Here is a 219,770-nt window from a genome sequence, read left to right on the forward strand (position 1 = left end):
CCCCTGAAATTCCTCGTGGGAAAACCGGGGCTTGATGGCCATTCCAACGGGGCGGAACAGATCGCCGCCCGCGCCCGCGACTGCGGGATGGACATTCATTACGAAGGTATTCGCCTGACCCCCGCCGCGATTGTGGCGGCCGCCGTCGAACAGCGGGCGCATGTGGTGGGCCTGTCGATCCTTTCAGGCTCGCATATCCCCCTGATCACCGAGGTGCTGGCGCTGATGCGGGCCGAGGGGCTGGGCCATGTGCCGCTGGTGGTGGGCGGCATCATCCCCGAGGATGATGCGGCAGACCTGCGCGCGATGGGGGTGGCGGCGGTCTATACGCCGAAGGATTTCGCGCTGAACCGGATCATGATGGATATCGTGGGGCTGGTCGACGCACAGCCGGTGGCAGCAGAGTAACGCATTCGCACCGCAGGCCAATGGCGACGTGTTTTCACCCTGGCCAAAAGGGCCCCACGGGAGCAGCCTGAGCCCCGGTCCAAAGGACAGGGGCGAGGCAAGAACAGCAATGCCCCGGCCTTCTGGCCGGGGCATTTCCGCTTGATTACTGCCGTGTCAGGCGTGGATCGCGCCGTCACCGCAGGCGAGGGCGGCTTCACGCACAGCCTCGCTATAGGTAGGGTGCGCGTGGCAAGTCAGCGCCAGATCTTGCGCCGATGCGCCAAACTCCATTGCCACGCAAACCTCGTGGATCAGATCGCCCGCGCCCGGCCCGATTATATGCGCGCCAAGGATGCGGTCGGTCGCCTTGTCGGCCAGAATTTTCACGAAGCCATCGGCCTGAAACACCGCCTTGGCACGGGCATTGCCCATGAAGGGGAATTTGCCAACCTTGTAGGCGCGGCCCGCCTCTTTCAACTGCTCCTCCGTCTGGCCAACCGAGGCCACTTCCGGCGTCGTATATACCACGCCGGGGATTACCCCATAGTTAACATGCCCCGCCTTGCCTGCCAGAATCTCGGCCAGCGCCATGCCCTCATCCTCGGCCTTGTGCGCCAGCATCGGGCCGACGATCGCATCGCCGATGGCGTAGAGGCCCTTGATATTGGTGGCGAAATGGTCGGTTTTCACCTGCCCGCGCGGCAGCATCTCGACGCCTAGAGCCTCCAGCCCCAGACCGGCGGTATGGGGTTTGCGGCCGGTGGCGACCAGAACGGTTTCCGCCTCCAGCACCGATTCGCTGTCATCCTTGCGCAGTTTGTAGGTCACGGTCGCCTTGCCATCCGCCACCGAAACACCCTGCACAGCGGCCCCAAGAATGAACTTAAATCCCTGTTTCGTCAGGATTTTCTGGAATGCCTTGGCAACTTCGGCATCCATGCCCGGCGTGATGGCATCCAGATATTCCACCACCGTCACCTGCGTACCAAGACGTGCATAGACCGAGCCCATTTCCAGCCCGATCACCCCGGCGCCGATCACCACCATGCTGGCGGGGATCTTGCCCAGTGTCAAAGCGCCGGTGGAGGTGACGATTGTGGTTTCATCAACGGTAACGCCGGGCAGGCTGGCAGGCTCGGAACCCGTTGCAATCACGATGTTTTTCGCGCTGTGAACCTCATCACCCACCTGCACCTGACCGGCGGCGGGGATGGTGGCCCAGCCCTTCAGCCAGGTGATCTTGTTCTTCTTGAACAGGAATTCGATACCCTTGGTGTTGCCGTTCACCACATCCTGCTTGTAGGCCTGCATCTTGGCCCAATCGACGGTGGGTGCCGCCCCCATCAGGCCCATTTTCTCAAAGTTCTCATGCACTTCGTGCAGGTGGTGCGTGGCGTTCAGCAGCGCCTTTGACGGAATGCAACCCACGTTCAGACAGGTGCCGCCCAGCGTTTCGCGCCCCTCGACCACGGCCACTTTCAGGCCCAGCTGCGCGCAGCGGATGGCGCAGACATAGCCGCCGGGGCCCGCGCCGATCACGATCACATCATAGGTTGCCATGGGTCAGTTCCTTTGGTTTTGGGGCTGCACGGGGGATGCACAGGCGATGCACATCGGATGCAGATGGATTTGCAGGTGTTTCAGGTTGACCGTCACAGCAGGGCTGCCAGGATCATCAGCATGGTCGCGCTGAAACCCACCATCCAGATCACCGACCGCCACGGGCGCAGGCCCAGCGCATAGGCGGGCACATAGGCGACGCGGGCGGCCAGATAGACCCAGGCGCAGGTCTGGGTGAGGGCGGTGGATTGCTGGCCCAGCGTCACCACGACGACGGCGAGGGTGAAGAGGATCAAGCTTTCGAAATGGTTGCTCAGCGCACGTTGCAGGCGGGCGGTGACGGGCGACATCTGCCGCGACGGCGGCCGGTCGCGGGCGCTGGTGGTATAGCCGGAACCAAGCTCCAGATTCGCCCGGACGGAGAAGGGGACGAAGGTGGCGGCTTGGAGGAGGCCGGCGAGGGCGAGGGCGGTGAGTTCGGGGGTCATGGGGTTACTCTGTGCGCCCAGAATCCCGCGCTTGTTGCGGGATTCTAGCTGCGTGGCGAGGCCATGAGATTTCGCTCATCTCAAGATCTCCCGGGAGAACGGCCTTCTTTTGCTATAGTCTCCGCGTTTGTCTCAACATCGTGTAGATTAATTTTGTCAGAAAGTCTGATTGCTGGGGCAACGAGTCCAAAAACGGTGACGCCATTTTCCACGAAGAAATGTTCAGCATCTTCAGTATTGAAGTTTGAATTTGAACTAAATTTCTTCAAAAGAGCAAAAGCGTCTTTCGCAGATATCACATTGTAAACCGCAAACGGCTCTTTCTTGGAATAAGTTGGCATCAGTTACCTCTTAGCAGTGAGAGTGATTATGAAGTACGAGTGGCCTAGACCGTTCGCGAAGGCGGCGTATCCGTAGAATGGGCAATATTGCCCATTCTACGGAGCCTATCACAAATCCATCAGCAACCGACGCGGATCCTCCAGCGCCTCTTTCACGCGCACGAGGAAGGTCACCGCCCCTTTGCCGTCCACGATGCGGTGATCGTAGGACAAAGCCAGATACATCATCGGGCGAATCACGATCTGGCCCGCCACCACCACGGGCCGGTCCTGGATCTTGTGCATGCCCAGGATGCCGGATTGCGGGGGGTTCAGGATGGGCGAGGACATCAGCGACCCATAGACGCCGCCGTTGGAGATGGTGAAGCTGCCGCCCTGCATTTCGGCCATGGAAAGCTTGCCATCGCGGGCGCGCAGGCCCAGTTCGGCGATCTTTTTCTCGATGGCGGCAAAGCCCATCTGGTCGGCGTCGCGCACCACCGGCACCACGAGGCCGGAAGGCGTGCCCACGGCCACGCCCATGTGGACATAGTTCTTGTAGACCACATCCGTGCCGTCGATTTCGGCGTTCACCTCGGGCACTTCTTTCAGCGCATGGGTGCAGGCCTTCACGAAGAACGACATGAAGCCCAGCTTCACGCCGTGCTTTTTCTCGAACATGTCCTTGTATTCGTTGCGCAGGCCCATGATGCCCGACATGTCCACCTCGTTATAGGTGGTCAGCATGGCGGCGGTGTTCTGCGCCTCTTTCAACCGGCGAGCGATGGTCTGGCGCAGGCGGGTCATCTTGACCCGTTCCTCGCGGGCGGCGTCGGAGGCGGGCACGGGCGCGCGGGGCGCGGCGGCGACCGGGGCGGGAACGGCAGCGGCGGGGGCCGCAACGGCCTTGGCCACGTCTTCCTTCATCACGCGGCCATCGCGGCCGGTGCCGGTGACGGCGTCGCGGCTGATGCCAGCCTCGGCCATCGCCTTTTTGGCGGCGGGGGCATCCTCGACATCTTTGGCGGGCGCGGCCACTTTCACCTCTGTCGGGCCGGCGGAGGGCACCTGTTCACCGCTGGTCTGCGACTGCGCGGGAACCGGAGTGCCAGCCCCTTCGCCTTCGGAAATCGTGGCAAGGCGGGCCGAGGCCGCAACCGTGGTGCCTTCGGGCGCGATGATCGCCGTCAGCACGCCCGCAGCCGGGGCCGGAACCTCGACCGAGACCTTGTCGGTTTCCAGCTCGCACAGCATTTCATCCTGCGCGACCGTATCGCCGACCTTCCTGAACCAGGTCGAGACCGTCGCCTCGGATACGCTTTCGCCCAAGGCGGGCACCATCACATCAATCATCTTGCCCTCTTTCGCGCTGGCTTTGGCCGCTGCGCCTTCGTTCAACTTTGCCGGAGCGGCGCCCGCCGCCCCAATCTGCGCCAGAAGAGCCGCGACGCCAACCGTCGTGCCTTCGGGTGCCACAATCTCATCAAGCCTGCCTGCAACAGGGGCGTGAACCTCGACCGTCACCTTGTCGGTTTCCAGTTCACACAGCATGTCATCGACGGCGACCGCATCACCCAGTTTCTTGAACCAGGTGGCCACGGTCGCCTCGGTGACGCTTTCGCCCAGGCTGGGCACGCGGACTTCGGTTGCCATCCGCCTTAGCCCCCGACCTTGAGGGCGTCGTTCACCAGCGCCTCTTGTTCGGCCTTGTGGCGCGAGGCGAGGCCGGTGGCCGGCGAGGCCGAAGCGGCCCGACCGGCATAGGTGGCGCGGCTGTGTTTCGCGCCGATGCGGGTCAGCACCCATTCGAGGTTGGGTTCGACAAAGCTCCAGCCGCCCTGATTTTTCGGCTCTTCCTGGCACCAGATGATTTCGGCGCCCTTGAAGCGTTCCAGTTCCTTCACCAGCGACAGCGCCGGGAAAGGGTAGAACTGTTCCAGTCGCAGCAGATACACGTCATCCAGCCCGCGCTTGTCGCGTTCGGCCAGAAGGTCGTAATAGACCTTGCCCGAGCAGATGACGACGCGCCTGATTTCGGCATCCGGGCGCAGTTGCAGGTCGGAATGGCCCTTTTGCGCATCATCCCACAGCACGCGGTGGAAGCTGGAGCCGGTGGTGAATTCAGCCGCATCGCTGACGCACATCGGGTGGCGCAGCAGCGATTTCGGCGTCATCAGCACCAGCGGCTTGCGGAAGCTGCGGTGGATCTGGCGGCGCAGGATGTGGAAATAGTTGGCCGGGGTGGAACAGTTGGCCACGATCCAGTTGTCATTTGCCGACATTTGCAGGAAGCGTTCCAGCCGGGCCGAGGAATGTTCCGGCCCCTGCCCCTCATAGCCATGCGGCAGCAGCATCACCAGGCCCGACATCCGCAACCATTTGGATTCGCCCGAGTTGATGAACTGGTCGAACATGATCTGCGCGCCGTTGGCGAAATCGCCGAACTGCGCCTCCCACATCACCAGCGCGTTGGGTTCGGACAGCGAATAGCCATATTCGAACCCCAGCACGGCATATTCCGACAGCATGGAATCGATCACCTCATACCGCGCTTGCCCGGCGCGGATGTGGTTCATGGGGTAGTGCCGTTCTTCGGTGGACTGGTTCACAAAGGCCGAATGGCGCTGGCTGAACGTGCCGCGTGTGCAATCCTGCCCCGACAGGCGCACGGGCGTGCCTTCGGTGACAAGGCTGCCAAAGGCCAGCGCCTCGGCCGTGGCCCAGTCAAAGCCCGTGCCGGTGGCGAACATCTGCTTTTTCGCCTCCAGCTGGCGACCCACGGTCTTGTGCAGGTCGAAGCCGTCGGGCACGCGGGTCAGCGCGGCACCCACCTCGGCCATGGTTTCGGGCGCAATGGCGGTCTGGCCGGGCTGATATTCCTCGCCCTCGCGGCTGAAGTTTTTCCAGCGGCCATCCAGCCAATCGGCCTTGTTGGGTTTGTAATCCTTGCCGGCCTCGAATTCCTCATTCAGGCGGGCCTGGAACGCGGCCTTCATATCCTCGATCTCGCCCTCGGGGATCAGCCCGTCGCGCACCAGACGTTCGGTGTAAAGTTGCAGCGTGGTCTTCTGCTTCTTGATCTTGGTATACATCGCCGGGTTGGTGAACATCGGCTCGTCGCCTTCGTTGTGACCAAAGCGGCGGTAGCAGAAGATGTCCAGCACCACATCCTTGTGGAATTTCTGGCGGAATTCGGTGGCCACCTTTGCGGCATGCACCACGGCCTCGGGGTCGTCACCGTTCACGTGAAAGATCGGCGCCTCGACCATCAGGGCGATGTCGGTGGGATAGGGGCTGGAGCGCGAGAACGACGGCGCGGTGGTGAAACCGATCTGGTTGTTCACGACGATATGGATGGTGCCGCCGGTGCGGTGGCCCACAAGGCCCGACAGGCCGAAACATTCGGCAACCACGCCCTGCCCGGCAAAGGCGGCGTCACCATGCAGCAGGATCGGCAGCACCTGATGGCGGGTCTTGTCGCCCAGCTGTTCCTGCTTGGCGCGCACCTTGCCCAGAACGACGGGGTTCACCGCCTCCAGATGGCTGGGGTTCGCGGTCAGGCTGAGGTGCACGACATTGCCATCAAACGTGCGGTCGGATGACGCGCCAAGGTGGTATTTCACATCGCCCGAACCGTCAACATCCTCGGGCTTGTAGGAACCGCCCTGGAATTCGTTGAAGATCGCGCGGTAGGGTTTCTGCATCACATTGGCCAGAACCGACAGGCGGCCCCGGTGCGGCATGCCGATGACGATATCCTTGACCCCCAGCGCGCCACCGCGCTTGATGATCTGCTCCATCGCCGGGATCAGGCTTTCACCGCCGTCCAGACCGAAACGCTTGGTCCCCATGTATTTGACATGCAGGAATTTTTCATAGCCTTCGGCCTCGACCATCTTGTTGAGGATGGCCTTGCGCCCCTCGCGGGTAAAGGCGATTTCCTTGCCGTAGCCCTCGATGCGTTCCTTCAGCCAGGCTGCCTGCTCGGGGTCGGAAATATGCATGTATTGCAGCGCGAATGTGCCGCAATAGGTGCGCTTCACGATCTCGACGATCTGCCGCATGCTGGCAACCTGAAGACCCAGCACGTTGTCGATGAAAATCGGCCGGTCCATGTCGGCATCGGAAAAGCCGTAGGATTTGGGGTCAAGTTCCGGGTGGTTGCCCTGGTCGCGCATGCCCAGCGGGTCAAGATCGGCGGCCAGATGGCCCCGGATGCGGTAGGCGCGGATGATCATCAGGGCGCGGATGCTGTCAAGCACGGCGCGTTGGATCTGCGTATCGGTCAGCGCCACGCCTGCCTCGGCGGCTTTGGCGGCGATTTTCGCACCGGCGGCCTTTGCCTCGCGCGCGGGGGCTGCGGGCCATTCGCCGGTCAGCGCCGATGTCAGGTCATCGGCCGGCTGCGGCGGCCAGTCGGCGCGCGCCCAGCTGGGCCCCTGCGCCTGTTTCTTGGCGTCCAGCTCGCTGTCGCCCAGCGCGCGGAAAAACTCGGCCCAGCCCGCATCGACCGATGCCGGATCAGCGGCATAGCGCGCCTGCAACTGGTCGATGTAATCGGCATTGCCGCCATCCATGAAACCGGAGGCGGTGAACGCGGCAGTGGGGGATTGTTCGGTCATGGCTGCACCTGACTGGAAGGGTGCCGCGCCAACCCTGTGCTGGCGCGGCCGTTTCTTGGTTACTTGCCGATGGCTTTCAGCACGGCCTCGCCCAGTCCTGCCGGGCTGTCAGCCACGATGATGCCGGCCATTTTCATCGCCTCGATCTTGGATTCCGCGTCGCCCTTGCCGCCTGCCACGATGGCACCGGCATGGCCCATGCGGCGGCCGGGGGGGGCGGTGCGGCCTGCGATGAAACCGGCAGTCGGTTTCCAGCGGCCTTTCTTGCGCTCATCCGCCAGGAATTGCGCGGCCTCTTCCTCGGCGGAGCCGCCGATTTCGCCGATCATGATGATGGATTGTGTTTCGGGGTCGGCCAGGAACATTTCCAGCACCTCAAGATGCTCGGTGCCCTTGATCGGGTCGCCGCCGATGCCCACTGCGGTGGACTGGCCAAGGCCGGAGTCAGATGTCTGTTTCACAGCCTCATAGGTAAGCGTGCCCGAGCGTGACACAACCCCGACAGAGCCGCGTTTGTGGATATGGCCCGGCATGATGCCGATCTTGCAGGCGCCGGGGGTGATGACGCCGGGGCAGTTCGGCCCGATCAGGCGGGATTTCGACCCCTCCAGCGCGCGCTTCACGCGCATCATGTCCAAGACCGGGATGCCTTCGGTGATGCAGATGATCAGCTCCATCTCGGCGTCGATGGCTTCCAAGATCGAGTCGGCCGCGAAGGGCGGCGGCACATAGATGACGCTGGCATTGGCCCCGGTCACGTGGCGGGCCTCATGCACCGAGTTGAACACGGGCAGGTCCAGATGCGTGGTGCCGCCCTTGCCGGGGGTCACGCCGCCGACCATCTTGGTGCCATAGGCGATGGCCTGTTCCGAATGGAAGGTGCCCTGGCTGCCGGTGATGCCTTGGCAGATGACTTTGGTGTTTTCGTTGACGAGTACGGCCATGACGGCTTCCTTTGTTGCGTAGCGCGGGCGATCTGCCCACCATGCCTAGGGGGATGATGGGCGAAACCGCCCACCCTACGATCAGCCCTTCACAGCCTTCACGATCTTCATCGCGCCGTCTTTCAGGTCGTCCGCCGCGATTACGTCGAGGCCGGAGTTGCGGATGATGTCCTTGCCCAGTTCCACGTTGGTGCCCTCAAGGCGCACCACCAGCGGCACTTTCAGGCCCACTTCTTTCACCGCGGCCAGCACGCCCTCGGCGATCACGTCGCAGCGCATGATGCCGCCAAAGATGTTCACCAGGATGCCTTTGACGTTGGGGTCGGAGGTGATGATCTTGAACGCCTCGGTCACTTTTTCCTTGGTGGCACCGCCGCCCACATCAAGGAAGTTGGCGGGTTCAGCACCATAAAGCTTGATGATGTCCATCGTGGCCATCGCCAACCCTGCGCCGTTCACCATGCAGCCGATTTCGCCATCCAGCGCGATGTAGTTCAGGTCGAACTTCGACGCGGCCAGCTCCTTGGGGTCTTCCTCGGTCTCGTCGCGCAGGGACGCGATGTCGCCGTGGCGATACATGGCGTTGCCGTCGAAAGACACCTTGGCATCCAGCACCTTGAGGTCGCCCTTGGGAGTGACGATCAGGGGGTTGATCTCCAGCATCTCCATGTCTTTTTCGACGAAGGCCTTGTAGAGGATCTTCACCAGCGACACGCATTGCTTGACCTGCCCGCCTTCCAGCCCAAGGGCGAAGGCGACGCGGCGGCCGTGGAAATCGGACAGGCCCGAGGCGGGATCGACCGAGAAGCTGATGATCTTGTCGGGCGTGTGGGCCGCGACTTCCTCGATGTCCATGCCGCCTTCGGTCGAGACGACAAAGGAAATGCGGCTGGACTGGCGGTCCACCAGCAGCGCGAGGTAAAGTTCGCGCGCAATATCGCTGCCGTCTTCGATATAGATGCGGTTGACCTGCTTGCCCGCAGGCCCGGTCTGGTGCGTGACCAGCGTGCGGCCCAGCATCTGACGCGCCAGTTCAGCGGCCTCGCCCACCGATTTCGCCAGACGCACGCCGCCCTTTTCGCCGGCCTCGGCCTCTTTGAAGCGGCCCTTGCCACGGCCACCGGCATGGATCTGGGCTTTGACAACCCAGAGCGGGCCGTCCAACTCGCCCGCGGCGGTCTTGGCTTCTTCGGCTTTCAGCACGACGCGGCCGTCGGAAACCGGGGCACCGTAGCTGCGCAGCAGCGCCTTGGCCTGATATTCGTGGATGTTCATCGCAATGGTCCCATCGTGAGGCGGTTTGGCCGGGCTATGCCACGGAACACAACCGCTGCAAAACCCAAACTGCGTTGAAATGCGTATGTTAGCGATAAATCGACCGTCTGTGATCACAATGAAAAATCATGTGATCACAAAATTTGACTGCCGTGGCGCGGCGGTTGGGCGCAGCAGGCTATGCCATCGTATAGCACCGGAAAGGTCAAAGTTGCGTCATATTCGGTGCAAGTTTTACAGGCATCACCACAATCATCGACAGCATCCCGGGTGAAGCGAAACATGAAACCCCTTGGCACCAGCCCCGTCGCCCAACAGAAGCCGAGCAGCGTTGCGGCGGCAGTTCTTTCGCTTGTGCCGGTCTATGGCACACCGGGGGCAGATGAGATCACGGGCACAGATGGCAATGACCGCTGCCATGGCGGCGCGGGCAATGACAGCCTGTATGGCGGGTTGGGGGCCGACAGCCTGTTCGGCGGCGCGGATGATGACCACCTTCATGGCGGCGCGGGCGATGACCAGCTTGACGGTGGGTCAGGCAATGACAGCCTGTTTGGCGATGATGGCCATGACCTTGTGCGCGGCCAGTCGGGGCGTGACCGGCTGTTTGGCGGCGCAGGCAATGACACACTCTATGGCGGCAGCGACAATGACACGCTGGATGGCGGCGCAGGGGATGACCGGCTGTTCGGCGATGACGGCAACGACCTGCTGTCAGGCGGCGCGGGGGCTGACAGGTTGCTGGGCGGCACTGGCCATGACACGGCCTATGGCGGGTCGGGCAATGACGCGCTTTATGGCGATGCGGGGCATGACCATCTGTTCGGCGACACCGGCGATGACCGGATCTGGGGCGGTGCCGGGAATGACCGGATCTATGGCGGCACCGGCAACGACACCGTCTATGGCGGATCAGACACCGACCGCATCTATGGCGATGCCGGGGATGACGCGCTGTTTGGCGATGATGGCAACGACCTGCTGAGTGGCGGCGCCGGGGTTGACCGGCTGTTTGGCGGCAACGGCGCGGACAGTCTTTTTGGCGGGTCGGATGATGACCGGCTTTATGGCGGGTCGGGCGACGACCGGCTGTTTGGCGAGGCGGGCGCTGACCGGCTGTATGGTGGTGTGGGCAAGGATGTGGTCTACGGCGGCACCGGGGCCGACTGGCTGGAGGGCAACGCCGACAGTGACCGGCTTTATGGTGGCGCGGGGCGTGACAGCCTGTTTGGCGGCACGGCGGCGGATTGGCTTTATGGCGGGGATGACGACGATACGCTGATGGGCGGGTCGGATGGCGACTGGCTGTATGGCGGATCGGGGCGCGATCTGCTGCGCGGCGAAGGCGGGTCGGACTACATCTTTGGCGGTGACGGATCGGATACGATCGAGGGTGGCAGCGGCAAGGACAGGCTGTTTGGCGGTGACGGCGCGGACACGTTCATTTTCCGCAGCGGTGCGCAGGATGACATCATCAAGGACTTCAACCGTTTTGCCGGCGACCGCATCGCGCTGGACAGCCGGCTGTGGGACGGCGATCTGACGGCAGCCGAGGTCGTTGCGCAGTTCGGCCAGATGTCGGGGCGCAACCTGCAACTGACGTTCGGCAACGGCGATCTGTTGCAGATCGACGATTTCCGCCACCCCGAACTCTTGGCGCAGTTCATCGACCTGTTCTGAAGGCCCTGCGCAAGGCCGGAAAGCGCCGCCGCAGCGGCGTTTTCATGCATGGGCAGACCCTGCGGCGCGGCCGGGCATCATTCCGCCATTTTCCTTTGAAAACAACACATTTGTGTCCAGCATTCAGACACAGTTAACGCAAAGTCAAAGGGCATCAAGGCGGGCAGAGACTCCCTTTCACATCCAGTCGAGGTGCCATGACGAAACCGATCTTCCTGACGCCTGCCCTGGCGCTGCCGCTAAGCAGCCTTGCGGCGGGCCTTCTTTACGGCGGCGCGCATGCCGACCGGATGCTGGGCTCTTCCGGCAATGACACGATGTTTGGCGGGGCCGGGGCCGACCTGATGCTGGGCAGCGGCGGCCATGACCAGCTCAGCGGCGGCGACGATGCCGACACCCTGTCTGGCGGAACCGGCAACGACCAGCTTTTTGGCGGCGATGGCGACGATTCGCTGCTGGGCGACGACGGCAATGACCTGCTGGATGGCGGGCTGGGGATCGACCGGCTGTATGGCGGCGTCGGCAATGACACCGGTTACGGCGGCGATGGCGATGACAAGCTGTATGGCGGTCTGGGCGATGACCTGCTGTTCGGCGATGCGGGCCGTGACATGCTGGAGGGCGGCGCGGGGCGTGACCGGCTTTACGGCGGCAATGATGCCGACACCCTGTTCGGCGGCACCGAGGATGACCGGCTTTTTGGCGGGTCGGGCGAAGACAAGCTGTTTGGCGATGACGGCAACGACCTGCTGGAAGGCGGGCTTGGCAATGACGAGCTGTTTGGCGGGACCGGGGCAGATACGCTTTATGGCGGATCAGGCCATGACAAGCTCTATGGCAGCCTGGGCGACGACCAGATTCTCGCGGAAAGCGGCAATGATCTGGTTTATGGCAGCGAGGGCAGAGACAAGATTTATGGCGGGCATGATGCCGATACCCTGTATGGCGGGTCAGAGGATGACCAGCTTTACGGCGGCGATGGGGCAGACCGGCTGTTTGGCGGCAACGGGATCGACTGGCTGTATGGCGGCGATGCCAATGATGCGCTTTACGGCGATGGCGACGCGGACTTTGTCTATGGCGGCGACGGCAACGATGCCATCTATGGCGGCGCGGGCGATGACAGCGTGTCGGGCGGGGCGGGCAATGACTGGCTGAACGGCAGCAAGGGCAAGGACGTGCTGAGCGGCGGGGACGGTGCCGACAAGTTCGTTTTCCTGGCCGGGTCATCCAAAGACCGGATCAAGGATTTCGACGTGAACGAGGGCGACCGGATCGTGCTGGATCGCAATCTGTGGAGCGGCAGTCTGACCGCGGCGCAAGTGGTGCAGCGTTTCGGCGAGGTGGACGGCCGCGACCTGATCCTGGACTTTGGCGGCGGGAACGAGCTGAAGATCGACGGTTTCAGCGAACTGCCCTGGCTGTTCGCCTTTGTGGACATTGTCTGACGCAGGGCTGACCGGGGGCTGACACAGGGGCTGACCGGGCGCAGGTCCGGTCGGTGCATAGCAGTCGGCACGCATGAAAAGGCCGCGGGGCATGACATCCCCGCGGCCCGTATTCTGTCCGCCGTTCAGACCAGAGAGGGGTCGATGCCCTTGCAGGCGGCGACAAGGCCCTTCACCGCATCCACCGATTTGGTGAACATGGCCTGTTCGGCCTCGTTCATCTGGATATCGACTATGCGTTCCACGCCGCCCGCGCCGATGATGGTGGGCACGCCCACATACATCCCGTCCAGCCCCAGCGCGCCATCAACGAAAGCCGCGCAGGGAAGCAGGCGTTTCTGGTCTTTCAAAAAGGCCTCGGCCATTTCGATGGCCGATGTGGCGGGTGCATAAAAGGCCGACCCGGTTTTCAGCAGGCCGACAATTTCGGCCCCGCCGTCACGGGTGCGCTGCACGATGCCGTCCAGCTTTTCCTGCGTGGTCCAGCCCATTGCCACCAGATCGGGCAGCGGGATGCCGCCCACGGTGGAATAGCGCACCAGCGGCACCATCGTGTCGCCATGGCCGCCCAGCACGAAAGCCGTCACGTCGCGCATCGAGACGTTGAACTCGAGGCTCAGGAAATGCCGGAAGCGCGCCGAATCGAGCACGCCCGCCATGCCCACCACCATGTGATGCGGCAGGCCCGAAAACTCGCGCAGCGCCCAGACCATCGCATCCAGCGGGTTGGTGATGCAGATGACAAAGGCGTTCGGCGCATGGGCGGCAATGCCCTCGCCCACCGATTTCATGACCTTGAGGTTGATGCCCAGCAGGTCGTCGCGGCTCATCCCCGGTTTGCGCGGCACGCCGGCGGTGACGATGCACACATCGGCCCCGGCAATGTCGGCATAGGAATTTGCGCCCTTGAGGCTGGCGTCAAAGCCTTCGGCCGGGCCCGACTGGGCGATGTCCAGCGCCTTGCCCTGCGGCGTGCCTTCGGCGATGTCGAACAGGATGATATCGCCGAGTTCCTTGATCGCGGCCAGATGGGCGAGCGTGCCGCCGATCTGTCCCGCGCCGATCAGTGCAATCTTGGGTCTGGCCATGAGCTCTGTCTCCCGTGCCGGTGTTCATGTGACGCGGCGATGGGTAGCCCTTCACCGGCCACCGCGCAAGCCTGCTGCGGCGCGGCGGGGGTTGCGGCTGCCTGCGCAGGGAATGTTTGCGCTAAAGCCGGGCGGCAGGGGGGCGGGGATGCGGGTTGCCGTATCCCAATGTATACCGGGCCAGGCAGAAGTGATTCGGGGCGGGGGTGCATGGAGGGCGGGGTATTCTGGGCATTGGCCGTGCTGGCCGCGCTGCTGATCGGGCTCAGCAAGGGCGGCCTGCCGGTGGTGGGGATGCTGGGCGTGCCGGTGCTGTCGCTGGTCATCTCACCCGTCACCGCTGCGGGCATGCTGCTGCCGATCTTCGTGGCGTCCGACATCTTCGGGCTGTGGGCTTACCGGCGGAACTTCGATCTGCGGGTGCTGAAGATCCTGATCCCGGCCACCACGCTGGGCGTGGCCTTTGGCTGGGCCACGGCCAGCATCGTGCCGGAACGGCTGGTGACGGGGCTGGTGGGGCTGATCGGCGCCAGTTTTGCGGCACATCTTCTGTTGCGCCGGGGCGAGCGGCCCGCGCGTGAGGCAAGGGTGGGGCCGGGGCTGTTCTGGGGGGCCGCGGCAGGCTTCACCAGTTTTGTCAGCCATGCGGGTGCCCCGCCCTATCAGGTCTACGTCCTGCCGCTGCGGCTGGAAAAGGCGGTGTTCGCGGGCACCTCGACCATTCTGTTCGCCTATGTGAATGCGATCAAACTGGTGCCCTATGCCGCGCTGGGGCAACTTACGCCCGCCAATCTGGCGGTGTCGGCCTGGCTGATGCTGCCCGCCGTGGCGGCGGTGTTCCTGGGGGTGCGGCTGGTGCGCTGGCTGCCGGAAAAGCTGTTCTTCCGGCTGGTGGTCTGGGCCTTGCTGCTGGTGTCGCTGCGGCTAATGTGGCAGGCGGCGCAATTCGGCATCTGATGGCCTTGTGGCGCAATCTGCGGGAAAAACCGGTCGGGGGCAGGGCGTGACACTTTATCTGCATATTGGTGTCAGCAAGACCGGCACATCCTCGATACAGGAATTTCTGCACATCAACCGCGCGGCCTTGCCCCGGCATGGCTTTCTGGTGCCGGCGACGCTTGTCTCGCGCAATCACCGCAACCTTGCCATCTATGCGCTGGATGACGATGTGATCGACAATCCAAAGATTGCGGCGCAACTGACGACGCCCGCGGCAATTGCCGCCTTCCGCATGGCCTTCGGGGATGCGTTGATAGCGGAATCAAGAACCTGGCCGCCGGGCGCACATGTGGTCATCAGCGCGGAACAGATGACACATCTGACGCGACCCACGGAATTTGCGCGGCTGAAGGGGCTGCTGGATGAACTTGGGCACGCTGTGCGGATCGTGGTCTATGTGCGGCGGCAGGATCTGCATTTCACCAGCGCCTATTCGCAGGGCATCAAGGGCGGGCTGGACATTGACCTGATCCCTCCGGCAGCGGATGTGGCAGAGGATGGCCCCGACCACGGGCGGTTTCACAGCCGCGATTATGCGCGGTTTCTGGCCCCCTGGGCGGCGACATTCGGCACGCCGTACGTCATCCTGCGGGTGTTCGAGCGCGGTCAGATGCAGGGCGGCGATGTCATCACGGATTTCGCGCAGGCCATCGGGCTGCCGATGGGGGGTGATCTGCTGCGCCCGCAATATCAGAACCTCAGCCTTGATTTGCGCACCATCGCCTATCTGCGCGGAATGACTGCCCATTTCCCGCGCTTCATCGACGGCAAGCGCAACAAGCGCCGGGTGCGCCTGATCGCCCTGTTGGAGCAGGTATCAGACGGGCCGCCTCCGCGGTTGGAGCCGGAAGTGGCGCGCGCTTTTCTGGCGGGTTTCACCGAGGGCAATCAGACCGTGGCCCGCGAATTTCTTGGGCGCGCGGACGGGCGGCTGTTCCACGACCCGGTGGCCGACAGTCCCGGCATCGCACCGGGTTTGGACGCAGAGCAGGCCGTGCAGATCACGCTCCGGCTGTGCGGTGCGCTGCCCTTTGCCGGGCGTGACCACGCCGCCACATTCCGCCAAGCACTCGCCGCCTGCGATGATCCGGCGGATCTGTCGGCCATTCTTGGCGTGGCGGCCCGGGTGCTGCGCCCGTTGCTTTAGGCGGGCGCACCGCTTGCGGGCAATTCCTCGACCACCGTCTCGAACCCCTCGCCCGAGGCGACGAGACAGGTCATGCCATTGGGCAGGGTGACGGTGATCGTCCACGTGCCCGAAGCATCGGATGCGTAAAGCTCCATCACGGTGCTGTTGGCGGCGATCCCCATGCCGCGCCGGGTTTCACCATATTTTCCAGCGAGTTGCCCGGTGACAGTATCGCGTGCGGCGCATTGCGGTGCGGCGTGGCCGGTCTGCACCGCCAGGATCAGGGCCACGAAACCGAAGGACAGGGCAAACAGGTTGCGGGTCATCAAACGGCCTTTCCGGGGCGGCGGGCGGGCCATCCGGGGCCCGTTGCGGCAGCCCTCATCAGTTGCGGCGCCTTGGTGGCGTCATGGGAAAAGCATGCGCGGGCTTTGCGCAAAATCCGTTAACGCCGCGCCCGGCGGGGGGCGGATTTCTGCGTCGCGGCAAATCTGTTCTTGCCGAATATGCTGAAAATGTGATCCACAACGAAATATTCTTGCTTGGAGAGAATCATGGCCATCGCCCGCCCCTACCGCTCGGTGCTGTATATTCCCGGATCGAAAGACCGCGCTCTGGAGAAGGCACGCGATCTGCCCGCCGATGCGATCATCTTTGATCTGGAGGATGCGGTGGCGGCCGATGAAAAGGGGAATGCCCGGGCCTTGCTGGCAGAAACGCTGGCCAGTGCCGATTACGGCAGCCGCGCGAAAATCGTGCGGGTGAACGGGCTGGATACACCCTGGGGTCGCGATGATCTGGCGGCCTTTGCCGGGATGGCGGTTGACGCGCTGCTGATCCCCAAGGTGTCGTCGCCCGCCGATCTGGATGCGGTGGCCGCGCTGGTGCCGGACCTGCCGCTGTGGGCGATGATGGAAACCGCGCTGGGGATGCTGAACGCGGCCGCGATTGCCGCCCACCCGCGCCTTTCAGGCATGGTCATGGGCACCAATGATCTGGCCAAGGAACTAGGCAGCCGGTTCCGCCCTGACCGCCTGCCCTTGCAGGCCGGGTTGGGGCTGTGCCTGCTTGCGGCCAAGGCGCGGGGGCTGGTGATCATTGACGGGGTTTACAACGCCTTCAAGGATGACGATGGCCTGCGCGCCGAATGCGAACAGGGCCGCGACATGGGCTTTGACGGCAAGACGCTGATCCACCCCGCGCAACTGGCGGTGGCCAACACCGCCTTTGCCCCGTCGGAGGCCGAGGTGACGCTGGCCCGCCGCCAGATCGACGCTTTTGCAGCAGCGGAACAACTTGGGCAGGGTGTGGCGGTTGTGGATGGCAAGATCGTCGAGAACCTGCATATCGTGACGGCGCGGCAGACTCTGGCAAAGGCCGAGGCGATTGCCGCGATGGACGCGACCTGAGGTGGCAGCATGATCCTGTTGATAGTCGGCATCGCCCTGTGGGCCGGTGCGCATTTCTTCAAACGGTTGGCCCCGGAACGGCGGGCCGCGATGGGCGACAAGGGCAAGGGGCTGGTGGCCGTGCTGCTGGCACTGGCGCTGGTGCTGATGATCATCGGCTATCGCAATGCCGATTTTGTGCCGGTCTGGACGCCGCCCGCGTTCCTGACCCACCTGAACAACCTGCTGATGATACTGGCGTTTTACCTTTACGCCGCATCCGGTGCGAAAACCTGGATCGCGCGGAAAATCCGCCACCCGCAGCTGACGGCGGTAAAGACCTGGGCCGTGGCGCATCTGCTGGTGAATGGCGATCTGGCGTCGATCTTGCTGTTCGGTGGCATGCTGGCCTGGGCCGTGGCCGAGGTGATCCTGATCAACAAGGCCGAGCCGCGCTGGGTGCCGCCCGCCAAGGGCCCGGTCCGCAAGGAATATACCGCCGTCATCGCCACGCTGGTTGTCGTGGGTCTGGTGATGGCGATCCACAACTGGCTGGGCGTGCAGCCCTGGGGATGATGCGATGAAGCTTTACCGTTTCCTGTCGGAAGATGACACGTCGGCCTTTTGCCACAAGGTCACGGCGGCGCTGAACAAGGGCTGGGCGCTGCATGGTGCCCCGACCTATGCCTTTGACGCGGCGCGCGGCGTGATGCGCTGCGGGCAGGCGGTGGTGAAGGATGCCCATGGCGAATACACCCCCGCAACAAAGCTGGGCGATCAGTGATGAAGACCAATCCGGGGCGGTTTTTCGAGGATTACCGGCTGGGCGAGATCATCGCCCATGCCGTGCCGCGCACGGTCAAGATGGGCGAGCGCACCTTGTATCATGCGCTGTATCCGGCGCGGCACGCGTTGCATTCGTCAGATGAATTTGCCAAGACCTGCGGCCTGCCGTTCAGCCCGCTGGATGATCTGATCGCGTTTCATGTGGTGTTCGGCAAGACGGTGCCCGACATCTCGCTGAATGCGGTGGCCAATCTGGGCTATGCCGAGGGGCGCTGGCTGGGTCAGGTCTGGCCGGGCGATACGCTGCGGTCCGAAAGCACGGTGATCGGGCTGAAGGAAAACTCCAGCGGCACATCGGGCGTGGTCTATGTGCGCACGCGGGGGCTGAACCAGCATGACGAAGTGGTGCTGGATTATGTGCGCTGGGTGATGGTGCGCAAGCGGGGGCATGGCCCTGCCCCCGAGGCGGTGGTTCCTGCCCTGGCATCGGTGGTGGCGCCCGATGCCCTGCCCATCCCCCGGGGCCTTGATTTCACGCGGTATGATTTCGCGCTGGCCGGAGAGCCGCACCGCTGGGGCGACTATGCCGTGGGTGAGAAGATCGACCATGTGGATGGCGTTACGCTGGAAGAGGCCGAGCATATGCTGGCCACGCGCCTGTGGCAGAACACCGCCAAGGTGCATTTCGATGCGACGCAGCGGGCCGATGGCCGACGGCTGATCTATGGCGGGCATATCATCAGCCTGGCGCGGGCGCTGTCATTCAACGGGCTGGCCAATGCGCAGTTGATGGTGGCACTGAACGGCGGCGCGCATGCCAACCCGGCCTTTGCCGGTGATACGGTGCGCGCCTGGTCCGAAGTGCTGGACCGCGCCGAAACCCCCGCCCCCGGCGTGGGCGCGCTGCGCCTGCGGCTGGTGGCGACAAAGGGTGCGCCCTTTGCCTTGCGGGGTGAGGATGGCAAATACCTGCCAGATGTTCTGCTTGATCTGGATTACTGGGCTTTGGTGCCACTGTGATGCGCAATTGCGCAGCGTGGGGTTCATATTGACTGCACAGTCAGAATCCAATTGACGCAGCCCCGCCGCTATGGCCCACTTTGATCAACGCCACGTGATGAGGTTGACCGATGCGCCTGCGCCCCGCCTTTTCGGCCCCGTTTCTGACGCTTTCGCTGGCTGCCCTGCCCGGCCTTGTGGCCGCGCAGGAAATTTCCGTCTACGCGGGCTTTGCCCTGACCAGCGAATATGTGTCAAGCGGGTTGAAACAATCTGACGGGCCCGCCCTGCAACCCTATGTCGAGGCAGAGATAAACGGGTTCTACGCGGGCATCTGGGCATCGAACACCGACAGCACGTTGGTGGGGGCAAAATCCGAGGTCGATCTTTACTTCGGCTACCGCAACACGGTGGGCGCGCTCAGCTATGATCTGGGCTATGCGCGCTATTTCTACTTCAGCCCCGATGACGATTGCTGCGGCGAATTCACGCTGGCGCTGGATTACGCGCTGGGGGATGTGGCCTCGGTCGGCCTGTACGTGTCGCATGACCCCGAGGCGAATTCGCTGAGCCCGGTCGCGCGGTTCGACTATTACGCCAGTGACGCGATCAGCCTGGCCACCACCTATGGCCGGTCGGACGGCAGCCATAACTACTGGACGGCGGGCGGCAGCTATGCGCTGTCAGACACCACCGCGCTGGACCTGACATGGCATGACAGCAACATTGACGAAGGCATCGCCGTGCTGTCGCTGTCGATGGATTTTTCGCTGCGCTGAGATCCGGCAGGTGGCCACAGCCACGCCTTCCGCCCGCATCAACATGGCCGGAAAGGGCGTGATTTTTGTGATCACGCCCTAAAAATTTGTGATCACAAAGATGTTTTTCTACAAATGATAGCGGGAACAGTGCCGCAATGCGGCATCTGGATGCGTGACTTGCCGGATTTTTCGGTTATCTACAGGGCAAGAAAACAGCCAGCCCGCCCACCTTGGCAGGCCAGCGCGTCGAAAAGGGAACCGATATGGCCGAAGTGAAACGGGTGCAGCGCCCCCTTTCCCCCCATTTGCAGATTTACCGCCCGCAACTGACCTCGCTTACCTCGATCCTGACCCGCATCACCGGCAATGCGATGTTTGTCACAGTGATCCTGATCGTGTGGTGGCTGCTGGCGGCGGCCTCGGGCGAGGGGTACTTCCGGGTGGCCAACGGGGTGCTGACCTCGTGGTTCGGCGATCTGGTGCTGACACTTTCGGCGCTGGGGATGTGGTATCACCTGCTGGCCGGGCTACGTCACCTTTACTTTGACAGCGGCCGGGGCCTTGACATCCCCACCGCCGAAAAGCTGGGGATCGGCTGCCTTGTGGGGTCGCTGGTGCTGACCATCCTGACCGTCATCCTGCTGTAAGGGGCCATCATGCGTTATCTGACAGACCGCAAGCGGGCCGCGGGCCTTGGTTCCTCCAAATCCGGCACCGAGCATTTCTGGCACATGCAGATCTCCAGCGTGGCGCTGCTGTTTCTGGTCCCCGCCTTCATCTTTACCTTCGGGTCGGCGCTGGGCCGCCGCTATGAGGATGTGCTGGACTATTACTCCCACCCCTTCCCCGCCGTGGTGGCCGCGCTGACGCTGATCGTCGGGCTGATCCACTTCAAGAACGGCGCGCAGGTGATGATCGAGGATTACGCCCATGGCATCACCCGCAAGGCGCTGATCATCGCTGCCACCTGCTTCAGCTATTGCAGCATCGCCATCGGGCTGTTCGCGCTGGTCAAACTGGCGCTGTGAGGACAAACGAATGACCGCTTATCCCTATGAGACCCACGAATATGATGTCGTGGTGGTTGGTGCCGGTGGTGCCGGTCTGCGCGCGACGCTGGGCATGGCCGAACAGGGCCTGCGCACCGCCTGCGTGACCAAGGTTTTCCCGACCCGTTCGCATACCGTGGCGGCACAGGGCGGCATCGCCGCCAGCCTTGCCAACATGGGGCCGGATTCGTGGCAATGGCACATGTATGACACCGTGAAGGGGTCTGACTGGCTGGGCGACACCGACGCGATGGAATATCTGGCGCGCGAGGCCCCCAAGGCGGTGTATGAGCTGGAACATTACGGCGTGCCGTTTTCACGCACTGAAGAGGGCAAGATCTATCAGCGCCCCTTTGGCGGCCATACGACGGAATACGGCGAGGGCCCCCCGGTGCAGCGCACCTGTGCCGCCGCCGACCGCACCGGCCATGCCATCCTGCACACGCTTTACGGCCAAAGCCTGAAGCAGAAGGCGGAATTCTTCATCGAGTATTTCGCGCTTGATCTGATCATGACCGACGGGCGCTGCACCGGCGTCGTGGCCTGGAAGCTGGACGATGGCACGATGCATGTGTTCAACGCCAAGCTGGTGGTGCTGGCGACCGGCGGTTACGGCCGGGCCTATTTCAGCGCGACCTCGGCCCATACCTGCACCGGCGACGGCGGCGGCATGGTGGCGCGGGCGGGCCTGCCTTTGCAGGACATGGAATTCGTGCAGTTCCACCCGACCGGCATCTATGGCTCGGGCTGTCTGATCACCGAAGGGGCGCGCGGCGAAGGCGGGTATCTGACCAACTCCGAAGGCGAGCGGTTCATGGAACGCTATGCCCCGCATTACAAGGATCTGGCGCCGCGCGACTATGTCAGCCGCTGCATGACGCTGGAAATCCGCGAAGGCCGGGGCGTGGGCGCGGGCAAGGATCATATCCACCTGCACCTGAACCACCTGCCCAAGGAAACGCTGGACCTGCGGCTGCCCGGCATTTCCGAATCCGCGCGCATCTTTGCCGGGGTGGACCTGACCAAGGAACCGATCCCTGTGCTGCCGACCGTGCATTACAACATGGGCGGCATCCCCACTAACTATTGGGGCGAGGTTCTGAACCCCACCGCTGACAACCCCGATGCGGTGTTCCCCGGCCTAATGGCCGTGGGCGAGGCTGGCTGCGCATCGGTGCATGGTGCGAACCGTCTGGGCTCGAATTCACTGATCGACCTTGTGGTGTTCGGCCGCGCCGCCGCGATCCGCGCAGGCCAGATCGTTGACCCCGCCACCCGCAGCGCCCCGGTGAACGTGGCCGAGGTGGACAAGGCCTTGGCCCGTTTCGACGGTCTGCGCCATGCCAATGGGGCCATCCCGACCGCCGACCTGCGGCTGGAGATGCAGAAAACCATGCAATCCGACGCCGCCGTGTTCCGCACCGAGGCCACACTGGCGGACGGCGAACGCAAGATGACGGCGATCGCAGGCAAGGTCGGCGACCTGAAAGTCACCGACCGCAGCCTTGTCTGGAACAGCGACCTGATGGAAACGCTGGAACTGACCAACCTGATGCCCAATGCGCTGGCCACGATCTATGGCGCGCATGCCCGCACCGAAAGCCGCGGCGCCCATGCGCATGAGGATCACCCCACCCGCAACGACGCCGAATGGCGCAAGCACACGCTGGCCTGGGTGGATGGCGCGAATGTTCGGCTGGACTTCCGCCCGGTGCACACCGACCCGCTGACGGCCGAGGCGGACGGCGGCATCAGCCTGAAGAAAATCGCCCCGGCAGAGCGGAAGTTCTGATGAGCCTTGGCCGCAACCTTCTTGCTGGCATCCTGTCCGTGGTGGCTGCAAAGCCTGCCACGGCGCAGGACGTCCCTTCCGCTGGCGGAGATGGAGAGCGGCTTTACAAACTGGTCGAAGCGCGGCTGACCGCTCACTTCGGCACCGCCCCGCATGTGATGCACGAGATCGTGTCGGACAAGGTTCATCTTGACCTGCTCCCCTTCGCCCCCAGACCGGGACAGGATTTCTGGGTGATCTCGACCATCGGCATGAGCTTTGTCGAAATGTCCGTGCCGCCGCATGTTGAAAACGGCTGGTTCTGGAAACGCGCGGAACTGATGATCGCGCTGCCCGCCGATTGGCCGGTGCCGCTGTCGTCAGAAGATCTTGCAGCCGCCGAGGACAGTTTTCATCCCCTTGCCACGCTCAAACGCACGGCGCGCTATCCGCATCTGGCCGAGACGGCCATTGCCCCGATGCAGACCGTCGACTTTGGCGAACCGCTGGGCCCTGATACGCGCATGACCGCCGTGCTGATCTGGTGGCCCGATTTCCTGCCTGCTGATGCGGCAACCATCAAGATTGGCCCGGATCAGGTGGTGAACCTCTATCAGGTCATCCCGATCCACCCCGATGAGCGGGAGTTCGCTATTTCTGCCGGATCGCCCGCTCTCTACGACTTGTTGAAGAGTGCCGGGGCAGTCCATCTGTATGATCTGCACCGGAAATCAGTGGTGAGTGGATCATGATGAAAACAGTTTTCCTGCCTGCGTTGCTGCTTCTGGCCGCCTGCAACCCGCAGGACATGGCCGATTCCGTCGCCCGCCGCGCCGCGAAATCGGTGGTGGTGCCGGTCGTCCAGCAATACATGCCCGCGCCGCAGGCCGAGGGCGTGGCCAATTGCGTGATCGACAATGCCTCGGCGGGCGAAATCTCGTCGCTGGCGCGGGATGTGGGCACGCGGGCGGGCACATCGACGGTGCAGACGGTGCTGGCCATCGCGCGCCGCCCGGCCACCACGCAATGCCTGCTGGCGCAGCAATTGCCGGTGTTGCCCGCATGACCCGCGCCGCGATCCTGTTGCTGGCCCTGCTGGCCGCCTGCGGCCCCGTGTCGCGCGAAACCGCCGAGGCGCAATGCTTTGAACGTGCCCGCCTAGCGCAGCAGCCGCGCGGAATGATCGGCATCGGCGGCGGCACCTATGGCCTTGGGGCCAAGGGCGAAATCACCATCACCTCCGACTATCTGATGGGCCGTGATCCGGCGGCCCTGTATGATTCCTGCGTTTTCCAACGCTCTGGCGAGCCGCCTTCGCAGCCGCTCTACACCCGCCCTGACTGGAAGAGATAAGCCATGGTTCAGTTCACGCTTCCGAAAAACTCGAAAATCCGCACCGGCAAGACCTGGCCAAAGCCGGATGGCAAGAATGTGCGCAAGTTCCAGATCTACCGCTGGAACCCCGATGACGGCAAGAACCCGGCGGTGGACACCTATTTTGTCGACATGGACAAATGCGGCCCGATGGTGCTGGACGCGCTGATCAAGATCAAGAACGAGATCGACCCCACGCTGACCTTCCGCCGGTCCTGCCGCGAGGGCATCTGCGGTTCCTGCGCGATGAACATCGGCGGCATCAACACTTTGGCCTGCATCTATGGGCTGGAAGAGGTGAAGGGCGACGTGAAAATCTATCCGCTGCCGCATATGCCGGTGGTGAAGGATCTGATCCCCGACCTGACCCATTTCTATGCGCAGCATGCCAGCATCATGCCCTGGCTGGAGACGAAATCGAACACCCCGCAAAAGGAATGGCGCCAGTCGATCGACGACCGTGAAAAGCTGGACGGCCTTTACGAATGCGTGATGTGCGCCTGCTGCTCCACCTCCTGCCCCAGCTACTGGTGGAATTCCGACCGCTACCTTGGCCCCGCCGCCCTGCTGCACGCCTACCGCTGGATCATCGATTCACGCGACGAGGCGACGGGCGAACGGCTGGACGATCTGGAAGACCCGTTCAAGCTGTATCGCTGCCACACGATCATGAACTGCGCCAAGACCTGCCCCAAGGGCCTGAACCCGGCCAAGGCGATTGCCGAGATCAAGAAGCAGATGGTCGAACGGGTGGTGTGATTTCCACCAATGGCCCCGGCGTTGTCATCGTGCTGGGCGCGGCGGTCTGGCCGGGGGGGCAGGCCAGCCCCACCCTGCGGCGGCGGGCCGAACACGGCGCGCGCGTGTTTCTGCAATCAGGGGCCGCGCTGCTGATCACCACCGGGGGCACGGGGCGGCATCCGCCTGCCGAGGCGCTGGTGGCCGCCGCAATCTGCCGGAGGCAAGGGGTGCCTGCGGCGGCGATCCTGTGCGAAGACCAATCTACCACCACGCTGGACAATCTGCGCTTTGCCACGCCGTTGGTGCCGCCCGGTGCGCGCATCACCATCGTGACGGATTACTACCACATCCCCCGCGCGCTGCTGACGGCCCGCATGCTGGGCCTGCGCGCCAGAGGTGCCGCCCTCGGATTTGCCCGCGCCGACATCAACCCGCGCCAGCATGCCCGCATGATATTGCGTGAGGCCTTTGCCCTGCCCGCCTATGCGCTGCGGCTGCTGTGGCGGCGCTGGCGCGGCTGAACGATTGGCGTGCAGGTCCGCCGGGCCAAAAGTTCACGTCGCACGGCCCGGCGGTGGCGCGCGCTGGCTAGCGCGTCACCTCCACCTCGACATAGCGGCCAACGCCGCCGTTGCCCCAGATGTTCACATAGACTGTCGCCCCACCCTGCAACAGCAGGCGGCGGGCCGCGGATGACACGCCGCCGTCAATCACCATCTGCTCCATCGCGGCGCGGTTGTTTGCATCGCCAAAGAAGGGATCCCATTCGTCGCCGTTCTGGCTGATGCCAAAGCGGTGGAAATTCGCCCGGTCCTGCCGCAGCACCTGCCACGGCTCAGACAGCCGTGCGCCGCTGGAATTGTAAAGGTCATCCTCGCCGATATAGGCGACATAGCCGCCGATCAGGTCTTGCGCCGCGACGGCGGCAGGCAGGGCAAGGCCCATCCCCAGGGCCGCCAGCCCGATTGAAAACATCCGCATCCGTCTCTCTCCCATTGCATCACGGGGCACCCTAAGCTGTGGAGAGATAAAAACAAAATGAAATAGATTGTCACCAAGCGGGGGTTGTGCCGCAGGCAGAAATCAGGTGCCCGGCGACGGCGTGCGGGCCGGCGCAATGGCCGTTCCCTTGCTGTTCCTGAACTGCGGACGGGGCGATGCTGCCCCGCCCGCAGGCCGGTCAGGCAAAGGCCGCCGTCAGCGCGATTTCCACCATGTCGCCAAAGCTGCGTTCGCGCTGATCCGACGGCAAAGCCTCACCCGTCAGCAGATGGTCAGAGATTGTCAGCACCGACAGCGCGCGGCGGCCATGGCGGGCGGCGAGGGTGTAAAGCTCGGCCGTCTCCATCTCCACGCACAGCACGCCATGGCGCTGCATGGCAGCCTGAAGATCATCGCGTTCGTCATAGAACACATCCGACGAATAGATCTGCCCGGCATGCGTCGGCACGCCCAGCGCCTCTGCCGCCTGCCATGCGGCCTTCAGCAGGCCGAAATCGGCGGTGGGGGCAAAGTTCAGCTCACGGAATATCCCGCGCGAGGGGGTGGACAGCGAACAGGCGCTCATCGCCAGCACCACGTCGCGGACCTTCACCCGATCCTGCATGCCGCCCGCCGACCCGATGCGGATCAGCGTCTGCGCGCCATAGTCGCGGATCAGTTCGTTCACATAGATCGACAGTGACGGCATCCCCATGCCGCTGCCGTGGATCGTCACCGGATGGCCGCGCCATGTGCCGGTATAGCCCAGCATGCCGCGCACCTCGTTCACCAGCCGCGCATCGGTCAGAAAGGTTTCCGCCGCCCAGCGCGCGCGGTAGGGATCACCGGGCAGCAGCACGGTTTCGGCAATCTCACCGGGCTTTGCCCCGATATGAACGGTCATTCTGGCCTCGTTGTCTGGCGTTGCTTCCCCTGCCCCTTACCCCGGGCGCGGTCAGCCCGCCAGATGCCGCAGACCTTGCGTCACATCGGTGCGCACGGCCAGCCGCAGCCCGGGCTCATCGCCCGCCCGCAGGGCAGCCAGAATGACGCGGTGGTGGTGTGGCGGCTCGTTGCGCCGGAGCCGGCCATACAGCGCCCGCATCGTCGGCCCCAGTTGCAGCCAGACCGTTTCGGTCAGCGCCAGCATGGCCGGGGCCTGCGCGCGCAGGTAAAGCGTGCGGTGAAATTCCAAATTGGTACGGATATAGGCCACGGCGTCACCCTTGGCCACCGCCTCGGCACTGGCGCTGTTGATCGCGGCCAGCCGGTCGATCAGCGCGAAATGCGCGCGCGGCAGGGCGCGGGCGGCCAGTTCAGGCTCCAGCAGCGCGCGGATCGCGGCCAGCTCCTCGATCCGTTCCGGCGTCAGTTCGGGCGTGGTCAGCCGCCCCGAGGATGACAGGGTAAAGGCACCTTCGGCCACCAGCCGCCGCACAGCCTCGCGCGCAGGGGTCATCGACACGTCGAAGGTCTTGGCCAGCCCGCGCAGGGTCAGCGCCTGACCGGGGGCCATTTCGCCATGCATCACCTGCGCGCGCAGGCTGCGATACAGCCTGTCATGCAGCGCGGCGGTGGAATCCGAGGGGCGGGGCGTCAGCATGCGTCACCCAAGCACCAGCGCGCACGGGCGGTCAATCCCCTTGGCCTTCAGCCCCCGCATCGAAGCGGAATGCATGCAGCGCCTGCCCGTGCCGCTTCAGCCAGGCACGGCGCGGGGTGTAGCCGGGGCACAGCCGCGCCACCACCGCCCAGAAGGCGGGTGAATGGTTCATCTCGGCCAGATGCGCCACCTCATGCGCAGCCACATAATCCAGCACCTCGGGCGGGGCCAGGATCAGCCGCCACGAAAACATCAGCGCGCCGTCACTGGTGCATGACCCCCAGCGTGACCGGGTGTCGCGCAATGTCAGGCGGCTGTAGGGCCGCCCCAGCGCCGCCGCATGCCGGTCGCAGGCCGCCGCCAGCCGGTCGCGTGCCCGCACCTGCAGGAACGCGGCCACCCGGGTGCCCACCCGCGCGGGATCGCCCGGCACCAGCAGCGAATCGCCCTCCACCCGCACCAGCCGCCCGGTGCCGGGCCGCAGCACCAGCCGCGCACCCTCGACCGGCAACAATGTGCCGATGCCCACAACCGCCGACGGGGCGACCGAGGCCAGCGCCTGCCGTATCCAGCCCTCCTGATCGCGCAGAAAGGCCATCGCCTCGGCCTCGCGCGCGCGCAGCGGCAGTGACAGCGTGACCCGCCCGTCAAGCCGCGACACGCGCAGCGAAAACCGCCGCGCCCGGGCGGACCGGCGCAGGGTGATCTCGACAGCGGGCAATCCGGGCAGAACGGGCATGGCATCTCTTGACTGGGCACCCGCAGAATAGCCGCGTGGCAGGCCAATGAAACCCCCGAAACCCCGATCTTCGCGGCCATCTTCACAGCAGCGCGCGCCCTGCCGAAAGGCTTTGACACTCCCCCCCACCTGTGGCAAGCGACTGCAATTCTGGACCAGCCAGCCTTGCAAGGGAACCACCATGCCCAAAGAAGAATGGGGCACGAAACGCATTTGCCCGACCACCGGCAAACGTTTCTACGACCTGAACAAAACCCCGATCGTCAGCCCCTACACCGGCGAGGTCGTGGATATCGAAAGCGCGCGCCGCAAGGCCGTGGCCGCCGTGATCGCCCGTGTCGCGCCTGAAAAGGACGATGACGTGTTGGTGGACGATCTGGAAACCGATGATGATCTGCTGGTTGCCGAACCCGCCGATGACGCGGAACTGGACGATGACCTGCTGGAAGACGACGCCGACGACAACGTGTCGCTGGATGATCTGGCCGATGTGGCCGGCGACGAAGAAGACGTGTAAGACAATCCGCAGCGGGGGCGCTTTTTTCCCCTTGCACCCCCCTGCGGCCTTCACTAGATAGCCCAACAGCAACGCGGCGGCACCCAAGATGCCGCGCTGCACCTCCGGTGGGGTCATAGCTCAGTTGGGAGAGCGCTTGAATGGCATTCAAGAGGTCGGCGGTTCGATCCCGCCTGGCTCCACCAATACAAACCCTCGCACATCACCCATTCGTCGCGCATCACGCCATGTTGCATCACGCCCAGGCAAAGCGCCGGGCTGACCGCTCCGGCGCTTTGCCTTTTGGCGCGGCCGATATCAGCCCTGACGTGCTTCCAGCGCGGCGATGCGGGCCGCCAGCGCGTCATTTTCCTCGCGCGCTTTCTGGGCCATGGCGCGCACTGCGTCGAATTCTTCACGGGTCACGAAATCGCGGTCGGCCATCCAGCGGTCGATGAAGCCTTTCATCGCCGTCTCGGCCTCGGTCTTGGCACCCTGCGCCACGCCCATCGCGTTGGTCATCAGCTGCGACATGTCGTCAAAAAACTTGTTGCGGGTCTGCATGGCGGTTTCCTTCGCAATTTTCCCTTATATGGTCCGCAGCGGCCCATGGCGCAAGGTTGACATCGCCGCAGCCCCGCCCGAGAAACGCCGCCAAAAGGAAAGCGCATGGCCTATCTTCCCTTCCCCGATGTGGCGCCCGAGATTTTCTCGGTTGATCTGTTCGGTGTCACGCTGGCGCTGCGCTGGTATGCGCTGGCCTATATCGCCGGGCTGCTGATCGGCTGGCGGCTGATCCTGCGGCTGTTGCGCGATGCGCGGCTGTGGCCGGGTGGCCCGCCGATGACCGCCGATCAGGTGGAACGGCTGCTGACCTGGGTGATCCTGGGCGTGGTTCTGGGTGGGCGGCTGGGCTATGTGCTGTTCTACCAGCCCGGCTATTATCTGGCCAACCCGCGTGAGATCTTGTGGGTGTGGGAGGGCGGCATGGCCTTTCACGGCGGCTTTCTGGGCGTCGTGGTGGCAGCCTATGTCTTTTGCCGACGCGAAGGCATTCCCATGCTGTCAGCCGCCGATCTGATGGCAGTGGCGACGCCCCCCGGCCTGCTGCTGGGCCGTCTGGCGAATTTCATCAATGCCGAGCTGTGGGGCCGCCCCACCAGCATGCCCTGGGGCGTGGCCTTTCCGGGTGAGGCGGCGCAGACCTGTCCCGGCGTCGTGGGCATCTGCGCCCGTCACCCCTCGCAGCTTTATGAGGCGGGGCTGGAGGGGCTGCTGCTGGGCGCGGTGCTGCTGTGGCTGATCTACAGCCGGGGCTGGCTGCGCTGGCCGGGGGCCATCGCGGGCCTGTTCTTTGCCGGCTATGGCGCGGCGCGGTTCCTGGTGGAGTTTTTCCGCCAGCCCGATGCGCAATTCGTGACCGAAGGCAACCCGCTGGGCCTTGCATGGCAGATCGGCGGCTGGGGGCTGACGCAGGGGCAGGCGCTGTCGCTGCCGATGATCGCCGTCGGGGTCTGGTTCATCCTGCGGGCGCGACGGGTGGCATGACGCCGCTGGCGGCCCTTCTGGCGCGGCGGATCAAGGCCACCGGGCCGATGACGCTGGCCGATTACATGGCCGAATGCCTGCTGCACCCCGACCACGGCTATTACACCACGCGCGCCCCCTTTGGCGCTGCGGGCGATTTCACCACCGCGCCGGAAATCAGCCAGATGTTCGGCGAATTGCTGGGGCTATGTCTGGCGCAAGCCTGGCAGGATCAGGGCGCACCGGCCCGGTTCACGCTGGCCGAGATCGGCCCGGGGCGCGGCACGCTGATGGCCGATGCCCTGCGCGCCACCCGCGCCGTTCCCGGGTTTCACGCGGGCGCAAAGGTGGTGCTGGTCGAGGCGTCAGCCACCCTGCGCGCCCGGCAAAAGGCCACATTGGCCGGGCACCCCGCGCACTGGCTGAACAGTGCCGCGGAACTGCCCGACGCCCCTCTGTTCCTGATCGCCAACGAGTTTTTCGATGCCCTGCCGATCCGCCAGTTCCAACGCAGCGGTGCGGGCTGGTGCGAGCGGATGGTGGGCCTGTCGGGCGAGATGCTGACCTTCGGTCTGTCGGCCACCGCGCCTCTGGCGCTGCTGGCGCACCGGCTGGCCGATACAAGCGACGGCGACGTGGTGGAACATTGCCCCGCCGCTGCCCCGGTCATGGCCGCGATTGCCGCCCGCATCGCCGCGCATGGCGGGGCCGCACTGATCATCGACTATGGCGGCTGGCATTCGCTGGGCGACACGTTGCAGGCGGTGCAGGCGCATGCCTTTGCCGACCCGCTGGCCGCACCGGGCAAGGCTGACCTGACCGCACATGTCGATTTCGCCGCCCTTGCCGCCGCCGCCGCCCCATGCCGCACGGCCCCGCTGATCGGGCAGGGCCTGCTGCTGGAACGCCTTGGCATCGCGCAGCGGGCCGACCGGCTGGCGCGCAATCTGGCCGGTGCGGCGCTTGAAAGCCATCTGGCCGCATATCGGCGCTTGACCCACCCGCAGGAAATGGGAACGCTGTTCAAGGCGCTGGCGGTGCATCCTGCCGCCAGTCCGCCGCCACCGGGGTTCGACTGATGCTTGAAATTGTCACCGCAGACGCCCTGGCCCCGCTGCGCCACGGGTTCTTCACCCGCAAGGGCGGGGCATCTTCGGGCATTTTCAAGGGCTTGAACTGCGGCACCGGCAGCTCTGACCTGGCCGAGGCTGTGGCGATCAACCGCGCCCGGGTGGCCGCCGCGATGGATGTGTCGCCCGATCATCTGGCCGGGGTGCATCAGGTGCATTCCGCCGATGTGCTGCATGTCACCACGCCCGGCGCCGCCCGCCCGCGCGCCGATGCCATGGTCACGGCCACGCCGGGGCTTGCCCTGTCGGTGCTGACCGCCGATTGCCAGCCCGTGCTGTTCGCCGATGCGGGCGCGGGCGTGATCGGCGCGGCCCATGCCGGCTGGCGCGGCACCCGCGACGGCGTGCTGGAGGCGACGGTCGAGGCGATGATTGCCCTTGGCGCGCGGCGCGCGGCCATCAGCGCGGTGATCGGCCCCTGCATCAGCCAGCCCGCCTATGAGGTGGGCCCGGAATTTGTCGAAACCTTTCTGGATGAAGACCCCGCCTCGGCCCGTTTCTTTGCGGGCGGGAACGGCGACCGCGCGCTGTTCGATCTGCCGGGCTATGGCCTGCACCGGCTGCGCGCGGCGGGAATCGGTCAGGCCGAATGGACGCGCCATTGCACCTACCGCGATGCCGAACGGTTCTTTTCCTTCCGCCGCGCCACCCATGCCGGTGAGGCCGATTATGGCAGGCTGATCTCGGTTATCCGCCTCTAGGACACGCCAGCGCCGCATTTCAAAACAACCTGTGGTTATGTTCCTTTCCGAAATAATGGTTTACGCTGCGTTAACCTGAAGTGGCTCCCGGCGCGAAATTTTTTGGAAACCATGTTTACGCGCAGGTAATGGCCAATCGCCGCCGCAATGCACCGGCATTCTGTGTTCAAGGCCAATGAGCCAACAGATACGGAACGAGGGACAGACCATGAAAAAAGATCACCGCTGGATGAAATCCGCCGTCGCCGCAGCCGAAAACATGCAGGTTGCCCTGCCGTTCCAGCGTGGCAGCAAGACGCGCCCCGCCGCGCTGAAAGCCGCCCCGGCCCCGGTAAAGCAGCGCGCCATCGCCGCCCGCTGAACCACGCCACTATCATGCAGAAGGGTCGGAGAGTGCCCTCTCCGACCCTTCTGCATTCCGGCAACCGGTGTCAGGCGTTGCGGTTCAGCCGCGCTTCCAGCACATCGAACGGCACGCCGGGCATATCCTTGGCGCATCGGATCACGAGGCTGGTCTTGACCGAGGCCACATTCGCCGCCGCCGTCAGCTGTTCCGTCAGGAAGTTCTGAAAGGTTGACAGATCCGGCGCCACGCATTTCAAAATGAAATCAATCTCGCCGTTCAGCATGTGGCATTCGCGCACCAGCGACCACTCGCGGCAGCGTTTCTCGAACGCCGACAGATCGGCCTCGGCCTGGCTTTGCAGCCGCACCATGGCAAACACCTGCACCTCGAACCCCAGCTCGCGCGGGTCAATGTCGGCGTGATAGCCGCGGATATACCCCGCTTCTTCCAGGGTGCGCACACGGCGCAGGCAGGGCGGCGCCGATATGCCCACCCTTTTGGCAAGCTCCACATTGGTCATGCGGCCATCGGCCTGCAATTCGGCCAGAATGTGCCTGTCGATAGGATCAAGTTTCGATCCGGCCATGCCGCTCTCCCTGTTCGCGCAGACGTTACGATTTTCACCTGATCTGCGCAATATTATTTCGCGTTTGCGCAAGATTTTGTCGCTTCTGTTACGGCAATCGGTGCATGGCCGCAACCCGCCTTTGGGGCTTTCCGCCCTGTGATGCAGCGCCTATATGAAGACGCTGCGCATCGCGAGGGGGCATCATGGCCGAGACACGTCACACCAAAGTTCTGATCATCGGCTCCGGCCCGGCGGGCTATACCGCCGCCGTCTATGCCGCGCGCGCGATGCTGAACCCGATTCTGGTGCAGGGCCTGCAACCCGGCGGCCAACTGACCATCACGACCGAGGTGGAAAACTGGCCGGGTGACAGCCACGTTCAGGGCCCCGACCTGATGCTGCGGATGGAGGATCACGCAAAGGCCATGGGGGCCGAGGTGATATCCGACTATATCTCCAGCCTCGATCTGTCTCAGCGCCCCTTCACCGCCCATGCCGACAGTGGCACCACCTTCACAGCCGATGCCGTGATCCTCGCCACCGGGGCGCAGGCCAAATGGCTGGGCCTGCCATCGGAAGAGAAATTCAAGGGGTTCGGCGTGTCGGCCTGCGCCACCTGCGACGGGTTCTTCTACCGGGGCCGCGAGGTGGTGGTGATCGGCGGCGGCAACACGGCGGTCGAAGAGGCGCTGTTCCTGACCAATTTCGCCACCAAGGTCACGCTGATCCACCGCCGCGACACGTTGCGCGCCGAAAAGATCATGCAGGACCGGCTGTTCAAACACCCAAAGATCGAGGTGATCTGGAATTCCGAAGTCACCGAGGTTCTGGGCACCGACGCCCCCGCCAGCGTCACCGCCGTGCGCAGCCGCAACCTGATCACCGGCGAGGTCAAAGACGTGCCTTGCCACGGATTCTTTGTTGCCATCGGCCACGCCCCCGCCAGCGAGTTGGTGAAAGACCAGCTGGAGCTGCACAACGGCGGTTATGTGAAAGTGCAGCCCGGCACCACGCTTACCTCGATTCCCGGCGTGTTCGCAGCGGGCGACCTGACGGATCATGTCTACCGGCAGGCCGTCACCTCGGCCGGCATGGGCTGCATGGCCGCACTTGATGCCGAACGGTTTCTGGCGGGCCACAGCTAGCCGCAAGGATTGACGCGTGCGGAAAACGCAGGATAAATTTTCCGTCAGCAGCGATGGGATTTTAACCGATGTCCGAAATTGTCCGCCTGTCTCCCGGCGATCCTGCGCCATACTTTACCCAGCGATCGTCCGTGAATCCGCGCTATGCGCTCGACACAGCTGCCGGCCGGTATCTGGTGCTGTGCTTTTACCACTCTGCGGCGCATCCGGCGGCGCAGCGGGCACTGGCGGCAGCTCATGCGCGACCCGACATTTTCAACGACGATTTCGCATGCTTTTTCGGCATATCCACCGATCCCGAGGATGAATCCGCCGCCCGCGTTGCCAACAGGTTTCCGGGCTACCGCCACATCTATGATTTTGATCTGAAGGCCAGTCGGCTTTACGGGGCGGTGCCGGTCGATCCCGCGGCATCGGCGCGCCTTGCGCTCTGGGTCATCACCGACCCCACGCTGCGCGTGATCGACATCGTCCACTTCACCGCCGACGGCAGCGACTTTGCGCGTCTGATGGCCCGTCTCGACGCGCTTCCGCCGCCACACCGTTTTGCCGGCATGCCACTTCAGGCCCCGATCCTGTATCTGCCCCGCGTGTTCGAGCCTGAGTTCTGCAAAACGCTTATGGATATCTATGATGCCCAAGGCGGCGAAATGTCGGGCTTCATGCGGCAGATCGACGGCAAGACAGTCGGCTTGCATGACAAGAACCACAAGGTCCGCCGCGATGTGAACCTCAGCGATGCCGATCTCATCGCCCAGACCCAGCGCCGGATCCTGCGGCGGGTCGTGCCCGAGATCGCCAAGGTGCATCAGTTCCAGGTCACGCGGATGGAACGCTACCTCGTGGCCTGCTATGATGCCGCAGAAGGTGGTCATTTCGCGCCACACCGCGACAATACGACACTGGGCACCGCGCACCGCCGCTTCGCCGTATCGATCAACCTCAACGACGATTTCGAGGGCGGCGAAGTGTCCTTCCCCGAATATGGGCCGCAGGGTTTCAAGGCCCCGCCGGGTGGTGCAGTGGTGTTTTCCTGCTCGCTGCTGCACAAGGTCAGCCGGGTAACGGCGGGGCGCCGCTACGCATTTTTGCCATTCCTCTACGATGATGCCGCCGCTGAATTGCGCAAGGCCAACCTGGACGCGGTTCAACTCGCACCCGCCACGGACGCCACGCGCGGTTGATGCAGGGCCAACAGGGCTTTTTTCGCCTGTCCTGCGCTGTCATGCATGCCGCACATGGCGGCATTTTCAGCATTCACAGCAGAAAAATACCTTGCGACGCTTGAATTGCGTAGCCATGGCAGGATAAGCCCGCGCACAGCCGGGGGTGACCCCACGACCATTTCCCACAGAGGCGTATCTGTCGATGTCCCTTCCCAACCATGCACCCATTCCCGAACTGTTCGTTTCCGCCGAGTCCGCGCAAAAGCTGAAGCTCGAGGCGGGCAACCTGCCCTCCTGGGATCTGACCGCGCGGCAGGTCTGTGACCTTGAACTCTTGATGAATGGCGGCTTCTTTCCGCTGAAGGGCTTCCTGTCCGAGGCCGATTACAACGGCGTCGTTGACAACATGCGCACCGCCGACGGCACGCTGTGGCCGATGCCGGTCACGCTGGACGTGTCGGAAAAATTCGCCGAAGGCATCGCGCCGGGCCAGGACATCGCGCTGCGCGATGCCGAGGGCGTCATTCTGGCGATCATGTCGGTGTCGGACAAATGGGTGCCCAACAAGGCGCATGAGGCCGAACAGGTCTTTGGTGCCGACGATCTGGCGCATCCTGCGGTGAACTATCTGCACAACACGGCGGGCAAAGTCTATCTGGGCGGCCCGGTCACTGGCATCCAGCAGCCCGTGCATTACGATTTCAAGGCCCGCCGCGACACGCCCAACGAACTGCGCGCCTTCTTCCGCAAGATGGGCTGGCGCCGTGTGGTGGCCTTCCAGACCCGCAACCCGCTGCACCGCGCGCATCAGGAACTGACATTCCGCGCCGCGCGCGAAGCGCAGGCCAACCTGCTGATCCATCCGGTCGTCGGCATGACCAAACCCGGCGACGTGGACCATTTCACCCGCGTGCGCTGCTATGAGGCGGTGCTGGACCAGTATCCGGCGTCCACCACCCACCTGTCGCTCCTGAACCTCGCGATGCGCATGGGTGGCCCGCGCGAGGCCTTGTGGCATGCGATCATCCGCAAGAACCACGGCTTGACCCATTTCATCGTGGGCCGCGACCATGCCGGCCCCGGCAAGAACAGCCAGGGCAAGGATTTTTACGACCCCTACGCCGCACAGGAACTGGTTGCACAGCATCAGGCCGAGATCGGCATCGAGATGGTCGATTTCAAACAGATGGTCTATGTGTCTGAAAAGGCACAATACTTCCCGGTAGACGAGATCCCCGAGGGCACATCGGTGCTGGATATCTCCGGCACCGAACTGCGCCGCCGCCTGCGCGAAGGGCTGGAGATCCCCGAATGGTTCTCTTTCCCTGCCGTGGTCAAGGAATTGCGCCGCACATCGCCCGCACGGTCGAAACAGGGCTTCACCGTGTTCTTCACTGGCCTTTCCGGTTCCGGCAAATCCACCATCGCCAATGCGCTGATGGTGAAGCTGATGGAAATGGGCGGCCGTCCGGTCACGCTCTTGGATGGTGACGTGGTGCGCAAGCACCTGTCATCCGAACTTGGCTTTTCCAAGGAACACCGCGACATCAACATCAAGCGCATCGGCTATGTCGCGTCGGAAATCACCAAGAACGGCGGCATCGCCATCTGCGCCCCGATCGCGCCCTACACCGCCACCCGCCGCGCCGTGCGCGAGATGATCGAGGCTTACGGCGCCTTCATCGAGGTGCATGTGGCAACCTCGGTCGAGGAATGCGAACGCCGTGACCGCAAGGGCCTGTATAAACTGGCCCGCGAAGGCAAGATCAAGGAATTCACCGGCATTTCCGACCCCTACGAGGCCCCGACCAAGGCCGAACTGGTGGTCGATACCGAGAATGTCAGCGTGGACCATTGCGCGCATCAGGTGATCCTGAAGCTGGAATCCATGGGCCTGATCGCCGGCTGATCAGCATCACATGACAAAAGCCGCCACCCGCAGGGGTGGCGGCTTTTTGCTGCGTGGTGGCCAGCGGCTGCGGCCCGGTCAGCCTCTCAATGCACGTTCACCGGGGCCAGATCATTCTGCCGCGCCAGCGCAAAGGCCATCGCGCGGTCTTTCACCAGCGCCAGCCGGGCCCCGTCGGACCGGTGCAGCGAGTAAAGCACTTCGATCCCCTCGACCTGATCCTGCACATCCTGCGGCAGATCGGCCACCGCCACGCTGCGCACATAAACGATGCCGGCGGGCACTTCGGGCATGTTGGTGTATTTCGTGTTCATCGCCATCTCCTATCCTTTGCTGCCACGTCCGATGGGGATGCGTTGCACCACCACATCAGGCACGGCGCGGTGCAGATCAATGTGCAACAGCCCGTGTTCCATCATCGCCCCGGCCACATCGACACCCTCGGCCAGCACGAAACTGCGCTGAAACGCCCGGCCCGCGATGCCCCGGTGCAGAAACACCCGGTTTCCGTCATCCTCGGGTTGCCTGCCGCGGATCACCAGCTGGCGGTCCTCGACCGTGATCGCCACGTCATCCTCGCGGAACCCGGCCACCGCCAGGGTGATGCGATAGGCGTTTTCCGCCACCGCCTCGATGTTGAACGGCGGATAACCCTCGCCCGCCGTCTTTGCCGTGCGTTCGACCAGCCGTTCCAGCTGCTCGAACCCCAGAAGGTAGGGGTGGCCCCCGAAATTCAGTTTCGTCATTCCGACTTGCCCTTGATGAAAGCGACATATCGCAGCCGGGCCCCATGACGGGCACCCGCAACACAGCATATGGGGAATGCGCCTGCGCTGCACAAGGGTTGCATGCCAAGGCCACCAATGCAGGCAAGACCACGGGGCGAAACTGCGGCACAAATGCAGAAATCTTCCCGCATCAGCAGAAAATCGCTATATTTCCATGCACTGCCAGATCCGACTCATACACCGAGCCCCGCCATGAACGCGCCAACCGAACTCAACTTCGAAGAGATGCTGCGCATCCGGCTGGGTGTGCTGCGGCGAGAGCACCGCGATCTTGACGATGCGATTCACGCGCTGGAAACGGCGGCGCGGGGCGACCAGCTGACGCTGCGGCGGTTGAAAAAGCAGAAACTGGCGCTGAAAGACCAGATCGTGAAGATCGAGGATCAGCTTATCCCCGACATCATCGCCTGAACCTTGCCCCTGCCCGCCCCGCCGCTATAGTGCCGCCCTCTGGGCATAGGGGGCAGCGCATGGCGCCAGTTGTGGGAATCATCATGGGAAGCCAGTCCGACTGGCCAACGATGAAAGAGGCATCGGTTCTCCTCGACAGCCTCGGCGTGGCATGGGAGGCAAAGATCGTCTCGGCCCACCGCACGCCCGACCGGCTCTGGGCCTACGGCAAGACGGCGGTGGAGCGTGGCTTGCAGGTCATCATCGCAGGTGCCGGCGGGGCCGCGCATCTGCCCGGCATGATGGCCTCCAAAACCCGGCTGCCGGTCATCGGCGTGCCGGTGCAGACCAAGGCGCTGTCGGGCGTCGACAGCCTTTATTCCATCCTGCAGATGCCGCGCGGCTTTCCCGTGGCCACCATGGCCATCGGTGCGGCAGGTGCTGTCAATGCCGGGCTGATGGCGGCGGGCATCCTTGCGCTGAACGACGCAGCCTTGGCCGCCCGGCTGGACGCGTGGCGCGCGGCCCTCAGCGCCTCGATCCCCGAGGAACCGCAGGATGACTGAGCCCCTCCCCCCCGGTTCGACCATCGGAATTCTGGGTGGCGGCCAGTTGGGCCGCATGCTGGCCGTCGCCGCCAGCCGTCTGGGCCTTCGCAGCCATATCTATGAACCCATGGCATCCCCCCCCGCCGCCGATGTGGCGCACCGCGTCACAACCGCCAGCTATGATGACGCCGCCGCCCTTGCCGCCTTTGCTGCCAGCGTCGATGTCATCACCTATGAATTCGAGAACATCCCGACGGCTGCGCTTGACGCGTTGGAGGCCCTGCGCCCCATCCGCCCCAACCGCCGCGCGCTGGCCATCAGCCAGGACCGCATCGCGGAAAAGGATTTCCTGACCGGGCTGGGCCTGACAACCGCCCCCTATCACGCCGTGAACTCCGCCGCCGATCTTGAAGCCGCAATCGCCGCCATCGACACCCCCGCCATCCTGAAAACCACCCGTCTGGGCTATGATGGCAAGGGCCAGGCCCGGTTGCGCGAGCCCGCCGATGCGCCTGCCGCCCTTGCCGCGATGAACGGTGCGGCTGCGGTGCTGGAAGGCTTCATCAGCTTCAGCCATGAGGTCTCGGTGATCGCCGCGCGCGGCCTTGACGGCTCGGTCGCCGCCTATGATCCGGGCGAGAATGTGCACCGTGACGGTATCCTGCATACAACAACCGTCCCCGCCCGCCTGTCGCCCGGCCAGCGCAGCGATGCGGTGCTGCTGGCCGCCCGCATCCTGAACGCGCTGGATTATGTGGGCGTCATGGGGGTGGAACTGTTCGTGACGCCACAGGGCCTTCTGGTCAACGAAATCGCCCCCCGGGTGCACAATTCCGGCCACTGGACGCAGAACGGCTGTGCGGTGGACCAGTTCGAACAGCATATACGCGCTGTTGCGGGTTGGCCCCTGGGCGACGGCGGGCGGCATGCCGATGTGGTGATGGAAAACCTGATCGGTGACGATATCCTGCGGGTTCCGGCACTCGCGGCCGAACGTGGCACCGCGCTGCATCTATACGGCAAGGGCGAGGCGCGCCCAGGCCGCAAGATGGGCCATGTGAACCGCATCCGCCCCGGCAAAATCTGATGCCTGCCGCATGAAACACCGCAGCCCCCGTCTGGCCGTGCGCGCCCTGATCCTGCACCGCGACCTTCTGTTGCTGGTCAATGCCTATCCAGGTGGCCAGTCCGACCTCTGGTGCGCGCCCGGCGGGGGCGTGGTGCCCGGCACATCCTTGCCCGACAACCTGATCCGCGAGGTGCATGAGGAAACCGGCCTGACCGTGGCCGTGGGCGACCCTGCGCTGGTCAACGAGTTTCACGATCCGGCCAGCGGGTTTCACCAGGTCGATGTCTATTTCCGTTGCACCATCACCGCAGGCCAGATCACAACCACATGGCGCGACCCCGAAGGCATTGTCACGCAACGCAAATTCTTTGCCCGGACGGAACTGGAAATCGGCCGCATCCGATTCAAGCCCGACAGCCTGCCCGGCGCCGCCTGGGGCGGTGGGTTGCTGTATGACCCGCTGGAACTGATCGTGCGCCGAGAAGCGGCCCGCCTGCCAGCCGTCCGCCCGACCCCACGCCGTGCATGCACCGACCAGCACTTGGCCGCCCAAAGTCACGGCCATTCAAGACACGCGCCTAGGACCGCAGGCCGGTTTCCACCAGCATGCCCTTGCGCTTGGCCTCATAGTAATAGCCTTTGGCATACCACATCACCGCGCGCTCCTGATTGCCGTTCGACACCAGCCAAGCCCCCCGCAGGTATTTCCCGGCATATTGCAGGTTGGTTTCCGCATCCAGCAGCCCCTGCGGCGTGCCGCGATAGCCCATGGTGCGGGCGGTCTGCGGCAGAATCTGCATCAGCCCGTAATAGGGCCCGTTGCGTGCGCCTGCGTTGTAGCCGCTCTCGCGCTGGATCACGCGGTGCAAAAGGGAGGGCGGAATGTCATGCACATCGGCATAGCGGTTTATCAGCCGCCGCATCTCCGGCGTCTCTCCGGGGTAAAGGTCACCGCGTGAAACGGGTTCGTCAGCTTCGTCCGCGCGGCGGCCGCAGGCCGCGAGTGCGGCAAAGCCAAGGACAAGGGCGGTGCGGCGGGTGATGGCGTGCATGCATTTCTCCTGTTGCACTGCCTTTTAGTCAAACCATAGGCCTCACGCAACAAAGCCGCAGCGCACGAGCACCAACTGCGGCGGCAAGCCGCGCTATGGCAGCCATGACACCGGCCCGAAGATTTCATCGCCAGCCGGGCAGCCGTGCCGAATCCGGCCCGCCGCCCCCCGCCACCGATTGATCCATCCGGGAAAACACCCTTTGGGCGGCAAGCCGCCCGCTATTCCGCTGCCATGGGCACGATCCCACCCGCGCGCACCACTCGGTTGCGCCCGCCGCGCTTTGCCTGATAGGTGGCGGCATCGGCCTCGGCCAGCAGATCGGCCACCGGGCGGGGTTGCCGGCCATGCGCCACGCCGATCGAGGCCGTCACCGGCTGGCCCCCTGCCCGCACCTGCGCCTCGATCACCGCCCGGATACGCTGCGCTGCCGCCAGCGCCTCCGGCCCCGTGGCGGCGGGCAGGAAGACAACGAATTCCTCGCCGCCAAAGCGCGCCAGCACATCTGACCGCCGCAGCACCGACTGGATCGCCGCCGCCACGTCGACCAGCACGCGGTCGCCCGCCTCATGGCCCAGCGAATCGTTCACCCGCTTGAAATGATCCAGATCCAGCAGCAACATGCCCCCCGCCGCCCGGTCAATCACCCGCCGTTCAAACCCGCGGCGGTTCAGCACACCGGTCAGCGGGTCGGTTTCCGCCTCGCGCGTGGTTTCGTCAATCTTCTGGTTCACATGCAGCACCAGCCTGTTGGTGCGCTCCATCAATTGCCCCACCTCGTCACGGTAGCCGAAGGGCAACGTTTCCGCCTGGCCCGCAACCTCGAAATCCCGCATGGCACGCTCCACCATATACAGCGGCCGCAGGATCGCCCGCAGCGCCACCAGACAGATGCCTGTGCCCGCCAGCGTTGCCACCAGCGCCACCGCCAGCGTGCCCAGTTGTTCCGAGAGGGGGGCATTCTGCGCCATCGCCCGCGCGGCCAGCGCCAGCAGCGGCACATGGGTGCCAATGAAGGCGATGAAGAACACCTTCGCGGTGAAGCTTGTCGGGAACATCCGTGACATCAGACTGTAAAGATACATGGCAGGCTCCGCATTCCGCTTGCATCAACATTGCGGCCAATCCTTTTACAAACGGTTAACCGAAAAACGAGACAAGGAAAGTCTGAAGTGAAAGGCAGGGCGTTGCAGCCCCGCTTTTGCGTTGTGCCACAGATATCCCGCCATTCATGCGCCCGCCCGTATCGGAATCTCCTCCAACGAGCGATAGACCGGCAAGCCACGCTCCTGGGCGATCCGCACATCATTGTCTGCCCCCGTCGAGGCCCCTTCCAGCCGCAGCACGGCGTCGCAATGCTGCAACAGGCGTTCCGCCGTCGGGTGCATCACCCGATCATAAAGCGCATCGCCCACTGCCCCGCCGCCCGCCCCGCGCAGCACCGGCAGCGCCACCCATTCGCCGATCATCGGCACATGGCCCTTCTGAAACACCGGCCAGGCCGCCGCCTCCAGCCGGGCCAGATTCGCCGCCATCACGGCCGGATCGTCGCCGCTGCCCGACCGATAGGGCCCGGCAATCAGAATCAGCATCACTTTGTCCATCGTCATCTCCATGGTGCGAGATCAAGCCTTGGCACAGCGCGCTGATTCGTGCAATATCACGCATAAGCAAGGATTATCATGCATGCTGACTGCACAACGAAAGGCGCTTTTGCTTGACAGGCTGCATGCCGAGGGTCGCCTTGTGGCGCGCGGCCTGGCAGAGGAACTGGGCACGTCGGAGGACACAATCCGGCGCGACCTGCGCGAACTTGCTGCTGAAGGCTTGCTGACGCGGGTGCATGGCGGGGCGCTGCCCGCCTCGCCCACCCACCGGCCAATGCGTGAGCGAAGCAACATGGAAGTATCGGCAAAACAGCGGCTTGGCGTGGCCGGCGCGGCGCTGATCCGGCCGGGCCAGACGGTTATCCTCGATGGCGGCACCACGCATCTGGCGCTTGTTCAGGCCCTGCCCGCCACGCTGGCCGCAACCATCATCACCCACAGCCCCACGATCGCGGCGGCGCTGGAGCCGTTTGCCCGGCTGGAGGTGATCGTGATCGGCGGGCGGCTGATGCGGCACTCCATGGTGGCGCTGGGGGCCGCGACACAGGCGGGCTTTGCCGCGATCCGTGCAGATATGTGCATATTGGGCGTCACCGGCCTGCACCCCGAAGCGGGACTGACCACGGGCGACCATGAAGAGGCCCTGATCAAGCGCCGCATGGTGCAAAGCGCGGGCGAGACGATCGTGCTGGCAACCCCTGACAAGATCGGCGCCGCCTCGGCCTTTCAGATTGCTGGGCTGGAGGAGGCGCGGATCATCACAACCGGCGAACCGCCGGACTGGCTGCCAAGGGCACAGCATCTGCGCGCCTGAATCTTTGCCCGCAACACTTGGCCCGACAACACTTGGCCCGACAACACTTGGCCCAACAACAGAAAAAGGGCGCCCGAAGGCGCCCTTTCCCGCAATCGACCCTCTGGGTCAGATCACATCATGCCGTCCATGCCGCCCATGCCGCCCATGCCGCCGGCGCCTGCGTTGCCTTTCGGCTCCGGACGGTCAGCGATCATGGCTTCGGTGGTGATCAGCAGCGACGCGACCGATGCTGCATCTTCCAGCGCGGTGCGGGTCACTTTGGCCGGGTCGATGACGCCGAACTTGAACATGTCGCCATATTCTTCGGTCTGCGCGTTGAAGCCGAACGTCAGGTCGTTCGATTCGCGAACCTTGCCCGCAACCACGGCACCATCAACACCGGCGTTTTCGGCGATCTGGCGCAGCGGCGCTTCCAGCGCGCGGCGCACGATGGCAATACCCGCGTTCTGGTCGGAGTTCAGCCCGGTCAGACCATCCAGCGCCTTGCCAGCCTGAACCAGCGCCACGCCGCCGCCCACAACGATGCCTTCCTGCACGGCCGCACGGGTCGCGTTCAGGGCGTCATCCACGCGGTCCTTGCGCTCTTTCACTTCGATCTCGGTCATGCCGCCGACACGGATCACCGCAACACCGCCAGCCAGTTTGGCCACGCGCTCTTGCAGTTTTTCCTTGTCGTAATCCGACGTGGTTTCTTCGATCTGGGTGCGGATCTGGGCCACGCGGGCCTGAATCTCGGCCTTGTCGCCAGCGCCGTCGATGACGGTGGTCGTGTCTTTCGTGATCGTCACTTTCTTGGCGCGGCCAAGCATGTCGATGGTCACGTTTTCCAGCTTCATGCCCAGATCATCGGAAATCACCTGACCACCGGTCAGAATGGCGATGTCTTGCAGCATGGCCTTGCGGCGGTCGCCGAAGCCCGGAGCCTTGACAGCAGCTATTTTCAGACCGCCGCGCAGCTTGTTCACGACCAGCGTGGCCAGAGCCTCGCCTTCCACGTCTTCGGAAATGATGATCAGCGGCTTTTGCGACTGGATCACGGCTTCCAGCAGCGGAACCATCGGCTGCAGCGACGAGAGTTTTTTCTCGTGCAGCAGAATCAGCGCGTCTTCCAGCTCTGCAACCATCTTGTCGGGGTTGGTCACGAAATAGGGCGACAGGTAGCCGCGGTCGAACTGCATGCCTTCGACGACTTCGGTTTCCGTTTCCAGACCCTTGTTCTCTTCGACGGTAATCACGCCCTCGTTGCCGACTTTCTGCATCGCATCCGCAATCTGGCGGCCGATTTCAGCTTCGCCGTTGGCCGAGATGGTGCCAACCTGGGCCACTTCGTCGCTGTCCTTGACGGGACGCGAGGCAGCCTTGATCGCGGCCACAACCTTGGCCACGGCGATGTCGATGCCGCGCTTCAGGTCCATCGGGTTCATCCCGGCGGCCACGGCCTTCAGGCCGTCCTTGATGATGGCTTGCGCCAGCACGGTGGCGGTGGTGGTGCCGTCGCCAGCCTCGTCATTGGTGCGGGAAGCGACTTCCTTCACCATCTGCGCGCCCATGTTCTCGAACTTGTCGGCCAGTTCGATTTCCTTGGCAACGGTCACGCCGTCCTTGGTGATGCGCGGCGAGCCGAAGCTCTTGTCGATCACCACGTTGCGGCCTTTCGGGCCCAGCGTCACCTTCACGGCATCGGCGAGAATGTTCACGCCACGCAGCATGCGGTCGCGGGCATCGGTGTCGAACTTGACGTCCTTAGCAGCCATTTTGTCAGCTCCAGTTTGTCGATGTGTCTGTTGTCAGCGAAATCCGGCGGGGGCGCTCAGCCATCACGGCGAACGCCCCGTTTCCCTCAGGAGAGGATGCCCAGAATGTCGCTTTCCTTCATGATCAGCAGGTCTTTGCCGTCGATCTGCACCTCGGTGCCCGACCATTTGCCGAACAGAACGCGGTCGCCTTCCTTGACGGCCATGGCGATCAGCTCGCCATCTTCGTCACGCGCACCGGCGCCGACGGCAACCACTTCGCCCTCGGCGGGCTTTTCTTTTGCGGTATCGGGGATGATCAGGCCGCCCTTGGTCTTTTCTTCGCCTTCGATGCGGCGGACCAACACACGGTCATGCAGCGGTTTGAATGCCATCTGAGAACACTCCCTAGGTTCCAGGTTGAATACCGTTGTCACTCACCCAAGGCGAGTGCCAACGCCGCACAGATAGGCAGTCGATGCGCACCTGTCAACGCATGCCGTCGCGAAAATTGCGCCGGGGGCTTGGCCGCAGGGCCCGCCCGTGCCACGGTGCGCCCAGATGTCGCGCAACGTTTCACAGCCAGTCCAAGGCCCCATCCAAAGCCCAGCCCAAAGCCCAGCCCAAGGCCCAACCAAAGGATAGTCATGCACCGTTTCGTCTCTGCTCTTTCTGCCCTTGCGGCGCTGCTGTTCCTGGCCCTGCCTGCCCATGCCGAGTGCAAGGGGGCCAACCTCATCGCCGCCCTGCCCCCGGCCGAACGCGCAGAACTGGATGCCGCAGTGGCCGCACAGCCCCATGCCAGCGGAAATTTCTGGCAAGCCACCCGCCGGACCGCCGCGGGCGAAGAGCGTATCTGGCTGATCGGCACCTATCACATGGATGATCCGCGCCATGCCGCCACAATGGCGGCGGTCGGCCCCATGCTGGCCCGCGCCAGGACCCTGCTGGTCGAGGCAGGCCCCGAGGAGCAGGCGGCGCTGAAGGCCGCACTGGCCAAAGACCCCGCGCTGATGTTCGTCTATGATGGCCCCACCCTGCCCGAACGCATGGCCGCCGCCGAATGGCAGGCCGTGACCGACGCCATGCGCACGCGCGGCGTGCCGCCGTTTCTGGCCGCAAAATTCCAGCCCTGGTATCTTTCCATGCTGCTGGGCATGCCCGCCTGCGCCATGGACAAGATGAAGGCCGCCAACGGGCTGGATGCGCAGTTGATCGCACAGGCCGCCGTGCAGGGACTGCCCGTCCGCGCCCTTGAACCCTACGACACGGTGTTCAGCCTGTTCGGCAGCCTGACGGCGGACCAGCAGCTTGGCATGATCCGCTCGGCCCTCGCGATGGAAAGCCAGGGGGCCGACTATGCGGTGACGCTGGCCGATGCCTATTTCGCCGGCGAATCACGGCAGATTTGGGAATTTCTGCGCCTTGCCAGCCACAAGCTGCCCGGCGCGACACCCGCCAAGGCCGAGGCGGAATTCGCCATGATGGAAGAGGCGATGATGATGGCGCGCAACCGCGCGTGGATTCCGGTGATCGAAGCTGCCGCAAAGGACGGCCCGGTTCTGGCGGCTTTTGGCGCGCTGCATCTGCCCGGCAAAGAGGGCGTGCTGGCGCTTCTGGAACGGCAGGGCTATGTGGTCGAAGCCCTGCCCCTGCCCTCACACTGACAAGGCGATCAGTAGCGCGGGTTGAAGCTTGCGGCGTCGATGCCCAGACGGCGCAGGTCGTCGGCGTCGGGCTGGCGGCGGTCTTCGATTGCGGCGGCGGTACGGTTGGCGGCGCCAAAGGTGTCGAAAATCGTGTAAAGCACCAATCCAATGCCTTGAAGCACGGCAATCAGCGGCGCGGCGGGTCTGGTGGCAGTGATCTGCATGATCGTCCTCGGGTTTTCTTTCTGGGATACCGCGTGATCCTGTCTGCGGTACTCCTTTAGAATGTGGACAAAACCGTCTCGCCGCAATGCAGAATACGGGATTTCTGCCATGCAGCAGACGCATGGCTCCGGCCCTCGCCAGCCTGCCGCCAAGCGTGACATTCGCCGCCCGCACCCCTATAAGGCGCGCAAAGACCCCTCCCGCGCCGCAGGGCGCACAAACAGCAAGACGGACAGACACATGATCAAGGTATTCGGCCACAAATCCCCCGACACCGACAGCACCGGCTCGCCTATCATCTGGGCCTGGTATCTGACCGAGGTGCAGGGCACCCCCGCCACCCCGGTGCTGCTGGGCGAGCCCAACACCGAAGCCGCATTTGTGCTGACGCATTGGGATCTGCCGAAACCCGAAATCATCAGCGACGTGACCGCCGAGGATACCGTGGTGATCGTCGATACCAACAACCCCGCCGAACTGCCCCCCTCGGTGAATGATGCCAAGATCATCGGCATCATCGACCATCACATGCTGGTCGGCGGCCTGAAGACCAAGTCCCCCATCGACATCACCATCCGCCCGCTGGCCTGCACCGCCACCATCATGCATGACCTGATGGGCGACGCGCTGGCCCGGGCCCCCCGCGCGATCAAGGGCGCGATGCTGTCGTGCATCCTGTCCGACACGCTGGAATTCCGCAGCCCCACCACCACGCCGCATGACCGTGCCGTGGCCGAGAAACTGGCCGCCGACCTGCGCGTGAACATCGCCGAACTGGCCGAGGCGCTGTTTGCCGCCAAATCCGATGTTTCCGCCTTCTCTGACGCGGCCCTGCTGCGGATGGACAGCAAGGAATACAACGTGGCGGGCAAGGAACTGCGCGTGTCGGTGCTGGAAACCACCTCGCCCAAGACCGTGCTCGACCGCAAGGACAGCCTGATGGCGTCGATGGTGGATGTGGCCAAGGAAGACGGCGCCGATCAGGTGCTGCTGTTCGTGGTCGACATCCTGCGCGAAGAGGCCACGCTGCTGGTGCCCAACGATCTGGTGAAACAGATGGCCGAGGCGTCCTTCGGCTGCACCGTCACCGGCGACACCGTGGTTCTGCCCGGCATCATGAGCCGGAAAAAGCAGATCATCCCGGCGCTGAAGCTCTGATCGCAAAGGGCCGGGTGGCAACGCCCGGCCTCATCTCGCGCTCTGCATCGCCTGTGCATGCACTGTGCATCGCAATCACACCTGCGCAAAGGCCGCCCCATGACCCGCATCATCCCCGCACTGGCCGAGGTGGCCCCGCAATACCGCGCCCTGTTCTGCGATCTCTGGGGGTGCCTGCACAATGGCCAAACCCCCTTCCCCGCCGCCGTCGCCGCTTTGCAGGCCTTCCGCGCACAGGGCGGCGTGGTGGTGCTTGTCACCAATGCCCCCCGCCCGAAACCCAGCGTTGTCAACCAGTTGGACCGCATGGGCGTGCCACGCGACTGCTATGACGAACTGGTAAGCTCTGGCGATGCCGCGCAATATGCGCTGCTGACAGGTGCCGTGGGGCGGCGCATCTATTTTCTGGGGCCGGAAAAAGACAACGCCTTCTTCACCGATTTCGCGGATGATCTGGCCGAAACCGTCGCGGCTGAGGAACCCATCGTGAAAGTCCCGCTGGCCGAGGCTGAGGGCATCGTTTGCACCGGCCTGTTCGACGACCTGACGGAAACACCCGATGACTACCGCGCCACCCTGCTTCTGGCCAAAACGAAAGGGCTGAAACTGCTCTGCGCCAACCCCGATATCGTGGTCGACATGGGCGACAAGCGCATATTCTGCGCCGGGGCCATCGCGCAGGCCTATGACCAGATGGGCGGGGAAAGCCTGTATTTCGGCAAGCCGCATCCGCCGGTCTACGATCTGGCCCGCCGCCGTCTGGCCGCCATCAACCCCGCCATCGGGGCCGATGAAGTTCTCTGCGTGGGCGACGGCATCCTGACCGACGTTCTGGGCGGTGTGAACGAAGGGCTGGATACGCTGTTTGTCACCGGCGGGCTGGCCGCTGACCAGTTCGGCGCGGATTCTGACAACCCCGACAAGGGTTTGCTGGAAAACTGGCTGAAGCGCCAGCAGTTGGAAACCACGTTTGCCATCGGTCATCTGCGCTAAGGGGCAGATCGCCACAGCAACAAAATTACACCACCGGCCACACTTTCGGCTGATTGTTACTCAACAAACTTGCGCCGCACTGCGGCATCGCCTATGCTTTCCCTGCAAAGCACAGGAACAGCCAGATGCTCGACAACATGCCCCGCGGCACGATCTGCATTGAAGACATCGAAATCGGCATGGTCCGTTTCCTGCGCAAACAGGTGACGGACCGTGACATCGCCCTGTTCGCCGAGGTGTCCACCGACCACAACCCGGTGCATCTGGATGATGATTATGCCCGCGACACGATCTTTCAGGGCCGCATCGCCCATGGCATGCTGACCGCAGGGCTGATTTCGGCGGTGATCGGCGAACAACTGCCCGGCCATGGCACTGTTTATCTTGGACAATCGCTGAAATTCATGGCCCCCGTGCGCCCAGGGGATACCGTCTATGCCGAGGTCAAGGTGACAGCCATCGACCATGCAAAACGCCGCGTGACCCTTGAAACCCATTGCGCCGTGGGACATACCATCGTGCTGAAAGGCGAGGCGCTGGTTCTGGCGCCAAGCCGCAAGTTCGACTGACGGCGGGGCACCCCGCCACGGGGGCCGATGCGGATTGTTCAAGACTGGCAAGGGCTTGCCCCTGCGGATCGCGGTGCATCCGTGGCCATGGGCAATTTTGACGGCGTGCATCTGGGCCACCGCGCGGTGATAGACTTGGCGCGCGGCCAGGGCCCCCTGGGCGTGGTCACGTTCGAGCCGCACCCGCGCGAGTATTTTGCCCCCGCCGCCCCGCCCTTTCGCCTGATGAACCCCGAGGCGCGGGCCAACCGGCTGGCCAAGCTGGGGGTGGAGCGTCTTTATCAGCTGCCGTTCAACGCCGCGCTTGCCGCACTGACGCCCGAAGGGTTTGCGCGCGACGTGCTGGCGGGTGGCCTTGGCGTGCGGCATGTGGTGGTGGGGGCCGATTTCTGCTTTGGCAAGGGTCGCAGCGGCACGGTGGCCGACCTGCAACGCCTTGGCAACGCTTGTGGTTTTGCCGTCACGGTGGCCGACATGGTGCAGGCCGAAGGCACCGGCATATCATCGACCGCGATCCGCACCGCGCTGACCGAGGGCCGCCCGCGCGACGCCGCCGCCATGCTGGGTCACTGGCACCGGATCGAGGGCGAGGTGATTCACGGCGAAAAGCGTGGCCGTGAACTGGGCTATCCCACCGCCAACATGGCGCTGACCGGGCTTCACCTGCCGCGTCTGGGTGTCTATGCGGTAAAGGTCGATGTGCTGACCGGCCCGCAGGCGGGCAGCTATGGCGGGGCGGCCAGCCTGGGCGTGCGCCCGATGTTTGGTGAAAATACCCCCAATCTTGAAACCTTTCTCTTTGATTTCACAGGTGATCTTTACGGCCAGCATCTGTCGGTGGCCCTGATCGACTATCTGCGCCCCGAGTTGAAGTTTGATGGCCTGCCCGGCCTGATCACCCAGATGGATGCCGATTGCGGCCAGGCCCGCACCATTCTTGCCGCGCTGTGACCAACGTGGCCCTGCAAGATCACGGCTTTCCTTTCCGCGCACCAGACCGCACTCTGCAAGCATGAAAGCCCCCAAGCTCCGCCCGAAATTCTGGGAACGTGTCGCCCTGAAAGACATGACCTCGCCGGAATGGGAGGCGCTGTGCGACGGCTGCGGCAAATGCTGTCTGAACAAGATCGAATATGAGGATACCGGCGAGGTGGCCTTTACCCGCGTGGCCTGCCGCCTGCTGGATGGCGAGTCATGCCGGTGTTCGCATTACGAAACCCGCCGCCAGTTCGTGCCCGATTGCGTGCAATTGTCGCCCAAGACATTGACCAAGATAGCATATTGGCTGCCCCAGACCTGCGCCTACCGCCGGATTTACGAGGGCAAGCCCCTGTATGCTTGGCACCCCCTGATTTCCGGCAACCCCGAATCCGTGCATGACGCCGGGGCATCCGTGCGCGGTTGGTCGGTGCCGGAGTTCGAGGTCGCCGAGGAAGACTGGGAAGATTACATCATCGAGGAAACACCCTGATGTTCTTTGCCTCTGACAATGCATCCCCCGTGCCGCCGCAGGTGATGGCCGCTTTGGCCGAGGCCAATCAAGGCTATGCCATGCCCTATGGCAACGACCCGATCATGGCCAGGGTGCGCGCCCGCATCCGCGCGATTTTCGAGGCGCCCGAGGCTGCGGTCTATCTGGTCGCCACTGGGACGGCGGCAAACTCCCTTTCTCTGGCAATAGCTTGCCCACCCTGGGGCGCGGTGTTCTGCCACCGGCAGGCGCATATCGAGGCCGACGAATGCGGCGCGCCGGAATTCTACACCGGCGGTGCCAAGCTGGTGCTGGTTGACGGGGCAGAGGGCCGCATGACACCCGGCGCGCTGGCCGCCGCCATTGCCCGCACTGGCGGGTCGGTGCATGGGGTGCAGCGCGGGGCCGTCAGCATCACCAATGCGACCGAGGCGGGCACCGTCTATGCCCCCGCTGCCGTGGCGGCCCTGACCGCCGCAGCGGGTGGCCTGCCCTGCCACATGGATGGCGCGCGGTTTGCCAATGCGCTGGTGGCTAGCGGGGCTACGCCTGCGGAGATGACCTGGCGGGCGGGCATCGACATCCTGTCATTCGGCGGCACCAAGAACGGCCTGCTGGGGGTCGAGGCCGTGGTGATCTTTGACCCCGCAAAGGCCTGGGAATTCGAGTTGCGGCGCAAGCGAGCGGGGCATCTGTTTTCCAAACACCGCTATCTTTCGGCGCAAATGCTGGCCTATCTGTCCGATGACCTGTGGCTGACACTGGCCCGCGATGCCAATGCCATGGCGCAGCGGATGGCGGCGGGGCTGGCTGCGGCAGGCGTCACTTGCGACCACCCGGTCGAGGCCAACATCCTGTTCCCCCGCCTGCCCCGCGCCGCGCATGACCGCCTGCACGCAGCGGGCGCGGCCTATTACCCCATGGAAGCCTTGACCGATGATCGCCCAGCCCTCGCCCGGCTGGTCTGTTCCTGGTCCACCACCGAGGCCGAAGTGGATGCGTTTCTGGCGCTGGTCAGTGGCTGAAGCACGGATCTGACGACGCCCCCGCGCAAAGTTATGCCGCGTCACGCGCACGCCAGATGCCCTGCAATCGCCTCTGCCACCTCAGCCGCATGGGTCACGGGCAGCATGTGCCCGGCCCCTGGCACCACGGCCCGCGTGACCATCGGCAAGCGCCGCGCCAACTCGTCCATGATGGCCGCGATCACCGGGGGCGAGGCCCCGCCCTCCAGCAGCAGCACCGGCAGGCCCAAGCCCTCTAGCCGCCAGGGGGCCAGCAGGCCCGCCGCATCGTCGTTCAGCACCGGGTTCTGCGCGGCCACCAGCCCGATGCGCCGCAGGATATAGTCGCGCTGCAGCGGGGTCATCGCCAGCCACGGCTGGCCATTGCCCCAGATGGTATGAAAGGCCATTGCCGCAGCCTCGCGGTCGCCCGCCCGCATCGCCGCCTCGAACGGCGCATGGCTGGCCTGATGGGCGGCATAGGCCGGGCCACCCGCCGCCCGAGCGGCACAGAACAGCACCGGCTCTATCAGGGTCAGGCTGCGCACCGCCTCGGGCCGTTCCAGCGCCAGCCGCAGCGCCACGGTGGCACCAAAGGAATGGCCGATCACATCCACCGGCCCTGCCCCCGCCAGTTCCAGCGCGATGCGCGTCGTCAGGTCATGCAGGTCTTGCTGCCCGACCCAGGCACCGCTGCGGCCATGGCCCGGCAAGTCGGGCGCGATCAGCGACAGCCCCGGCAGACCCGCCGCCACCCCGGCCCATTCGCCCGAATGCGCAAGGCTGCAATGCAGCGCCAGCCCCTGCCGCGCGCCGCTGCCATAGACCCGCCAATGGGTCGGATGGCCGAAAACCTCTGCCTGCGGCATCAGAGGGTGGCCAGATGCCGGTCCAGATCCTCCAGCCGGTCCTGCCCCCAGAACATCTCATCCCCCACGATGTAGAAGGGCACGCCGAAGACACCCCTCGCCACCGCCTCTTCCAGGTTCGCGGCATAGGTCTCGGCTGCCGCCAGCATGTGCCGGTCGGCAATCGCGGGGTCAAAGCCATGGGCGGCCAGCACATCCTTGACCACCTCATCCTCGGCGATGTTGCGGTCCTCGGCCCACAGCGCGCGGCCAAAGCCATGCACCAGCCCGGCCACATCACCCCCCACCCGCGCCGCCGCGATCACGGCATAGCAGGACGGTGCCGGGTTCACCGGGAAATGCGCGGGCTTCAGGTTCAGCGGCAACCCGGCATTCGCGGCCTGCCGGCGCAGTTCCTGCAAGCGGTAAGCCTTGCGGCTGTCATGCCGTTCGGCCAGCACCTGCCCGCCGGTACGCGGAAACAGCGCGGGCGCATCCAGCGGCTTCCATGCCACCGTGGCCCCCTGCCCCGCCACAATCGCCGCAAAACGCGGCCCGCCCAGATAGACAAAGGGCGAGATCGTGGTGAAAAAATATTCGATATGAGCCATTTGGCCAAAGCCCCCCTGCCTGCGGTTTGCAAGACCCTAGCCGGGTGATATGCGGTGTCAACGTCACGATTCCGTCACTCGTGCCCCCGTTGCAAGGCCCACTGCAAGGAACATCCCCATGCCCGCCATGACCGAGCCGAAGCTGATTTCCGGCAACTCCAACCTCACCCTGGCCAAGGCCATTGCGCGGCGCATGTCAGTGCATCGCGGCATGGCGGTTAGCCTGGTGGATGCCCGGGTTGAACGCTTCAACGATCAGGAGATTTTCGTCGAGGTGTATGAGAATGTGCGGGGGGAAGACATGTATATCATCCAGCCCACTTCGAACCCGGCCAATGACAACCTGATGGAGCTGTTGATCATCGCCGATGCGCTGCGCCGGTCATCGGCCGACCGCATCACCGCCGTGATCCCCTATTTCGGTTACGCCCGCCAGGATCGCCGCGCCAAGGCCCGCACACCGATTTCGGCGAAACTGGTGGCCAACCTGATTGTCGAGGCGGGCATCGACCGGGTTCTGACGCTGGATCTGCATGCCGCGCAGATTCAGGGGTTTTTCGACATTCCGGTGGACAACCTCTATTCCGCGCCGGTGTTTGCGCTGGATATCGAGCATCACTTCAAGAACCAGCTGGAAGATGTGATGGTGGTATCGCCAGATGTGGGCGGCGTTGCCCGCGCGCGCGAGATTGCCAAACGCATCAACGTGCCGCTGTCGATCGTGGACAAACGCCGCGAAAAGGCGGGTGAAGTGGCGGAAATGACGGTGATCGGCAATGTGGCGGGCAAGAAATGCATCATCGTCGATGACATCTGCGATACCGCCGGGACACTCTGCAAGGCCGCCGAAGTGCTGATGCAGAACGGCGCGACCGAAGTGCACAGCTATATCACCCATGGCGTGCTGTCAGGGCCAGCGGTAGAGCGTGTGACGAATTCAGTGATGAAATCGCTGGTGATCACCGATTCCATCGAACCGACCGCCGCCGTGCGCGCCGCGCCCAACATCCGCATCGTGCCGACCGCGCCGATGTTCGCCCAGGCGATCCTGAACACGTGGAACGGCACATCGGTATCGTCGCTGTTCGAGACGGATACATTGGTGCCGATCTATGAGGGGATGTATCAGCGGGGGTAAGGCCCCCGGTCAACCCACATCCCATTCATCCTCATCCACCAGCGCGCCCAGCGCCGTCCAGTCGGCGCGGATGCGGGCGACGCGCGTGTCGCCCCAGGTGCGGAACACCAGATCGAACCCCGCCGCCGTCACATTCTCGGCGGCGATGTCGGCGCGGCTGTTGGTTTTCTTGTCCAGATCCCACATCGAGATGCCGACCATCACCACCGGCAGTTCGCGGAATGCCGTATCAAAGCGGATGCCATGGCGGCTTTCGCGCGGGCCGTTCCCGGCCCACATCACGCCGTCATCGGCAAAATCGGAAAACATCACGCGCGACCCCTGCGCGATTCCAATGCTGTTTCGGGAAATACGTTTCATGCTGTGCCTGCTGCTTTCGCATCAACCTACGGCAGAACCGGGCAAAAGTTGGCCCATGAAATGGCAAAAGGCCCCCGGCGTTGCACGGGGGCCTCAACTGTGACGCGAAAGGCGCAGGGTCAGTGCCCGGCGGCCACGCGCATCGCCAGCATGTCATTCACCAGCTTTTCAGCCTGATCGCGGTCATCGGCGGGGGCTGCGGCGGCCAGGGCACGCGCCTCGGCCACCAGATCGTCAAACACCGCGCCGGTGGCTTCTTCCACCGGGATGGCGCGTTCGGCCAGAACCGACACGCCGGTTGCGGTGATCTCGGCAAAGCCGCCGGTCACGGCAAATGCCTTGGTTCCCGCCGCACTCACCGCCCGCAGGATGCCGGGGCGCAGGGTGGTGATGGTGGGCGAATGCCCCTCCATCGCCGTCATGTCGCCATCGGCCCCCGGGATCTGCACCTCGGTCGCGGCGAGCGAGGCCAGCCTGCGCTCGGGCGACACGAGGTCGAATTGAAGGGTGCCTGCCATGATGCCCCCTTAGGCCGCAGCCGCTGCAAGGCGCTGTGCCTTGGCGATCACGTCATCAATGCCGCCGACCATGTAGAAGGCCGCCTCGGGCAGGTGGTCGTATTCACCGGCCACCACCGCCTTGAACGACGAGATCGTCACATCCAGCGGCACCTGCACACCGTCCGAGCCGGTGAACACTTTCGCCACGTCAAACGGCTGCGACAGGAAACGCTGGATCTTCCGGGCGCGGGCCACGGTCAGCTTGTCCTCTTCGCTCAGTTCGTCCATCCCCAGAATGGCGATGATGTCCTGCAACGATTTGTAGCGTTGCAGAATGCCCTGCACCGAACGGGCCACCAGATAATGCTCTTCGCCCAGAACCAGCGGGTCCATCAGGCGCGAGGTGGAGTCGAGCGGGTCAACGGCCGGGTAGATGCCCAGTTCCGAAATCGCACGGCTGAGGTTGGTCGTAGCGTCGAGGTGTGCGAAGGACGTGGCCGGCGCGGGGTCGGTCAAGTCATCGGCGGGCACATAGATCGCCTGCACGGACGTGATCGAGCCAGCCTTGGTCGAGGTGATGCGTTCCTGCAAGGCACCCATGTCGGTCGCCAGCGTCGGCTGATAGCCCACGGCCGAGGGGATACGGCCCAGCAGAGCCGACACTTCCGAACCGGCCTGGGTAAAGCGGAAGATGTTGTCCACGAAGAACAGAACGTCCGTGCCCGACTGGTCGCGGAACTGTTCGGCCAGCGTAAGGCCGGTCAGCGCCACGCGCATGCGCGCGCCCGGCGGTTCGTTCATCTGGCCATAGACAAGGGCCACTTTGGACTCCGACAGGTTATCCACCTTGATAACGCCCGATTCCATCATCTCGTGGTAAAGGTCGTTGCCCTCACGGGTCCGTTCACCCACACCGGCGAACACGGAGTAGCCCGAGTGCACCTTGGCGATGTTGTTGATCAGTTCCATGATCAGAACGGTCTTGCCCACACCGGCGCCGCCGAACAGGCCGATCTTGCCACCCTTGGAGTAAGGCGCCAGCAGGTCGATCACCTTGATCCCGGTCACGAGGATTTCCGAAGAGGTGGCCTGATCGGCAAAGGAGGGCGCAGGCTGGTGGATCGCGCGGTGTTCGGTCGCCTCGACCGGGCCCTTTTCGTCAATCGGCTCGCCGATCACGTTGAGGATGCGCCCCAGCGTGGCATCGCCCACCGGCACGGAAATGGGTGCGCCGGTATCCGACACGGGCTCGCCCCGCACCAGGCCCTCGGTTGCGTCCATGGCGATGGTCCGCACGGTATTCTCGCCAAGATGCTGGGCCACTTCCATGACCAGTCTCTTGCCGTTGTTGTGGGTGATCAATGCGTTGAGAATGGCCGGAAGCTCACCCTCGAACTGCACGTCCACCACGGCGCCAATCACCTGAGTGATTTTGCCCATTGCTGTCGCGTCTGCCATGTCAATTCTCCGTGCGGGTCAGAGCGCCTCGGCGCCCGAGATGATTTCGATGAGTTCCTTGGTGATCGCGGCCTGACGCGAGCGGTTGTACTGGATGGTCAGGCGGTTGATCATGTCGCCCGCGTTGCGCGTGGCGTTGTCCATCGCACTCATCCGCGCGCCCTGTTCGGATGCGCCATTTTCCAGCAAGGCCGTGAACACCTGCGTCGCCACGTTGCGCGGCAGAAGGTCGGCCAGAATGGCCTCTTCCGACGGCTCGTAATCATACAGCGCCGATACAGCCGGAGCGGCATCGAACTGCGCGGGAATGATCTGCTGCGCGGTGGGAATCTGGCTGATCACCGATTGGAACCGGTTGAAGAACAGCGTCGCCACGTCAAATTCGCCCGCATCGAACCGCGCCAGAATGTCGCGCGCAATGCCCTGCGCAGAGGCATAGCCCATGCGCTTGACAGCCGACAGATCGACATGGCCCACGAAATGCGCCGAAAGATCGCGCTTCAGCTGCTCGCGGCCCTTCTTGCCGACGGTGAGTATCTTCACCGTCTTGCCTTCGGCCAGCAGACGCTGGGCCTGCGCCCGCGCCAGACGCACGATGCTGGAGTTGAAGCCACCGCACAGGCCGCGTTCCGACGTCATCACAACCAGCAGATGCACGCGGTCAGCCCCCGTGCCTGCCAGAAGGCGCGGCGCGCCTTCCGACCCGGCCACGGCCCCCGCCAGCCCGGCCATCACGGCATTCATCCGTTCGGCATAGGGGCGGGCGGCTTCGGCAGCTTCTTGTGCGCGGCGCAGCTTGGCCGCAGCGACCATCTGCATCGCCTTGGTGATCTTCCGCGTGTTCTTGACGCTGGCGATCCGGTTTTTCAGATCCTTAAGGCTGGGCATCTGTTATCTCCCTGCCCCGCCCTCAGGCGAAGTCTTTGGCAAAAGCGTCCAGCGCAGCGCGGATCTTGGTTTCCAGCTCGCCCTTGACCTTGCGGTCGTTCAGCGTGATGTCGGCCAGCAGATCCTTGGCATTGGTGCGCAGGTGTTTCAGCAGACCGGCTTCATACCGGCTGACATCTTTCACCGGAACCTTGTCGAGATAGCCCTTGGTGCCCGCGAAGATCACGCAGACGATCTCTGCGTTGGTCAGCGGGGCATATTGCGGCTGTTTCATCAACTCGGTCAGGCGCGCGCCACGGTTCAAGAGCTGCTGCGTCGAGGCATCAAGATCGGACCCGAACTGCGCAAAGGCCGCCATCTCGCGGTATTGCGCCAGTTCCAGCTTCACCGGGCCAGCCACCGATTTCATCGCATCGGTCTGCGCAGACGAACCCACGCGCGACACGGACAGACCGGTGTTCACAGCCGGGCGGATACCCTGGTAGAACAGTTCGGTTTCCAGGAAGATCTGGCCGTCGGTGATCGAGATCACGTTGGTCGGAACGAAGGCCGAAAGGTCGCCGCCCTGGGTTTCGATGATCGGCAAAGCGGTCAGCGAGCCCGAGCCATGGTCAGCGTTCAGCTTCGCCGAACGTTCCAGCAGGCGTGAGTGGAGGTAGAACACGTCGCCCGGATAGGCTTCGCGCCCCGGCGGACGGCGCAGCAGCAGCGACATCTGGCGGTAGGCGACGGCCTGTTTCGACAGGTCATCATAGATGATCAGCGCGTGGCGGCCGTTGTCGCGGAAGAACTCTGCCATCGCGGTGGCCGAATAGGGGGCCAGGAACTGCATCGGCGCCGGGTCGGATGCGGTGGCGGCCACCACGATGGTGTAGGCAATCGCACCGGTCTCTTCCAGCTTCTTCACCAGCTGGGCCACGGTCGAGCGTTTCTGCCCGATGGCCACATAGATGCAATACAGCTTCTTGCCTTCGTCGTCGCCAGCGGCCTCGTTATAGACCTTCTGGTTCAGGATCGTGTCCAGCGCGATGGCGGTCTTGCCGGTCTGGCGGTCGCCGATGATCAGTTCGCGCTGGCCACGGCCAACCGGGATCATGGCGTCAACCGATTTCAGGCCAGTGGCCATCGGCTCATGCACCGACTGGCGCGGGATGATGCCGGGCGCCTTCACGTCGGCCACGCGGCGCTCCGAGAACATGATCGGGCCCTTGCCGTCGATCGGGTTGCCCAGACCGTCCACGACGCGGCCCAACAGGCCGTTGCCGCAAGGCACGTCCACGATGGATTTGGTGCGCTTGACGGTATCGCCTTCCTTGATCGAACGGTCGTCGCCGAAGATCACGACGCCCACGTTGTCAACTTCAAGGTTCAGCGCCATCCCACGGATGCCGCCGGGGAATTCCACCATCTCGCCGGCCTGCACATTGTCCAGCCCGTGGACGCGCGCAATGCCGTCCCCGACCGACAGCACATGACCCACTTCGGCAACTTCGGCATCCTGGCCGAAGTTCTTGATCTGCTCCTTGAGGATCGCAGAGATCTCAGCAGCCTGGATTCCCATCACCCAACCTCTTTCATTGCATTCTGGAGTGCCGCGAGCTTTGCCTTGACCGAGGTGTCGATCATGGTGGAGCCCAGCTTTACGACAAGACCACCGATGAGGGATTCATCGACGGCGGTTTTCAGTTTCACATCCTTGCCCACGCGCGCCTTCAGGGTCGCGGCCAGCTTGCCTGCCTGATCCGGGCTCAGCGGGGTGGCCGAAGTCACTTCGGCCGTCATCTCGCCCTTTGCGGCGGCGATGCGGGCGCGGATATTGGCGATCATCTGCGGCACCACGAACAGGCGGCGCTTTTGCGCCATCAGCGTCAGGGTGTTGGCGGTCAGGGCCGACAGGCCCATCTGTGCTGCAATCGCCGAAATCGCCCGGGCCTGATCGTCGCGGCTGTAGATCGGCGAGGCCAGAAGGCCCTTCAGATCGGCGCTGCCGGTGATCGCCGCATCGAGCGCGTCGATGTCGGATTCCAATGCGGCGAGCGAGTTGGCGTCATTCGCCAGTTCGAAGACGGCGGTGGCATAACGCGCGGCAATGCCAGAGGAAATCGAGGCTGGTTCGGACACGTCAACCCTTTCGATGTCAGGCCCCGGTCCATCAGCGCAGGACAGAGGCATTTCGTGGCGCATACGAGGCATATGCGTCTCAAATTCGTGGCGGGTGTAGCAGAGGTGTTCCTACCTCGCAACCGGGAAGGTCACAGGGAATTGAGGCCCCGACGCAATAAACAACCCCACAGGCCAGAGCCGGTGCGGCACAAGGCCGCGCCCTGCCCCGCAGCCACGAAACCAAGTGCCACGTGCGGGAATCAGCAGCTGCCGGTTGGCTGTTTCAGTGGCAACAGCAGCCCCGGCCCAAGCCACACCTGACGGGCCAGCGAGGTGAAAGCCGTTGGGCAGGGGCTGTTCTTTCGGTTGGGGCTTCTTGGCACCGGCCGGGCCTTGCCGTTCGTCTGGCGCAGCTGCCGGGTCTTGCGGTGCCCCGGGGCAGATTTGCGGTCACATCCTGCCAGACCATCCGCCATGACGCAATCAAAGGTAACAACCACTGCGCCCCGCCTTGGCGGATGGGCAGAGTTTGGCCGCAGCCATCCCGGCCAGCGCCCGTCGACAGACCGCATCAGCCCGGTTCGGCCACCGGTTGACGCACGCCTTCCAGCACGCGCAACGGGCGGCGGACCACGGCACCCAGCCCCCCGCGCGTGGGGGCATAGACCTGTTTCGTCGCCTCGACCATCAGCACACCGCCCGCCCGCCACGGCATGAAGCGCCGCCCCGAGGTTTCCCAGAAATCCGCGGTCTTCAGCCAGAACCGCTGATGCGCGGGCGGCACATACAGCGCGGCGGCGGAACGTTCAGGGGTAAAGGAATGGCGTTTCAGTTGCGATTCAAGCTGCGCCAGCGAATAGGGGCGGCCAAAGCCAAAAGGCGTGCCGTCGCGCCGCGCCCACAAACCGGAACGGTTGGGCACGATGAACAGCGCCTTGCCCCCCGGCCCCAGCACACGGAACGCCTCGTCGATCACCGCGCCCGCGTGGTCCGACGTTTCCAGCCCGTGCATCAGCACCAGCTTGTCCACCATGCCGGTGGACAAGGGCCAATGGGTTTCCTCGCACAGCACCGACACGTTTTCCATGCCCGCAGGCCAGGGCATCACCCCCTGCTGACCGGGCATCAGCCCCACCACGCGCCGCGCCCCGGCCAGATAGGGCCGCAGCAAGGGCACGGCGAAACCAAAGCCCACGACCGTCTGCCCCTTGGCCTCGGGCCACCAAGCCAGCATCTGATTGCGCACGGCGCGCTGCGCCACCCGGCCCAGCGGCGTGCGGTAATAGAAATTGCGCAGGTCGAGAACGTCCAGATGCATGCAGGTCTCGGGCAGGTCTCGGCTGGGCCGCCTTGCGGCGGCGGTGAACAGGGGCTGTGCGGGCGCTGTGCGGTGCGGGGCCTTGTGCCGACCCCGGATAGGCGCAACACTTGCACCGAACATAGCCGTCGGACAGGGGAAAAACCATGCCGCTTGAACTGATCACCCTGCCCTGCCTGACCGACAACTACGCCTACCTGCTGCATGACGCGGCCAGCGGGGACACGGCGCTGGTCGATGCCCCCGAGGCGGCACCCGTATTGGCGGCGTTGCAGGCGCGCGGCTGGCACCTGACCGACATCCTGCTGACGCATCACCACGGCGATCACATCGACGGCGTGGCGGCACTGGTGGCCGCCACCGGCGCGCGGGTGACGGGGGCTGCCGCCGATGCCCACCGCCTGCCCCCGCTGGACCGTGCCGTGGCCGAAGGCGACAGCTTCACCCTTGGCGGTGAGGCGGTGCATGTGCTGGACGTGTCGGGCCACACCATCGGGCACATCGCCTTTCACCTGCCTGGCGCGGGCCTGGTCTTTACCGCTGACAGTCTGATGGCCATGGGCTGTGGCCGCCTGTTCGAGGGCGCACCCGCGCTGATGTGGCAAAGCCTGTCAAAGCTGGCCGCGCTGCCGCCGGAAACGCTGGTCTGTTCTGGCCATGAATATACGGCCAGCAACCTGCGCTTTGCTTTGTCCCTTGAACCCGCGCACCCCGCGCTTATCTTGCGCGGTGACAAGATCAGCGCCGCACGGGCCAAAGGCCAGCCGACCGTGCCGTCGCGCCTGTCGGATGAGCTGGCCACCAACCCCTTTTTGCGCGCGCGCGATCCCGCCCTCAAGGCGGCCATCGGCATGGCGGGCGCGCCCGACGCGGCGGTCTTTGCCGAACTCCGCGCCCGGAAGGACAAATTCTGACCCGCTGCCCGCCGAACGATCACAATTTGCATCGTTGATCACGGAAACAGCAAATCGACGGAAATAACACTTGAAGCGCGGCAAATAAAACCGAACTTTAACCTCATGAGGCAAAGGTCAAGATGGGCCCAATGGCCCCTCCGGCCCGCAGGACAGGAGCACCACGAACGTGCCATCTTTTTCCACAACACTCGAGCAAGCCATCCATGGCGCCCTTGCGCTTGCGAATGCCCGCCGCCACGAACTCGCCACGCTGGAACATCTGCTTCTGGCGCTGCTGGATGAACCCGACGCCGCCCGCGTGATGAAGGCCTGCTCGGTCGATCTGGACGAGCTGCGCAAGACGCTGGTGGATTTCATCGACGACGACCTGTCCACGCTTGTGACCACGGTCGAGGGGTCCGAGGCTGTGCCGACCGCCGCCTTCCAGCGCGTTATCCAGCGTGCGGCGATCCATGTGCAAAGTTCGGGGCGCACCGAGGTGACGGGCGCCAATGTGCTGGTCGCCATCTTCGCCGAACGCGAATCGAACGCCGCCTATTTCCTGCAGGAACAGGACATGACCCGCTATGACGCGGTGAATTTCATCGCGCATGGCGTGGCGAAAGACCCCAGCTATGGCGAGCCCCGGCCCGTGACCGGCGCAGAAGAACCGCATGAAACGCCAAAGGCCGAGGCGGGCGACCAAAAGGAATCCGCCCTGTCGAAATACTGCGTCGATCTGAACGTCAAGGCGCGCAAGGGCGACGTTGACCCGCTGATCGGCCGCGAGGCCGAGGTGGAACGCTGCATCCAGGTGCTGTGCCGCCGCCGCAAGAACAACCCGCTGCTGGTGGGCGACCCCGGCGTGGGCAAGACGGCAATTGCCGAAGGTCTGGCGTGGAAGATCATCAATTCGGAAACGCCCGAGATTCTGGCCCATGCCACCATCTTCAGCCTTGATATGGGCGCGTTGCTGGCTGGCACGCGGTATCGTGGTGATTTCGAGGAACGGCTGAAAGCCGTGGTGAAAGAGATGGAGGATCACCCCGACGCGATCCTGTTCATCGACGAAATCCATACCGTCATCGGTGCCGGTGCCACCTCGGGCGGGGCGATGGATGCATCGAACCTGCTCAAGCCCGCGCTTCAGGGCGGCAAGCTGCGCTGCATGGGTTCGACCACCTACAAGGAGTTCCGCCAGCATTTCGAAAAGGACCGCGCCCTTTCCCGCCGGTTCCAGAAAATCGACGTGAATGAACCCTCGGTGCCCGATGCCATCAAGATCCTGATGGGCCTGAAGCCGCATTTCGAGGAACACCACGACCTGCGCTATACCGCCGACGCCATCAAATCGGCGGTGGAACTGGCGGCGCGCTACATCAATGACCGCAAACTGCCCGACTCGGCGATTGATGTGATCGACGAGGCCGGGGCAGCGCAGCATCTGGTCACGGAATCCAAACGCCGCAAGACCATCGGCATCAAAGAGATCGAGGCCGTGGTGGCCAAGATTGCCCGCATCCCCCCGAAATCGGTGTCAAAGGATGATGCCGAGGTGCTGCGCGATCTGGAAAAGACGCTGAAACGCGTGGTTTTCGGGCAGGACAATGCCATTGTCGCCCTGTCATCGGCCATCAAACTGGCCCGCGCGGGCCTGCGCGAACCGGAAAAACCCATCGGCAACTATCTGTTCGCCGGACCGACAGGTGTGGGGAAAACCGAGGTGGCCAAGCAACTGGCCTCGATCCTTGGCGTGGAACTGCTGCGTTTCGACATGTCGGAATACATGGAGAAACACGCCGTTTCCCGCCTGATCGGTGCCCCGCCCGGCTATGTCGGCTTTGACCAGGGCGGCATGCTGACCGATGGCGTGGACCAGCATCCGCATTGCGTGCTGCTGCTGGACGAGATGGAAAAGGCGCACCCGGATGTCTACAACATCCTGTTGCAGGTGATGGACCACGGCAAGCTGACCGACCACAACGGCCGGTCAGTGGATTTCCGCAACGTGATCCTGATCATGACGTCGAACGCCGGCGCGTCGGAAATGTCGAAATCGGCCATCGGCTTCGGCCGTGACCGCCGCACGGGCGAAGATACGGCGGCGATCGAGCGGACGTTCACGCCTGAATTCCGCAACCGTCTGGATGCCGTGATCTCCTTTGCCCCGCTGGGCAAGGAAATCATCCTGCAAGTTGTTGAAAAGTTTGTGCTTCAGCTTGAAGCGCAGCTGATGGACCGCAACGTTCACATCGAGTTGTCGGATGAGGCTGCGATCTGGCTGGGCGACAAGGGCTATGACGACAAGATGGGCGCGCGTCCGCTGGGCCGGGTGATCCAGGAACATATCAAGAAGCCGCTGGCCGAGGAACTGCTTTTCGGCAAGCTGGTCAAAGGTGGCGTTGTGCGTGTGGCGGTCAAGGATGACGCCATCGTGCTGAACATCGAAGAGCCGCAGAAGCCGCGGCTGACCGGGCAGAAACCGCCGTTGCTGACGGCGGAATGATCCGGCCTCTGGCCCTGACCTTCGCCCTCGCAGCCACGGCTGCGGGGGCTTTTGATTTGCAAATGCCGCTGGATTGCACCCTGGGCGACACCTGCTTCATCCAGCAGTATGTGGACCGCGACCCTTCGCCCGGCGTCACTGATTTCACCTGCGGCCCGCTGGCCTATGACGGACATGAGGGCACCGATTTCGCCTTGCCCTCGCTCGCCGCCATGCAGACGGGCGTGGCGGTGCGCGCCGCCGCCCCCGGCGTGGTGAAGGGCGGGCGCGATGGCATGCCCGACATCGCGGTGAACACCCCCGGCGCCCCCCCGCTGGAAGGCCGCGATTGCGGTAACGGCGTGCTGATTGAACATGATGGCGGCTGGCAAACGCAGTATTGCCATATGAAACAAGGCTCTGTCGCCGTGCGTGCCGGTGATGTCGTGGCGGCTGGTGCGGTGCTGGGGCAGGTGGGCCTGTCAGGCAACACCGAATTTCCGCATCTGCACCTGACCCTGCGCCGTGATGGCCGCACCATCGACCCTTTCGACCCGGATGAGGTGCTGACCTGCGGCGCGCCGCCTGCGCCCGCCCTCTGGGCCACACCCCTGCCTTATCAGCCGGGCGGGCTGATCGCCCTTGGCTTTGCCACCGAAGTGCCCGCCTTTGACGCGCTGAAGGCGGGCCTTGCCAGCCCCGCCACGCTGCCTGCCGATGCGCCCGCGCTGGTGCTGTGGGCCTATGCCTTTGGCAGCCGCGCGGGCGATGCACTGGTGCTGGCCATCACCGGCCCCGCCGGTCAGATCATCAACGAATCCATGGCGCTGGACCGCACACAGGCACAGCTTTTCCGCGCCGCTGGCCTGCGCCTTCCCCCGGCGGGCTGGCCCGCAGGCAGCTACAGCGGCACGGCGACGCTGGTGCGTGGCAATGAAACCATCGACACGGGCACCATCACCCTGATCGTCGGCAACTGACCTGAGAGTCCAAGCCTGTCTTTCCAGACCAAAGTATCCCGGGGTGATGCGCGGCTGGAAACCCGCTGGAGGAGGGTTTCAGCAAAGAACGCCTTGCCCACGGCAAGGCTGGGGGGGGGGCAGCGCCCCGGGGCCGGAAACCGGCGCTACCGTTCCGTCAGCTTCAACTCGATCCGCCGGTTCTGCGCGCGGGAGGCGGCGCTGTCGCCCTCCGCCACCGGTTGCCATTCGCCAAAGCCGGTGGCCGCCATCCGCCCCGGCGGAAAGCCAAGCTGATCCTGCATGTAACGCACCACCGACAGCGCGCGGGCCTGGCTCAACTCCCAATTGTCGGCGAATGCGCCAAGGCCCGACAGTGGCACATTGTCGGTATGGCCATCCACCCGGATGATCCAGTCGATGCCCGGCGGAATCTGCTGCGCCACCTCGTTCAGCGTGTCCACCACCCCGGCGATCTGGCGCTGGCCTTCGGGGGCGAGATCGGCAGAACCCTGATTGAACAGCACCTCGGACGAGAACACGAAACGATCGCCCACGATGCGCACGCCCTCGCGCCCCGCCAGAACCGCGCGCAACTGGCCGAAGAATTCGGAACGGAAGCGTTCCAGGTTCACCGCCTCGGCCTCCAGCCGCTTGCGTTCGGCCTCTTCCAACTCGGCGCGGCGGCGCTGTTCGGCGGCCACCTGTGCCAAAGCCGAGTTCAACTGGCTGCCCAGACTTTCCAGTTGCACCTGCGCCGCCTGATCCTCGGCGCGCGAGGCATCCAGAATGCCCTGCAACGACCCGAGTTGCGCCTGTAGTGCCGCGATCTGTTCGTTCAGCAGCGCCACCCGCCGCTGGCTTTCCAGCGACCGTTCCTGTTCCGCCGTCAGTGCCTGTTCGGCGGCGGCCAGCAGGGCTGCACGTTCGTCAGTGCTGCTGGCGGCGCGGGCGGCATCGGTCTGGGCGGCGGCCAGCAGGGTAAGGGTTTCCTCGGCCCGCTTGCGCTGCTCTTCCAGTGCCAGTGTCATGGCGGTCAGTTCGGCATCCGATTCCGCCAGCCGTTGCCGCAGCGCCTCGGCCGCCGCCTGATCGGCCAGCCGGGCGGCCTCGGCCTCGGTCAGCGTGGCATCCACACCCGCCAGACGTTCACGCAGCGCCTCGGCAGCGGCGAGTTCGGCCAGCCGCGCGCGTTCGGCCTCGGACAGGTCGGCCTGCAACGCCTCGACCTGTGCGGTCAGCCCGGCGGTGCGTTCATCCACGCTTTCCAGACGCGCCAGCGCATCAACCAAGGATGCCTGCCCTTCGGCCTCGCGCCGCCTGAGGTCGGCTATCAGCACATCCAGCGCCTCGCGCCGCGCGGCGGCAAGGCGGGCGGCCTCGGCCTGCGCATCCACCTCGGTGCGGGCGCGGGCCAACGCCAGTTGCAGCGCCTCTTGCTCTGTCACCAACCGGGCCTGCGCGGCCTCCAGTTCCGCCACGCTGGCAGTCAACGCCGTGGCCTGCCCCCGCGCCGCATCGCGTTCGGCCAGCAGGCTGGCCACCTGCGCCTCGAAACTGGTGATGCGGGCGCTGGCGGCGGCAAGTTCGCCGTCGCGCGCGGTCAATTGCCCGGACAGCGTGGCGATCAGGCTGGCCTGCGCCTCGCCCGCCGCCTGCGCCGCCGACAGGTCAGACCCCAGACGCCCTACCTCTTGCTGAAGCTCCTCGGCGCGCTGGCGCTCCAGCCCCAGCGCATCGGCCAGGCTGGCGACCTGTTCGGTCAGGCTGTCCAACTCACCGTCCTGCGTGGTGATCGTTTCGCGCAACACCGATTGCACCACCATGAAGATGGTCAGCACGAACATCAGCACCAGCAGTAGTGCCGTCATCGCATCGACAAAGCCGGGCCAGATGTTCGATTCGCGGCGACCGTTGCGGCGTGACAGGGCCATGGCCTAGCCCCGCCCGACGGCGCCGCGCGACAATTGCCGGATCGCAGCCGTCAGCGCCGCCAGATCGCCGCGCAGGTCGGTCACGCTTTCCTGCCGCCCGGCCGACAGTTCTTCCAGTATCCGCAACAATTGCACGTCGATGGACCGCAGCCGCATGCGGCTTTCGGCATCGGCATGGGCGCTGCTTTCGACCCCGGTCAGCGCCTCGGTCAGTTTTTCCTGCCCCTCGGCGATACGGGCCAGCAGCTGCGCCTGCACGCGCTGATCTTCGGCCCCGCGTTCCACCAGCGTGCCCACAGCCTCGGCCAGTTCGCCGATCCTGTCATCGACCAGCGCGCGGCTGGCCTCCGACTGGGCGAACAGGGTCTGCAAGCCCTCCATCTGTGTGGTCATGTGGTCCAGCAGCGATCCCAGAACAGCCTGATCGCCGCCCTCGCCCTCGCCACTGGAAAATCCCAGCCGGGTGATTTTCGACAGCCATTCCTCAAGCTCGCGGTAGAAACGGTTCTGGCCGTGGCCCGCGAACAGTTCCAGCAGCCCTACGACCAGCGAGCCCGCCAACCCCAGCAGCGACGACGAAAACGCCGTGCCCATGCCGCCAAGCTGCGCCTCCAGCCCCTTCATCAGCTGGCTCAGCACATCGGCCCCGCTGGCACCCGAGGTGTTCGACAGTGACCGGATCGTTTCCACCAGCGCGGGCACCGTGGTGGCCAGACCATAGAACGTGCCCAGAAGCCCGAGGAAAATCAGCAGGCTGCCCAGATAGTGCGTGACATCGCGCGCCTCATCCAGCCGGCTGCCCACGGAATCGAGGATGGACCGCGACGAGCTGGCCGAAATCTGCATCCGCGCGCCGCGCGAGGCCAGCAGGGTGGCCAGCGGTGCCAGCAGGTTGGGCGGGGGGGCAATGTCCTGCCCCGGGCGCTGCTTTACGAATTCCTCCAGCCAGGCGATCGACAGCATCAGCCGCGCCACCTGCACGAAACATGTGACAACACCGAACAGGAACACCGCCGCGATGAATCCGTTCAGCCAGATCTTTGCCAGAAACAGCGAAGCGAGCTGCGGAAAGGTCAGCACCACGCCCAGCACGACCAGCGCGGTCACGATCAGCATCAGCACAAGCTGGCGGACAGGTTGGGTAAAGAGCCGCGACGCGGGGGCGAAGGTCTTGTCCATAAGGTCGTGACGCCCTTTGTTTTCTGCTGCTGCACAATAAGCCCGGCCCGTGCCGCTGCCAACCGGGAAAGGCGTCAAATCCCCGTGGCGTGGCTTGGGTGACGCAGCCGGGCCGCCAGCCAGCGCAGATCGGAATCGGCGATGCCAAGGCTTTCCAGATGATCGGCGGTGTTGAACAGGTATTCGGCGTTGGGCCCGCGCCCGCCCACGGCCCGGGCGATGATCGCCGCCTGATCTTCCAGCGCCAGCCCGCCGCAATACTGCTCATGCGCGGGGTCGATCACATAGGCCAGCGTTTCGACCTGCGCGCCCGAGGCCAGCGTGACCGGCAGATGCGTTTCCAGATAGGCCGACGAGATCAGTTCGCGTTCACGCAAGGTGGCAAGCGTGTCACCCTCGGCACCCGCCGCCACCAGAAAGGCCAGCCCGTCGCAATGGGCCCCTGCCGCGCGGTCCAGCGCCAGCACCAGCCCCGGGTCGGCCATCGTGCCGCGGTGGTGGATTGACCGCATGCAGAAACTGCGGTGCCAGCCCGCCAGCCGTGCCACCTCGGCCCGCTCCACCGCAAAGCCCTGGTTCCAGATCAGCGAACCATAGCCAAAGACCCACAGCCGTTCGCGCATGCGCTGGCCCTCCTTCGCGCCGCCCTGTAAACAACAGCCTCGGCGGAATGGAAAGGGCGGGCGATGCGGGCACTGGTAAGAGTGGTTCTGGTGCTGGCGGTGCTTTACGCGGGCTATTGGTTCGTGGGGTCGCGGGCGCTGGAGCGCGGGGCCGAAGCGTGGTTTCAGCAGCAGGCGGCGGCGGGTTTCATCGCAGAGCGTGAAAGCCTGTCGGTGCAGGGATTTCCCAGCCGGTTCGACCTGACGGTGAACGGGCTGCGTCTGGCCGACCCTGCGACCGGCATCGGCTGGGAGGCGCCTTTCGTGCAGGTGTTCAGCCTGTCCTACAAGCCATGGCATGTGATCGCGGCCTTTGCACCGCAGCAGATTGTCCGCACACCGTCCGATGATGTGACGCTGGACGCGGCCAAGTTGCAGGCCAGCGTAATCGTGACACCCGGCCCTGCCCTTGCGCTGGACCGGGTGGCACTGGCAGGTGAGGGCCTGCGCGCCACCTCGTCGATCGGCTGGAGCCTGGCCGCAGACAGTGCCCGCTTTGCCACCCGGCGTCTGGATGGCACCGACAACGCGCATGACATCGGGATCGAGGCGACAAACATCAGCCCGGACGCCAGCCTGCTGACCGCCCTTGGCGCGGCCAGCCTGCCCGGCCAGATCGACCTGGCGCGGCTGACGGCAACCGCCAGCTTTTCCGCCCCGCTGGACCGGCACGCAGGCGCAACCCGCCCGCAGCTGCTGGCGCTGGAAATTGGCGAGGGCCTGCTGCGCTGGGGCGATCTGGGCCTGTTTGCGCGGGGCAGCCTGGTGGCCGACGCACAGGGGCAGGCCGAAGGCCGGGTAGAATTCAGGTTGGACAACTGGCCCAAGGCGGTGGATCTGGCGGTGGCGCTGGGGCTGATGACGCCCGAGGTGGCCCCAACATGGCGGAATGCGCTGACGCTGCTGGCCGCTGGCGGCAACACGGTGGAGGTTCCTCTGACCTTTGCCCAGGGGCGGATGAGCCTCGGGCCGCTGCCCATAGGCCCCGCCCCCCGGCTGCACTGAACCGAATAGCACCGGACCCACACCAGAAAAATCGAACATTCCGGGGTGGAAACACGCTTGGCCAAATCATCCGGAAGTTGCTGAATTGGGTGAAGAAACCCTTGCACAGGCATGAAATTGCTGGATTAGCTGAAAGCTGTGGCCAATTCATCATAGCCAAAACCCCCGCAGGCTGCTACATTTTGCGATAACGATAAAAAATCGAGCAGGCAGACAGGCATATGGGAACGGGCTTTCGCGGCACGTTCGTCATTTCCTGGTCACAGACAGAAGTAGACGGTCTTCGGGCCGCGCCGTTGGATGCGTTGGGCGTCGGTGCTGCATGGCGCTGGACAGGCAGCAGCGTGCGCGTCGAGGGGCCGCAGGAATTCCTGCTTCTGGAAGGGGCCGAGGGGGCGGCGGAAATAAGGAAACGCGCGGCGCGCGTGGTGCGGCGCCTTGTCGGCGTGGCCGTGGGGGCAGGCGCTCGTCCGCATCCCCTGCACGACGACCCGCAAGACGACATGCCGGACCAGAGCTTTGTGGTGACGGACGGGCACCAGACCCATGCCGTCACCGTCATCGACGTGCCTGATACAGGCGCGCGGCTGCTTTTGTTCGTGGGCAATCCGCCTCCGGCTGACACTGATCTGTGGGTGGTGCGCATCGCGCTGGACCGCACGGCGCGGGCGGCGGGCGCCAGGGCTGCGGGCGGGGTGATCTGCTTTACCCCCGATACCGCGATCAAGACGCCCGAAGGGCCCCGGCTGATCCAGGATCTGCGCCCGGGCGACCGGATACTGACCCGCGACAATGGCGCGCAGCCGGTGATGTGGACCGGCCATCGCCGCATGACGGGCGCGCGGCTTTATGCCATGCCGCATCTGCGCCCGATCCGGTTCCGCACCGGCGCGCTTGGCATCGGGCGGCCCGACCGCGACCTGATCGTGTCGCCCCAGCACCGCATGCTGGTGAAGGGCGCTGCGGCACAGGCGCTGTTCAACACACCCGAGGTGCTGGTGGCCGCCGAAGACCTGCTCAGCGATCAGGCGGTGTCGGTAGACCACGCGCTGCGCGACGTGACCTATGTGCATATCCTGTTGGAACGGCACAACATCGTCTGGGCCAACGGGCTGGAGACGGAAAGTTTCCACCCCTCGAACACGGCACTGGAAATGGTGGAACCGGCGCAGCGCGCCACATTGCTGGGCCTGCTGCCGGGCATCGCCGAGAACCCGCACACCTATGGCGACTATGCGCGGCGCAACATTTCAGGCCCCGAAGCCGCCATACTGCGGCATGACATGGCGGCCTAAGCCCCTGTTGACACCACCGGCGCGCGCTGTATAAGCCGCCAATCCCGGGTTTACGCCCGGGGTTTTTCATTGGTGTTGGTGGCCCCTGCAAGGGGATGCCTGTCAGCCGCAAGGCAAAGGACAACGCCCTTCGACATCGCCGGACGCCCGAAACCGCAGCGCGGGACGGGCAATGGCACCAACTGAAGGAGATCAGCCGTGACCAAACGCACGTCTGCCAAGCATAAAATCGACCGCCGCATGGGCGAAAACATCTGGGGCCGTCCGAAATCCCCGGTGAACAAGCGCGAATACGGCCCCGGCCAGCACGGCCAGCGCCGCAAGAACAAACTTTCCGACTTCGGCACCCAGCTGCGCGCCAAGCAGAAGCTGAAAGGCTACTACGGCGATCTGACGGAAAAGCAGTTCCGCAAGATCTATGCCGAGGCCGAGCGTGTGAAGGGCGACACCGGCGAAATGCTGGTTGGCCTGCTCGAGCGTCGTCTGGACGCGGTGGTTTACCGTGCCAAGCTGGTGCCCACCGTCTTTGCCGCCCGCCAGTTCGTGAACCACGGCCATGTGACCGTGAACGGTGTGCGCGTGAACATCGCGTCTTACCGCGTGAAAGAGGGCGACCTGATCGAAGTGCGCCAGAAGTCCAAGCAACTGGCCATCGTGCTGGAAGCGGTGCAACTGGCCGAGCGTGACGTTCCCGACTATCTGGAAGTCGACCATTCCAAGATGACCGTGAAGTTCGTGCGCACCCCGGGTCTGGGCGACGTGCCCTATCCGGTGGTGATGGAACCGAACCTGGTCGTGGAATACTACGCCAAGAACTGATCCGGCGCATTTGCTGCCGATCCGAAGGCCCGCCCCAGTGGCGGGCCTTTGTCATTGATTGGCAGGTGATTGAATTGGCGCGGGCAATTGCCTAGATGCCGCACAGGCAATGCAAGGGGCAGCGATGACCGACAAACCCACACTCGAAACACGCTTTGAACGCGGGCTTTTCGCCTCGCGCTGGCTGATGGCGCCGATGTATCTGGGGCTGGTGGTGGCGCTGGGAATGCTGACCATCGTGTTCGTGCGCGAACTGGCCTATTATGCCCCCAAGGCCTTTACCATGGCCTATGACGAGGCGATCCTGGCGGTGCTGACGCTGATCGATTTGTCACTGGCGGCCAACCTGCTGCTGATCGTGCTGTTTTCCGGCTATGAAAACTTTGTGTCCAAGCTGAACATCGGCAATGCCGAAGACCGGCCCGACTGGATGGGCAAGGTTGATTTTTCAGGCCTGAAGATGAAGCTTATCGCCTCTATCGTGGCGATTTCGGGTATCCATCTGCTGAAACGCTTCATGGAGCTGGGCAATCCGGGCATTCCGGTATCGGGCGATGACGGCACTCTGCAATGGATGGTCGTGATTCACCTGACATTTGTGATCTCGGGTGTGTTGCTGGCGCTGATGGACTGGCTGGCCTCAAAGACCGACAAGCACTGATCGGGCACTGATCGGGCACTGATGCGGCACAGAATATCGCACTGGTCTTGCGCCCTGCGGGCCGTTACAACCCGCAGGCAACAGATCAGGTGAGACATGAGTGACGCCATACGCCCGCAGCCCGGCATTCTGGACATCGCGCTTTACGAGGGCGGGAAAAGCCATGTGGCGGGCGTGGCGAATGCGCTGAAACTGTCATCGAACGAAAACCCCTTTGGCCCGTCCGATCGCGCCAAAGAGGCGTTTCAACGCACGGTGCACACGCTGCACCGCTACCCGAACACCGACCATCACAACCTGCGCCATGCCATTGCCGAGGTGCACCGGCTGGATGCCGACCGGGTGATTTGCGGCTGTGGGTCGGATGAGATCATCACCTTTCTGATGCAGGCCTATGCCGGGCCGGGCGACGAGGTGGTTTTCACCGAACACGGGTTTCTGATGTATCGCATTTCCGCGCTGGCGGTGGGGGCGACGCCGGTAGAGGTGGCGGAACGCGAGCGCACGGCGGATGTCGATGCGATTCTGGCCGCCTGTTCGCAGCGCACGAAACTGGTGTTCATCGCAAACCCCAACAACCCCACCGGAACGATGATCGGTGCCGCCGATGTGGCGCGGCTGGCCGATGGCCTGCCGCGGCAGGCGATACTGGTGCTGGACGGGGCCTATGCCGAATATGTGCAGGGCTATGACGGGGGCCTCGGGCTGATCGAAAGCCGCAGCAACGTGGTGATGACCCGCACATTTTCCAAGATTTACGGGCTGGGCGGGCTGCGGATTGGCTGGGGTTACGGGCCAAAACCGATCATTGACGTGCTGAACCGCATCCGTGGGCCGTTCAACCTTTCCACGGCCCAGCTTGAGGTGGCCGAAGCCGCCGTGCGCGACCAGGATCATGTGAACCGCTGCCGGACCGAAAACGCCCGCTGGCGCGCCTGGCTGGCCGAGGCGCTGGCCGAGCTTGGGGTGCCGTCCGACACCTCGCTGGCGAATTTCGTGCTGGCGCGCTTTGCCGACGCCGCCGAGGCGGAAAACTGCGATGCATTTTTGCAGACCCAGGGGCTGATCGTGCGGCGGGTCAGCGGCTACAAGCTGCCGCATTGCCTGCGCATCACCGTGGGGGATGAGGCGTCATGCCGCCGCGTTGCCCATGCCATCGCCCAGTTCAAGGGCCTGCGCTGATGGCGGCGATCTACAACCGCGTGGCGCTGATCGGGCTGGGGCTGATTGCCTCGTCAATGGCGCATGCGATGCGGGCCGAGGGGCTGGCGGCCGAGATCGTGGGCTATGCGCGTTCCGCCGAAACCCGGGCCACGGTGCGCGAGCTGGGGTTCTGCGACCGGGTGACAGACACGGCGGCCGAGGCTGTGGCCGGGGCCGATCTGGTGGTGCTGGCCGTGCCGGTGGGTGCGATGGGCGCGCTGGCCGAGGAAATCGCACCGCATCTGGCCCCCGGGGCCATGGTAACGGATGTGGGGTCGGTGAAACAGGCGGTCATTGCCGCCGTCGTCCCGCATATCCCGGCGGGTGTGCATTTCATCGCCGGGCATCCGCTGGCGGGCACCGAACATTCGGGGCCGCGTTCCGGCTTTGCCACGCTGTTCCGCAACCGCTGGTGGCTTTTGACGCCTGCCGAAGATGCAGACCCGGTGGCCTTGGCCCGGCTGCGCGCGCTGTGCGAGGGCATGGGTGCCAATGTCGATGTGATGGACGCCCCGCATCACGATCTTGTGCTGGCCGTCACCAGCCACACGCCGCATCTGATCGCCTATACGATGGTGGGCGTGGCCGACGACCTGCGCCGAGTCACCGACAGCGAGGTGATCCGGTATTCTGCCGCCGGTTTCCGCGATTTCACCCGCATCGCGGCCTCTGACCCGACCATGTGGCGCGACGTGTTCCTGACCAACAAGGAGGCGACGCTGGATATTCTGGGCCGCTTCACCGAGGAACTGTTTGCCCTGCAACGCGCCATCCGGCTGGGCGACGGCGATCATCTGCACAAATACTTCACCCGCACCCGCGCGATCCGGCGCGGGATCATTGAGGCGGGGCAGGATACATCGGCCCCCGACTTCGGGCGCAGCGGCACGACTGCCGCGCCGGGGGCATGACGGATGCGGGCTGTGGTGCCCTTGCTGCTGGGTCTGGTGCTGCTGGCCGGTGCGGCGGCGGCGGCGCCTGAAACCTCGCTGCGTCCCAAACCGCGCCCCTTTGCGACAATGCCCATGCCGGTAGGCGCACCGGTGGCGCTGACCCCGCCGGGCGAACTCGCCCCCGCCCAGCAGGGCACCGCGCCCGCCACCGCGGCGCAGCCCCCTGCCCCCACGGTTGTCGCCAACCCTTCCGGCAGCATCGAGCGCCCGTCGCTGCGCCCCCAACTGCGCCCTGTGCGGCAGGTGGCCGCCGCGCCGGCACCAGACCAGTCAACGCCCCCCGAAGTGACAATGGCCGCACCACCCGCAGCCCTTGCCCCCGCCGAACCGCCCCCGCGCCGTGGCCTTGCGCGCCTGTTCGGCCCGCGCAAGGAAACCGCCGAGCCGCGCGTGCTGGCCGGGGCCGCCATCCGCCCCAACCCGGGCAAAGAGGCCGCGATCAGCCGCAAGGGCGCGGTCTGCGGCGACCCGGCAATCAAGGGCGTCACGCTGGCCCCGATTCCCGGCAAACTGCGCGGTTGCGGCATTGCCGAACCTGTGCAGGTCACATCGGTAGACGGGGTGGCGCTGAGCATGGCCGCCACGCTGGATTGCACCACCGCCCGCGCGCTGAAAACCTGGGTGCAGACCGGTCTGAAACCGGCCTTTGGCCGCGACAAGGTGGCCGGGTTGCAGATCGCCGCGCATTACGCCTGCCGCAGCCAGAACAACCGCAAGGGCGCGCCGATCAGCGAGCATGGGCGCGGCAAGGCCATCGACATTTCCGGCATCATTCTGACGGACGGCAACACATTGACGATCGAAGGTGACTGGCGGCGGCGCAACGGGCGCGCGATCAAACAGGCCTACAAGGCAGGCTGCGGCATTTTCGGCACAACTCTGGGCCCGGGTTCGGATGGCTATCACGAAGATCACATGCATTTCGATACCGCCAGCCACCGCAACGGATCTTACTGCCGCTAGCGGACCGGCCCCGGCAGGCTTCGGCCACAGCGGAGTTGGTAGCAATCAGACCACGCCGGCAACCTCATACATCACCGGCTCGAACCGCGTGCAAAGCGCCGAGAACCGCCGGTTGCGCTCGCGCATTTCCGGTGTGCGCAGCATGGCCATGAAATCCTCGCGCCGCGCCCATTGCGAGTAGTTGGCAATACGGGTCTGCGCGTCGTTCACATGCAGCCCGGCAGCGATGAAACCGGGCTGGTGGCGAATCACTTCGGCATAGGCGGCCTGCAATTCCTCCAGAAGATCGGCGCAGGTGCCGGGCGTCATTTCGAATGTGGTGATCACGGTCTGGCCCGTGAATCCGGCTGCGATGCTGACCATGGGCGGTCCTCCCTCTGCCCGGCCATACTGCGCCCATGGGCCGCCTCGGGCAAGCATGACCTTGCCGATTGCGGCATGGCCCCCCTGTTGCCGCGCCCCGCCACATGCCAATGTGCCGCAAAACAGGAGGCTCCGTTGCGCTACACACTCATTCTGGCACTGGCCACCACGCCCGGCTTTGCCGCATCCGCCCTTGCCTCATCCGACGATGCCTGGACAGAGTTCCGGGCTGATGTGCAGATCGCCTGTGCCGCACTTCTTCCGGCTGATTCCACCCCGGTGATCGAGGTAAACCCTTTTGGTTCCGAACGTTATGGTGCCGCGCTTGTGACGATGGCCGCAGGCACCGGGGCCGAACGCATGGTCTGCATCTATGACAAGCAGGCAGGCACAGCCGAGATCACCGGCCCCTTCGCGCCCTAGCATTTCGCTTTCCACCGGCGTGAAGCCCGGCTAAACTGCGCCGATGAAGTTTCTAGACGCCGACCATCCCTTCTTCCGCCCCGTCTGGCGCCGCTGGGCTACGGCTCTGTTTCCCTTGGGCTGGGGGGCGTTTGAACTCAGCATGGGCAACCCCGGTTGGGCGCTGCTGTTTGGCGCGGTTGGGGCCTATGCGTTTTGGGTGCTGATCTTCAAAGGGCCAAGCACCTAAAGCAGGCCACGGATTTCGGCCAACAGGGCCAGAACCTCGGCCCCGGCGTGCGACTTTCCGGCCTCAAGCGCGCCCAGGCCTTGCCCAAGGGTTTCTGCAAAAACAACGCGGTAGCCAAGTTTGGCCACGGCCACCTCGGCATTCAGCGCAGCAGCGGCTCCGGCCACTTCCTCGCCCAGTCGGGTGCCTGCCTTGGTGCGGTTCAGCACGATGGTGGCGCGCTTGCGCTCGCGGCTGGCCAGATCAAGCACGCCTTCGGTGGCCCAAAGATCGACATGGCTGGAGGCGACGGGAATCAGCACCAGATCCGCCTCGCGCAGCGCGGGGCGCAGGTCGGCATCCACCTTGGGCGGGGTATCGACGATGACTATGTCGTTGATTTTACGTAGCTTTTCGCATTCATAGCTGACACCCCAGGCGCTGGCGGTCGACAGGTCCATGCCAGGATCACCCAACCGGTCACGGCGGGCAAGAAACCAGCGGCCGAGGCTGCCCTGCGGATCGGTATCCAGCAGCGCAACCCGTTGACCGGCCTGCATGAATGCGACGGCAAGGTTGACGGCGAGGGTGGTTTTGCCAGACCCGCCCTTTTGCTGGGCTATGGTGATCACCTTGCCGGCCATCGAATCCTCCTGATGCTGCGATGCAGCATAACGCGGATGCGGCTGCAATGCACGGGCGCATCATCGCTTGGGGCAGCGGATGCGTCCACGCATTTCGCCAGAGTCGCCCTGAAGGGTGGAGGGGACAAGGGTGCAGCCCGTAACCTGTGGAATGATTTCGATCATTTCGGCGCGGATCGCCTGATGTTCGCCGCGTTTCGCATAGCCGAGGCGGATGATTTCGACCTGATTCTCCTTCTGAAACACCACATACTGCCGCCCGCCCCGCGTCACCTCATGCCGTTCGGCCCCCATAAACTGCGGCGCGGGAGAGGCCCCGCAGGCGAAAAGGAGGAGGAGAACGAGCCAGCGCATCACCCGGTTCTGCACGGGCGAGGTTAAGGGCGGGTTAATCTGGCCGGATTTGGAGCGTGTGATTTCGATGCACACCCCATGCACAACCGATGCAGACGCGACGGGGAACCGGAACGCCCCGCCGCGCGTTGCAAAAGCGACATCAACACCGGAGAATCGTCATGCGCAAACCCATGTTCCTGCTGCCCCTGCTCGCCCTGTTCGCCGTCGCCGCCTGCGAAACCGTGCAAGGCGCCGGACGCGACCTGTCGACCGCCGGTCAGGCAATCACGCAGGAAAGCCAGGAAGTGCAGAACGATCTGTGATCGGTTTGGTTGTGTGAGTGGTGCGGCCCGGGGGAACCCGGGTCGCTTTTGTTTGGGGGGCGAGTTGTGCCGGCTGTGGCTGGGGGATTGGCGGATCGTTTATCGGATCAAGGACGGGCGGTCGGTGGCGCTGGTGACTGCGGTAGCTCGGCGGGGTGGGGTTTATGAGGGGTTGTGAAGATTTGCTTATGAGTTATTCGTCATCGTCCGGAAGATCAATAACATCATGTACTTGCAAAATCTTGAAGACAATCGGGCGGTCGCCCCTTAGAACTGCAAGCACATCAACCACAAAACCCTTTTTAAAAATATTATCGTCCGCGTCTCTGATTTCGTGCTTAACGCGCTGCTCAGACAACTGTGATGCATAGATTATTGGCAAATCTTTTGGTGTGATTTCTGAGATAACAACTCGCTCACCACTACGTTTGTCAATCTGAGCACTGTTAACGTCGGAACGCGTGAAAACCATTAGAACGCGCTCGTGGACTTTTGTGCCTTCAACCTCAATCCGTTTGTATTCTGCTTCAATTACCTTCTCGACCAATCTTGCATCAGAAGTTGAGAATTTAAACGCTGCCCGAACCTGCCGCTTTCCATCCTCAAAAGTTGCAGCCTCAAGAGTCGAACTTGCGCTGGGATCGCGCGCGATTGCTTCTACAGCCAAGGCAAAGGTCTTTAGTTCTGATTTCCCAAACCCATCAGGAATTACTCCTGACGCAAGAGTCGCAATCCTCTCTCCCCACTGTTTTACAAATTCGACAGCCTGCCAGATCTGCTCAGCTTGGGTTGCAATTATTGGCAAAGTGCTTGCTACAACGGGAATAAGATCGGCAACAATAGACCCAGCCCTGACCTCCTTAACATAGATTGTGGCAGAATCTTTGACATCTGGATTGCTTCTTAAACTCTCCTGATATTCCTTAGCAATGGACGTGAAAGCACCGATAAAAGCACTTAGTTCAATCGGCTCGCTGTTATTTATGGTAAGCGTAAGAATAACTTTCGGCTCATGCAAATCTCTTATCAGTGCGTCATCCAATAACGAAACTCCCTAAGTTACTCACCCATCCATCTTCAACGCATTGATAAACGCCTGCTGCGGGATTTCCACTTTCCCGAACTGGCGCATCTTCTTCTTCCCGGCCTTCTGCTTTTCCAGCAGCTTCTTCTTGCGGGTGGCGTCGCCGCCGTAGCATTTCGCCGTCACGTCCTTGCGCATCGCCGACAACGTTTCGCGCGCAATGACCCGCCCGCCGATGGCTGCCTGGATCGGGATCTTGAACATGTGGCGGGGGATCAGCTCTTTCAGCTTTTCCACCATCGCCCGGCCACGCATGTCGGCGCGGTCGCGGTGGACCATCATCGAGAGGGCATCGACGGGTTCGTCATTCACCAGCACCGACATTTTCACAAGGAAATCCTCGCGGTAGCCGGTGATGTTATAGTCGAAGGACGCATAGCCCTTGGTCACGGATTTCAGCCGGTCATAGAAATCGAACACCACCTCGTTCAGCGGCAGGTCATAGACCACCATGGCGCGCTGCCCGGCGTAGGACAGATCAGCCTGGATGCCGCGGCGGTCCTGGCACAGCTTCAGGATGTCGCCCAGATATTCATCGGGCACCATGATGGTGGCCTTGATGCGGGGTTCTTCGATGTGATCGACATAGGTGAGGTCGGGCATGTCGGCGGGGTTGTGCAGTTCCTGCATGGTCCCGTCCTTCATGTAGATGTGGTAGACGACCGAGGGCGCGGTGGTGATCAGGTCGATATCATATTCGCGTTCCAGTCGGTCGCGCACGACCTCCAGATGCAGAAGGCCGAGAAAGCCGCAGCGGAAGCCGAAGCCGAGGGCCGCCGAGGTTTCCATCTCGTAGGTGAAGGAGGCGTCGTTCAGGGCCAGTTTCTCGATCGCGTCGCGCAGGGGTTCGAATTCGTTGGCGTCCACCGGGAAGAGGCCGCAGAACACCACGGGCTGCGCGGGTTTGAAGCCGGGGAGTGCGACCTCGCAGCCCTTGCGCTCATGGGTGATCGTGTCGCCGACGCGGGTGTCGCGCACCTGTTTGATTGAGGCGGTGAGCACGCCGATTTCGCCCGGGCCCAGTTCGTCGATATCCACCATCTGCGGTTTCAGCACCGACAGGCGGTCGATGCCATAGACGGCATTGGTCTGCATCATGCGCACGCGGTCGCCTTTGCGCATGACGCCATCCATCACGCGGATCATGACGACGACGCCCAGATAGGCGTCATACCAGCTGTCCACCAGCATGGCCTTCAGGGGCGCGTTGCGGTCGCCCTTGGGGGCGGGCAGGCGTTTCACGATGGCCTCCAGCACATCGGGGATACCGAGGCCGGATTTGGCCGAGATCAGCACGGCGTCGGAGGCGTCGAGGCCGATCACATCCTCGATCTGCTGGCGGATGCGGTCGGGTTCCGCCGCCGGAAGGTCGATCTTGTTCAGGACGGGCACGATTTCATGCCCGGCATCCAGCGCCTGATAGACATTGGCCAGTGTCTGCGCCTCGACCCCTTGGCTGGCATCGACGACCAGCAGCGAGCCTTCGACGGCGCGCATGGAGCGGGAGACCTCATAGGCGAAATCGACGTGTCCGGGGGTGTCGATCAGGTTGAGGATATAGGTGTTGCCATCCTTGGCCGGATATTCCAGCCGCACGGTGTTGGCCTTGATCGTGATGCCGCGCTCCCTCTCGATATCCATGCTGTCAAGCATCTGGGCTTTCATGTCGCGGTCGGCGACAGTGCCCGTCAGCTGGATCAGCCGGTCGGCGAGGGTGGATTTACCGTGGTCGATATGGGCCACGATGGAGAAATTGCGGATGAGATCAAGCTGGGTCATGCGGGGCATATGAGCAGGAATCACTGGGGGGTCAAGCACCCAGAACGGCGGCGCGGGTCAGGGGGCGGGGGCGGGGCACCGGCGCGGGGCGACCACCCGATGTTGTGGCAGGGCCAGCCCGCACCTACAGCCCCTTGCCCGCATCGGCTGATGCCCGCCCAAGCCCCGGGGGGCATTGAAAAATTCCCGCCGAATCGGCATACTTCGTGTCACAAAACTGCATGCGGCAGGGATCAACCCCGCCCTTTGGCACGAGGCAGACAGATGAAGAAACCCATGCTTGCACTGGCGCTGATGGCGCTTGCGCTTCCCCTAAGTGCGACACTGGCGGCGGCAGGACCGATTGAAAGCGCCTGCCTGCGGTCAGACCGCAAGGCGGCGAACCGGGCCACCTGCGGCTGTATCCAGCAGGTTGCGGACATGACGCTGCGCGGCGCGGACCAGCGCAGGGCGGCAAAGTTCTTTGCCAACCCCGACGAGGCGCAGGAAACCCGCGTGTCGAAAAGTGACCGCGACAATGAATTCTGGGCGCGTTACAAGGCGTTCGGCGCGCAGGCCGAGGCCTATTGCGCGGGGTGAATGCGCAGAACGCTCATCAAGCCTTTGCGGCCTTCTTCGCCTGATCCGGCGAAGAACGCCCGCAAGAGGGTGATGAGCCCGCCAGTGTCAGCGGAACGCCGGGCCATGCGCCCAAAGCGTGAGTGACCAGCGCATGCCCGCCGTCAGCGGCGTGACGCGGTGCAGCATGAAACTGGGAAAGACGGTGGCCGTGCCTTGCGCGCGGTCGGCGTGATGCACATGACTGTCGGGCCAGATTTCCAGCCCTCCGCCATCATAGCTGGCAGGGTCGGATAGCTGCACCACCAACGTCAGCTTGCGTTTCGCCGCCAGCGCCCCGGCCCCGATATCGCTGTGCCAAGCAAAATGCCCCGCCGTTTCGGCGCGGTAGCAGGCGCATTGCGCGCTTTCGGCGAAATCGGTCAGGTCATAGCCATAGGTCTGGCGATTGGCCTCGGCCATCAGGCCGGTCAGCCGGTCCATCACCCAAGCCCCGCCCGGCATGTCATCCAGCCAGGCAATCTCGGCCCGGCGCAGGTCGGGCGAGGACGCGCCGCGCACCAGCCCCGCATGTTTCAGCCCGGCCCCGGCAGCCATCGCAGTGATTGCGGCACAATCCTGAGGGGAAAAGGCGGCGGGGGCGGAAAATACCTGCGGCATGGCCTGTCCTTGCGGGGCCCGGCCCCAGGGATCGGGGCCGGGCGATTCTTCGTGGGCCAGTTTCTGTTGGACTGGTCAGTGGTCGTGCTTTTCTTCAGCCCCGGCGCTGTGGTCGACGCCGCCATGCGCGCTGTGGTCGCCGCCGCCATGGGCGCCATGGGCCTCGCCACGCTCCAGATCCACCGGAACCTCCAGCACCACGACATCGCCGCGCTCGAAGGTCAGGGTCAGGGTGACGATGTCACCGGGCCGCAGCGGTTTCTTCAGGCCCATCAGCATGACGTGATCGCCGCCGCGCCCCAGCACATGCGTGCCCTTGCCGGGAACGGGAAAACCGCCCTCGACCTCGCGCATCTGCATCACGCCGTTTCCGGCGTCGATGTGGGTGTGAAGTTCAGTGCGCTCGGCCACATCGGCGGTGGCAGAGATCAGCCGGTCAGGTTGATCGGAGTGATTCTCGATCACCATGAAGGCCGCACCGGATTTGGCGACGGGGCTGGAAACACGGGCATAGGCCTCGACCACATGCACGCCATCATGGGCGGCGGCGGGGCGAACAAAGCTGGGCAGAACGGCGGCGACGGCCAGCGCGGCCAGCAGGAAACGGAACATCTGCATGGAAATCCTCATCGGGTTTTGATCTGTCGGAAAGGGTGGATCAAAGTGACAAGGGCGGGCCGCGTGCCGGTGGGGCGGGGCTGCGGCGGGTCATGGCGGGCAGCGCCGGGGCCGGGTGCAGGGTTTGTGCGGCGGTCAGCGGGCGGACAGCCGGGGCCGCTTCTGCGGGCAGCGGGCCGGAAACCCCGGTCAGGCAATCGGGGCAGGGATGCAGGCTGATCGGGTTGCCATCGGCATCCATCGCCACGGTGACAGAGGTGCCGCCCGCGCAAAGCTCCATCCAGCCGGCAAGCGCGCCCTGCCCCCGCGCCACCGCAAGGGTGACGGAGCTTGTGACCAGCACCAGCGCAAGCGCCAGCGCAACAAGGGGGTGCCGCAGCCGCATGTCGTGGTTATGCGAGGACAGGCCGCGAAGGGCAAGCGACAAGATGGCACGGGCAAAAATGCAAAAAGCCCCGCCGGATGCGGGGCCATGCAATGCGGTCGCGCAGGATCAGGCGACCTGGGCCTTGCCGATCTCTTTCTTGATCGACTGGGCGCGGAGCGACAGTTCGTCGTCCTTGGCCTTGGCGAGGAAGGCGTCAAGCCCGCCACGGTGGTCAACCGTGCGCAGCGCATGGGCCGAGATGCGCAGCTTGAAGGATTGCCCCAGAATGTCCGAGATCAGCGTGACCTCGTTCAGGTTCGGCAAAAAGCGCCGACGGGTTTTGTTGTTGGCATGGCTGACAGTGTTGCCAGACATCGGGCCCTTACCGCTCAGTTCGCAGACGCGCGACATTGTGGTCTTCCTTGCGTTTAAACATATTGGGCACCGCGAAGGGCGGCGCACCGAATTCCATCGCGGTCGTTTAGGGGATCGGCCGGGCGGCGTCAAGCGGGGAACGGCGGGATTCGTGGCGGGCCGCCGGGGGTTTCACACCCCCCTGCCCGGCCACGGGCCGGGCGTTCTTCGCGGAGACCCTCCACCGGAGGGTTTCAGACCGCTTATCACCCCGTGGGATATTCATGTCTGGAAAGAGATGAAGGAGCGTTGGTCAAGTTCGGCCAGAATGTGCGCGGCGGCGGCTTCGGGGGTCACTTGCCCTCTGGCGACCGCATCGCCCAGGCGGGCCAGCGAATCGCGGACGGGGCCGGGGCGGGTGAGGATGGCCAGCAGGCCCTGCCGCACCTCGTGCTCAAACCAGTGGCGGGCCTGCGCGGCGCGGGTGGCGGTGAAATGGCCATGGTCGCGGCGCCACCCGGTCAGCGCCTGCATGTCATCCCACGCCGCCGCCAATCCAGCCGAGTCCAGCGCCGAGACGGTCATGGCGCGGGGAAAGCCCGGCGGGTCTTGCGGGCGGCGGCGCAGCAGGTGCAGCGCGCCCGCGTAATCGGCGCAGGTGCGCAGGGCGGCAGGTTTCAGTTCGCCATCGGCCTTGTTGACCAGAATCAGGTCGGCCATTTCCATTATGCCGCGCTTGACGCCCTGCAACTCGTCGCCGCCCGCCGGGGCCAGCAGCAGAACGAAGATGTCGCAAAGCTGCGCCACCATGGTTTCGGATTGGCCCACGCCCACGGTTTCCACCAGCACCACGTCGAAACCGGCAGCTTCGCACAGCGCCACTGCCTCGCGCGTGCGCCGCGCCACGCCGCCGAGGTGGGTTTGCGAGGGCGAAGGGCGGATGAAGGCCAGGGGGTCGCGCGACAGCCGTTCCATCCGGGTCTTGTCGCCCAAAATCGAGCCACCCGAGCGGGCCGAGGACGGATCCACCGCCAGCACGGCCACGCGCAGGCCCTGCCCCGTCAGCATCAGGCCGAACGCCTCGATGAAGGTGGATTTGCCCACGCCCGGCGTGCCCGAAAGGCCGATGCGCAGCGCCTGACGCCCTGCGTGGCCCGCTGCCGCCACCAGATCCAGCGCCTGCGCGCGGTGGTCGGCCCGGCCGCTTTCAACCAGCGTGATGGCCCGGGCCAGCGCGCGCCGGTCGCCTTTGGTTACAGCATCGGCAAGGCTTGCAACATCCATGCGGCTCTCCGGCAGGGTTTCGCGCATGGGGGCGGGATTGTGACGCGATTGTCACCAAGGCCCGGCCCCCGGGGGCTTTTGTGCCTGTTCCCCGCAGGATATGCCAGTGCCTGACGCGGATTGCCGCGGATGAGGATGAGGTGGCACAGATGGCCTTTCACAAATCAGCGGTGGTCGCGGTGGTTCTGGCGCTGGCCGGCATGCCAGCACTGGCGCAGACCGATCAGGCGGTGTTCGATCTGAGCGTGCGCGGCGTGGGGGCAGGCACGCTCAGCTTTTCCGGCACGCAGGATGGCGGCGGTTACGCGGTGACGGGGCGGCTGCAAAGCGGCGGCCTGCTGGGGATGGTGCGCAAGATCCGCTATGACGCGCAGGCGCGCGGGCGGATTTCCAAGGGGCGCTATGTGCCCTCCAGCTATACCGAAAAGGCCGATACCGGGCGGCGGCAATCGTCGGCGGTGATGGAATACAAGGGCGGCGTGCCGCAGGTGAAGGCCTATGATCCACCGCGCGAGGCGCGGGCCGGTGATGTGGATCCGGCGACCATGGGCGGCTCGGTCGATCCGCTGACGGCGCTTTACGCCACGCTGCGCGATGTGGATGCGGGGCAGGAATGCAAGGTGTCGTTGCAATTGTTCGACGGGCGGCGCAGCACGCAGCTGCGGTTGTCGGCACCACAGGCCAAGGGTGACACTGTGGTGTGCAGCGGCGAATACCGCCGTCTGGCGGGCTATTCGCCCGAGGATATGGCGGAAAAAACCCGCTTCCCGTTCACCCTGACCTATGCGCCGGTCGGTGAGGGTCGGATGCGGGTGGTCGAGGTGGCGATGGACAGTCTCTATGGCAAAGCGGCGCTGAAACGCCGATAAGGCGGTGTGTCTGATCCGCTGCCCATAGACGGGGCCTTGCCCGAGTTGATCGCCGCGCTGGCCGCGCGGCGGATGGCGGTGTTGCAGGCCCCGCCCGGTGCGGGCAAGACCACGCGGGTGCCCTTGGCGCTGCTGGATGCGGGGCTGTGCGAAGGCCGCATCGTGATGCTGGAACCCCGGCGGCTGGCCGCGCGGGCGGCGGCAGAGCGGATGGCCGCGACATTGGGGCAGGCAGTGGGCGACACCGTGGGTTACCGGATACGCGGCGAGTCCAAGGTATCGCGCCAGACCCGGATCGAGGTGGTGACAGAGGGCATCCTGACCCGGATGATCCAGTCTGATCCGGGGCTGGACGGCATCGGCGCGGTGATCTTTGACGAATTTCACGAACGCAGCCTGAACGCCGATCTGGGGCTGGCGCTGGCGCTGGAGGTGCGGGGCGCGTTGCGCGATGACCTGATCCTGCTGGCCATGTCAGCCACGCTGGATGCGGGGCCTGTGGCGGTGCTGATGGGCGATGCGCCGGTGGTTACATCGGCGGGGCGGGCGTTTCCGGTGGAAACACGCTGGCTGGCCCGCCCCCTGGGGCCAAAGGCGCGGCTGGAGGCCGAGGCGGCGGCGCTGGTGATGCAGGCGGTGGAAGAGACGGCGGGCACCGAAAATGCGGGCGGCGTGCTGGTGTTCCTGCCGGGCGAGGGCGAGATACGCCGGGTGGAGGGCCTGTTGCAGGGCCGCCTGCCGGGGCATGACATCCGCCCGCTGTTCGGTGCGATGGATTTTGCCGCCCAGCGCGCAGCTTTGGCACCGGGCGGCGCGCGGCGCATCGTGCTGGCCACCAGCATTGCCGAAACGTCATTGACCATCCCCGATGTGCGGGTGGTGGTGGATGCGGGGCGGTCACGCCGGGCGCGGTTCGATGCGGCATCCGGCATGGCGCGGCTGGTCACGGAACGGGTGACAAAGGCCGAAGCGGAACAGCGCCAGGGCCGGGCCGGGCGGGTGGCCCCGGGTGTGTGTTACCGGATGTGGACGAAGGGCGAGGAAGGCGGGTTGGCCCCCTTCCCCCCGCCCGAGATTGCGGCGGCTGACCTGACCGGGCTGGCACTGGAACTGGCGCTGTGGGGGGGCGAGGTGGGGCTCGCGTTCCTGACGCCACCCAACCCGGGTGTGCTGGCCGAGGCGCGGGCACTGCTGGCGGCACTGGGCGCGCTGGAGGATGGGCGGATCACCGACCATGGGCGGGCGCTGGCCGCCCTGCCCCTGCACCCAAGGCTGGGGCATATGCTGCTGCGGGCGGGCGGGGCGGCGGATGCGGCCATGCTGGCGGCGCTCTTGGCCGAGCGTGATCCGGTGCGCGGCGCGCCGCCCGACCTTGGCCTGCGGATGGCGGCGCTGCGGGATGCGAAACGGTTCGAGGCCGATCATCCTTTCGTGGCCCATCGCCCCACATTGGAGCGTATCCGCGACGAGGCCCGGCGGCTGGGGCGGGCCATCGGGCCGGGCAAACCGCCCGCCACGGCCCCTGCCCTGTCACTGGCGCAGATGGCGGCGCTGGCCTACCCCGACCGGGTGGGGCTGCGGCGCAAGGGCGATGCGCCGCGCTGGGTGCTGTCGGGCGGCAAGGGCGCGGTGATGGAGCCGGGCCTGCCGCTGTCATCCGCGCGGCTGATCGTGGCCAGCGATCTGGACGGCGACCCGCGCGAGGCCAAGGTGCGGCAGGCCGTGGCTATCACCGAGGCGGATCTGCGCGCAGTGCATGGCGATGGCATCGGCTGGCACGATGTCTGCGACTGGTCGCGGCGCGAGGGCCGTGTGGTGGCGCGGCGGCAGGAGCGGTTCGGCGCGCTGGTGCTGGATGACCGGCATTGGCCCGATGCCCCGCCCGAGGCGCTGGCGCTGGCGGCGCTTGACGGGCTGCGGCTGATCGGCCTGCCCTGGACACCCGCCGCGGCACGGCTGCGCGCCCGCATCCGGCTGTGCCGGGATGAGGGCAACAGCCTGCCCGATGTCAGCGATGCGGCCCTGCTGGCCGATGCAGGCTGGCTTTTGCCGCATCTGGCGGGGCGCAAATCCGAGGCCGACCTGCGCGCGCTGGACCTAACCGAGCCGCTGCGCGGCCTGATCGGGTGGGAGGGCGTGCAACTGACCGACCGGCTGGCCCCGGGGCATTTCGAGACGCCGCTGGGGCGGCGGGTGCCGGTGGATTATGATGGCGAGGCCCCGGGCATCACGCTGAAATTGCAGGAATTGTTCGGCGTCACCCGGCATCCGGTGGTGGGGCCGCAGAACCTGCCGCTGCGCATCACCCTGCTGTCGCCGGGCGGGGCCCCCGTGCAGGTGACGATGGACCTGCCGGGGTTCTGGGCCAGTTCCTACGCCGATGTGCGCCGCGACATGCGCGGCCGCTATCCCCGCCACCCCTGGCCCGACGACCCCACCGTGGCAGAACCCACCACACGGGCAAAACCGCGCGGGACGTGACAAAGGCCCCGCAGAAGCACACAGCCGACGCGCCGCGAATGTTACAATTGTTGCAGGTGCCGCCGGGCGGGCCTTGCCCCCGTTTGCGCAAACACTACACGGGAGCAAAGCAGGAGGTGCCCCCCATGATCCCCGACAGCCAATCCGCGCCGCGCGCCCGCTGGGCCGTGGCCACGATGTTTCTGGCCAATGGTTTCATCATGGGGTCATGGGCGCCGCAGATCCCCCTGCTGCTGCCGCGCCATGGCATCACCGAATTCACGCTGGGGCTTTTGATCCTGGCGCTGGGGATCGGGGCCGTCACGGCCATGGCCTTCAGCGGGGCGCTGATCGCGCGCCACGGGTCATTGCGCGTGCTGCGGGTCTTTGCGGTGACGGCCAGCGTCACGCTGGCGCTGGTGGTGCTGGCCCCTACGCTGGCCCTGCTGACGCTGGCGATGATGCTGATGGGCGCGCTGATCGGCTGCATGGATGTGGCGATGAACGCCAATGCAGTAGAGGTGGAGCGGCGGCTGGGCCGGGCGATCATGTCATCCTCGCACGGGTTCTGGAGCCTTGGGGGCTTTCTGGGCGGCGGTGTGGGCGGGTTGCTGATCGGTGCATTGGGCGCGCAGGTGCAGGCGGTGCTGGTCTGCGCGATTGCGCTGGGGCTGGTGCTGGCCGCGATGCCGTTTCTGCGGGGCGAGCCTGCAGCACCGCAGCCCGTGGCAGGTGAGGCGCGGCGCAGCTTTTTCCCGCGCAACGCGGGGATCTGGATCATCGGCGGCATGGCGCTGCTGTCGATGGTGCCCGAAGGGGCCGTGCTGGACTGGGCCGCGCTTTATGTGACGCAGGAACTGGGGGCGGATGTGGCGGCCTCGGGCCTGGCCTTCGCGTTCTTTTCCGGCACGATGGCGATCATGCGCTTTGCCGGGGATTCTGTGCGGAACCGCTTTGGCGCGGTGATGACACTGCGGGTGTCGGCGCTGATCGGGGCGGCGGGGCTGCTGGGCGCGGCGGTCGCGCCGACCGAGACGCTGGCGATTGCCGCCTTTGCGCTGTCGGGGATCGGCATTGCCAACATGGTGCCGATCACGCTGTCGGCAGCGGGCAATTATCCGGGGCTGGGGCCGGGCGTGGGAATCTCCACCGTTACGATGCTGGGCTATTCAGGCATTCTGGTGGCCCCGTCCAGCATCGGTTTCGTGGCCGAGGCGATCGGGTTTCGCGTGACCTATGGCGTGCTGGCGGTGCTTTTGGTACTGGTGGCGGGGCTGGCCGCGCGCTGTGCGGCGGCGGATGCGCGGCAGGCGCATTGACCGCCGGCGTTGGCGGGCAGAGGTACTGCCTGCGCAGCGCAGGGGCGAATTTTCTGCGAAAATTCCGGGTTTCCCGCCGGGCGTCCCGCGATGCCGACGGATCGCGGGCCGGAATTCTCGCAGAGAATTCGTGCGCCTGCCCCTAGAGCCCCAGACACCAGCGCATCACCGCCTTTTGCGCATGCAAGCGGTTTTCGGCCTCGTCGAACACCACCGAATGCGGGCCGTCCATCACGGCGCTGGTGGCTTCGTCGTTGCGGTGGGCGGGCAGGCAATGCATGAACAGCGCGTCGGGGCGGGCACGGGCCATCAGCGCCTCGTTCACCTGATAGGGGCGCAACTGGTTGTGCCGCCGTTCCTTGGCGGATTCGGGGTCGTGCATGCTGACCCAGGTATCCGTCACCACCAGATCGGCCCCCGCCACGGCCAGCGCGGGGTCACGTTCCACCGCCACGCGCACGCCCTTTTCGCGGGCAAAGCCGATGGCGGAGGGTTCCGGGTCCAGCGTCGGCGGGCCGGTGAAGGTGAAATCGAACCCGAACTGCCCCGCCGCATGCAGGAAGGACGCGCAGACATTGTTGCCGTCCCCGGCCCAGACCACCTTTTTCCCGGCGATCGGGCCGCGGTGTTCCTCGTAGGTCATCACATCGGCCATGATCTGACAGGGATGCGTGCGGTTGGTCAGCCCGTTGATGACTGGCACTGTGGCATGTTCGGCCATTTCCAGCAGCGTCGCCTCCTCAAAGGTGCGGATCATGATGAGATCGACATAGCGTGACAGCACGCGGGCGGTGTCGGCAATCGTCTCGCCATGGCCCAGCTGCATTTCGCGGCCCGACAGCACCATGGTCTGCCCGCCCATCTGGCGCACGCCCACGTCAAACGACACGCGGGTGCGGGTGGAGGGTTTTTCGAAGATCAGCGCGACCATATGGCCCGCAAGCGGCTGGTCATCATCCGGCGTGCCCTTGGGGCGGCCGTTGCGGGCGGCTTTCATCGCATGGGCGGAATTGATCATCTGCCGCAGGGCGGCGCCTTCGGTGGTGTGGATGTCGAGGAAATGGTTCATCGGAGCGGGCTTTCTTTCCGGCAGAGGCGGGGGGGTTCACACCCCCCGCACCCCCCGTGGGATATTTAAGTCTGGAAAGAGGCATGGGACGGTTGCCAGGCCATCACCAGGACGGGGTCGCCATCTTCGCAGGGGCGGATTGCGATGTCACGAAACCCCGCTCGTCGGTAGCTGCGCACCGCGCGTTCGTTGGAAGGGTCGGGGTCGATGACCACGGCGGGGGCACCATTGGCCAACTGGGCCTGGGCGTAGAGCCTGAGGAAGGCCGCGCCGTGGCCTTGGCCCAGCAGGGCGGGCACGCCGATGCAGGTATCGACCGCGCGGGTGCCGGGCGGGAAATCGGAAAAATGCGGCGCGCCCCAGGCGTCGGAGGGGTAGGACTGCACATAGGCGAAGGGCTGCGGCCCAAGGCTGACAATCCGCTGATCCATCGCTGGGTTGTCCAGATCCTCGGTCAGCAGGGCCAGTTGGGTGGCCGGGTCGCCCCACCACTGGCGCAGCGCGGGGGTTTCCAGCCACTCGGCCAGCATCGGCAGATCGCCCCTGGTGAAGGGCCGGAAATGATAGGCGTCAGGCGGCATCACCCGTCACCTTTTCCAGCGCGCTGGCCGCCCGGTCAAGCCGGGCCAGCGCCTCGGCAATGTCGGCATCGGGGATGTTCAGCGCAGGCAAGAGCCGCAGCACATTGTCGGCGGCGGCCACTGTCAGCAGGTGCTGGGCGTAGCCGGCCTTGACCACATCGGCGTTGGAGGCGCGGCATTTCAGCCCCAGCATCAGGCCGGTGCCGCGCACCGCCTCGAACACCTGCGGATGGGTGGCCACCAGCCCTTCCAGCCCTTGCCGGAAGAGCGCACCCTTGCGGGCCACCTCGGCCAGAAAGGCATCGTCGCCCACGATATCCATCACCGCACCGCCCACCGCGCAGCCCAAGGGGTTGCCGCCATAGGTGGAGCCATGCGTGCCCGCTACCATGCCAGCCGCAGCACTTTCCGTCGCCAGCACGGCTCCGAGGGGGAATCCGCCGCCGATGCCCTTGGCCACCATCATGATGTCGGGGGTGACGCCCGCCCATTCATGCGCAAACAGCCGCCCCGTGCGGCCCATGCCGCATTGCACCTCGTCAAAGATCAGCAGCGTGCCGGTTTCATCGCAGAGGTCGCGCAGGCCTTTCAGGCAGGCGTCGGGCAGCACGCGGATGCCGCCTTCGCCCTGCACGGGTTCGATGATGACGGCGCAGGTATCGGTGGTGATCGCGGCGCGCAGGGCGTCATGGTCGCCGAAGGGCAGTTGCCGGAAGCCGGGCATCAGCGGGCCGAAGCCCTTGACCATCTTTTCCGACCCGGCGGCGGCAATAGCCCCGGTGGAGCGGCCATGGAACGCGCCCTCGAATGCGATGATCTCGCCCCGTGGGGTGCCGCGCTCATACCAGTATTTCCGGGCCATCTTGATCGCCAGTTCGGCAGCCTCGGTGCCGGAGTTGGTGAAGAACACCGTATCGGCAAAGGTGGCATCGACCAGTTTCTGCGCCAGCGCCTCTTGCTGCGGGATGCGGTAGAGGTTCGAGACATGCCACAATTGCGCCGCCTGATCCGTCAGCGCCTGCACCAGCGCCGGATGGGCGTGGCCCAGCGCGTTCACCGCGATGCCCGCGCCAAGATCAAGATAGCGCGCACCATCATCAGTGGTGAGCCAGGAGCCTTCGCCTTTGACAAAAGCCATGGGCGCGCGGTTATAGGTGGGCAGGACGGCGGGGATCATGGGATGGTCCTTCATGCAAGACATAAGGGGTGCCAAAGGCTTGCCCTCAAGTCAACGTGGGATCGGAATGATACGGGGGTGGAATTGCCCGTTTCGGGCATGGGTGATCGGTCGCTTACGCGCGGGCGCGTCGGCGTCGGGGCAGATGCAGCGGGATGTGCCATACGATCATGACGCCCGATTAACGCAGGGCCGCGAGCCTGTCCACAACGATCGCGGGGCCCTGGCGCTGGCCCGCCACCCGTTGCCGCAGCGCCACAGCCCCGGACAGAGGCTGGGTCGCCGCAAAAATGCCGCAATTGGCGGCAACAAAGACGGCAAACGTGACGCCCGGTTTCCGGTGACGGCACAATCAAGAAACGTGATTGAGAGCGAGCGATGCCGAACAGCTGGAATGCCATTTATCTTGGCGTGCAGCCGCTTATTGACCCGGACGAGGGCAATTCACTGGCGGAGAATGCGCGGGCGCTGACAGAGCAGACCTATGGTTCGGCCAGCGACCCGTTGCTGAACCATATCGTTTTTGTCACCACCACCAATGTGGGCGGCGCGGCGGGGACGCTGGATCAGAACAACCAGAGATCCAGCGGCGGAGCCAATGACCAGATCACCTATGATCTGGGCTCGGGGCCGGTAACGCGCACTTTCGATGCCACCACCAGCTACAACGCCACGCTGAATTATGCCGATGGCACCAGCTATACCGGCGTTTTCGTCATCGCGCAGGACACTCTGGGCAACACGTTTCTGGTGCCGCAGATCAGTGCCGATGCCAACCAGGCGGCGCTGACGGCGCGGCCCATCGAGTCGATCCGGCTGAATTCGGTGAACACGTCGAATGCGTTGGGCCTGAACCAGAACCGCCAGACCACGAACTTTGTCACCTGCTTTGCGGCGGGCACGCGGATCGGCACACCGCAGGGCGAGGTGGCGATCGAGGATCTGCGGGCCGGAGACATGGTGCTGACTGCCGATGGCGGGCCGCGCGTGATCCGCTGGGCGGGCGCGCGGCGGGTGGAGGCGCGGGGGGCGCTGGCCCCGATACGCATCGCTGCGGGCACTTTGGGCAACCGGCGCGACCTGCTGGTGTCGCCGCAGCACCGGCTGCTGCTGTCGGGCTGGCGGGCGGAACTGCTTTTTGGTGCCGATGAGGTGCTGGTGGCCGCCTGTCATCTGGTGGATGACCGGCGCATCCGCCCTGCCCCGCAGGACCACATCACCTATCACCACCTGCTGTTCGACCGGCACGAGATCATCTTTGCCGAGGGCTGTGCGGCGGAAAGCTTCTTTCCCGGCGCGGTGTCGCTGACCCATTCCGATGCCGCGACGCAGGCCGAGATTCTGGCGCTGTTTCCCGAACTGGCCGAGGCCCCTGCCCGTTTCGGCCCCACCGCGCGCCGGGTGCTGCGCCGGGCCGAAGCGCGGGCCTGGCACGGATACCGCCCCGGGGCGTGAGCCTGCGCTTGATCTTCGGCCCTTGCGCTTGTATCTCAGACTGTCGCGTCTAGAATGACGCCGCTATTGCCTGCCATCGCAGGCCAACCCCGGAGTTTTGCATGTCCTGGACCGACGAGCGCGTCGAGACGCTCAAGAAGATGTGGGCCGATGGCCAGAGCGCCAGCCAGATCGCCAAGGAACTGGGCGGTGTGACGCGCAACGCCGTGATCGGCAAGGTGCATCGTCTGGGCCTGTCGAACCGCGTGGGCGGCATTCCGGGCAAGGATGACATCGAGGAAGAGGTGGCGCTGCCGCCGCTGCGCCCCGAAGTGGTGGCCAAGCCCGGCCCCGAGGCGACGCGCGCGCCCGAGCCGCGCCCTGTGCCCGAACGCCCGGCGGCCCCGGCGGCCGCTTCGCCCATCACCTCGGTGGCACCCATTCCGCTGCGCAAGGCGATCATCCCGGCGGGCCAGCCGCTGCCGCCGCAGCCTTCGGCCAACGAGATCAGCCCCGAGGCGCTTGCCTCGGTGCGCGAAGTGGAAAAGCGTGCCCGCCGCCTGACGCTGATGGAACTGACCGAACGCACCTGCAAATGGCCGATCGGCGACCCCGCGACCGAGGATTTCTGGTTCTGCGGTCTGCCCAGCCTGCCCGGCAAACCCTATTGCGAGGCGCATGTGGGTGTGGCCTTCCAGCCGATGAGCGCGCGGCGCGACCGGCGGCGTTAAAGCGCCCTTGCCTGACTGGCGGCGCAACGGGTTGCGCCGCATTCCGCGCTTGCATTGCCGCCCCCGGGGCGGAATGCTGGCGCGATGACGCCCCTGCCCCCCGACACCGATCCGGTTCCCCCCGATGACACGCGGCTGCGCCTGCGGCTGCTGTTTGGTGACAGCGCCATGCTGGGGCCGGGCAAGGCGGAACTGTTGGACCATATCCGCAGCGCAGGCTCGATTTCCGAAGCGGGGCGTCGGATGGGCATGAGCTACAAGCGCGCATGGTCGCTGGTAGCGGAAATGAACGCGGCCTTTGCCACGCCGCTGGTCCTGTCGGCGCGCGGCGGTGCCAGTGGCGGCGGGGCCGTGCTGACCGACACTGGTGCAGCGGTGCTGGGCCATTACCGGCGGCTGGAGGCGTTGCTGGCCGAACAGGGGGCTGCGGATATTGCCGCGATCCGCGCGCTGCTGCGGGATATGTCTGGTGAGAAATAACGCTTGCAGGGCATGGGGACTTGGGCTGATATGTTTCGCGAAACATATCGCACAGAGGATGCCGCCATGACCCGTCCGCCCCGCCGTATCGCCGCCCTTGCATCAGCCCTGCTTTTCGCCCTGCCGGTGCATGCGGGCGAGGTCACGGTCTTTGCCGCGGCCAGTCTGAAAACCGCGCTGGACCAGATTGCGGCGGGCTGGCAGGCCGAAACCGGCAACACCACTGTCATTTCCTATGGCGGCACCCCGCAACTGGCCAATCAGATCGAGGCGGGCGCACCGGCCGACATATTCGTGTCGGCGGCGGTGAACTGGATGGATGTGCTGGATCAGGCCGGGCTGCTGGTGCCGGGCAGCCGCCGCGACCTGCTGGGCAATACGCTGGTGCTGGTGGCGCATGGCGCTGCGGAACCGGTGGCGATTGGCCCCGGGTTTGATCTGGCGGGGCTGCTGGGGGGCGAAAAGCTGGCGATGGCGCTGGTTGATTCGGTGCCTGCCGGGGTTTATGGCAAGGGCGCGCTGGAAAATCTGGGCGTGTGGGCGTCGGTTGAAGGGCAGGTGGCGCAATCCGACAATGTGCGCGCGGCGCTGGCGCTGGTGGCGACGGGCGAGGCACCTTATGGCATCGTCTATGGGTCGGATGCGGTGGCCGAGGCGGGCGTGACGGTGGTGGGCACCTTTCCCGCCGACAGCCATCCGCCGATCATCTACCCCGCCGCGCTGATCGCCGGGCCAGACAAGCCCCAGGCGGCGGCGCTGCTGGATTACCTGTCATCCGACGCGGCCCGGGCGGTGTTCACCGCGCAGGGCTTTGCCGTGCTGCCGTGACCCGATGACCGACTGGCTGACCCCCGAGGAATGGCAGGCGGTTGCGCTGTCGCTGCGCGTGTCGTTCTGGGCGACGCTGCTGAGCCTGCCCATTGGCATCGCCACCGCCTATGCGCTGGCACGGGGGCGGTTCTGGGGGCGGCAGGTGCTGAACGGGCTGGTGCATCTGCCGCTGATCCTGCCGCCGGTGGTGACGGGCTATCTGCTGCTGGCGACTTTCGGGCGGCGCGGCACGTTGGGGGCGTTTCTGGAAAGCAGCTTTGGCCTTGTACTGGCCTTCCGCTGGACCGGGGCGGCGCTGGCCGCCGCTGTGATGGCCTTTCCGCTGATGGTGCGGGCGATCCGGCTGGCGATCGAGGCGGTGGACCCGCGGCTGGAACAGGCGGCGGGCACGCTGGGGGCCTCGCGCCCATGGGTTTTCGTGACGGTGACGCTGCCCTTGATCCTGCCGGGGATCATCGCCGGGGCGATACTGGCCTTTGCCAAGGCGATGGGCGAATTCGGCGCGACGATTACCTTTGTGTCCAACATCCCGGGCCAGACGCAGACCCTGCCCTCGGCCATCTACAGTTTCCTGCAGGTGCCGGGGGGTGAGCCGCAGGCGCTGCGGCTGGTGCTGATTGCGGTGGCGGTGGCGATGGTGGCGCTGCTGGCGTCTGAATGGGTCAGCCGGGCCGTGGCGCGGCGGATCGGTGGCGCATGACACTGTCGGTCAGCCTGCGGCACGGCTTTGGCAGCTTTGCGCTGGATCTGGCCTTTGAGGCGCCGCCGGGGGTGACGGTGCTGTTCGGCCGGTCAGGGTCGGGCAAGACATCGGTGGTGAATGCGGTGGCGGGGTTGCTGCGGCCCGATGCAGGGCGGATCAGCCTGGGCGACACGCTGCTGTGCGATACCACGCGGCGCATCCATGTGCCGCCGCACCGCCGCCGCATCGGCTATGTGTTTCAGGACGCGCGGTTGTTTCCGCATCTGACGGTGCGGGGCAACCTGCTGTATGGCCGCTGGTTCACGCAGCGCGCAACGGTGCCGCTGGATCATGTGGTTGACCTGCTGGGCATCGGCGCGCTGCTGGACCGCCGCCCCGGCGCATTGTCGGGCGGTGAAAAGCAGCGGGTGGCGATTGGCCGGGCGCTGCTGGCCGAGCCGCGCCTGTTGTTGATGGACGAGCCGCTGGCGGCACTGGACGAGGCGCGCAAGGCCGAGATCCTGCCCTATCTGGAACGGTTGCGCGACGAGGTGGCGGTGCCGGTGCTGTATGTCAGCCATGCGCTGGCCGAGGTGGCCCGGCTGGCAACAACGCTGGTGGTGCTGGAGGGCGGTCGCGTGACCCATGCGGGGCCCGCCGCAGCCCTGCTGGCCGATCCGGCGGCGGTGCCCGCGCTTGGCATCCGCGAGGCGGGCGCGGTGCTGGAGGCGCGGGTGGTGCGCCACGAGGCAGATGGGCTGACGCAACTGGCGGTCAGCGGCGGCACGCTGCTGCTGCCGCGCGTGGCAGCGGAACCGGGGGCGCTGCTGCGCATCCGCATCCATGCGCAGGATGTGATGCTGTCGCGCGCCCAGCCCGAGGGCCTTTCGGCGCTGAACATCCTGCCTGCGGTTGTCACCAGCCTGCGGCAGGGCGACGGGCCGGGGGCAATGGTGCAACTGCGCTGCGGGTCAGACCTGATCCTTGCCCGCATCACCCGCCGTTCCGCCACGGCGCTGGGGCTGGAACCGGGCGTGGCCTGCCATGCCGTGCTGAAATCGGTGGCCGTGGCGCAGGGTGATGTGGGCCGGGCAACGGATGCTGCACCGCGCGGCGGCTGAGGCGGGACCGGGCAGCGGGCGGGCCCCGTGCGCTATTGCGACCCCGGGGCGATGACGCCGCGCAGCCCTTCCAGCGTCAGGGTGTAATGGTCCTGCAAAAGGCGGCAGGCGCGGTCGGCGTCGCGGTCTACCACGGCGGCCAGCAGCGCCTCGTGTTCTGCCGCCGCCCCTTGCCGCCGCAACAGGCTGGGGTGAACGTTCATCGACAGGCTGCGATAGCGCACCGCCTGATCCATCATGGTGGAACAGAACCCCAGCAGCCAGCCCGACCCGCAACGATCCAGCAGCAGCAGGTGAAATTCCTTGTGCCGCAGTTCCCATTCCTCGGAAATCTCGCGCCCTGCCTCGGATGGCAGGCGGCGCTGCGTGCGCGCCAGCCGGTGATAGGCCAGCACAAGCTGTTCTTCCCAAGCCTCGTCATGGTTCTGGATCGATTCGCGCAGCGCCAGCGTTTCCAGCCAGATGCGGGTCTTGACCAGTTCCTCCAGCGCCGTCATGGAAATTTCGGCAACAAAAAAGCCGCGCTGGCTTTTGCGGGCAACCAGACCTTCGGATGACAGCCGGTTGAGCGCCTCGCGCACCGGGGCGCTGCCGATGCGGTAGCGTTCGGAAATCGCCTCGATCTGCAATTTCTCGCCGGGAAACAGCTCGCCGTTCAGGATGTCGCGGCGGATCAGCTCATGCGCCTGTTCCGAAAGGTTCTTGCTGTCGCCCAGCGACTTGTCGGTGGCATTCATGCCTAGCCTACTCCACCCGGCCGGTCGGCCTTGTTCCAGAACACCAGCCGTTTCTGCAACCAAGCGACGGCAAAGAAAAGGGCAAGACCCAAGAGGCTGAGATAAAGGATCAGCGCGAATACCCGCGGCGTGTCAAGCGTGCTGGCTGACTGGCGGATCAGCGCGCCAAAGCCCTGACCGCCGCCCAGAAACTCGCCGGTAATGGCCCCCGCCATGACCCCGACCGAGGCGATTTTCAGCCCGGTAAACACATGTGGCAGGCCGGTGGGCAGTTTCAGGCGCAGCAGCGTCTGCATCCGGCTGGCCCCCATGGCCTTGAACAGCATCCGCTCGTTTTCCGAGGCGGCATAAAGCCCTGCGGCGGTGGACACGACGATGGGAAAGGTGGCGATAAACGCGGCAAGTGCGACCTTTGACGCGATGTCAAAGCCCAGCCAGGCAATGAACAGCGGCGCGAAGGCCACTTTGGGCATGGTGTCGATGGCCACCAGATAGGGCATCACCGCGCGTTCGCCGAACTTTGTCTCGCCCACCAGCACGCCCAGCGAAAAGCCGATGACAATTGCGATCAGGAAAGCCCAGAACACCGTGCGCGTGGTCGTCCACAGCGCATCCAGCATATAGCCGCCCGTCAGCAGGTTGTGGCCCACAAAGATCAGGTCGGCCAGCGTTTCGGCGGGGCTGGGCAAGATGATGGGCGACACCCAGCCCGTGCGCGCTGTGGCCAGATCCCATATCGCAATCACGATGGCGGCCAGCACCAGCATCGCCACCCAGCGGGGGATACGGTCGATCAGCGCCTCGTGTTCCACCCAGACGGTATCGGCATTCGGATCGGGGGTTGCGGTCACTGGAAAGCCTCCTTGCCCAGAAGATCGCGGATATGGGCGACGATTTCGCCAAACCGGGGGGTGTTGATCATGTCCAGCGTGCGGGGGCGCGGCAGGTCGATCACGATTTCCTCGACGATGCGGCCCGGGCGGGGTTTCATCACCAGAATGCGGTCAGACAGGATTACGGCCTCGGCCAGCGAATGTGTGACCAGAAAGGCGGTGGATTGCTGCTCGGCGCAGATGCGCTGCAATTCCATGTTCATGAAATCGCGGGTCAGTTCGTCCAGCGCCGAAAACGGCTCGTCCAGCAGCAGCACGGCGGGGTTGGAAATCAGCATGCGGCAGATCGAGGCGCGCTGCGCCATGCCGCCCGACAATTCGCCGGGGTAGACATGGCCGAAATCGCCCAGACCCACCAGTTTCAGCAGATCCATCGCGCGGGGAACCGCGGCCCTGGCCGCCGCCCTGCCCTGCCGGATCTCGATGGGCAGGATGATGTTTTCGACGGTGGTTTTCCAGGGCAGCAGCGTGGCCTGTTGAAACATCATGCCGATGTCGTCGCGCGGGCCGGTCACGGGCCGGCCCTCCAGCACCACGCGGCCGGTTGTGGGCGGCAAGAGCCCCGACATGATCTTCAGCAATGTCGATTTCCCGCAGCCGGATGAACCGACGACCGACACGAATTCGCCCTTGTGCAGTGTCAGGCTTACATCGGTCAGCGCGGTCAGGCGGTTGCGGGCATAGGTTTTCGACAATCTGGCGATCTCGTAGACCGGCCGCCCCGCGTAGTCAGAAGCGGGGGCAGCCGGGCCTGCGGTCAGGGGTCGGGGCTCTGCCATGGTCATCAGGCGTTCCAGCCGGCCACGAACTCGTTCGAATAGACGGCGGCCAGATCGGGCAGCGCCTCTGGCAGCGCACCCGAGGCGACGGCGCTGTCGTGGATGGCCTGCCAGTGTTCCGGCGGCTGATAGCCATAACCCTGGCCGATGAAGGCCTCGGTCGGGGTCATGCGCACAACGACGCCGTCATAAAGCGAGGCGGCATAATCCTGCTCGGCTTCCTGCGGATTGCCGACGGCGCAATGGGCCAGCGCCTTTTCCTTGTTGGCCGGATCGGTGGCAAAGCGCATGCCGCGCACCATGGCCTTGCCGAATTTGGGCGCAAGGTCGGGCGTGGCCGCCATCTGGCTTTCCAGCATGGCGATACCGTTGCCGAAAAAGCCCAGATAGGCCTCGGGCGTGATTTCGCGCAGGGTCAGGCCGCGCGAGGCGAGAATCGCCGCGTCCGACACCGCACCGGCATAGGAGCCCACCTCGTCACGCATGAAGCCCACGGCTGCCGTGCCGCCGTCACCTACGGGCAGGAAGGTGTAATCGGTGCCCTCGACCATCCCCAGATCGGTCATGATCGCCTTGGTGAACGACACTTCGGCACCATCTGCCGTGCCCACGCCGATCACCGTGCCCTTGAGGTCGGCAGGCGTCTGGGCGGGGCTTTCATCCTTCACCAGAATGCCGAACACCGAACGGGGGTAGAGGTTGTAAAGGAATTTCACATCCACGCCGCGCGACCGTGCGCCCAGCGTCGGCCCCGGCCCGGGTGCGCCGATCTGCGCCTGGCCCGCCGACATCGCCTGCAACACCGCCGAGGATCCGTCGATGGCCTCCAGCCGCATATCAAGGCCCTCTTCGGCAAAATAGCCTTCGCCCACCGCTACCCAGTAGGGCAGCCATGTCAGCGCCGAGGGGTTGGGCACCGCAAAGGTCACAGCGGTCTGCGCGCGCAGGATCGACGGCGCGCCGAGGGTAAGGCTTGCCGCCCCGCCCGCCGCCAGTAGCCCGAAGCTCCGGCGGGTCAGTCTGGTCGTGTTGGTCATCGTGAACATCCTCCCTGTTGCCGCGACCAGCCCGCGTCATTTTTTCCCGGCGCGTGACTGGCCCTTGCACCACGCTATACGATTCGTTCTGGAAATCAAAAAAATATATGAAACGACTCAAAACATCATTTCGTATCTTGATCTGCGGGCCGAACCGGGAAATCCTGCCCCCAGACTCGCAGCGCCCGGGCGACCCGCCCGGCCCAACAGGAGACACCCCATGGCGGCCTATGCCCTGACACCACCGGCGCAAGCCCATCTGGACATCACCGGCACGGATGAGAAATTTCCCGTTCGCCGCATCTATTGCATCGGCAAGAACTATGTCGCCCATATCATCGAGATGAACGCGGATGAGCGTGACCCGCCGGTGATCTTCATGAAACCCACCGACGCCATCGTGAAGAACGGCGGCGAGATTCCCTATCCGATCTTCACCACCAACTTTCATTATGAATGCGAACTGGTGGTGGCGCTGAAATCGGGCGGCTACAACATTCCCGTGGCCGAGGCGTCGGACCATATCTATGGCTATGCCATCGGGCTGGACATGACACGGCGCGACCATCAGGCCGAGGCGCTGGCCAAGGGCCTGCCCTGGGAAGTGACCAAGGGCTTTGACCATTCCGCCCCCATCGGCCCGATCACCCGGGCCAGCGATTGCGGCATCCTGACATCGGGCCATGTGCGTCTTGTGGTGAATGGCGCGGTGAAACAGGATGCCGACATTTCGCTGATGATCTGGAAGGTGGACGAGATCATCTCGAAACTGTCCGAACAGCACCGCCTGATGCCGGGCGACATCATCATGACCGGCACGCCTGCCGGCGTGGGGGCCGTCGTGACCGGCGATGTGCTGGACTGCAGCATGGACGGGGTGGAGCCGATGCAGGTCCGCATCGGTGACAGGGCGGCGTGAGCACGGCCGACCTTCTGGCCCATGGCACGGCCACGCTGGGCGAGGCGTGGCCAGCCACAGGCATCATGGATGCGCCGCTGAAGGCGCTGGCACCCGGCATGGCGCTGGCGGGGCCTGCGCTGACGGTGCGCTGCCTGCCCGGCGACAATCTGGCGCTGCATCTGGCCATGGCGCAGGCCCGGGGCGGCGAGGTGTTGGTGGTGGATTACGGCGGCAGTCTGGCCAGCGGCCCGTTCGGCGAGATCATGGCGCTGGCCTGCCAGCAGCGCGGTATTGCGGGCATGGTGATTGACGGCGCGGTGAGGGATTCTGCGCAGATCGCGGCGCTTGGCTTTCCGGTGTTCGCGCGCGGGCTGAACATCCGCGGCACTGTGAAACGCGACCGGGGGCAGATCAATGTGCCCGTCACCATCGGCGGCCTTGCCATCGCGCCGGGCGACATCGTGCTGGCCGATGCCGATGCCATCGTGACGCTGGCGGCGGATGACCTTCCCGCCGCCCTTGCCGCCGCAGCGGCACGCGCCGCGCGCGAGGCGGTGATCATGGACCGGCTGCGGCAAGGCGAAACCACGCTTTCCATCCTCGGGCTGAATGACGGAGACAGGACATGACCCACAGCATCGGCATTGCCGGCACCGGGCGGATGGGCACCGCCTTTGCCCGCCGCCTGATCGAAACCGGCCACAGCGTGAAGGTCTGGAACCGCAGCCCCGAACGGCTGGCCGCCGCCGTGGCTGCGGGGGCCATGGCGACTGACATCGCCGGGCTGGCGGCCTGCGACACCGTGCTTTTGTCGCTGACCGATGCCGCAGCCTCGGGCGCGGTGCTGGGCCAACTGGCGGCGGCAGGCATCGCCGGGCGGCTGGTGATCGAGATGTCAACGCTGCTGCCCGAGGGCGCGGATGCGCTGGCGGCCACAGCCGCCGACGCCGGGGCGGATTTCCTGCATTGCCCGGTGGGCGGCACCGTTGCCCCGGCGCTGAAGGGGCAATTGCTGGGCCTGGCCGGGGGCAGCGCCGCCGCGTTTGAGCGGGCGCGGCCCGTGCTGGCCGATCTGTGCCGCCGGGTGGAGCATCTGGGAACGCCGGGGGCCGCCGCGCGGATGAAGCTGGCGGTGAACCTGCCGCTGGCCATCTACTGGCAGACCCTGGGCGAAAGCCTGGCGCTGCTGCGCGGCGCGGGTGTGCCGCATGATCTGGCAATAAGCCTGATGGCCGACAGTTCCGCTGGGCCGACTGTGTTGAAAAACCGTGCGCAGGTGGTGGTCGATACGCTGAACGGCAGCGACCAGCCGGGAACCTTCGACATCGCCGGGCTGATGAAGGATCTGCGTCTGGCGCTGGATCTGGCCACGGCCGAGGGCGCGGCCCTGCCGGTGGCCGCTGCCGCCGAACCCGGCTACCGTGCGGCGCTGGATGCGGGTCTTGGCGGGTGTGACGGGGCCAGCCTGACGCGCCTGGCATCCGGGGCATGACCGATCTGCTGGATCCGGCCACGCTTTTGCCGATGATCGGGGCGCTGGCACTGGCCGGGGCGCTGCTGGGCTTTCTGGCCGGGCTGTTCGGCATCGGCGGCGGGGCCATATCGGTGCCGGTGTTCTACGAGATGTTCCAGACGCTTGGGCATGCGCCCGATGTGGCGATGCCGCTGGCGGTGGGCACCTCGCTGGCCGTCATCATCCCCACCTCGATCCAGTCATCGCGAGGCCATTTCAAGCGTGGCACGGTGGATATGGATCTGCTTCGGGTCTGGGCGCTGCCGGTGCTGGCGGGGGTGGTTCTGGGGTCGGTCATCGCGCGTTATGCCGAACCGCAGGTGTTCCAGCTGGTCTTCATGGTGGTGGCCGCCGTGAATGCGGCAAAGCTGCTATCGGGCGGTGCGGGCTGGCGGCTACGTGACAACCTGCCGTCACGCGGCGCGCTGCGGCTTTATGGCGGCGGCGTGGGGCTGGTGTCGGCGCTGATGGGCATTGGCGGCGGTGCGGTGTCGAACCTGATACTGACGCTGCACAATGTGCCGATCCACCGCGCGGTATCCACCGCTGCGGGCGTGGGCGTGCTGATCGCCATTCCGGGCACGCTGGGCTATATTGCGGCAGGCTGGGGGCGGCCCGGTCTGCCGCCCGATGCCATCGGTTTCGTGTCGCTTGTCACCTTTGCGCTGACGATCCCCACGTCGCTGCTGACCACGCGCTTTGGCGTGGCACTGGCGCACCGGCTGTCGCGCAAGCATCTGGAGCGCGCGTTCGGCCTGTTTCTGTTGGCGGTCTGCCTGCGGTTCCTGTGGGCCATACTGGCGCAGTAGACCGCTATGGCAGCGGGGGAACCACCCCCGGTCAGGCCGTCAGTTCGAACATGTCACGGCTGGCCGCATGTGCGGTGGCACGTGCGCCGACCGCAGGCGGAACCAGATCGGGGCTGTTGAACATGTCAAAGGATATCGCCTCGCCACCCACATCCATGCGGATGCGGATCACCGATCCCATGAAGTTCACGCTTTTCACCAGACCGTCAAAGGCGACATCCCGCCCTTCGGACGGGCGCAGCGACAGCGCCTCGGGGCGCAGGGCCAGCGACAGGTTGCCATCGGCATCCGCCGTGCGCACCGGCTGGGCCAGTTGCACCGAAGTGCCTGCAACCGTCACGGTCTGCGGCTGGCGCTCCAGCCGCGCGCGCAGCACGTTCAGCGTGCCAACAAAGCCCGCCACAAACCGGGTGCTGGGCCGGTTGTAGATCTCGGACGGGGTGCCGATCTGGTCGGCGCGCCCGCCGTTCATCACAACGATCCGGTCAGAAATCGACATCGCCTCTTCCTGGTCATGCGTCACGAAAACCGTGGTTATGCCCAGCCGGCGCTGGATATCGCGGATCTCCTCGCGCAGGCTGACGCGGATCTTGGCATCCAGCGCCGACAGGGGCTCATCCAGCAGCAACACCTGCGGTTTCGGGGCCAGCGCGCGGGCCAGCGCCACGCGCTGCTGCTGGCCACCCGACATTTCATAGGGATAGCGTTCGGCCAGATGCGACAGGCCGATCAGGCCCAGCATTTCCTGCACCCGCGCCTCGGTTTCCGCCTTGCCCAGACCGGCGATCTTGAGGCCAAACGCGATGTTGCCCGCCACATTCATGTTGGGAAACAGCGCATAGGCCTGAAACACCATGCCGATGCGCCGCTTGTTGGGGGCAAGGTCGGTAACATCGCGCCCGTCGATGGTGATCTTGCCCGAGGTCGGCCGTTCAAACCCGGCGATCATGCGCAGCACGGTCGTCTTGCCGCAGCCTGACGGCCCGAGGAAGGACACGAACTCGCCCTTTTCCACGGCCAGATCAAAGCCCTTGACGACGGTATTGGTCCCGAAGGTCTTGACGGCGTTGGTGATCGACAGAAAGCTCATGCTGTGGTCCTTTGGGCGGGGCGGGAGGTCAGGCGGGGGAACCACCGCTGGCCGGGTTTCCGGGTGGCAAAGACCTGCATCAGCACCATGCAGCCCCAGGTGAAACCGAATGACATGATGGCCAGTGCCGCAGGCTCGTAGGCGCGGTCCTGCCCCAGTTGCACCAGATAGGGGCCAAAGGCCGGGCGGTTCAGCAGGCTGGCCAGCACGAATTCGCCCAGCGAGATCGAGAAGGTCAGGAACGCGCCCGATATGATGGCGGCGCGCACATTGGGAAAGATCACCGTCGCGATGGTGCGCAGCCGCGATGCGCCCAGGCTTTCGGCGGCCTCGGTCAGGGTGGCGATGTCGATCACCGCCAGGCCGTTGTCCACCGCGCGGAACATGTAGGGCATCGACAGCACGACATAGCCCAGCACCAGCAGCATATCGGTTCCGGCGGTTGTCGTGGTCAGCGGCAGCCATGAGTTCGAGCCGAACAGCCGGATGTAGCCGAACACCAGAACCACCGGCGGCACGACCAGCGGCAGCAGGCTGATGAATTCGACCACCGGGCGCAGGCGGGGCACCTTGAGCCGCACCCAATAGGCGGTCGGCACGATGATGACCGCGCCGATCAGGATGGCCACCAGCGATGCGATGGTGGAATAGGTGATCGTGGTCAGAAACTCGGCGCTGTTGAAGACCGAGGCATAGGCGGCAAAGCCCAGTTCGCCCCGCGTCATCTTCAGCGAGAAGTAGAATGTGGCGATCAGCGGCACGACAAAGAACGACGCCGCAAACAGCGCGGTCAGAACGGGCACCACGGGAAAGGATTTTTTCATTTCTGCCACCGTTCGGCGCGGCTGCGCAGGATCAGATACAGCGTGTTCGACACGCCCATGATGACCACCATCCCCAGCGCCAGCGCATAGCCCAGGTTGGGGTTGTAAAGCACGTTGCCCCGGATCTGCTGGAACAGCACGATCGGCACCACATCGAACCCTGATCCCATCAGCGCGTAAACCGTGGCCAGCGTGCCGAAGGCATTGGCAAACAGCAGCAGGAAACAGCCCAGAATGGTGGGGGCCAGCACCGGCAGGCCAATCAACTGCCAGTATTGCCGCCGGGTGGCACCCAGAATCTCGGCCGCCTCGCGCCATTCCTTCTTCAGCCCGTCCAAAGCGGGGGCGATGATCAGGAACATCAGCGGCAACTGGAAATACAGATAAACCAGCGACAGGCCAAAGAACGAGAACAGGTTGAACCCGCTGGCATAAAGGTTGATGCCGAACAGGTCGCGCAGCAGCACCGTCACCAGCCCCAGCCGCCCCAGCGTGGCGATGAAGGCAAAGGCCAGCGGCACACCGGCAAAGTTGGATGCGACGCCGGAAAAGGTGGTGAACGCGCCGCGCACCCAGGCCGGCAAGCCCCCCAGAATGACGGCCTGCGCCAGCAGCAGCCCGGCCACGGCCCCCATCGCGGCGGACAGCAGGCTCAACCGGATCGACAGCGAAAAGCTGGCCACGATATTGGGGCTGCCAAGGGCAATGATATTGTCAAAGGTGAATGCGCCTTCGGTGTTCTGGAACGCGCCACCCACCAGGTAAAGCACCGGCCCGATCAGGAACAGAAACGCAAACAGAAAGAACGGGGCAACCCCCAGCCAGTTCCAGTTCACGCGCCCCAGACGCCCGGCGCGCGGCAGGGACGGCCCAAGATCGGCACGGGGGGCGGCGACATCCATGGTCATGGTTCGGTCTTTCGGCAATGCGCCATAAAAAGCGGATGCCGGCGCTGTGCCGGCATCCACGGGTTCAGGTCGGATGCGCTCAGTTCGCGCCCATTTCGGTGGCCCAGGTATCGGCGACCACGGCCTTGGCGGCCGATTGTTCGTCCAGCGTCGGGAAGATCGCCTTGGCATAGGCATCGGCCGGGGGCAGCTTGGCCATCATGTCGGCCGGGATCACGCCGCGGGCGACCATGTCATTGAAGCGGATCGGGTGGCAGTAGCCCGCCAGCCAGCCCAGTTGGCCCTCGTCCGAATACAGGTATTCCATCCACAGTTTCGCTGCGTTCGGGTGCGGAGCATAGGCCGAAATCGCCTGCACATAGACGCCCGCGATCACACCGTCAGACGGGATCACGACATCCATCGGCGGGTTGCCGGCCAGCTTGTCGCGCATCGCCAGAACGTTGTAATCCCAGTCGAACATGATCGGCGTCGTGCCTTGGGCAAAGTTCTGGGCCGAACCGCCCACGTCAACGAAATTGCCCGCTTCCTTCAGCGCCTTCAGATAGGCGATGCCGGCGGTGGCGGTTTCAGCGCCGCCCTTGCCGCCTTCGGCCGTGCCTGCCGCATAAAGCGACATCATCGACGAGTTGCCGGTGCGCGGGTCGCCCGGGATGGCCACCATGGCAGCGTATTTCGGGTCTTTCAGATCGGCAAAGCTGGTGGGCGATGCGTCGGTCACGACATCCTTGTTCACGGCCATCGCCAGAACGCCGTAGTAGTCGCCGTACCAGTAGCCTTCGGCATCCTTGGCATCATCCGGGATCGAATCCCAGGTGGAGACTTTGTAGGGCTGGATCAGGCCTTCGGCCTTGGCAGCCGGGCCGAACGACAGGCCAACGTCCAGAACGTCGGGGGCCTGCGGGCCGGTGTTGCCCTTGTTGGCCTTCACGGCCTCGAGCTCGTCAGCCGAACCCGCGTTCGGGTTCAACTCGTTGACCTCAATCCCGTATTTCGCCTTGAAGGCTTCGATGACGGCGCCGTAATTGCACCAGTCATGCGGCAGGGCGATGGTGGTCAGCGACCCTTCGGCCTTGGCTGCGGCGATCAGCGCATCCATGTCAACGGTCTGCGCCTGTGCAACGCTGCCCATGGCCAGCGCAACGGCGGTCGTTGTGCAAAGAAACTTCACAGTGTTCGATGTCATTTGTTTTTCCCGGTAAGCCCCCGATCATTGGTCGGGGCGTGCGCTCACTCCATAGGGCGAAGATGTTGCGGTTCCGTGACGGTCCGCGGCCCTTGCGTCAAGCTGCGGATAGCGGCACGGATCGCGCTCAACCTGCGGGCGCAAAGGCGGTTCAGCCCTTGCGCGAACTGCCCTGATTGGCGCCAGAGTTGGGGCGGCAAAATGCGATGTTCATCACCGGCAGAAATCCTGGCGATGCCGTGGAAAACGCAGCGATGCGCGCGATGCCCGCGCAGATCAGCCAGTGATGCGGCGGGCCTGGCGCGACAACTTTGGCGCGACGCCGAAATGACCCAGGCAACGCCGCGAACAGCCCCGGATCAAGGTCATCATCGAGAAACACGGCAGCTGCCACGCGCGCGGCGCAACAACACCTGCCCCCCGCAGGGACGCGCCATCAAGCAGATATCAAAAGAGAAGTGGTGCACCCGGAGCGATTCGAACGCCCGGCCCTCAGATTCGTAGTCTGATGCTCTATCCAGCTGAGCTACGGGTGCAGTGGGGGCGATTTAGCGGCACCACCCGGGCAATGCAAGGGGCAAAACGCAGGTTTTCGCGGCAGCATGGGCGGGCGGGGTCATTCCACCTCGGCCAGCCCCTCGCTTTTGGGCAGGCGGATCAGGAATTCCGTGCCATCGGCATCGGACCGCAGCAGGTCCAGCCGCCCGCCATGACCGCGCACCAGCTCGGCGGAAATTGCCAGCCCCAGCCCCGAGCCGCCCTTGCGCGCGCCGCCCTGAAACGCCGTGAACAGATGTTCGCGCGCGCGGGGCGGCAGGCCCGGCCCGGTATCGCCCACGCGGATGCACCAGTCGGCCTCATCCTCCATCCCGGCAATCTCGATGCTGCCGGGCTGGCCGGTGGCGGTGATGGCTTGATGCGCGTTGCGTGCAAGGTTGGCCAGCACACGGTAAAGCTGCTCGCTGTCAGCGCGGATCATCATGCCCGGCGGCACGTCGATCAGGAAGGTGACGGCAGAGCCTTCGGCCAGCGATTCGCCCTCGGCCACCTCTTCGGCCAGACGGCGCAGGGGAAAGCGGGTCAGGCGCGGGCGGGGCTCTTCGGCCTTGCCAAAGGCCAGGGTCGTTTCGCACAGGTTCACCGCGCGGCTGATCGAATTCACCAGCTTGGGCGCCGCGCGCGCCACCACCGGATCGGCGCTGGCCCCGATACGGTCGGCGAAAAGCTGCGTCGTGGTCAGGATGTTGCGCAGGTCATGGCTGATCTTGGCCACCGCCCCGCCCAGCTGGGCCAGCCGTTCCTTTTGCCGCAGCGCGCCGGTCAACTGCGTCTGCATCATCTGCAACGCCTCTTCGGCATCGCGCAATTCCTGCACCCGCGCGGTGGGGGTGATGACGCGGCGGGCATCCTCGGGCGCTTCGGCGTAGGATGACATGTGCCGCACCACGCGGCGGATCGGCAGCACAATCAGGCGGCGCGCGGCAAAGAACAAAAGCGCCGCCGTCACAACCGAGATCAGCGCCGACAACAGCAGGATGCGCAGCCCGTATTTCAGCATCTCTGTCCGCAACGGCCCGGTCTCCATCGTCACTTCGATCAGCAGGCCCGCCTGCTGCACCGGGCTGCCGATGACGCGGATCACCCGGTTTTCCGGGTCCAGCAGCACGGCCAGCGCATCACGGGTCAGCCCGAAGGCCCCGGCCATGCGCAGGTCATGTGTGGCATGGATCGGCGCGGGAATCGGCGATGACAGCACAAGCTGGCGCACCTCGTCGCGCCTGAGCACCACGTTGAACACCTGCGCATTGGCCAGCAACTCGGCCTCCAGCTCCGGCATGATCATGTCATCGGTGGCCAGCAGCGCCAATGACGCGATCTGCGCCTTCTCCAGCCGCAGGGCCAGATAATCCTCGCGGAACCGCGCGATGGAGGGCACGAAGATCAGCACTTCGGCCAGCATGACAAACACGACCGTCAGCAGCAGGAACCGTCCCGACAGTGTGTTCAGAAAGCTCCACCGGCTGCGCCGCACTGTGTCGTCCCTCTTTCCAGAGCCAAATATCCCCGGGGGGTCCGGGGGGCAGGCAGCCCCCCGGCGCTGTCCCGGGGGCACCACCTAGGGCAGGTAGCGCTGCACCAGCCCCACCACCCGCTTGACCATGGGGTTATCAAACAGTTTGGGGGAAAAATAGGCCCCAGCCGCGCGTTTCGACACTTCGCCCAGCGTGGGATAGGGGGCCACCATGCCCGCGACCGCGCTCATCTTCAGCCCAGCCGAAATCGCCAGCGCCCAGAGGCCGATCAACTCGCCCGCCTGCGCCCCGGCGATGGATGCGCCCACGGGGCGGCCTTTGACCACCATCACCTTGATCAGCCCTTCGGTCTTGCCCTCGGCCTGCGCGCGGTCATTGTGGTGATAGGCGTGGCGCACCACGGTCAGCGCCGCACCATGGGCCTTTTTCGCCTCGGCCTCCGTCATTCCTACCTGCGCCAGTTCCGGGTCTGTGTAGGTGGCCCAGGGGATATGGCTGGTTTTCATCTTTGACTGCAGGCCGAACAGGATCGACCGTATCGCCACGCCCGCATGATAGCCTGCCATATGCGTGAATTGCAGCCCGCCCGCCGCATCTCCCACCGCATAGATCCGCCGGTTCGACGACCGCAGATCGGCCCCCACCGTCACACCCCGGCGGGTATGGGCCACGCCTGCCGCCTCAAGGTTCAGCTTGTCCAGCGCCACCTGGCGCCCCACGGCCATCAGCAGATGCGAGCCTGTGACGCTGCGGCCGTCCTTGATCGACACCTCCACGCCGGTTTCCGTCCGGGCAAGCCCCGACACCGGGGCATCCTCGATGATCTGCACGCCTTCGGCGCGCAACCGGGCCAGCACCACGGCGGCCATTTCCGGGTCGTCGCGGCCCAGCGCCTTTGCCCCCTCGATCACCGTCACGCGGCAGCCCAGCCGGTGGTGCGCCTGCGCCATTTCCATGCCGATCGGGCCACCGCCGATGATGATCAGGTGTTCCGGCTTGTCCCGCAGGGCAAAGATGGTCTCATTGGTCAGATAGGGCACATCCTCCACCCCCGGTATCGGGGGCACGAAGGGGCGTGATCCTGTGGCGATGACAAACCGCCGCGCGGTGATCACATGGCCCCCGGCCTCCAGTTCCGTGGGGGATATGAACCGGCCCCAGGCCTGCACCACCCGCACGCCCAGCCCCGTGAACCGTTCCACCGAATCGAGCGGGGCAATGGCGGCGATCACCCGGTCCACGTGATCCTTCACCGCCGCGAAATCGACCTGCGGCTGCATAGGCGCGACACCGAACGGCGCACCGCTGGTCATGGCATGGGCGTGTTTGGCCGCCGCGATCAGCGCCTTTGACGGCACGCAGCCCGCATTCAGGCAATCGCCGCCCATTTCACCGCCCTCGACCAGCACCACTTTTGCGCCCATCTGCACCGCACCTGCGGCCAGCGACAACCCGCCCGAACCGCCGCCGATGATGCAGATATCCGTCTTGATCCGGTCCATGGTCAGCGATCCTTCTTGCGCAGGGCTTTGATCACGATGGGCAGGGCCGACAGCGCGGCCAGACCCAGTATCGGCCCCAGCACCTGCGGGGCAAAGATGATGCCCAGATCCGGGGCCTCGCCGCGCGCGAACACCTCGCCCAGACCCGAGCCGACGGATGTGAACACCAGCGTTCCGGGCATGATGCCGAAAAACGTGGTGATGGCAAAACGCTCCAGCCGCACGCCAAGGAAGGCGGGGATCAGATTGGCCAGAAAGAACGGCAGCACCGGCACCAGCCGCATCATGAACAGCACCGACCATTCGTTGTCCTGAAGGCCCGCCTGAAGTCTTGCCACCGTGCCGCCACGTTCCTTCAGGCTTTCGGCGAAACGCGCGCCAAAGCCGCTGCGCGCCGCCATGAAGATCGCCACCGCACCGATGGTGGCACCCAGCACGTTGTAAAGCACGCCGGGAAACAACCCGAACAAGAACCCCCCGGTCAGCGTGGCCACTGCGGCCCCCGGCAGGCTGAACCCCACGATCAGCACATAGGCCAGCACGAAACCGCCCGCCGCCAGCAGATAGTTGGCATCGCGGAAGGCCAGCAGCGCCTCGCGGTTTTCAGCCAGCGCGGCGAAACCCAGATGGTCGCGCAGAAGGAATGCACCCAGCACGGCCGCAGCCAGGATCACAAGGATCGGCAGTTTGCGGGCGAGGGCCGAAGACGTGGGGCCCGGGGGCGAGGAGTTCGACATGTCAGTCACCTGCTTCTCCTGAAATCAGACGCCCGCTCAGGGCCTTGCCGGCCAGACCATGCGCGATGCCGCACCCCGCGCGATAGGCCGCTCACGCCGCCTTGATAGCGCGCGACCGCAAGCGTGTGCAGAAAGGCCATGCGCAGAAAAGGTTGAAACATATCGCCCAAGGTGTAACGAAAAATCGGGCTTTCGCGCGCGATATGTTGCAGGAAATGTTGCGCAGCCGAATTGACTTGGGCGGAATGCGCCCGTAAAGACCGGGCTTCGAATAAAGCTGCCGTCGAATCCGGTCGGATTTAGGCTGGCCGTCTGATGGAGTTAGCGATGAAGCGCACTTTTCAACCGTCGAACCTGGTTCGCGCCCGCCGTCACGGGTTCCGCGCCCGTATGGCCACCAAAGGCGGCCGTCTGGTGCTGGCCGCCCGCCGCGCCAAGGGCCGCAAGAAACTGTCGGCCTGATCCGGTCTCCCGCAAGGGATGATGCGATGACACCGCCGGAGGCCGGGGCAACAGGCAGCGATGCCGGGTCTGCCGCAGTGCCACCGGCGGTTTCAGTTTGCGCGGATGGTGCGGCAGTTCGCCCCGCGACCGAGGTTCTGAAGAAACGCGCGGATTTTCTGCGTGCTGCTTCCGCGCGCAGGCAAGGCACACCCGGCTTTCTGGTGCAGGCCCGGCGGCGCGATGATGGCGAGCCGCTGATCCGCATAGGTTTCACCTGTTCCAAGAAAATCGGCAATGCCGTGGCCCGCAACCGCGCCAAGCGGCGGCTGCGCGAGGTGGCCCGCGCCGTGCTGCCGGTGCAGGGCCTGCCCGGCTGGGATTACGTGCTGGTGGGCCGCCCCGGTGCCACGATAGAGCGGCCCTATGCCGCCCTGCTGACCGATCTGGCGCAGGCGTTGCGCCAGATACACAGCGCCGCCCCCCAACCCCCGCGCCCGCGCAAGCCATGACCCCGCTGGCGCATATTCTGGCCCTGCCGGTGCGCGCCTACCGTCTGCTGCTGTCGCCCTGGGTGGGCCATGGCTGCCGGTTTCAGCCCACATGCAGCGCCTATGCCCTGGAGGCGCTGGAACGGCATGGCGCGCTGAAAGGCGGGTATCTGACCGCGCATCGCCTGTGCCGCTGCCATCCCTGGGGCGGGCAGGGCTATGACCCGGTTCCCGGCTCCGAGTGCACGCCCGCCCCGCCGCCAGATCAGTCAAACGGCTGAATGCGCACCAGACGGAAGGCCGGGGCGCTGTCCGTGGCCGCATCGACATCCGATTCGTAAAGCGTCAGGTAGACGATGTTGATCGCCATCAGGTCGGCGCGCGGCAGCGGCTCCATCCGGTAGCGTTCGGGCAGAAAGCTGCCCGGGGCAGCCTTGGCCGCCAGATCGGCGAGGAAACTTTCGCCAAACACCACCGCACCATCCAGATCGGCGGATTTCATGTCGGCGCCGGTAAAGTCGGGGGCCAGCAGCACTGCGCCCCGCAAGGTTGCAGCCGCCAGTGTCGCCCCCGCGAAATTGGCCCGCAGCAGCAAGGCCCCGTCAAGATTGGCAGCCAGCATGGTGGCATTGCTGAAATCGGTATCGAAAATGGTGGAGCCTGAAAAATCAGCCCCCGACAGAAAGGTGGAATAGGGCGCGCTTTCCGCCAGATAGGGGTCGCGCACCCGTTCGGCCGTCACGGCGGCAAAGGTGGAGGATTTGATGGTGCTGGAGCGGAAACGCGCGTTTTCCAGCATCGCGCCGCCCAGATCGGCCCCGGTGATGTAGCTGCCGGAAAAATCGGCATAGCTCAGCCGCCCGCCCATCGCGGTCAGCAGTTGGATCTCGGCATCGGCCATCACGGCGAAGGACAGATCAAGGCCGATGAAATTCAACGGCTCCAGATTGCGCAGGCCCGCCCCCATCAGCACCGACAAGAGCTGCCCGCGTTCCGGGCTGGCCGGGCGGTCCACCAGAATGTTTTCGGGGCCGTCCTCCTTCCAGCCATAGTAATCGGCCATCCGTGCATAGGTATCGGGCAGGTCGGCCCTGCGCCGCTTCATCGCCTGGCGCATCTTGTCGCTGTAATCCTGCGTGCGCACGCCAAGGTCCAGATAACGGTAGGGCTGGGTGGCCCGCGACAGCGAGGTGATGCGCAGCATCAATGCACTGGAGAGATCCTCGGCAAAGATCACGTTGAAAAGGTTCGGGCTTTTCTGGCCCGTTTCAGCCTGAAGCGCGGCATTCGCCGTGTCGATATGTTCGCCCAGTGCGGCGGCGATGCTGGTTATTTCTACCGCCAGGGCCGCGTTGCGCGACGCCTCGGCCAGTTGAACATCCTGCGTCAGAAGGGTGGTCTGTTCCTGAATGCGGACGTTCTGCTCCTCCAAGAGATCTGACTGTTCTTCAAGCAATTGGTTTTGCTTGAACAGCAAGGCGGTGCCCGCCAGCGCCGCCATGGCCGCGATCAGCGCGGTCAAGGATGCGATGACCCAGCGGCGCATCGCCACCCAGGAATAGCGCGCCAGAACCAGGCTGACCAGATCGCGGGCGGCATCGGTGGCCCCCGACGGATCACGCTCGATGGCGCGCTCGGCCACCTTGGCCAAGGGTCGCGCGAAACTTTCCAGCTGCGTTTCGGCATGGCCGAACACCCGGCGCAACAGCGGGCGGCGCAGGATGAACAGCAGCATCCCCAGCAGCGTGACCACACACAGCGCCGACAGGAACACCACGACGATGACGGCAGCACTGTCTTCTAGAAAGCCAAAGCCGGAAAAGGCAATCAGGATCCCCGCTGCGATGCCGAAACCGAACACCAGGATCGACATGGCCGCCGACCCCCCCACCCCTGAGGGCACGCGCGGCTCGGGTGGCGGGCTGTGTTCCGCAGGCTCCATTTCGGCTCGTTTCCTTCCCTGCATCCGGCAGACTTGACGATGGCAAAGCGGGTTCTTTATGGCAATCCCCATCAACTTCCCCGCCGCGAAGGCCAGGCCATGCTTGACGACGAAGCCATACACCCGCTGTTCCACGGCGCCCCGGCCACCGACGATTTCCGCAAGCTGCGCAAGCGGCTGGTGCGCGACGTGCGGGCGGCAATCGACACCTACGGCATGGTGCAGCGCGGCGCGCGCTGGCTGGTGTGCCTGTCGGGCGGCAAGGACAGCTATACCCTGCTGGCCGTGCTGCATGAGTTGAAGTGGCGCGGCCTGCTGCCGGTCGATCTGCTGGCCTGCAATCTTGATCAGGGGCAGCCCGGCTTTCCCGCCACGGTCCTGCCAGAGTTTCTGGCCAGCCGGGGCGTGCCGCACCGCATCGAGTATCAGGACACCTATTCCATCGTGATGGACAAGGTGCCCGCCGGACAGACCATGTGCGCGCTGTGTTCCCGGCTGCGGCGCGGCAACCTTTACCGCATCGCGCGGGAAGAGGGTTGCTCGGCGGTCGTGCTGGGCCATCACCGCGATGATATTCTTGAGACTTTCTTCATGAACCTGTTTCATGGCGGGCGGCTGGCCACCATGCCGCCCAAGCTGGTGAACGAAGAGGGCGACCTGTTTCTTTACCGCCCGCTGGCCTTTGTGGCCGAAGCCGACTGCGCGGCTTTTGCCAGTGCCATGAACTATCCCATCATCCCCTGCGACCTGTGCGGGTCGCAGGACGGGTTGCAGCGCCAGCAGGTCAAGGCGATCCTCGACGGGTGGGAGGCGCGCAGCCCGGGCCGCCGTCAGGTGATGTTCCGCGCGCTGATGAATGCGCGGCCTTCGCATCTGCTGGACCCCGCCTTGTTCGACTTTGCCGGGCTGGCGATCCGCCCGCATGAGCCCACGGCAATTGATGAAAATCCGCCGCAACTTGCGGGTGAAAATTAACGATCCGCACAGCGGCGCGCCCTATTCTGCGCGGGTCCGGGGCATCAGGCCCCATGCTGACAGCGGGGCAGGCAGAATGGCGAGTGACGGGTTGGGGCGGGCATTGCAGCGGCTGGGGGCACGGCTGCGGCAGCCCGAGATGATGGTTTTCCTGCCCGCGACCACGCTGGCGGCCTTCTGGTGGGGGGGCGAGCCTGCGCTTATACTTGCGGCCCTTGGGTTGCCGCTGGTTTTTGTGCTGCTGGGCGCGTTCCGCTGGGATGCCGATGACCCTGCGCATCTGGCGGAACATGCCGGTGGTCTGGCGCTGCGGCCCCAGATCATCAGCGCGCTGGACGTGGTTTTGCAGGACAGTGCCACCACCGGCAAGACCACCGCCTGTCTGGTGGTGCAGTTCGACGATGCCGCCGTGCTGCTGGACCGGCACGGGCGCGCGGCCCAGACCGAGGTGCTGCTGCGCAGTGCCGAACGCATCTGCGCGGCCCTGCGGCAGGGCGATACCGTGGCCCGGCTGGAGGGTGGCGGTTTCGCCATCGCCCTGGCCGAGGTGCGGCGGATGGATCTGGAAACGCTGGTGCAACTGGCCGCGCGGCTGCAATCGGCGCTGGCCCCCCCCATCAGCATCGACGCGGCACGGTTGTATATCACCTGCTCCATCGGCTTTTGCCTCGGCGCGCGCGCGCCCACGGGCCGCGCCCTGCTGGATGCAGCACAGGTCGCGGCGGATGAGGCGCTGCGCAATGGCCCCGGTGCGATCCGCGCCTATGCGCCCGACATGGCGCGCAAACGCGCCGACCGCGACGCCTACCGCGAGGTGCTGGAGATTGCGCTGGACCATGGCGAGATCCGCCCGCATTTCCAGCCGCAGATCAGCACCGATACCGGAACGATCTCGGGGTTCGAGGCACTGGCGCGTTGGCACCACCCCGAACGCGGTCTGGTGCCGCCCGCCGAATTTCTGGATGCGATCGAAGAGGCGGGCCTGTCGGAACGTCTGGGCGAGGTGATCCTGTATCACGCGCTGACCGCACTGGTGCGCTGGGACAAGGCAGGGTTCCGGGTGCCGCGCGTGGGGGTGAATTTCTCGGCCGCCGAATTGCGCAACCCCAAGCTGGCGGAAAAGCTGAAATGGGAGCTGGACCGTTTTGACCTGACCCCCGACCGGCTGGCGGTGGAAATTCTGGAAACCGTGGTGGCCGACACCGACAATGACGTGATCGTGCACAACATCGCGGCGCTGGCCCGGCTGGGCTGCGGCGTGGATCTGGATGATTTCGGCACCGGCCATGCCTCGATCACCAATATCCGACGCTTCACCGTGCGCCGGCTGAAGATCGACCGCAGTTTCGTGACCCGGGTAGACGAAGACCGCGAACAGCAGAAAATGGTGGCGGCCATCTTGTCGCTGGCCGAACAACTGGAACTGGAAACGCTGGCCGAGGGGGTGGAGACACCTGGTGAACATGCCATGCTGGCGCAACTGGGCTGCGGGCATGTGCAGGGTTTTGGCATCGCGCGCCCGATGCCGTTCGACGACACCTTCGACTGGATCAGCGGCCACCGCGCGCGCCAGATGGCAACGCCCAAGATCGGGCACAAGGCGCGGTAGGATGCAGATCAGTCCAGCGGCAGCAGAAGGGGTCAACAGCCTGACGCGCAAAGGCAGGCCCAATTCAGCCGGCATGAGCCAGTATCATGGGTGGCAAGGCGTTTCCGCCGGGTCTGGCGTGGCAAACCACCCCGCCCCTGCCCCAATCGGGGAAAACCGCTTGACCTTTGCCCCCCCCTTCTGTTGAACACCCGCTGACCCTGAACAGGAACGGCGGTGGCTTTGATGGACGACCAGAACAAGAACCTCATCTTTGCGACCGTGCTGAGTTTCATTGTGATCATGGTGTGGTTCGTGCTGTTTCCCCCGCCAGAGCCCGTGCCACCTGCACCCACCGAAGTCGCCACAACCGCTGATGGCAACGCGCTGGTGCCGCCGGGTGAGGCCACGATCGGCACAGGGGCAGCACCCGAGGCAACCGCCGAGGCTCCGCGTCTGGATATCGACACACCGCGCCTGCAAGGCTCGATCTCGCTTCTGGGCGGGCGGATCGACGATCTGTCGCTGAAAACCTACCGCGAAACGCTGGACCCGTCCTCGCCCATCGTGCGGCTGCTGTCGCCGGTCGGCCAGCCCAACGCCTATTACGCGCTTTATGGCTGGGCCCCGGGCGGCAGTCTGGCCTTTGAGGATGTGCCGGGGGCCAACACGCCCTGGACCATCGCCGATGGGGCCACGCTGGCCCCCGACCAGCCCGTCACCCTGCGCTGGGACAATGGCAAGGGCCTGATCTTCACCCGGCAGATCGCGGTGGATGACCGCTATATGTTCACCGTCACCGAAAGCGTGCAGAACACCACCGATGCCGAAGTGCGCCTTGCCCCCTACGGCATCGTGGCCCGGCATGGCGAACCGCAGGGCTTGCAGAATTTCTTCGTTCTGCACGAAGGCGTTGTGGGCCGTGCCGATGGCGAGTTGACAGAAATCGGCTATGATGACACCACCGAACTGCCGCGCATCGACCGCGAAGCGGCACTTGCCGAGGTGGTAGAGGCCACGACCGATGGCTGGATCGGCTTTACCGACAAATACTGGATGACCACGCTGATCCCGCAGCAGGGCCAGCCCTTCACATCCGTGACCAAATATGTGCCTGGTGCCGCGATCTATCAGACCGAGACGCGCCAACCTGTCATGGCTGTGGCCCCCGGTGCCACGGCCAGCAGCGAATCGCGGCTGTTCGCGGGGGCGAAGGAATGGGAAGCCATCCGCAGCTACCAGAACGAAGGCGGCATCGCGGGGTTCATCGACTCGATCGACTGGGGCTGGTTCTTCTTCCTGACCAAGCCGATTTTCGCCCTGCTGCACTGGCTGAACCTGCAGATCGGCAACATGGGTCTGGCCATCATCGCGCTGACCCTGGTGCTGAAAGCGATCGTCTTTCCGCTGTCTTACAAATCCTATGTCTCGATGGCCCGGATGAAGGAATTGCAGCCCGAGATGGAGGCGCTGAAGGAACGCGCGGGCGACGACAAGCAGATGATGCAGCGCGAGATGATGAAGCTGTACAAGGAAAAGAAGGTGAACCCGGCCGCGGGCTGTTTGCCGATCTTGATCCAGATTCCGATTTTCTTCAGCCTTTACAAAGTGATATTTGTCACGCTGGAACTGCGCCACGCGCCATTCTTTGGCTGGCTCAATGACCTGTCGGCACCTGACGCATCGTCACTTTACAACCTGTTCGGCCTGCTGCCCTGGGGCACACCCGAACCTGGCAGCATTCTGGCGCTGATCTTCATCGGGGTCTTGCCGATCCTGCTGGGTATCTCGATGTGGTTGCAGCAGAAACTGAACCCGGCCCCCACCGACCCGGCGCAGGCGATGATCTTTGCCTGGATGCCCTGGGTGTTCATGTTCATGCTGGGCAGCTTTGCCAGCGGGCTGGTGGTCTACTGGATTGCCAACAACATCATCACCTTCACGCAGCAATACGCGATCATGCGCAGCCACGGCCACCGGCCGGACATTTTCGGCAACATCAAATCCGGCTTCAAGAAGAAGCCGGTGGTGGCCACGGCGGCGAATGACCCGAAACCGCCTGTAAAAAAGACCCCGGCCAAGAAATGACAGTGCATCTGGCCCATATCTGCCGCCACCCGATCAAGGCCCACGGACGCGAGGTTCTCGCGTCCGTTCTGCTTTCGGCGGGGGAATGCCTGCCGTTTGACCGCCATTGGGCTGTCGCGCATGAGGCGGCGAAACTGCGTGATGGCTGGAGCCCCTGCGCCAACTTCGCGCGTGGGGCCAAGGCACCCGCCCTGATGGCGATCACTTCGACACTGGAAGGCGACCGGCTGACGCTGCGCCACCCAGACCGGCCGGATCTGACGTTCCGCCCGGATGATCCCGCCGATCTGCCCGCGTTTCTTGCATGGGTCGGCCCGCTGAACCCGCCCGACCGGGCGCAGCCCGCGGCCATCGTCAAGGCCGGGCGTGGAATGACTGACAGTGATTTTCCCTCGGTGGCGATCCTGTCGCTGGCATCGCTGCGCGAACTGTCAGCGCGCATGGGGCAGGATCTGTCGATCCACCGCTGGCGCGGCAATCTGTGGCTGGAGGGGATGGAACCCTTCGCCGAATTCGGCCTGATCGGGCAAAGCCTGCGCATCGGCGAGGCTGTGATGCGGATCGAGGAGCGTATCACCCGCTGCCGCGCGACCATGGCTGACCCGGATACCGGCCATGTCAACGGTGATACGCTGGCCGGGTTGCAGGCGGCCCATGGGCATCAGGATTTCGGCGTTTACGCCACTGTAACCAACGGCGGCACCATCGCCGTGAATGACATTGTGGAGCTGCCGTGAACGCCCTGCCCTTTCCCCTTGCCCCCGAACCCGAAGATGCCGCGCGCGAGGCGGGGCGGCTGCTGTTCGCCGGGCCGGTGGATTTCGTCAAGGGTGTGGTGGCCATGCCCGGCCTGCCCCCCGCCGACCGGCTGGAGGTTTGCTTTGCGGGCCGCTCCAACGTCGGAAAATCCAGCCTGATCAACGCGCTGACCGGGCGCAAATCGCTGGCCCGCGCGTCGAACACGCCGGGCCGCACGCAAGAGATCAACTATTTCGCGCTGGGGGATCAGCGGTATATGGTTGACCTTCCGGGCTATGGCTATGCCGAGGCACCGCTGGCCATCGTGCAGAAATGGCAGGCGCTGCTGAAATCCTATCTGTCGGGGCGGCAAACCCTGCGCCGGGCCTTCGTGCTGATCGACACGCGGCATGGTGTGAAGGCGGTGGATGAGGAAATCCTGCAACTGCTGGACCGTTCGGCGGTCACGTTTCAGGCAGTGCTGACCAAGGCCGACAAGGTCAGCCGGGCCGAGCGTGACGCGATCATCGACCAGGTGCGCAGCGCGCTGTCAAAGCACCCGGCGGCCTACCCCGAGCTGGTCGTGACCAGTTCCGAAAAGGGCGACGGGATAGAAACGTTGCGCGCCATCATCGCCACGCTGGAGTGATCAGGCACTGGCCACAAAAGCCAGATGCGCCTTAACCAGCGCGCGGAAATCGTCGGTCGCCGTAAAGGTTTCATGCAGGGCGCGCAGGGTGCTGGCCTCTTCCTCCACATCCATCACTTCGGAATAGGTCTTGCCCGCCGCCCAGAAAAGGAATGTGGAAATCGCGCTGTCGGTATCCCATTCGATGCGGGCCGAGGGGCTTTCCGAGATTTTGCCCAAGCGCACCCGGGCATCGGGCGCGCATTCGGCCACCACCGCCCGGGCGATGCCGACCAATTCATCCATCGCCACAACCTCAGACATGCTGCGCCCCGTTCACCTCGATCTCGGCACCCGAGATATAGCTCGACTGGTCCGAACACAAAAACCAGATCACATCGGCCACTTCGCGCGGCTGCCCCAGACGCCGCATCGGCAGTTGGTCGACGATCTTGTCGGTGCCGGGCGACAGGATGGCGGTTTCCACCTCACCCGGCGCAATCGCATTCACCCGCACGCCCAAGGGCCCGAAATCATGCGCCATTTCCCGCGTCAGCGCCGCCAGCGCCGCCTTTGACGTGGCATAGGCCGCCCCGGCAAAGGGATGCACCCGCACCCCGGCAATGGAGGTGACGTTGACGACCGAGCCTTTGGTGGCCGCCAGTTCCGCCTGCAAGCCCCGCGCAAGAATCACCGAGGAAAAGAAATTCACATGGAACACCTGCCCCCAGGTGCGCAGATCGGTTTCCAGCGTGTTCAACCGCTTGCCACCCTCACCTTTCGGCGAGATGCCCGCGTTGTTCACCAGCGCATGCAGCCGCCCGTTGATTTTGCCCTTGATCGTCTCGATCGCCTCGATGGTTTTCTTGGGGTCGGCCAGATCAATCTGGATGTGATTCTCCTCGCCCCCCGGCCAGGGGCAGCGCGGATCGAACGGCTGGCGCGAGCAGGTCAGCACCCGCCAGCCCTCGGCCGAGAACCGCTTTACCGTGGCATGCCCGATGCCCCGGCTGGCCCCCGTCAACACCAGCGTCTTCTGTTCGGTCATCGCAACCTCCTGTTGCGGCGACCCTACGCGCGCTGCGGGAATTTGCAAGGCAAGCAGGCTTGGCAGGGGGCAGCAAAGCCGCTACCAAAAGCGCGGACCTCAGGAACCGCCCTATGAAAAAGCAGCTAGCCATGATGCGAGACTCGATCGCCACCGCCCGGACGCTGTCCGAGGCGCTTCCCTATATGCAGCGTTATGCCGGCGCCGTTGTGGTCGTGAAATTCGGCGGCAATGCCATGGGCGACGAGGCCGCCATGGCCGAATTTGCCCGCGATATCGTGCTGATGCGGCAAGTGGGCGTGAATCCGGTCGTCGTTCATGGTGGCGGGCCGATGATCAACGACCTGCTGGGCAAGCTCGGCATCGAATCACGCTTTGTCCGGGGCAAGCGGGTGACGGACAAGGCCACGGTCGAGGTGGTTGAGATGGTGCTGACCGGCCTTGTGAACAAGCGCATCGTGCAGGCCATCATGGATGAGGGCGGTCGCGCCGTGGGGCTTTCGGGCAAGGATGATGATCTGATGGTCTGCGTCGCCGATGACCCGGAACTGGGTTTTGTCGGCAAGCCGGTAGAAATGAACGTGCAGGTGCTGCGCGATCTGTTCGCGGCGGGCATCATCCCGGTCGTGGCCCCGGTTGCCACCGGGATGGACGCGAACGAGACGTTCAACGTGAATGGCGATACGGCGGCGGGTGCCATTGCCGGCGCGCTGCAGGCCGACCGTCTGCTGCTGCTGACCGACGTGTCGGGGGTGAAGAACGCGGCGGGCGAGATCATGACCCAGATGACCCCGGACGAGGTGCGCGCGATGATTGCCGATGGCACCATCGCGGGCGGCATGATCCCGAAAACCGAAACCGCGCTGGAGGCGGTAGAGGCGGGCGTGCGCGCCGTGGTCATTCTTGACGGCCGCATCCCCAACGCCTGCCTTCTGGAACTGTTCACCGACCATGGGTCAGGCTCGATGATCCGCACCACCGAACCCCGGGTGAAACCGCGCCTGAAACGCTGACCGGTCCGGCGATGCTGGACCGTATCGCCACGCTTGCCGCGCCGCACCATCTGGCGGTGTTTGGTGGTTTTGCCGCGGGTCCGGGCGATGCCGTGCCGCCGGGCACCCGGACCCTGCTGCTGCTGGGCCCGGCAGAGCCCGGTTTCTGGCCGCACCTGACAGCCCAGCCCGAATGGCAGGATGGCCGCCCCGACCCGATTGACCGCTGGTCGCGCCGGGTGATCGGGCGCATCGCCTGCGACCTGCGGGCCAAGGCGCTGTTTCCCTTTGGCGGCCCGCCCTGGCATCCGTTCTACTCCTGGGCGCTGCGGTCGGGCCGGGCCTGGGCCTCGCCGGTGCAACTCCTGGTGCATGACAGTGCGGGGCTGTTCGTGTCCTACCGGGGCGCTTTGGCGCTGCGCGAGGCGATAGATTTGCCCGCGCCGCCACCCTCCCCCTGCCCCGCCTGCGCCAAACCCTGCCTCACCGCCTGCCCGGCCCATGCCCTGACCGGCGCGGGCTATGACCTGCCCGCCTGCCACAGCCACCTCGACCGCGCGGAGGGGCAGGATTGCATGACCCAGGGCTGTGCCGTGCGCCGCGCTTGCCCCCTGTCACAGGCTTATGCAAGGATGGCAGACCAATCCGCGTATCACATGGGGCAGTTCCACCGATGACCAAACGCCTGATCCTGACCCGCCATGCCAAATCCGCCTGGGACGACCCGCTGGTCCCCGACCATGACCGCCCGCTGAACGAACGCGGCAAGGCCGCCGCCGCCGATCTGGGCGACTGGCTGGCCTCGCGTGGCTATGTGCCCGATGAGGTGCTGTGTTCCGACGCGCTGCGCACCCGTAAGACATGGAGTGGTATCGCCCCCGCCCTGCCGGGAACGCCGATCCTGCACCTGAAACCCACGCTCTACCACGCCGGCCCCGATGTGATGCTGGCCGTGCTGCGCCATGCCACCAGCGACACCGTGATGATGATCGGCCACAACCCGGGCATCGCCGAATTCGCGCACCGCCTCGTGGCCCGCGCGCCGCTGAATCCGGAATTTCAGCGTTACCCGACCGGCGCCACGCTGGTGGCTGAATTCGAGACGGACAACTGGGCAGATGTGGCCTATGGCGCGGGCGTAACGCTGGATTTCATCGTCCCGCGTGAGCTGGTAATCTGATGTTCTTGTCTATTTTCTGCCCTTAAATATCCCCGGGGGGTCCGGGGGGCAGGCAGCCCCCCGGCTCCGCCCCCGGCTCAATGCCCCAGGATCTGGCTCAGGAACAGCTTGGTGCGATCCGACTTCGGATTGTTGAAGAATTCGCGCGGCTCGTTCTGTTCAACGATCTGGCCCTGATCCATGAAGATCACCCGGTTCGCCACTGCCTGCGCGAAACCCATCTCATGCGTCACGCACAGCATGGTCATGCCCTCTTCGGCCAGGGCAATCATCGTATCCAGCACTTCCTTGATCATCTCGGGGTCAAGCGCCGAAGTCGGCTCGTCGAACAGCATGATGCGCGGCTTCATGCACAGGCTGCGGGCGATGGCCACGCGCTGCTGCTGGCCGCCCGACAACTGTCCCGGATACTTGTTTGCCTGCTCGGGGATCTTGACCTTGCGCAGGAAATGCATCGCCACTTCCTCGGCTTCTTTCTTCGGTGTCTTGCGGACCCAGATCGGCGCGAGGGTGCAGTTTTCCAGAATCGTCAGATGCGGAAACAGGTTGAAGTGCTGGAACACCATGCCAACCTCGGACCGCACCTTGTCGATGTTCTTCAGGTCGGATGTGAGCTCGGTGCCGTCCACCACGATCTGCCCGGCCTGATGTTCCTCCAGCCGGTTGATGCAGCGGATCAGCGTCGATTTGCCTGACCCCGACGGGCCGCAGATCACGATCCGCTCGCCGCGCTGCACCGTCATGTTGATGTCGCGCAGCACATGGAAGGTGCCATACCATTTGTTCATCTGGCTGATCTGGATCGCCACCTCGTCGCTGACCTGCATGTGGCTCGTGTCGATCGGCCGGTCGATTGTCTCGTTCATGGGTCTGCTCCTTAACGATGGTCGGTCTTCAGCTTCTTTTCGAGATACATCGAGTACCGCGACATGCCGAAACAGATGAGGAAAAAGATCGTGCCGACGAAAATGTAGGGCTCCCAGTAGATGCCCTTCCAGTTGATGTCGGCGCGCACGATGGCGGTGACGCCTTTCAGCGGGTCCAGAAGGCCCACGAAGGCGACCAGCGTGGTATCCTTGAACAGCCCGATGAAGGACGACACGATACCGGGGATCGAGATTTTCAGCGCCTGCGGCATGATGATGTGGCGCTGCGCCTTCCAGTAATCCAGCCCCAGCGCATCGGCCGCCTCATACTGGCCGCGCGGCAGGGCGGCCAGGCCGCCACGCACCACCTCGGCGATATAGGCCGAGGCGAACAGCGTCACGAGGATGATCACCCGCAGGATCAGGTCGAAATTCGTCTGTGGCGGTAGGAAGTATTGCAGCAGCAGCGAGGCGGTGAACAGCATGGTGATCAGCGGCACACCGCGGATGAACTCGATGAACCCCACCGACAGCGTCTTGATCAGGAACATGTCCGACCGCCGCCCCAGCGCCAGCAGGATGCCCAGTGGCAGCGATGCCGCAATGGCCGTGACGCCGATGGTGAAGGCCAGCAGAAAGCCGCCGAACTGATCGGAATCAATCGCCTCCAACCCCCAGGGCATCAGGTTGTGCAGCACGGTGGTCACATGGGTCTGGATCATCAGCCACCAGACGCAGGCCGCCAAAAACCCCAGCGCCGTGCCCATCACCACACCCAGCATCGGCAGCAGCAGACGGTAGACGGCGACCAGCACGCCAAAGCCCATCAGCACGCCGATCGGCCCCCAGACCGACCCGCCCCACAACAGGAAAAACCCGACAGCGGGGAACAGCAGCGTGGCCCAGATCAGCCGGGCAGGTGCCAGATGCGACACCGCCAGAATGGCCGCCATGGCGACGATGGCAAAGGACACATGGGCCAGATCCGTGCCAACCCCGATCAGGGCCAGCACCAGCGCCACGGCCACGCAGGCCAGCAGGATCATGCGCTTGCGGGCATTGTCACCGAACAGCACCGGGGCCAGCGCCACGAACAGCAGCGCAAAAGCCAGCACCGGGCGCCAATACAGCCCGCGCGGGTAAAAGCCGAACATGAACTGGTGCCAGCGTTCGCGGATCACCGCCCAGCAAGCACCCGTGGCCCCCTCACCCGCCATGGCCTGCACAGCAGCGCGGCACTCGGCCAGCGAATTGGCGTTCCAGACCGAATTCAGCCACCAGGGCAGAGAGGATTGCAGGATCAGGAACACCACGAGCAATGACAGCACAGTCAGGATGGTGTTCATCGGGCCGGAAAACAGGTTTTCCCGCACCCATTTCACCGCGCCGCGCTGCGATGCGGGCGGCAGTTCCTGTGGCAGCATGCTGTCGCGCACGAAGGGAACGGTTTGGGCATGAAGCTCGCTCATCTCAACGCTCCTTCAGTTTGACGGCAGAGTTGAACAGGTTCATCAGCGATGAAATGATCAGGCTGATGATCAGATAGATCAGCATCATCAGCAGCATGCATTCAAGCTCGCGCCCCGTCTGGTTCAGCGTGATGCCGCCCAGCGTGCCGCGCAGATCCAGATAGCTGACGGCGATGCCCAGCGAAGTGTTCTTGGTCAGGTTCAGGTATTGCGAGATCAGCGGCGGGATGATGATGCGCAAAGCCTGCGGCAGGATGATCAGCTTCATCGTGCGGCCGGGTTGCAGACCAAGGGCAAAGGCCGCCTCGGACTGGCCGCGCGAAATCGCCATAATGCCTGACCGCACCGCCTCGGCGATGAAGGCCCCGGTATACAGCGACAGCGCCACCAGCATGGCGGTAAAGGCATGCGCGATGCTGATGCCACCGGCAAAATTGAACCGGCCAAACACCGGAACATCAAAGGAAAGCCCCAGCGCAATGCACACAAGGATGATCGGCGCGAACAGGATCAGCAGGCTTTTCCACCAGATGACCGGGCGCAGGCCTGTCGCCTCCTGCACCTTGGCGGCATTGCGGCGCAGCGCACGGTTGGCCAGAAAAGAGCCGATGACAACCGCGAACACCAGCAGTGTGTTCAGGCTGATTGTCATCCCGCCCAGCGATATCTGCCCAAGGCCGCGCGCAAAGAATGGCGCCGGAACGTTCAGACCCTGGTTGGTCAGCGCGACCGTGCCGCCGAAACTCATGCTGACAGTCGGCGGCAGGCCATCGGCGATCAACTGGGCGCTCTGACGGAAATCAGCCGTGGTGGGCAGGGTTTCCGACAGCACCACATAAACCAGGATGATCCACAGCAGCAGGGGAATATTGCGGAAAATCTCGACATAGACAGTCATCAGCCGCCCGACGATCCAGTTGTTCGACAGGCGCAGCACGCCTGCGAACACGCCCAGGATGGTGGCGAATATGCAGCCGAAAAAGGCCAGCACCAGCGTGTTCACCAGCCCCACCAGCGCGGCCCGGATATGGCTGCTGTCATTGGTATAGGGCACAAGCGTCTGGCCGATGTCATAGCCCGCGCGGTTCCACAGGAAACCAAAGGCGATGTCCTTGTCCTTGGCGGCCAGGTTTTCAACCGTGTTGTTCACCAGCCAGGCCACGCCCAGCAGAAACAGGATCAGCACCACCACCTGAATGGTGATCGAGCGGAACCGCGTGTCATAGATGAGCATGCTCAGCCGAAAGCCATCTTTCGGCACGTCAGCGACAATCGCCATGGAAATACCCCCTAGCCTGTTTGCGATCCCGGCTTTTGCCGTGGTTGAAAGGGGCGTGCCCTTGCAAACGGGTCGTGTTCTTGTTGTTCTTTTCTGGTTGCCCGGCCTGTCCAGTCAGGCGAACCGGGGTAGAGGAACGGGCGCGCAATTGCCTGCGCGCCCGTGTGTCATGTCTTACCGGAACGGCGGAGCGTACATCAGGCCGCCCTGGGTCCATTGTGCGTTCAGGCCGCGGGCCAGACCGATCGAGGTGGACTCGCCGATGTTGGCCGCAAAGATCTCGCCATAGTTGCCGGAGACGGCGATGGCGCGCTTGGCCCAGTCTTTGTCCAGACCGATCATCGCGCCCATGTCACCCTCGGTGCCCAGCAGACGCTTGACTTCGGGGTTGGTCGAGGTGGTGGCGATTTCTTCGACGTTGGCGGCGGTGATGCCCAGTTCTTCGGCAGCAACCAGTGCATAGAAGGTCCAGCGCACGACATCGCCCCAGTTGTTGTCGCCGTGGCGGACAACCGGGCCCAGCGGCTCTTTCGAGATGATCTCGGGCAGGATCACGTGGTTTTCGGCATCGGCCAGCGTGGCGCGGGTGGCGGCAAGGCCAGACGCGTCAGTGGTGAAGGCATCGCAGGCACCGGCGGTATACTGGCGCTGTGCCTCGCTGTCGTCAGCCACGGTAACGGGCGTGTAGGTGATGTTGTTTTCCTTGAAGAAGTCAGCAAGGTTCAGTTCGGTCGTGGTGCCGGTCTGGATGCAGATGGTCGCGCCATCCAGTTCCTTGGCCGACGACACGCCCAGATCCTTCTTCACCATGAAGCCCTGACCGTCATAGTAGTTGACCGCCACGAAATCGAGCTTCAGGTCGGTGTCGCGCGAATAGGTCCAGGTGGAGTTGCGCACCAGCAGATCGACCTCGCCCGAGGCCAGCGCGGTAAAGCGGGTCTCGCCGGTGGTCGGAACGAATTTCACCTTGCTCGCGTCGCTCAGCACAGCGGCGGCCAGCGCCTTGCACACCGCCACGTCAAAGCCCTGATAGACGCCATTCGCGTCGGGGGCGGCGAAGCCGGTCAGGCCGGTGTTCGTGCCGCAGATCAGCTCGCCGCGTGCTTTCACATCGTCCAGCGTTGCTGCCGATGCCATGCCAGCAGCCAAGCCCGCTACCGTCAGCGTGCCAAGAATAACGGATTTTTTCATGCGTACCTCTTCCTGATTGCCCGCCCGGTTTCAGGCGGTTTTTTGTGCGCCCTCATCGGGTGAGAGCGCCATTTATGCAGGGGTCACCCCCAAACGTGTGCCAGTTTCGTCCGAAGGGCTTTGAAAGGTCAAGCAGAACGAAACCGGCGGCCAATTTTTGTGCAATAACACGGGTTTGGGCTAATCCTTGCGCAAGATGGCATTGGTCGGGCTGCCGATTGGGCAAGATTGTTACCCGCACAATCCATAGAATCGCCCGGCATGGGCAAAACCGACGCGGCGCAGCGCATCGGATTCGGCGGCCTCGTCATCAGCGCCCCAAAGCTCGGCCTGCCAGGTTTCGTCAAGGCGCGACAGCGTCCAGGCCTGATCCACCGTCAACCGCCCCTGCGTGACCGCCAGAGCCAGAATCAACGAACCGGAGATCGCCACGAGGTCGTGAAACCCCGCCAGTTGAAACGCGCTTTGCCCCCGGACCTGCGCCGCCAGCGCGGCAAGGCTTGCGGCGGGCTGGTCGATGGGCACGACACCATGGGTCACGCGCAGCGGCGCATCCAGCGCCGCTGCGGCCCAAAGCAGCAGCGGATCCCAGGCTGCGGCCTGCATGTCGATCAGCCGCGCGGGGCCTGTGGCGCGGTAGCAGAGCAGATCCGTCGCGCCGTAGCCTGCCAGTTCGTTCACCACCGCGTCAAACTGGGGTGTCACCTTGTCCAGGGCAGAGTTTGTGCTGCGGGTGCAGGGCATTGTGTCGGGGCGAACAATGCCCTCTTGCGCCTGCCATTCGTCGGCAATGGCCTGAGCCAGCGCCCGTGTGGGCACGACCAGAGGCGTCTTTGCCGGGGTTTTTACCGCACGGCCATCCAGCGTGACAGTGAACCCACCCGCGCAGGGGCATGCCTCGGCCTGCTGCCAGAACCGTTTCGCGACCCAGCCCGCCATTACGCCTCGCGCACGAAGGGGTCTGCGGGCACATCACTTTCGGCCCAGCCGAAATGATCCCAGGTTTTTGCCATATGCCCCGGCAAGGGCGCGGTGAACAGGATCGGTTTTTTGGTGATCGGGTGTTCCACCGCAAGGCTGCGGGCATGCAGATGCAGCTTGCGGCTGATGTCGCCGCCCAGCGTGGCGCCCCAGCCATCGCCCGGGTTTTCCTGCCCCGAGCCGCCATATTTGCCATCGCCGATGATCGGGTGGCCCAGTTCGGCCATATGGGCGCGCAACTGGTGGGTGCGGCCCGTCACAGGCTCCAGCGCCATCCACGACAGGCGGGAGCCCAGAAACCACAGCGTGAAGTAATCAGTCTGCGCCCGCTTGGCCAAGGGATGCTCCGCCATCTGCGCGGGATGAACGCACAGCATCTTTTCACCCTCGCCGCCGCGCCCATGGCCCGGGGCCTTCATCAGCCCGTATTTGATCGACCCTTGCCGGGGGTGCGGCACGCCCGCCACCACAGCCCAATAGATCTTGCGGGTATGGCGGTGGCGCAGCGCCTCGGACAGCGCCCGCGCCACCCGGTCGGTGCGGGCCAGCATCAACACGCCCGACGTGTCCTTGTCCAGCCGGTGCACCAGTTTGGGGCGCTCTTTATACCCGAACATCAGCGCGGCAGTCAGCCCGTCCACATGCCGGTCGCCCTGCCCCGACCCGCCCTGCGACGGCAGGCCCGGCGGTTTGTTCAAGACAATCATGTGCTCGTCGCGGAAGATTACGCAATCCTGGATCATCTTGGCGTCGCTGTCCGTCACCCGGCCCCCGGTGGAGCGGGAGGGCGTATCGGCAGCGGGCAGCGGGGGGATGCGAATTTCCATCCCCGGGGCCACGCGGTCGGATGCCTTGGCGCGCGCCGAATCCACCCGCACTTGCCCGGTGCGGCACAGTTTTTCCACAGCCCCTTGGGTCAGATGCGGAAAGCGCCGCTTGAACCAGCGGTCCAGCCGCTGTTCGCCCTCATCCGCCGATACGGTCAGGATCATCACATTGCTCATGCCAGCACACTCCGCGTTACCCATACACCGGCCACCAGCGCGCCCAGCGACAGCACCACCGACCCCAGCGCATAGCCGGCCGCTGTAATCATCTGCCCGCGCTCATACAGCGTGAACGTGTCCAGCGCGAAGGCCGAGAAGGTGGTGAACCCGCCAAGGATGCCCGTCATCAGGAACGGGGCCGCGCGCAGCCCACCCTTCTGCGCCAGCACCACCACAATCACCCCCATCAGGAAACATCCCAGAATGTTGACGAACAGCGTGGCCACCGGAAGACCGGGGCCGAACAGCCGCATGGCGGCCACATTGGAAAGATAGCGCGCGGCAGAGCCGATGGCACCGCCAAGTGCTACTTGGGAAAGGGTCATGATCATGGCGTTTCTCTGTGCCCGCACGGGGGGATTGTCAACCTGTGGCCTTGCGATACAGGCGTTGCGGGCCTCAGCCACCCTGCCGCTTGGCCCGCAGTTTGGCAAAATACTCCACCCGCTTTTTCAACTCGCGCTCGTAGCCGCGTTCTTCGGGCAGATACCAGACCGGGCGCTTCATGCCTTCGGGGAAATAGTCCTGCCCCGAAAACCCGTCCTCGGCGTCATGGTCATAGGCATAGCCCGCGCCATAGCCGATGTCCTTCATAAGCCGCGTCGGTGCGTTGCGGATATGCAGCGGCGGCGGTTCCGACCCCGTGGCCTTGGCCGCAGCCCGGGCGGCCTTGTAGGCGGTGTAGACCGCGTTGGATTTGGGGGCCAGCGCCAGATAGACCACAGCCTCGGCCAGCGCGAGTTCCCCCTCGGGGCTGCCCAGCCGTTCATAGGTGTTCCAGCTTTCCAGACAGACGCCCTGCGCCTGCGGATCGGCAAGGCCGATATCCTCTACCGCCATCCGGGTGATGCGGCGGGCCAGAAAGCGCGGGTCTTCGCCCCCCTCCAGCATGCGCGCAAACCAGTAAAGCGCCGCATCCGGGTCTGACCCCCGCACCGATTTGTGCAGGGCGGAAATCAGGTTGTAATGCTCTTCGCCCGATTTGTCGTATTTCGCGGCGCGGCGCATCAGGCGGCTGGAAAGCTGGTCACGGTCCTGCCGTTTGGTCACTTTCCACGCCGCTACCTGTTCAATCAGGTTCAGCAGCGCGCGCCCGTCGCCATCGGCCATGTCCAGCAGCGCCTCACGTGCAGGGCCATCCAGTGGCAGGGCCGCGCCCAGTTCCTGTTCCGCCCGCTGCGCCAGCAGTTCCAGATCGGTCAGGTTGAGCCGATCCAGCACAATGACCTGCGCGCGGCTCAAGAGCGCCGCGTTCAGCTCGAAACTGGGGTTCTCGGTGGTGGCGCCCACCAGCAGGATGGTGCCATCCTCCATATAGGGCAGAAAACCATCCTGCTGCGCCTTGTTGAAACGGTGAATCTCATCGACGAACAGCAGCGTGCCCTGGCCATTGCCGCGCCGGATTTTCGCCGATTCGAACACTTTGCGCAGGTCGGGCACGCCGGTAAAGATCGCGGAAATCTGCACAAAGGCCAGATCGGTCTCATCCGCCAGCAGCCGCGCTATGGTGGTCTTGCCCACGCCGGGCGGCCCCCACAGGATGATCGACGACAGGCTGCCCGCCGCCAGCATCGCGCCAAGCGGTCCGTCGGGCGAAAGCACCTTGCCCTGCCCCACCACATCGGCCAGCGCGCGGGGGCGCAGCCGGTCGGCCAGCGGGCGCGACGCATCGGGCACAGGTTTTGCGGGGGTGTCGAATAGATCAGGCATGGCCGCACCTTACGCCGAAGCCCCCATCGGGGAAAGGTGGGGCCATGCCTGTTTCAGCGGCCGGACCAAGGCAGGTCCAGTGGCCAGAGGGCGGGAAATGCCCCGGCCTGCGCCGGATCAGTGAACCATGCTGCCCGAGAAATCCATCATCACGACCTGGTTGTCGATGCCCTCGATCTCCATCACCGGACCCAGAGGCGACATCTTGACGCCCACGCGGCCCGACCAGCGCGGCCAGTTGGCATTCAGCAGCGTGACGCAATGGGTGGCCCCCAGACCACGCACCGACTCACCCAGTTCGGAAATCAGCTTGGCATGCACCTTGCGGCGGATCCCGGCCGGCACGTTATGCGCCACGAACAGGCGCGAGCTTTCCCAGATCATGTCCGACACGGGCGCTTCTTCATAAAGCAGCGTTTCGGGAATGGTATCCAGCAGGCCCCGCTGCGCGTCGCGGATCATGTAGGTGTAGATGCCGCATTTCGCGGTGGTCGGCGTCAGACGGTTGCCCGCCAGCACCTGCCCGTTTTCATCATGCACCACGACCCAACGGCTTGCCGGAGTATCATATTGATCATACTCCATGCCCATCGCCTCGGGCAGATCCCACTTGTTATGCACAATGAACAATTCGCGCCTTGCGCGAAGCATATTGGCGAACAACTCGCCGTGGTTGTGAAGATTGGCAAAGGAAAGCGTCGTTGTCTGCATTGCAGCCTCCTGCAGGTTTCGTCCTTCGGTAGCCCTTGCGGAGGGAGGTCTTTCAGATCAGCCGATAGTCTTTTGCACGCTGGATCGCCTCGGCCGTGGTGCGCGCCATCAGGCGAACCCGTGCCGAGGAAATCCGCGCCTTCAGCGCGCTTTCCGATATCCCCAGTTTCTCGGCAGCGGCCGCATGACGATCGCCCCCCGCAATACAGCGCAAGGCCTCTACCTGGGCCTGCGTCAACTCGTCAGGAGGTTCAGTCATATCGTGCAGACGGTGCACGATGCTGGAGATCGCCGTGATCTCATCCTCCCGGAACTCTCGGTCGTGGCGCGCGAAACTTGTGATCGTGCGCGACTTGATCGGCCCACAGGCCACCGTAAGGCCAAAATTGAGCCCGTATTTCGCGGCTTCCTTGAACAGCCCGAACGGATCGAGCAGTTTTTCATCGCTCCAGCGGATGCTGCCGGTGGTGCTGAACCCCCAGGCAGTCATCGGGTCACGCAGAACAAAGCCGTTTTCGGTATAGTGGTCGATCCAGGCCTGATCGTAGGTTTGCAGGGTCATCAGCGGCGAGGTGAAGCGGATATGCAGGCCCAGAAAATACCCCGCCGGTGCCAGCAGGGAGAGTTGATGAAGATCGAGATCGATACCGGTCTTAACTGACATGTCTTTTTCGGCAGGTTGTGATTCTTCAACAACTTTAAATTGCAGGAGCCCAGGAAGCTATAGCCGAATGAGGAACGTCGCATAGGAATTTGAAAATGAGTGGTTTTCGCCGCTATCGCCCCAATCGGTCCACAGCCGAATCGGCTTGGCGAAATGAAAAAGCCCGCCAAGGGGGGCGGGCTTCTGCAAAATGGTTAATAAAGTCCTAAGGACAGGCCTCACGCCTCGGCGGCATCCTCGGCGAAAACGCGGGCCTTGTCGGCGGCGCCCTTGGCGTTCGGGTCACGGTCAACGAACTCGATGATCGCCATCGGAGCCATGTCGCCGTAACGGAAACCAGCCTTCAGCACGCGCACATAGCCGCCCTGACGGGTGGCATAGCGCGGGCCCAGGATGGCGAACAGGCGCTCGACATACTGGTCCTGCTTCAGCTGCGCAGCGGCCTGACGGCGCGCGTGCAGATCACCGCGCTTGGCCAGCGTGATCAGCTTTTCGATGATCGGGCGCAGTTCCTTGGCTTTCGGCAAGGTGGTCTTGATCTGCTCATGTTCGATGAGCGAACCGGCCATGTTGGCGAACAGCGCCTTGCGGTGTTCGTGGGTCCGGTTCAGGCGGCGATAGCCACGGGAGTGACGCATGATAATCTCCTAACGTCTGTTTTGCTTTGTCCGGCAGGGCCTACGTTTGGTCCCGCTCACCTTGGGGCTTGCGCCCATAGTTCCCCGGCTTTCCGGGCATTGTGCAAGGTGCGTGTGAACACGCACCCTACGTTAGCATGTCGCGGTAGGGTGCGTGCTCGCACGCACCGCCATCAGAACTGGTCTTCGAAACGCTTGGCCAGATCTTCGATGTTTTCCGGCGGCCAGTCTTCCACGTCCATGCCCAGATGCAGACCCATGCCCGACAGCACTTCCTTGATTTCGTTCAAGGACTTGCGGCCGAAGTTCGGGGTGCGCAGCATTTCCGCTTCGGTTTTCTGGATCAGATCGCCGATATACACGATGTTGTCGTTCTTGAGGCAGTTGGCCGAACGGACCGAAAGTTCCAGCTCGTCCACTTTCTTCAAGAGCAGCGGGTTGAATTCCAGCCCGTCCTCGACATCGTGACGCAGCGCCGATTCCGGCTCGTCGAAGTTCACGAAGATCGACAGCTGGTCTTGCAGGATGCGCGCGGCATAGGCCACCGCATCATCCGGCGTCAGCCCGCCATCGGTTTCGACCTTCATCGTCAGCTTGTCATAGTCCAGCACCTGACCTTCGCGGGTCGGGGTGACTTCGTAGCTGACTTTCTTCACCGGCGAATAGATCGCGTCGATCGGAATCAAGCCGATCGGCGCATCTTCCGGGCGGTTCTTGTCGGCGGCGACATAGCCTTTGCCGGTCGAAACCGTCAGTTCCATGAACACATCCGCGCCGTCATCCAGATGGCAGATGACGTGATCCTTGTTCAGAATCTCGATACCATTGGATTCCGAAATATCGCCGGCTGTCACGACGCCCGGCCCTTTGGCGGAAATCGACAGGCGCTTCGGCCCTTCGACTTCCATCTTGATCGCCACGCCCTTCAGGTTCAGAACGATGTCGGTCACATCCTCACGGACGCCAGCCACGGATGAGAACTCGTGCAACACATTGTCGATCTGCACCGAAGTGATGGCGGCGCCTTGCAGCGACGACATCAGCACCCGGCGCAGCGCGTTGCCCAGCGTCAGGCCAAAGCCACGCTCCAGCGGTTCGGCAATCACAGTGGCGGTGCGCGCGGCATCGGGGCCCGGCTTGACCACCAATTGCGTCGGCTTGATCAACTCAGCCCAATTCTTATGGATCATGCGTGTAACCTCCATACCAGTCTCCTGCCCATGTCCTTAAGCAGGTGACGCCCGAGGATCGGAAATGAATGGATCGGGCCGCGCCAAATGGCACGGCCCGACCTTATGGAAAACGCTCAGACGCGGCGGCGCTTGGGCGGACGGCAGCCATTGTGGGCCATCGGCGTCACATCTCGGATCGAGGTGATGTTCAGACCAACGGCAGCCAAAGCGCGCAGCGCGGATTCACGGCCCGAACCGGGGCCCTGCACTTCGACCTCGATGGTCTTCATGCCGTGTTCCTGCGCCTTGCGGGCCGCATCCTCGGCGGCCATCTGGGCCGCATAGGGGGTGGATTTCCGCGAGCCCTTGAAGCCCATGGTGCCGGCGGACGACCAAGAGATCGCGTTGCCCTGCACATCGGAGATCAGGATTTTGGTGTTGTTGAAGGACGAGTTCACATGAGCAACGCCTGCGGCGATGTTCTTGCGTTCCTTGCGCTTCATACGGGTCTTGTCGCGTGCCATACTCAGCGCCCCTTATTTCTTCTTGCCGGCAATGGCCTTTGCGGGGCCTTTGCGGGTGCGTGCGTTGGTATGCGTGCGCTGGCCACGGACCGGCAGACCGCGACGGTGGCGCAAACCACGGTAGCAGCCGAGATCCATCAGGCGCTTGATGTTCATCGAGGTTTCGCGGCGCAGGTCGCCCTCAACCGTGTAATTCGCATCGATGTGTTCGCGGATCGCCAGCACTTCGGCATCCGACAACTGGTTGACGCGGCGGGATTCGTCGATGCCAACGGCCTCACAGATCAGATGGGCGATATGCGGACCAATGCCGGTGATATAGGTGAGTGCGATGGGGACGCGCTTCCCCGTAGGGATGTTGACGCCAGCAATACGTGCCAAACGTATGTTCCTTTTCGTTGCGGCCCCGTAATGCCAGGACCTTTTTTCACAACTCCGGCGCAGAGAGCCTGCCCGGAACTTGTCTGAATGACGGGAATCCCCATCTGTCAAGACGATTCCCTTGCGGGACGCCGTGACTTATGGGGTTTTGAACCGCCCGTCAAGGCGGCTTTGGGCTTTATCTGCCGCTGTCAAGCACTTTGGCGATGGCGGCGGATACCGCATCCATCTCGGCCAGACCATCCACCTGCGCAAGCTGCTTCTTGGCATAGTAATAGCCAACCAGCGGCGAGGTTTTCTTGTAATATTCCATCAGGCGCTGGCGCAAGGCTTCTTCCGTGTCATCCGCCCGGCGCTTGAGGTTGGTGGACCCGCAGGCGTCACAGATGCCCGGCTGCGTCGTGGGCCGGGTCTGGTCGTGGTAGACCTGCCCGCAATTGCCGCAGGTGTAGCGCCCGGTGATCCGCGACACCAGCGCCGCGTCATCCACTTGCATCTCGATCACGGCATCCAGCCCCTGCCCCATCTGCGCCAGCAGATCGGCCAGTGCATCGGCTTGCGGCAGGGTGCGCGGGAAACCATCAAAGATGAACCCGCCGCCAGATGCCCCTGACAGCTTTTCGCGGATCAGGCCGATGACGATCTCATCCGTCACCAACTCGCCCCGGTCCATCACCGCCGCAACGCGCAGACCCATCTCAGACCCGCTGGTCTTGGCCTCACGCAGCATGTCGCCGGTGGACAGTTGCACCATGCCCCGGTCATCGACCAGCTTCTTCGCCTGCGTTCCCTTGCCGGCGCCCGGAGGCCCCAGCAGAATGACGTTCACCATCCCCGCCCCCCGTATCAGCGTCGTGTCGGGGCCTTGGACCCCGTGCGCTTTCTGCCGCGCAATTGCGATTTCTCGATCAGCCCCTCATACTGATGGGCCAGCAGATGCGACTGCACCTGGTTGATCGTATCCATGGTGACCGAAACCACGATCAGAACGGAAGTCCCACCAAAGTAGAAGGGGATCGCCAGTTCGTTGCGGATGATCTCGGGCAGCAGGCAGACAAAGGCCAGATAGGCCGAGCCCAGCACCAGAATACGGTTCACCACATAATCCAGATAGTCCTGCGTCTTTTTCCCCGGGCGGATGCCGGGAATGAAGCCGTTCTGGTTTTTCAGGTTCTCCGCCACATCCTCGGTCTTGAAGGCCACGTTGGCGGTGTAGAAATAGGCAAAGAACACGATCATCGCCGCGAAGAACAGCAGATACAGCGGCTGCCCCGGCCCGAAGTAAGCCAGGATGGTCGACATCACTGGTCCGGTCTGGTTGCCCGAGAACGTGGCCAGCGTGGTCGGCAGCAACAGCAGCGACGAGGCAAAGATTGCCGGGATGACGCCCGCAGGGTTCACCTTCACCGGCAGGTGGCTGGAACCGCCGTCATACACTTTCATCCCCACCTGACGGCGCGGATACTGGATGTGGATCTTGCGCAGCGCGCGTTCCATGAACACCACAAAGGCAATCACGGCCACCACCATCACCAGCACAAAGATGATCACCGCCGGGCTGATGGCCCCCGAGCGCCCCTGGCTGAAGAACTGCGCCAGAGCCGCCGGAACCTCGGCCAGAATGCCCACAAAGATGATCAGCGAAATGCCGTTGCCAATGCCGCGCGCGGTGATCTGCTCACCCAGCCACATCAGGAACATGGTGCCGCCCACCAGAGTGATCACGCAGGCCAGACGGAAGAACAGCCCCGGATCGGTCGCCAGATCGCCCGCCTCAAGGCTGACGGCAATGCCCCAGGCCTGGAACGTCGCCAGAAACACCGTGCCGAAACGGGTGTACTGGTTGATCTTCTTGCGGCCCGCGTCGCCCTCTTTCTTCAGCTGCTCCAGCTTGGGCACCATGGCCGACATCAGCTGCACGATGATCGAGGCGGAAATGTATGGCATGATGCCAAGGGCAAAGATGCCCATCCGGCTGATCGCGCCGCCCGTGAACATGTTCAGGATGCCGCCGATGCCTGCGCCCGCGTCATCCATGAACTGCCGCAGCGCTGTGCCGTCGATGCCGGGCACCGGAATATAGGTGCCCAGACGGTAGACGATCAACAGGCCGATGGTGAAGAAGATACGCTGGCGAAGGTCGGTCGCCTTGCCCAAGGCGCCCCAGCTGAGGTTAGCCGCCATTTGCTCTGCAGCAGATGCCATACCCGGTCTCTTTCATGACAGCGCCGCCGATCCGTCTTCCGGTTCGGCGGCGCGGGAAAACTGAAGCTGATGTAAGCGGGATATGGCCCGCTCACAACCTCTTATTCAGCTGCCGGCTTCGGTGTCGCAACCGTGATGGTGCCGCCCGCCTTTTCAATCGCCTCAACCGCCGGGGCCGAAGCGCCGGTGACAGTCAGCGTCAGCGCCGTGGTGATCTCGCCCTTGGCCAGAATGCGGATGCCGTCGCGCTTGTGGCTGGTCAGCCCCGCCGCCACCAGAATATCCTCGGTGATCGGGTTGGATGCATCCAGCTTGCCGTCGGTCACGAATTTCTGGATCAGGCCCAGGTTGACCACGGCATAGTCGCGGCGGTTCGGCTTGTTGAAGCCGCGCTTCGGCAGACGCCGATACAGCGGCATCTGGCCGCCTTCATAGCCACCGATAGCAACGCCCGAACGCGATTTCTGGCCCTTGATACCACGGCCAGCGGTCTTGCCCTTGCCCGAACCCGGGCCACGCGCCACGCGCTTTTTCTTGCGGGTAGCGCCTTCGTTGTCGTGCAGTTCGTGAAGTTTCATGTCGCTTCTCCTTATTTACCGGAATAGCCCCCGAAAGCGACTTCGGGGGCCAACGCGGTGTATGTTGATGGTGCGTGGAACCACGCGACCTGTGGGTGGGTGGCGATGCGTCATCACGCACCGCCGCCAAAATCACCCGCGCTCTTCGATGATCTGCACCAGATGCGAGATTTTGTTCACCATGCCGCGCACGGAAGGCGTGTCTTCCAGTTCGCGGGTGCGGTTCATCTTGTTCAGACCCAGACCCTTCAGGGTCGCAGTCTGCACGGCGGGGCGGCGGGCGGCCGAGGCCACCTGCTTGACCACAATGGTTTTCTTGACGGTGTCGGTCATGCTCAGGCCTCCACGGCTTCGGCGGGTGCCGCGTCGGTTTCGGGCCGCTTCAGGATATCCGCAACCTTCTTGCCGCGACGCTGCGCGACCTGACGGGGCGAGGATTCCTGCTTCAGCCCGTCCATCGTGGCGCGCACCATGTTGTAGGGGTTGGAAGACCCCATCGACTTGGCCACGACATCCTGGATGCCCAGCATTTCGAACACGGCGCGCATCGGGCCGCCGGCAATGATGCCGGTGCCTGCGACTGCCGTGCGCATCACCACTTTACCGGCGCCATGACGGCCCTCGGTATCGTGGTGCAGCGTGCGGCCGTCGCGCAGCGCCACGCGGATCATCTGCCGCTTGGCCTGTTCGGTCGCCTTGCGGATCGCCTCGGGCACTTCTTTCGCCTTGCCCTTGCCGAAGCCCACACGCCCACGCTGGTCGCCGACCACCACGAGAGCGGCAAAGCCGAAGCGCTTGCCACCTTTCACGGTTTTCGACACGCGGTTGATCGCCACGAGACGATCGGCGAATTCCGGGGTTTCCTCGCGCGGCGCACGGTCGCTGCCACGGTTGTCCCGGCGGTTTTCTCTTTCTGCCATCATCGTCTCCTTAGAACTTCAGGCCGCCTTCACGGGCAGCCTCGGCCAAAGCCTTGATCTTGCCGTGAAAGAGGAAACCACCGCGGTCGAAGTAGCAGGATTCGATCCCTGCCGCTTTCGCGCGCTCCGCAACCGCCTTGCCGACTGCCGCCGCCGCTTCGACGTTGTTCTTGCCAAAGAAGCCCAGATCCTTTTCGAGGGTCGAGGCTGCGGCAAGCGTCACGCCATTCACGTCGTCGATCAGCTGCACGCTGATGTTCTTGCTGGAACGATGAACAGACAGGCGCGCGCGCCCGTTTGCCATCGCCTTGATTTTGTTCCGAACGCGCAGGCGGCGCTTGAGGAACAGATCTCTTTTCGTGTTCGCCATGGTTGCGCCCCTTACTTCTTCTTGCCTTCCTTGCGGAACACGAACTCGCCCTTGTAGCGGATGCCTTTGCCCTTGTAGGGCTCGGGCTTGCGCCATTCGCGGATGTTCGCTGCGACCTGACCAACAAGCTGCTGGTCAATGCCTTCCACAACGATTTCAGTTTGCTTCGGTGTCGTGACGGTCACGCCTGCCGGAACGTCGAAGTTGACATCGTGGCTGTAGCCAAGCGACAGCTTCAGGTTGGTGCCGGCCATCGCGGCGCGATAACCCACGCCCTGAATCTCCAGCTCTTTCTTGAAGCCTGTGGTCACGCCCGTCACCAGGTTTTCGACCTGACTGCGGACCATGCCCCACTGCTGGCGCGCCCGCTTGGACGTGCCGCGCGGTGTCACCTTCACGGCGTCGTTTTCCAGCGTAAGCGTCACATCGTCGGTCGCGTGAAAGCTGCGGGTGCCTTTCGGCCCCTTCACTTCGACGGACTGACCCGAGATCGAGGCCGACACGCCCTTGGGCAGCGGAACGGGCTTCTTGCCGATACGAGACATAATACCCTCCTCAGAACACGGTGCAGAGCACTTCGCCGCCAACATTGGCGGAGCGTGCTGCTGCATCGGACATGACACCTTTCGGCGTGGAGACAATGGAAACGCCCAGGCCGTTGCGGACCGACGGGATTTCCTTGACGCTCATATACACGCGACGGCCCGGCTTCGACACGCGCTTCAGTTCGCGGATCACAGGGGTGCCTTCGAAGTATTTGAGGCTGATCGTGATTTCGCCCTGACCGTTTTCGGTCTCGGCCTTTTCATAGCCACGGATGTAGCCTTCGTCGGCCAGCACATCCAGAACCCACGCGCGCAGTTTCGACGCCGGGGTTTTCACGGTCGATTTGCCACGCATCTGCGCATTGCGGATGCGGGTCAGCATATCGCCGAGAGGATCGTTCATCATCATTTCAGAACCTCCTTACCAGCTCGATTTCACCATGCCGGGGATCTGGCCGAACGAGGCGAGATCACGCAGCATGATGCGCGAGAGTTTGAGCTTGCGGTAATACGCATGCGGACGGCCCGTCAGCTGGCAGCGGTTGTGCAGCCGGGTGGCGGACGAGTTGCGGGGCAGACCGGCCAGTTTCAACTGCGCCTTGAAGCGCGTCTCCATTGGCAGTTCCTGGTTGGTGGTGATCACTTTCAGTGCCGCGCGCCGGGAAGCATATTGCTTCACCAGTTTTGCCCGCTTCACTTCGCGTTCGATCATGGATTTTTTCGCCATATCTCTTGTCCTCCCGCGCTCAGCTGGTGAAGGGCATGTTGAATTGCTTCAACAGCGCCTTCGCTTCCGCGTCGGTTTTCGCGGTGGTGCAGATGATGATGTCCATGCCCAGCACGTCATCGACCTTGTCGAATTCGATTTCCGGGAACACGATCTGTTCTTTCAGGCCCATGGCATAGTTGCCACGCCCGTCAAAGGACGTGCCTTTCACGCCGCGGAAGTCGCGGACGCGGGGCAGCGCGATGGTGATCAGGCGGTCGAGGAATTCATACATCCGGTCGCCGCGCAGCGTCACCTTGCAGCCCAGCGGCATTTCCTCACGCACGCGAAAGCCGGCGATCGACTTTTTCGCATGGGTGATGACAGCCTTCTGGCCGGCGATCAGGGTCAGCTGCTCGGCAGCGGCCTTGACCTTCTTGGTGTCCTTGACGGCTTCGCCGACGCCCATGTTGATCACGATCTTGTCCAGACGCGGGATCTGCATGTCGTTGCGGTAGCTGAACTCTTCTTTTAGCGCGGCGCGGAAGGTCGCCTTGTAGGCAGCTTTCAGACGCGGGGTATAGGTGGATTGGTCAAGCATCAGATCACCTCCCCGGTGGTCTTGGCAAAACGCACTTTCGTTTCGCCTTCAAAGCGGAAGCCCACACGGGTCGCCTTGCCGTTGCTGTCGATCAGCGCGAGGTTCGACAGTTCGATCGGCATCGCCTTTGCGATGCGGCCGCCCTGGGTGCCCTGGCTTTGCTTGGTGTGACGGATGGCGATGTTCACGCCCTCGACAACGGCCTTGTTGGCCGTCGGGTTCACCGAGGCGATTTCGCCCTGTTTGCCCTTGTCTTTGCCCGTCAGCACGACGACCTTGTCGCCCTTTTTCAACTTCGCAGCCATCAGAGCACCTCCGGCGCCAGCGAGATGATTTTCATGAAGTTCTTCGCGCGCAGCTCACGCACCACAGGCCCGAAGATGCGCGTGCCGACCGGTTCACCCTGGTTGTTCAGGATGACGGCAGCGTTGCGGTCAAAACGGATCGAGGTGCCGTCTTCACGGCGAACTTCTTTGGCGGTACGCACGACAACGGCTTTGCGCACGTCGCCTTTCTTCACGCGACCGCGCGGGATGGCTTCCTTCACCGACACCACGATGATGTCGCCGACGCTGGCGTAGCGGCGGTGGGAACCACCCAGAACCTTGATGCACTGAACCCGGCGAGCGCCCGAGTTGTCAGCTACATCCAGATTGGTCTGCATCTGGATCATTTGGTTTCTCCCGACCTTTGGGCAGTTCGCCCAGGGTTTCGATGGAGCCGGAGGGGGACTTAAGCCGAGGCTTCAGTCACCACCGTCCAGCGTTTGGTTTTCGAGATCGGCGCGCATTCTTCGATACGCACGGTGTCGCCGGTCTTGAAGGCGTTGTGTTCGTCGTGGGCCCGGTATTTCTTGGATTTCCGGACGGTCTTTTGCAGCAGCGGGTGCTTGAAGCGGCGCTCGACCAGAACCGTGATGGTCTGTTCGTTCTTGTCGCTCGTCACGGTGCCTTGCAGGATGCGTTTGGGCATGTGCGTGCTCCTCAGTTCGCCGCCGCTTGCGCGGCTTTCTGGTTCAGAACCGTCTTGATGCGGGCCACGTCACGACGGACGGCACGCATGCGGGCGGTGTTCTCAAGCTGGCCGGTGGCCTGCTGGAAGCGCAGGTTGAACGCTTCCTTCTTCAGCGCAACCAGGCTGTCACGCAGCTGGTCAGGCGTCTTGTCTTTCAGTTCGCTGGCGAGCATGGCGCCCTTGTCCTTTTCTCAATCACCAGAGCGCCCCTGCTGTTCGGCAGGGTCACGCGGAACCCGGTGGATCAATGATAAACCGACGATTCCGAGTCGCCCCGGAACCGTGGATGGCGTCGTATAGGGGAAGGGAGGGGGTGAGGCAAGGGGGAAGAATGGGTCAGCCAGAACCAAAGCCTATTTGTCGAACGGCTACCGACCAAGACTGGACGTTGTGTTGCTTAAGGTCCAATCTCATATCACATAATCTACTAGCGTGGAGGATCAAGTGGCGAAACCAGTGAGAATCGACAGCATCGACGAACCGTTCCCTACCCAGAAGGCGGCACTTGATCACTTTGAACGCATAAAGGATCGCTACCCAGCAGGTGCGCAGTTGCAGGGCGTAGACAAGACCCAAGTGAAAGCGGTCTATGAACAGTATTGCGCAGTAACAAATTGGGCGGTTCCTCCAAGCATCTCAGCATACTCCGTTGATAACAAAGCCGAAGAGATTTCGCCGGGACAGTTTCGCACGCAAAAATGTTTTTGGTATCACTTGCCGGACGGAACCAAAGAAGATTTCAGCATCATCAAGGCGATTCAAAAGATCTCTCGTGCACAGAACGGTTAACTGCTTACAGGCTGACCCTCACACCCACCCATAGTTGAAACTCACTGAAATCCGCTCGTCCTCGGCCATGTTCATCGGCACTTCATGCCTCAGCCAGCTTTCCCACAGCAGCACCTCGCCCACGGCGGGTTGCACATAGACAAAGCTCTGCAGCTCCTGCCCCGCCTTTTTCGACCGCAGGGGGGCGTTCATCATCATGGGCAGGCGCGGGTCTTCCAGTTTCAGGGCGCTGGTCCCCTTGGGCATCGCCACATATGTCGTGCCGGAAATCACCGAATGCGGGTGGATGTGGCTGGCATGCATGCCACCCTCACCCAGGATGTTGATCCAGAGCGAGTCACATTTCAGTTTCCGGTCGCCCAGATCGAAGCCCAGATCCTTGCAGAACGCGGCCACATGCTTGTCCAGCGCCTTTTCCAGCGCGCCAAAGATCGGAAAGCGCCAGGGCAGATCAGCCAGCGAGGAATAGGAGGTGTAGCCGGGATAGCCGTTCTTCTCGCACCACGCTTGCCCCGCCTCGTCATCCTCGGCAATCGCAAGGCAAGAGGAGTGCAGTTCGGCGTAGTCCACCGGCTTTTTCGCCAGTTCATTCAGGGTCGCACGGTAAAGCCGGGTGACAAACAGTGAGGAAATCTCGGCCATGGCAGGCTCCAGCGGTTGAATAAGAAAGGCCCCCGCCGTCTCCGGCAGGGGCCCGATATCAGGTAGGGTGCGTGCTTGCACGCACCATGCTTACCAGTCTTCGCGCACGACCACGCGGGTAGTGACCGGCAGTTTCATCGCGCCCAGGCGCAGGGCCTCACGCGCGATCACTTCGGACACGCCGTCGATCTCGAACATCATCCGGCCGGGTTTCACCTTGGCCGCCCAATAGTCGGTCGAGCCTTTGCCTTTACCCATCCGCACTTCGACCGGCTTGGCCGACACCGGCACATCCGGGAAAATGCGGATCCAGACACGGCCCTGACGCTTCATGTGGCGGGTGATCGCGCGGCGGGCCGCCTCGATCTGCCGCGCGGTCACACGCTCGGGCTCGGTGGCTTTCAGACCAAAGGTGCCGAAGTTCAACAGGAAGCCGCCCTTGGCCTCGCCGTGAATGCGCCCTTTGTGCTGTTTGCGGAACTTGGTCCGTTTCGGTTGCAGCATCTTTTCTCTCCCTTACGCGCGTTCGCGGTCGCGGCGCGGCGGGCGCGGTGCAGCGCCTTCCTGGGCCTCGGCGTGGCGGCGGTCATGCGCCTGCGGATCATGCTCAAGGATTTCGCCTTTGAAGATCCAGACCTTCACCCCGATGATCCCGTAAGGGGTCGTGGCTTCGCAGGTCGCATAGTCGATGTCGGCGCGCAGCGTGTGCAGCGGCACACGGCCTTCACGATACCACTCGGTCCGGGCAATCTCGGCACCGCCAAGGCGGCCACCGACGTTGACGCGGATACCCAGGGCACCGATGCGCATTGCATTCTGCACGCCGCGCTTCATGGCGCGACGGAAGGACACGCGACGTTCCATCTGCTGCGCGATGGACTCGGCAACCAGCTGGGCGTCAAGCTCGGGCTTGCGGACTTCGACGATGTTCAGGTGCAGTTCGGATTTGGTGAAGGCGGCCAGTTTCTTGCGCAGACCTTCGATGTCTGCGCCTTTCTTGCCGATGATCACGCCCGGACGTGCAGTGTGAATGGTCACACGGCATTTCTTGTGCGGACGTTCGATGATCACCTTGCTGATGCCGGCCTGCTTGCACTCTTCATGGATGAAGGCGCGCATTTTCAGGTCTTCAAGCAGCAGGTTGCCATAGTCTTTGGATTCAGCGAACCAGCGGCTGTCCCAGGTCCGGTTGACCTGAAGACGCATGCCGATCGGATTGACCTTCTGACCCATTATGCAGTCTCCCCGGCTTTTTGACGGACCAGAATGGTCAGCTCGCTGAACGGTTTCATGATCTTGCCGAAACGGCCACGCGCCCGCGGACGGCCACGCTTCATCACCAGGTTCTTGCCGCAATAAGCTTCGGCCACCACCAGTTCATCGACGTCGAGACCATGGTTGTTCTCGGCATTCGCAATCGCCGATTGCAGGCACTTGCGCACGTCGCCCGCGATCCGCTTGTTCGAGAAGGTGAGGTCGGCCAAAGCCTTGTCCACCTTCTTGCCGCGGATCAGGCCAGCCACCAGGTTCAGTTTCTGCGGCGAGGTGCGAAGCATCTTGGATTTCGCCATCGCTTCGTTTTCAGCCACGCGGCGCGGGTTCTTTTCCTTGCCCATCGCTTACTTCCTCTTCGCTTTCTTGTCGGCGGCGTGACCGTAATAGGTCCGCGTCGGCGAATATTCACCGAACTTCTGGCCGATCATCTCTTCAGTCACCGCAACCGGAATGTGCTTCTTGCCGTTGTAGACCCCGAAGGTCAGACCAACGAATTGCGGCAGGATGGTGGAGCGGCGCGACCAGATCTTGATCACTTCGCTCTTGCCCGATTCTTTCGATTTTTCGGCCTTTTTCAGGACGTAGGCATCGACGAACGGGCCTTTCCAAACAGAACGTGCCATGGATCAGCGGCCCTTTTTCTTCGCGTGACGCGACCGGACAATCAGGCTGTCCGAAGCTTTTGCCTTGCGGGTCTTGTTCCCCTTGGTGCCTTTGCCCCACGGAGTGACCGGGTGACGGCCGCCCGAGGTGCGGCCTTCGCCGCCGCCGTGCGGGTGGTCGATCGGGTTCATCGCGACACCGCGCACCGTCGGGCGGATGCCCTTGTGGCGCATGCGGCCGGCCTTGCCGAAGTTCTGGTTCGAATGGTCGGCGTTCGACACCGCGCCCACCGTCGCCATGCACTCTTGCCGCACCATGCGCAGTTCGCCCGACGACAGGCGGATCTGTGCATAGCCGCCGTCACGGCCAACGAACTGGGCATAGGTGCCGGCAGCGCGAGCGATCTGCCCGCCCTTGCCCGGCTTCATTTCCACGTTGTGCACGATCGTGCCGATCGGCATGCCCGAGAACGGCATCGCGTTGCCCGGCTTCACGTCGGTCTTGGCGCCAGCGATCACGCTGTCGCCCACGGCCAGACGCTGCGGGGCAAGGATATAGGCCAACTCGCCATCGGCATATTTGACCAGAGCGATAAAGGCGGTGCGGTTGGGGTCGTATTCGATCCGCTCAACCACGGCTGCCATGTCGAATTTCGTGCGCTTGAAATCGACGATGCGGTAAAGGCGCTTTGCCCCACCGCCCTTGTGCCACATCGTGATCCGTCCGGTATTGTTCCGTCCGCCAGTCTTGGTCAAACCCTCGGTGAGGGCTTTGACCGGGCGGCCTTTCCAAAGCTCCGAACGGTCGATCAGAACCAACCCGCGTTGGCCAGGCGTCGTCGGCTTATACGACTTGAGTGCCATGCTTTCTGTCTTCCGTCAGCTTGAGGACCATGAGAGGTCCGGTGAAGGGCTCCGAAGATCCCCGAGTTCAAAAAATCCACGGCCCCGGAAACCCGGGGCCGTGAGATTCGTGGCCTTCTATCAGAGGCCGGTGGACACGTCGATAGTGCTTCCCTCTTCGAGGGTCACATAGGCTTTCTTCTTGTCGGAACGCACGCCGGTGCGGCCCTTGAACTTTTTCACCTTGCCTTTGGTGATGGTGGTGTTGACCGCCTTCACCTTGACGCCAAAGACCGCCTCGACGGCCTCCTTGATCATCGGCTTGGTGCTGTCCATCGCCACCTGGAAAACCACGGCGTTGGATTCAGAGGCCATCGTCGCCTTTTCGGTGATGATCGGCTTCTTGATGATGTCGTAATGTTCGGGTTTCACGGTCATTTCAGACGCGCCTCCAAGGCTTCGACGCCCGCCCGCGTGATGATCAGGGTATCACGCTTGAGGATGTCATACACATTCGCGCCCATCGACGGCAGCACATCGATACCGTCGATGTTGCGCGCGGCTTTGGCGAAATTCGCGTCAACCTCGGCACCGTCGATGATCAGGACGCGCTTCCAGCCCAGCTCTTTGGCCACCTTGGCCAGCATGCCGGTCTTGGCTTCGGCCATAACGGCATTTTCCAACACGATCAGGTTGCCCGTGGTCGCCTTGGCCGACAGCGCATGCTTCAGACCCAGCGCCCGGAACTTCTTGGGCAGGTCATGGGCGTGGCTGCGCGGGGTCGGGCCCTTCACAACACCACCGTGACGGAAGATCGGCGCTTTCTTGGAACCGTGACGTGCGCCGCCGGTGCCTTTCTGCTTGTAGATCTTCTTGGTGGAATAGGACACTTCGGCACGGGTCAGCGTCGAGTGGGTGCCAGCCTGGGCCTTCGCCCGCTGCCAGCGCACCACGCGGTGCAGGATGTCGGCGCGCGGGTCCAGCCCGAACAGCGCATCGTCGAGGTCTACCGAACCGGCCTTGCCGCCGTCCAGCGTGATGACATCAAGCTTCATTGGGTTTGTCCCCCTCGGTCACAGCCTCTTCTGCCGGGGTCGAGGCTTCCGCCGCAGCCATGGCCGCTTCTTCTGCCGCAATACGCTCGGCTTCCAGCGCCGCCAGACGTTCCGCTTCTTCTGCCGCTGCGGCCTGGGCCGCCGCTTCTGCCGCAGCTTTCGCCGCATTGGCCGCAGAACGCAGCGCCGCCGGACGGATCACGGTATCGGGAACCGGCTTTTTCACGGCATCCTTGATCGTGACCCAGCCACCGGCCGAACCGGGGACTGCGCCCTTGATCATGATCAGGCCACGGTCGCTGTCGGTCTTGACCACCTGCAGGTTCTGCGTGGTCACGCGGACGGCGCCCATGTGGCCAGCCATCTTCTTGCCCTTGAACACCTTGCCCGGATCCTGGCACTGGCCGGTCGAACCGTGCGAGCGGTGCGAGACCGACACACCGTGCGAAGCCCGCAGACCGCCAAAGTTGTGCCGCTTCATGGCACCCTGGAAGCCTTTACCGATCGACGTGCCGGCCACGTCCACATACTGACCCGCGAAGTAATGGTCAGCGGTGATTTCCTCGCCCACGCCGATCAGGCAATCGGGGGTCACGCGGAATTCCGCGATCTTCCGCTTCGGTTCCACATTCGCCTTGGCGAAGTGGCCACGCATGCCAGCGGTGGTGCGCTTGGCTTTCGCCAGGCCCGCGCCGAGCTGGACGGCGGTGTAGCCATCCTTGTCAGCGGTGCGCTGTGCGACAACCTGAAGCGCGTCAAGCTGAAGAACGGTCACAGGAACCTGCTTGCCGTCTTCCAGGAACAGCCGGGTCATGCCCAGCTTCTTTGCGATAACGCCAGAGCGCATAATGATCATGCCCCCGCCAGTTTGATTTCGACATCCACGCCGGCCGCGAGGTCGAGCTTCATCAGCGCGTCAACGGTCTGGGGGGTCGGATCAATGATGTCGAGCAAACGCTTGTGCGTGCGGATTTCCCACTGGTCGCGCGACTTCTTGTCGATGTGCGGACCACGCAGAACCGTGAATTTCTCGATCTTGTTCGGCAGCGGGATCGGGCCGCGCACTTGCGCGCCGGTCCGCTTGGCCGTGTTTACGATTTCCAGCGTGCTGGCGTCCAGCACACGGTAATCGAAGGCTTTCAGCCTGATACGGATGGTTTGTTGCATGTCAGTGCCCTCGGGCTTGGCGGGAAGCGGGGGGCGAAGACCGCCCTCCGCCCCTCTTCCAAAGTGAAGTATTTACGCGATGATTTTCGACACGACGCCGGCGCCGACGGTGCGGCCGCCCTCGCGGATGGCGAAGCGCAGTTTTTCTTCCATGGCGATCGGCGCGATCAGTTCAACGTTGAACTTCAGGTTGTCGCCCGGCATCACCATTTCGGTGCCTTCCGGCAGTTGCACGGTACCGGTCACGTCGGTCGTGCGGAAGTAGAACTGCGGACGGTAGTTTGCGAAGAACGGCGTGTGACGGCCGCCTTCTTCCTTGGTCAGGATGTAGGCTTCGGCTTCGAACTTGGTGTGCGGCTTCACCGAGCCGGTCTTGCACAGCACCTGGCCGCGCTCGATGCCTTCACGGTCGATACCGCGCAGCAGCAGACCCACGTTGTCGCCAGCTTCGCCCTGATCCAGCAGTTTGCGGAACATTTCGACGCCGGTGCAGACGGTTTTCTTGTTCGGGCGGATGCCGACGATTTCGACTTCCTCGCCGACTTTCACGATGCCGCGCTCGATCCGGCCGGTGGCAACGGTGCCGCGGCCCGAGATCGAGAACACGTCTTCGACCGGCATCAGGAAGGGCTGGTCAACGGCACGTGCCGGGGTCGGGATGTAGTCGTCCACGGCCTTGATCAGCGCGCGGATCGATTCTTCGCCGATTTCCGGACGTGTGCCGTTCATCGCATGCAGAGCCGAACCCTTGATGATCGGAATGTCGTCGCCGGGGTAGTCATAGGAAGACAGCAGCTCGCGCACTTCCATTTCCACCAGTTCCAGCAGTTCTTCGTCATCCACCTGGTCAACCTTGTTCAGGTAGACAACCATGTAGGGAATGCCGACCTGACGGCCCAGCAGGATGTGTTCGCGGGTCTGCGGCATCGGGCCGTCAGCAGCGTTCACCACCAGAATGGCGCCGTCCATCTGTGCCGCGCCGGTGATCATGTTCTTCACATAGTCAGCATGGCCGGGGCAATCGACGTGGGCATAGTGACGGTCAGCCGATTCGTATTCCACGTGGGCGGTCGAGATCGTGATGCCGCGCGCGCGCTCTTCGGGCGCACCGTCAATCTGGTCGTAGGCGCGGAATTCGCCGAAGTATTTGGTGATCGCCGCGGTCAGCGTGGTTTTGCCGTGGTCAACGTGGCCAATCGTGCCGATGTTGACGTGCGGTTTCGTCCGTTCAAACTTTGCCTTTGCCATGATGGCCTCCTGTTTTCGTTCGAATGCGGCGGGGTAAACCCCGCCCTACTAGCTGGTAGGGCGGGGTGCACCCCGCCACACCGGTTAAGCGTATTTCTTCTGGATTTCGTCCGAGATGTTCTGCGGCACGGCATCGTAATGGTCGAACGACATCGAGAAGTTCGCCCGGCCCGAGGACATGGAGCGCAGCGTGTTGATATAGCCGAACATGTTGGCCAGCGGCACCATCGCGGTGATGATGTTCGCGTTACCACGCGTGTCCTGCCCCTGCACCATGCCCCGACGCGAGGTCAGGTCGCCGATGATGCCGCCGGTATAGATATCCGGCGTCACCACTTCGACTTTCATGATCGGCTCCAGCAGCTTTGCCCCGGCCTTTTTCAGGCCTTCGCGCATGCCCGCCCGTGCCGCGATCTCGAAGGCCAGCACCGAAGAGTCAACGTCATGGAACGCGCCGTCGATCAGCGCCACCTTGAAGTCGATCACCGGGAAGCCGGCCAACGGGCCCGAGTCCATCACCGATTTGATGCCTTTTTCAACGCCGGGGATGTATTCCTTCGGCACCGAACCACCAACAACTTTCGACTCGAACGAATAGCCCACGCCCGGCTCTGTCGGGGTGATCACCAGCTTCACGCGCGCGAACTGGCCGGTACCACCGGTCTGTTTCTTGTGCGTGTAGTCGATTTCCGCTTCGCGGCTGATCGTCTCGCGGTAGGCCACCTGCGGCGCGCCGATGTTGGCCTCAACCTTGAACTCACGACGCATCCGGTCAACTAGGATGTCGAGGTGAAGTTCACCCATGCCCTTCATGATCGTCTGGCCCGACTCGTGATCGGTTTCCACACGGAAGGACGGGTCTTCGGCGGCCAGACGGGCCAGAGCGATGCCCATCTTTTCCTGGTCAGCCTTGGTTTTCGGCTCCACGGCAATCTCGATCACCGGGATCGGGAAGGTCATGGTTTCCAGAACCACCGGTTTCGCCGGATCGCACAGGGTATCGCCCGTGGTGGTTTCCTTCAGACCGGCCAGCGCGATGATGTCACCAGCAAAGGCTTCGGCAATCTCTTCACGGTCGATGGCGTGCATCATCATCATGCGGCCAACGCGCTCTTTGCGCTCTTTGGTCGCGTTCAGCATCGCGTCGCCCTTTTTCAGCACGCCCGAATAGATGCGCGTGAAGGTCAGCGAACCGACGAAGGGGTCGTTCATGATCTTGAAGGCCAGCGCCGAAAAGGGCTGCTCATCATCGGCCGAACGTTCGATGTTGCGGGTTTCCGTCTCGTCGCCAGGCGCAAAACCCAGGTAGGGCGGCACGTCCAGCGGATTCGGCAGATAGTCGATCACGGCGTTCAGCATCGGCTGCACGCCCTTGTTCTTGAACGACGAACCGCACAGCATCGGCACGAATTCGATGGCAAGGCAGCCTTTGCGGATCAGACCGCGCAGCGTTTCGGCATCCGGCTCGTTGCCTTCCAGATAGGCCTCCATCGCGGCGTCGTCCTGCTCGACAGCGACTTCCAGCAGGTTGTGGCGCCATTCATTCGCCTGTTCCAGCAGGTCGGCACGGATCGGCTGACGCTTCCAGGAAGCGCCCAGATCGTCGCCCTGATACACCCATTCTTCCATGGTGATCAGGTCGATGATGCCTTCAAGCTGGTCTTCGGCACCGATCGGGATCTGGATCGGCAGCGGGGTGGCCCCGGTGCGATCCTTGATCATCTTGATGCAGTTGTAGAAATCGGCGCCGGTCTTGTCCATCTTGTTGACGAACACGATGCGCGGCACCTTGTAGCGGTCAGCCTGACGCCACACGGTTTCGGTCTGCGGCTCCACCCCGGCGTTGCCATCCAGCAGAACCACGGCACCGTCGAGCACGGCCAGCGAACGTTCGACTTCGATGGTGAAGTCAACGTGTCCGGGGGTATCGATGATGTTGAAGCGGTACTTGTCGGCACGCGCATGTTCCAGGCCCGGATCAATGGTCCGTTCCCAGAAGGTCGTCGTTGCAGCGGACGTGATGGTGATCCCGCGTTCCTGCTCCTGCTCCATCCAGTCCATCGTCGCAGCGCCATCATGCACTTCGCCGATTTTGTGGGATTTGCCGGTGTAGTACAGGATCCGCTCCGTCGTGGTGGTCTTGCCCGCGTCGATGTGGGCAATGATACCGAAGTTGCGGTAGCGTTCGAGGGGATATTCGCGTGCCATTGGGGTGCCTCAGGCTAAGTGGATTACCAGCGGTAATGGCTGAACGCTTTGTTCGCGTCGGCCATCTTGTGGGTGTCTTCGCGCTTTTTCACGGCGGTGCCACGGTTGTTGCAGGCATCCGAAAGTTCGGCGGCCAGACGCTCTTCCATGGTGTTTTCATTGCGCTTGCGAGCAGCGATGATCAGCCAGCGGATCGCCAGCGCCTCGCGGCGCTCGGTGCGCACTTCGACCGGAACCTGATAGGTGGCCCCGCCGACGCGGCGCGAACGCACCTCGACCGACGGCTTCACATTGTCCAGCGCCTCGTGGAACGCTTCGATCGGCTCGCGCTTCAGGCGGGTCTGCACCCGCTCCAGCGCGTTGTATACGATGGATTCGGCGACAGATTTCTTGCCGTCGATCATCAGGTTGTTCATGAATTTGGTCAGAACCGTATCGCCATATTTGGCGTCCGGCAGAATTTCGCGCTTCTCGGCGGCGTGACGACGGGACATCTGTTACTTCCTCACTTCGGACGCTTGGCGCCGTATTTCGAACGACGCTGACGACGGTCTTTGACACCCTGGGTATCGAGAACACCGCGCAGGATGTGGTAGCGCACGCCGGGAAGGTCTTTGATACGGCCGCCACGGATCAGGACGACCGAGTGTTCCTGAAGGTTGTGCTTTTCGCCGGGGATATAGCAGATGACCTCAAAGCTGTTGGTCAGACGCACCTTTGCGACTTTCCGCATGGCCGAGTTCGGCTTTTTCGGCGTCGTCGTATAGACGCGCGTGCAGACACCGCGTTTCTGCGGGCAGGATTCCAAGTGCTGGGACTTGGATTTTCTTACGTTAGGCTCCCGCGGTTTGCGGATGAGCTGTTGGATCGTCGGCATTCACGTACCCCGTGTAGCAACCCGTTTCATTTACGCCTGCCCGGATCCGGTCGGGGGGCGCCGTTAAATGACATTCCGTTTGCACAAAATGCCAAAACCGCATGCGTCCCCTTCGCGGGGACGACGCGGTGGAATTCCAGAGGATCGGGGCTTTGGGCCCGGATCATGACCACTTCAGTTTCATAGCTCCCGGCTGCCGGACGGACCCGCAGCTCAGGTAGGCGGCGTATAGGGGGAGTCGCGGGGGTTGTCAACAGCACCTATGGGGCTGTCAGCGTGCCGCGCGGGCCAGTTTCGCCTCGCGGTAAAAGGTGAAAATGCCGGTCGCCACCACGATCACCGCACCCACGACCGTCCACAGATCGGGCAGGCTGTCAAACACCAGCCAACCCAGGAAAATCGCCCACAAAAGCGCGGTATAGCGAAAAGGTGCGACAAAACTGATGTCGCCCACCCGCATCACCATGACCGAGAACATATAGCCAAATATCAGCGCCCCCGATGCCGCCAGAACCATGCCCCATTCCGCCACTGTCACCGTCTGCCAGCCTTGGAACGCGGCGCCGATCAGCCCCATCACCGTGACAGCCATGGCGGCATAGATGGCCACCGTCACCGATTGCACATCGCGCGACAGTTCGCGCGTGACAAGATCACGCACCACCACGCAAGCGACCGAGGCCAGCCCCATCAGCGACCAGCCGTTGAACCCTTCGGCCCCCGGCCGCACGATCAGCAGAACCCCGCCAAAGCCGATGGCAATCGCCAGCATCCGCCGCCATCCCACCCTTTCGCGCAGGATCACCGCCGCCGCCAGTGTCACGGCCAGTGGCAGCGATTGCAGGATGGCCGACAGGTTCGCCAGCGGCAGATGCACCAGCGCCGCCAGAAACAGCGCCGTGCCCCCCACCTCGGCCAGTGACCGCACGGCCACCACCACCCTGTCACGCCCGCGCAGGCCAAGGCGCAGATTGCCCAGCATCAGCCCCAGCACCACCAGCAGCGGCAAGACCATAGCCCCCCGCAGCGTGATCGCCTGAAACAGCGGCATCGTCTGCGTCGCCACCTTCATCGCGGTGTCGTTCAGGGTAAAGGCCGCCATGGCCACATTCATGTAAAGCGCACCGCGCATGTTGTCCGAGAGGGCCATTCCGGTTCCTTAGGGCTGCGCGGCGCGCAAAGCCTGTTCCAATGCGGTGGCGTCAATGCCGAACCGCTTGCGCAGCACATTCGCCGCGCGTTCCGCAGGCAGCGCCGGGCCGCTGCCCAAGCCCCGCCCGCGTGAATCGTTGTTTGCATGGATGCCGCGCAGATACATCACGCTGTCGCTCTGCGTCACGGTGGGCATCCATTCGGCCAGCCGGTGATGGCCAAAATCCATCACGCCCTTGGCGCTGCCCTGCGGGAAATACAGCGTCAGCCCGCAGGCCCAGTTCGTTTCCGCCCGCGTCTCATAGGTCAGGCCCGTGCCGGTATCGGTTGCCACGACTCCCTTGGCATAGTTCGATGCCAGCATGCCATGTCTGTCGTAAAGACGGCTGAACAAGGGGAAATCCTCGCGGCTGCGCGCGATATAGTCCAGCCCCACGGTATCGTCATCGTCGATGCGGAACTGGCCCACCACCTGCGCGCCCGGGTCGATGTGGGCCGCCATCACCGCGCGGCAGACGTCACGGTGCGGCCCGGGGTCACGGGTTTCGACCACGGCTTGCGGCAGGGATGCGGCCAGGTCGTGCAGCCGGTCCATCCACGCGGGCGGCAGATCGGTGCCGGTCAGCAGGATCAGGGTGAACTCGCCATCCGTCTGGGCGCGAAATCCCGGCAGGCAGGCATGTTCGAACCAGGCAAAACGGTTGGCCAGCCGCGCCGGATCATAAAGTGCCGTGCGCCTGGCCTCCAGCGTGTCATGCATGGTCTGAAAGCCGCCGTCGACCAGCAACGAAAAGCGGCACAGACCCAGCATCTGTATCCGGTCCGCCCCTGCGTCACGCCGCGCCATGCCCTGCCCCCCGCCGATGACGGCAGGTCTAGCATGGCCCCCGCCGGGGGGCCAGAGCGGGCACAACCACCATCTGCGCAAAAGAAAACCCCCGCGCCACGGGGGCGCGGGGGGTCAAGATGCCGCAAGGGCTGTTTACAGGTCGCGGCTTTCCACCGTGTCCACCAGGCTGCTGTCGCCACCCATGTCCCTGTGGTCGTCACGCGGGGCTGCGATTGCAGCGGCGGTTTCGGCCTCGGACCGGCGGGCCTCGATCACCGACTGGTCACGATCCGCCGCGATCTTCTTCACGCGGCTGGTCGCCCCGCCCGTCCCTGCCGGGATCAGGCGGCCAACGATGACGTTCTCTTTCAGACCGACCAGCTTGTCACGCTTGCCCTGCACCGAAGCCTCGGTCAGCACGCGCGTGGTTTCCTGGAACGACGCCGCCGAGATGAAGCTGCGGGTCTGCAGCGACGCCTTGGTGATGCCCAGCAGGATCGGTTCGGCCGAGGCAGGCCGCATGCCGTGCTTGGTCGCCTTTTCGTTGAACTCGTCAAGCTCGGCCTTGTCGACATGCTCGCCTTTCAGCAGCGTGGTTTCGCCGCTGTCGAGGATCTCGAATTTCTGCAGCATCTGCCGCACGATCACCTCGATATGCTTGTCGTTGATCTTCACGCCTTGCAGGCGATAGACGTCCTGCACTTCGTCGATCATGTAGTTGGCCAGTGCCTCGACCCCCAGGATCCGCAGAATGTCATGCGGGGCCGGGTTGCCGTCCATGATGTAATCGCCCTTCTGGACAAAATCACCTTCCTGAACCGGAATGTGCTTGCCCTTCGGCACCATGTATTCAACCGAGTTCACGCTGTCATCCACGGGTTCGATCGTGATGCGGCGCTTGTTCTTGTAGTCCTTGCCAAAGCGCACGTAACCATCGTGTTCCGCGATGATCGCGTGATCCTTGGGCCGGCGTGCCTCGAACAGTTCGGCCACGCGCGGCAGACCACCGGTGATGTCCTTGGTCCGCGCGCCTTCACGCGGAATACGGGCCACCACATCACCCGGACGCACGTCCTGCCCGTCTTCCACCGACAGAACGGCATCCACCGACATCGGATAGGAAATCGGGTTGCCGTTTTCGCCACGCACAGGATCGCCCGTCACCGGGTCCATGATGATGACTTCGGGCTTCAGGTCGTTGCCTTTGGGGGCCGAGCGCCAGTCCGACACGATCTTCTGTGTCATGCCTGTCGCCTCGTCGGTGTCCTCGCGCACCGAGATGCCCGATACAAGATCCACGAACCGCGCCACACCGCCCTTTTCGGCGATGATCGGCAGGGTGTAGGGATCCCATTCGAACAGTTTCGCGCCGCGTTTCACAGGCTGGCCGTCCTTGGCGTGAACCTTGGCACCATAGGTGATCTTGTGCGCCGCGCGTTCCTGCCCCGCCTCGTCGATGATGGCGATCTGCATGTTCCGGCCCATGACGATGAACTCGCCGTTGGCGTTTTCCAGCAGGTTGGCGTTGCGGAACTCGATCTTGCCTTCCTGGCTTGCCTCAAGGAACGACTGCTGCCCGCCCTGCGCGATGCCGCCGATGTGGAACGTCCGCATCGTCAGCTGCGTGCCGGGCTCGCCGATCGACTGTGCCGCGATGATGCCGACAGCCTCGCCCTGGTTCACCAGCGTGCCACGGGCCAGATCCCGCCCATAGCACATGGCGCACACGCCTTCCTCGGCCTCGCAGGTCAGCGGGCTGCGGATGCGCACCGAAGCCACGCCCGCCTGGTCGATCAGATCGGCCTTGCGTTCGTCGATCAGTTCACCCTGCGCCACGATCACCTCGTCAGTGCCCGGAACCAGGATGTCATCCGCCGAGACCCGGCCAAGCACACGTTCGGCCAGGCTGGAGACCACTTCACCGTCATTGACCGCCGCCGAGGCGGTGATCGCATTTTCGGTGCCGCAGTCATGGCTGCGCACGATGCAATCCTGCGCCACGTCCACCAGACGCCGCGTGAGATAGCCCGAGTTCGCCGTCTTCAGCGCGGTATCGGCCAGACCCTTCCGGGCGCCGTGGGTCGAGTTGAAGTATTCAAGAACGGTCAGACCTTCCTTGAAGTTCGAGATGATCGGCGTTTCGATGATCTCGCCATTCGGCTTGGCCATCAGACCGCGCATCCCGCCCAGCTGTTTCATCTGCGCCGGCGAACCACGCGCCCCGGAGTGGGACATCATGTAGACCGAGTTCGGTTCCTTCTCGGCACCCGCATCATCGTAACGAACAGCCGAAATGGCCGACATCATGTCGCCAGCCACCTTGTCCGAACATTTGGACCAGGCATCGACCACCTTGTTGTATTTTTCGCCCTGAGTGATCAGGCCGTCCATATACTGCTGTTCGAATTCCTTGACCTGATCCTGCACCGCGTGAACGGTGTCCCACTTGTTGTCGGGGATCAGCATGTCGTCCTTGCCGAACGAAATCCCGGCACGGAACGCCTCGCGGAAGCCCATGGTCATGATCTGGTCGCAGAAGATGACCGACTCTTTCTGCCCGCAATAGCGGTAGACGGTGTCGATGACGTTCTGCACGTCTTTCTTGCGCAGCAGGCGGTTGACGAGGTCAAACGGCGCCTTGGCGTTCAGCGGCAGCAGGTTGCCCAACCGCAGACGTCCCGGCGTGGTGTCGAACCGGCGGATCACCTCGTTGCCTTCGTCGTCGATCTGCTTGATGCGTGCCTTGATCTTGGCATGCAGATGCACCTCGCCGGCAGCCAGCGCATGCTCCACTTCCTCGACCGAGGCAAATGCCATGCCCTCACCAACCATGCCCTTGCGTTCCATGGTGGTGTAGTAAAGCCCCAGCACCATATCCTGCGACGGCACGATGATCGGCGCGCCGTTGGCGGGCGACAGAACGTTGTTCGTCGACATCATCAGGACGCGGGCTTCCAGCTGGGCCTCAAGGCTCAGCGGCACGTGCACGGCCATCTGGTCGCCGTCGAAGTCGGCGTTGAAGGCCGAGCAGACCAGCGGATGCAACTGGATCGCCTTGCCTTCGATCAGGATCGGCTCGAACGCCTGGATGCCCAGACGGTGCAGCGTCGGCGCTCGGTTCAGCAGCACCGGGTGTTCGCGGATCACCTCGTCAAGGATGTCCCAGACCTCGGGGCGTTCCTTTTCAACCAGTTTCTTGGCTTGCTTGACGGTGGAGCTAAGCCCCTTCGCCTCAAGCCGCGAGTAGATGAACGGCTTGAACAGCTCCAGCGCCATCTTCTTCGGCAGGCCGCACTGGTGCAGCTTCAGCTCCGGCCCGGTCACGATGACCGAACGGCCCGAGAAGTCCACGCGCTTGCCCAGCAGGTTCTGACGGAACCGGCCCTGCTTGCCTTTCAACATGTCCGACAGCGATTTCAGCGGGCGCTTGTTGGTGCCCGTGATCACGCGGCCGCGACGCCCGTTGTCGAACAGGGCATCCACAGCTTCCTGCAGCATCCGCTTTTCGTTGCGCACGATGATGTCGGGCGCGCGAAGCTCGATCAGCCGCTTCAGACGGTTGTTGCGGTTGATGACGCGGCGGTAAAGGTCGTTCAGGTCGGACGTGGCAAAACGGCCGCCGTCCAGCGGCACCAGCGGGCGCAGTTCCGGCGGGATCACCGGCAGCACGGTCAGGATCATCCATTCCGGACGGTTGCCGGATTCAAGGAAGGATTCGACGATCTTCAGCCGTTTGATGATCTTCTTCGGCTTCAACTCGCCGGTGGCCTCTTTGAGGTCCGCCCGCAGCTGTTCTGCCGTCGTTTCCAGATCAATTGCCGCCAGCATCTCGCGGATCGCCTCGGCACCGATATTGGCGGTGAACGCATCCGCGCCATACTGGTCCTGCGCGTCGAGGAATTCTTCCTCGGTCATCAGCTGGCCATAGGTCAGGTCGGTCAGACCCGGCTCGATCACCACATAGTTTTCAAAGTAGAGAATGCGTTCCAGATCGCGCAGCGTCATGTCGAGCATGAGGCCGATGCGGCTGGGCAGCGATTTCAGGAACCAGATGTGCGCAACGGGCGCAGCCAGTTCGATATGGCCCATCCGCTCGCGGCGCACCTTTTGCAGGGTCACTTCCACGCCGCATTTTTCGCAGACGACGCCGCGGTATTTCATCCGCTTGTATTTGCCGCACAGGCATTCGTAATCTTTGATCGGGCCAAAGATCCGCGCGCAGAACAGGCCGTCACGTTCCGGCTTGAACGTGCGGTAGTTGATGGTTTCCGGCTTCTTGATCTCGCCATAGGACCACGACAGGATCCGCTCGGGCGAGGCCAGAGAGATCTTGATTTCGTCAAAGGTCTTGACGGGCGCAACCGGGTTGAACGGGTTGGTTGACAGTTCCTGGTTCATTTCAATTCCTAAGAATGGGGGCGGCGGGGGAGGGTGTGGTGCGTGAGATCACGCACCCAAGGTTTGCGGTAGGGTGCGTGAGATCACGCACCTTTCCGGGAAAACCGTCACTCCTCCTCCGCATCCAGGAGTTCCATGTTGAGGCCGAGGCCGCGCACTTCCTTGACAAGGACGTTGAACGATTCCGGCACGCCGGCCTCGAAATTGTCCTCACCCTTGACGATGCTTTCATACATCTTGGTGCGGCCCGCCACGTCATCCGACTTCACGGTCAGCATCTCTTGCAGGGTATAGGCGGCACCATAGGCTTCCAGCGCCCAGACCTCCATCTCCCCCAGACGCTGACCACCGAACTGCGCCTTGCCGCCCAGCGGTTGCTGGGTCACGAGGCTGTAAGGCCCGGTCGAACGCGCGTGCAGCTTGTCATCGACAAGGTGGTGCAGCTTGAGCATGTATTTCACGCCCACCGTCACCTTGCGCGCAAACTGCTCGCCCGTGCGGCCATCGAACACCACCGACTGACCCGATGTGTCGAACCCCGCGCGGGTCAGCGCATCGTTCACATCGGCCTCTTTCGCACCATCGAACACCGGCGATGCAATCGGCACGCCTTTGGTCACGTTGCTTGCCAGTTCGATCAGGTCTGCATCGTCGCGGTCGGCGAACGCATCTTCATAGGTCTCGTCGCCGTAAGCCAGACGCATCGCCTCTTTGACCGGGGTCAGGTCGCCCGAACGACGGAAGCCTTTCAGCGCCTCGTCGATCTTCAGGCCCAGACCGCGCGCGGCCCAGCCCATGTGGGTTTCCAGAATCTGCCCGACGTTCATGCGCGAGGGCACGCCCAAAGGGTTCAGCACCAGATCAACCGCCGTGCCATCGGCGAGGAAAGGCATATCTTCCACCGGCACAACCTTGGAGATCACGCCCTTGTTGCCGTGACGCCCGGCCATCTTGTCGCCCGGTTGCAGCTTGCGCTTCACCGCGACGAACACCTTGACCATCTTCATCACACCCGGAGGCAGATCGTCGCCGCGGCGGACTTTTTCCACCTTGTCTTCAAAGCGGTGGTCCAGCGCGCGTTTCTGCGCCTCATACTGGTCGTGCAGGGCTTCGACGTCCTTGGCGTCGGCTTCTTCACCCAGCGCCAATTGCCACCACTGGCCACGGCTGAGGGTGGACAAGAGTTCGTCGTTGATCTCGGACCCTGCCTTGATGCCCTTCGGGCCCTTCACGGCAGTCTTGCCCATCACCAGCGTTTTCAGGCGCGCATAGATGTTGCGCTCCAGAATGGCCAACTCGTCGTCACGGTCGCGTGCCAGACGCTCGACTTCCTCGCGCTCGATCTGCAGGGCGCGTTCGTCCTTGTCCACGCCATGCCGGTTGAACACCCGCACTTCGACGATCGTGCCATAGGCACCCGGCGGCAGGCGCAGCGAGGTATCGCGCACGTCCGATGCCTTTTCGCCGAAGATGGCGCGCAGCAGTTTCTCTTCCGGCGTCATCGGCGATTCACCCTTGGGGGTGATCTTGCCCACCAGAATGTCGCCCGGCTGAACCTCGGCACCGATATAGACGATGCCGGCTTCATCCAGATTGCGCAGGGCTTCTTCGCCCACGTTCGGAATGTCGCGGGTGATTTCTTCCGGCCCCAGCTTCGTGTCACGCGCCGCCACTTCGTATTCCTCGATGTGGATCGAGGTAAACACGTCGTCGCGCAGGATGCGTTCCGAAATCAGGATCGAGTCTTCATAGTTGTAGCCATTCCACGGCATGAAGGCGACGACGACGTTCCGGCCCAGGGCCAGTTCGCCCATGTCGGTGCAGGGGCCATCGGCCACCACCTCGCCACGCACCACGGTATCGCCCACCTTCACCAGCGGGCGCTGGTTGATGCAGGACGACTGGTTCGACCGCTTGAACTTGCGCAGGCGGTAGATATCCACACCCGGTTCACCCGGATCCAGCATCTCGGTCGCCCGCACAACGATACGGGTCGCGTCCACCTGGTCGATGATCCCGGCACGCCGCGCCATGATGGCGGCACCGCTGTCACGCGCCACCACGGCTTCGATCCCCGTGCCCACGTAGGGCGCATCGGATTGCAGCAGCGGCACAGCCTGACGCTGCATGTTCGAGCCCATCAAGGCGCGGTTGGCGTCGTCGTTTTCGAGGAACGGGATCAAGGATGCCGCCACCGACACAAGCTGTTTCGGGCTGACGTCGATCAGGTCGATCGCGTCGGACGGGTTCAGCATGAATTCCCCGGCCTTGCGGCTGGAAATCAGGTCATCGGTAAAGCGGCCTTCGCTGTCCTGCGCAGCGTTGGCCTGCGCCACCGTGTGACGCATTTCCTCGGTTGCCGACATGTAGACCACGTCATCGGTCACCTTGCCGTCGATCACCTTGCGATACGGGGTCTCGATGAAACCGTATTTATTCACGCGGGCGAAGGTGGCCAAGCTGTTGATCAGGCCGATGTTCTGGCCTTCGGGCGTCTCGATCGGGCACATCCGGCCATAATGGGTCGGGTGAACGTCGCGAACTTCGAAGCCAGCACGTTCGCGGGTCAGACCGCCCGGCCCCAGTGCCGAGAGGCGACGCTTGTGCGTCACTTCGGACAGCGGGTTCGTCTGGTCCATGAACTGCGACAACTGCGACGAGCCGAAGAATTCCCGCACCGCCGCCGCCGCAGGTTTCGCGTTGATCAGGTCTTGCGGCATGATCGTGTCGATTTCCACCGACGACATGCGTTCCTTGATCGCCCGCTCCATGCGCAGCAGGCCGACGCGATACTGGTTCTCCATCAGCTCGCCGACCGAACGCACACGGCGATTGCCCAGGTGGTCGATGTCGTCAATCTCGCCCTTGCCGTCGCGCAATTCGGTCAGCGCCTTGATGCAGGCGATGATATCGGCGCGGTCCAGCGTGCGCTGGGTGTCGGGGCGACCCAGATCCAGACGCATGTTCATTTTCACGCGGCCAACGGCCGACAGGTCATAACGCTCGCTGTCAAAGAACAGCGTGTCGAACAGGTTCGACGCGGCCTCAACAGTCGGCGGCTCACCCGGGCGCATCACGCGGTAGATGTCCATCAGCGCGGTGTCGCGGCCCATGTTCTTGTCGGCGGCCAGCGTGTTGCGGATGTAGGGGCCGACGTTCACATTGTCGATGTCCAGCACCGGAATCTCGGTGATGCCCTGATCCAGCAGTAGCTTCAGCGTGCCGCCTTTCACACCGCCGTCGCGGTCGTATTCCATCGTCAATTCGTCACCGGCTTCGACCCAGATCTCGCCGGTTTCCTCGTTGATGATGTCCTTGGCCACGTAACGCCCGACGATCTGGTCGAACGGCATCAGCAGTTCCTTGACTGCGCCCGATTTGATCAGCTCGTTCGCCATGCGGGGCGTCATCTTTTCGCCCGCCTTGCAGATCACCTCACCGGTGGCCGCATCGACGATGTCAAAGGTCGGGCGCGTGCCGCGCACGCGCTCGGGGAAAAATTTCGTGACCCAGCCCTTTTTCGGCAGGTGGTGGAACATCACGGTGTTGTAATAGGCATCCATGATGCCTTCCTGATCCATGCCAAGCGCATAGAGCAGCGTCGTCACCGGCAGTTTGCGGCGACGGTCGATCCGGGCAAACACGATGTCCTTGGCGTCGAACTCAAAATCCAGCCACGACCCGCGGTAGGGAATGATGCGGCAGGCGAACAGCAGCTTGCCCGAGGAATGGGTCTTGCCCTTGTCGTGGTCAAAGAACACGCCGGGGCTGCGGTGCATCTGCGAAACGATCACCCGCTCGGTGCCGTTCACCACAAAGGTGCCGTTAGAGGTCATCAGGGGCATGTCGCCCATGTAGACGTCCTGTTCCTTGATGTCTTTCACCGACCGCGCGCCGGTCACTTCATCCACATCGAACACGATCAGGCGCAGCGTCACCTTCAGCGGTGCCGCATAGGTCATGTCGCGCGACTGGCATTCGTCCACGTCGTATTTCGGCTTTTCCAGCTCGTATTTCACGAATTCCAGCACAGCCGTTTCGTTGAAGTCCTTGATCGGGAAGACCGACTGGAACACGCCCTGAATGCCGTCACCATCTTGAGGCTTCGGGCCATCGCCCGATTTCAGGAACAGGTCATAGGAGGATTTCTGAACCTCGATCAGGTTCGGCATCTCCAACACTTCACGGATTTTGCCAAAGTAGCGGCGGATGCGCTTTTGGCCAACGTAGCTCTGAGCCATGCTCGAAGTCACCTTTCATCATTCGCTGGCGCGCACCGTCGGGGGGCCGGTGCATCGCCGCTTGCGAAGCAGGGGGTCTGGTTCCATGCGTGCCCTCCGTCCCACCGGAAGGCCCTCGAACCCTTTGACCGCACCTTGGAAGGGGCTTTTCCACAAAGCCGCCGCCAAGATGCGTTTGGCTGAGCCCGAATTTCTTCGGACCCAGCCCCATTCATGCGCAGGATGCCAGCGGCACCCGGCGGATTACTTCAGCTCGACTTTCGCGCCAGCGTCTTCCAGCTTCTTCTTGAAGCCTTCGGCATCGGCCTTGGTCGCGCCTTCTTTCACTTTGCCGCCAGCTTCCACCAGATCCTTGGCCTCTTTCAGGCCCAGGCCGGTGATCGCGCGCACTTCTTTGATCACGTTGATCTTGTTCGGGCCGGCTTCCATCAGCACGACGTCGAATTCGGTCTTTTCTTCCACGACTTCAGCAGCCGCAGCGGGACCAGCGGCCATCATGACGGCGCCACCGGCTGCCGGCTCGATGCCATACTTGTCCTTCAGGATGGTTTTCAGTTCTTGCGCTTGCAGAAGGGTCAGACCGACGATGTCTTCCGCGAGTTTGTTCAGATCAGCCATTTTCTGTTCCGTTCGATTAAGATGGGTTCCAACGTGCAGGGGTTCAACCCACGCAGGTTAACGAATTGCTCAGGCGGCTTCCCGCTCCTCGATGGTGGTGAGGATGCTTGCGATGTTCGAAGCAGGCGCGCCAATGGCCCCGGCGATGGCAGACGCGGGCGCGCCCAGACACGCCACGATCGAAGCAATAAGCTCCTCACGCGACGGCATGGCGGCCACGGCCTTGACACCGGCCTGGTCCAGGATCGTGTCGCCCATTGCCCCGCCCAGAATAACGAACTTGTCGTTCTTCTTGGCATAGGCTTCCGCGACCTTCGCAGCTGCGACAGGGTCTTCGGAATAGGCCATCACGGTCATGCCCGTCAGCAGGTCACCCATCTTTGCAGCGGGCTTCCCTTCCAGGGCGATTCTGGCGAGCTTGTTCTTGGCAACGCGTACGGACCCACCGACTTCGCGCATTTGCGCGCGCAGGTCCTGCATCTGTGCAACCGTGATGCCTGCGTAGTGTGCGACCACAACAACGCCAGAGCTTGCGAAGATCTGGCCGAGTTCGTCGACCACTTTCTCTTTCTGGGCTCTATCCACAGTTTCACTCCAAGTTTGGGGGTTGCCCCCCGGCTCATGTGTGCCCCCGGTTTCCCGGCGGCGTTCGGGTCCGTGATGTGGTCCCGAGGCCAAAATCACCCGAGGGCGCGAACCCCCGAAAAATCCGTCTCGATCCCCATCTCAGGCAGGAATATTAAGGGGTTGCCCCCACCCACCGTCTCGGACAGGACCGGGCGTTGCCGCCCGGCCTTAGCATCCCATTGTTTCCAAGGGGAATTCCTTCGGGCAGGCACAGGGCCTGCCCCGCAGATCACTTCGCCGTGGCCGAAGCCAGATCCAGCGACACGCCCGGGCCCATGGTCGAGGACACCGAGACTTTTTTCAGATAGGCACCCTTGGCGCCCGAGGGCTTGGCGCGGCTGACCGCATCCACAAAGGCGCGGATGTTGGTGGCCAGATCGGCATCGGTGAACGACACCTTGCCAACGCCTGCATGAATAACGCCGGCCTTTTCCACCTTGAACTGCACTTCGCCGCCCTTGGCCGCCGCGACAGCCGTTTTCACGTCCATCGTCACGGTGCCGACCTTGGGGTTCGGCATCAGGTTGCGCGGGCCCAGGATCTTGCCCAGACGACCCACCAGCGGCATCATGTCGGGCGTTGCGATGCAACGGTCGAACTCGATCTTGCCGGACTGGATGGTTTCCATCAGGTCTTCGGCACCCACAATGTCGGCACCGGCGGCCTTGGCCTCATCAGCCTTGGCGCCACGGGCGAACACCGCCACGCGCACAACCTTGCCGGTCCCGGCGGGCAGCGTCACCACGCCACGCACCATCTGGTCGGCATGGCGCGGGTCAACGCCCAGGTTCATCGCCACTTCGACGGTTTCGTCGAATTTGGCCGAGGCGGCTTTCTTGATCAGGGCCACCGCATCTTCGACGGTGATCAGGTCTTTGCCAGCAAAGGCTTCCCGCGCGATGCGCGTCCGTTTTGCGATCTTTGCCATGATTATGCCTTCACCTCGATACCGCAGGATTTGGCCGAACCCAGGATGATCTGCATCGCCGCTTCGATCGAATTGGCGTTCAGGTCTTTCATCTTGGCTTCCGCAATCGCGCGGATCTGCGCCACAGTCACCGAACCGGCCACGGTATGACCCGGCTTGACCGAGCCCTTGGCACGGTTGCGCTTGCCCACGGGCGGCAGGCCGGCAGCCTTTTTCAACATGAACGAGGCCGGAGCCGTCTTGAATTCCAGGCTGAACGACTTGTCCTGGTAATAGGTGATGATCACCGGAGTCGGGGTGCCCAGCTCCAGATCAGCGGTTTTCGCGTTGAATTCCTTCACGAAAGCCATGATGTTCAAGCCGCGCTGACCCAGTGCAGGGCCCACGGGCGGGGACGGGTTGGCTTGCCCCGCCTTCACTTGCAGCTTGAGGCTGCCGATAATCTTCTTGGCCATCTGGCCTCTCCTTCATCACCGCCCCTGCCGTCATTGGCATTCAAGGGCAATTTAGTGGTGCGGTCCGTCACGCCCCTTGCGGATGCGCGCTCGCCTCCCACGCCAGCACGTCAGATGCCTTTCGACACCTGCGTGAATTCCAGTTCCACCGGGGTCGGGCGGCCGAAGATCGACACAGACACCTTCAGGCGGCTGTGATCTTCGTCCACATCCTCGACCATCCCGTCAAAGCCCTCGAACGGCCCGTCCGTCACCTTGACCTTCTCGCCGATGTCGAAACGGATCAGGTTGCGCGGAGCAGCCTCACCCTCTTCCACACGGTTGAGGATCGCATTCACCTCGGCATCGCGCATCGGCATCGGCTTGCCCTGCGGGCCAAGGAAACCCGTCACCCGGTTGATCGACGAGATCAGGTGATAGCCCTTGTTCGTCATCTCCATCCGCACCAGCACATAGCCGGGCATGAAGCGCCGCTCGGATGTCACCTTTTTGCCGCGCCGCACTTCGAGCACTTCCTCGGTCGGCACCAGCACTTCTTCGATTTCGTCTTCCAGACCCGCATCCGCAACGGCTTGCTTGATCTGCTCGGCGATCTTCTTCTCGAAATTCGAGAGAACGCTCACCGAATACCACCGCTTCGCCATGCCCTAGTCACCCTCTTCACCCGGAGATTCCCCCGGAAGTTCTTTCTTTTACAAGCCATTAGCGGCCTGTTTTCAGAACAAAAAACAGCGCGCAACACGAATCGCTGCGCGCCGATCTCTGTCAGTTAAAGATCGGATACAGCCCCGCCCTGCCGAATTCAAGGCAAAAAGCCCGGTAGGCGGAAAGCCGCACCGGGCCGGGCCTGTCAGCCGAAGGCATTCAGCACGGCGCTAAGCCCGCTGCGGATGCCGAAATCGACGAGGCTGAAGAAGGTTGCGGTCAGCGCGGCCATGATGAACACCATGATCGTGGTCAGCAGCACTTCGCGGCGCGTCGGCCAGACGACCTTGGCCACCTCGCTCCGCACCTCATTTATGAACTGAACGGGGTTCGCCTTTGCCATCACCGGATCCTGACATCTTCTGTAACTGCGGGCCAGATACGCCCTTGGCGCACGGAATTCAAGGCTTTCGGGTGTGCTGCTTTCGCTCTGCACAATCTGGCGAAAGCCTTGGCTATCGGATGGCGGTGCGGCAAGCAGGCTTGGCAGGAGTTGGGGGACTCGAACCCACGACCCTCGGTTTTGGAGACCGATGCTCTACCAACTGAGCTAAACTCCTAAGCCTGAGCGGGCAATATTGCACCCCGGCCCTGAATGCAAGAGGCAACCTGCCAGGGACGCCGTGTGGCGCAACCAGGCCTGCCTGCAAACATTTAGGGCTGCCCCAAGGGGCAGCCCGTCGCGCATCCGCCGTGGGATACGATCAGAAACCGGCAGATCAGTTGCGCAGGATCGAATAAAGGTCAGCCTGGGTCAGGCCTTCGTCCGAAACCGCAGCGCGGTTCAGTTCCGAGATCTGGAGGGCCGACAGGTTGCCCAGATCCGCGTTCGGGGCCAGTTGCGACAGCGTGGTCGCGGCAACCGAGGTCAGGGCCGGAACCGACTGGGCCGAGGCCACACCAGCGACGGCGATCAGGGCAGCGGTGATGATCGAAAGGGATTTCATGAGAGTTCTCCGTTTGTCATGCGGTCTGTGACCGCGTTGAGAAAGATGTCAGTGCAGGATCAGTTGCGCAGGATCGAGTAGAGGTCAGCCTGGGTCAGGCCTTCGTCCGAAACCGCAGCGCGGTTCAGCTCCGAGATCTGGAGGGCCGACAGGTTGCCCAGATCGGCGTTCGGGGCCAGCTGCGACAGCGTGGTGGCGGCAACCGAGGTCAGGGCCGGAACCGACTGGGCCGAGGCCACACCAGCGACAGCGATCAGGGCAGCGGTGATGATCGAAAGGGTTTTCATGAGAGTTCTCCGTTTGTCATGCGGTCTGTGACCGCGTTGTGAAAAGTGTCAGCGACAGGATCAGTTGCGCAGGATCGAGTAGAGGTCGCTGGCTTGCAGGCCTTCGCTCGACACGGCGGCGCGGTTCAGTTCTGCGATCTGGATCGCCGAAAGGCTGCCCGCATCCACGGTGGGGGCCAGCGTCGAGAGCGTGGTCGCGGCGACCGAGCTCAGAACCGGCACGGATTGGGCAGAGGCCACACCGGCAACTGCGATCAGGGCGGCGGTAACGATCGAAAGGGTTTTCATGGCGTTTCTCCGATATTCGTCGCGGCTCCGTGCCGCTTGGCGATGATTGTCGGCGCTTGCTGCGTCGATGAGACAGAGTTAGGCGCAGGGTGACGCAAAGGGAAATCACAGGCCAAGCACAGGAAATCACGCGGATTTGCGCGGTGTTCAGCATTGACAGAGTGTCGCAGGACGCCATTTCGCCGCGAATGAGCAAAACAAGGCAACGGACGGCGTGACAGGATGACACAATTCAGCCGATTTGTCACAAACCCGCGACCCCGTTGTGATGATGCACATTGAAGCAATTTTGCAGGTCGATTGTGCAAATTGGCACAGAGCCAAAAGGCTGCTCCAAGCGGCACTCTGCTGAATAATCGACCACTGACGCGACGCAAACCGGCCCCGAAAAGCAGCGCGGCAGAGGCCGGAGCGTGCTGTGACTATGATTTGCGCTGGTCGCGCCAATTTGCATGCCCCGTTCCGCAAGGCATCCTTGCACAGGATTGGCTTTTCAAGGCCGACTTCCCGGACCGGCGCTTGCGCCCTGCTGGCCTGTGTTTCGCGCCAAGGCCTGCCTCACGGTCTGGGTTTGCGCATGGCTGAATTGGCTCTGCCCCTCCCTCATGGCGAGCGGCGTCGGGAGTTTGGCCAGCGCAGTGGTGCGGATCATCAAAGGGCCCGAAATCACCGACGTGTTTTTCGGGGCTGCCACAAGCGTGGTCTTGCCGTGCCGCGAATGGCCCGAAGTGCCGCAGTCAAACGGCGGCTTGGCTTGGTCCCACTCTGCCCTTGTCGTGCGCTCACCGCGCAGGGGCTGTCAGTGCCCAGCAGCCTGATCTGCCACAGGTGGCCGAGTTCAGGCGAAGCTTGTGAAATACGGTGTCAGTTGGCAGGTTCCGCTGTTTCATCAGCAGCGGTTTCGGTCGCGGCAGGCGTTTCGTCAACTGTTGCCACCGGTTCCGCCGGTGTCTGCTCGCCCTTGGGCGGCAGGCCGAACCAGGTTGGGTTATCAACCAGCCAACCCTCAACCGCCTTCACCGCATTGTAGGACAGCGCTTCCATCTGCTGCGCCTTGGTGCTGGTGATGCCGGTGCCGATCACGCTTTCGCCCGAGAAGCTTTCAAACACGGTAAACTGCTTGCCCTCGGGGTTCAGCTTTTTCGCCGCCGCGTCATCCCAGATGTTTGCCGTGATCACCAGAACCGACTTTGGCGCAGCCACCACCGGAATGCCGGGCGGAGCCAGCGCATAACCATCGACACTGATGCCGATGTTGTAAAGTTTGCTGCCCTCATAGCGGCCAAAGCGGTTGTCGACCGCCTTGATCATCACAGCTTCCCATTCCTCGACCGTCGCGTTGCGCGAGATCGGCACTTTCTGCACGTTGTCAGCCACGACGATGTTCAGGCCCAAGCGAAACTCGCCCAGCGGCACAGGCGGCTCGGCCAAGTCGTTTTTGGCGCAGGCTTGCACAAGGGCCAGTCCCAGGCAGAGGGTCGCAAGGCGTCGCATGAACATGGGTCTATCCTAGAAGGGTCGCATTCCGGCATAGCGCCAGATTTCACGCGGCGCAACGCCGTGCGCGCCGGGCAACCACACAACACCAAAGCTTGACCCGGGGTTCCCGCACTCCTACCGATGGCTGTGTGGCAGATGGGGTGCGGATATGCGGCATGTGGCGATTGTTCTGGCTGCGGCACTGTGCGGCATCGCGCAAGTGGGGCTTGCACAGGACACCACGTTCTACCTCGACCTGCGCTTTGATCCGGCGGCGCTGGAGCGTCTGAGCGCCATGGGCGAGCGTGTCATGGTCTCTGCCTGGTATCATGGCGATCCATCCAGCCCTGATGTTGCGGTGGACGAAATCGGCCAGGTCTTTCTGGGTGCCGAACAGGCCGAAGTCTGGCCGGGCAATCAGACACTGCGGCTGGGCGGCATGCTGGCCGGGGCACCTCTGGCGCAGGTGTCAGAGGCGCGCGTCAACATCAACGTCTTTACCGCGCGCCTTGTTCACGAAGACAACCTGCTTGATTGCAGCCTCGTGGACGGACCGATGTCCGAGGTGCAGGCAGGCAAGCCCGGCATTTTCTGCACATTGCTGGCACCGTAACGGGGGCCAAAGCCCCCGCTGCCGGGTGTCAGAACACCACAAAGTCGGCGTGGTTCAGCGCCGTGCCGGGGTTGAGAACGGCGAACAGCACCTTTTCCGCAGCGCCCGAGCCGTCAGAGTCAAAGTAAAGCCGCCCCGTCGGCCTGTCATAAACGATGCGGTCCTGAGAGTCGGTGGCGTCGACACCGATCACGAACCGCGCGCTTCCGAGCGCACCGCGCGCGCCGATACCAACAAACACGGCATCGTCCAGCCGCATCGTATCATCGACAGAATTGTAGTCGGTCAGCCGGTCAACATTGCTGGACGCATTCAGCGCAGCATTGAACACGAATGTGTCCGCATTGTCGCCGCCCACAAGCGTATCCCGTCCAGCCCCGCCCGTCAGCGTGTCGTTGCCGACAGACCCCACGAGCGAATCGTTGCCTTTGCCGCCGTCCAACTGGTCATTCCCGGCACCGCCCAGCACTGTGTCATTGCCATTGCCACCCAGCAGATAGTCATTCCCCGTCGTGCCCGCCATCCGGTCATGGCCCGAAATCATGAAGTCGCGCAGGCCGCTCCAGTCTTCCGCAAAGGCCAGATCGACAAAGGTAACGGCAGACAGGTTCCACCCCGTGACGGTCATGATGCTGACGCCGGCCTGCTTGACCGTCAGCGTGTTCAATGTGCCCGCCGTGACATCAATCACCTGGCCAAGGAAGGTAAGATACTCAAACCCGGTGCCGCCAAAGTTGGCAAAATTGCTGGTGTCATCCAGAAAGCGGATATTTCTGGTGCTGAATGTCTCGGTGTCGTAGTCGAAAAGGCCTTCGAAGGCGGCCGGCACCATCCGGAAGCCCAGCGGAAAACCAAAAGACGAAAAAGTGAAATTGGCCATGACATGCTCCGATGAAGTGTCTTGCAATGGCCCAGCTTAGGCCGCTGACACCGCTTAAGCAATCATCACGCAGATTTGTTTTGACGAAACAATCGAGGGTTGAATGTCTGCCGTCGGACGCTCAATCGAAACGGTTGTCGCGCGGGAAACCACGCGGAGCCATGCGGCCTGCCGTGGCGCGGGCGGCGCGCCATTCGGTCAGGTCGGGCTCTGACCGCGTGCGTCCTGCGGGGTCTTTCCACGCCAGCCCGACGCTGGCTGCAAAGGTGGTCGCATCGGCCAGCCCGCCATCCTTGTAGCGTTGCAGCCGCACGCCCTTGCCGCGCGGCATTTCCGGCAGTTCTTCGATCCCGAACACCAGCATCTTGCGGTTGTCGCCCACCACCGCCACCAGATCACCCTTGACCACCCGGCAAAGTGCGGTTTTCACCCCGTCGCGCACGGTCAGCACGGCCTTGCCCGCACGGGTCTGCGCCAGCACCTCGTCCGACGGCACGATGAACCCGTCACCCGCCGTTGATGCGATCAGCAGCTTTTCCCCCGGCCGCCAGATCATCAGGTCGGTGATGTCAGCCTCGTTCGGCAGATCGACCATCAGGCGCACGGGTTCGCCCATGCCGCGCCCGCCGGGCAGATTGGCACCCAGCAGCGTATAGAACCGCCCGTTCGAGCCCACGATCAGGATCTTGTCGGTGGTTTCGGCATGGAACAGGAACCGGCCCTCGTCGCCATCCTTGAACTTCACGTCCGAGGTCAGGGCGACATGGCCCTTCATCGCGCGGATCCAGCCCATTTTCGAACAGATAACCGTGATCGGCTCGCGGTCGATCATCGCCTCGAACGGCACATCCTCGGCCTCGCCCGCTTCGGCGAACTGGCTGCGCCGCGCGCCCAGTTTCGTATCCCGGCCAAAGGTTTTCTGGATGCCCTTCAGCTCGGTTCCGATGGTTTTCCACTGCACCGAATCCGAGGCCAGCAGATCCTCCAGCCCCGCGCGTTCCAGCATCAGCGCGTCACGCTCGCGCAGCAGCTCGATTTCCTCCAGCCGCCGCAATGACCGCAGCCGCATGTTCAAAATCGCCTCGGCCTGCACCTCGGTCAACTCGCCCTCGCCCGGGGCCGGGGCCTTGTAATCCTTTTCCGTCATGGCGCGGGGGTGGGGCTTGCCCCAATCCTCGGCCATCAGCGCGGCCTTGGGATCATCGTCGTAGCGGATGATGTCGATCACCCGGTCCAGGTTCAGAAAGGCGATGATGAAGCCTTCCAGCACCTCAAGCCGGTGGTCGATCTTGTCCATCCGGTGCTGGCTGCGGCGGATCAGCACCGCGCGGCGATGATCCAGGAAGGCGCGCAGCACTTCTTTCAGGCTGCACACCTTGGGAGTGCGCCCGTCGATCAGCACGTTCATGTTCAGGCTGAACCGGATCTCCAGATCCGAGGACCGGAACAGCATGCCCATCAGCATGTCAGGCTCCACCGTGCGGGCACGCGGTTCCAGCACGATGCGCACGTCATCGGCGGATTCGTCGCGCACATCGGCCAGCAGCGGCACCTTCTTGGTCTGGATCACCTCGGCCAGCTTTTCGATCAGCTTGGATTTCTGCACCTGATAGGGAATCTCGGTGACGATGATCTGCCACTGGCCGCGCCCCAGATCCTCGACATGCCATTTCGCCCGCAGGCGGAACGACCCGCGCCCGGTGCGGTAGGCCTCCAGGATATTTGCCCGGGGTTCCACGATCACGCCGCCGGTCGGAAAATCCGGGCCGGGCACCAGCGCCACCAAAGCCGCGTCATCGGCATCAGGGGTTTTCAGCATCAGCAGGCAGGCGTCGATCAGTTCGTGCAGGTTATGCGGCGGGATGTTGGTGGCCATGCCAACAGCAATGCCCGATGATCCGTTGGCCAACAGGTTCGGAAAGGCGGCGGGCATCACCACCGGCTCTTCCAGCGTGCCGTCATAGTTCGGGCGGAAATCGACAGCGTTTTCGGCCAGCCCTTCCATCAGCGTCTCGGCAATCGCCGTCAGCCGCGCCTCGGTGTAGCGGCTGGCCGCCGGGTTGTCGCCGTCGATGTTGCCAAAGTTGCCCTGCCCGTCCACCAGCGGGTAGCGCACGTTGAAATCCTGCGCCAGTCGGGCCATCGCATCGTAAATCGCCATGTCGCCATGCGGGTGATAGTTGCCCATGACATCGCCGGAAATCTTCGCCGATTTGCGGAAACCGCCCGTCGGTGACAGTTTCAGCTCCCGCATGGCGAAAAGGATGCGCCGGTGAACAGGCTTCAACCCGTCGCGCGCGTCGGGCAGCGCACGGTGCATGATCGTGGACAGCGCATAGGTCAGATACCGCTCGCCAATGGCGCGGCGCAGCGTTTCGGATACCAGAACAGGGTCGGTCTTGGGGTCGTCGGGGGCTTTGGTCATGGATGCGGTGTAATCGGCCCCGCGCGCCCGGTCCAGCCGGAAGTGTGGCGGTCTAAGGGGGAAGACAGCGGCATTTTTCCACCGCACGGTCGCGGCAGATATGCTAAAAACCGCGCATTCCTTGGTGAATCAGGTGCCCCATGCTGCGTTTGACCTTTTTGCTGTGCTGTGTGCTGTTTGTGGCCCTTCAGGTCGGGGGGCGTGACTACGGACAGAAGCGGTTCGGGCTGCAGGGCCAATATGCGGCGCTGGCACCGGCGGACGATCCCGCGCCGGTGCAGCCCGCGGCAAAGGCCGCGGCCGTGGTGCCCCAAGCCGTCGTCGTCGCACAACCTGCGCCGCAGCCGGTGGAACGTGCCGAACCTGTGGCACAGGTGCTGGATGCGGCTTTCGCCTCGGGCCGCCCGGTGCTTGGGCCCGCACCGGAACCCGAACCGGCGCGGCAATTCATCGAAAGCCCGATCAAACCCGTGCGCTATGTGAATGCCGCCGCCGTCAATGTGCGCGAAGGCCCGTCCACCGATTTTGGCGTGGTTGGCCGGCTGACGCGGGGCGAGGCCGCCTTGGTGGTGCAGGATGCGGGCGATGGCTGGGCACTGATCCGGATCGAGGGTGACGGGATCGAGGGCTATGTGTCCTCGCGTTATCTGGCCGATGCGCTGAACTGAACGGTTTGCCTTGCCCCGGCGATGGCCCTAACAAGGGCCGGGCATGAAGGGGCCAAACATGACACAACGCAGCATCCTTATCACCGGCTGTTCCTCGGGCATCGGGCTGGATGCCGCGCGCACTTTGCACAAGCGCGGCTGGCGCGTCTTTGCCACCTGCCGCGCCGAGGCCGATTGCGACCGTCTGCGCGCCGAGGGGCTGGAAAGTTTCCCGCTGGATTACGCCGACGAATCCAGCATCGCCACGGCGCTGGCCGAAGTGCTGCACCGCACGGGCGGCACGCTGGATGCGCTTTACAACAACGGGGCCTTTGCCTGCCCGGGCGCGGTGGAAGATCTGCCGCGTGGCGCGTTGCGCGCGATTTTCGAGACGAATTTCTTTGGTTATCACGACCTGACGCGCCGGGTGATCCCGGTGATGCGGGCGCAGGGCCATGGCCGCATCATCAACTGTTCTTCGGTGCTGGGGCTGGTGGGGGTGAAATGGCGCGGGGCCTATGTATCCACCAAATTCGCGATGGAGGGCCTGACCGATGTGCTGCGCATCGAAATGGCCGACACGCCCATCAAGATCATCCTGATCGAGCCGGGGCCGATCCGCACCAGCATCCGCGCCAACGCCATCCCGCATTTCGAGCGGTGGATCGACTGGAAGGCCTCGGCCCGCGCCGACCAATACAAGGCGCTGCTCAAACGGCTGTATGAGCCTGCCACGGCGCCCGACCGTTTCGAACTGCCACCTTCGGCCGTCACCGCAAAGCTTGTCTCCGCGCTGGAAAGCCCACGCCCACGGGCGCGCTATTTCGTCACAACCCCCACCTATGCGATGAACATCGCCCGTCGCCTGCTGCCCACACGCATGCTCGACTGGGTGGTGGCCAAGGGCTGAGGCGACGATTCCGGTTCGCTTTTCCGCCCGCCCCCGCTACATCTGGCCCCTGTGAAGGGAAACACCCATGTTCAACGATCCGATGTTCATCGTCATCACCGTTGCCGTTCTGGCTGTGCTGGTCATCCTGATGATCGGCATCGGCGGCTTTGCCCGGGGGGGCGAGTTCAACCGAAAACATGCCAACCGGCTGATGCGCTACCGCATCGCAGCGCAGGCGCTGGCCGTGCTGCTGATCATCGGCTTTGCGCTGTTTCGCGCTCAGGGGGGCAACTGATGGTCGTTCTTTCGAAAATCTACACCAAGACGGGCGACAGCGGCGAAACCGCCCTGGGCAACGGCGCAAGGGTGCCCAAACATTCGCCCCGCGTTGCCGCCTATGGCACGGTGGATGAAACCAACGCCACCATCGGCCTTGCCCGCCTGCATGCCACGGGCGACATGGATCAGGCGCTGGCCCGCATTTCCAACGACCTGTTCGATCTGGGGGCCGACCTTTGCCGCCCCGACATGGCGCGCGACCATGAGGCGGGCTATGTGCCGCTGCGCATGCTGGAAAGCCAGGTGCTGCGGCTGGAGGCCGAGATTGACGCAATGAACGCCAACCTGACGCCGCTGCGCAGTTTCATCCTGCCGGGCGGATCGGCGCTGTCCGCGCATCTGCACCTGTGCCGCACCATCTGCCGCCGGGCCGAGCGGCTGGCGGTGGAACTGGCCACGATCGAGCCGGTGAACCCCGCGGCGGTGAAATACCTCAACCGGCTGTCGGACTGGTTCTTTGTCGCGGGCCGCATCGCCAACAATGATGGCAAGGACGATGTGCTGTGGGTGCCGGGTCTGACGCGCTAAGCCGCGCCGTCGCGCAGGCCTATCACGCCTTTGCGGTGCCCGCCCCGCCCGATCTGGGCGTCTGCACCGCCTGCTGCATGGATCCGGCGATGGAACGGGTGATGCTGGCCAAGCAGCCACGCGACCTGACGCTGGCCGAGGTGCAGGAATGGCTGGGTGCCGCGTTCAGCCGTGACGCGCCCCGCCATCCAGTCGCATGGATCACACCGCGCATCCTTGAACTGTTGGCAGAGGGCCTGGAGGTGGCCACAGGCGGAAACGAAGTGGCCCTGCGCCGCTTGCGCGAGGCGGGTTTCCCCGACCATTGGTCGCCCGAACAGGTTATCGCAACAGGTTTGGTCTGCATGATCGCGCTTGAGCGGCACATTGCAACCGGCGCACCCGATCTGGACGGCACGCTGTGCATGATCGCCAACAGCGGCTTGGACATCGGCCCCTTTCTCGCCCATCTCGATACCTTGCCCGGCGATGTGCTGGCTGATCTGCTTTACACCGATTGGCGGGGTAACAGTGGCCTGTCGATCCGGCGCACCCTCTTCTGGCAGCACGTGCCGCAGCGCCAGGCGGTCTGGAACTGGTATACCGGCCCCGACCTTGAGGCGCGGATGTGGGATGCCGCCGCAGCAGGCAACATGCGGGCGCTGGAGGTGGCCGAGTGCATCGCGCGCAGCGCCAAGACTGAACCAAAGGGCTGAACCGGCCGCCGGACCAAACAGAAACGCGACGTAGCGACGCGCCAGCCAGTCGGTTTTGGTCTGTTTTCGCGCCCGCAATGGGGATAACAACGCTGCGGAGAGCTTGTAAAATGGCCCCGGCGACGGGGCCCGAGGTATAGGGGATTGCGGCTGATGAAGGTTCTTGTGCCTGTCAAACGGGTGATCGACTACAACGTGAAGGTTCGCGTCAAGGCGGATGGTTCCGGTGTCGATCTGGCCAATGTGAAGATGTCGATGAACCCGTTCGACGAGATTGCCGTCGAAGAGGCGATCCGTCTGAAGGAAAAGGGTCTGGCCACCGAGGTGATCGTCGTCTCCATCGGCGTGAAACAGGCGCAGGAAACCCTGCGCACCGCGCTGGCCATGGGGGCCGACCGCGCCATCCTGATCGTCGCTACCGATGACGTGCAGACCGACATCGAGCCCTTGGCCGTGGCCAAGCTGCTGAAAGCCGTGGTCGATGCCGAGGCGCCGGGCCTTGTGCTTTGCGGCAAGCAGGCCATCGACAATGACATGAACGCCACCGGGCAGATGCTGTCGGCGCTGCTGGGCTGGAGCCAGGCCACATTCGCCAGCGAACTGGCCATCGAGGGCGACATGGCCGTGGTCACGCGCGAAGTGGACGGCGGCTTGCAGACCATCAAGGTGAAGATGCCCACCATCGTGACGGTGGACCTGCGGCTGAACGAGCCGCGCTATGCGTCGCTGCCCAACATCATGAAAGCCAAGAAGAAACCGCTGGATGAAAAGACCGCCGCCGATTACGGCGTCGATGTGTCGCCCCGGTTGACGGTAGTAAAGACCACCGAACCCGCAGGACGCAAGGCAGGGGTCAAGGTGAAATCGGTGGACGAGCTGATTGCGAAACTCAAAGACGAAGCGGGGGTGATCTGATGGCGGTTCTTCTGATTGCCGAAGTGACCGGCGGCACGCTGGGCGCCGACAGCACCGCAAAGGCGCTGACCGCCGCCAAGGTGCTGGGCGATGTGACGCTTCTGGTGGCGGGCGCCGGTGTGGCGGATGCCGCCGCCGAGGCCGCCGGTTTTTCCGGCGTGGCCAAAGTGCTGGTGGCCGATGACGCCGCCTATGGCAACGGGCTGGCCGAACCGCTGGCCGACCTGCTGGTCAGCCTTGCGCCCGGTTACAGCCATATCTTCGCACCCGCGACAGCAGCAGCCAAGAACGTGCTGCCCCGCGTGGCGGCCTTGCTGGATGTCATGGTCATGTCGGATGTGACCGCGGTGATCGACGCCGACACTTTCGAGCGCCCGATCTATGCCGGCAACGCGATCCAGACGGTGAAATCGGCTGATGCAACCAAGGTGGCCACCATCCGCACCGCGACATTCGAGGCGGCGGCAACGGGTGGCGCGGCCCCGGTGGAAAACATCGCAGCGGCAGGCGACAAGGGCCTGTCGGCATGGGTGGAAGACAAGGTTGCGGCATCTGACCGCCCCGAACTGACATCCGCAGGCATCGTCGTTTCGGGCGGGCGCGGAATGGGGTCGGAAGAAAACTTTGCCCTGATCGAGAAACTGGCCGACAAGCTGGGCGCCGCCGTGGGTGCCAGCCGCGCTGCGGTCGACTCGGGCTATGCCCCGAACGACTGGCAGGTGGGCCAGACCGGCAAGGTGGTGGCCCCCACGCTGTATATCGCCGTGGGCATTTCGGGTGCGATTCAGCATCTGGCCGGGATGAAGGACAGCAAGGTGATCGTCGCCATTAACAAGGACGAGGATGCGCCGATTTTCCAGGTGGCCGATTACGGGCTGGTGGGCGATCTGTTCGCCATCGTGCCGGAACTGGTGGAAAAGCTCTGATCAGCCTTGTTGGCGGTGGCCCGATGCCACCGCCAACATGTTGCTCTGCACGGAGAGGGGCTGTTCCTGCGGGGGCCGCCCCTTTCACATCAGCCGCCGCATCCGCGCGGCCAACGCGCTGGCCACTTCGGCATGCGCGGCAGGCCCCGGCACTTCGGCGGCGGCAGGCCGGTCAAGCGGCGCAAAACCCATGCCATTCACCCCCTGCGCGCGGGCTTCCGGGCTGCTGACAACCTCAAGATAGTCGGTGGCATGGGGCCGCACCGCGGCGATCATGGCCGCATCGACCAGCATGGGCAGACATGCAAGATCGGCGCGGGCCGGGCCGGGGGGCGGATGATCCGCCATCCACAAAAGCAGGCTGTGCCCGCGCAGTTGCTTCAGCAGCGCCAGCATCCGCGTCACCCAGACCGCGCGCAGTTCCGCCGCCAACAGTTCGAACCGGTCAGCCGACACCGCCTGCAACGTATGCAGCAGATGCCGGGTAAAGTGGAATTCGGTGAATTCCACATCGCGGTAAAGGCTGCGCAGCAGCGGCGTGGCGCGCAGAAACCTGTCATTGCGGCGCGGATGCACCGAGTAAAAGCGGTTTGTCATGTTCTGCGCGCCCATGATCTGCACCACTGTCACCCGCGCGCGCGCGGCCACCTCCAGCGCCGCAGGGTCGTTCAGATACACGTCCGGCCCGGCGTTCATGCAGCCCAGATTGGCCACACTGAGGCCCGTTGCCTGCGCGACCAGTGCCGGATAGGGCTGCGGCACGAACTTGCCATATGTCTCTGTCCCGCCCAGCACGGCGCAGTATTCACCGTCGAGCGCCGCGCGTGGCCCCCGGAACAGCAGCTTCGATGTGCCATAACGGCACGGTAAATAGTCCAGGGCACCGTCGCCCGGATACGCAAACGCCATCACACCCACCCAAGATTCGTAGTCACCCGCGACTCAGACTGGGGCCAACCCCTTTCCAAATGGCTAAACCGTCAAGTTTAACCATTGCCCCGCCCGGCCCGTTGCCTATTCTGCACCACAGCACAGCAGGAGACGGGGCATGGACATTCAATCGGTGGGCATCGTGGGCGCAGGCCAGATGGGCAACGGCATCGCCCATGTCTTTGCCTTGGCGGGGTTCGACGTGCTGTTGAACGATGTGAACCAGGACAGCCTGACCAACGCCATCACGCTGATCGACCGCAACATCGAACGCCAGGTCACGCGCGGCAAGGTCAGCGCAGATGACAAGGCGGCCGCCATGGCCCGCATCCGCACCACGCTGAAACTGGCCGATCTGGGTGCCACCGATCTGGTGATCGAGGCCGCGACCGAGCGGGAAACCGTGAAACAGGCGATTTTCGAGGATCTGCTGCCGCATCTGCAACCGCATACCATCCTCACCTCCAACACCTCGTCGATCTCGATCACCCGGCTGGCCAGCCGCACCGACCGGCCGGAAAAATTCATGGGCTTCCATTTCATGAATCCGGTGCCGGTCATGCAGCTTGTGGAACTGATCCGCGGCATCGCCACCGACAAGGACACTTTCGATGCCTGCCTTGCCGTGGTGGACCGGCTGGGCAAGACGGCCTCCACATCAGAGGATTTTCCAGCCTTCATCGTCAACCGCATCCTGATGCCGATGATCAACGAGGCGGTCTATACGCTGTATGAGGGTGTTGGGTCGGTCAAATCCATCGACGAATCCATGAAACTGGGAGCCAATCACCCGATGGGGCCGCTGGAACTGGCCGATTTCATCGGGCTGGATACCTGCCTTGCCATCATGAACGTGCTGCATGACGGGCTGGCCGACACGAAATACCGCCCCTGCCCGCTGCTGACGAAATATGTCGAGGCAGGCTGGCTGGGACGCAAGACAAAACGCGGCTTTTACGACTATCGCGGCGATGTGCCGGTGCCCACGCGCTGATCAGGCCCGATTTTTCTGCGAAAAATCAAACCGCCCGATGGCGGCACACAGATTTTTCGCAGAAAAATCGCGGCCCGCCCAAAAATCTGGACGCTACTTGCCCAGATCCAGCGTGTGCTGGCGCAGCCAGGCCAGAAAGCCGCGCGGGTTGCCTTCCCAGTCCTTGAGCACCGAGGCCGAAATCGGCTGACCAATCACCGGTCGCTGCGGCTTGAAAAGGGATCGCTTGATCTCATACAGCAGCAGCCCCTGCCGCAGCGTGGCCGACACGCGGTTGGCGATCTGGTAGGCGCGCGAGTTCTGCCCGGCAAAGTAGATCGGCAGAATGGTGGCGCCCGAACGGTGGATCATCTTGTGCGTGAACACGTTCCATTCCGCCTCGACCGCTGTGCCGAACCAGCCCTCGGAACAGGCCACCCGCCCCGCCGGAAACAGGATGATCACGCCACCCGCCTTCAGATGCGCCATGGTCAGGTTGCGCATCTCCAGCCCCAGTTCGCGCGAGTTTTCCTCATGCGGGAAAGGCACCGGGATCATGAACTGTTCAACCTCGGGGATGCCGGTCAGCAGCGAGCGCGTCAGAATCTTGAAATCCGGCCGCACGCGGTTGACCAGTTCGGCCATGATCATGCCATCCACCAGCCCTGACGGGTGGTTGGCCACGACCACAAGTGGCCCTGTGGCCGGGATCCGCGCTATTTCCTCGGGCGGGGTGTCGATGCGGATGCCCATCTGTTGCATCGCCTTGGGCCAGAAGGGCGAGCCTGTGGGCGCGCCCGAACGCTCGAACTGCCGGATCAGCCGCAAAAGCGTGACCTTGGCAGTCAGCCATTCGATCGCCCTGATCGTGCCCGCCTTGAGCGGATTGGTAAAGGTGCCCGCATAAGACAGGCGACGCATGTCATACTTGCGCGCCGGCGCTGCCGCCGGGATCTTGAGTGCACCATCAGTTCGCGGAGAATCCGTCACGAAACGTCAGCCTTTTCCTGCGGGCGGGTCAGTGATCTTCGCCGAAGCGGTTGGCCACCAGAGCTTCCAGAGCATCGGCCAGCTTTTCCGCCTCGGCCCCGCTGGTCGCCACGTCAATAGAGGTTCCGCGTGAGGCTGCCAACATCAAAAGGCCCATGATCGAATCGCCTGAGACGCGCATACCGTCTTTCGAGACTTCGGCGCTTGCGTCATGACGCTCCACCACTTCCACGAATTTCGCCGATGCGCGGGCATGCAGGCCCTTTTCGTTCACGATCCGCAGGCTCCGTGCCGCCATCAGGTTTCCGCCCCACCACCTAAATCCAGACTGTTGATATACTTGCGCCCCGCCTCCAACGCCAGCGAAACCGCCTCGGACACCGGCAGGTCGCGCGATTTGGCCAGCTTGATCAGCAAGGGCAGGTTGGCACCGTAGACAATCCGCCGATCATGCCCGGCACAGGCAGGCAGGGAAAGGTTCGACGGCGACCCGCCGAACATGTCTGTCACCACCACCACGCCTGCGCCCCGGTCCACCGCCATGGCGGCTGCGCTGATCTCGGCCTGTTTTGCCGTGCGGTCGTGATCATCCTCGATGGCAATCGCGGCCATCGCCTGCTGCTTGCCCACCACATGCTCCACCGCCGAGAGATATTCCCGGGCGAGGCCGCCATGTGCGACGATGACAATACCGATCACGTCCTGATCACCTTGCTTGCCCAGTGCCTGCTTGCTCACGATCCGCTTGCCCAGTTTCTGCTGGTCGCGCCCCCGCCGTCGTTCTTGTGCTGCCGATGGCGGCCGCGGTTGTTTTGCCGGCGTCCTGGCCGGTTTCGGCCAGTGGAACAACGGGGGAAGGCGGCACCCTGCGTTCCAGTTCCCGATGCCGTTTTGACACTGGCCAGCCTGCCTGCGCAAGCACATTGCCCAAAAATTCCGCGACTGCGACAGATCGGTGCTGCCCGCCCGTGCAGCCAAAACCGATCGACAGATAGGATTTGCCCTCCTCCAGCTGTGCGGGCAGCAGGAACAGCACCATGTCGGTCAGTTTTTCAAAGAATGGCTGAAAGCGCGGGTCGGCGCGGATATGATCGGCCACCGCCGGGTCGCGTCCATCCAGATCGCGCAGCATTTCGATCCAATGCGGGTTGCGCAGAAAGCGGCAGTCGAAAATCATGTCGACGCCGCGAGGCACCCCGCGCTTGTAGCTGAAGCTTTGCACCGAAACCGCCAGCCGCGTCGCAGTGCCCCGGTCAAACCAGCGGCTGATTTCGGCCTTCAGGTCATGCGGCGACATTTCGGATGTGTCGATCAGGTGGTCGGCACGCACCCTGACGGGGGCCAGCAGGTCAATCTCGCGCTCTATCCCCTCGGCGGGCGTTTCGGCGGGGGCCAGCGGGTGCCGGCGGCGGGTCTGCGAATAGCGGCGGATCAATTCACCTGCCGCGCAATCCAGATACAGCACCTCCAGCGCCACGCGCGGGTCGCGTGTCAGGCTGTCGATCAGCTCGATCAGGGCCGTCGCGTTGAAATCGCGGTTGCGCACATCCAGCCCCAGCGCGATGGGGCGGCCCAGCGGAGGGCCGTCGGTCAGGCGTGGCACCAGCGACAGGGGAAGGTTGTCGATTACCTCATAGCCGATGTCTTCCAGCGCGTTGATCGCGGTAGAGCGTCCAGCGCCCGAAGGCCCTGTCACCAGCACCAGCCGGTGTTCGTGAATGCCCTCTGCGGTTGCCATCGGTCCCTACATTGTCATGAGTGCCGCCCGAAGCGAAGATAGTGCAGCAACGCAGCATGAAAATGGCTGCCTTGCTGCGCCCGCACAAGAGGCAGTTCCAGACCCAGCACGTCAACGTGACGGAACGGTGGCAGGCGTTCCGTTTCGGACACACCCAGATCCACCGCCAGCACCAATCTGGCACTGGATACAACCGGCGCATGCAGAATCCCCAGACCGCGCGCCTCGATCATCCCGGCCAGTGCCGCAGGGCAGCGGGCGGTCAGCCCGCCTGCTTCGCGCGTCACATCCGTATGGTCATCGGACACCAAGCCCGCCCCCAGGACCATCAGTTGCAAGGCCAGGGCCGATTTGCCGCTGCCCGAGGGGCCAAGGATCAGCAACCCCCGCCCCTCCATGGCCACACAGCCGGCATGCAGGGTGACGGCAGCCGGTGTCACACCGGCAGACCCACCACGAACCGCGCACCCAAGGGTTCCGACGTGATGTCGGCATGGGTCGGGCGGATGTTTTCTGCCCAGATCACGCCGCCATGCGCCTCGACAATCTGTTTGGAAATCGCCAGCCCCAGTCCGGAATGATCGCCGAACTGCGCCACCGGGCGTTCGGAATAGAACCGCTTGAACACCTTGGTCAGCGCCTGTTCGGGAATGCCCGGCCCGGTATCCTCGACCACCACCAGCACCCGGTTCTCACGCCGCCGCGCCCAGACCCGCACCGCATCGCCATCTTCGCAGAATGACACCGCGTTGGTGATCAGGTTGACGAACACCTGCGCCAGACGAGCCTCCAGCCCGCGGATCATGATGGGTTCTGGCGGCAGGTCGGTGATGAAGTCAACGCCCTTTTCGCCCGCCTGCTGGCCCAGATACTCGCCAAGGTTGGAAAGGGTTTTCAGCAGGTTGAACTCTTCCTCCTCCTCTTTCACCAATTCGGAGTCGAGCCGCGAGGCGTTGGAGATGTCGGACACCAGACGGTCCAGCCGGCGCACGTCGTGGTCGATCACCTCCAGCAGGCGTTCGCGCTGGTCATCCCGTTTCGCAATGCGCAACGTGCCCACGGCGGACCGCAGCGATGCCAGCGGGTTCTTGATCTCGTGCGCCACGTCGGCCGCGAATTGTTCGTTGGCATCAATGCGGTCGTAAAGCGCCGCCACCATGCCGCGCATCGCCACCGACAGCCGCCCGATCTCATCCGGTCGCGCGGTCAGGTCGGGGATGCGCACGCGCCCCGGCGCCATCTTGCGCGCATCGCGGTCGCGCCCCAGTTCCGCCGCCGCCGCAAGGTCAGACAGCGGGTTCGCGATGGTCGACGCCAGAACAAGGCTCAGCCCGATCGACACCAGCAATGCGATCACGAACATCTGGAGGATCTGTTCACGCTCATAGCGCACCAGCCGGTCAATCTCGCCCGCGGCCGAGGTGATGGCCACCACGCCCAGCACCTCGCCCGCGCGCCAGACTGGTGTGGCTACGGCAAAGACCGCGCCACCCTCGGCATCGCGGCCCGTGTTCACGGCCGTTTCACCTGCCCGCGCCTGCGCATAGACATCGCGCGCCAGACCTTCGGTTTCGATCTGCGTCGCCGGTTCGCTGCCGGATGACAACACGCCCGACACGGTTTCCCAGACCGCATTCAAAAAGTCGGTGATGACGGTGGAACGACCCGTATCCACATCGCCTGCGCCCGCAGCGCCCGTGGCCGACACCAGCAGCGTGCCGAACGTGTCGAACACGAACACCTCGACCCCCGGGGCAATATCCACCAGCGCCAGCGTTTCGGCCACGTCGATGCCATCGCCCGCCGCCATGTTCACCGCGCCGGTGCCGGGCATCCGCGCCTCGAACACATCGGCGACCAGCCGCGCCTCTGTCACCAGCCCCTGCTCGCGCTGCAACACCAGCGAGTCGCGGAACGGGTTCAGAAACAGCACCCCCGCCACCAGCACCACCAGCGCCAGCAGGTTGAAGATGATGATCTTGCGCGCCAGCGGCGAGCGGTTCAGCGCCACGATGCCGCGACGGCCGCGCCCTGCCTGCTGGCCCGGATCGGACTGCGGATCAGGCGAAACCCAGTCTTCGCCCAGCAGAACATCGCCGGAACGCGGTGCGGTAGAACGGCGGGGGGCAGGCTCTGTCATGATGCCACGCGGGATGACGGTCATTTGCCGTCACTCTTCGTTATAGCGATAGCCTATGCCATACAGTGTCTCGATGGCCGAAAAATCATTGTCGGCCCCGCGCATCTTCTTGCGCAGGCGCTTGATATGGCTGTCGATGGTGCGGTCATCGACATAGACCTGATCGTCATAGGCCACATCCATCAGCTGATCGCGGCTTTTGACAAAACCGGGGCGCTGCGCCAGTGCCTGAAGCAGCAGAAACTCGGTGACGGTCAGCGAAACATCCTGGCCTTTCCAGGCCACGGCATGGCGCAGCGGGTCCATCCGCAGGTGGCCACGCTCCATGATCTTGTTTTCCTCGGCCACGGCCACCTCGCCCGTGGCAATCGCATCCTGACGGCGCAGCAGCGCGCGGATCCGCTCCACCAGCAGGCGCTGGCTGAACGGCTTTTTCACATAATCATCGGCCCCCATGCGCAGGCCCAGAACCTCGTCGATCTCGTCATCCTTGGAGGTGAGAAAGATCACCGGCATCTGGGTTTTCTGCCGCAGGCGTTGCAACAGGTCCATCCCGTCCATCCGGGGCATCTTGATGTCCAGCACTGCCATGTCGGGCAGGCGCTTGTTGAACGCATCCAGCGCCGACTGGCCGTCGTTATAGGTTTCAACTTCGAAACCCTCTGCTTCCAGAGTCATGGAGACCGACGTCAGGATGTTCCTGTCGTCGTCCACAAGGGCGATCCTTGACATGTGCGGTTTCCCTATACTGCTCGTTTTTGCCTGATTTTTGCCACATATTCCAATTTTCGCCCCGCAGAATCAACAGCTAACTGCGAATCGCCCGTCCGGCAGACTCCAGTGGGCACGGAATATGCGAAGGATCGACTAATTTGCCGCAGTCATCCGTCTGGTTGCGCTAAACCTGAAACTGGTTGCGCTAACTGTGCGAATGCGTCCTGTTCCAACGCAAAACCGTCATGTTATAGATAAGTTGTCGGTCCTGAGGAGGGATTTGGCCGGTATCCGTGTTGGCCCCGGATGCCGATTTCGGATCTGAACGTGCCGCGCGAACGGCAACGGGAGCTTGCATATGACCATTGGACGCGTGAACCCAGCACAGCGGCTGGACGATCAAGGCATTACCGGACTTGGCAACGTCTATTACAACATGATCGAACCGGCACTTGTAGAGGCTGCGGTAGCGCGGGGCGAGGGGAAACTGGGCAAGGGCGGCGCATTTCTGGTTTCTACCGGGCAGTTTACCGGGCGCTCGCCCAAAGACAAATTCGTGGTGCGCACACCGTCGGTCGAAAAGACGATCTGGTGGGACAACAATGCGCCCATGGCACCCGACGCGTTTGACCGGCTCCATGCCGACATGCTGGCCCACATGCAGGGCCGCGACTATTTCGTGCAGGATCTTTATGCCGGGGCCGACCCGGTGCACCGGCTGGATGTGCGGGTGGTCACAGAACTGGCCTGGCATGGCCTGTTCATCCGCCACCTGCTGCGCCGCCCCGACGCAACCGAGATCGACACATTCACCCCGGAATGGACAATCATCAACTGCCCCGGCTTCAAGGCCGATCCGGCACGCCACGGTTGCCGAACGGAAACCGTCATTGCACTGAATTTCGACAAGAAGCTGATCCTGATCGGCAACACCCAATATGCGGGTGAAAACAAGAAGTCGGTCTTTACCCTGCTGAACTATCTTCTGCCGGAAAAGGGCGTGATGCCGATGCATTGCTCGGCCAACCACGCGGTTGGCAACCCGGTGGATACGGCTGTGTTCTTTGGTCTGTCGGGCACCGGCAAGACCACGCTTTCCGCAGACCCCTCGCGCACGCTGATCGGCGATGACGAACATGGCTGGTCAGACCGCGGCACCTTCAACTTCGAAGGCGGCTGCTATGCCAAGACCATCAACCTGAACCCCGAGGCCGAGCCCGAGATTTACGCGACCACCCACCGTTTTGCGACCGTGGTGGAGAACATGGTGTTTGACCCCGAGACGCTGGAACTGGATTTTGCCGACAGCAGCCTGACGGAAAACACCCGCTGCGCCTATCCGCTGGATTACATCTCGAATGCGTCGGATACCGGGCTGGGCGGTGCGCCGAAGAACGTCATCATGCTGACCTGCGATGCGTTCGGCGTGCTGCCGCCGATCGCGCGGCTGACTCCGGCACAGGCGATGTATCACTTCCTGTCGGGCTTCACCGCGAAAACGGCAGGCACCGAGCGTGGAGTCACCGAGCCGACGCCGACCTTTTCCACCTGTTTCGGTGCGCCCTTCATGCCGCGCCGGCCCGAAGAATATGGCAAGCTGCTGCAAGCCAAGATCGCCAAGCATGGCGCGACCTGCTGGCTGGTGAACACCGGCTGGACCGGTGGGGCCTATGGCACGGGGCGGCGCATGCCGATCAAGGCGACCCGCGCCCTGCTGACGGCGGCGCTGGACGGAACTTTGGCCGGGGGAACTTTCCGGCGCGACCCGAACTTTGGCTTTGAAGTGCCGGTGGCGGTGCCGGGCGTCGATGCGGCATTGCTGGACCCGCGGTCAACCTGGGCGGATCAGGCCGCCTATGACGCGCAGGCCAAGAAGCTGGTGAACATGTTCGCCGATAATTTCGGCCAATATGTGCCGTTCATCGACGAGGATGTGAAGGCAGCGGCGATCGGCTGAACGGCGGCGCCTTTTGCCGAGCGCCGGGGAGGGGGCTGGCTGGCACCGACCCCGACTCTGGGAAAGCGCCGGGGAGGGGGCTGTCTGCCCCCTCCCCGGACCCCACCCCCGAGGATATTTCCGGGCAGAAAATGAAGAAAGAAAGGGTCAGGGCCGTGCCTGCACGCAAGCCATTCCGCTGGCATATACCGCTGTTTCTGGCACCCGCGGTGCTGGTTTACACGGCGATCATGATCCTGCCGCTGTTTGCCACACTGAACCTGTCGCTGTTCAACCTGACCGAGGCGCGCGAGCGGGTGTTCGTGGGGCTGGCGAATTTTGCCACCCTGTTCGGTGATCCGCGCTGGGCGGATGCGTTCTGGAATGCGCTGGCCAACAACGGCTGGTTTTTCGTGGTACATATGCTGGTGCAGAATCCGATCGGGATCTTGCTGGCGGCGCTGCTGTCATCGCCGCGTTTGCGGGGGGCGGCGTTTTACCGGACGGCGATCTTCATTCCGACAATACTGAGTTTCGTGATCGTTGGCTTTGTGTGGAAGCTTATCCTGTCGCCGATCTGGGGCATAGCGCCGGGGATGCTGGATTTTGTCGGGCTGAAAAGCCTGTTCGCGCCGTGGCTTGGCAAGGAAGAGTATGCGCTGACCACGCTGGCGCTGATTTCGGTATGGCAGTTCGTGGGCATTCCGATGATGCTGATCTATGCGGCCCTGCTGTCGATCCCCGACGAGGTGCTGGAAGCGGCGGAAATGGACGGGATCACCGGGGCGTCGCAGTTCTGGAAGATCAAGCTGCCGCTGATACTGCCCTCGATCGGGATCATATCCATCCTGACCTTCGTGGGCAATTTCAATGCCTTTGACCTGATCTATGTGTCGCAGGGGGCGCTGGCCGGGCCGGATTTCGCCACCGACATTCTGGGCACGTTCCTGTATCGCACGTTCTTTGGCTTTCAGTTGCAACTGGGCGATCCGCATATGGGGGCCACGATTGCGACGGCGATGTTCGGCATCATCCTGGTGGGCGTGTGCATCTATCTTTTCGCCATCCAGACGCGCCTGCGTCGCTATCAGTTCTGAGGAGGGATCATGGCCACCCGCACGCCCATTTCCCGGTCCATCGCCGCGCATGCGGTGCTGATCACCTATACGCTGATCGCGCTGTTTCCGGTGTTCGTGATCGTCATCAACAGCTTCAAGAGCCGCCGGGCGATTTTCAATGATCCGCTGGCGGTGCCCACGGCGGAAACGTTTGATCTGGTGGGCTATGCCACGGTGCTGAAGCAGGGCGATTTCTTTCAGTATTTCCTGAACTCGATGACGGTGACGGTGGCGAGCCTGTTCTTCGTACTGCTCTTTGGCGCCATGGCGGCCTTTGCCCTGTCGGAATACCGCTTCAAGGGCAACCTGTTGATGGGGCTCTATCTGGCGCTGGGCATCATGATACCGATCCGGCTGGGCACGGTGGCGATCTTGCAGCTGATGGTTGCGTCGGGGCTGGTGAACACGCTGACGGCGCTGGTGCTGGTGTATACGGCGCAGGGGCTGCCTTTGGCGGTGTTCATCCTTTCCGAGTTCATGCGGCAGGTGTCGGATGATCTGAAGAACGCAGGCCGCATCGACGGGCTGTCGGAATACCGCATCTTCTTTACCCTTGTCTTGCCGCTGGTGCGGCCAGCCATGGCGACGGTGGCGGTGTTCACCATGATACCCATCTGGAACGACCTGTGGTTCCCGCTGATCCTGGCCCCTGCCGAAGAAACCAAGACCATCACCCTGGGCAGCCAGGTGTTCATCGGGCAGTTCGTGACCAACTGGAATGCCGTTCTCGCCGCGCTGTCCTTGGCCATCGTGCCGGTGATGGTGCTGTATCTCATCTTCTCGCGTCAGTTGATCCGGGGCATTACTGCAGGAGCCGTGAAATGATCAGGGTGTTGGTGGCCGGTCTGGGCAACATGGGGCGCAGTCATGCGCTGGCCTATCACAGTGACCCGGCGTTTCAGATCGTGGGGCTGGTGAACCGTTCGGTGCCCGACCTGCCGGAAGAGTTGCGCGGCTATGCGATCACCGCCGATTATCACGAGGCGCTGGCGCGGTTGAAGCCCGATCTGGTCTGCGTGGCGACCTATTCCGACACGCATGCCGACTATGCCTGTGCCGCGATGGATGCGGGAGCAGATGTGTTCGTGGAAAAGCCGCTGGCGACCACGGTTGCCGATGCGCGCCGGGTGCAGGACAAGGCGGCAGAGACAGGGCGCAAGGTGGTGGTGGGCTATATCCTGCGGCATCACCCCAGCTGGCAGCGGCTGATCGCCGAGGCGCGGGCCTTGGGCGGGCCTTATGTGTTCCGCCTGAACCTGAACCAGCAGTCGTCGGGGCCAACGTGGGAGGTGCACAAGGCGCTGATGCAGACCACGCCACCGATTGTCGATTGCGGGGTGCATTATGTCGATGTGATGTGCCAGATCACCGATGCGCAGCCGGTGGAGGTGCGGGGCATGGGTCTGCGGCTGAGCCACGACATTGCGCCCGACATGTATAACTACGGCCATTTTCAGGTGTTGTTCGATGATGGCAGCCTGGGCTGGTATGAGGCGGGCTGGGGCCCGATGATGTCGGACACCGCGTTTTTCGTGAAGGATGTGGTCAGCCCGAACGGGGCCGTGTCAATCCGCATGCCGGAAAGCGCGCGGTCGGATGATATTGATACGCATACGAAAACCTCGCTGATCCGTCTGCACAGGGTCGGGCAGGGGGATACCGATATCTCCATGGCCGACGAGCCGGGGCATCAGGCGCTGTGCGACCGGGAACAGGCGTTTGTCGCCCGCGCCATCCATGAGAACCTCGATCTGAGCCGACATATATCCGATGCTGTTCAATCGCTTGCCATCTGCCTTGCGGCGGATGAAAGCGTGCGGTCCGGCCTGCCTGTCAAACTTTGAAGGAACCGCCATGGGTGCGCTGACTCTCACCAATATCACCAAGCAATTCGGCACTGTCGATGTGATCAAGGGCGTGGATCTGACGGTGGAACCGGGCGAATTCTGCGTGTTTGTAGGCCCTTCGGGCTGCGGCAAATCCACGCTGCTGCGCATCATCGCGGGGCTGGAGGATGCGACGGGCGGCGAGATTGCCATCGAAGGGCGGCGCGTGAACGAGGTGGCCCCGGCCAAGCGGGAAATCGCCATGGTGTTTCAAAGCTATGCGCTTTACCCGCATCTGACGGTGCGCGACAACATGGGGCTGGCGCTGAAACAGGCGGGGCAGGACAAGGCCACCATCGCCGGCGCCACAGACCGTGCGGCGGGGATGCTGGCGTTGGGCGCGTTGCTGGACCGGCGGCCTGCGGAACTGTCGGGCGGGCAACGGCAACGGGTGGCCATTGGCCGCGCCATCGTGCGGACGCCGAAACTGTTCCTGTTTGACGAGCCGCTGTCAAACCTCGACGCCGCGCTGCGTGTGCAAACGCGGATCGAGATTGCCCGCCTGCACCGCGAACTTGGCGCCACGATGATCTATGTGACGCATGATCAGGTGGAGGCGATGACGCTGGCCGACCGGATCGTGGTCTTGCGGGCGGGCCGGGTAGAGCAGACCGGCGCGCCGATGGAGCTATACAACAACCCCGCCAACACCTTTGTCGCCGGGTTCATCGGCAGCCCGCAGATGAATTTCCTGAAATCAGGCGCGCTGGGGCTGGCCAGTGACAGCCTTGGCATCCGGCCTGAGCATCTGGCGTTGTCACGCGACGCCGGGGCCATTCCCGGCACGGTCAGCCATGTGGAAAAGCTGGGCGGCGAAACGCTGGTCTATGTGCGGACCGATGTGCATGGGTTGCTGACGGTGCGGCTGTTCGGCGAGCATGATTATACTGTGGACGAGGCGGTGCATCTGACACCGGATCAGGCACGGGCTTTCCATTTCGGCGCAGACGGGCTGCGGCTGCGCTGAACCGGGGCAGCGTTGCCACGGGATGACCCTGCGATCCGGGGTTGTTTGCAGCCGGGACAGACATCGCTGCCGCAGGCGTTCGCGTTGTCGGTCTTGTCCGCCGGCGGGGGTGTTTTTGCCAGGATGAAAGCTGCGGGAGGCCGGGGCGCGCGGCGGAACCAACAGGCACCGCCGCATGGCCGGGGTGTTTCAGGCAAAGCTGATGCTTTTGCCCATGGGCAGCGCCCTGATCCGCTGGCCGGTCAGCGCGAAGATCGCGTTGGCAAGCGCGGGGGCGGCAGGCGGGGTGCCGGGTTCGCCGATACCGCGTATCTTGTTGGCGTTTTCCAGCACGCGCACCGTGATGGCGGGCACCTGCGGCAGGCGCAGGGGCTCATAATCCCAGAAGTTCGCCTGCTGGGCCACGCCGCCGTCAAAGGTGATCTCGCCCCTTATCGCAGCCGAAAGGCCATAGACCATGCCGCCCTGCACCTGCGCCTCGATATTGAGCGGGTCCAGTGCCACGCCCACATCCACCGCCGCCCAGGCCCCGGTCATGCGGATGCCCCCATCGGTCTGCGCGACCTCGATCACCTCGGCCACCGGCACGCCGAAGCTGAGGCAGAAGGCAAGGCCGCGCGCCCGGTCTGCGGGAAGGGGGCTGCCCCAGCCTGACATTTCGGCCACGGCCTCCAGCACCTTGCGCGACGGGTCATGGTCGATCTGGTCCAGCCGGAAGGCCAGCGGGTCGGCCCCGGCGAGATGCGCCAGTTCGTCAATGGCGCTTTCCTGAAAGAACGCGTTCTGCGATGCGCCGACCGACCGCCACGACCCCACCGGCACGCCGGGCGGCACGCGGTAGCCGGTGACGCGGTAATTGGCGAAACGGTAGGGCTGCTCCCACCCCGCCTGTGTGATCGTGGCATCTGGGCCCGGCACCGAAAACCCCAGCCGGCCCATCTGCGAGGCGATGACCGAAGGCGCGGCGAGTTGCAGATCAAGTGCTTCGATCCGCCCGCCGTCAACCTTGCCGCGCACCCGGGCCATGGCCATGGGGCGGTAGGCGTCATGTGTCATGTCTTCTTCGCGCGTCCAGCTCAGCAGCACCGGTGAGCCCTCCATCGCCATGGCGATGCGGATGGCCTGCGCGATGAAATCCATTTCCGCCCGGCGGCCAAAGGCCCCGCCCATCATCAGCGTTTCCACCGAAACGGATTCGGGCGGCAGGCCGGTCAGATCGGCCCCCACGGCGATGACCTGCGTGGGCAACTGGTTGCCCGTCCAGATCTGCAACCGGCCGTCTTTCACCAGGGCCGCCGCCGCCAGAGGCTCCATCGCGGCATGGGCGAGGTAGGGCACGGTGTATTCGGCGCTGAACAGGTCGCCGGTCAGCGCGGCGTCAACATCGCCATCGTCGCGCGGGCGGCCATCCTGCCGGTCGGGGGTGAAAGTGGCGGCAAGGTCGGCGGCCATGGCATCGGACGTGGCCGCATAGGGGGCGGGGGCCCAGTCGAAGGTGATGGCATCGGCGGCCTGAAATGCCAGCCAGGAATTCGTGGCCACCACGGCCACGCCACCCGGCAGCGGCACGATACGCTGCACGCCGGGCATGGCTTCTGCCGCCGTTGCATCAAAGCTGTTCATCGCGCCGCCAAGGCCCGGGTTGGTGCGGGCGGTGGCAAACAGCATGCCGGGCAGCCGCAGGTCGGCCGAAAACAGCGCCGTGCCGGTGGATTTGGCCAGCATGTCGGTGCGGGGCAGGGATGTGCCCAGCAATTTCCAATCGGCGCGGGGTTTCAGCGTAGGTTCACGCGGCAGCGCGACCGCTGCGGCGGCCACCGCAAGTTCGGTATAAGGCAGGCGGGTGCCATCGGGGGCGATCACCGCGCCGGATTCGGTGCGCAGGGCGCTTTCCGCAACACCCAGCCGCTGCGACGCCGCCCCCACCAGTGCCGCCCGCGCCGTGGCCCCGGCCAGCCGCATCTTTTCATAGGCATCGGGCACCGAGGATGACCCGCCGGTCAACTGAAACCCCAGGAATTTGGCGGGAATATGCATCGCCCCGCGCAGCGTTTCGGCCATCCAGCTGTTGTCGGTGGGGGCGAATGGCACGCCCTCCTCCAGCAGGGCCGCGTTGAAATAGGCGGGCGAGGCGGGGCCGTGGATGACGCGGACCTGATCCCAGGCCAGATCCATTTCCTCGGCCACCAGTGCAGCGAGGGTGGAATGGATGCCCTGCCCCATTTCCGCCCGGGGGGCGATGATGGTGACGCCAGTGGCGTCGATCAGCACATAGGGGGTCAGGGTGGCGGCACCTTGGGGCAGGGCGGTTTCCAGCGGGTTGCCATGGGGGGTGGCGTATCTCCACCAGCCAAAGGCCACGCCCCCCAGAATGGCGGCAGACCCGATAAGAAACGAACGGCGGGCGATTTTACCAGCGCGGCTCATGTCACACCTCCTGCAGGCGTTTGGCGGCATCGTGGATGGCGGCACGGATGCGGGGATAAGTGCCGCAGCGGCACAGGTTGCCTTCCATCGCGGCGTCGATATCGGCATCCGTCGGGGTGGCATTTTCTGCCAGCAGGGATGCGGCCTGCATGATCTGGCCGGACTGGCAATAACCGCATTGTGCCACCTGATGTTCCACCCAGGCCGCCTGCACGGCATGCAGCGTGGCGGGCTGGCCCAGCCCCTCGATGGTCGTCACCTGCGCCGTTCCCACATCGCCCAGTGCCGTCTGGCACGACCGCACCGCGACCCCATCCAGATGCACGGTGCAGGCCCCGCAGGCCGCCACGCCGCAGCCATATTTCGTGCCGGTCAGGTGCAGCGCATCGCGCAGCACCCACAGCAGCGGCATGTCAGGCGGCAGATCAACGGTATGGGGGGTGCCGTTCACGGTAAGCGTCGTGGCCATGGGGGTTCTCCTTTGGTCGCTTTGACATTGTGCGCTCAAAATGTCACGATGTCAATTGACAGGCCTTATTTTTTTTGCGAGTGTCGCGGCATGACAGATAGATCCGATGCGGCTCCTACCCTGACTGACCGGCCCGGCGATGACCGGCAGGCGGCGATTCTGGATGCGGCTTTCCATGCCTTTGCGACCTACGGCTTCCGCCGTGTGGCGATGGAGGACATAGCGCGTGGTGCGGGCATGTCGCGTTCGGCGCTGTATCTGCATTACCGCAACAAGGAAGACATCTTCCGTTCGCTGGCGCAGAGGTATTTCGAAACGGCCGTGGTCGAGGTGCGCGCCGCGCTTTACCGCCCGGGGCAGACCACCGAAGAGGCGCTGATGGCCGCATTCATCGCCAAGGATGGCAAGTTCATGGAGGCTGTGCTGGGCACGCCGCATGGTGCTGAACTGATGGATGCAGGTTTCGCGATCTCGTCCGATCTGGCGCAGGAGGGCGAGGCCCGGCTGAAGGCCGTGTTGGCGGAATGGATGGCGTCGCGCGGCCTTCCCGAGGGGCTGGGCCGCCCCGAAGATGTGGCGCAATGCCTGATGGTGGCGCTGAAGGGGTTGAAAAGCGGCACCGAGGGGCTGGCAGGCTATCGCAAGGGCGAGGCGATGCTGGCAAAGGTGTTTGCCATGGCGCTGGAATAGCACGCGGCTTCTGCGCTTCCCCCGCGCCCCTCAGCCGCCAGGTATCAGCCGGAACCGCTGTATCTTGCCGCTTTCCGTCTTGGGCAACGCCCCGGCAAACACCACGCTGCGCGGGTATTTGAACGGGGCGATCACCGCTTTCACATGGTCCTGCAAGGCCTTGACCATCGCGGCATCGGGCAGCGCGCCGGCGCTGAGCACCACATGCGCCTCGACGATCTGGCCGCGTTCGGCGTCAGGCACGCCGATCACCGCGCATTCGGCCACGGCGGGATGCGCCAGCAGGGCCGCCTCAACCTCTGGCCCCGCGATGTTGTAGCCTGCCGACAGGATCATGCCATCGGTGCGCGCGGCAAAGTGGAAATACCCGGCCTCGTCCTGCCAGAAACTGTCGCCCGTCAGGTTCCAGCCATCGGCCACATAGGCACGCTGCTTCTCCGCTGCGGCCATATAGCGGCAACCCAGCGGACCCTTGACCGCCAGCCGCCCCGTTTCCCCACGTGGAAGTTCCGCACCATCCGGGCCGATCACCTTTGCCTGATACCCCTTCAGGGGCCGCCCGGTGCAGGAGGCATGGCTGTCGCCAAACCGGTTGGTGATGAAGATGTGCAGCATCTCGGTCGCGCCGATGCCGTCGAGCATCGGCTTGCCGGTCTTGGCGATCCAGTCGTCATAGACCGGCCCCGGCAGCGTTTCCCCCGCACTGACCGCCGCGCGCAGCGATGACAGATCGGCACCCTCTTCCATCGCGCGCAGCATCACGCGGTAGGCGGTGGGCGCGGTGAAACACACGGTCGCGCGGTATTTCTGGATGATCTCGATCAGGTTCGGGGGGCTGGCATTTTCCAGCAGCGCCGCCGATGCGCCAAAGCGCAGCGGAAACACCGCCAGCCCGCCAAGCCCGAACGTGAATGCCAAGGGCGGAGAGCCCACGAACACATCCTCGGGCGTGACGTTCAGCACCTCTTTTGCATAGGCATCGGCGATGATCAGGATGTCGCGGTGAAAGTGCATCGTGGCCTTGGGCTCGCCCGTGGTGCCAGAGGTGAACCCAAGCAGCGCCACATCATCACGCCCCGTCGGCACCGCCTGAAACCGCACCGATTTTGACAGGGCCGCGCGGTCCAGTTCCGCATCATGGTTGGCTGTGCCGTCAAAACCCACCACCATGCGCAGAAAGCGGCTGTCCTTGGCCGCCGTCGCCAGTTCATCCATCAGCCGTGTGTCGCACAGCGCATGGCTGATTTCAGCCTTGTCGATGATCTTGGCCAGTTCGCCCGCCCGCAGCATCGGCATGGTGTTGACCACCACCGCCCCCGCTTTGGTCGCCCCCAGCCAGGCCGCCACCATCGCCGGGTTGTTGGCCGACCGGATCAGCACCCGGTTGCCGGGCTTTACCCCGTAATCCTCGGCCAGCGCATGTGCGATGCGGTTCGACCAGTCAGTCAGTTCCTTGTAGGTGCGCTGCCGCCCGTTGCCGATCAGCGCGGTATGGTCGCCAAAGCCCTTTGCCACCATGGCATCGGTCAGTTCCACCGCGGCGTTCAGATGGTCGGGGTATTGGAACGGGCCAAGGTCGATCTCTGGCCACAGATCGAAGGGTGGCAGGTTGTCGCGGGTGAATGTGTCGGTATGGGCGGTTGGTCCCAGCATGTGTGTCTCCCTGTTGGCGCGGGCCTCTGGCGGGCCTTTCGCGCGGTCCGTCACCCCTGCGGGATGACGGCGGTTGCCTCGATTTCCACCTTTGCGCGGTCCTCGACCAGCGCCACCACCTGAACCAGCGCCATGGCGGGGAAATGCTTGCCCAGTATCTCGCGATAGACGCGGCCCAGACCGCGCAGGTTGGCCAGATATTCGGCCTTGTCGGTCACATACCAGGTCAGCCGCACCAGATGCTCGGGCTTTGCCCCCGCGCAATCCAGCACGGCCACGATGTTGCGCAGCACCTGCGCCACCTGTTCCACGAAATCATCGGATTCGAATTCCTGATCCGCATTCCAGCCGATCAGCCCGCCGCAGAACACCATCCGCCCGCTGGCCGCCATGCCGTTGGAATACCCAAGCGCCGGCTTCCAGTTTTTCGGATGCAGAAATTCATGCGGGCTGTCATGCGTGGTCATTGCGGATTTCCTTCCATGAATGCCGTCATCCGGTTGCGGATCACGGCGGGCCAGGCCTCGGCACGGCCCTGGGCGTTCACCCAGACAAGGATCAACTCAACCGTCAGGCGCAGTTCGGCCCCCGCCCGGGCGGTGATGGTGAAATTGGCACTCGCGCCGCCAATGCGGGTCTGCTCCAGCGTGAATTCCACCCGTTCGCCCAGTCGCGACGGTGCCTTGAAGTCGCAGACCAGCCGCACGGTGGGCACGCTGCAATGTTCCTCTACTGTGATGCGCGCATAGGGATAGCGCAGCACATCGGCAAAGAAATTCTCCATCACCGAATTGGTCATCTCGAAATAGCGCGGGTAGAATACGATGCCCGCCGGGTCGCAGTGGTTGAATTCGATGGGGATGATGCGGGTATAGCTCATGCCAGCACCGCCCGCGCGATCACCACGCGCTGCACATCCGACGCGCCCTCATAGATGCGCAATGCACGGATTTCGCGGTAAAGGCTTTCAACCACCATGCCCTGCCGCACGCCGTCACCGCCATGCAACTGCACCGCCATGTCGATGATCCGCTGTGCGGCCTCGGTGGCATAAAGCTTTGCCATCGCCGCCTCGCGCGTTACCCGGGCAGCACCCATGTCCTTGGTCCAGGCGGCGCGATAGACCAGCAGGGCCGCCGCATCCACCTCCAGCGCCATGTCGGCTATGTGCCCTTGCACCATCTGCAAATTGGCCAGGGGTGCGCCACCGATCTGCCGGGCCTTGACCCGCGTCACAGCCTCATCCAAAGCCCGCCGCGCAAAGCCCAGCGCCGCAGCGCCTACGGTCGAGCGGAACACATCCAGCACCGCCATGGCGATCTTGAAACCGTCACCCGCCCTGCCGATCAACGCCGCCTCGGGCAGCGCCACATCGGCAAACCGCAGATGCGCCAGCGGGTGAGGCGCGATCACGGCGATCCGCTCTACCACCTCGACCCCCGGCGCATCGGCGGGCAGCAGGAACGCCGACAGGCCCCGCGCGCCCGGCGCCTCGCCGGTCCGGGCGAAGACCACATAGACATCGGCAATCCCGCCGTTGGAGATATAGGTCTTTTCGCCGTTCAGCACGAACCCGCCCTGCACCTGCGTGGCGGTCGTCGTGGTCGCCGCCACATCCGACCCCGACCCCGGTTCCGTCAATGCAAAACCCGCAATCGCCGCCCCGGCCCGGGTCCGCCCCAGCCATTCGCGCTGCGCCCCGGTGCCGAAAAGCGACACCGCCCCCATCCCCAGCCCCTGCATGGCAAAGGCGAAATCCGCCAGCCCGTCATGCCGCGCCAAGGTCTCGCGGATCAGGCACAGGCTGCGCACATCCAGCCGCTCGCCTGCCGCAGCCCCCGAATGCCGCAACCAGCCGCCTGCCCCCAGCAGCGCCACCAGCGCGCGGCAGGCGGCATCGACATCGCCGTGATCCACCGGCAGATGCCGCGCGCACCATGCCTCCAGCGCCTCGGCCAGTTCGCGGTGCCGCTCTTCGAAAAACGGCCAGTCCAGAAATGTCCTGTCGATCACCCTGACGCCTCCACCCTCTTTCCAGATCAAAGTATCCCACGGGGGTCCGGGGGTGTGAAACCCCCGGCTCCGCCATCAATCCCCGCGAAACACTGGCCGCTCCTTGGCCACGAACGCATGGTAGGCCCGGGCGAAATCCTGCGTCTGCATGCAGATCGCCTGCGCCTGCGCCTCGGCCTCGATGGCCTGTTCCAGCCCCATGTTCCATTCGTGGTTCAGCTGCGTCTTGGTCATGCCATGCGCAAAGGTCGGCCCTTCGGCAATGCGGCGCGCCAGGGCCTGCGCCGCAGGCTCCAGCGACGCGGCTTCGTGCAGGCTGTTCCAGAACCCCCAGCGTTCGCCTTCTGCCCCGGTCATCACCCGCCCGGTATATAGCAGTTCCGCCGCCCGCCCCTGCCCGATGATGCGCGGCAGCATGGCACAGGCGCCCATGTCGCAGCCCGCCAGCCCAACCCGGGTGAACAGAAAGGCGCATTTCGCGTCCGGCGTCGCCAGCCGCAGGTCGGATGCCATGGCGATGATCGCGCCCGCGCCCACGCAGACACCATCCACCGCCGCGACAATCGGTTTGCCGCAGCCGATCATCGCCTTCACCAGATCGCCGGTCATGCGGGTGAAGGCCAGAAGGCCCTTCATGTCCAGCCCCACCAGCGGGCCGATGATGTCATGCACATCGCCACCCGAACAGAAGTTGCCGCCGTTTGACGCGAACACCACCACATCCACATCATCGGCATAGGGCAGCGCGCGGAATGTGTCGCGCAGCTCGGCATAAGACTCAAAGGTCAGCGGGTTCTTTCGGTCGGGCCGGTTGAGGCGGATCGTGGCCACACGCTCCGTCACCTCCCACAGAAAATGCTGCGGTTGCAGGTTGGCCATGTGAGTCACGCCCTTTCCCCCTTGCCCATGCGTTTCAGAATGTCGGTCAGCGTATCCAGATCGGTATCGGATAGACCGCCAAACAAGGTGATGATCTCGCGTTCATGCTCTGCCGCCAGCACTTCGAACTGCTGAAGGCCCGCTTCCGTCAGCGCCACAAAGATGGTGCGCCGGTCGGTGGTCGATTGCGTGCGGCGCACAAGACCGTCCTTTTCCAGCCGGTCCACCACAGCCGTGGCATTGCCGTTCGACACAAGCAGCATGCGCGACAGATCCGACATCGTGACGCCCTCGCGCCGCCGGTAAAGTGCGGCCATCACGTCAAACCGGGGCAGGGTGGTATCGTGGTTCACCCGCAGAAACTCGCGCAGATGCGATTCGGATGCGCGGGTGACGCGCAGAAGGCGTATCCACATCTTCAGCAGGCGTTTGGATTGCGGCAGCATCTGGTTCATACCTCGCCCCCTGCAATGGCGATGGTCTGCCCGTTGATCCCTTCGGACCCCGGCCCGCAAAGCCACAGCGCCGCGGCCGTCACCTCGGCGGGCCGGATCAGCCGGTTTTGCGGGTTTGGCGCGGTCAGCGCCGCCAGGGCCTCGGCGGGCGACTTGCCGGTCTTGGCGATGATGTTGGCGATGGAACGTTCCGTCATTTCGGTATCCAGAAAGCCGGGACACAGCGCGTTCACCGTAACTGGCTTGCGGGCCACCTCCAGCGCCAGGCTGCGGGTCAGGCCCACAACGCCATGCTTTGCCGCCGCATAGGGCGCGGCATAAGCATAGCCTTTCAGTCCGGCGGTCGAGGCGATGCTGATCAGACGCCCCCAGCCCGGCATCTGCCTGAGGCCGTCGCGCAGCGTCAGGAAAACCCCGGTCAGGTTGACGGCGACCATGGCATTCCATTGATCCAGCGAGGTTTTCATCAGGGGGCCAGAATCCGCCGCCCCTGCGTTGGCAATGACGATGTCGCAGGGCCCAGCCGTGGCGAACATCGCAGACACGCTGGCCTCATCTGTCACATCGGCTGCGATCGGCTGCACGCCGGGCAGGGCGGCCGCAACCGCCTGCAACGGTTCCGCGCGCCGCCCAGTGATCACAACCACCGCGCCCGCTGCATGGAAACCGCGTGCAAGATCGGCCCCGGTGCCCGTGCCGCCGCCCGTGATCAGCACCCGTTTGCCCGCCAGTGTCATGCGCGAAGCACCTCGGCCCTTGGCTGTGCCAGCCGCTGGGCCTGATCGCGGCCCGCAAGATAGGGGAGCGGCCAGTCGGTGCCGCTGTCGCCCAGTTGCAGCGCCGCATGCAGCGTCCAGTATGGGTTGGCCAGATGCGGGCGGGCAAGGCAGACCAGATCGGCCCGCCCCGCCATCAGGATGGAATTGACGTGATCGGCCTCGAAGATGTTGCCGACCGCCATGGTGGCAATGCCCGCCTCGTTGCGGATGCGGTCGCTGAACGGGGTCTGGAACATGCGGCCATAAACGGGCCTGGCATTGGTGCTGGTCTGGCCCGCCGACACGTCGATGATATCGGCCCCGGCGGCGTGGAACATGGCCGCAATCTCCACCGCCTCGGCGGGGGTCACGCCATCATCGCCCGCCCAGTCGGTTGCGGAAATTCGGACAGACATCGGCTTGTGCGCGGGCCAGACGGCGCGCATGGCGTGCAACACCTCCAGCGGCCAGCGCATGCGGTTTTCCAGACTGCCGCCATAGGCATCGGTGCGATTGTTCGACAGCGGCGAGATGAAGCTGCTGACCAGATAGCCATGCGCGGCGTGAAGCTCGATCATGTCGAACCCCGCGCGTTCGGCCATTTCGGCTGCGGCGACAAATTCCGCCGTCACGCGGTCCATATCCGCCCGGTCCATCGCCTTTGGCACGGCGTTGCCCGACGACCAAGGCAGGGCCGAGGCTGAAAGCAACGGCCAGTTGCCCGACGCCAAGGGCGCATCCATGGTTTCCCACCCCAGTTGGGTTGATCCCTTGCGCCCTGAATGGCCAATCTGGCAGCAGATTTTCGCCTGTGTCTCGCGGTGTGTGAAATCCACCAGCCGCTTCCACGCCGCCTCATGCTCGGGTGCATAAAGGCCGGGGCAGCCGGGCGTGATGCGGCCTTCGGGCGACACGCAGGTCATTTCGGTATAGACCAGCCCCGCCCCGCCCTTGGCCCGTTCGGCGTAATGCACGAAATGCCAGTCGGTCGGGCAGCCATCCACCGCCTTGTATTGCGCCATGGGTGACACGACGACGCGGTTTTTCAGCCGCATATCGCGCAGCCTGAACGGTGCGAACATCGGCGCGCGGCCCGGTTCGCCACCGGCCTGCGCAGCAAACCAGTCTTCGGCCCCGCGCAGCCATGCCGCATCGCGCAGCCGCAGGTTTTCGTGGCTGATCCGCTGGCTGCGGGTCAGCAACGAATAGGCGAATTGCGGGGCGGGCATATCCAGATACCGCTCCACCTCCTCAAACCATTCCAGCGAGTTGCGGGCGGCGGATTGCGTGCGCAGCACCTCGACGCGGCGTTCGTCCTGATAGCGCGCGAAGGCATCCTGAATGGTCGGCTCTGAATGCAGGTATTCGGCCAGCGCTATGGCGCTGTCAAAGGCCAGACGCGAACCGGAGCCGATGGAAAAATGGCTGGTCGCCGCCGCATCGCCCATCAGCACCACGTTTTCATGATACCACTGCTGGCAGATCACGCGGGGGAAGTTCATCCACACGGCCGAGCCGCGCAGGTGGGCTGCGTTCGACATCAGATCATGGCCGCCAAGGTGGCGTTCAAAGATCTTGCGGCAGGTTTCGACAGTCTCTTCTTTTGACATGGCGGCGAAACCCCAGCGGTCCCATGTCTCGGGCAGGCATTCGACGATGAAGGTCGCGGTGTTGGCGTCGAACTGATAGACATGGGCCCAGACCCAGCCATGTTCGGTTTTCTCGAAGATGAAGGTGAAGGCGTCGTCGAATTTCTGATGCGTGCCCAGCCAGACGAACTTGCAGCGCCGCATGTCGATCTCGGGCTGAAAGACATGTTCATATTCGCGGCGCACGACGGAATTCAGCCCGTCGGTGGCAACGACGATATCGTATTCCTGCCGGTATTCCTCGGCAGACCGAAACTCGGCTTCAAACCGCAGATCCACCCCCAGTTCACGCGCCCGCGCTTGCAGCAGGATCAGCATCTGCTTGCGCCCGATACCAGCAAAACCGTGGCCGCCCGACACGGTGCGCACCCCGTCACGCACCACGGCGATGTCATCCCAATAGGCGAAATGGTCGCGGATCGCGTTGGTGGAAGCGGGGTCGTTCTTCTGCATCCGCGCCAGCGCCTCGTCCGACAGCACGACGCCCCAGCCGAATGTATCGTTCGCGCGGTTGCGTTCCAGCACGGTCACATCATGCGACGGGTCGCGCAGCTTCATCGAAATGGCGAAATACAGGCCTGCCGGGCCACCACCAAGGCATAGAACCTTCATCGACATCTCTCCGTAGCTGTGTTGGCCAACCCTGCCATTCACCCCCTTATATTTCAAGTTTAAAATTTCAGGCTTGAAATCGGTCAGGTTTGATCCAGAATGGCTGCGGTGCAGGAGGATGGCATGGCCGTGATCGGGGTTGTGGGGCTGGGAGTGATGGGCCTTGGCATCGCGCAGGTCTATGCGGCGGCGGGCAACAGGGTGATCGTCACCGATGCCGATTCGGCGGTACGCGACGCGGCGCTGGGGCGGGTGCGGGATGCCTGTGCCCTGCGGGTTGCCGCCGGAAAGATGCAGCCTGCGGCGATGGCGGCCATGCTGCGCAGCATCACGTTGGCCGATGCTGTGGCGGGGCTGGCCGGAACCGACCTGGTGATCGAGGCGGTTGTCGAAAAGCTGGCTGTGAAACAGGCCCTGTTCCGGCAGGTCGAGGCGGTATCGGGTGCGGTGCTGGCCACGAACACATCCTCGCTGTCGGTGGCGGCGATGGCCGATGCGCTGGCGCGGCCCGACCGGGTTCTGGGCCTGCATTTCTTCAACCCCGCGCCGGTGATGAAACTGGTGGAGCTGGTCGGCCTGCCTGGCACGGCGCCCGAAGCGCTGGCCCTTGCGCGGTCTGTCACCGAAGCGGCGGGCAAGACCGTGGTGGCCTGCGCCGACCGGCCCGGTTTCATCGTGAACCGCTGCGCGCGGCCCTATTACGGCGAGGCGCTGGCGCTGCTGGAGGAAGGGCGGTCGCCGGGCGAGATTGACGCGGCGATGACGGGGGCTGGCTATCGGCTGGGGCCATTCGCGCTGATCGACCTGATCGGGGCCGACATCAATCTGGCCGCGACCGAAGGGTTGCTGGCGGGCATGGCGGGGCATCCGCGCTATCATGTGTTTCAGGCGCTGCGTGATCAGGTGGCGCGTGGTGATCTGGGGCGCAAGACCGGGCGGGGTTTCGTGCAAGGGGGCGCACCCCAGGCGGTGCCAGCCGACGCAGATGCGCTGGCCCTGCGGATCGAGGCGGCTCTGGTGAACGAGGCCTGCTGGCTTTTGGCCGAGGGCGGGGTGGACCGCGAGGGTATCGACACCGCGTTGCGCCTGGGGCTGAACTTTCCGCGCGGGCCGTTCGAAATGCTGGCGGCCCATGGTGCGCCTGCTGTCATGGCGACGCTGGCGACGCTGGAGACCCGCGCGCCTGCGCATCTTAAAGGGCGCTATCTGCCCGCCCCCAACCTGAAAGACCAGACATGACCCCGGTTTACCTTTGCGCGGGCAAGCGCACCCCGATTGGCCGCTATGCCGGGGCGCTGGCCATGGTGCGCCCCGATGACATGGCGGCGCATGTGGTGGATGCGTTGCTGGCTGGCCTTGATCTGCCGGTGGATGAGGTGATCTTCGGCTGCGCCAATCAGGCGGGCGAGGACAACCGCAATGTCGCGCGGATGGCGGTGCTGCTGTCGCGTCTGCCGGAATCTGTCCCGGCGCTGACGGTGAACCGGCTGTGTGCCAGTGGTCTGGATGCGGTGATCGCGGGCGCGCGGGCGATCCGCGACGGGGCTGATCTGGTGATTGCAGGCGGCGTGGAGAGCATGAGCCGCGCGCCCTTTGTGATGCCAAAGGCCGAGGCCGCCTTTGCCCGCGCGCCCGAAGTGCATGACACCACGATCGGCTGGCGTTTTGTCCACGCGCGGATCGCGGCGGAGTTCGGGGTGGAGGCGATGCCCGAGACAGCCGAGAATGTGGCCGCCGAGTTCGGCATCAGCCGTGCCGATCAGGATGCTTTCGCGCTGCGGTCGCAGGCGCGTTATGACCCGCAATGGCATGGGGCGGATATTGCCCCGGTGACGATCCCGCAGCGGCGCGGCGATGCGCTGATCGTCGCGGCGGATGAACATCCGCGTGCCACCACGCTGGACAGGCTGGCGGCCTTGCCCGCGCCGTTCCGCACAGGCGGCACGGTGACGGCGGGCAATGCGTCGGGCGTCAACGATGGCGCGGCGGCGGTGTTGCTGGCGTCTGCCGCGGCGGTGGCGCGGCACGGGCTGACGCCGCTGGCGCGGGTGGGGATGGCGGCCAGCGCGGGCGTGGCCCCGCGCATCATGGGCATCGGCCCGGTGGCGGCTGTCGTGCGGCTGACCGATCGCAACGGGCTGCGCCCCGGTGATTATGACGTGATCGAGTTGAACGAGGCCTTTGCGGCCCAGGCGCTGGCCTGCATCCGTGCCTGGGGGTTGGCGGATGACGCGGTGCATGTGAACCGCCACGGCGGGGCGATTGCGATGGGGCACCCCTTGGGCATGTCGGGCGCGCGCATCACGCTGAACGCGGCGCGGCAGATACAGGCGGGCGGGCGCAATGCGCTGGTCACGCTGTGCGTGGGCGTGGGGCAGGGAGTTGCGCTGGCGCTGCACGCGGTCTGAACGCGTGTAGCGAAACAACGTTTCACGTGGCTTTCACGCGGGCGCGGTGGGTCTCCGCGCCTGTCGGGCGAGGTTTTTTGCGTCGCAAGCAAAGCCCGAAACGCCGCCACAGGGCGATCTGGCGCGAAGAAATGGCACGTCAGCCATGCCCGGCAGCCATTCCTGCGTAAGCCTCCCCTCGGTGAACCCTCCGCCGCCGCCTTGTTTTTTTTGCAGTTTTGCGCAGTATGGTCAGGAATTAACGGATGTTTGACGGGTCAGTTACGACCCTGTCACAGCAGTTGGCGCAGAACGGGCAAAACAGGACAACCAAGATCAGGGAGTATGCCATGCCTGCTGCGGTTCAGACTCAGGGAATGTTGCGCCTCACCCTTGTTGCCGCGTCGGATCACGCGCCCCTCGCCGCCGGCATTCTGACCACGCATCTGGGCCTGTCGCCGCTGGATGCAGCCTATCGGCTGGCCAGTGCGCCGTCTATCCTGACCGAGGCTGCGCCAGTGGCAGTGGTGCAACGTCTGGCGGCGCTGCTGTCCGCACTTGGCCTTGCCGTGCGTGCCGAGCCTGCCACGAGCGGAGCGACTGCCGCACCCCTGCTGGATCTGGCAGTGCAGGCAGCGGACGGGGCGGCCGTGCATCTGCCGCGCCTGGCCCGCATTCTGGACCTGACCCCCGACACGGTCATGGCCGGGCTGGCCGCACCCGAGGGGCTGGTGCTGCCCCGCACCCCTTCCGAAGTCCAGGCGCTGCGCCACGACCTGCGGCGCGAGAGGGGTTTGCGCCTTGTGGCGTCGAATCCTGCGACGGCGCTGTATGATCTGTTTCTTGCCGGGCCGATGCCCAGGGGCCTTGGTGATGCGCTGCAGCGGCTGGGGCTTGGGCGCTGCGGTTTCAGCGGCGCCTTGGCCGGGGCGCTGGACAGGCGCATGGCGGCAAATCTGGTGGCGCGTTTCGGCGCGGCGGGATTGTTTGCGATGAATCGCGATTTCCAACGATTCGACCTGTTTCTCACCGCGGCGCGCGGCGTGCCGTTGGCGCAGGTGGCAGATTTCCTTGCGACCCGCAGCCCACAGCCTCGTGCACGCCTGGATCCGTTGTCTTTGGCGTTGCCCATTCAGGTCGAAAGCGGTCTTGCGCGCGCCGTTGCCCGCCAGTTTGCTGCCGATTATGCGGCGATCGGGCTGGAAACCCGCCTGCGGCTGAGCCTGCACATTCGCTGCGCAGCCTGACATGCCGGATAAAAGCCTTTAAAATCCGATAGGTTAAGGCTCCGTTCACCGCAACCTGCCAATACTGGGGGTGGGTGTAGGAACGGGTGTGTGATGGCAGGGCAGTCAAATGCCGCGCCAGTCATCATCAAGCGGAAGAAGATTATCCAGGCGGGCGGTCACCACGGTGGGGCGTGGAAGGTTGCCTATGCTGATTTCGTGACGGCCATGATGGCCTTCTTCATGCTGATGTGGCTGTTGAACGCGACAACGGAAAAGCAGCGCAAGGGGCTGGCGGATTATTTCAACCCGGTGATCGCGGTGAACCGCATCTCGGGCGGCGGTGACGGGGCCTTTGGTGGCGATTCGGTGTTTTCCGAAGAGACTCTGGCGCGAAACGGCACAGGGGCCTCTGCCGCACAGCCCACCGAGGCGCAGCAGGCGCAGGGTCTGGCCGAGGGCGGGCCGGAAAGTGCCGGCGACGCCATTCTGCTGCGCGAGGTGGAAAGGGCGCTGACAGCGCGTGGCGGCGAAAGCATGACAATGGAACGCGCGCTGCGGCATGTGGTCACAAAGGTGACGGACGAGGGCTTGGTCGTCGAAATCTTTGATTTGCCCGACGTGCCGCTGTTTGCCCCCGACAGTGCCGAACCGGCACCCGTGCTGCGCGACATTGCGGCCCTACTGGCGGAAACGCTGGCGCTGACCACAAACGGGCTGGCGGTCAACGGCCATGTGCGCGCCTATCCCATCACATTGATCGAGAACCCGGTCTGGCCTCTGTCCACCGCCCGTGCCCAGATGCTGCGCGGGTTGATGGAAACCGCAGGCCTGCCGCCCCAGCGTGTGCACCGCATCAGCGGCCACGCCGACCGCAAACCCGTGACGCCTGACCCGATGGCGGTCCGCAACAACCGGATGGAGGTGATTCTGCTGCGCAGAGACAGATGAAAGCATCTGCCAATAGCACGGGGCGGCCAAGGAAACGGATCAAGTTTTATCCGTTAGGCCGATCTTAAACCCGCGCGCGCAGTCTGGCGGCATCGATATGTCGAAGCAGCAGAAAGGCGCTTTCCCCCATGACGATTTCCTCCTCGCTCAACGCCGGTGTTGCCGGGTTGAATGCCAATGCGACCCGGCTGGCCACCATTGCTGACAACATCGCCAACTCCGGCACCTATGGCTACAAACGGGCTGCGGCCGACTTCCACGCCATGGTGCTTTACGGCGACAACCGCTCAACCTATGCGGCGGGGGGGGTGCGCAGTTCCACCATGCGACTGATCGACGAACGCGGCCCGCTGATCGCCACGTCGAACCCCACCGACATTGCGGTGGACGGGCGCGGTTTCCTGCCTGTCACCAATATCGGGGCGCTGGATGACACCTCGGGCGATTATCCGGTGGCGTTGACCACGACCGGCTCGTTTCGTCCCGATGAAAACGGCATCCTGCGCTCGGCGTCCGGTCTGGTGCTGATGGGCTGGCCCGCGGCTGCCGACGGGTCACTGCCCGATGTGCCGCGTGACGCGATGACCGCGCTGGAGCCTGTGCGGGTCAACCTGAACCAGAATGTCGCCAACCCCACGACGCTGATGAATTTCGGCGTCAACCTGCCCGCTACTGAAACGATGGCTGGCGCCTCGGGTGATCCGATCAACCTAACGGTGGAGTATTTCGGCAATCTTGGCACGTCGGAAACCATGGATGTCACCTTCACCCCCACGGTGCCGGGCACGGGTGCGTCAAACGAATGGACGATGGAAATCACCGATACCGCGACCGGGACTGTGGTGGGCGAATACATATTGACCTTTGACGCCACGCAGGGTGCGGGCGGCACGCTGGCCAGCGTTACCACGGTGTCAGGCGGGGCCTACGACGCCGCAACCGGCAGCATAGCACTGGGCCTGCCTGGCGGCGCGATTGATTTCAACATCGGCATTCCGGGCGAACCCAATGGCATGACACAGCTTTCCAGCAGCTTCTCGCCCACGGCCATCAGCAAGAACGGTTCGCCCGTTGCCAGCCTTGCATCGGTCGAGATTGACGAGAACGGCTATCTGCATGCGATCTATGATCAGGGCTTCAGCCGCCGCATCTACCAGATTCCAGTGGTGGATGTGGCCAACCCCAACGGCCTGGTGTCGCTGTCAAACCAGACCTATCAGGTGTCGCGCGACAGCGGTGCCTTCTATCTGTGGAATGCGGGTGACGGTCCCACGGGTTCGACCATGGGTTTCTCGCGCGAGGAATCGGCGACCGATGTGGCGGGCGAACTGACACAGCTGATCCAGACCCAGCGCGCCTATTCGTCGAACGCCAAGATCATTCAGACAGTGGATGAGATGTTGCAGGAAACCACCAATATCAAGCGCTGACCCGGCGGAGGATGAGGCATGAGCATTTCGTCAACACTGTCTACTGCGCTGTCTGGCCTGACGGTGGCATCCCGCGCGGCGGAAATTGCATCATCCAATGTGGCCAATGCCCTGACCGAAGGCTACGCGCGCCGCGAACTGGAACTGGGTGCCCGCGTGACCGGCGGCAGCGGTCAGGGCGTCAGCGTGCGGGGGATCAACCGCGTGATCGACCGGGCGCTGCTGAATGATCGGCGGCTGGCCGATGGCAGCGCGGCGGAACGTGACCTGCGGGCCGGATTCCTGAAGGCGCTGGAAAACGCGCTGGGCGCTCCTGGCGACGCGGCTTCGCTGAGTGCCAGGTTCGCGGCGCTGGACACGGCATTGCTTGGTGCCGCCAGCCGCCCGGACAGCGAGGCGCGGCTGGACGCGGTCTTGCAGGCAGTGCAGACCATTGCCGCGCAGCTCAGGTCAACCGCCGCACTGGTGCAGGATGCCCGCGCGTCCGCCGACGACCGGATCGCCGAAGAGGTGGCGTTTGTGAACGGCGCACTGGCCCGGGTGGCCGAACTGAATACCACCATCCGCACCAGTCTCGGGTCAGGGCGCGATGCCTCGGCCTTGCTGGACCAGCGCCAGCAGCTTGTCGATGCGGTTGCCCGGGTTGTGCCACTGCGTGAGGTGGCGCGCGACGACGGGCAGGTGGCCTTGTACACCACATCGGGGCTCACGCTGCTGGATGGCCGCCCGATGGAGCTGGGTTTCGCGCCGGTTGGGCCAATCACTCCCGACATGACGCTGGCCTCTGGCGCGCTTTCAGGCCTTACGCTGAACGGGCGGGAATTCATCGCCATGGGCGGCACGCTGGCCGGGCACTTCGCGCTGCGCGACGATCTGGCCCCGGCGGCGCAAACCCGGCTGGATGCCGTGGCGCGCGACCTGGTGGAGCGGTTTGCCGACCCAGCCGTTGACGCCACGCTGGCCCCGGGCGACGCGGGCCTGTTCACCGACGCGGGCGGGGCCTTTCTGCCTGCCAATGAAACCGGCCTCGCGCAGCGTCTGATTGTCCATCCGGCAGCCGATCCAGCGCAGGGCGGCGCGCTTTGGCGCCTGCGTGATGGTCTGGCGGCACCGGCACCCGGGCCATCGGGTGACGGCGCATTGCCCGCGCGCTTGCAAGCGGCGCTTGTGGCTGCGCGGCAGACGGTGTCGGGCGGTTTCCTGCCCGGCGCGCGCAGTGCCGCGGGGCTGGCGGTGGACCTGGCTTCCGGGGCGGCCTCGGCACGGCTTGCTGCTGAATCGGCTGCCAGCTTTGCCGGCGCCCGGGCAGGCGCACTAAAACTGCAGGAGTTGCAGAACGGCGTCGATACCGACCACGAAATGCAACAGTTGCTGCTGGTGGAACAGGCTTATGCCGCAAATGCCAAAGTCGTTCAAACTGTGGACGAAATGCTGAAAATCTTGTTAGGAATATAGCATGGCCATGGTTTCATTGGGGGATATGGCGCAATCCTTCTTGCTGCGCCGTCAGAACGTGGCCTTGAAGGTGGATCAGCAGCGGCTTTCCTCTGAACTGGCACTGGGGCGTGTGTCCGACGCGGCGCAACATCTGCGCGCTGATCTTACGGGGCTGGGGGCCATGGAAATCACCCTTGCCCGGCTTGCCGGATACGCGACTATAACCGCCGAGGTTGCAGGACGTGCCGCAGCCATGCAGGGAGTGCTGGAACACATCGGCCATCTGACCCTTGATCACCGGGCAGCCTTGCTGAGCGCGGGCAGCGCGGGGACTGCGGCGACAGTTTCGGCGACGGCCCGCGAATCGCGCGCGCAGCTGGAGGCTGTGATCGCAGTGGTGAACACGCAATATGCCGGTCAGACATTGTTTGCCGGTGTGCAGGGCGACGGCCCGGCACTGGCCGATGCAGAAACGCTGCTGGCGGCACTCGAAACGGCCACCGCCGGGGCCGCTACGTCGACCGATCTGGAGGCTGCAGTGACCGCTTGGTTCGCCTCCCCGGGGGGCTTTGTGGCAACGCTGTATCAGGGCGGTGAGGCTCAGGGTCCGCTGTCCGTTGCGCAGGGAGAAAAGCTTGCTCTGGGTGTCACGGCTCGTGATCCTGCCATAGCGGATACACTCAAGGCTCTGGCACTGGGCGCTTTGGTGGACCGGGGGAGTTTTGCGGGCCAACCGGCCGCGCGGGCGCAGTTGCTGCAGCGCGCGGGCGAAAGCCTTTTTGGCAGCGAGGCTGCCCGGGTCGGGTTGGCGGCGCGTATTGGCCTGGCGGAGGCGCGACTCGAGCAGGCCCGGCTGCGCAACAGCGCCGAAGCCAGCGCACTGGATGTGGCGCGCAGCACAATGCTTGCGGTTGACCCCTATGAAACCGCCGTCCGTCTGGAGGCGACCACCACCCAGCTCGAAACGCTCTACAGCATCACCGCGCGGATCACGCGCCTCAGCCTTGTGGATTATCTGCGATGATGCGCCGCGCGTTGCTGCTGCTTTGCCTCGCGCTGCCGGTGCAGGCTGATCCGATCCGCATCAAGGATCTGGTTGAATTTGACGGCGTACGTGGCAATGATCTGGTGGGCTATGGCCTTGTCGTCGGACTCAATGGCACGGGCGACGGGCTGCGCAATGCGCCTTTCACCGAAGAAATCATGTCGAACCTGCTGGAACGACTGGGCGTGAATGTCGCGGGCGAAGATTTCCGGCCCAAGAACGTGGCGGCTGTTTTCGTTACGGCTGCCCTTCCGCCCTTCGCGCGTTCCGGTGGACGCATCGATGCGACAGTCTCAGCCATCGGCGATGCGAAAAGCCTGCTGGGCGGCACTCTGGTCATGACTCCTCTGAACGGCGCCGACGGCCAGATCTATGCCGTGGCACAGGGCACGATCATTGCCGGTGGCATCTCGGCCGAAGGTGAGGCGGCGCGTGTGGTGCAAGGCGTCCCAACCTCCGGGGTCATCCCCTCCGGCGCGCGGGTCGAACGCGAGGTGGAGTTCGACTTTGCCGGGCTCGAGTCGCTGCGGCTTGCGCTGCGCACGCCTGATTTCACCACGGCCGGTCGAATTGAGTCTGCGATCAACCGTGATTTCGGGCGTGGTGTTGCGGCGATGCTGGACGCTGGCACCGTGACGCTGGATCTGGGCGCGGCGCGCATGCAATCACCTGCGCATGTGCTGGTTCGCGTGGAAAATCTGACGGTAGAGCCTGAGACCCGCGCGCGGGTCGTGGTCGATCAGCGGTCAGGTACCATCGTAATGGGGGCGGATGTCCGCATCAGCCGGGTCGCGGTTGCCCAAGGAAACCTGACGCTCCGAATTGACGAGACTCCTCAAGTCGTCCAGCCCAACCCCTTTGCCGCAGGTGAAACCATCGTATTGCCGCGCAGTACCGTCGGCATCGAAGAGGAAGCTGGCACCGGCCTCGCCGAAATCAGCGGCGGCACCTCGTTGTCCGAGGTCGTCGCAGGGCTGAACGCGCTGGGTGTGGCCCCGCATGACATGATCGACATCCTGAAGAGCATCAATGCCGCCGGGGCACTGCATGCAGAGTTTCTGGTGCGGTGAGGCCCCGCTGCGGTCGCGGGGCCGGATCATGCCGCGGTGCCATGGCTCAAACAGGCATCAGGGCTACAGGTAGCTGCGCACCAGCGCGCCGGAAACCAGCGCCCAGCCATCCGCCACCACAAAGAACGCCAGCTTGAACGGCAGGGCGACAATCGCTGGCGGAACCATCATCATTCCCATCGACATCAACACCGCAGCCACCACCAAGTCTATGATCAGAAACGGCAAGAAGATAAGAAAGCCGATCTCGAAGGCGCGCTGCACCTCGGACAACAGGAATGAGGGCACAAGCAGAGACAATTCCGCATCTGCAGCGACCCCTTGCGCGCCCGGGCGCAGGGCCTGAAGGCTGGCAAATGTATCCGGGTCCAGCCGCGCCGCCATGAAGCTGCGGAACGGTGCCAGAGTGGCGTTGAACGCGGTTCGCAGATCGGTTTCGTTCCGGGTCAGGGGTTCGATGCCTTCGGTCCAGGCGGCGGTAAACACCGGGTCCATCACGAACCAGGTCAGAAAAAGCGCAAGGCTAACGATCAGCATGTTCGGCGGGGCCTGTTGCAGCCCGATGGCCTGCCGCAGGATCGACAGAACCGTGACGATGAAGGGAAAGCAGGTGATCATGATGGCCAGCCCCGGCACCAGGCTCAGCAGCGTGATCAGCGCCAAGAGCTGTACGCTGCGCAGGCCCAGGCTGCCCTGATCGCCGAAATCAAGCGTCAGTTCTTGCGCCAGCGCGGGCCCGGCCTGCAGGCCAAGTGCCAATGCCAAACCGACAAACCGGATCAAAGCCCGCTGCCCGGGGTTGCAACTTCGGTCAGGCGCACCGCCAACTGGCCCGCCTGTTCGCCGTCCATCTCCTGCAGCTCACCCCGGGCGATCAGCCTGTCGCCGATGTAAAGCTCCACCGGGTCATCGACCCGCCGGTCCAGTGGCAGCACGGCATCACGCTGCAGGCGCAAAAGGTCACGCACCAGGGGGCGTGCCTTGCCGACCGAGACGATGACTTCGATCGGCACCCGGGCGAAGGGGCTGGCGGCGGGATCATCCATGTTTGCGCTCCTTTTCGGTCAGGTCGTAAAATCCGCGCAGGGCGGCCGTGATGTCGGCGATCGCGCGGTCCAGGTCGATGCGGGTTTCGCTGTCGCCCAGACGCAGATAGGCCTGCCCCTCGCCCAGGCTCGGCTCCTCCAGCAGTGTCAGGGGCAAACTGCACGTACGGTCGATCAGCGATTCGGCAGCGGCGCGGGCGGCGGGGCTGATTACAAGCGTGACCGGGGTGTCGGCCATGCGCTCGGCCAGTGGCATCAGGCTTTCCAGCACCAGGGGGGCCAATGCCGCCCGGGCCATTTCCGGCAGCAGCCGGGTCACGATATCCTGCAACAGGGGTTCCACGCCGCGCAGCACATGCAGCCGTGCCTCGTGATAGGTGAAGCCCAGCGCTTGAAGGTTGCGGGCAAGGTCCAGTTTGAGCCGCGAGTGTTCATCGGTGGTGGCAGTTGCGGCATCATCCCAGCCAGCGGCGTAGCCCTGTTCATAGGCGGCAAGGCGCGCCTCTTCCAGCGCGGTAAGATCGGTCACAACAGTGCCCTCTGCCACCCTGTCGGCGCTTCCGAACACCTCCAGCCGCAAGCCCCGCATCAGCGCCGCTCCTCTTCCAGATCCATCCAGCCGCGCAGAATCTCGACTGATTCCACTTGCCTTTCAGCGATAAGCCGGCGCAGCCGAGCCATAGGGTCTGAAGGCACGTCAAACTCATCGGCATGGGGCAGAATGGCCATTGGAGGCAGATCGGTGCCATCGTCAATTTCGCCCGTCAGAACGCGGGGGCTGTCAGCAACCGCAGCGGTGCCAGGCAGCGCCAGTGGCGGCGCCGGCGGTGCGGGCAGGCCACGCGCCGACGCGCCAAGCACCGGCCGGATCACGAACAGCCCGAGAATCAAAGCCACCACCGCCAGCACCACCAGTTGCAGCGCCCGCATGACATCAAATCCGGCAAGACCCGCAAATAGCCCGGCTTCGGCCAAAGTGCCCAGTTCCGCGATAGGTTCGAAGGCCAGCGAACGCAGCGTCAGCACGTCGCCGCGCGCCTCATCCAGCCCGACAGCCGAGGCCACAAGGTCGCGAAGAACGGCCAGTTCTTCATCCGGGCGCGGCTGCCAGGTTACTGTGCCATCTTCCGCCGTGACGCGCAGCCCATCGACGAGCACCGCCACAGAAATGCGCCGCAGGGCACCCGGAGCGCGCAGCACCTCGCGCTGGGTTTCCGATACTTCGAAATTCACCGTCTCTCGCGTTTCCGAGGCCTGGCTCTGCCCGCCGCCGGCTGTGGCCGCATCTCCGTCGGGCAGGTTGGAGGCCACCGTGACATCGCCCGCGCCATCCTGGGACGTCTCGGTTTTTTCCTGCGTCTCCGAAGAGATCGCCACGCGGCCTTGCGGATCAAAGCTGCGTTCGACGATCTGCTCACGCGCGGTTTCCAGATCGACGCTGACCTCGACCACGGCCTTGCCGGGACCGACCCTTGCCGCCAGCAGCCGTTCGACATTTCCTCGCAGTTCTGCCGCGCGATCCTGACCTGTGCCGGGCATGGCGCCCTCATCCGCAGTCACCACAAGGCCGCCCACCGAATCGATCACCGCAACATCTTCGGGGCGCAGCCCGGCCACCGCCGCAGCCACCAGGTGTTTCAGTGCGCGGGCTTGCTGGTCGGACAGGCTGCCCGAAACGGTCGTCACCGTGACGCTGGCCGTTGCGCGCTGGTCGCGCAAGAATGGCTGGCCCTGCGCTGTGGCGATATGCACGCGCGCCGCCCTGATCTGCGGGTTTGCAAGTATCGTGCGCGCCAATTCCCCCTCTTTCGCGCGCAGATAGGCGGCATCGAACATCTGCGACGTGGTGCCAAAGCCCGACAGCCCGTCCAGAAGTTCGTAGCCACTGGTGCCCGCAGCCGGCAGGCCCTCTGTAGCGAGCGTCATGCGCAGTTCGTCTCTTTGGCTGGAGGGAACATGGATCGAATCGCCCCGCACCTCATAGGCGACGCCAAGCTGTTCGAGGGCCTGCACCACTTCACCTGCCGCGGAGGCATCAAGACCGGCGTAAAGCAGGGCCATGCCGGGTGCGCCCGCAGCGCGCGACAGGCCGAGAACCGCCGCAAACATCGCCAGGGTGGCCGCGATGACGATGATCCGGCGTCGTATGTCCAGCGCGGTCCACAACGAAAGCAGGTTCTGCACGGCCATTCTCCGGTTGGGGGCTTCTGCCCGTCCGGCCCAGTCTTGGCGGATCCGGCTTAACAATCGGTTAGTGACCACAGGGCTATAAGAAGCAGATCACAGACCGCCGGAGAGGATGATGGCCGACACCGATGCCTTGCCCGAAGCCCCACCCAAGCGCGCCCGCTGGCCCATGCTATTGGGCAGTCTGCTGGCGCTGCTGCTGGGTGCGGGCGGCTTTTATGCCACGTTTTCCGGCCTGATTCTCGCACCTCACGCCGACGCACAGGCAGAGGGAGAGAATTTGGAGGAAGCAGCCGGGCCATTGCCCGACATCACCTTCGTGCCCGTCGATCCGGTGGTTATCACGCTTGGCCCCGGTGCGCAGAACAAGCACCTGCGGTTCACGGCGCAGTTGGAGGTGGCAAAACCAACCGCAGCCGAGGTTGTGCTGCTGATGCCGCGCATTCTGGACGTGCTGAACAGCTACCTGCGCGCGGTCGAGGTGGCGCAGCTGGAAGACCCGGCAGCGCTGTTGCGGCTGCGCGCGCAGATGCTGCGCCGCGTGCAGATCGTCACGGGCGATGGGCGGGTGCGTGACCTGCTGATCACCGAATTCGTGCTGAACTAAGGAGAATGCCATGGATGTCATCGCCGATATTCTGATGGTGGCAGGTG

Annotated in this window: 243 protein-coding genes, 3 tRNA genes and 2 pseudogenes (2 of these 248 cut by a window edge); 104 read left to right on the top strand and 144 right to left on the bottom strand. The window is 64.1% G+C overall.

Annotated features, from left to right (window positions below):
* A protein-coding gene (locus GEU84_RS08185) for a protein meaA (RefSeq protein WP_174539481.1) crosses the window boundary here: on the top strand, positions 1–408 show its 3' end. The gene continues 1,560 nt to the left of window position 1, outside the view; only the last 408 of its 1,968 coding nucleotides appear in the window; the start codon falls outside the window, past its left edge; it ends in the stop codon at positions 406–408.
* 156 nt (positions 409–564) lie between these two features.
* On the opposite strand, the gene lpdA is transcribed toward GEU84_RS08185, so the two are convergent.
* The 7 genes from lpdA to sucC form a co-directional block, all read right to left on the bottom strand.
* Positions 565–1,950 carry a dihydrolipoyl dehydrogenase gene (gene lpdA / locus GEU84_RS08190; RefSeq protein ID WP_174539482.1) on the bottom strand — a complete coding sequence of 462 codons (1,386 nt, stop codon included), beginning with the start codon at positions 1,948–1,950 and terminating at the stop codon, positions 565–567.
* Positions 1,951–2,042: 92 nt separating this feature from the next.
* Positions 2,043–2,438, bottom strand: coding sequence for an MAPEG family protein (locus tag GEU84_RS08195; protein ID WP_174539483.1), 396 nt, complete (start codon positions 2,436–2,438; stop codon positions 2,043–2,045).
* A gap of 80 nt (positions 2,439–2,518) precedes the next feature.
* Positions 2,519–2,779: a hypothetical protein gene (locus GEU84_RS08200; protein ID WP_174539484.1), complete on the bottom strand. Its 261-nt coding sequence runs from the start codon at positions 2,777–2,779 to the stop codon at positions 2,519–2,521.
* Positions 2,780–2,887: 108 nt separating this feature from the next.
* Positions 2,888–4,411 carry a 2-oxoglutarate dehydrogenase complex dihydrolipoyllysine-residue succinyltransferase gene (gene odhB / locus GEU84_RS08205; protein ID WP_174539485.1) on the bottom strand — a complete coding sequence of 508 codons (1,524 nt, stop codon included), beginning with the start codon at positions 4,409–4,411 and terminating at the stop codon, positions 2,888–2,890.
* Positions 4,412–4,416: 5 nt separating this feature from the next.
* Positions 4,417–7,380, bottom strand: a complete 2,964-nt coding sequence (locus GEU84_RS08210) for a 2-oxoglutarate dehydrogenase E1 component (RefSeq protein WP_174539486.1) — start codon at positions 7,378–7,380, stop codon at positions 4,417–4,419.
* 59 nt (positions 7,381–7,439) lie between these two features.
* A complete protein-coding gene (sucD, locus tag GEU84_RS08215) occupies positions 7,440–8,324 on the bottom strand; it encodes a succinate--CoA ligase subunit alpha (protein WP_174539487.1) in 885 nt (294 codons plus the stop codon).
* An 81-nt stretch (positions 8,325–8,405) separates the two neighbouring features.
* On the bottom strand, positions 8,406–9,599 hold the full coding sequence (gene sucC / locus GEU84_RS08220) for an ADP-forming succinate--CoA ligase subunit beta (RefSeq protein ID WP_174539488.1): 1,194 nt from the start codon (positions 9,597–9,599) through the stop codon (positions 8,406–8,408).
* A gap of 282 nt (positions 9,600–9,881) precedes the next feature.
* Here sucC and GEU84_RS08225 point away from each other — a divergent pair, with 282 nt between their 5' ends.
* Positions 9,882–11,279 carry a calcium-binding protein gene (locus GEU84_RS08225; RefSeq protein WP_174539489.1) on the top strand — a complete coding sequence of 466 codons (1,398 nt, stop codon included), beginning with the start codon at positions 9,882–9,884 and terminating at the stop codon, positions 11,277–11,279.
* A gap of 197 nt (positions 11,280–11,476) precedes the next feature.
* Entirely contained in the window at positions 11,477–12,727 is a 1,251-nt protein-coding gene (locus tag GEU84_RS08230; RefSeq protein ID WP_174539490.1) for a calcium-binding protein, read from the top strand.
* A 125-nt stretch (positions 12,728–12,852) separates the two neighbouring features.
* On the opposite strand, the gene mdh is transcribed toward GEU84_RS08230, so the two are convergent.
* Positions 12,853–13,815: a malate dehydrogenase gene (mdh, locus tag GEU84_RS08235; protein ID WP_174539491.1), complete on the bottom strand. Its 963-nt coding sequence runs from the start codon at positions 13,813–13,815 to the stop codon at positions 12,853–12,855.
* 210 nt (positions 13,816–14,025) lie between these two features.
* On the opposite strand from mdh, the gene GEU84_RS08240 reads away from it, so the two are divergent.
* Together GEU84_RS08240 and GEU84_RS08245 are read left to right on the top strand one after the other, a co-directional pair.
* Positions 14,026–14,772, top strand: coding sequence for a sulfite exporter TauE/SafE family protein (locus tag GEU84_RS08240; RefSeq protein WP_174539492.1), 747 nt, complete (start codon positions 14,026–14,028; stop codon positions 14,770–14,772).
* Positions 14,773–14,818: 46 nt separating this feature from the next.
* Positions 14,819–15,961, top strand: coding sequence for a hypothetical protein (locus tag GEU84_RS08245; protein WP_174539493.1), 1,143 nt, complete (start codon positions 14,819–14,821; stop codon positions 15,959–15,961).
* Here the strand turns inward: GEU84_RS08245 and GEU84_RS08250 are convergent.
* Positions 15,958–16,269, bottom strand: coding sequence for a hypothetical protein (locus GEU84_RS08250; RefSeq protein ID WP_174539494.1), 312 nt, complete (start codon positions 16,267–16,269; stop codon positions 15,958–15,960). The two genes, GEU84_RS08245 and GEU84_RS08250, sit on opposite strands and share 4 nt — an antisense overlap.
* A 228-nt stretch (positions 16,270–16,497) precedes the next feature.
* Here GEU84_RS08250 and GEU84_RS08255 point away from each other — a divergent pair, with 228 nt between their 5' ends.
* The 13 genes from GEU84_RS08255 (at position 16,498) to GEU84_RS08315 (ending at position 25,333) form a co-directional block, all read left to right on the top strand.
* Positions 16,498–17,352, top strand: a complete 855-nt coding sequence (locus GEU84_RS08255; RefSeq protein WP_217438525.1) for an HpcH/HpaI aldolase/citrate lyase family protein — start codon at positions 16,498–16,500, stop codon at positions 17,350–17,352.
* Positions 17,353–17,361: 9 nt separating this feature from the next.
* Positions 17,362–17,907: an NnrU family protein gene (locus GEU84_RS08260; RefSeq protein ID WP_174539495.1), complete on the top strand. Its 546-nt coding sequence runs from the start codon at positions 17,362–17,364 to the stop codon at positions 17,905–17,907.
* A 4-nt stretch (positions 17,908–17,911) separates the two neighbouring features.
* The gene (locus tag GEU84_RS08265; RefSeq protein ID WP_174539496.1) at positions 17,912–18,115 is read left to right on the top strand and encodes a DUF1737 domain-containing protein; all 204 of its coding nucleotides are present in this window, start codon (positions 17,912–17,914) and stop codon (positions 18,113–18,115) included.
* Positions 18,115–19,137: a MaoC family dehydratase gene (locus GEU84_RS08270; protein WP_174539497.1), complete on the top strand. Its 1,023-nt coding sequence runs from the start codon at positions 18,115–18,117 to the stop codon at positions 19,135–19,137. The genes GEU84_RS08265 and GEU84_RS08270 overlap by 1 nt, the downstream gene beginning before the upstream one ends.
* Positions 19,138–19,247: 110 nt before the next feature.
* Positions 19,248–19,895 carry a TorF family putative porin gene (locus tag GEU84_RS08275; protein ID WP_174539498.1) on the top strand — a complete coding sequence of 216 codons (648 nt, stop codon included), beginning with the start codon at positions 19,248–19,250 and terminating at the stop codon, positions 19,893–19,895.
* A gap of 245 nt (positions 19,896–20,140) precedes the next feature.
* Positions 20,141–20,524 carry a succinate dehydrogenase, cytochrome b556 subunit gene (gene sdhC / locus GEU84_RS08280; protein ID WP_174539499.1) on the top strand — a complete coding sequence of 128 codons (384 nt, stop codon included), beginning with the start codon at positions 20,141–20,143 and terminating at the stop codon, positions 20,522–20,524.
* Between the two features lie 9 nt (positions 20,525–20,533).
* Complete coding sequence (gene sdhD / locus GEU84_RS08285) at positions 20,534–20,905, top strand: succinate dehydrogenase, hydrophobic membrane anchor protein (RefSeq protein WP_174539500.1); 372 nt, start codon at positions 20,534–20,536, stop codon at positions 20,903–20,905.
* A 10-nt stretch (positions 20,906–20,915) separates the two neighbouring features.
* Positions 20,916–22,718 carry a succinate dehydrogenase flavoprotein subunit gene (sdhA, locus tag GEU84_RS08290; protein WP_174539501.1) on the top strand — a complete coding sequence of 601 codons (1,803 nt, stop codon included), beginning with the start codon at positions 20,916–20,918 and terminating at the stop codon, positions 22,716–22,718.
* A complete protein-coding gene (locus GEU84_RS08295; RefSeq protein WP_174539502.1) occupies positions 22,718–23,449 on the top strand; it encodes a suppressor of fused domain protein in 732 nt (243 codons plus the stop codon). The genes sdhA and GEU84_RS08295 overlap by 1 nt, the downstream gene beginning before the upstream one ends.
* Complete coding sequence (locus GEU84_RS08300; RefSeq protein ID WP_174539503.1) at positions 23,446–23,763, top strand: hypothetical protein; 318 nt, start codon at positions 23,446–23,448, stop codon at positions 23,761–23,763. Before GEU84_RS08295 ends, GEU84_RS08300 begins: the two co-directional genes overlap by 4 nt.
* Complete coding sequence (locus tag GEU84_RS08305) at positions 23,760–24,050, top strand: hypothetical protein (protein ID WP_174539504.1); 291 nt, start codon at positions 23,760–23,762, stop codon at positions 24,048–24,050. Before GEU84_RS08300 ends, GEU84_RS08305 begins: the two co-directional genes overlap by 4 nt.
* A gap of 3 nt (positions 24,051–24,053) precedes the next feature.
* Positions 24,054–24,830, top strand: a complete 777-nt coding sequence (locus GEU84_RS08310; protein WP_174539505.1) for a succinate dehydrogenase iron-sulfur subunit — start codon at positions 24,054–24,056, stop codon at positions 24,828–24,830.
* A complete protein-coding gene (locus GEU84_RS08315; RefSeq protein ID WP_338144774.1) occupies positions 24,827–25,333 on the top strand; it encodes a YdcF family protein in 507 nt (168 codons plus the stop codon). Before GEU84_RS08310 ends, GEU84_RS08315 begins: the two co-directional genes overlap by 4 nt.
* A 67-nt stretch (positions 25,334–25,400) precedes the next feature.
* On the opposite strand, the gene GEU84_RS08320 is transcribed toward GEU84_RS08315, so the two are convergent.
* The 4 genes from GEU84_RS08320 to GEU84_RS08335 form a co-directional block, all read right to left on the bottom strand.
* On the bottom strand, positions 25,401–25,793 hold the full coding sequence (locus GEU84_RS08320) for a hypothetical protein (RefSeq protein WP_174539506.1): 393 nt from the start codon (positions 25,791–25,793) through the stop codon (positions 25,401–25,403).
* A gap of 199 nt (positions 25,794–25,992) precedes the next feature.
* On the bottom strand, positions 25,993–26,697 hold the full coding sequence (gene deoD, locus GEU84_RS08325; RefSeq protein ID WP_174539507.1) for a purine-nucleoside phosphorylase: 705 nt from the start codon (positions 26,695–26,697) through the stop codon (positions 25,993–25,995).
* 51 nt (positions 26,698–26,748) lie between these two features.
* Complete coding sequence (locus tag GEU84_RS08330; RefSeq protein WP_174539508.1) at positions 26,749–27,396, bottom strand: GntR family transcriptional regulator; 648 nt, start codon at positions 27,394–27,396, stop codon at positions 26,749–26,751.
* A gap of 31 nt (positions 27,397–27,427) precedes the next feature.
* Entirely contained in the window at positions 27,428–28,135 is a 708-nt protein-coding gene (locus tag GEU84_RS08335) for a M48 family metallopeptidase (protein ID WP_174539509.1), read from the bottom strand.
* A 181-nt stretch (positions 28,136–28,316) separates the two neighbouring features.
* Here GEU84_RS08335 and GEU84_RS08340 point away from each other — a divergent pair, with 181 nt between their 5' ends.
* Positions 28,317–28,652 carry a TIGR02300 family protein gene (locus GEU84_RS08340; RefSeq protein WP_174539510.1) on the top strand — a complete coding sequence of 112 codons (336 nt, stop codon included), beginning with the start codon at positions 28,317–28,319 and terminating at the stop codon, positions 28,650–28,652.
* Positions 28,653–28,761: 109 nt separating this feature from the next.
* Positions 28,762–28,837 (top strand) — tRNA-Ala (locus GEU84_RS08345).
* A gap of 112 nt (positions 28,838–28,949) precedes the next feature.
* On the opposite strand, the gene GEU84_RS08350 is transcribed toward GEU84_RS08345, so the two are convergent.
* Positions 28,950–29,195, bottom strand: coding sequence for an accessory factor UbiK family protein (locus GEU84_RS08350; RefSeq protein WP_174539511.1), 246 nt, complete (start codon positions 29,193–29,195; stop codon positions 28,950–28,952).
* A gap of 105 nt (positions 29,196–29,300) precedes the next feature.
* Between GEU84_RS08350 and lgt the strand changes: the two genes are divergently transcribed.
* From lgt to GEU84_RS08370, 4 genes are all read left to right on the top strand, one after another.
* Entirely contained in the window at positions 29,301–30,179 is an 879-nt protein-coding gene (gene lgt, locus GEU84_RS08355) for a prolipoprotein diacylglyceryl transferase (protein ID WP_174539512.1), read from the top strand.
* Positions 30,176–31,237, top strand: coding sequence for a class I SAM-dependent methyltransferase (locus GEU84_RS08360; RefSeq protein WP_174539513.1), 1,062 nt, complete (start codon positions 30,176–30,178; stop codon positions 31,235–31,237). The genes lgt and GEU84_RS08360 overlap by 4 nt, the downstream gene beginning before the upstream one ends.
* Positions 31,237–31,989 carry a peptidoglycan editing factor PgeF gene (gene pgeF / locus GEU84_RS08365; RefSeq protein WP_174539514.1) on the top strand — a complete coding sequence of 251 codons (753 nt, stop codon included), beginning with the start codon at positions 31,237–31,239 and terminating at the stop codon, positions 31,987–31,989. Before GEU84_RS08360 ends, pgeF begins: the two co-directional genes overlap by 1 nt.
* A gap of 208 nt (positions 31,990–32,197) precedes the next feature.
* Positions 32,198–32,350: a hypothetical protein gene (locus GEU84_RS08370; protein WP_174539515.1), complete on the top strand. Its 153-nt coding sequence runs from the start codon at positions 32,198–32,200 to the stop codon at positions 32,348–32,350.
* Between the two features lie 70 nt (positions 32,351–32,420).
* Here GEU84_RS08370 and GEU84_RS08375 read toward each other — a convergent pair whose 3' ends face one another.
* The gene (locus GEU84_RS08375) at positions 32,421–32,921 is read right to left on the bottom strand and encodes an Lrp/AsnC family transcriptional regulator (protein ID WP_174539516.1); all 501 of its coding nucleotides are present in this window, start codon (positions 32,919–32,921) and stop codon (positions 32,421–32,423) included.
* Between the two features lie 185 nt (positions 32,922–33,106).
* Here GEU84_RS08375 and trxB point away from each other — a divergent pair, with 185 nt between their 5' ends.
* The 3 genes from trxB (at position 33,107) to GEU84_RS08390 (ending at position 37,123) form a co-directional block, all read left to right on the top strand.
* Complete coding sequence (trxB, locus tag GEU84_RS08380; RefSeq protein ID WP_174539517.1) at positions 33,107–34,048, top strand: thioredoxin-disulfide reductase; 942 nt, start codon at positions 33,107–33,109, stop codon at positions 34,046–34,048.
* 68 nt (positions 34,049–34,116) lie between these two features.
* Positions 34,117–35,232: a 2OG-Fe(II) oxygenase gene (locus GEU84_RS08385; protein WP_174539518.1), complete on the top strand. Its 1,116-nt coding sequence runs from the start codon at positions 34,117–34,119 to the stop codon at positions 35,230–35,232.
* 184 nt (positions 35,233–35,416) lie between these two features.
* Entirely contained in the window at positions 35,417–37,123 is a 1,707-nt protein-coding gene (locus tag GEU84_RS08390) for a bifunctional sulfate adenylyltransferase/adenylylsulfate kinase (RefSeq protein ID WP_174539519.1), read from the top strand.
* 86 nt (positions 37,124–37,209) lie between these two features.
* Here the strand turns inward: GEU84_RS08390 and GEU84_RS08395 are convergent, their stop codons facing one another.
* Both GEU84_RS08395 and GEU84_RS08400 read right to left on the bottom strand, forming a co-directional pair.
* Entirely contained in the window at positions 37,210–37,437 is a 228-nt protein-coding gene (locus tag GEU84_RS08395; protein WP_174539734.1) for a DUF1150 family protein, read from the bottom strand.
* A 9-nt stretch (positions 37,438–37,446) separates the two neighbouring features.
* Entirely contained in the window at positions 37,447–37,869 is a 423-nt protein-coding gene (locus tag GEU84_RS08400) for an Hsp20 family protein (protein WP_174539520.1), read from the bottom strand.
* A gap of 234 nt (positions 37,870–38,103) precedes the next feature.
* Between GEU84_RS08400 and GEU84_RS08405 the strand changes: the two genes are divergently transcribed.
* The 4 genes and pseudogenes from GEU84_RS08405 to GEU84_RS08420 form a co-directional block, all read left to right on the top strand.
* Positions 38,104–38,322: a YdcH family protein gene (locus GEU84_RS08405; RefSeq protein WP_174539521.1), complete on the top strand. Its 219-nt coding sequence runs from the start codon at positions 38,104–38,106 to the stop codon at positions 38,320–38,322.
* A 59-nt stretch (positions 38,323–38,381) separates the two neighbouring features.
* Positions 38,382–38,867, top strand: a complete 486-nt coding sequence (purE, locus tag GEU84_RS08410) for a 5-(carboxyamino)imidazole ribonucleotide mutase (RefSeq protein ID WP_174539522.1) — start codon at positions 38,382–38,384, stop codon at positions 38,865–38,867.
* Positions 38,860–39,936, top strand: coding sequence for a 5-(carboxyamino)imidazole ribonucleotide synthase (locus GEU84_RS08415; RefSeq protein WP_174539523.1), 1,077 nt, complete (start codon positions 38,860–38,862; stop codon positions 39,934–39,936). Before purE ends, GEU84_RS08415 begins: the two co-directional genes overlap by 8 nt.
* 10 nt (positions 39,937–39,946) lie before the next feature.
* Positions 39,947–40,396: pseudogene (locus tag GEU84_RS08420) on the top strand (NUDIX domain-containing protein); the annotation flags it as partial.
* Between the two features lie 100 nt (positions 40,397–40,496).
* Here the strand turns inward: GEU84_RS08420 and GEU84_RS08425 are convergent.
* The 3 genes from GEU84_RS08425 to GEU84_RS08435 form a co-directional block, all read right to left on the bottom strand.
* On the bottom strand, positions 40,497–40,970 hold the full coding sequence (locus GEU84_RS08425) for a lytic transglycosylase domain-containing protein (RefSeq protein ID WP_174539524.1): 474 nt from the start codon (positions 40,968–40,970) through the stop codon (positions 40,497–40,499).
* Positions 40,971–41,191: 221 nt separating this feature from the next.
* Positions 41,192–42,055 (bottom strand): GGDEF domain-containing protein, encoded by an 864-nt coding sequence (locus GEU84_RS08430; protein ID WP_174539525.1) that lies wholly within the window; start codon positions 42,053–42,055, stop codon positions 41,192–41,194.
* Positions 42,056–42,199: 144 nt separating this feature from the next.
* Positions 42,200–42,574 (bottom strand): hypothetical protein, encoded by a 375-nt coding sequence (locus tag GEU84_RS08435; protein WP_217438526.1) that lies wholly within the window; start codon positions 42,572–42,574, stop codon positions 42,200–42,202.
* 82 nt (positions 42,575–42,656) lie between these two features.
* Between GEU84_RS08435 and GEU84_RS08440 the strand changes: the two genes are divergently transcribed.
* A complete protein-coding gene (locus tag GEU84_RS08440; RefSeq protein WP_174539526.1) occupies positions 42,657–43,391 on the top strand; it encodes a DeoR/GlpR family DNA-binding transcription regulator in 735 nt (244 codons plus the stop codon).
* Between the two features lie 113 nt (positions 43,392–43,504).
* On the opposite strand, the gene groL is transcribed toward GEU84_RS08440, so the two are convergent.
* Positions 43,505–45,148, bottom strand: a complete 1,644-nt coding sequence (gene groL / locus GEU84_RS08445; RefSeq protein ID WP_174539527.1) for a chaperonin GroEL — start codon at positions 45,146–45,148, stop codon at positions 43,505–43,507.
* Positions 45,149–45,234: 86 nt separating this feature from the next.
* Entirely contained in the window at positions 45,235–45,522 is a 288-nt protein-coding gene (groES, locus tag GEU84_RS08450) for a co-chaperone GroES (RefSeq protein WP_174539528.1), read from the bottom strand.
* A 252-nt stretch (positions 45,523–45,774) separates the two neighbouring features.
* On the opposite strand from groES, the gene GEU84_RS08455 reads away from it, so the two are divergent.
* Positions 45,775–46,794 carry a TraB/GumN family protein gene (locus GEU84_RS08455; protein WP_174539529.1) on the top strand — a complete coding sequence of 340 codons (1,020 nt, stop codon included), beginning with the start codon at positions 45,775–45,777 and terminating at the stop codon, positions 46,792–46,794.
* Positions 46,795–46,802: 8 nt separating this feature from the next.
* Here GEU84_RS08455 and GEU84_RS08460 read toward each other — a convergent pair whose 3' ends face one another.
* Positions 46,803–47,111: a hypothetical protein gene (locus tag GEU84_RS08460; protein WP_174539385.1), complete on the bottom strand. Its 309-nt coding sequence runs from the start codon at positions 47,109–47,111 to the stop codon at positions 46,803–46,805.
* A gap of 130 nt (positions 47,112–47,241) precedes the next feature.
* On the opposite strand from GEU84_RS08460, the gene GEU84_RS08465 reads away from it, so the two are divergent.
* The 6 genes from GEU84_RS08465 to GEU84_RS08490 all read left to right on the top strand — a co-directional run bounded on the left by GEU84_RS08465 (position 47,242) and on the right by GEU84_RS08490 (position 52,217).
* Entirely contained in the window at positions 47,242–48,159 is a 918-nt protein-coding gene (locus GEU84_RS08465; RefSeq protein ID WP_174539530.1) for a manganese-dependent inorganic pyrophosphatase, read from the top strand.
* A gap of 99 nt (positions 48,160–48,258) precedes the next feature.
* A complete protein-coding gene (locus GEU84_RS08470; protein WP_174539531.1) occupies positions 48,259–49,152 on the top strand; it encodes a TIGR01459 family HAD-type hydrolase in 894 nt (297 codons plus the stop codon).
* 125 nt (positions 49,153–49,277) lie between these two features.
* Positions 49,278–49,721: a MaoC family dehydratase gene (locus GEU84_RS08475; protein ID WP_174539532.1), complete on the top strand. Its 444-nt coding sequence runs from the start codon at positions 49,278–49,280 to the stop codon at positions 49,719–49,721.
* A 27-nt stretch (positions 49,722–49,748) separates the two neighbouring features.
* Complete coding sequence (locus GEU84_RS08480; RefSeq protein WP_174539533.1) at positions 49,749–50,672, top strand: bifunctional riboflavin kinase/FAD synthetase; 924 nt, start codon at positions 49,749–49,751, stop codon at positions 50,670–50,672.
* A gap of 61 nt (positions 50,673–50,733) precedes the next feature.
* Entirely contained in the window at positions 50,734–51,192 is a 459-nt protein-coding gene (locus GEU84_RS08485) for a YcgN family cysteine cluster protein (protein WP_174539534.1), read from the top strand.
* A complete protein-coding gene (locus GEU84_RS08490) occupies positions 51,192–52,217 on the top strand; it encodes a threonine aldolase family protein (protein ID WP_174539535.1) in 1,026 nt (341 codons plus the stop codon). Before GEU84_RS08485 ends, GEU84_RS08490 begins: the two co-directional genes overlap by 1 nt.
* A gap of 41 nt (positions 52,218–52,258) precedes the next feature.
* Here the strand turns inward: GEU84_RS08490 and GEU84_RS08495 are convergent, their stop codons facing one another.
* Together GEU84_RS08495 and GEU84_RS08500 are read right to left on the bottom strand one after the other, a co-directional pair.
* Positions 52,259–53,065, bottom strand: coding sequence for an alpha/beta fold hydrolase (locus tag GEU84_RS08495; RefSeq protein ID WP_174539536.1), 807 nt, complete (start codon positions 53,063–53,065; stop codon positions 52,259–52,261).
* Positions 53,065–53,655: a 2-hydroxychromene-2-carboxylate isomerase gene (locus tag GEU84_RS08500; protein ID WP_174539537.1), complete on the bottom strand. Its 591-nt coding sequence runs from the start codon at positions 53,653–53,655 to the stop codon at positions 53,065–53,067. Before GEU84_RS08500 ends, GEU84_RS08495 begins: the two co-directional genes overlap by 1 nt.
* Before the next feature lie 118 nt (positions 53,656–53,773).
* On the opposite strand from GEU84_RS08500, the gene GEU84_RS08505 reads away from it, so the two are divergent.
* Positions 53,774–54,793 carry a ribose-phosphate pyrophosphokinase gene (locus GEU84_RS08505; protein WP_174539538.1) on the top strand — a complete coding sequence of 340 codons (1,020 nt, stop codon included), beginning with the start codon at positions 53,774–53,776 and terminating at the stop codon, positions 54,791–54,793.
* Between the two features lie 9 nt (positions 54,794–54,802).
* On the opposite strand, the gene GEU84_RS08510 is transcribed toward GEU84_RS08505, so the two are convergent.
* The 7 genes from GEU84_RS08510 to GEU84_RS08540 all read right to left on the bottom strand — a co-directional run bounded on the left by GEU84_RS08510 (position 54,803) and on the right by GEU84_RS08540 (position 61,420).
* Entirely contained in the window at positions 54,803–55,153 is a 351-nt protein-coding gene (locus GEU84_RS08510; protein WP_174539539.1) for an H-type lectin domain-containing protein, read from the bottom strand.
* A 119-nt stretch (positions 55,154–55,272) separates the two neighbouring features.
* A complete protein-coding gene (locus tag GEU84_RS08515; RefSeq protein ID WP_174539540.1) occupies positions 55,273–55,671 on the bottom strand; it encodes a F0F1 ATP synthase subunit epsilon in 399 nt (132 codons plus the stop codon).
* Positions 55,672–55,680: 9 nt separating this feature from the next.
* Complete coding sequence (gene atpD / locus GEU84_RS08520; RefSeq protein ID WP_174539541.1) at positions 55,681–57,111, bottom strand: F0F1 ATP synthase subunit beta; 1,431 nt, start codon at positions 57,109–57,111, stop codon at positions 55,681–55,683.
* A gap of 18 nt (positions 57,112–57,129) precedes the next feature.
* A complete protein-coding gene (locus tag GEU84_RS08525) occupies positions 57,130–57,999 on the bottom strand; it encodes a F0F1 ATP synthase subunit gamma (protein WP_174539542.1) in 870 nt (289 codons plus the stop codon).
* 22 nt (positions 58,000–58,021) lie between these two features.
* Positions 58,022–59,560: a F0F1 ATP synthase subunit alpha gene (atpA, locus tag GEU84_RS08530; RefSeq protein ID WP_174539543.1), complete on the bottom strand. Its 1,539-nt coding sequence runs from the start codon at positions 59,558–59,560 to the stop codon at positions 58,022–58,024.
* Positions 59,560–60,120: a F0F1 ATP synthase subunit delta gene (locus GEU84_RS08535; protein ID WP_174539544.1), complete on the bottom strand. Its 561-nt coding sequence runs from the start codon at positions 60,118–60,120 to the stop codon at positions 59,560–59,562. Before GEU84_RS08535 ends, atpA begins: the two co-directional genes overlap by 1 nt.
* 553 nt (positions 60,121–60,673) lie before the next feature.
* Entirely contained in the window at positions 60,674–61,420 is a 747-nt protein-coding gene (locus GEU84_RS08540; protein ID WP_174539545.1) for a class I SAM-dependent methyltransferase, read from the bottom strand.
* A gap of 146 nt (positions 61,421–61,566) precedes the next feature.
* Here GEU84_RS08540 and gloB point away from each other — a divergent pair, with 146 nt between their 5' ends.
* The 3 genes from gloB to GEU84_RS08555 all read left to right on the top strand — a co-directional run bounded on the left by gloB (position 61,567) and on the right by GEU84_RS08555 (position 65,781).
* Positions 61,567–62,334 (top strand): hydroxyacylglutathione hydrolase, encoded by a 768-nt coding sequence (gloB, locus tag GEU84_RS08545; RefSeq protein ID WP_174539546.1) that lies wholly within the window; start codon positions 61,567–61,569, stop codon positions 62,332–62,334.
* A 169-nt stretch (positions 62,335–62,503) separates the two neighbouring features.
* Positions 62,504–64,822: an ATP-dependent Clp protease ATP-binding subunit ClpA gene (clpA, locus tag GEU84_RS08550; protein WP_174539547.1), complete on the top strand. Its 2,319-nt coding sequence runs from the start codon at positions 62,504–62,506 to the stop codon at positions 64,820–64,822.
* Positions 64,819–65,781, top strand: coding sequence for a M23 family metallopeptidase (locus tag GEU84_RS08555; RefSeq protein ID WP_174539548.1), 963 nt, complete (start codon positions 64,819–64,821; stop codon positions 65,779–65,781). The genes clpA and GEU84_RS08555 overlap by 4 nt, the downstream gene beginning before the upstream one ends.
* 146 nt (positions 65,782–65,927) lie before the next feature.
* Here GEU84_RS08555 and GEU84_RS08560 read toward each other — a convergent pair whose 3' ends face one another.
* From GEU84_RS08560 to GEU84_RS08570, 3 genes are all read right to left on the bottom strand, one after another.
* Positions 65,928–67,694 carry a peptidoglycan -binding protein gene (locus GEU84_RS08560; RefSeq protein WP_174539549.1) on the bottom strand — a complete coding sequence of 589 codons (1,767 nt, stop codon included), beginning with the start codon at positions 67,692–67,694 and terminating at the stop codon, positions 65,928–65,930.
* Between the two features lie 3 nt (positions 67,695–67,697).
* The gene (locus GEU84_RS08565; RefSeq protein ID WP_174539550.1) at positions 67,698–68,873 is read right to left on the bottom strand and encodes a biopolymer transporter ExbB; all 1,176 of its coding nucleotides are present in this window, start codon (positions 68,871–68,873) and stop codon (positions 67,698–67,700) included.
* Between the two features lie 74 nt (positions 68,874–68,947).
* A complete protein-coding gene (locus GEU84_RS08570; protein WP_174539551.1) occupies positions 68,948–69,496 on the bottom strand; it encodes a gamma-glutamylcyclotransferase in 549 nt (182 codons plus the stop codon).
* 63 nt (positions 69,497–69,559) lie between these two features.
* Between GEU84_RS08570 and GEU84_RS08575 the strand changes: the two genes are divergently transcribed.
* The 7 genes from GEU84_RS08575 (at position 69,560) to GEU84_RS08605 (ending at position 76,434) form a co-directional block, all read left to right on the top strand.
* Positions 69,560–70,540 carry a DUF2125 domain-containing protein gene (locus tag GEU84_RS08575; RefSeq protein WP_174539552.1) on the top strand — a complete coding sequence of 327 codons (981 nt, stop codon included), beginning with the start codon at positions 69,560–69,562 and terminating at the stop codon, positions 70,538–70,540.
* A 221-nt stretch (positions 70,541–70,761) separates the two neighbouring features.
* On the top strand, positions 70,762–71,835 hold the full coding sequence (locus GEU84_RS08580; RefSeq protein ID WP_174539553.1) for a Hint domain-containing protein: 1,074 nt from the start codon (positions 70,762–70,764) through the stop codon (positions 71,833–71,835).
* A gap of 198 nt (positions 71,836–72,033) precedes the next feature.
* Positions 72,034–72,654, top strand: coding sequence for a 30S ribosomal protein S4 (gene rpsD, locus GEU84_RS08585; RefSeq protein WP_174539554.1), 621 nt, complete (start codon positions 72,034–72,036; stop codon positions 72,652–72,654).
* Between the two features lie 124 nt (positions 72,655–72,778).
* Positions 72,779–73,315 (top strand): TIGR00645 family protein, encoded by a 537-nt coding sequence (locus GEU84_RS08590; RefSeq protein WP_174539555.1) that lies wholly within the window; start codon positions 72,779–72,781, stop codon positions 73,313–73,315.
* Positions 73,316–73,411: 96 nt separating this feature from the next.
* Entirely contained in the window at positions 73,412–74,497 is a 1,086-nt protein-coding gene (gene hisC, locus GEU84_RS08595) for a histidinol-phosphate transaminase (RefSeq protein ID WP_174539556.1), read from the top strand.
* On the top strand, positions 74,497–75,429 hold the full coding sequence (locus GEU84_RS08600; protein WP_174539557.1) for a prephenate/arogenate dehydrogenase family protein: 933 nt from the start codon (positions 74,497–74,499) through the stop codon (positions 75,427–75,429). Before hisC ends, GEU84_RS08600 begins: the two co-directional genes overlap by 1 nt.
* 3 nt (positions 75,430–75,432) lie before the next feature.
* The gene (locus tag GEU84_RS08605) at positions 75,433–76,434 is read left to right on the top strand and encodes an extensin-like domain-containing protein (RefSeq protein ID WP_174539558.1); all 1,002 of its coding nucleotides are present in this window, start codon (positions 75,433–75,435) and stop codon (positions 76,432–76,434) included.
* Between the two features lie 45 nt (positions 76,435–76,479).
* Here the strand turns inward: GEU84_RS08605 and GEU84_RS08610 are convergent, their stop codons facing one another.
* Entirely contained in the window at positions 76,480–76,797 is a 318-nt protein-coding gene (locus GEU84_RS08610; protein WP_174539559.1) for an antibiotic biosynthesis monooxygenase family protein, read from the bottom strand.
* Between the two features lie 135 nt (positions 76,798–76,932).
* Here GEU84_RS08610 and GEU84_RS08615 point away from each other — a divergent pair, with 135 nt between their 5' ends.
* Both GEU84_RS08615 and GEU84_RS08620 read left to right on the top strand, forming a co-directional pair.
* Positions 76,933–77,220 carry a hypothetical protein gene (locus GEU84_RS08615; protein ID WP_174539560.1) on the top strand — a complete coding sequence of 96 codons (288 nt, stop codon included), beginning with the start codon at positions 76,933–76,935 and terminating at the stop codon, positions 77,218–77,220.
* Positions 77,221–77,263: 43 nt separating this feature from the next.
* Positions 77,264–77,449: a hypothetical protein gene (locus GEU84_RS08620; protein ID WP_174539561.1), complete on the top strand. Its 186-nt coding sequence runs from the start codon at positions 77,264–77,266 to the stop codon at positions 77,447–77,449.
* Here GEU84_RS08620 and parA read toward each other — a convergent pair.
* Together parA and GEU84_RS08630 are read right to left on the bottom strand one after the other, a co-directional pair.
* Positions 77,446–78,072, bottom strand: coding sequence for a ParA family partition ATPase (parA, locus tag GEU84_RS08625; RefSeq protein WP_174539562.1), 627 nt, complete (start codon positions 78,070–78,072; stop codon positions 77,446–77,448). The two genes, GEU84_RS08620 and parA, sit on opposite strands and share 4 nt — an antisense overlap.
* Positions 78,073–78,132: 60 nt before the next feature.
* A complete protein-coding gene (locus tag GEU84_RS08630; protein WP_174539563.1) occupies positions 78,133–78,426 on the bottom strand; it encodes a hypothetical protein in 294 nt (97 codons plus the stop codon).
* Positions 78,427–78,587: 161 nt separating this feature from the next.
* Between GEU84_RS08630 and GEU84_RS08635 the strand changes: the two genes are divergently transcribed.
* Positions 78,588–78,731 (top strand): entericidin A/B family lipoprotein, encoded by a 144-nt coding sequence (locus GEU84_RS08635; RefSeq protein ID WP_174539564.1) that lies wholly within the window; start codon positions 78,588–78,590, stop codon positions 78,729–78,731.
* Positions 78,732–78,924: 193 nt separating this feature from the next.
* Here GEU84_RS08635 and GEU84_RS08640 read toward each other — a convergent pair whose 3' ends face one another.
* Positions 78,925–79,773 carry a hypothetical protein gene (locus GEU84_RS08640; protein WP_217438528.1) on the bottom strand — a complete coding sequence of 283 codons (849 nt, stop codon included), beginning with the start codon at positions 79,771–79,773 and terminating at the stop codon, positions 78,925–78,927.
* 21 nt (positions 79,774–79,794) lie between these two features.
* Entirely contained in the window at positions 79,795–81,594 is a 1,800-nt protein-coding gene (gene lepA, locus GEU84_RS08645; protein ID WP_174539565.1) for a translation elongation factor 4, read from the bottom strand.
* A gap of 264 nt (positions 81,595–81,858) precedes the next feature.
* Here lepA and GEU84_RS08650 point away from each other — a divergent pair, with 264 nt between their 5' ends.
* Positions 81,859–82,173 (top strand): hypothetical protein, encoded by a 315-nt coding sequence (locus tag GEU84_RS08650; RefSeq protein ID WP_174539566.1) that lies wholly within the window; start codon positions 81,859–81,861, stop codon positions 82,171–82,173.
* An 87-nt stretch (positions 82,174–82,260) separates the two neighbouring features.
* On the opposite strand, the gene GEU84_RS08655 is transcribed toward GEU84_RS08650, so the two are convergent.
* From GEU84_RS08655 to meaB, 5 genes are all read right to left on the bottom strand, one after another.
* On the bottom strand, positions 82,261–82,812 hold the full coding sequence (locus GEU84_RS08655; RefSeq protein ID WP_174539567.1) for a 2OG-Fe(II) oxygenase: 552 nt from the start codon (positions 82,810–82,812) through the stop codon (positions 82,261–82,263).
* A 75-nt stretch (positions 82,813–82,887) separates the two neighbouring features.
* Entirely contained in the window at positions 82,888–83,430 is a 543-nt protein-coding gene (locus tag GEU84_RS08660) for a copper chaperone PCu(A)C (RefSeq protein WP_174539737.1), read from the bottom strand.
* 40 nt (positions 83,431–83,470) lie between these two features.
* The gene (locus GEU84_RS08665) at positions 83,471–83,857 is read right to left on the bottom strand and encodes a hypothetical protein (protein ID WP_174539568.1); all 387 of its coding nucleotides are present in this window, start codon (positions 83,855–83,857) and stop codon (positions 83,471–83,473) included.
* 66 nt (positions 83,858–83,923) lie between these two features.
* A complete protein-coding gene (rpmB, locus tag GEU84_RS08670; RefSeq protein WP_174539569.1) occupies positions 83,924–84,208 on the bottom strand; it encodes a 50S ribosomal protein L28 in 285 nt (94 codons plus the stop codon).
* Positions 84,209–84,433: 225 nt separating this feature from the next.
* Positions 84,434–85,435, bottom strand: a complete 1,002-nt coding sequence (gene meaB, locus GEU84_RS08675; RefSeq protein WP_174539570.1) for a methylmalonyl Co-A mutase-associated GTPase MeaB — start codon at positions 85,433–85,435, stop codon at positions 84,434–84,436.
* A 149-nt stretch (positions 85,436–85,584) separates the two neighbouring features.
* Here meaB and GEU84_RS08680 point away from each other — a divergent pair, with 149 nt between their 5' ends.
* From GEU84_RS08680 to GEU84_RS08690, 3 genes are all read left to right on the top strand, one after another.
* Positions 85,585–86,304, top strand: a complete 720-nt coding sequence (locus GEU84_RS08680; protein ID WP_174539571.1) for a DUF3108 domain-containing protein — start codon at positions 85,585–85,587, stop codon at positions 86,302–86,304.
* A 6-nt stretch (positions 86,305–86,310) separates the two neighbouring features.
* On the top strand, positions 86,311–88,785 hold the full coding sequence (gene hrpB / locus GEU84_RS08685; protein WP_174539572.1) for an ATP-dependent helicase HrpB: 2,475 nt from the start codon (positions 86,311–86,313) through the stop codon (positions 88,783–88,785).
* A 125-nt stretch (positions 88,786–88,910) separates the two neighbouring features.
* On the top strand, positions 88,911–90,083 hold the full coding sequence (locus GEU84_RS08690) for an MFS transporter (protein ID WP_174539573.1): 1,173 nt from the start codon (positions 88,911–88,913) through the stop codon (positions 90,081–90,083).
* A 142-nt stretch (positions 90,084–90,225) separates the two neighbouring features.
* On the opposite strand, the gene argF is transcribed toward GEU84_RS08690, so the two are convergent.
* The 3 genes from argF to GEU84_RS08705 form a co-directional block, all read right to left on the bottom strand.
* Positions 90,226–91,152, bottom strand: a complete 927-nt coding sequence (gene argF / locus GEU84_RS08695; RefSeq protein ID WP_174539574.1) for an ornithine carbamoyltransferase — start codon at positions 91,150–91,152, stop codon at positions 90,226–90,228.
* 65 nt (positions 91,153–91,217) lie between these two features.
* The gene (locus tag GEU84_RS08700) at positions 91,218–91,733 is read right to left on the bottom strand and encodes a GNAT family N-acetyltransferase (protein WP_174539575.1); all 516 of its coding nucleotides are present in this window, start codon (positions 91,731–91,733) and stop codon (positions 91,218–91,220) included.
* Positions 91,723–92,910: an aspartate aminotransferase family protein gene (locus tag GEU84_RS08705; RefSeq protein ID WP_174539738.1), complete on the bottom strand. Its 1,188-nt coding sequence runs from the start codon at positions 92,908–92,910 to the stop codon at positions 91,723–91,725. Before GEU84_RS08705 ends, GEU84_RS08700 begins: the two co-directional genes overlap by 11 nt.
* Positions 92,911–93,288: 378 nt before the next feature.
* On the opposite strand from GEU84_RS08705, the gene GEU84_RS08710 reads away from it, so the two are divergent.
* From GEU84_RS08710 to modC, 6 genes are all read left to right on the top strand, one after another.
* Entirely contained in the window at positions 93,289–94,365 is a 1,077-nt protein-coding gene (locus GEU84_RS08710) for a Hint domain-containing protein (RefSeq protein ID WP_174539576.1), read from the top strand.
* Positions 94,366–94,466: 101 nt separating this feature from the next.
* Positions 94,467–95,075 (top strand): GcrA family cell cycle regulator, encoded by a 609-nt coding sequence (locus GEU84_RS08715; protein WP_174539577.1) that lies wholly within the window; start codon positions 94,467–94,469, stop codon positions 95,073–95,075.
* Positions 95,076–95,159: 84 nt separating this feature from the next.
* Positions 95,160–95,555, top strand: coding sequence for a winged helix-turn-helix domain-containing protein (locus GEU84_RS08720; RefSeq protein WP_174539578.1), 396 nt, complete (start codon positions 95,160–95,162; stop codon positions 95,553–95,555).
* 66 nt (positions 95,556–95,621) lie between these two features.
* On the top strand, positions 95,622–96,383 hold the full coding sequence (gene modA / locus GEU84_RS08725) for a molybdate ABC transporter substrate-binding protein (protein ID WP_174539579.1): 762 nt from the start codon (positions 95,622–95,624) through the stop codon (positions 96,381–96,383).
* 4 nt (positions 96,384–96,387) lie between these two features.
* Entirely contained in the window at positions 96,388–97,086 is a 699-nt protein-coding gene (gene modB / locus GEU84_RS08730; protein ID WP_174539580.1) for a molybdate ABC transporter permease subunit, read from the top strand.
* Complete coding sequence (gene modC / locus GEU84_RS08735) at positions 97,083–98,189, top strand: molybdenum ABC transporter ATP-binding protein (protein WP_174539581.1); 1,107 nt, start codon at positions 97,083–97,085, stop codon at positions 98,187–98,189. Before modB ends, modC begins: the two co-directional genes overlap by 4 nt.
* Positions 98,190–98,221: 32 nt before the next feature.
* Here modC and GEU84_RS08740 read toward each other — a convergent pair whose 3' ends face one another.
* From GEU84_RS08740 to GEU84_RS08755, 4 genes are read right to left on the bottom strand one after another with little or no spacing between them, the layout of a single operon-like run.
* A complete protein-coding gene (locus tag GEU84_RS08740) occupies positions 98,222–98,926 on the bottom strand; it encodes a GntR family transcriptional regulator (RefSeq protein ID WP_174539582.1) in 705 nt (234 codons plus the stop codon).
* A gap of 2 nt (positions 98,927–98,928) precedes the next feature.
* Positions 98,929–99,777, bottom strand: a complete 849-nt coding sequence (locus GEU84_RS08745) for an ABC transporter permease subunit (protein WP_174539583.1) — start codon at positions 99,775–99,777, stop codon at positions 98,929–98,931.
* On the bottom strand, positions 99,774–100,604 hold the full coding sequence (locus GEU84_RS08750; protein ID WP_174539584.1) for an ABC transporter ATP-binding protein: 831 nt from the start codon (positions 100,602–100,604) through the stop codon (positions 99,774–99,776). The genes GEU84_RS08745 and GEU84_RS08750 overlap by 4 nt, the downstream gene beginning before the upstream one ends.
* Positions 100,604–101,635, bottom strand: a complete 1,032-nt coding sequence (locus tag GEU84_RS08755; protein ID WP_174539585.1) for an ABC transporter substrate-binding protein — start codon at positions 101,633–101,635, stop codon at positions 100,604–100,606. The genes GEU84_RS08750 and GEU84_RS08755 overlap by 1 nt, the downstream gene beginning before the upstream one ends.
* A gap of 220 nt (positions 101,636–101,855) precedes the next feature.
* Between GEU84_RS08755 and GEU84_RS08760 the strand changes: the two genes are divergently transcribed.
* The 4 genes from GEU84_RS08760 to GEU84_RS08775 are packed head-to-tail and all read left to right on the top strand — an operon-like array spanning position 101,856 to position 104,858.
* Positions 101,856–102,554, top strand: coding sequence for a fumarylacetoacetate hydrolase family protein (locus GEU84_RS08760; protein ID WP_174539586.1), 699 nt, complete (start codon positions 101,856–101,858; stop codon positions 102,552–102,554).
* The gene (locus tag GEU84_RS08765) at positions 102,551–103,165 is read left to right on the top strand and encodes an RraA family protein (protein WP_338144775.1); all 615 of its coding nucleotides are present in this window, start codon (positions 102,551–102,553) and stop codon (positions 103,163–103,165) included. Before GEU84_RS08760 ends, GEU84_RS08765 begins: the two co-directional genes overlap by 4 nt.
* On the top strand, positions 103,162–104,028 hold the full coding sequence (locus GEU84_RS08770) for an NAD(P)-dependent oxidoreductase (RefSeq protein ID WP_174539587.1): 867 nt from the start codon (positions 103,162–103,164) through the stop codon (positions 104,026–104,028). Before GEU84_RS08765 ends, GEU84_RS08770 begins: the two co-directional genes overlap by 4 nt.
* The gene (locus GEU84_RS08775; protein ID WP_174539588.1) at positions 104,025–104,858 is read left to right on the top strand and encodes a sulfite exporter TauE/SafE family protein; all 834 of its coding nucleotides are present in this window, start codon (positions 104,025–104,027) and stop codon (positions 104,856–104,858) included. Before GEU84_RS08770 ends, GEU84_RS08775 begins: the two co-directional genes overlap by 4 nt.
* A 31-nt stretch (positions 104,859–104,889) precedes the next feature.
* Here the strand turns inward: GEU84_RS08775 and GEU84_RS08780 are convergent, their stop codons facing one another.
* From GEU84_RS08780 to GEU84_RS08815, 8 genes are all read right to left on the bottom strand, one after another.
* Positions 104,890–105,948 (bottom strand): ABC transporter ATP-binding protein, encoded by a 1,059-nt coding sequence (locus GEU84_RS08780; protein WP_174539589.1) that lies wholly within the window; start codon positions 105,946–105,948, stop codon positions 104,890–104,892.
* Positions 105,945–106,772: an ABC transporter permease subunit gene (locus GEU84_RS08785; protein ID WP_174539590.1), complete on the bottom strand. Its 828-nt coding sequence runs from the start codon at positions 106,770–106,772 to the stop codon at positions 105,945–105,947. Before GEU84_RS08785 ends, GEU84_RS08780 begins: the two co-directional genes overlap by 4 nt.
* Positions 106,769–107,674 carry an ABC transporter permease gene (locus GEU84_RS08790; RefSeq protein ID WP_217438542.1) on the bottom strand — a complete coding sequence of 302 codons (906 nt, stop codon included), beginning with the start codon at positions 107,672–107,674 and terminating at the stop codon, positions 106,769–106,771. Before GEU84_RS08790 ends, GEU84_RS08785 begins: the two co-directional genes overlap by 4 nt.
* Positions 107,675–107,759: 85 nt before the next feature.
* Entirely contained in the window at positions 107,760–108,866 is a 1,107-nt protein-coding gene (locus tag GEU84_RS08795) for an ABC transporter substrate-binding protein (protein ID WP_174539591.1), read from the bottom strand.
* Positions 108,867–109,325: 459 nt separating this feature from the next.
* Positions 109,326–109,402: transfer RNA gene (locus GEU84_RS08800), tRNA-Arg, on the bottom strand.
* An 80-nt stretch (positions 109,403–109,482) separates the two neighbouring features.
* Positions 109,483–110,826, bottom strand: coding sequence for a sensor histidine kinase (locus GEU84_RS08805; RefSeq protein ID WP_174539741.1), 1,344 nt, complete (start codon positions 110,824–110,826; stop codon positions 109,483–109,485).
* 156 nt (positions 110,827–110,982) lie between these two features.
* Complete coding sequence (locus tag GEU84_RS08810; RefSeq protein ID WP_174539592.1) at positions 110,983–112,401, bottom strand: dihydrolipoyl dehydrogenase family protein; 1,419 nt, start codon at positions 112,399–112,401, stop codon at positions 110,983–110,985.
* Between the two features lie 2 nt (positions 112,402–112,403).
* Positions 112,404–113,138, bottom strand: coding sequence for a TVP38/TMEM64 family protein (locus tag GEU84_RS08815; RefSeq protein ID WP_174539742.1), 735 nt, complete (start codon positions 113,136–113,138; stop codon positions 112,404–112,406).
* A 327-nt stretch (positions 113,139–113,465) separates the two neighbouring features.
* Here GEU84_RS08815 and rpmH point away from each other — a divergent pair, with 327 nt between their 5' ends.
* The 3 genes from rpmH to yidD are packed head-to-tail and all read left to right on the top strand — an operon-like array spanning position 113,466 to position 114,351.
* Positions 113,466–113,600 carry a 50S ribosomal protein L34 gene (gene rpmH, locus GEU84_RS08820; protein ID WP_008032609.1) on the top strand — a complete coding sequence of 45 codons (135 nt, stop codon included), beginning with the start codon at positions 113,466–113,468 and terminating at the stop codon, positions 113,598–113,600.
* 26 nt (positions 113,601–113,626) lie between these two features.
* Positions 113,627–114,091, top strand: a complete 465-nt coding sequence (rnpA, locus tag GEU84_RS08825) for a ribonuclease P protein component (RefSeq protein ID WP_174539593.1) — start codon at positions 113,627–113,629, stop codon at positions 114,089–114,091.
* On the top strand, positions 114,088–114,351 hold the full coding sequence (yidD, locus tag GEU84_RS08830) for a membrane protein insertion efficiency factor YidD (RefSeq protein WP_174539594.1): 264 nt from the start codon (positions 114,088–114,090) through the stop codon (positions 114,349–114,351). Before rnpA ends, yidD begins: the two co-directional genes overlap by 4 nt.
* Here yidD and GEU84_RS08835 read toward each other — a convergent pair.
* Positions 114,336–116,012 (bottom strand): pentapeptide repeat-containing protein, encoded by a 1,677-nt coding sequence (locus tag GEU84_RS08835; RefSeq protein WP_174539595.1) that lies wholly within the window; start codon positions 116,010–116,012, stop codon positions 114,336–114,338. The two genes, yidD and GEU84_RS08835, sit on opposite strands and share 16 nt — an antisense overlap.
* A 99-nt stretch (positions 116,013–116,111) precedes the next feature.
* Here GEU84_RS08835 and ttcA point away from each other — a divergent pair, with 99 nt between their 5' ends.
* From ttcA to yihA, 5 genes are all read left to right on the top strand, one after another.
* Positions 116,112–116,987, top strand: coding sequence for a tRNA 2-thiocytidine(32) synthetase TtcA (gene ttcA, locus GEU84_RS08840; protein WP_174539596.1), 876 nt, complete (start codon positions 116,112–116,114; stop codon positions 116,985–116,987).
* Between the two features lie 76 nt (positions 116,988–117,063).
* Positions 117,064–118,596, top strand: a complete 1,533-nt coding sequence (locus GEU84_RS08845) for a putative bifunctional diguanylate cyclase/phosphodiesterase (RefSeq protein ID WP_174539597.1) — start codon at positions 117,064–117,066, stop codon at positions 118,594–118,596.
* A 225-nt stretch (positions 118,597–118,821) separates the two neighbouring features.
* Positions 118,822–120,663 (top strand): membrane protein insertase YidC, encoded by a 1,842-nt coding sequence (yidC, locus tag GEU84_RS08850; RefSeq protein WP_174539598.1) that lies wholly within the window; start codon positions 118,822–118,824, stop codon positions 120,661–120,663.
* Positions 120,660–121,400 (top strand): MOSC domain-containing protein, encoded by a 741-nt coding sequence (locus GEU84_RS08855; protein WP_174539599.1) that lies wholly within the window; start codon positions 120,660–120,662, stop codon positions 121,398–121,400. Before yidC ends, GEU84_RS08855 begins: the two co-directional genes overlap by 4 nt.
* Positions 121,397–122,050: a ribosome biogenesis GTP-binding protein YihA/YsxC gene (gene yihA / locus GEU84_RS08860; RefSeq protein WP_174539600.1), complete on the top strand. Its 654-nt coding sequence runs from the start codon at positions 121,397–121,399 to the stop codon at positions 122,048–122,050. The genes GEU84_RS08855 and yihA overlap by 4 nt, the downstream gene beginning before the upstream one ends.
* On the opposite strand, the gene GEU84_RS08865 is transcribed toward yihA, so the two are convergent.
* Complete coding sequence (locus tag GEU84_RS08865) at positions 122,051–122,353, bottom strand: hypothetical protein (RefSeq protein WP_174539601.1); 303 nt, start codon at positions 122,351–122,353, stop codon at positions 122,051–122,053.
* Positions 122,346–123,077: an SDR family oxidoreductase gene (locus tag GEU84_RS08870; RefSeq protein ID WP_174539602.1), complete on the bottom strand. Its 732-nt coding sequence runs from the start codon at positions 123,075–123,077 to the stop codon at positions 122,346–122,348. Before GEU84_RS08870 ends, GEU84_RS08865 begins: the two co-directional genes overlap by 8 nt.
* A 131-nt stretch (positions 123,078–123,208) precedes the next feature.
* Here GEU84_RS08870 and argB point away from each other — a divergent pair, with 131 nt between their 5' ends.
* From argB to GEU84_RS08885, 3 genes are read left to right on the top strand one after another with little or no spacing between them, the layout of a single operon-like run.
* Positions 123,209–124,090, top strand: coding sequence for an acetylglutamate kinase (gene argB / locus GEU84_RS08875; protein ID WP_174539603.1), 882 nt, complete (start codon positions 123,209–123,211; stop codon positions 124,088–124,090).
* Between the two features lie 11 nt (positions 124,091–124,101).
* A complete protein-coding gene (locus GEU84_RS08880; protein WP_174539604.1) occupies positions 124,102–124,746 on the top strand; it encodes a ferredoxin in 645 nt (214 codons plus the stop codon).
* A complete protein-coding gene (locus GEU84_RS08885; protein ID WP_174539605.1) occupies positions 124,743–125,249 on the top strand; it encodes a SixA phosphatase family protein in 507 nt (168 codons plus the stop codon). The genes GEU84_RS08880 and GEU84_RS08885 overlap by 4 nt, the downstream gene beginning before the upstream one ends.
* 77 nt (positions 125,250–125,326) lie before the next feature.
* On the opposite strand, the gene GEU84_RS08890 is transcribed toward GEU84_RS08885, so the two are convergent.
* From GEU84_RS08890 to rpmC, 28 genes are all read right to left on the bottom strand, one after another.
* Positions 125,327–126,115 (bottom strand): amino acid ABC transporter ATP-binding protein, encoded by a 789-nt coding sequence (locus GEU84_RS08890; protein ID WP_174539606.1) that lies wholly within the window; start codon positions 126,113–126,115, stop codon positions 125,327–125,329.
* 11 nt (positions 126,116–126,126) lie between these two features.
* Positions 126,127–127,584 (bottom strand): amino acid ABC transporter permease, encoded by a 1,458-nt coding sequence (locus GEU84_RS08895; protein ID WP_174539607.1) that lies wholly within the window; start codon positions 127,582–127,584, stop codon positions 126,127–126,129.
* Between the two features lies 1 nt (position 127,585).
* On the bottom strand, positions 127,586–128,863 hold the full coding sequence (locus GEU84_RS08900; RefSeq protein ID WP_174539608.1) for an amino acid ABC transporter permease: 1,278 nt from the start codon (positions 128,861–128,863) through the stop codon (positions 127,586–127,588).
* Positions 128,864–129,037: 174 nt separating this feature from the next.
* Positions 129,038–130,054, bottom strand: a complete 1,017-nt coding sequence (locus GEU84_RS08905; protein WP_174539609.1) for an amino acid ABC transporter substrate-binding protein — start codon at positions 130,052–130,054, stop codon at positions 129,038–129,040.
* Between the two features lie 231 nt (positions 130,055–130,285).
* Positions 130,286–130,993, bottom strand: a complete 708-nt coding sequence (locus GEU84_RS08910) for an ATP12 family chaperone protein (RefSeq protein ID WP_174539610.1) — start codon at positions 130,991–130,993, stop codon at positions 130,286–130,288.
* Positions 130,993–132,039: an RluA family pseudouridine synthase gene (locus tag GEU84_RS08915; protein ID WP_174539611.1), complete on the bottom strand. Its 1,047-nt coding sequence runs from the start codon at positions 132,037–132,039 to the stop codon at positions 130,993–130,995. Before GEU84_RS08915 ends, GEU84_RS08910 begins: the two co-directional genes overlap by 1 nt.
* Positions 132,036–132,413, bottom strand: a complete 378-nt coding sequence (gene crcB, locus GEU84_RS08920; RefSeq protein ID WP_174539612.1) for a fluoride efflux transporter CrcB — start codon at positions 132,411–132,413, stop codon at positions 132,036–132,038. Before crcB ends, GEU84_RS08915 begins: the two co-directional genes overlap by 4 nt.
* 67 nt (positions 132,414–132,480) lie before the next feature.
* Positions 132,481–133,791, bottom strand: a complete 1,311-nt coding sequence (locus tag GEU84_RS08925; RefSeq protein WP_174539613.1) for a replication-associated recombination protein A — start codon at positions 133,789–133,791, stop codon at positions 132,481–132,483.
* Positions 133,792–133,908: 117 nt separating this feature from the next.
* Positions 133,909–134,502 carry an acyl-homoserine-lactone synthase gene (locus GEU84_RS08930; RefSeq protein WP_174539614.1) on the bottom strand — a complete coding sequence of 198 codons (594 nt, stop codon included), beginning with the start codon at positions 134,500–134,502 and terminating at the stop codon, positions 133,909–133,911.
* A gap of 52 nt (positions 134,503–134,554) precedes the next feature.
* Positions 134,555–135,166, bottom strand: coding sequence for an autoinducer binding domain-containing protein (locus GEU84_RS08935; protein ID WP_174539615.1), 612 nt, complete (start codon positions 135,164–135,166; stop codon positions 134,555–134,557).
* A gap of 218 nt (positions 135,167–135,384) precedes the next feature.
* Positions 135,385–135,804, bottom strand: a complete 420-nt coding sequence (gene rplQ, locus GEU84_RS08940) for a 50S ribosomal protein L17 (RefSeq protein ID WP_174539616.1) — start codon at positions 135,802–135,804, stop codon at positions 135,385–135,387.
* Positions 135,805–135,977: 173 nt separating this feature from the next.
* The gene (locus tag GEU84_RS08945; protein WP_174539617.1) at positions 135,978–136,994 is read right to left on the bottom strand and encodes a DNA-directed RNA polymerase subunit alpha; all 1,017 of its coding nucleotides are present in this window, start codon (positions 136,992–136,994) and stop codon (positions 135,978–135,980) included.
* A gap of 116 nt (positions 136,995–137,110) precedes the next feature.
* Positions 137,111–137,500, bottom strand: a complete 390-nt coding sequence (gene rpsK, locus GEU84_RS08950; RefSeq protein WP_107664238.1) for a 30S ribosomal protein S11 — start codon at positions 137,498–137,500, stop codon at positions 137,111–137,113.
* 12 nt (positions 137,501–137,512) lie between these two features.
* Positions 137,513–137,881 (bottom strand): 30S ribosomal protein S13, encoded by a 369-nt coding sequence (gene rpsM, locus GEU84_RS08955; RefSeq protein WP_174539618.1) that lies wholly within the window; start codon positions 137,879–137,881, stop codon positions 137,513–137,515.
* A gap of 178 nt (positions 137,882–138,059) precedes the next feature.
* Positions 138,060–138,713 (bottom strand): adenylate kinase, encoded by a 654-nt coding sequence (locus GEU84_RS08960; protein WP_174539619.1) that lies wholly within the window; start codon positions 138,711–138,713, stop codon positions 138,060–138,062.
* Between the two features lie 14 nt (positions 138,714–138,727).
* The gene (gene secY / locus GEU84_RS08965) at positions 138,728–140,086 is read right to left on the bottom strand and encodes a preprotein translocase subunit SecY (protein ID WP_174539620.1); all 1,359 of its coding nucleotides are present in this window, start codon (positions 140,084–140,086) and stop codon (positions 138,728–138,730) included.
* A 101-nt stretch (positions 140,087–140,187) separates the two neighbouring features.
* On the bottom strand, positions 140,188–140,664 hold the full coding sequence (gene rplO / locus GEU84_RS08970) for a 50S ribosomal protein L15 (protein WP_174539621.1): 477 nt from the start codon (positions 140,662–140,664) through the stop codon (positions 140,188–140,190).
* Positions 140,665–140,796: 132 nt separating this feature from the next.
* Entirely contained in the window at positions 140,797–140,997 is a 201-nt protein-coding gene (gene rpmD, locus GEU84_RS08975; RefSeq protein ID WP_174539622.1) for a 50S ribosomal protein L30, read from the bottom strand.
* A 2-nt stretch (positions 140,998–140,999) separates the two neighbouring features.
* Entirely contained in the window at positions 141,000–141,584 is a 585-nt protein-coding gene (rpsE, locus tag GEU84_RS08980) for a 30S ribosomal protein S5 (RefSeq protein WP_174539623.1), read from the bottom strand.
* Between the two features lie 10 nt (positions 141,585–141,594).
* Positions 141,595–141,954, bottom strand: a complete 360-nt coding sequence (rplR, locus tag GEU84_RS08985; RefSeq protein WP_174539624.1) for a 50S ribosomal protein L18 — start codon at positions 141,952–141,954, stop codon at positions 141,595–141,597.
* Between the two features lie 11 nt (positions 141,955–141,965).
* Positions 141,966–142,499 carry a 50S ribosomal protein L6 gene (gene rplF / locus GEU84_RS08990; RefSeq protein ID WP_174539625.1) on the bottom strand — a complete coding sequence of 178 codons (534 nt, stop codon included), beginning with the start codon at positions 142,497–142,499 and terminating at the stop codon, positions 141,966–141,968.
* A 10-nt stretch (positions 142,500–142,509) separates the two neighbouring features.
* A complete protein-coding gene (gene rpsH / locus GEU84_RS08995; RefSeq protein ID WP_174539626.1) occupies positions 142,510–142,908 on the bottom strand; it encodes a 30S ribosomal protein S8 in 399 nt (132 codons plus the stop codon).
* A 12-nt stretch (positions 142,909–142,920) separates the two neighbouring features.
* The gene (rpsN, locus tag GEU84_RS09000; protein WP_174539627.1) at positions 142,921–143,226 is read right to left on the bottom strand and encodes a 30S ribosomal protein S14; all 306 of its coding nucleotides are present in this window, start codon (positions 143,224–143,226) and stop codon (positions 142,921–142,923) included.
* Between the two features lie 19 nt (positions 143,227–143,245).
* A complete protein-coding gene (gene rplE, locus GEU84_RS09005) occupies positions 143,246–143,806 on the bottom strand; it encodes a 50S ribosomal protein L5 (protein WP_174539628.1) in 561 nt (186 codons plus the stop codon).
* Complete coding sequence (rplX, locus tag GEU84_RS09010; protein ID WP_174539629.1) at positions 143,806–144,111, bottom strand: 50S ribosomal protein L24; 306 nt, start codon at positions 144,109–144,111, stop codon at positions 143,806–143,808. The genes rplE and rplX overlap by 1 nt, the downstream gene beginning before the upstream one ends.
* Complete coding sequence (rplN, locus tag GEU84_RS09015) at positions 144,111–144,479, bottom strand: 50S ribosomal protein L14 (protein WP_035714274.1); 369 nt, start codon at positions 144,477–144,479, stop codon at positions 144,111–144,113. The genes rplX and rplN overlap by 1 nt, the downstream gene beginning before the upstream one ends.
* 59 nt (positions 144,480–144,538) lie before the next feature.
* Complete coding sequence (gene rpsQ / locus GEU84_RS09020; protein ID WP_174539630.1) at positions 144,539–144,778, bottom strand: 30S ribosomal protein S17; 240 nt, start codon at positions 144,776–144,778, stop codon at positions 144,539–144,541.
* 11 nt (positions 144,779–144,789) lie between these two features.
* Positions 144,790–144,993, bottom strand: a complete 204-nt coding sequence (rpmC, locus tag GEU84_RS09025; protein ID WP_174539631.1) for a 50S ribosomal protein L29 — start codon at positions 144,991–144,993, stop codon at positions 144,790–144,792.
* Between the two features lie 271 nt (positions 144,994–145,264).
* Here rpmC and GEU84_RS09030 point away from each other — a divergent pair, with 271 nt between their 5' ends.
* The gene (locus GEU84_RS09030; protein ID WP_174539632.1) at positions 145,265–145,609 is read left to right on the top strand and encodes a DUF3223 domain-containing protein; all 345 of its coding nucleotides are present in this window, start codon (positions 145,265–145,267) and stop codon (positions 145,607–145,609) included.
* Positions 145,610–145,627: 18 nt separating this feature from the next.
* On the opposite strand, the gene GEU84_RS09035 is transcribed toward GEU84_RS09030, so the two are convergent.
* From GEU84_RS09035 to GEU84_RS09175, 29 genes are all read right to left on the bottom strand, one after another.
* Positions 145,628–146,251, bottom strand: coding sequence for a TIGR02466 family protein (locus GEU84_RS09035; protein ID WP_174539633.1), 624 nt, complete (start codon positions 146,249–146,251; stop codon positions 145,628–145,630).
* Positions 146,252–146,341: 90 nt separating this feature from the next.
* Positions 146,342–146,755 (bottom strand): 50S ribosomal protein L16, encoded by a 414-nt coding sequence (gene rplP / locus GEU84_RS09040; protein ID WP_174539634.1) that lies wholly within the window; start codon positions 146,753–146,755, stop codon positions 146,342–146,344.
* A gap of 12 nt (positions 146,756–146,767) precedes the next feature.
* Positions 146,768–147,484, bottom strand: a complete 717-nt coding sequence (gene rpsC / locus GEU84_RS09045; protein ID WP_174539635.1) for a 30S ribosomal protein S3 — start codon at positions 147,482–147,484, stop codon at positions 146,768–146,770.
* Positions 147,484–147,867, bottom strand: a complete 384-nt coding sequence (gene rplV / locus GEU84_RS09050; RefSeq protein WP_174539636.1) for a 50S ribosomal protein L22 — start codon at positions 147,865–147,867, stop codon at positions 147,484–147,486. Before rplV ends, rpsC begins: the two co-directional genes overlap by 1 nt.
* A 3-nt stretch (positions 147,868–147,870) precedes the next feature.
* Entirely contained in the window at positions 147,871–148,149 is a 279-nt protein-coding gene (gene rpsS / locus GEU84_RS09055; RefSeq protein ID WP_174539637.1) for a 30S ribosomal protein S19, read from the bottom strand.
* A gap of 3 nt (positions 148,150–148,152) precedes the next feature.
* Entirely contained in the window at positions 148,153–148,992 is an 840-nt protein-coding gene (rplB, locus tag GEU84_RS09060; RefSeq protein WP_174539638.1) for a 50S ribosomal protein L2, read from the bottom strand.
* Between the two features lie 120 nt (positions 148,993–149,112).
* A complete protein-coding gene (locus GEU84_RS09065) occupies positions 149,113–149,409 on the bottom strand; it encodes a 50S ribosomal protein L23 (protein WP_174539639.1) in 297 nt (98 codons plus the stop codon).
* The gene (rplD, locus tag GEU84_RS09070; RefSeq protein ID WP_174539640.1) at positions 149,406–150,026 is read right to left on the bottom strand and encodes a 50S ribosomal protein L4; all 621 of its coding nucleotides are present in this window, start codon (positions 150,024–150,026) and stop codon (positions 149,406–149,408) included. Before rplD ends, GEU84_RS09065 begins: the two co-directional genes overlap by 4 nt.
* The gene (gene rplC, locus GEU84_RS09075; protein WP_174539743.1) at positions 150,016–150,876 is read right to left on the bottom strand and encodes a 50S ribosomal protein L3; all 861 of its coding nucleotides are present in this window, start codon (positions 150,874–150,876) and stop codon (positions 150,016–150,018) included. The genes rplD and rplC overlap by 11 nt, the downstream gene beginning before the upstream one ends.
* A 2-nt stretch (positions 150,877–150,878) precedes the next feature.
* Positions 150,879–151,193, bottom strand: coding sequence for a 30S ribosomal protein S10 (rpsJ, locus tag GEU84_RS09080; protein WP_174539641.1), 315 nt, complete (start codon positions 151,191–151,193; stop codon positions 150,879–150,881).
* 72 nt (positions 151,194–151,265) lie between these two features.
* On the bottom strand, positions 151,266–152,441 hold the full coding sequence (gene tuf / locus GEU84_RS09085) for an elongation factor Tu (protein WP_174539642.1): 1,176 nt from the start codon (positions 152,439–152,441) through the stop codon (positions 151,266–151,268).
* An 84-nt stretch (positions 152,442–152,525) separates the two neighbouring features.
* Positions 152,526–154,649, bottom strand: coding sequence for an elongation factor G (gene fusA, locus GEU84_RS09090; RefSeq protein WP_174539643.1), 2,124 nt, complete (start codon positions 154,647–154,649; stop codon positions 152,526–152,528).
* A 23-nt stretch (positions 154,650–154,672) separates the two neighbouring features.
* Positions 154,673–155,143 (bottom strand): 30S ribosomal protein S7, encoded by a 471-nt coding sequence (gene rpsG, locus GEU84_RS09095; RefSeq protein ID WP_174539644.1) that lies wholly within the window; start codon positions 155,141–155,143, stop codon positions 154,673–154,675.
* An 11-nt stretch (positions 155,144–155,154) separates the two neighbouring features.
* Complete coding sequence (gene rpsL, locus GEU84_RS09100; protein WP_174539645.1) at positions 155,155–155,526, bottom strand: 30S ribosomal protein S12; 372 nt, start codon at positions 155,524–155,526, stop codon at positions 155,155–155,157.
* A gap of 271 nt (positions 155,527–155,797) precedes the next feature.
* Positions 155,798–156,676, bottom strand: a complete 879-nt coding sequence (locus GEU84_RS09105; RefSeq protein ID WP_174539646.1) for a DMT family transporter — start codon at positions 156,674–156,676, stop codon at positions 155,798–155,800.
* 9 nt (positions 156,677–156,685) lie between these two features.
* Entirely contained in the window at positions 156,686–157,525 is an 840-nt protein-coding gene (locus GEU84_RS09110) for a glycosyltransferase (protein ID WP_174539647.1), read from the bottom strand.
* A gap of 135 nt (positions 157,526–157,660) precedes the next feature.
* Positions 157,661–161,905: a DNA-directed RNA polymerase subunit beta' gene (gene rpoC / locus GEU84_RS09115; protein ID WP_174539648.1), complete on the bottom strand. Its 4,245-nt coding sequence runs from the start codon at positions 161,903–161,905 to the stop codon at positions 157,661–157,663.
* A gap of 107 nt (positions 161,906–162,012) precedes the next feature.
* Positions 162,013–166,146, bottom strand: coding sequence for a DNA-directed RNA polymerase subunit beta (gene rpoB, locus GEU84_RS09120; protein WP_174539649.1), 4,134 nt, complete (start codon positions 166,144–166,146; stop codon positions 162,013–162,015).
* A 243-nt stretch (positions 166,147–166,389) separates the two neighbouring features.
* Positions 166,390–166,764: a 50S ribosomal protein L7/L12 gene (gene rplL, locus GEU84_RS09125; RefSeq protein ID WP_174539650.1), complete on the bottom strand. Its 375-nt coding sequence runs from the start codon at positions 166,762–166,764 to the stop codon at positions 166,390–166,392.
* 69 nt (positions 166,765–166,833) lie between these two features.
* Entirely contained in the window at positions 166,834–167,349 is a 516-nt protein-coding gene (gene rplJ, locus GEU84_RS09130; protein WP_174539651.1) for a 50S ribosomal protein L10, read from the bottom strand.
* 271 nt (positions 167,350–167,620) lie between these two features.
* Positions 167,621–168,319: a 50S ribosomal protein L1 gene (gene rplA, locus GEU84_RS09135; RefSeq protein WP_174539652.1), complete on the bottom strand. Its 699-nt coding sequence runs from the start codon at positions 168,317–168,319 to the stop codon at positions 167,621–167,623.
* Between the two features lie 2 nt (positions 168,320–168,321).
* Positions 168,322–168,774: a 50S ribosomal protein L11 gene (rplK, locus tag GEU84_RS09140; RefSeq protein WP_174539653.1), complete on the bottom strand. Its 453-nt coding sequence runs from the start codon at positions 168,772–168,774 to the stop codon at positions 168,322–168,324.
* Positions 168,775–168,884: 110 nt separating this feature from the next.
* Positions 168,885–169,418, bottom strand: coding sequence for a transcription termination/antitermination protein NusG (gene nusG / locus GEU84_RS09145; protein WP_174539654.1), 534 nt, complete (start codon positions 169,416–169,418; stop codon positions 168,885–168,887).
* A 206-nt stretch (positions 169,419–169,624) separates the two neighbouring features.
* A complete protein-coding gene (gene secE, locus GEU84_RS09150; protein WP_174539655.1) occupies positions 169,625–169,822 on the bottom strand; it encodes a preprotein translocase subunit SecE in 198 nt (65 codons plus the stop codon).
* A 141-nt stretch (positions 169,823–169,963) separates the two neighbouring features.
* Positions 169,964–170,039 (bottom strand) — tRNA-Trp (locus GEU84_RS09155).
* A 159-nt stretch (positions 170,040–170,198) separates the two neighbouring features.
* Positions 170,199–170,426, bottom strand: coding sequence for a hypothetical protein (locus GEU84_RS09160; protein ID WP_174539656.1), 228 nt, complete (start codon positions 170,424–170,426; stop codon positions 170,199–170,201).
* 59 nt (positions 170,427–170,485) lie between these two features.
* Entirely contained in the window at positions 170,486–170,713 is a 228-nt protein-coding gene (locus GEU84_RS09165) for a hypothetical protein (RefSeq protein ID WP_174539657.1), read from the bottom strand.
* 60 nt (positions 170,714–170,773) lie between these two features.
* Positions 170,774–171,001, bottom strand: coding sequence for a hypothetical protein (locus GEU84_RS09170; RefSeq protein ID WP_174539658.1), 228 nt, complete (start codon positions 170,999–171,001; stop codon positions 170,774–170,776).
* A gap of 864 nt (positions 171,002–171,865) precedes the next feature.
* Positions 171,866–172,501 (bottom strand): hypothetical protein, encoded by a 636-nt coding sequence (locus GEU84_RS09175; RefSeq protein WP_420899277.1) that lies wholly within the window; start codon positions 172,499–172,501, stop codon positions 171,866–171,868.
* A gap of 148 nt (positions 172,502–172,649) precedes the next feature.
* Here GEU84_RS09175 and GEU84_RS09180 point away from each other — a divergent pair, with 148 nt between their 5' ends.
* On the top strand, positions 172,650–173,093 hold the full coding sequence (locus GEU84_RS09180) for a hypothetical protein (protein WP_174539659.1): 444 nt from the start codon (positions 172,650–172,652) through the stop codon (positions 173,091–173,093).
* Between the two features lie 28 nt (positions 173,094–173,121).
* On the opposite strand, the gene GEU84_RS21340 is transcribed toward GEU84_RS09180, so the two are convergent.
* Complete coding sequence (locus GEU84_RS21340) at positions 173,122–173,973, bottom strand: calcium-binding protein (RefSeq protein ID WP_174539660.1); 852 nt, start codon at positions 173,971–173,973, stop codon at positions 173,122–173,124.
* A gap of 121 nt (positions 173,974–174,094) precedes the next feature.
* Positions 174,095–176,398: a DNA topoisomerase IV subunit A gene (locus GEU84_RS09190; RefSeq protein WP_174539661.1), complete on the bottom strand. Its 2,304-nt coding sequence runs from the start codon at positions 176,396–176,398 to the stop codon at positions 174,095–174,097.
* 140 nt (positions 176,399–176,538) lie between these two features.
* Here GEU84_RS09190 and GEU84_RS09195 point away from each other — a divergent pair, with 140 nt between their 5' ends.
* The 7 genes from GEU84_RS09195 (at position 176,539) to GEU84_RS09225 (ending at position 181,340) form a co-directional block, all read left to right on the top strand.
* Positions 176,539–177,066, top strand: a complete 528-nt coding sequence (locus GEU84_RS09195) for an SH3 domain-containing protein (protein ID WP_174539662.1) — start codon at positions 176,539–176,541, stop codon at positions 177,064–177,066.
* 58 nt (positions 177,067–177,124) lie between these two features.
* Positions 177,125–177,955, top strand: a complete 831-nt coding sequence (locus tag GEU84_RS09200) for an SDR family NAD(P)-dependent oxidoreductase (RefSeq protein WP_174539663.1) — start codon at positions 177,125–177,127, stop codon at positions 177,953–177,955.
* A 67-nt stretch (positions 177,956–178,022) separates the two neighbouring features.
* On the top strand, positions 178,023–178,232 hold the full coding sequence (locus GEU84_RS09205; RefSeq protein WP_174539664.1) for a twin transmembrane helix small protein: 210 nt from the start codon (positions 178,023–178,025) through the stop codon (positions 178,230–178,232).
* The gene (locus GEU84_RS09210) at positions 178,232–178,804 is read left to right on the top strand and encodes a cob(I)yrinic acid a,c-diamide adenosyltransferase (protein WP_174539665.1); all 573 of its coding nucleotides are present in this window, start codon (positions 178,232–178,234) and stop codon (positions 178,802–178,804) included. Before GEU84_RS09205 ends, GEU84_RS09210 begins: the two co-directional genes overlap by 1 nt.
* A complete protein-coding gene (locus tag GEU84_RS09215) occupies positions 178,780–179,499 on the top strand; it encodes a hypothetical protein (protein ID WP_174539666.1) in 720 nt (239 codons plus the stop codon). Before GEU84_RS09210 ends, GEU84_RS09215 begins: the two co-directional genes overlap by 25 nt.
* Before the next feature lie 153 nt (positions 179,500–179,652).
* Positions 179,653–180,414, top strand: coding sequence for an electron transfer flavoprotein subunit beta/FixA family protein (locus tag GEU84_RS09220; RefSeq protein ID WP_174539667.1), 762 nt, complete (start codon positions 179,653–179,655; stop codon positions 180,412–180,414).
* A complete protein-coding gene (locus GEU84_RS09225) occupies positions 180,414–181,340 on the top strand; it encodes an electron transfer flavoprotein subunit alpha/FixB family protein (RefSeq protein ID WP_174539668.1) in 927 nt (308 codons plus the stop codon). The genes GEU84_RS09220 and GEU84_RS09225 overlap by 1 nt, the downstream gene beginning before the upstream one ends.
* Before the next feature lie 84 nt (positions 181,341–181,424).
* Here the strand turns inward: GEU84_RS09225 and GEU84_RS09230 are convergent, their stop codons facing one another.
* Positions 181,425–182,249: a DUF6473 family protein gene (locus tag GEU84_RS09230; protein WP_174539669.1), complete on the bottom strand. Its 825-nt coding sequence runs from the start codon at positions 182,247–182,249 to the stop codon at positions 181,425–181,427.
* Positions 182,250–182,388: 139 nt separating this feature from the next.
* Here GEU84_RS09230 and GEU84_RS09235 point away from each other — a divergent pair, with 139 nt between their 5' ends.
* Entirely contained in the window at positions 182,389–183,264 is an 876-nt protein-coding gene (locus tag GEU84_RS09235; RefSeq protein WP_174539670.1) for a 3-hydroxybutyryl-CoA dehydrogenase, read from the top strand.
* A gap of 93 nt (positions 183,265–183,357) precedes the next feature.
* Here GEU84_RS09235 and GEU84_RS09240 read toward each other — a convergent pair whose 3' ends face one another.
* The 7 genes and pseudogenes from GEU84_RS09240 to GEU84_RS09270 all read right to left on the bottom strand — a co-directional run bounded on the left by GEU84_RS09240 (position 183,358) and on the right by GEU84_RS09270 (position 188,843).
* On the bottom strand, positions 183,358–184,164 hold the full coding sequence (locus GEU84_RS09240) for a lysophospholipid acyltransferase family protein (RefSeq protein ID WP_174539671.1): 807 nt from the start codon (positions 184,162–184,164) through the stop codon (positions 183,358–183,360).
* A gap of 97 nt (positions 184,165–184,261) precedes the next feature.
* The gene (locus tag GEU84_RS09245) at positions 184,262–184,531 is read right to left on the bottom strand and encodes an HPr family phosphocarrier protein (protein WP_174539672.1); all 270 of its coding nucleotides are present in this window, start codon (positions 184,529–184,531) and stop codon (positions 184,262–184,264) included.
* Positions 184,531–184,932, bottom strand: a complete 402-nt coding sequence (locus GEU84_RS09250; protein WP_174539673.1) for a PTS sugar transporter subunit IIA domain-containing protein — start codon at positions 184,930–184,932, stop codon at positions 184,531–184,533. Before GEU84_RS09250 ends, GEU84_RS09245 begins: the two co-directional genes overlap by 1 nt.
* Before the next feature lie 166 nt (positions 184,933–185,098).
* Positions 185,099–185,971: pseudogene (gene rapZ / locus GEU84_RS09255) on the bottom strand (RNase adapter RapZ); the annotation flags it as partial.
* A 14-nt stretch (positions 185,972–185,985) separates the two neighbouring features.
* Positions 185,986–186,411 (bottom strand): HPr kinase/phosphatase C-terminal domain-containing protein, encoded by a 426-nt coding sequence (locus tag GEU84_RS09260; RefSeq protein ID WP_174539675.1) that lies wholly within the window; start codon positions 186,409–186,411, stop codon positions 185,986–185,988.
* The gene (locus tag GEU84_RS09265; RefSeq protein WP_420899278.1) at positions 186,408–188,135 is read right to left on the bottom strand and encodes a sensor N-terminal transmembrane domain-containing protein; all 1,728 of its coding nucleotides are present in this window, start codon (positions 188,133–188,135) and stop codon (positions 186,408–186,410) included. The genes GEU84_RS09260 and GEU84_RS09265 overlap by 4 nt, the downstream gene beginning before the upstream one ends.
* 6 nt (positions 188,136–188,141) lie before the next feature.
* Positions 188,142–188,843: a response regulator transcription factor gene (locus GEU84_RS09270; protein ID WP_174539676.1), complete on the bottom strand. Its 702-nt coding sequence runs from the start codon at positions 188,841–188,843 to the stop codon at positions 188,142–188,144.
* Between the two features lie 340 nt (positions 188,844–189,183).
* Here GEU84_RS09270 and GEU84_RS09275 point away from each other — a divergent pair, with 340 nt between their 5' ends.
* The 5 genes from GEU84_RS09275 to GEU84_RS09295 all read left to right on the top strand — a co-directional run bounded on the left by GEU84_RS09275 (position 189,184) and on the right by GEU84_RS09295 (position 194,732).
* Positions 189,184–190,782 carry a phosphoenolpyruvate carboxykinase gene (locus GEU84_RS09275; RefSeq protein WP_174539677.1) on the top strand — a complete coding sequence of 533 codons (1,599 nt, stop codon included), beginning with the start codon at positions 189,184–189,186 and terminating at the stop codon, positions 190,780–190,782.
* 131 nt (positions 190,783–190,913) lie between these two features.
* On the top strand, positions 190,914–191,858 hold the full coding sequence (locus tag GEU84_RS09280) for a carbohydrate ABC transporter permease (protein ID WP_174539678.1): 945 nt from the start codon (positions 190,914–190,916) through the stop codon (positions 191,856–191,858).
* A 9-nt stretch (positions 191,859–191,867) separates the two neighbouring features.
* Entirely contained in the window at positions 191,868–192,704 is an 837-nt protein-coding gene (locus GEU84_RS09285) for a carbohydrate ABC transporter permease (protein WP_174539679.1), read from the top strand.
* Entirely contained in the window at positions 192,701–193,723 is a 1,023-nt protein-coding gene (locus GEU84_RS09290; protein ID WP_174539680.1) for a Gfo/Idh/MocA family protein, read from the top strand. The genes GEU84_RS09285 and GEU84_RS09290 overlap by 4 nt, the downstream gene beginning before the upstream one ends.
* Before the next feature lie 10 nt (positions 193,724–193,733).
* Positions 193,734–194,732, top strand: coding sequence for an ABC transporter ATP-binding protein (locus GEU84_RS09295; RefSeq protein WP_174539681.1), 999 nt, complete (start codon positions 193,734–193,736; stop codon positions 194,730–194,732).
* A gap of 189 nt (positions 194,733–194,921) precedes the next feature.
* Here the strand turns inward: GEU84_RS09295 and GEU84_RS09300 are convergent, their stop codons facing one another.
* Positions 194,922–197,159, bottom strand: a complete 2,238-nt coding sequence (locus GEU84_RS09300) for a xanthine dehydrogenase family protein molybdopterin-binding subunit (protein ID WP_174539682.1) — start codon at positions 197,157–197,159, stop codon at positions 194,922–194,924.
* A 1-nt stretch (position 197,160) separates the two neighbouring features.
* Positions 197,161–197,628 carry a (2Fe-2S)-binding protein gene (locus GEU84_RS09305; protein WP_174539683.1) on the bottom strand — a complete coding sequence of 156 codons (468 nt, stop codon included), beginning with the start codon at positions 197,626–197,628 and terminating at the stop codon, positions 197,161–197,163.
* Between the two features lie 90 nt (positions 197,629–197,718).
* Between GEU84_RS09305 and GEU84_RS09310 the strand changes: the two genes are divergently transcribed.
* Positions 197,719–198,318, top strand: a complete 600-nt coding sequence (locus GEU84_RS09310; protein WP_174539684.1) for a TetR/AcrR family transcriptional regulator — start codon at positions 197,719–197,721, stop codon at positions 198,316–198,318.
* 30 nt (positions 198,319–198,348) lie between these two features.
* Here GEU84_RS09310 and GEU84_RS09315 read toward each other — a convergent pair whose 3' ends face one another.
* The 8 genes from GEU84_RS09315 to GEU84_RS09350 form a co-directional block, all read right to left on the bottom strand.
* Positions 198,349–199,971 carry an AMP-binding protein gene (locus tag GEU84_RS09315; RefSeq protein ID WP_174539685.1) on the bottom strand — a complete coding sequence of 541 codons (1,623 nt, stop codon included), beginning with the start codon at positions 199,969–199,971 and terminating at the stop codon, positions 198,349–198,351.
* A 50-nt stretch (positions 199,972–200,021) separates the two neighbouring features.
* The gene (locus GEU84_RS09320) at positions 200,022–200,438 is read right to left on the bottom strand and encodes a RidA family protein (protein WP_174539686.1); all 417 of its coding nucleotides are present in this window, start codon (positions 200,436–200,438) and stop codon (positions 200,022–200,024) included.
* Entirely contained in the window at positions 200,435–200,851 is a 417-nt protein-coding gene (locus GEU84_RS09325; protein WP_174539687.1) for an acyl-CoA thioesterase, read from the bottom strand. Before GEU84_RS09325 ends, GEU84_RS09320 begins: the two co-directional genes overlap by 4 nt.
* On the bottom strand, positions 200,848–201,984 hold the full coding sequence (locus GEU84_RS09330) for an acyl-CoA dehydrogenase family protein (protein WP_174539688.1): 1,137 nt from the start codon (positions 201,982–201,984) through the stop codon (positions 200,848–200,850). Before GEU84_RS09330 ends, GEU84_RS09325 begins: the two co-directional genes overlap by 4 nt.
* Positions 201,985–202,059: 75 nt before the next feature.
* Positions 202,060–202,863, bottom strand: a complete 804-nt coding sequence (locus tag GEU84_RS09335; RefSeq protein WP_217438549.1) for an enoyl-CoA hydratase family protein — start codon at positions 202,861–202,863, stop codon at positions 202,060–202,062.
* 5 nt (positions 202,864–202,868) lie between these two features.
* Positions 202,869–203,318, bottom strand: a complete 450-nt coding sequence (locus GEU84_RS09340; RefSeq protein WP_174539690.1) for a MarR family winged helix-turn-helix transcriptional regulator — start codon at positions 203,316–203,318, stop codon at positions 202,869–202,871.
* Positions 203,315–204,055, bottom strand: a complete 741-nt coding sequence (locus GEU84_RS09345) for an SDR family NAD(P)-dependent oxidoreductase (RefSeq protein ID WP_174539691.1) — start codon at positions 204,053–204,055, stop codon at positions 203,315–203,317. Before GEU84_RS09345 ends, GEU84_RS09340 begins: the two co-directional genes overlap by 4 nt.
* Positions 204,052–206,337, bottom strand: a complete 2,286-nt coding sequence (locus GEU84_RS09350; protein WP_174539692.1) for a bifunctional salicylyl-CoA 5-hydroxylase/oxidoreductase — start codon at positions 206,335–206,337, stop codon at positions 204,052–204,054. The genes GEU84_RS09345 and GEU84_RS09350 overlap by 4 nt, the downstream gene beginning before the upstream one ends.
* 99 nt (positions 206,338–206,436) lie before the next feature.
* Between GEU84_RS09350 and GEU84_RS09355 the strand changes: the two genes are divergently transcribed.
* The 8 genes from GEU84_RS09355 (at position 206,437) to GEU84_RS09390 (ending at position 215,883) form a co-directional block, all read left to right on the top strand.
* On the top strand, positions 206,437–207,576 hold the full coding sequence (locus tag GEU84_RS09355; protein ID WP_241427626.1) for a 3-hydroxyacyl-CoA dehydrogenase: 1,140 nt from the start codon (positions 206,437–206,439) through the stop codon (positions 207,574–207,576).
* On the top strand, positions 207,573–208,745 hold the full coding sequence (locus GEU84_RS09360; RefSeq protein WP_174539693.1) for an acetyl-CoA C-acyltransferase: 1,173 nt from the start codon (positions 207,573–207,575) through the stop codon (positions 208,743–208,745). Before GEU84_RS09355 ends, GEU84_RS09360 begins: the two co-directional genes overlap by 4 nt.
* A 356-nt stretch (positions 208,746–209,101) precedes the next feature.
* Positions 209,102–209,971: a hypothetical protein gene (locus GEU84_RS09365; protein ID WP_174539694.1), complete on the top strand. Its 870-nt coding sequence runs from the start codon at positions 209,102–209,104 to the stop codon at positions 209,969–209,971.
* A 93-nt stretch (positions 209,972–210,064) separates the two neighbouring features.
* Entirely contained in the window at positions 210,065–210,901 is an 837-nt protein-coding gene (locus GEU84_RS09370) for an OmpA/MotB family protein (RefSeq protein WP_174539695.1), read from the top strand.
* A 128-nt stretch (positions 210,902–211,029) separates the two neighbouring features.
* Entirely contained in the window at positions 211,030–212,331 is a 1,302-nt protein-coding gene (locus GEU84_RS09375) for a flagellar hook protein FlgE (RefSeq protein ID WP_174539696.1), read from the top strand.
* A gap of 18 nt (positions 212,332–212,349) precedes the next feature.
* Complete coding sequence (flgK, locus tag GEU84_RS09380; RefSeq protein ID WP_174539697.1) at positions 212,350–213,786, top strand: flagellar hook-associated protein FlgK; 1,437 nt, start codon at positions 212,350–212,352, stop codon at positions 213,784–213,786.
* A gap of 1 nt (position 213,787) precedes the next feature.
* On the top strand, positions 213,788–214,792 hold the full coding sequence (locus GEU84_RS09385) for a flagellin (protein ID WP_174539698.1): 1,005 nt from the start codon (positions 213,788–213,790) through the stop codon (positions 214,790–214,792).
* The gene (locus GEU84_RS09390; protein WP_174539699.1) at positions 214,789–215,883 is read left to right on the top strand and encodes a flagellar basal body P-ring protein FlgI; all 1,095 of its coding nucleotides are present in this window, start codon (positions 214,789–214,791) and stop codon (positions 215,881–215,883) included. Before GEU84_RS09385 ends, GEU84_RS09390 begins: the two co-directional genes overlap by 4 nt.
* 63 nt (positions 215,884–215,946) lie before the next feature.
* On the opposite strand, the gene fliP is transcribed toward GEU84_RS09390, so the two are convergent.
* The 4 genes from fliP to fliF are packed head-to-tail and all read right to left on the bottom strand — an operon-like array spanning position 215,947 to position 219,119.
* The gene (gene fliP / locus GEU84_RS09395; RefSeq protein ID WP_241427627.1) at positions 215,947–216,666 is read right to left on the bottom strand and encodes a flagellar type III secretion system pore protein FliP; all 720 of its coding nucleotides are present in this window, start codon (positions 216,664–216,666) and stop codon (positions 215,947–215,949) included.
* On the bottom strand, positions 216,663–216,929 hold the full coding sequence (locus GEU84_RS09400; protein WP_174539700.1) for a FliM/FliN family flagellar motor switch protein: 267 nt from the start codon (positions 216,927–216,929) through the stop codon (positions 216,663–216,665). The genes fliP and GEU84_RS09400 overlap by 4 nt, the downstream gene beginning before the upstream one ends.
* Positions 216,922–217,518 (bottom strand): FliH/SctL family protein, encoded by a 597-nt coding sequence (locus GEU84_RS09405; RefSeq protein WP_174539701.1) that lies wholly within the window; start codon positions 217,516–217,518, stop codon positions 216,922–216,924. The genes GEU84_RS09400 and GEU84_RS09405 overlap by 8 nt, the downstream gene beginning before the upstream one ends.
* The gene (gene fliF, locus GEU84_RS09410) at positions 217,518–219,119 is read right to left on the bottom strand and encodes a flagellar basal-body MS-ring/collar protein FliF (protein WP_174539702.1); all 1,602 of its coding nucleotides are present in this window, start codon (positions 219,117–219,119) and stop codon (positions 217,518–217,520) included. Before fliF ends, GEU84_RS09405 begins: the two co-directional genes overlap by 1 nt.
* Positions 219,120–219,231: 112 nt before the next feature.
* Here fliF and GEU84_RS09415 point away from each other — a divergent pair, with 112 nt between their 5' ends.
* Both GEU84_RS09415 and GEU84_RS09420 read left to right on the top strand, forming a co-directional pair.
* Positions 219,232–219,723, top strand: a complete 492-nt coding sequence (locus GEU84_RS09415) for a flagellar basal body-associated FliL family protein (protein ID WP_174539703.1) — start codon at positions 219,232–219,234, stop codon at positions 219,721–219,723.
* Positions 219,724–219,733: 10 nt separating this feature from the next.
* A protein-coding gene (locus GEU84_RS09420) for a hypothetical protein (RefSeq protein ID WP_174539704.1) crosses the window boundary here: on the top strand, positions 219,734–219,770 show its 5' end (the start). The gene runs 338 nt beyond the window's last position; the window shows 37 of its 375 coding nt (coding positions 1–37); the start codon lies at positions 219,734–219,736; its stop codon lies off the right edge, out of view.

Origin of the sequence: Fertoeibacter niger, assembly GCF_009380135.2 — a bacterium.
Lineage (GTDB): Bacteria > Pseudomonadota > Alphaproteobacteria > Rhodobacterales > Rhodobacteraceae > Fertoeibacter > Fertoeibacter niger.

Bases quoted from the DNA above. Each gene is read 5' to 3' on its own strand.
- lpdA (WP_174539482.1), bottom strand. From the start codon at position 1,950: ATGGCAACCTATGATGTGATCGTGATCGGCGCGGGCCCCGGCGGCTAT.
- GEU84_RS08195 (WP_174539483.1), bottom strand. From the start codon at position 2,438: ATGACCCCCGAACTCACCGCCCTCGCCCTCGCCGGCCTCCTCCAAGCC.
- GEU84_RS08200 (WP_174539484.1), bottom strand. From the start codon at position 2,779: ATGCCAACTTATTCCAAGAAAGAGCCGTTTGCGGTTTACAATGTGATA.
- odhB (WP_174539485.1), bottom strand. From the start codon at position 4,411: ATGGCAACCGAAGTCCGCGTGCCCAGCCTGGGCGAAAGCGTCACCGAG.
- GEU84_RS08210 (WP_174539486.1), bottom strand. From the start codon at position 7,380: ATGACCGAACAATCCCCCACTGCCGCGTTCACCGCCTCCGGTTTCATG.
- sucD (WP_174539487.1), bottom strand. From the start codon at position 8,324: ATGGCCGTACTCGTCAACGAAAACACCAAAGTCATCTGCCAAGGCATC.
- sucC (WP_174539488.1), bottom strand. From the start codon at position 9,599: ATGAACATCCACGAATATCAGGCCAAGGCGCTGCTGCGCAGCTACGGT.
- GEU84_RS08225 (WP_174539489.1), top strand. From the start codon at position 9,882: ATGAAACCCCTTGGCACCAGCCCCGTCGCCCAACAGAAGCCGAGCAGC.
- GEU84_RS08230 (WP_174539490.1), top strand. From the start codon at position 11,477: ATGACGAAACCGATCTTCCTGACGCCTGCCCTGGCGCTGCCGCTAAGC.
- mdh (WP_174539491.1), bottom strand. From the start codon at position 13,815: ATGGCCAGACCCAAGATTGCACTGATCGGCGCGGGACAGATCGGCGGC.
- GEU84_RS08240 (WP_174539492.1), top strand. From the start codon at position 14,026: ATGGAGGGCGGGGTATTCTGGGCATTGGCCGTGCTGGCCGCGCTGCTG.
- GEU84_RS08250 (WP_174539494.1), bottom strand. From the start codon at position 16,269: ATGACCCGCAACCTGTTTGCCCTGTCCTTCGGTTTCGTGGCCCTGATC.
- GEU84_RS08255 (WP_217438525.1), top strand. From the start codon at position 16,498: ATGGCCATCGCCCGCCCCTACCGCTCGGTGCTGTATATTCCCGGATCG.
- GEU84_RS08260 (WP_174539495.1), top strand. From the start codon at position 17,362: ATGATCCTGTTGATAGTCGGCATCGCCCTGTGGGCCGGTGCGCATTTC.
- GEU84_RS08265 (WP_174539496.1), top strand. From the start codon at position 17,912: ATGAAGCTTTACCGTTTCCTGTCGGAAGATGACACGTCGGCCTTTTGC.
- GEU84_RS08270 (WP_174539497.1), top strand. From the start codon at position 18,115: ATGAAGACCAATCCGGGGCGGTTTTTCGAGGATTACCGGCTGGGCGAG.
- GEU84_RS08275 (WP_174539498.1), top strand. From the start codon at position 19,248: ATGCGCCTGCGCCCCGCCTTTTCGGCCCCGTTTCTGACGCTTTCGCTG.
- sdhC (WP_174539499.1), top strand. From the start codon at position 20,141: ATGGCCGAAGTGAAACGGGTGCAGCGCCCCCTTTCCCCCCATTTGCAG.
- sdhD (WP_174539500.1), top strand. From the start codon at position 20,534: ATGCGTTATCTGACAGACCGCAAGCGGGCCGCGGGCCTTGGTTCCTCC.
- sdhA (WP_174539501.1), top strand. From the start codon at position 20,916: ATGACCGCTTATCCCTATGAGACCCACGAATATGATGTCGTGGTGGTT.
- GEU84_RS08295 (WP_174539502.1), top strand. From the start codon at position 22,718: ATGAGCCTTGGCCGCAACCTTCTTGCTGGCATCCTGTCCGTGGTGGCT.
- GEU84_RS08300 (WP_174539503.1), top strand. From the start codon at position 23,446: ATGATGAAAACAGTTTTCCTGCCTGCGTTGCTGCTTCTGGCCGCCTGC.
- GEU84_RS08305 (WP_174539504.1), top strand. From the start codon at position 23,760: ATGACCCGCGCCGCGATCCTGTTGCTGGCCCTGCTGGCCGCCTGCGGC.
- GEU84_RS08310 (WP_174539505.1), top strand. From the start codon at position 24,054: ATGGTTCAGTTCACGCTTCCGAAAAACTCGAAAATCCGCACCGGCAAG.
- GEU84_RS08320 (WP_174539506.1), bottom strand. From the start codon at position 25,793: ATGCGGATGTTTTCAATCGGGCTGGCGGCCCTGGGGATGGGCCTTGCC.
- deoD (WP_174539507.1), bottom strand. From the start codon at position 26,697: ATGACCGTTCATATCGGGGCAAAGCCCGGTGAGATTGCCGAAACCGTG.
- GEU84_RS08330 (WP_174539508.1), bottom strand. From the start codon at position 27,396: ATGCTGACGCCCCGCCCCTCGGATTCCACCGCCGCGCTGCATGACAGG.
- GEU84_RS08335 (WP_174539509.1), bottom strand. From the start codon at position 28,135: ATGCCCGTTCTGCCCGGATTGCCCGCTGTCGAGATCACCCTGCGCCGG.
- GEU84_RS08340 (WP_174539510.1), top strand. From the start codon at position 28,317: ATGCCCAAAGAAGAATGGGGCACGAAACGCATTTGCCCGACCACCGGC.
- GEU84_RS08350 (WP_174539511.1), bottom strand. From the start codon at position 29,195: ATGCAGACCCGCAACAAGTTTTTTGACGACATGTCGCAGCTGATGACC.
- lgt (WP_174539512.1), top strand. From the start codon at position 29,301: ATGGCCTATCTTCCCTTCCCCGATGTGGCGCCCGAGATTTTCTCGGTT.
- GEU84_RS08360 (WP_174539513.1), top strand. From the start codon at position 30,176: ATGACGCCGCTGGCGGCCCTTCTGGCGCGGCGGATCAAGGCCACCGGG.
- pgeF (WP_174539514.1), top strand. From the start codon at position 31,237: ATGCTTGAAATTGTCACCGCAGACGCCCTGGCCCCGCTGCGCCACGGG.
- GEU84_RS08370 (WP_174539515.1), top strand. From the start codon at position 32,198: ATGAAAAAAGATCACCGCTGGATGAAATCCGCCGTCGCCGCAGCCGAA.
- GEU84_RS08375 (WP_174539516.1), bottom strand. From the start codon at position 32,921: ATGGCCGGATCGAAACTTGATCCTATCGACAGGCACATTCTGGCCGAA.
- trxB (WP_174539517.1), top strand. From the start codon at position 33,107: ATGGCCGAGACACGTCACACCAAAGTTCTGATCATCGGCTCCGGCCCG.
- GEU84_RS08385 (WP_174539518.1), top strand. From the start codon at position 34,117: ATGTCCGAAATTGTCCGCCTGTCTCCCGGCGATCCTGCGCCATACTTT.
- GEU84_RS08390 (WP_174539519.1), top strand. From the start codon at position 35,417: ATGTCCCTTCCCAACCATGCACCCATTCCCGAACTGTTCGTTTCCGCC.
- GEU84_RS08395 (WP_174539734.1), bottom strand. From the start codon at position 37,437: ATGAACACGAAATACACCAACATGCCCGAAGTGCCCGCCGGCATCGTT.
- GEU84_RS08400 (WP_174539520.1), bottom strand. From the start codon at position 37,869: ATGACGAAACTGAATTTCGGGGGCCACCCCTACCTTCTGGGGTTCGAG.
- GEU84_RS08405 (WP_174539521.1), top strand. From the start codon at position 38,104: ATGAACGCGCCAACCGAACTCAACTTCGAAGAGATGCTGCGCATCCGG.
- purE (WP_174539522.1), top strand. From the start codon at position 38,382: ATGGCGCCAGTTGTGGGAATCATCATGGGAAGCCAGTCCGACTGGCCA.
- GEU84_RS08415 (WP_174539523.1), top strand. From the start codon at position 38,860: ATGACTGAGCCCCTCCCCCCCGGTTCGACCATCGGAATTCTGGGTGGC.
- GEU84_RS08425 (WP_174539524.1), bottom strand. From the start codon at position 40,970: ATGCACGCCATCACCCGCCGCACCGCCCTTGTCCTTGGCTTTGCCGCA.
- GEU84_RS08430 (WP_174539525.1), bottom strand. From the start codon at position 42,055: ATGTATCTTTACAGTCTGATGTCACGGATGTTCCCGACAAGCTTCACC.
- GEU84_RS08435 (WP_217438526.1), bottom strand. From the start codon at position 42,574: ATGGACAAAGTGATGCTGATTCTGATTGCCGGGCCCTATCGGTCGGGC.
- GEU84_RS08440 (WP_174539526.1), top strand. From the start codon at position 42,657: ATGCTGACTGCACAACGAAAGGCGCTTTTGCTTGACAGGCTGCATGCC.
- groL (WP_174539527.1), bottom strand. From the start codon at position 45,148: ATGGCTGCTAAGGACGTCAAGTTCGACACCGATGCCCGCGACCGCATG.
- groES (WP_174539528.1), bottom strand. From the start codon at position 45,522: ATGGCATTCAAACCGCTGCATGACCGTGTGTTGGTCCGCCGCATCGAA.
- GEU84_RS08455 (WP_174539529.1), top strand. From the start codon at position 45,775: ATGCACCGTTTCGTCTCTGCTCTTTCTGCCCTTGCGGCGCTGCTGTTC.
- GEU84_RS08460 (WP_174539385.1), bottom strand. From the start codon at position 47,111: ATGGCAGAAATCCCGTATTCTGCATTGCGGCGAGACGGTTTTGTCCAC.
- GEU84_RS08465 (WP_174539530.1), top strand. From the start codon at position 47,242: ATGATCAAGGTATTCGGCCACAAATCCCCCGACACCGACAGCACCGGC.
- GEU84_RS08470 (WP_174539531.1), top strand. From the start codon at position 48,259: ATGACCCGCATCATCCCCGCACTGGCCGAGGTGGCCCCGCAATACCGC.
- GEU84_RS08475 (WP_174539532.1), top strand. From the start codon at position 49,278: ATGCTCGACAACATGCCCCGCGGCACGATCTGCATTGAAGACATCGAA.
- GEU84_RS08480 (WP_174539533.1), top strand. From the start codon at position 49,749: ATGCGGATTGTTCAAGACTGGCAAGGGCTTGCCCCTGCGGATCGCGGT.
- GEU84_RS08485 (WP_174539534.1), top strand. From the start codon at position 50,734: ATGAAAGCCCCCAAGCTCCGCCCGAAATTCTGGGAACGTGTCGCCCTG.
- GEU84_RS08490 (WP_174539535.1), top strand. From the start codon at position 51,192: ATGTTCTTTGCCTCTGACAATGCATCCCCCGTGCCGCCGCAGGTGATG.
- GEU84_RS08495 (WP_174539536.1), bottom strand. From the start codon at position 53,065: ATGCCGCAGGCAGAGGTTTTCGGCCATCCGACCCATTGGCGGGTCTAT.
- GEU84_RS08500 (WP_174539537.1), bottom strand. From the start codon at position 53,655: ATGGCTCATATCGAATATTTTTTCACCACGATCTCGCCCTTTGTCTAT.
- GEU84_RS08505 (WP_174539538.1), top strand. From the start codon at position 53,774: ATGCCCGCCATGACCGAGCCGAAGCTGATTTCCGGCAACTCCAACCTC.
- GEU84_RS08510 (WP_174539539.1), bottom strand. From the start codon at position 55,153: ATGAAACGTATTTCCCGAAACAGCATTGGAATCGCGCAGGGGTCGCGC.
- GEU84_RS08515 (WP_174539540.1), bottom strand. From the start codon at position 55,671: ATGGCAGGCACCCTTCAATTCGACCTCGTGTCGCCCGAGCGCAGGCTG.
- atpD (WP_174539541.1), bottom strand. From the start codon at position 57,111: ATGGCAGACGCGACAGCAATGGGCAAAATCACTCAGGTGATTGGCGCC.
- GEU84_RS08525 (WP_174539542.1), bottom strand. From the start codon at position 57,999: ATGCCCAGCCTTAAGGATCTGAAAAACCGGATCGCCAGCGTCAAGAAC.
- atpA (WP_174539543.1), bottom strand. From the start codon at position 59,560: ATGGGAATCCAGGCTGCTGAGATCTCTGCGATCCTCAAGGAGCAGATC.
- GEU84_RS08540 (WP_174539545.1), bottom strand. From the start codon at position 61,420: ATGCATCTGGACGTTCTCGACCTGCGCAATTTCTATTACCGCACGCCG.
- gloB (WP_174539546.1), top strand. From the start codon at position 61,567: ATGCCGCTTGAACTGATCACCCTGCCCTGCCTGACCGACAACTACGCC.
- GEU84_RS08555 (WP_174539548.1), top strand. From the start codon at position 64,819: ATGATCCGGCCTCTGGCCCTGACCTTCGCCCTCGCAGCCACGGCTGCG.
- GEU84_RS08560 (WP_174539549.1), bottom strand. From the start codon at position 67,694: ATGGCCCTGTCACGCCGCAACGGTCGCCGCGAATCGAACATCTGGCCC.
- GEU84_RS08565 (WP_174539550.1), bottom strand. From the start codon at position 68,873: ATGGACAAGACCTTCGCCCCCGCGTCGCGGCTCTTTACCCAACCTGTC.
- GEU84_RS08570 (WP_174539551.1), bottom strand. From the start codon at position 69,496: ATGCGCGAACGGCTGTGGGTCTTTGGCTATGGTTCGCTGATCTGGAAC.
- GEU84_RS08575 (WP_174539552.1), top strand. From the start codon at position 69,560: ATGCGGGCACTGGTAAGAGTGGTTCTGGTGCTGGCGGTGCTTTACGCG.
- GEU84_RS08580 (WP_174539553.1), top strand. From the start codon at position 70,762: ATGGGAACGGGCTTTCGCGGCACGTTCGTCATTTCCTGGTCACAGACA.
- GEU84_RS08590 (WP_174539555.1), top strand. From the start codon at position 72,779: ATGACCGACAAACCCACACTCGAAACACGCTTTGAACGCGGGCTTTTC.
- hisC (WP_174539556.1), top strand. From the start codon at position 73,412: ATGAGTGACGCCATACGCCCGCAGCCCGGCATTCTGGACATCGCGCTT.
- GEU84_RS08600 (WP_174539557.1), top strand. From the start codon at position 74,497: ATGGCGGCGATCTACAACCGCGTGGCGCTGATCGGGCTGGGGCTGATT.
- GEU84_RS08605 (WP_174539558.1), top strand. From the start codon at position 75,433: ATGCGGGCTGTGGTGCCCTTGCTGCTGGGTCTGGTGCTGCTGGCCGGT.
- GEU84_RS08610 (WP_174539559.1), bottom strand. From the start codon at position 76,797: ATGGTCAGCATCGCAGCCGGATTCACGGGCCAGACCGTGATCACCACA.
- GEU84_RS08620 (WP_174539561.1), top strand. From the start codon at position 77,264: ATGAAGTTTCTAGACGCCGACCATCCCTTCTTCCGCCCCGTCTGGCGC.
- parA (WP_174539562.1), bottom strand. From the start codon at position 78,072: ATGGCCGGCAAGGTGATCACCATAGCCCAGCAAAAGGGCGGGTCTGGC.
- GEU84_RS08630 (WP_174539563.1), bottom strand. From the start codon at position 78,426: ATGCGCTGGCTCGTTCTCCTCCTCCTTTTCGCCTGCGGGGCCTCTCCC.
- GEU84_RS08635 (WP_174539564.1), top strand. From the start codon at position 78,588: ATGCGCAAACCCATGTTCCTGCTGCCCCTGCTCGCCCTGTTCGCCGTC.
- lepA (WP_174539565.1), bottom strand. From the start codon at position 81,594: ATGACCCAGCTTGATCTCATCCGCAATTTCTCCATCGTGGCCCATATC.
- GEU84_RS08650 (WP_174539566.1), top strand. From the start codon at position 81,859: ATGAAGAAACCCATGCTTGCACTGGCGCTGATGGCGCTTGCGCTTCCC.
- GEU84_RS08655 (WP_174539567.1), bottom strand. From the start codon at position 82,812: ATGCCGCAGGTATTTTCCGCCCCCGCCGCCTTTTCCCCTCAGGATTGT.
- GEU84_RS08660 (WP_174539737.1), bottom strand. From the start codon at position 83,430: ATGCAGATGTTCCGTTTCCTGCTGGCCGCGCTGGCCGTCGCCGCCGTT.
- rpmB (WP_174539569.1), bottom strand. From the start codon at position 84,208: ATGTCGCGCGTCTGCGAACTGAGCGGTAAGGGCCCGATGTCTGGCAAC.
- meaB (WP_174539570.1), bottom strand. From the start codon at position 85,435: ATGGATGTTGCAAGCCTTGCCGATGCTGTAACCAAAGGCGACCGGCGC.
- GEU84_RS08680 (WP_174539571.1), top strand. From the start codon at position 85,585: ATGGCCTTTCACAAATCAGCGGTGGTCGCGGTGGTTCTGGCGCTGGCC.
- GEU84_RS08690 (WP_174539573.1), top strand. From the start codon at position 88,911: ATGATCCCCGACAGCCAATCCGCGCCGCGCGCCCGCTGGGCCGTGGCC.
- argF (WP_174539574.1), bottom strand. From the start codon at position 91,152: ATGAACCATTTCCTCGACATCCACACCACCGAAGGCGCCGCCCTGCGG.
- GEU84_RS08700 (WP_174539575.1), bottom strand. From the start codon at position 91,733: ATGCCGCCTGACGCCTATCATTTCCGGCCCTTCACCAGGGGCGATCTG.
- GEU84_RS08705 (WP_174539738.1), bottom strand. From the start codon at position 92,910: ATGATCCCCGCCGTCCTGCCCACCTATAACCGCGCGCCCATGGCTTTT.
- GEU84_RS08710 (WP_174539576.1), top strand. From the start codon at position 93,289: ATGCCGAACAGCTGGAATGCCATTTATCTTGGCGTGCAGCCGCTTATT.
- GEU84_RS08715 (WP_174539577.1), top strand. From the start codon at position 94,467: ATGTCCTGGACCGACGAGCGCGTCGAGACGCTCAAGAAGATGTGGGCC.
- GEU84_RS08720 (WP_174539578.1), top strand. From the start codon at position 95,160: ATGACGCCCCTGCCCCCCGACACCGATCCGGTTCCCCCCGATGACACG.
- modA (WP_174539579.1), top strand. From the start codon at position 95,622: ATGACCCGTCCGCCCCGCCGTATCGCCGCCCTTGCATCAGCCCTGCTT.
- modB (WP_174539580.1), top strand. From the start codon at position 96,388: ATGACCGACTGGCTGACCCCCGAGGAATGGCAGGCGGTTGCGCTGTCG.
- modC (WP_174539581.1), top strand. From the start codon at position 97,083: ATGACACTGTCGGTCAGCCTGCGGCACGGCTTTGGCAGCTTTGCGCTG.
- GEU84_RS08740 (WP_174539582.1), bottom strand. From the start codon at position 98,926: ATGAATGCCACCGACAAGTCGCTGGGCGACAGCAAGAACCTTTCGGAA.
- GEU84_RS08750 (WP_174539584.1), bottom strand. From the start codon at position 100,604: ATGACCATGGCAGAGCCCCGACCCCTGACCGCAGGCCCGGCTGCCCCC.
- GEU84_RS08755 (WP_174539585.1), bottom strand. From the start codon at position 101,635: ATGACCAACACGACCAGACTGACCCGCCGGAGCTTCGGGCTACTGGCG.
- GEU84_RS08760 (WP_174539586.1), top strand. From the start codon at position 101,856: ATGGCGGCCTATGCCCTGACACCACCGGCGCAAGCCCATCTGGACATC.
- GEU84_RS08770 (WP_174539587.1), top strand. From the start codon at position 103,162: ATGACCCACAGCATCGGCATTGCCGGCACCGGGCGGATGGGCACCGCC.
- GEU84_RS08775 (WP_174539588.1), top strand. From the start codon at position 104,025: ATGACCGATCTGCTGGATCCGGCCACGCTTTTGCCGATGATCGGGGCG.
- GEU84_RS08780 (WP_174539589.1), bottom strand. From the start codon at position 105,948: ATGAGCTTTCTGTCGATCACCAACGCCGTCAAGACCTTCGGGACCAAT.
- GEU84_RS08785 (WP_174539590.1), bottom strand. From the start codon at position 106,772: ATGAAAAAATCCTTTCCCGTGGTGCCCGTTCTGACCGCGCTGTTTGCG.
- GEU84_RS08790 (WP_217438542.1), bottom strand. From the start codon at position 107,674: ATGGATGTCGCCGCCCCCCGTGCCGATCTTGGGCCGTCCCTGCCGCGC.
- GEU84_RS08795 (WP_174539591.1), bottom strand. From the start codon at position 108,866: ATGACATCGAACACTGTGAAGTTTCTTTGCACAACGACCGCCGTTGCG.
- GEU84_RS08805 (WP_174539741.1), bottom strand. From the start codon at position 110,826: ATGCTGGCCGAAGTGCTGATCTTCGTGCCCTCCATCGCGCGGTTCCGC.
- GEU84_RS08810 (WP_174539592.1), bottom strand. From the start codon at position 112,401: ATGGACCGGATCAAGACGGATATCTGCATCATCGGCGGCGGTTCGGGC.
- GEU84_RS08815 (WP_174539742.1), bottom strand. From the start codon at position 113,138: ATGTCGAACTCCTCGCCCCCGGGCCCCACGTCTTCGGCCCTCGCCCGC.
- rpmH (WP_008032609.1), top strand. From the start codon at position 113,466: ATGAAGCGCACTTTTCAACCGTCGAACCTGGTTCGCGCCCGCCGTCAC.
- rnpA (WP_174539593.1), top strand. From the start codon at position 113,627: ATGACACCGCCGGAGGCCGGGGCAACAGGCAGCGATGCCGGGTCTGCC.
- yidD (WP_174539594.1), top strand. From the start codon at position 114,088: ATGACCCCGCTGGCGCATATTCTGGCCCTGCCGGTGCGCGCCTACCGT.
- GEU84_RS08835 (WP_174539595.1), bottom strand. From the start codon at position 116,012: ATGGAGCCTGCGGAACACAGCCCGCCACCCGAGCCGCGCGTGCCCTCA.
- ttcA (WP_174539596.1), top strand. From the start codon at position 116,112: ATGCTTGACGACGAAGCCATACACCCGCTGTTCCACGGCGCCCCGGCC.
- GEU84_RS08845 (WP_174539597.1), top strand. From the start codon at position 117,064: ATGGCGAGTGACGGGTTGGGGCGGGCATTGCAGCGGCTGGGGGCACGG.
- yidC (WP_174539598.1), top strand. From the start codon at position 118,822: ATGGACGACCAGAACAAGAACCTCATCTTTGCGACCGTGCTGAGTTTC.
- GEU84_RS08855 (WP_174539599.1), top strand. From the start codon at position 120,660: ATGACAGTGCATCTGGCCCATATCTGCCGCCACCCGATCAAGGCCCAC.
- GEU84_RS08865 (WP_174539601.1), bottom strand. From the start codon at position 122,353: ATGTCTGAGGTTGTGGCGATGGATGAATTGGTCGGCATCGCCCGGGCG.
- GEU84_RS08870 (WP_174539602.1), bottom strand. From the start codon at position 123,077: ATGACCGAACAGAAGACGCTGGTGTTGACGGGGGCCAGCCGGGGCATC.
- argB (WP_174539603.1), top strand. From the start codon at position 123,209: ATGATGCGAGACTCGATCGCCACCGCCCGGACGCTGTCCGAGGCGCTT.
- GEU84_RS08880 (WP_174539604.1), top strand. From the start codon at position 124,102: ATGCTGGACCGTATCGCCACGCTTGCCGCGCCGCACCATCTGGCGGTG.
- GEU84_RS08885 (WP_174539605.1), top strand. From the start codon at position 124,743: ATGACCAAACGCCTGATCCTGACCCGCCATGCCAAATCCGCCTGGGAC.
- GEU84_RS08890 (WP_174539606.1), bottom strand. From the start codon at position 126,115: ATGAACGAGACAATCGACCGGCCGATCGACACGAGCCACATGCAGGTC.
- GEU84_RS08895 (WP_174539607.1), bottom strand. From the start codon at position 127,584: ATGAGCGAGCTTCATGCCCAAACCGTTCCCTTCGTGCGCGACAGCATG.
- GEU84_RS08900 (WP_174539608.1), bottom strand. From the start codon at position 128,863: ATGGCGATTGTCGCTGACGTGCCGAAAGATGGCTTTCGGCTGAGCATG.
- GEU84_RS08905 (WP_174539609.1), bottom strand. From the start codon at position 130,054: ATGAAAAAATCCGTTATTCTTGGCACGCTGACGGTAGCGGGCTTGGCT.
- GEU84_RS08910 (WP_174539610.1), bottom strand. From the start codon at position 130,993: ATGGCGGGCTGGGTCGCGAAACGGTTCTGGCAGCAGGCCGAGGCATGC.
- GEU84_RS08915 (WP_174539611.1), bottom strand. From the start codon at position 132,039: ATGAGCAATGTGATGATCCTGACCGTATCGGCGGATGAGGGCGAACAG.
- crcB (WP_174539612.1), bottom strand. From the start codon at position 132,413: ATGATCATGACCCTTTCCCAAGTAGCACTTGGCGGTGCCATCGGCTCT.
- GEU84_RS08925 (WP_174539613.1), bottom strand. From the start codon at position 133,791: ATGCCTGATCTATTCGACACCCCCGCAAAACCTGTGCCCGATGCGTCG.
- GEU84_RS08930 (WP_174539614.1), bottom strand. From the start codon at position 134,502: ATGCAGACAACGACGCTTTCCTTTGCCAATCTTCACAACCACGGCGAG.
- GEU84_RS08935 (WP_174539615.1), bottom strand. From the start codon at position 135,166: ATGTCAGTTAAGACCGGTATCGATCTCGATCTTCATCAACTCTCCCTG.
- rplQ (WP_174539616.1), bottom strand. From the start codon at position 135,804: ATGCGTCACTCCCGTGGCTATCGCCGCCTGAACCGGACCCACGAACAC.
- GEU84_RS08945 (WP_174539617.1), bottom strand. From the start codon at position 136,994: ATGATCCATAAGAATTGGGCTGAGTTGATCAAGCCGACGCAATTGGTG.
- rpsK (WP_107664238.1), bottom strand. From the start codon at position 137,500: ATGGCACGCGACAAGACCCGTATGAAGCGCAAGGAACGCAAGAACATC.
- GEU84_RS08960 (WP_174539619.1), bottom strand. From the start codon at position 138,713: ATGGTGAACGTCATTCTGCTGGGGCCTCCGGGCGCCGGCAAGGGAACG.
- secY (WP_174539620.1), bottom strand. From the start codon at position 140,086: ATGGCATCTGCTGCAGAGCAAATGGCGGCTAACCTCAGCTGGGGCGCC.
- rplO (WP_174539621.1), bottom strand. From the start codon at position 140,664: ATGAAACTTCACGAACTGCACGACAACGAAGGCGCTACCCGCAAGAAA.
- rpmD (WP_174539622.1), bottom strand. From the start codon at position 140,997: ATGACCGACACCGTCAAGAAAACCATTGTGGTCAAGCAGGTGGCCTCG.
- rpsE (WP_174539623.1), bottom strand. From the start codon at position 141,584: ATGGCAGAAAGAGAAAACCGCCGGGACAACCGTGGCAGCGACCGTGCG.
- rplR (WP_174539624.1), bottom strand. From the start codon at position 141,954: ATGGCGAACACGAAAAGAGATCTGTTCCTCAAGCGCCGCCTGCGCGTT.
- rplF (WP_174539625.1), bottom strand. From the start codon at position 142,499: ATGTCTCGTATCGGCAAGAAGCCCGTTCCGCTGCCCAAGGGCGTGTCG.
- rpsH (WP_174539626.1), bottom strand. From the start codon at position 142,908: ATGATGATGAACGATCCTCTCGGCGATATGCTGACCCGCATCCGCAAT.
- rpsN (WP_174539627.1), bottom strand. From the start codon at position 143,226: ATGGCGAAAAAATCCATGATCGAACGCGAAGTGAAGCGGGCAAAACTG.
- rplE (WP_174539628.1), bottom strand. From the start codon at position 143,806: ATGCTTGACCAATCCACCTATACCCCGCGTCTGAAAGCTGCCTACAAG.
- rplX (WP_174539629.1), bottom strand. From the start codon at position 144,111: ATGGCTGCGAAGTTGAAAAAGGGCGACAAGGTCGTCGTGCTGACGGGC.
- rplN (WP_035714274.1), bottom strand. From the start codon at position 144,479: ATGATCCAGATGCAGACCAATCTGGATGTAGCTGACAACTCGGGCGCT.
- rpsQ (WP_174539630.1), bottom strand. From the start codon at position 144,778: ATGCCCAAACGCATCCTGCAAGGCACCGTGACGAGCGACAAGAACGAA.
- rpmC (WP_174539631.1), bottom strand. From the start codon at position 144,993: ATGCTCGCCAGCGAACTGAAAGACAAGACGCCTGACCAGCTGCGTGAC.
- GEU84_RS09035 (WP_174539633.1), bottom strand. From the start codon at position 146,251: ATGGCCGAGATTTCCTCACTGTTTGTCACCCGGCTTTACCGTGCGACC.
- rplP (WP_174539634.1), bottom strand. From the start codon at position 146,755: ATGCTGCAACCGAAACGGACCAAGTTCCGCAAACAGCACAAAGGGCGC.
- rpsC (WP_174539635.1), bottom strand. From the start codon at position 147,484: ATGGGTCAGAAGGTCAATCCGATCGGCATGCGTCTTCAGGTCAACCGG.
- rplV (WP_174539636.1), bottom strand. From the start codon at position 147,867: ATGGGCAAGGAAAAGAACCCGCGCCGCGTGGCTGAAAACGAAGCGATG.
- rpsS (WP_174539637.1), bottom strand. From the start codon at position 148,149: ATGGCACGTTCTGTTTGGAAAGGCCCGTTCGTCGATGCCTACGTCCTG.
- rplB (WP_174539638.1), bottom strand. From the start codon at position 148,992: ATGGCACTCAAGTCGTATAAGCCGACGACGCCTGGCCAACGCGGGTTG.
- GEU84_RS09065 (WP_174539639.1), bottom strand. From the start codon at position 149,409: ATGACCGTGAAACCCGAACATTACGACATCATCAAGAAGCCGATCATC.
- rplD (WP_174539640.1), bottom strand. From the start codon at position 150,026: ATGAAGCTTGATGTCATCACGCTGGACGGCGGCAAGGCCGGTTCGGTA.
- rpsJ (WP_174539641.1), bottom strand. From the start codon at position 151,193: ATGCAACAAACCATCCGTATCAGGCTGAAAGCCTTCGATTACCGTGTG.
- tuf (WP_174539642.1), bottom strand. From the start codon at position 152,441: ATGGCAAAGGCAAAGTTTGAACGGACGAAACCGCACGTCAACATCGGC.
- fusA (WP_174539643.1), bottom strand. From the start codon at position 154,649: ATGGCACGCGAATATCCCCTCGAACGCTACCGCAACTTCGGTATCATT.
- rpsG (WP_174539644.1), bottom strand. From the start codon at position 155,143: ATGTCCCGTCGTCACGCCGCCGAGAAGCGCGAAATTCTGCCGGACGCC.
- rpsL (WP_174539645.1), bottom strand. From the start codon at position 155,526: ATGCCGACGATCCAACAGCTCATCCGCAAACCGCGGGAGCCTAACGTA.
- GEU84_RS09105 (WP_174539646.1), bottom strand. From the start codon at position 156,676: ATGGCCCTCTCGGACAACATGCGCGGTGCGCTTTACATGAATGTGGCC.
- GEU84_RS09110 (WP_174539647.1), bottom strand. From the start codon at position 157,525: ATGGCGCGGCGTGACGCAGGGGCGGACCGGATACAGATGCTGGGTCTG.
- rpoC (WP_174539648.1), bottom strand. From the start codon at position 161,905: ATGAACCAGGAACTGTCAACCAACCCGTTCAACCCGGTTGCGCCCGTC.
- rpoB (WP_174539649.1), bottom strand. From the start codon at position 166,146: ATGGCTCAGAGCTACGTTGGCCAAAAGCGCATCCGCCGCTACTTTGGC.
- rplL (WP_174539650.1), bottom strand. From the start codon at position 166,764: ATGGCTGATCTGAACAAACTCGCGGAAGACATCGTCGGTCTGACCCTT.
- rplA (WP_174539652.1), bottom strand. From the start codon at position 168,319: ATGGCAAAGATCGCAAAACGGACGCGCATCGCGCGGGAAGCCTTTGCT.
- rplK (WP_174539653.1), bottom strand. From the start codon at position 168,774: ATGGCCAAGAAGATTATCGGCAGCCTCAAGCTGCAAGTGAAGGCGGGG.
- nusG (WP_174539654.1), bottom strand. From the start codon at position 169,418: ATGGCGAAGCGGTGGTATTCGGTGAGCGTTCTCTCGAATTTCGAGAAG.
- secE (WP_174539655.1), bottom strand. From the start codon at position 169,822: ATGGCAAAGGCGAACCCCGTTCAGTTCATAAATGAGGTGCGGAGCGAG.
- GEU84_RS09160 (WP_174539656.1), bottom strand. From the start codon at position 170,426: ATGAAATCCCTTTCGATCATCACCGCTGCCCTGATCGCCGTCGCTGGT.
- GEU84_RS09165 (WP_174539657.1), bottom strand. From the start codon at position 170,713: ATGAAAACCCTTTCGATCATCACCGCTGCCCTGATCGCTGTCGCTGGT.
- GEU84_RS09170 (WP_174539658.1), bottom strand. From the start codon at position 171,001: ATGAAAACCCTTTCGATCGTTACCGCCGCCCTGATCGCAGTTGCCGGT.
- GEU84_RS09175 (WP_420899277.1), bottom strand. From the start codon at position 172,501: ATGTTCATGCGACGCCTTGCGACCCTCTGCCTGGGACTGGCCCTTGTG.
- GEU84_RS09180 (WP_174539659.1), top strand. From the start codon at position 172,650: ATGCGGCATGTGGCGATTGTTCTGGCTGCGGCACTGTGCGGCATCGCG.
- GEU84_RS21340 (WP_174539660.1), bottom strand. From the start codon at position 173,973: ATGGCCAATTTCACTTTTTCGTCTTTTGGTTTTCCGCTGGGCTTCCGG.
- GEU84_RS09190 (WP_174539661.1), bottom strand. From the start codon at position 176,398: ATGACCAAAGCCCCCGACGACCCCAAGACCGACCCTGTTCTGGTATCC.
- GEU84_RS09195 (WP_174539662.1), top strand. From the start codon at position 176,539: ATGCTGCGTTTGACCTTTTTGCTGTGCTGTGTGCTGTTTGTGGCCCTT.
- GEU84_RS09200 (WP_174539663.1), top strand. From the start codon at position 177,125: ATGACACAACGCAGCATCCTTATCACCGGCTGTTCCTCGGGCATCGGG.
- GEU84_RS09205 (WP_174539664.1), top strand. From the start codon at position 178,023: ATGTTCAACGATCCGATGTTCATCGTCATCACCGTTGCCGTTCTGGCT.
- GEU84_RS09210 (WP_174539665.1), top strand. From the start codon at position 178,232: ATGGTCGTTCTTTCGAAAATCTACACCAAGACGGGCGACAGCGGCGAA.
- GEU84_RS09220 (WP_174539667.1), top strand. From the start codon at position 179,653: ATGAAGGTTCTTGTGCCTGTCAAACGGGTGATCGACTACAACGTGAAG.
- GEU84_RS09225 (WP_174539668.1), top strand. From the start codon at position 180,414: ATGGCGGTTCTTCTGATTGCCGAAGTGACCGGCGGCACGCTGGGCGCC.
- GEU84_RS09230 (WP_174539669.1), bottom strand. From the start codon at position 182,249: ATGGCGTTTGCGTATCCGGGCGACGGTGCCCTGGACTATTTACCGTGC.
- GEU84_RS09235 (WP_174539670.1), top strand. From the start codon at position 182,389: ATGGACATTCAATCGGTGGGCATCGTGGGCGCAGGCCAGATGGGCAAC.
- GEU84_RS09240 (WP_174539671.1), bottom strand. From the start codon at position 184,164: ATGCGTCGCCTGTCTTATGCGGGCACCTTTACCAATCCGCTCAAGGCG.
- GEU84_RS09245 (WP_174539672.1), bottom strand. From the start codon at position 184,531: ATGGCGGCACGGAGCCTGCGGATCGTGAACGAAAAGGGCCTGCATGCC.
- GEU84_RS09265 (WP_420899278.1), bottom strand. From the start codon at position 188,135: ATGACCGTCATCCCGCGTGGCATCATGACAGAGCCTGCCCCCCGCCGT.
- GEU84_RS09270 (WP_174539676.1), bottom strand. From the start codon at position 188,843: ATGTCAAGGATCGCCCTTGTGGACGACGACAGGAACATCCTGACGTCG.
- GEU84_RS09275 (WP_174539677.1), top strand. From the start codon at position 189,184: ATGACCATTGGACGCGTGAACCCAGCACAGCGGCTGGACGATCAAGGC.
- GEU84_RS09280 (WP_174539678.1), top strand. From the start codon at position 190,914: ATGAAGAAAGAAAGGGTCAGGGCCGTGCCTGCACGCAAGCCATTCCGC.
- GEU84_RS09285 (WP_174539679.1), top strand. From the start codon at position 191,868: ATGGCCACCCGCACGCCCATTTCCCGGTCCATCGCCGCGCATGCGGTG.
- GEU84_RS09290 (WP_174539680.1), top strand. From the start codon at position 192,701: ATGATCAGGGTGTTGGTGGCCGGTCTGGGCAACATGGGGCGCAGTCAT.
- GEU84_RS09295 (WP_174539681.1), top strand. From the start codon at position 193,734: ATGGGTGCGCTGACTCTCACCAATATCACCAAGCAATTCGGCACTGTC.
- GEU84_RS09300 (WP_174539682.1), bottom strand. From the start codon at position 197,159: ATGAGCCGCGCTGGTAAAATCGCCCGCCGTTCGTTTCTTATCGGGTCT.
- GEU84_RS09305 (WP_174539683.1), bottom strand. From the start codon at position 197,628: ATGGCCACGACGCTTACCGTGAACGGCACCCCCCATACCGTTGATCTG.
- GEU84_RS09310 (WP_174539684.1), top strand. From the start codon at position 197,719: ATGACAGATAGATCCGATGCGGCTCCTACCCTGACTGACCGGCCCGGC.
- GEU84_RS09315 (WP_174539685.1), bottom strand. From the start codon at position 199,971: ATGCTGGGACCAACCGCCCATACCGACACATTCACCCGCGACAACCTG.
- GEU84_RS09320 (WP_174539686.1), bottom strand. From the start codon at position 200,438: ATGACCACGCATGACAGCCCGCATGAATTTCTGCATCCGAAAAACTGG.
- GEU84_RS09325 (WP_174539687.1), bottom strand. From the start codon at position 200,851: ATGAGCTATACCCGCATCATCCCCATCGAATTCAACCACTGCGACCCG.
- GEU84_RS09335 (WP_217438549.1), bottom strand. From the start codon at position 202,863: ATGGCCAACCTGCAACCGCAGCATTTTCTGTGGGAGGTGACGGAGCGT.
- GEU84_RS09340 (WP_174539690.1), bottom strand. From the start codon at position 203,318: ATGAACCAGATGCTGCCGCAATCCAAACGCCTGCTGAAGATGTGGATA.
- GEU84_RS09345 (WP_174539691.1), bottom strand. From the start codon at position 204,055: ATGACACTGGCGGGCAAACGGGTGCTGATCACGGGCGGCGGCACGGGC.
- GEU84_RS09350 (WP_174539692.1), bottom strand. From the start codon at position 206,337: ATGAAGGTTCTATGCCTTGGTGGTGGCCCGGCAGGCCTGTATTTCGCC.
- GEU84_RS09355 (WP_241427626.1), top strand. From the start codon at position 206,437: ATGGCTGCGGTGCAGGAGGATGGCATGGCCGTGATCGGGGTTGTGGGG.
- GEU84_RS09360 (WP_174539693.1), top strand. From the start codon at position 207,573: ATGACCCCGGTTTACCTTTGCGCGGGCAAGCGCACCCCGATTGGCCGC.
- GEU84_RS09365 (WP_174539694.1), top strand. From the start codon at position 209,102: ATGTTGCGCCTCACCCTTGTTGCCGCGTCGGATCACGCGCCCCTCGCC.
- GEU84_RS09370 (WP_174539695.1), top strand. From the start codon at position 210,065: ATGGCAGGGCAGTCAAATGCCGCGCCAGTCATCATCAAGCGGAAGAAG.
- GEU84_RS09375 (WP_174539696.1), top strand. From the start codon at position 211,030: ATGACGATTTCCTCCTCGCTCAACGCCGGTGTTGCCGGGTTGAATGCC.
- flgK (WP_174539697.1), top strand. From the start codon at position 212,350: ATGAGCATTTCGTCAACACTGTCTACTGCGCTGTCTGGCCTGACGGTG.
- GEU84_RS09385 (WP_174539698.1), top strand. From the start codon at position 213,788: ATGGCCATGGTTTCATTGGGGGATATGGCGCAATCCTTCTTGCTGCGC.
- GEU84_RS09390 (WP_174539699.1), top strand. From the start codon at position 214,789: ATGATGCGCCGCGCGTTGCTGCTGCTTTGCCTCGCGCTGCCGGTGCAG.
- GEU84_RS09400 (WP_174539700.1), bottom strand. From the start codon at position 216,929: ATGGATGATCCCGCCGCCAGCCCCTTCGCCCGGGTGCCGATCGAAGTC.
- GEU84_RS09405 (WP_174539701.1), bottom strand. From the start codon at position 217,518: ATGCGGGGCTTGCGGCTGGAGGTGTTCGGAAGCGCCGACAGGGTGGCA.
- fliF (WP_174539702.1), bottom strand. From the start codon at position 219,119: ATGGCCGTGCAGAACCTGCTTTCGTTGTGGACCGCGCTGGACATACGA.
- GEU84_RS09415 (WP_174539703.1), top strand. From the start codon at position 219,232: ATGGCCGACACCGATGCCTTGCCCGAAGCCCCACCCAAGCGCGCCCGC.